The organism is Belliella baltica DSM 15883, from assembly GCF_000265405.1.
Lineage (GTDB): Bacteria > Bacteroidota > Bacteroidia > Cytophagales > Cyclobacteriaceae > Belliella > Belliella baltica.
Genome location: NC_018010.1, coordinates 3855153 through 4085838, shown reverse-complemented (window position 1 = coordinate 4085838; position 230686 = coordinate 3855153). Strand labels below are relative to the sequence as shown.

The 230686-nt window shown below is 36.3% G+C and carries 206 protein-coding genes, 1 tRNA gene, 1 pseudogene and 1 riboswitch (2 of these 209 only partly in view); of the genes and pseudogenes, 120 read left to right on the top strand and 88 right to left on the bottom strand.

The annotated features are described in order from the left end of the window. From BELBA_RS18450 to BELBA_RS18380, 15 genes are all read left to right on the top strand, one after another. Positions 1–1228, top strand: the 3' portion of a protein-coding gene (locus BELBA_RS18450) for an ATP-binding protein (protein ID WP_014774197.1). 2474 nt of this gene lie to the left of the window's left edge; 1228 of the gene's 3702 nt are visible here — the last part of the coding sequence; the start codon falls outside the window, past its left edge; it ends in the stop codon at positions 1226–1228. Positions 1229–1324: 96 nt separating this feature from the next. Next, on the top strand, positions 1325–4801 hold the full coding sequence (locus tag BELBA_RS18445) for a hypothetical protein (protein WP_014774196.1): 3477 nt from the start codon (positions 1325–1327) through the stop codon (positions 4799–4801). Between the two features lie 651 nt (positions 4802–5452). Then, positions 5453–5977, top strand: coding sequence for a hypothetical protein (locus BELBA_RS18440; RefSeq protein ID WP_014774194.1), 525 nt, complete (start codon positions 5453–5455; stop codon positions 5975–5977). Between the two features lie 22 nt (positions 5978–5999). Next, positions 6000–17423, top strand: coding sequence for a T9SS C-terminal target domain-containing protein (locus BELBA_RS19790; RefSeq protein ID WP_014774193.1), 11424 nt, complete (start codon positions 6000–6002; stop codon positions 17421–17423). Positions 17424–17433: 10 nt separating this feature from the next. Next, positions 17434–18408: a PorP/SprF family type IX secretion system membrane protein gene (locus tag BELBA_RS18430; protein WP_014774192.1), complete on the top strand. Its 975-nt coding sequence runs from the start codon at positions 17434–17436 to the stop codon at positions 18406–18408. A 2-nt stretch (positions 18409–18410) separates the two neighbouring features. Beyond that, the gene (locus BELBA_RS18425) at positions 18411–20768 is read left to right on the top strand and encodes an OmpA family protein (RefSeq protein ID WP_245531104.1); all 2358 of its coding nucleotides are present in this window, start codon (positions 18411–18413) and stop codon (positions 20766–20768) included. Between the two features lie 665 nt (positions 20769–21433). Further along, the gene (locus BELBA_RS18420) at positions 21434–22063 is read left to right on the top strand and encodes a hypothetical protein (protein WP_014774190.1); all 630 of its coding nucleotides are present in this window, start codon (positions 21434–21436) and stop codon (positions 22061–22063) included. Between the two features lie 55 nt (positions 22064–22118). Continuing rightward, positions 22119–24557 carry a heavy metal translocating P-type ATPase gene (locus BELBA_RS18415; RefSeq protein ID WP_014774189.1) on the top strand — a complete coding sequence of 813 codons (2439 nt, stop codon included), beginning with the start codon at positions 22119–22121 and terminating at the stop codon, positions 24555–24557. Positions 24558–24559: 2 nt separating this feature from the next. After that, on the top strand, positions 24560–24742 hold the full coding sequence (gene ccoS / locus BELBA_RS18410) for a cbb3-type cytochrome oxidase assembly protein CcoS (protein ID WP_014774188.1): 183 nt from the start codon (positions 24560–24562) through the stop codon (positions 24740–24742). 2 nt (positions 24743–24744) lie between these two features. Beyond that, positions 24745–26877: a cytochrome-c oxidase, cbb3-type subunit I gene (ccoN, locus tag BELBA_RS18405; RefSeq protein ID WP_014774187.1), complete on the top strand. Its 2133-nt coding sequence runs from the start codon at positions 24745–24747 to the stop codon at positions 26875–26877. Between the two features lie 11 nt (positions 26878–26888). After that, the gene (locus BELBA_RS18400) at positions 26889–27080 is read left to right on the top strand and encodes a hypothetical protein (RefSeq protein WP_014774186.1); all 192 of its coding nucleotides are present in this window, start codon (positions 26889–26891) and stop codon (positions 27078–27080) included. After that, complete coding sequence (locus tag BELBA_RS18395; protein ID WP_041779444.1) at positions 27067–28011, top strand: cbb3-type cytochrome c oxidase N-terminal domain-containing protein; 945 nt, start codon at positions 27067–27069, stop codon at positions 28009–28011. The genes BELBA_RS18400 and BELBA_RS18395 overlap by 14 nt, the downstream gene beginning before the upstream one ends. A gap of 16 nt (positions 28012–28027) precedes the next feature. Next, complete coding sequence (gene ccoG / locus BELBA_RS18390) at positions 28028–29446, top strand: cytochrome c oxidase accessory protein CcoG (RefSeq protein WP_014774184.1); 1419 nt, start codon at positions 28028–28030, stop codon at positions 29444–29446. A 22-nt stretch (positions 29447–29468) separates the two neighbouring features. Next, positions 29469–29894 (top strand): FixH family protein, encoded by a 426-nt coding sequence (locus BELBA_RS18385; RefSeq protein ID WP_014774183.1) that lies wholly within the window; start codon positions 29469–29471, stop codon positions 29892–29894. Further along, complete coding sequence (locus BELBA_RS18380) at positions 29895–30599, top strand: sulfite exporter TauE/SafE family protein (RefSeq protein WP_014774182.1); 705 nt, start codon at positions 29895–29897, stop codon at positions 30597–30599. A 348-nt stretch (positions 30600–30947) separates the two neighbouring features. Here the strand turns inward: BELBA_RS18380 and hemN are convergent, their stop codons facing one another. Together hemN and BELBA_RS18370 are read right to left on the bottom strand one after the other, a co-directional pair. Beyond that, a complete protein-coding gene (hemN, locus tag BELBA_RS18375) occupies positions 30948–32306 on the bottom strand; it encodes an oxygen-independent coproporphyrinogen III oxidase (protein ID WP_014774181.1) in 1359 nt (452 codons plus the stop codon). A 183-nt stretch (positions 32307–32489) separates the two neighbouring features. Beyond that, positions 32490–33947, bottom strand: coding sequence for a DUF294 nucleotidyltransferase-like domain-containing protein (locus BELBA_RS18370; RefSeq protein ID WP_014774180.1), 1458 nt, complete (start codon positions 33945–33947; stop codon positions 32490–32492). A 122-nt stretch (positions 33948–34069) separates the two neighbouring features. Between BELBA_RS18370 and BELBA_RS18365 the strand changes: the two genes are divergently transcribed. Further along, positions 34070–35446: an amidohydrolase family protein gene (locus tag BELBA_RS18365; RefSeq protein ID WP_014774179.1), complete on the top strand. Its 1377-nt coding sequence runs from the start codon at positions 34070–34072 to the stop codon at positions 35444–35446. A 77-nt stretch (positions 35447–35523) separates the two neighbouring features. Here BELBA_RS18365 and BELBA_RS18360 read toward each other — a convergent pair whose 3' ends face one another. Beyond that, positions 35524–35715, bottom strand: a complete 192-nt coding sequence (locus BELBA_RS18360) for a cold-shock protein (protein ID WP_014774178.1) — start codon at positions 35713–35715, stop codon at positions 35524–35526. A gap of 89 nt (positions 35716–35804) precedes the next feature. Between BELBA_RS18360 and BELBA_RS18355 the strand changes: the two genes are divergently transcribed. Next, the gene (locus BELBA_RS18355; RefSeq protein ID WP_014774177.1) at positions 35805–36296 is read left to right on the top strand and encodes a SixA phosphatase family protein; all 492 of its coding nucleotides are present in this window, start codon (positions 35805–35807) and stop codon (positions 36294–36296) included. On the opposite strand, the gene BELBA_RS18350 is transcribed toward BELBA_RS18355, so the two are convergent. From BELBA_RS18350 to BELBA_RS18320, 7 genes are all read right to left on the bottom strand, one after another. Beyond that, positions 36293–37024, bottom strand: coding sequence for an SDR family NAD(P)-dependent oxidoreductase (locus tag BELBA_RS18350; protein ID WP_342626382.1), 732 nt, complete (start codon positions 37022–37024; stop codon positions 36293–36295). The genes BELBA_RS18355 and BELBA_RS18350 overlap by 4 nt on opposite strands. Positions 37025–37083: 59 nt before the next feature. After that, positions 37084–38487, bottom strand: a complete 1404-nt coding sequence (gene hslU, locus BELBA_RS18345; protein WP_014774175.1) for an ATP-dependent protease ATPase subunit HslU — start codon at positions 38485–38487, stop codon at positions 37084–37086. 11 nt (positions 38488–38498) lie between these two features. Beyond that, on the bottom strand, positions 38499–39518 hold the full coding sequence (gene porQ, locus BELBA_RS18340; RefSeq protein ID WP_014774174.1) for a type IX secretion system protein PorQ: 1020 nt from the start codon (positions 39516–39518) through the stop codon (positions 38499–38501). Beyond that, positions 39515–41992 (bottom strand): endopeptidase La, encoded by a 2478-nt coding sequence (lon, locus tag BELBA_RS18335; RefSeq protein WP_014774173.1) that lies wholly within the window; start codon positions 41990–41992, stop codon positions 39515–39517. Before lon ends, porQ begins: the two co-directional genes overlap by 4 nt. A gap of 213 nt (positions 41993–42205) precedes the next feature. Beyond that, complete coding sequence (locus tag BELBA_RS18330; protein ID WP_014774172.1) at positions 42206–43456, bottom strand: hypothetical protein; 1251 nt, start codon at positions 43454–43456, stop codon at positions 42206–42208. 100 nt (positions 43457–43556) lie between these two features. Continuing rightward, positions 43557–44876, bottom strand: coding sequence for an RIP metalloprotease RseP (gene rseP, locus BELBA_RS18325; protein ID WP_014774171.1), 1320 nt, complete (start codon positions 44874–44876; stop codon positions 43557–43559). 3 nt (positions 44877–44879) lie between these two features. After that, the gene (locus BELBA_RS18320) at positions 44880–46046 is read right to left on the bottom strand and encodes a 1-deoxy-D-xylulose-5-phosphate reductoisomerase (protein WP_014774170.1); all 1167 of its coding nucleotides are present in this window, start codon (positions 46044–46046) and stop codon (positions 44880–44882) included. Positions 46047–46256: 210 nt separating this feature from the next. Between BELBA_RS18320 and BELBA_RS18315 the strand changes: the two genes are divergently transcribed. The 10 genes from BELBA_RS18315 (at position 46257) to BELBA_RS19780 (ending at position 54780) form a co-directional block, all read left to right on the top strand. Next, on the top strand, positions 46257–47696 hold the full coding sequence (locus BELBA_RS18315; RefSeq protein WP_014774169.1) for a S1C family serine protease: 1440 nt from the start codon (positions 46257–46259) through the stop codon (positions 47694–47696). 246 nt (positions 47697–47942) lie between these two features. Next, complete coding sequence (locus tag BELBA_RS18310) at positions 47943–48356, top strand: nucleotidyltransferase substrate binding protein (protein WP_014774168.1); 414 nt, start codon at positions 47943–47945, stop codon at positions 48354–48356. Between the two features lie 204 nt (positions 48357–48560). Continuing rightward, positions 48561–49847 carry a hypothetical protein gene (locus tag BELBA_RS18305; protein WP_014774167.1) on the top strand — a complete coding sequence of 429 codons (1287 nt, stop codon included), beginning with the start codon at positions 48561–48563 and terminating at the stop codon, positions 49845–49847. Next, positions 49848–50150, top strand: a complete 303-nt coding sequence (locus tag BELBA_RS18300) for a hypothetical protein (protein WP_041779442.1) — start codon at positions 49848–49850, stop codon at positions 50148–50150. Between the two features lie 61 nt (positions 50151–50211). Next, positions 50212–50664 (top strand): DUF6444 domain-containing protein, encoded by a 453-nt coding sequence (locus tag BELBA_RS20285; protein ID WP_157466129.1) that lies wholly within the window; start codon positions 50212–50214, stop codon positions 50662–50664. Then, positions 50547–51653 carry an IS66 family transposase gene (gene tnpC, locus BELBA_RS18290; protein ID WP_083833718.1) on the top strand — a complete coding sequence of 369 codons (1107 nt, stop codon included), beginning with the start codon at positions 50547–50549 and terminating at the stop codon, positions 51651–51653. The genes BELBA_RS20285 and tnpC overlap by 118 nt, the downstream gene beginning before the upstream one ends. An 18-nt stretch (positions 51654–51671) precedes the next feature. Continuing rightward, entirely contained in the window at positions 51672–52040 is a 369-nt protein-coding gene (locus BELBA_RS18285; RefSeq protein ID WP_041779440.1) for a hypothetical protein, read from the top strand. Between the two features lie 47 nt (positions 52041–52087). Then, entirely contained in the window at positions 52088–52801 is a 714-nt protein-coding gene (locus tag BELBA_RS18280) for an ABC transporter ATP-binding protein (RefSeq protein WP_014774165.1), read from the top strand. Then, a complete protein-coding gene (locus tag BELBA_RS18275; RefSeq protein ID WP_014774164.1) occupies positions 52794–54458 on the top strand; it encodes a putative ABC exporter domain-containing protein in 1665 nt (554 codons plus the stop codon). The genes BELBA_RS18280 and BELBA_RS18275 overlap by 8 nt, the downstream gene beginning before the upstream one ends. Positions 54459–54609: 151 nt before the next feature. After that, on the top strand, positions 54610–54780 hold the full coding sequence (locus BELBA_RS19780) for a hypothetical protein (protein ID WP_157466128.1): 171 nt from the start codon (positions 54610–54612) through the stop codon (positions 54778–54780). A 1726-nt stretch (positions 54781–56506) separates the two neighbouring features. Here BELBA_RS19780 and BELBA_RS18260 read toward each other — a convergent pair. The 12 genes from BELBA_RS18260 to BELBA_RS18210 form a co-directional block, all read right to left on the bottom strand. After that, a complete protein-coding gene (locus BELBA_RS18260; protein WP_014774160.1) occupies positions 56507–56704 on the bottom strand; it encodes a hypothetical protein in 198 nt (65 codons plus the stop codon). Between the two features lie 29 nt (positions 56705–56733). Further along, a complete protein-coding gene (locus BELBA_RS19920) occupies positions 56734–56901 on the bottom strand; it encodes a hypothetical protein (protein WP_014774159.1) in 168 nt (55 codons plus the stop codon). A gap of 104 nt (positions 56902–57005) precedes the next feature. Beyond that, positions 57006–57218: a hypothetical protein gene (locus BELBA_RS18255; protein ID WP_014774158.1), complete on the bottom strand. Its 213-nt coding sequence runs from the start codon at positions 57216–57218 to the stop codon at positions 57006–57008. Position 57219: 1 nt separating this feature from the next. Then, a complete protein-coding gene (locus tag BELBA_RS18250) occupies positions 57220–57519 on the bottom strand; it encodes a hypothetical protein (protein ID WP_157466126.1) in 300 nt (99 codons plus the stop codon). Next, the gene (locus tag BELBA_RS18245; RefSeq protein WP_041779438.1) at positions 57477–57680 is read right to left on the bottom strand and encodes an ABC transporter ATP-binding protein/permease; all 204 of its coding nucleotides are present in this window, start codon (positions 57678–57680) and stop codon (positions 57477–57479) included. The genes BELBA_RS18250 and BELBA_RS18245 overlap by 43 nt, the downstream gene beginning before the upstream one ends. After that, on the bottom strand, positions 57673–58194 hold the full coding sequence (locus tag BELBA_RS18240) for a cysteine peptidase family C39 domain-containing protein (protein ID WP_041779437.1): 522 nt from the start codon (positions 58192–58194) through the stop codon (positions 57673–57675). The genes BELBA_RS18245 and BELBA_RS18240 overlap by 8 nt, the downstream gene beginning before the upstream one ends. Then, positions 58191–58730, bottom strand: a complete 540-nt coding sequence (locus BELBA_RS18235; RefSeq protein ID WP_014774157.1) for a peroxiredoxin family protein — start codon at positions 58728–58730, stop codon at positions 58191–58193. The genes BELBA_RS18240 and BELBA_RS18235 overlap by 4 nt, the downstream gene beginning before the upstream one ends. 3 nt (positions 58731–58733) lie before the next feature. Then, positions 58734–59363 (bottom strand): hypothetical protein, encoded by a 630-nt coding sequence (locus BELBA_RS18230; RefSeq protein WP_014774156.1) that lies wholly within the window; start codon positions 59361–59363, stop codon positions 58734–58736. A 456-nt stretch (positions 59364–59819) separates the two neighbouring features. Continuing rightward, positions 59820–60224 (bottom strand): type II toxin-antitoxin system VapC family toxin, encoded by a 405-nt coding sequence (gene vapC / locus BELBA_RS18225; protein ID WP_014774154.1) that lies wholly within the window; start codon positions 60222–60224, stop codon positions 59820–59822. 1 nt (position 60225) lies between these two features. After that, positions 60226–60417, bottom strand: a complete 192-nt coding sequence (locus BELBA_RS18220; RefSeq protein ID WP_014774153.1) for a type II toxin-antitoxin system VapB family antitoxin — start codon at positions 60415–60417, stop codon at positions 60226–60228. Positions 60418–60498: 81 nt separating this feature from the next. Further along, positions 60499–60813 (bottom strand): hypothetical protein, encoded by a 315-nt coding sequence (locus tag BELBA_RS18215; protein WP_014774152.1) that lies wholly within the window; start codon positions 60811–60813, stop codon positions 60499–60501. After that, entirely contained in the window at positions 60810–61364 is a 555-nt protein-coding gene (locus BELBA_RS18210) for a BF3164 family lipoprotein (protein WP_157466124.1), read from the bottom strand. The genes BELBA_RS18215 and BELBA_RS18210 overlap by 4 nt, the downstream gene beginning before the upstream one ends. Before the next feature lie 197 nt (positions 61365–61561). Here BELBA_RS18210 and BELBA_RS18205 point away from each other — a divergent pair, with 197 nt between their 5' ends. Continuing rightward, positions 61562–62929, top strand: coding sequence for a pyridoxal-phosphate dependent enzyme (locus tag BELBA_RS18205; RefSeq protein WP_014774150.1), 1368 nt, complete (start codon positions 61562–61564; stop codon positions 62927–62929). Between the two features lie 191 nt (positions 62930–63120). Then, positions 63121–63774: a DUF2189 domain-containing protein gene (locus BELBA_RS18200; RefSeq protein ID WP_014774149.1), complete on the top strand. Its 654-nt coding sequence runs from the start codon at positions 63121–63123 to the stop codon at positions 63772–63774. Here BELBA_RS18200 and BELBA_RS18195 read toward each other — a convergent pair. The 3 genes from BELBA_RS18195 to BELBA_RS18185 are packed head-to-tail and all read right to left on the bottom strand — an operon-like array spanning position 63763 to position 66566. Next, positions 63763–64809, bottom strand: coding sequence for a vWA domain-containing protein (locus tag BELBA_RS18195; protein ID WP_014774148.1), 1047 nt, complete (start codon positions 64807–64809; stop codon positions 63763–63765). The two genes, BELBA_RS18200 and BELBA_RS18195, sit on opposite strands and share 12 nt — an antisense overlap. Further along, positions 64796–65695, bottom strand: coding sequence for a hypothetical protein (locus BELBA_RS18190; protein WP_014774147.1), 900 nt, complete (start codon positions 65693–65695; stop codon positions 64796–64798). Before BELBA_RS18190 ends, BELBA_RS18195 begins: the two co-directional genes overlap by 14 nt. Then, entirely contained in the window at positions 65688–66566 is an 879-nt protein-coding gene (locus BELBA_RS18185) for a DUF58 domain-containing protein (protein ID WP_014774146.1), read from the bottom strand. The genes BELBA_RS18190 and BELBA_RS18185 overlap by 8 nt, the downstream gene beginning before the upstream one ends. A gap of 90 nt (positions 66567–66656) precedes the next feature. On the opposite strand from BELBA_RS18185, the gene BELBA_RS18180 reads away from it, so the two are divergent. Beyond that, entirely contained in the window at positions 66657–67019 is a 363-nt protein-coding gene (locus BELBA_RS18180; protein ID WP_014774145.1) for a DUF4296 domain-containing protein, read from the top strand. Continuing rightward, positions 67003–69390, top strand: a complete 2388-nt coding sequence (locus tag BELBA_RS18175; protein ID WP_014774144.1) for an endonuclease MutS2 — start codon at positions 67003–67005, stop codon at positions 69388–69390. Before BELBA_RS18180 ends, BELBA_RS18175 begins: the two co-directional genes overlap by 17 nt. 86 nt (positions 69391–69476) lie before the next feature. Here BELBA_RS18175 and BELBA_RS18170 read toward each other — a convergent pair whose 3' ends face one another. Genes BELBA_RS18170 through BELBA_RS18145 form a run of 6 tightly spaced genes read right to left on the bottom strand, consistent with a single transcriptional unit; the run spans position 69477 to position 75149 of the window. Further along, a complete protein-coding gene (locus BELBA_RS18170) occupies positions 69477–69968 on the bottom strand; it encodes a hypothetical protein (protein ID WP_014774143.1) in 492 nt (163 codons plus the stop codon). A 51-nt stretch (positions 69969–70019) separates the two neighbouring features. After that, positions 70020–70655: an ABC transporter ATP-binding protein gene (locus BELBA_RS18165; RefSeq protein ID WP_014774142.1), complete on the bottom strand. Its 636-nt coding sequence runs from the start codon at positions 70653–70655 to the stop codon at positions 70020–70022. Positions 70656–70658: 3 nt separating this feature from the next. Next, entirely contained in the window at positions 70659–71438 is a 780-nt protein-coding gene (gene lpxA / locus BELBA_RS18160) for an acyl-ACP--UDP-N-acetylglucosamine O-acyltransferase (RefSeq protein ID WP_014774141.1), read from the bottom strand. Then, positions 71435–72829 (bottom strand): bifunctional UDP-3-O-[3-hydroxymyristoyl] N-acetylglucosamine deacetylase/3-hydroxyacyl-ACP dehydratase, encoded by a 1395-nt coding sequence (locus BELBA_RS18155; RefSeq protein WP_014774140.1) that lies wholly within the window; start codon positions 72827–72829, stop codon positions 71435–71437. The genes lpxA and BELBA_RS18155 overlap by 4 nt, the downstream gene beginning before the upstream one ends. Before the next feature lie 39 nt (positions 72830–72868). Continuing rightward, positions 72869–73891 carry a UDP-3-O-(3-hydroxymyristoyl)glucosamine N-acyltransferase gene (gene lpxD, locus BELBA_RS18150; protein WP_014774139.1) on the bottom strand — a complete coding sequence of 341 codons (1023 nt, stop codon included), beginning with the start codon at positions 73889–73891 and terminating at the stop codon, positions 72869–72871. Between the two features lie 19 nt (positions 73892–73910). Further along, positions 73911–75149, bottom strand: a complete 1239-nt coding sequence (locus tag BELBA_RS18145; protein ID WP_014774138.1) for an HD domain-containing protein — start codon at positions 75147–75149, stop codon at positions 73911–73913. A 51-nt stretch (positions 75150–75200) separates the two neighbouring features. On the opposite strand from BELBA_RS18145, the gene porX reads away from it, so the two are divergent. From porX to BELBA_RS18130, 3 genes are read left to right on the top strand one after another with little or no spacing between them, the layout of a single operon-like run. Beyond that, positions 75201–76760 (top strand): T9SS response regulator signal transducer PorX, encoded by a 1560-nt coding sequence (porX, locus tag BELBA_RS18140; RefSeq protein WP_014774137.1) that lies wholly within the window; start codon positions 75201–75203, stop codon positions 76758–76760. 4 nt (positions 76761–76764) lie between these two features. Next, positions 76765–77208 carry a bifunctional tRNA (adenosine(37)-N6)-threonylcarbamoyltransferase complex ATPase subunit type 1 TsaE/phosphotransferase gene (locus tag BELBA_RS18135; RefSeq protein WP_014774136.1) on the top strand — a complete coding sequence of 148 codons (444 nt, stop codon included), beginning with the start codon at positions 76765–76767 and terminating at the stop codon, positions 77206–77208. Continuing rightward, positions 77201–78403, top strand: coding sequence for an alanine dehydrogenase (locus tag BELBA_RS18130; RefSeq protein WP_014774135.1), 1203 nt, complete (start codon positions 77201–77203; stop codon positions 78401–78403). The genes BELBA_RS18135 and BELBA_RS18130 overlap by 8 nt, the downstream gene beginning before the upstream one ends. Here the strand turns inward: BELBA_RS18130 and BELBA_RS18125 are convergent. Next, positions 78400–78873: a response regulator gene (locus BELBA_RS18125; RefSeq protein ID WP_014774134.1), complete on the bottom strand. Its 474-nt coding sequence runs from the start codon at positions 78871–78873 to the stop codon at positions 78400–78402. The genes BELBA_RS18130 and BELBA_RS18125 overlap by 4 nt on opposite strands. 248 nt (positions 78874–79121) lie before the next feature. On the opposite strand from BELBA_RS18125, the gene BELBA_RS18120 reads away from it, so the two are divergent. The 6 genes from BELBA_RS18120 to BELBA_RS18095 all read left to right on the top strand — a co-directional run bounded on the left by BELBA_RS18120 (position 79122) and on the right by BELBA_RS18095 (position 85109). Continuing rightward, a complete protein-coding gene (locus BELBA_RS18120) occupies positions 79122–80201 on the top strand; it encodes a ThiF family adenylyltransferase (RefSeq protein ID WP_245531103.1) in 1080 nt (359 codons plus the stop codon). Then, entirely contained in the window at positions 80191–80892 is a 702-nt protein-coding gene (locus tag BELBA_RS18115; RefSeq protein WP_014774132.1) for a hypothetical protein, read from the top strand. Before BELBA_RS18120 ends, BELBA_RS18115 begins: the two co-directional genes overlap by 11 nt. Further along, a complete protein-coding gene (locus tag BELBA_RS18110; protein ID WP_157466123.1) occupies positions 80892–83006 on the top strand; it encodes a sensor histidine kinase in 2115 nt (704 codons plus the stop codon). The genes BELBA_RS18115 and BELBA_RS18110 overlap by 1 nt, the downstream gene beginning before the upstream one ends. Then, the gene (locus BELBA_RS18105) at positions 82999–84087 is read left to right on the top strand and encodes a hybrid sensor histidine kinase/response regulator (RefSeq protein ID WP_014774130.1); all 1089 of its coding nucleotides are present in this window, start codon (positions 82999–83001) and stop codon (positions 84085–84087) included. Before BELBA_RS18110 ends, BELBA_RS18105 begins: the two co-directional genes overlap by 8 nt. 146 nt (positions 84088–84233) lie before the next feature. Continuing rightward, a complete protein-coding gene (locus BELBA_RS18100; protein ID WP_014774129.1) occupies positions 84234–84773 on the top strand; it encodes an inorganic diphosphatase in 540 nt (179 codons plus the stop codon). A 51-nt stretch (positions 84774–84824) separates the two neighbouring features. After that, complete coding sequence (locus BELBA_RS18095; RefSeq protein ID WP_014774128.1) at positions 84825–85109, top strand: outer membrane beta-barrel protein; 285 nt, start codon at positions 84825–84827, stop codon at positions 85107–85109. Here BELBA_RS18095 and BELBA_RS18090 read toward each other — a convergent pair. Further along, on the bottom strand, positions 85106–85558 hold the full coding sequence (locus tag BELBA_RS18090) for a hypothetical protein (protein ID WP_014774127.1): 453 nt from the start codon (positions 85556–85558) through the stop codon (positions 85106–85108). The two genes, BELBA_RS18095 and BELBA_RS18090, sit on opposite strands and share 4 nt — an antisense overlap. Further along, positions 85555–86151, bottom strand: a complete 597-nt coding sequence (locus BELBA_RS18085; RefSeq protein WP_014774126.1) for an acyl carrier protein phosphodiesterase — start codon at positions 86149–86151, stop codon at positions 85555–85557. Before BELBA_RS18085 ends, BELBA_RS18090 begins: the two co-directional genes overlap by 4 nt. Before the next feature lie 74 nt (positions 86152–86225). Between BELBA_RS18085 and BELBA_RS18080 the strand changes: the two genes are divergently transcribed. After that, positions 86226–88157 (top strand): AAA domain-containing protein, encoded by a 1932-nt coding sequence (locus BELBA_RS18080; RefSeq protein ID WP_014774125.1) that lies wholly within the window; start codon positions 86226–86228, stop codon positions 88155–88157. 20 nt (positions 88158–88177) lie between these two features. On the opposite strand, the gene BELBA_RS18075 is transcribed toward BELBA_RS18080, so the two are convergent. Continuing rightward, positions 88178–88702, bottom strand: coding sequence for a DUF4924 family protein (locus tag BELBA_RS18075; RefSeq protein ID WP_014774124.1), 525 nt, complete (start codon positions 88700–88702; stop codon positions 88178–88180). 205 nt (positions 88703–88907) lie between these two features. On the opposite strand from BELBA_RS18075, the gene lepA reads away from it, so the two are divergent. From lepA to BELBA_RS18050, 5 genes are all read left to right on the top strand, one after another. After that, a complete protein-coding gene (gene lepA, locus BELBA_RS18070) occupies positions 88908–90701 on the top strand; it encodes a translation elongation factor 4 (protein ID WP_014774123.1) in 1794 nt (597 codons plus the stop codon). Between the two features lie 296 nt (positions 90702–90997). Next, positions 90998–91882, top strand: coding sequence for a bifunctional 5,10-methylenetetrahydrofolate dehydrogenase/5,10-methenyltetrahydrofolate cyclohydrolase (locus tag BELBA_RS18065; RefSeq protein WP_014774122.1), 885 nt, complete (start codon positions 90998–91000; stop codon positions 91880–91882). A gap of 96 nt (positions 91883–91978) precedes the next feature. Continuing rightward, a tRNA-Leu gene (locus BELBA_RS18060) sits at positions 91979–92061 on the top strand. A gap of 419 nt (positions 92062–92480) precedes the next feature. Beyond that, entirely contained in the window at positions 92481–92846 is a 366-nt protein-coding gene (locus BELBA_RS18055; RefSeq protein WP_014774121.1) for a helix-turn-helix transcriptional regulator, read from the top strand. A 404-nt stretch (positions 92847–93250) separates the two neighbouring features. Further along, positions 93251–93790 carry a DsrE family protein gene (locus BELBA_RS18050; protein ID WP_014774120.1) on the top strand — a complete coding sequence of 180 codons (540 nt, stop codon included), beginning with the start codon at positions 93251–93253 and terminating at the stop codon, positions 93788–93790. Here BELBA_RS18050 and BELBA_RS18045 read toward each other — a convergent pair. The 4 genes from BELBA_RS18045 to BELBA_RS18030 all read right to left on the bottom strand — a co-directional run bounded on the left by BELBA_RS18045 (position 93787) and on the right by BELBA_RS18030 (position 99287). Then, positions 93787–94386, bottom strand: a complete 600-nt coding sequence (locus BELBA_RS18045; RefSeq protein ID WP_014774119.1) for a ribonuclease HII — start codon at positions 94384–94386, stop codon at positions 93787–93789. The genes BELBA_RS18050 and BELBA_RS18045 overlap by 4 nt on opposite strands. Beyond that, the gene (locus tag BELBA_RS18040) at positions 94361–97030 is read right to left on the bottom strand and encodes an MGH1-like glycoside hydrolase domain-containing protein (protein ID WP_014774118.1); all 2670 of its coding nucleotides are present in this window, start codon (positions 97028–97030) and stop codon (positions 94361–94363) included. The genes BELBA_RS18045 and BELBA_RS18040 overlap by 26 nt, the downstream gene beginning before the upstream one ends. A gap of 237 nt (positions 97031–97267) precedes the next feature. Further along, entirely contained in the window at positions 97268–98449 is a 1182-nt protein-coding gene (locus BELBA_RS18035) for a glycosyltransferase family protein (protein ID WP_014774116.1), read from the bottom strand. Further along, a complete protein-coding gene (locus BELBA_RS18030) occupies positions 98424–99287 on the bottom strand; it encodes a UDP-2,3-diacylglucosamine diphosphatase (protein ID WP_014774115.1) in 864 nt (287 codons plus the stop codon). Before BELBA_RS18030 ends, BELBA_RS18035 begins: the two co-directional genes overlap by 26 nt. A 209-nt stretch (positions 99288–99496) precedes the next feature. Between BELBA_RS18030 and BELBA_RS18025 the strand changes: the two genes are divergently transcribed. After that, complete coding sequence (locus BELBA_RS18025; RefSeq protein WP_014774114.1) at positions 99497–99949, top strand: hypothetical protein; 453 nt, start codon at positions 99497–99499, stop codon at positions 99947–99949. A gap of 150 nt (positions 99950–100099) precedes the next feature. On the opposite strand, the gene BELBA_RS18020 is transcribed toward BELBA_RS18025, so the two are convergent. Together BELBA_RS18020 and BELBA_RS18015 are read right to left on the bottom strand one after the other, a co-directional pair. Beyond that, positions 100100–101443 carry a sensor histidine kinase gene (locus BELBA_RS18020; protein WP_014774113.1) on the bottom strand — a complete coding sequence of 448 codons (1344 nt, stop codon included), beginning with the start codon at positions 101441–101443 and terminating at the stop codon, positions 100100–100102. Then, a complete protein-coding gene (locus BELBA_RS18015) occupies positions 101433–102815 on the bottom strand; it encodes a sigma-54-dependent transcriptional regulator (RefSeq protein ID WP_014774112.1) in 1383 nt (460 codons plus the stop codon). The genes BELBA_RS18020 and BELBA_RS18015 overlap by 11 nt, the downstream gene beginning before the upstream one ends. Before the next feature lie 213 nt (positions 102816–103028). On the opposite strand from BELBA_RS18015, the gene BELBA_RS18010 reads away from it, so the two are divergent. Next, complete coding sequence (locus tag BELBA_RS18010; RefSeq protein ID WP_014774111.1) at positions 103029–103457, top strand: FKBP-type peptidyl-prolyl cis-trans isomerase; 429 nt, start codon at positions 103029–103031, stop codon at positions 103455–103457. A gap of 65 nt (positions 103458–103522) precedes the next feature. Here the strand turns inward: BELBA_RS18010 and BELBA_RS18005 are convergent, their stop codons facing one another. The 5 genes from BELBA_RS18005 to hemA all read right to left on the bottom strand — a co-directional run bounded on the left by BELBA_RS18005 (position 103523) and on the right by hemA (position 108642). Continuing rightward, positions 103523–103969, bottom strand: a complete 447-nt coding sequence (locus tag BELBA_RS18005; protein WP_052307668.1) for a hypothetical protein — start codon at positions 103967–103969, stop codon at positions 103523–103525. Positions 103970–104050: 81 nt separating this feature from the next. After that, positions 104051–104881, bottom strand: coding sequence for a hypothetical protein (locus tag BELBA_RS18000; protein WP_014774109.1), 831 nt, complete (start codon positions 104879–104881; stop codon positions 104051–104053). Beyond that, positions 104878–105639, bottom strand: a complete 762-nt coding sequence (locus BELBA_RS17995) for a UDP-2,3-diacylglucosamine diphosphatase (RefSeq protein ID WP_014774108.1) — start codon at positions 105637–105639, stop codon at positions 104878–104880. Before BELBA_RS17995 ends, BELBA_RS18000 begins: the two co-directional genes overlap by 4 nt. Before the next feature lie 34 nt (positions 105640–105673). Then, positions 105674–107239, bottom strand: coding sequence for a WG repeat-containing protein (locus BELBA_RS17990; RefSeq protein WP_014774107.1), 1566 nt, complete (start codon positions 107237–107239; stop codon positions 105674–105676). 134 nt (positions 107240–107373) lie between these two features. Continuing rightward, positions 107374–108642, bottom strand: coding sequence for a glutamyl-tRNA reductase (gene hemA, locus BELBA_RS17985; RefSeq protein WP_014774106.1), 1269 nt, complete (start codon positions 108640–108642; stop codon positions 107374–107376). Between the two features lie 235 nt (positions 108643–108877). Here hemA and BELBA_RS17980 point away from each other — a divergent pair, with 235 nt between their 5' ends. From BELBA_RS17980 to BELBA_RS17960, 5 genes are all read left to right on the top strand, one after another. Continuing rightward, complete coding sequence (locus BELBA_RS17980; RefSeq protein ID WP_014774105.1) at positions 108878–109537, top strand: ComEA family DNA-binding protein; 660 nt, start codon at positions 108878–108880, stop codon at positions 109535–109537. Between the two features lie 96 nt (positions 109538–109633). Continuing rightward, positions 109634–110203: an RNA polymerase sigma factor gene (locus BELBA_RS17975; RefSeq protein ID WP_014774104.1), complete on the top strand. Its 570-nt coding sequence runs from the start codon at positions 109634–109636 to the stop codon at positions 110201–110203. Further along, positions 110196–110945, top strand: a complete 750-nt coding sequence (locus BELBA_RS17970; RefSeq protein ID WP_014774103.1) for a hypothetical protein — start codon at positions 110196–110198, stop codon at positions 110943–110945. The genes BELBA_RS17975 and BELBA_RS17970 overlap by 8 nt, the downstream gene beginning before the upstream one ends. Positions 110946–110964: 19 nt before the next feature. After that, positions 110965–111990, top strand: coding sequence for a hypothetical protein (locus tag BELBA_RS17965; protein ID WP_014774102.1), 1026 nt, complete (start codon positions 110965–110967; stop codon positions 111988–111990). Positions 111991–112023: 33 nt separating this feature from the next. Further along, positions 112024–112818, top strand: a complete 795-nt coding sequence (locus BELBA_RS17960; RefSeq protein WP_014774101.1) for an outer membrane beta-barrel protein — start codon at positions 112024–112026, stop codon at positions 112816–112818. Positions 112819–113207: 389 nt separating this feature from the next. Here BELBA_RS17960 and BELBA_RS17955 read toward each other — a convergent pair whose 3' ends face one another. Genes BELBA_RS17955 through BELBA_RS20280 form a run of 4 tightly spaced genes read right to left on the bottom strand, consistent with a single transcriptional unit; the run spans position 113208 to position 117032 of the window. After that, complete coding sequence (locus BELBA_RS17955) at positions 113208–113702, bottom strand: hypothetical protein (RefSeq protein WP_014774100.1); 495 nt, start codon at positions 113700–113702, stop codon at positions 113208–113210. A gap of 6 nt (positions 113703–113708) precedes the next feature. Further along, entirely contained in the window at positions 113709–114815 is a 1107-nt protein-coding gene (locus BELBA_RS17950) for a ferredoxin--NADP reductase (RefSeq protein WP_014774099.1), read from the bottom strand. 13 nt (positions 114816–114828) lie between these two features. Next, on the bottom strand, positions 114829–116505 hold the full coding sequence (locus BELBA_RS17945) for a DUF5916 domain-containing protein (protein WP_245531102.1): 1677 nt from the start codon (positions 116503–116505) through the stop codon (positions 114829–114831). Between the two features lie 2 nt (positions 116506–116507). Beyond that, entirely contained in the window at positions 116508–117032 is a 525-nt protein-coding gene (locus tag BELBA_RS20280) for a carbohydrate binding family 9 domain-containing protein (RefSeq protein ID WP_245531101.1), read from the bottom strand. A 153-nt stretch (positions 117033–117185) separates the two neighbouring features. Between BELBA_RS20280 and purB the strand changes: the two genes are divergently transcribed. Both purB and BELBA_RS17935 read left to right on the top strand, forming a co-directional pair. After that, entirely contained in the window at positions 117186–118532 is a 1347-nt protein-coding gene (purB, locus tag BELBA_RS17940; RefSeq protein ID WP_041779760.1) for an adenylosuccinate lyase, read from the top strand. A gap of 366 nt (positions 118533–118898) precedes the next feature. Further along, the gene (locus tag BELBA_RS17935) at positions 118899–120464 is read left to right on the top strand and encodes a SulP family inorganic anion transporter (protein ID WP_014774097.1); all 1566 of its coding nucleotides are present in this window, start codon (positions 118899–118901) and stop codon (positions 120462–120464) included. Here BELBA_RS17935 and ctlX read toward each other — a convergent pair. The 4 genes from ctlX to BELBA_RS17915 all read right to left on the bottom strand — a co-directional run bounded on the left by ctlX (position 120461) and on the right by BELBA_RS17915 (position 122683). After that, a complete protein-coding gene (ctlX, locus tag BELBA_RS17930; RefSeq protein WP_014774096.1) occupies positions 120461–121396 on the bottom strand; it encodes a citrulline utilization hydrolase CtlX in 936 nt (311 codons plus the stop codon). The genes BELBA_RS17935 and ctlX overlap by 4 nt on opposite strands. Positions 121397–121674: 278 nt before the next feature. Then, positions 121675–121839: a hypothetical protein gene (locus tag BELBA_RS19770; RefSeq protein WP_014774095.1), complete on the bottom strand. Its 165-nt coding sequence runs from the start codon at positions 121837–121839 to the stop codon at positions 121675–121677. Then, the gene (locus BELBA_RS17920; RefSeq protein WP_014774094.1) at positions 121826–122431 is read right to left on the bottom strand and encodes a hypothetical protein; all 606 of its coding nucleotides are present in this window, start codon (positions 122429–122431) and stop codon (positions 121826–121828) included. The genes BELBA_RS19770 and BELBA_RS17920 overlap by 14 nt, the downstream gene beginning before the upstream one ends. A gap of 18 nt (positions 122432–122449) precedes the next feature. After that, on the bottom strand, positions 122450–122683 hold the full coding sequence (locus BELBA_RS17915) for a hypothetical protein (RefSeq protein ID WP_014774093.1): 234 nt from the start codon (positions 122681–122683) through the stop codon (positions 122450–122452). Between the two features lie 183 nt (positions 122684–122866). Here BELBA_RS17915 and hsdR point away from each other — a divergent pair, with 183 nt between their 5' ends. The 9 genes from hsdR (at position 122867) to BELBA_RS17870 (ending at position 134068) form a co-directional block, all read left to right on the top strand. Further along, on the top strand, positions 122867–126109 hold the full coding sequence (hsdR, locus tag BELBA_RS17910) for a type I restriction-modification system endonuclease (protein ID WP_014774092.1): 3243 nt from the start codon (positions 122867–122869) through the stop codon (positions 126107–126109). Between the two features lie 9 nt (positions 126110–126118). Then, complete coding sequence (locus BELBA_RS17905) at positions 126119–127582, top strand: class I SAM-dependent DNA methyltransferase (protein WP_014774091.1); 1464 nt, start codon at positions 126119–126121, stop codon at positions 127580–127582. Continuing rightward, positions 127579–128982: a restriction endonuclease subunit S gene (locus BELBA_RS19185; RefSeq protein ID WP_014774090.1), complete on the top strand. Its 1404-nt coding sequence runs from the start codon at positions 127579–127581 to the stop codon at positions 128980–128982. Before BELBA_RS17905 ends, BELBA_RS19185 begins: the two co-directional genes overlap by 4 nt. Before the next feature lie 47 nt (positions 128983–129029). Continuing rightward, complete coding sequence (locus BELBA_RS17895; protein WP_157466122.1) at positions 129030–129440, top strand: hypothetical protein; 411 nt, start codon at positions 129030–129032, stop codon at positions 129438–129440. After that, positions 129437–129874 carry a helix-turn-helix domain-containing protein gene (locus BELBA_RS17890; protein ID WP_014774088.1) on the top strand — a complete coding sequence of 146 codons (438 nt, stop codon included), beginning with the start codon at positions 129437–129439 and terminating at the stop codon, positions 129872–129874. The genes BELBA_RS17895 and BELBA_RS17890 overlap by 4 nt, the downstream gene beginning before the upstream one ends. After that, positions 129871–130326, top strand: a complete 456-nt coding sequence (locus tag BELBA_RS17885; RefSeq protein WP_014774087.1) for a protein-export chaperone SecB — start codon at positions 129871–129873, stop codon at positions 130324–130326. The genes BELBA_RS17890 and BELBA_RS17885 overlap by 4 nt, the downstream gene beginning before the upstream one ends. Before the next feature lie 22 nt (positions 130327–130348). Beyond that, positions 130349–131851, top strand: coding sequence for a P-loop NTPase fold protein (locus BELBA_RS17880; RefSeq protein ID WP_014774086.1), 1503 nt, complete (start codon positions 130349–130351; stop codon positions 131849–131851). A gap of 242 nt (positions 131852–132093) precedes the next feature. After that, on the top strand, positions 132094–133422 hold the full coding sequence (locus BELBA_RS17875; RefSeq protein WP_014774085.1) for an AAA family ATPase: 1329 nt from the start codon (positions 132094–132096) through the stop codon (positions 133420–133422). Further along, on the top strand, positions 133388–134068 hold the full coding sequence (locus tag BELBA_RS17870) for an RloB family protein (RefSeq protein WP_014774084.1): 681 nt from the start codon (positions 133388–133390) through the stop codon (positions 134066–134068). The genes BELBA_RS17875 and BELBA_RS17870 overlap by 35 nt, the downstream gene beginning before the upstream one ends. A gap of 159 nt (positions 134069–134227) precedes the next feature. On the opposite strand, the gene BELBA_RS17865 is transcribed toward BELBA_RS17870, so the two are convergent. Then, a complete protein-coding gene (locus BELBA_RS17865; protein ID WP_014774082.1) occupies positions 134228–134707 on the bottom strand; it encodes a hypothetical protein in 480 nt (159 codons plus the stop codon). Positions 134708–134733: 26 nt separating this feature from the next. Beyond that, positions 134734–135129, bottom strand: coding sequence for a helix-turn-helix domain-containing protein (locus tag BELBA_RS17860; protein ID WP_041779757.1), 396 nt, complete (start codon positions 135127–135129; stop codon positions 134734–134736). A 212-nt stretch (positions 135130–135341) separates the two neighbouring features. On the opposite strand from BELBA_RS17860, the gene BELBA_RS17855 reads away from it, so the two are divergent. The 3 genes from BELBA_RS17855 (at position 135342) to BELBA_RS17845 (ending at position 137311) form a co-directional block, all read left to right on the top strand. Further along, positions 135342–135647, top strand: coding sequence for a hypothetical protein (locus BELBA_RS17855; RefSeq protein WP_014774080.1), 306 nt, complete (start codon positions 135342–135344; stop codon positions 135645–135647). Continuing rightward, positions 135640–135852 (top strand): hypothetical protein, encoded by a 213-nt coding sequence (locus BELBA_RS17850; protein ID WP_014774079.1) that lies wholly within the window; start codon positions 135640–135642, stop codon positions 135850–135852. Before BELBA_RS17855 ends, BELBA_RS17850 begins: the two co-directional genes overlap by 8 nt. A 295-nt stretch (positions 135853–136147) precedes the next feature. Then, entirely contained in the window at positions 136148–137311 is a 1164-nt protein-coding gene (locus tag BELBA_RS17845; protein ID WP_014774078.1) for a DUF4221 family protein, read from the top strand. Positions 137312–137499: 188 nt separating this feature from the next. On the opposite strand, the gene BELBA_RS17840 is transcribed toward BELBA_RS17845, so the two are convergent. From BELBA_RS17840 to BELBA_RS17825, 4 genes are all read right to left on the bottom strand, one after another. Next, on the bottom strand, positions 137500–137934 hold the full coding sequence (locus tag BELBA_RS17840) for an uL22 family ribosomal protein (RefSeq protein ID WP_014774077.1): 435 nt from the start codon (positions 137932–137934) through the stop codon (positions 137500–137502). Positions 137935–137943: 9 nt separating this feature from the next. Continuing rightward, a complete protein-coding gene (locus BELBA_RS17835; protein ID WP_014774076.1) occupies positions 137944–138357 on the bottom strand; it encodes a hypothetical protein in 414 nt (137 codons plus the stop codon). A 3-nt stretch (positions 138358–138360) separates the two neighbouring features. After that, entirely contained in the window at positions 138361–138855 is a 495-nt protein-coding gene (locus BELBA_RS17830; RefSeq protein ID WP_014774075.1) for a hypothetical protein, read from the bottom strand. 146 nt (positions 138856–139001) lie between these two features. Next, entirely contained in the window at positions 139002–139409 is a 408-nt protein-coding gene (locus BELBA_RS17825; RefSeq protein ID WP_041779435.1) for a helix-turn-helix domain-containing protein, read from the bottom strand. 212 nt (positions 139410–139621) lie between these two features. On the opposite strand from BELBA_RS17825, the gene BELBA_RS17820 reads away from it, so the two are divergent. Continuing rightward, complete coding sequence (locus BELBA_RS17820; protein ID WP_014774073.1) at positions 139622–139951, top strand: hypothetical protein; 330 nt, start codon at positions 139622–139624, stop codon at positions 139949–139951. Positions 139952–140007: 56 nt separating this feature from the next. Beyond that, positions 140008–141042 (top strand): HEPN domain-containing protein, encoded by a 1035-nt coding sequence (locus BELBA_RS17815; protein ID WP_014774072.1) that lies wholly within the window; start codon positions 140008–140010, stop codon positions 141040–141042. A gap of 600 nt (positions 141043–141642) precedes the next feature. Here BELBA_RS17815 and BELBA_RS17810 read toward each other — a convergent pair. From BELBA_RS17810 to BELBA_RS17800, 3 genes are all read right to left on the bottom strand, one after another. Then, positions 141643–143043, bottom strand: coding sequence for an MBL fold metallo-hydrolase RNA specificity domain-containing protein (locus BELBA_RS17810; RefSeq protein ID WP_014774070.1), 1401 nt, complete (start codon positions 143041–143043; stop codon positions 141643–141645). 162 nt (positions 143044–143205) lie between these two features. Beyond that, the gene (locus BELBA_RS17805; protein ID WP_014774069.1) at positions 143206–145116 is read right to left on the bottom strand and encodes a PspC domain-containing protein; all 1911 of its coding nucleotides are present in this window, start codon (positions 145114–145116) and stop codon (positions 143206–143208) included. A 3-nt stretch (positions 145117–145119) separates the two neighbouring features. Beyond that, the gene (locus BELBA_RS17800; RefSeq protein WP_014774068.1) at positions 145120–145449 is read right to left on the bottom strand and encodes a PadR family transcriptional regulator; all 330 of its coding nucleotides are present in this window, start codon (positions 145447–145449) and stop codon (positions 145120–145122) included. Between the two features lie 402 nt (positions 145450–145851). On the opposite strand from BELBA_RS17800, the gene BELBA_RS17795 reads away from it, so the two are divergent. Continuing rightward, complete coding sequence (locus BELBA_RS17795; RefSeq protein ID WP_014774067.1) at positions 145852–146964, top strand: putative type IX sorting system protein PorV2; 1113 nt, start codon at positions 145852–145854, stop codon at positions 146962–146964. A gap of 6 nt (positions 146965–146970) precedes the next feature. After that, a complete protein-coding gene (gene porU2, locus BELBA_RS17790) occupies positions 146971–151998 on the top strand; it encodes a putative type IX secretion system sortase PorU2 (RefSeq protein ID WP_014774066.1) in 5028 nt (1675 codons plus the stop codon). Position 151999: 1 nt separating this feature from the next. Here porU2 and BELBA_RS17785 read toward each other — a convergent pair whose 3' ends face one another. Next, positions 152000–152698 carry a TVP38/TMEM64 family protein gene (locus tag BELBA_RS17785; RefSeq protein WP_014774065.1) on the bottom strand — a complete coding sequence of 233 codons (699 nt, stop codon included), beginning with the start codon at positions 152696–152698 and terminating at the stop codon, positions 152000–152002. 185 nt (positions 152699–152883) lie between these two features. On the opposite strand from BELBA_RS17785, the gene BELBA_RS17780 reads away from it, so the two are divergent. Continuing rightward, complete coding sequence (locus BELBA_RS17780; RefSeq protein ID WP_014774064.1) at positions 152884–154032, top strand: cystathionine gamma-synthase; 1149 nt, start codon at positions 152884–152886, stop codon at positions 154030–154032. 162 nt (positions 154033–154194) lie between these two features. Here the strand turns inward: BELBA_RS17780 and BELBA_RS17775 are convergent, their stop codons facing one another. The 4 genes from BELBA_RS17775 to BELBA_RS17760 form a co-directional block, all read right to left on the bottom strand. Next, positions 154195–155031, bottom strand: coding sequence for a hypothetical protein (locus BELBA_RS17775; RefSeq protein ID WP_014774063.1), 837 nt, complete (start codon positions 155029–155031; stop codon positions 154195–154197). Positions 155032–155035: 4 nt separating this feature from the next. Further along, entirely contained in the window at positions 155036–155989 is a 954-nt protein-coding gene (locus BELBA_RS17770) for a Smr/MutS family protein (protein WP_014774062.1), read from the bottom strand. Beyond that, positions 155986–157287 (bottom strand): cryptochrome/photolyase family protein, encoded by a 1302-nt coding sequence (locus BELBA_RS17765; RefSeq protein WP_014774061.1) that lies wholly within the window; start codon positions 157285–157287, stop codon positions 155986–155988. Before BELBA_RS17765 ends, BELBA_RS17770 begins: the two co-directional genes overlap by 4 nt. Positions 157288–157366: 79 nt before the next feature. Then, positions 157367–161941: a translocation/assembly module TamB domain-containing protein gene (locus tag BELBA_RS17760; RefSeq protein ID WP_014774060.1), complete on the bottom strand. Its 4575-nt coding sequence runs from the start codon at positions 161939–161941 to the stop codon at positions 157367–157369. Positions 161942–161954: 13 nt separating this feature from the next. Here BELBA_RS17760 and tsaD point away from each other — a divergent pair, with 13 nt between their 5' ends. The 4 genes from tsaD to BELBA_RS17740 all read left to right on the top strand — a co-directional run bounded on the left by tsaD (position 161955) and on the right by BELBA_RS17740 (position 166595). Continuing rightward, on the top strand, positions 161955–162959 hold the full coding sequence (gene tsaD, locus BELBA_RS17755) for a tRNA (adenosine(37)-N6)-threonylcarbamoyltransferase complex transferase subunit TsaD (RefSeq protein ID WP_014774059.1): 1005 nt from the start codon (positions 161955–161957) through the stop codon (positions 162957–162959). Positions 162960–163023: 64 nt separating this feature from the next. Next, positions 163024–163488, top strand: a complete 465-nt coding sequence (gene smpB / locus BELBA_RS17750) for an SsrA-binding protein (protein ID WP_014774058.1) — start codon at positions 163024–163026, stop codon at positions 163486–163488. A gap of 53 nt (positions 163489–163541) precedes the next feature. Beyond that, positions 163542–164048 carry an HNH endonuclease gene (locus BELBA_RS17745; RefSeq protein WP_014774057.1) on the top strand — a complete coding sequence of 169 codons (507 nt, stop codon included), beginning with the start codon at positions 163542–163544 and terminating at the stop codon, positions 164046–164048. Between the two features lie 54 nt (positions 164049–164102). Beyond that, positions 164103–166595: an ATP-binding protein gene (locus BELBA_RS17740; protein ID WP_014774056.1), complete on the top strand. Its 2493-nt coding sequence runs from the start codon at positions 164103–164105 to the stop codon at positions 166593–166595. A 1-nt stretch (position 166596) separates the two neighbouring features. Here the strand turns inward: BELBA_RS17740 and BELBA_RS17735 are convergent, their stop codons facing one another. After that, entirely contained in the window at positions 166597–167937 is a 1341-nt protein-coding gene (locus BELBA_RS17735) for a sigma-54-dependent transcriptional regulator (RefSeq protein WP_014774055.1), read from the bottom strand. 95 nt (positions 167938–168032) lie between these two features. Then, complete coding sequence (locus BELBA_RS17730; protein ID WP_014774054.1) at positions 168033–168368, bottom strand: hypothetical protein; 336 nt, start codon at positions 168366–168368, stop codon at positions 168033–168035. Positions 168369–168848: 480 nt separating this feature from the next. Here BELBA_RS17730 and BELBA_RS17725 point away from each other — a divergent pair, with 480 nt between their 5' ends. Next, complete coding sequence (locus BELBA_RS17725; RefSeq protein ID WP_014774051.1) at positions 168849–170732, top strand: amidophosphoribosyltransferase; 1884 nt, start codon at positions 168849–168851, stop codon at positions 170730–170732. 75 nt (positions 170733–170807) lie between these two features. Here BELBA_RS17725 and BELBA_RS17720 read toward each other — a convergent pair whose 3' ends face one another. Genes BELBA_RS17720 through BELBA_RS17710 form a run of 3 tightly spaced genes read right to left on the bottom strand, consistent with a single transcriptional unit; the run spans position 170808 to position 173347 of the window. Then, entirely contained in the window at positions 170808–171167 is a 360-nt protein-coding gene (locus tag BELBA_RS17720) for a response regulator (protein WP_014774050.1), read from the bottom strand. A gap of 2 nt (positions 171168–171169) precedes the next feature. Continuing rightward, positions 171170–172576, bottom strand: a complete 1407-nt coding sequence (locus BELBA_RS17715) for an ATP-grasp domain-containing protein (RefSeq protein WP_014774049.1) — start codon at positions 172574–172576, stop codon at positions 171170–171172. A 30-nt stretch (positions 172577–172606) separates the two neighbouring features. Beyond that, the gene (locus BELBA_RS17710; RefSeq protein ID WP_014774048.1) at positions 172607–173347 is read right to left on the bottom strand and encodes a sulfite exporter TauE/SafE family protein; all 741 of its coding nucleotides are present in this window, start codon (positions 173345–173347) and stop codon (positions 172607–172609) included. A gap of 201 nt (positions 173348–173548) precedes the next feature. Here BELBA_RS17710 and BELBA_RS17705 point away from each other — a divergent pair, with 201 nt between their 5' ends. Continuing rightward, positions 173549–174601: a M42 family metallopeptidase gene (locus BELBA_RS17705; protein WP_014774047.1), complete on the top strand. Its 1053-nt coding sequence runs from the start codon at positions 173549–173551 to the stop codon at positions 174599–174601. A 164-nt stretch (positions 174602–174765) separates the two neighbouring features. Here BELBA_RS17705 and BELBA_RS17700 read toward each other — a convergent pair whose 3' ends face one another. Beyond that, positions 174766–175368 carry a DUF2911 domain-containing protein gene (locus tag BELBA_RS17700; RefSeq protein ID WP_014774046.1) on the bottom strand — a complete coding sequence of 201 codons (603 nt, stop codon included), beginning with the start codon at positions 175366–175368 and terminating at the stop codon, positions 174766–174768. Between the two features lie 153 nt (positions 175369–175521). On the opposite strand from BELBA_RS17700, the gene BELBA_RS17695 reads away from it, so the two are divergent. Next, on the top strand, positions 175522–176187 hold the full coding sequence (locus BELBA_RS17695) for a ferredoxin reductase domain-containing protein (RefSeq protein WP_014774045.1): 666 nt from the start codon (positions 175522–175524) through the stop codon (positions 176185–176187). 79 nt (positions 176188–176266) lie between these two features. On the opposite strand, the gene BELBA_RS17690 is transcribed toward BELBA_RS17695, so the two are convergent. Both BELBA_RS17690 and BELBA_RS17685 read right to left on the bottom strand, forming a co-directional pair. Beyond that, positions 176267–178621, bottom strand: coding sequence for a TonB-dependent receptor (locus tag BELBA_RS17690; RefSeq protein ID WP_014774044.1), 2355 nt, complete (start codon positions 178619–178621; stop codon positions 176267–176269). 117 nt (positions 178622–178738) lie between these two features. Then, on the bottom strand, positions 178739–178945 hold the full coding sequence (locus tag BELBA_RS17685; RefSeq protein ID WP_014774043.1) for a helix-turn-helix domain-containing protein: 207 nt from the start codon (positions 178943–178945) through the stop codon (positions 178739–178741). A gap of 321 nt (positions 178946–179266) precedes the next feature. Here BELBA_RS17685 and BELBA_RS19180 point away from each other — a divergent pair, with 321 nt between their 5' ends. Then, positions 179267–179662, top strand: a complete 396-nt coding sequence (locus BELBA_RS19180; RefSeq protein WP_014774042.1) for a hypothetical protein — start codon at positions 179267–179269, stop codon at positions 179660–179662. A 239-nt stretch (positions 179663–179901) separates the two neighbouring features. Here BELBA_RS19180 and BELBA_RS17675 read toward each other — a convergent pair whose 3' ends face one another. Together BELBA_RS17675 and hutG are read right to left on the bottom strand one after the other, a co-directional pair. Continuing rightward, the gene (locus tag BELBA_RS17675; RefSeq protein ID WP_014774041.1) at positions 179902–182532 is read right to left on the bottom strand and encodes a valine--tRNA ligase; all 2631 of its coding nucleotides are present in this window, start codon (positions 182530–182532) and stop codon (positions 179902–179904) included. Positions 182533–182669: 137 nt separating this feature from the next. Next, positions 182670–183638 (bottom strand): formimidoylglutamase, encoded by a 969-nt coding sequence (hutG, locus tag BELBA_RS17670; RefSeq protein ID WP_014774040.1) that lies wholly within the window; start codon positions 183636–183638, stop codon positions 182670–182672. Between the two features lie 134 nt (positions 183639–183772). Here hutG and BELBA_RS17665 point away from each other — a divergent pair, with 134 nt between their 5' ends. Together BELBA_RS17665 and BELBA_RS17660 are read left to right on the top strand one after the other, a co-directional pair. After that, positions 183773–184276 carry a glutathione peroxidase gene (locus tag BELBA_RS17665; RefSeq protein WP_014774039.1) on the top strand — a complete coding sequence of 168 codons (504 nt, stop codon included), beginning with the start codon at positions 183773–183775 and terminating at the stop codon, positions 184274–184276. Between the two features lie 35 nt (positions 184277–184311). Further along, complete coding sequence (locus tag BELBA_RS17660) at positions 184312–184752, top strand: MarR family winged helix-turn-helix transcriptional regulator (RefSeq protein ID WP_014774038.1); 441 nt, start codon at positions 184312–184314, stop codon at positions 184750–184752. A gap of 1 nt (position 184753) precedes the next feature. On the opposite strand, the gene BELBA_RS17655 is transcribed toward BELBA_RS17660, so the two are convergent. The 3 genes from BELBA_RS17655 to hutI all read right to left on the bottom strand — a co-directional run bounded on the left by BELBA_RS17655 (position 184754) and on the right by hutI (position 189249). After that, the gene (locus tag BELBA_RS17655) at positions 184754–185791 is read right to left on the bottom strand and encodes an alkane 1-monooxygenase (protein WP_014774037.1); all 1038 of its coding nucleotides are present in this window, start codon (positions 185789–185791) and stop codon (positions 184754–184756) included. A gap of 77 nt (positions 185792–185868) precedes the next feature. Beyond that, on the bottom strand, positions 185869–187863 hold the full coding sequence (locus BELBA_RS17650; protein ID WP_014774036.1) for a urocanate hydratase: 1995 nt from the start codon (positions 187861–187863) through the stop codon (positions 185869–185871). A 141-nt stretch (positions 187864–188004) separates the two neighbouring features. Further along, complete coding sequence (hutI, locus tag BELBA_RS17645; RefSeq protein ID WP_014774035.1) at positions 188005–189249, bottom strand: imidazolonepropionase; 1245 nt, start codon at positions 189247–189249, stop codon at positions 188005–188007. Positions 189250–190299: 1050 nt separating this feature from the next. Between hutI and BELBA_RS17635 the strand changes: the two genes are divergently transcribed. Continuing rightward, positions 190300–190728, top strand: a complete 429-nt coding sequence (locus BELBA_RS17635; protein ID WP_014774033.1) for a hypothetical protein — start codon at positions 190300–190302, stop codon at positions 190726–190728. A 90-nt stretch (positions 190729–190818) separates the two neighbouring features. After that, positions 190819–191106, top strand: a complete 288-nt coding sequence (locus BELBA_RS17630) for a hypothetical protein (protein WP_014774031.1) — start codon at positions 190819–190821, stop codon at positions 191104–191106. Here BELBA_RS17630 and BELBA_RS17625 read toward each other — a convergent pair. Then, a pseudogene (locus BELBA_RS17625) lies at positions 191107–192028 on the bottom strand (IS1595 family transposase). It abuts the gene before it with no gap. A gap of 430 nt (positions 192029–192458) precedes the next feature. Between BELBA_RS17625 and BELBA_RS19535 the strand changes: the two are divergent. The 8 genes from BELBA_RS19535 to BELBA_RS17590 all read left to right on the top strand — a co-directional run bounded on the left by BELBA_RS19535 (position 192459) and on the right by BELBA_RS17590 (position 197771). Beyond that, the gene (locus BELBA_RS19535; protein WP_014774030.1) at positions 192459–192833 is read left to right on the top strand and encodes a hypothetical protein; all 375 of its coding nucleotides are present in this window, start codon (positions 192459–192461) and stop codon (positions 192831–192833) included. 217 nt (positions 192834–193050) lie between these two features. Continuing rightward, on the top strand, positions 193051–193158 hold the full coding sequence (locus BELBA_RS20275; protein WP_245531100.1) for a type II toxin-antitoxin system VapB family antitoxin: 108 nt from the start codon (positions 193051–193053) through the stop codon (positions 193156–193158). Between the two features lie 127 nt (positions 193159–193285). Next, on the top strand, positions 193286–194419 hold the full coding sequence (locus BELBA_RS17610) for a 6-bladed beta-propeller (protein ID WP_014774029.1): 1134 nt from the start codon (positions 193286–193288) through the stop codon (positions 194417–194419). 484 nt (positions 194420–194903) lie between these two features. Continuing rightward, positions 194904–195086 carry a hypothetical protein gene (locus tag BELBA_RS17605; RefSeq protein ID WP_014774028.1) on the top strand — a complete coding sequence of 61 codons (183 nt, stop codon included), beginning with the start codon at positions 194904–194906 and terminating at the stop codon, positions 195084–195086. A gap of 14 nt (positions 195087–195100) precedes the next feature. After that, the gene (locus BELBA_RS19765; protein WP_014774027.1) at positions 195101–195271 is read left to right on the top strand and encodes a hypothetical protein; all 171 of its coding nucleotides are present in this window, start codon (positions 195101–195103) and stop codon (positions 195269–195271) included. Positions 195272–195281: 10 nt separating this feature from the next. Beyond that, the gene (locus BELBA_RS17600; protein WP_014774026.1) at positions 195282–196445 is read left to right on the top strand and encodes a hypothetical protein; all 1164 of its coding nucleotides are present in this window, start codon (positions 195282–195284) and stop codon (positions 196443–196445) included. Then, positions 196442–196864 carry a hypothetical protein gene (locus BELBA_RS17595; protein WP_014774025.1) on the top strand — a complete coding sequence of 141 codons (423 nt, stop codon included), beginning with the start codon at positions 196442–196444 and terminating at the stop codon, positions 196862–196864. The genes BELBA_RS17600 and BELBA_RS17595 overlap by 4 nt, the downstream gene beginning before the upstream one ends. Beyond that, positions 196827–197771, top strand: coding sequence for a hypothetical protein (locus BELBA_RS17590; RefSeq protein WP_014774024.1), 945 nt, complete (start codon positions 196827–196829; stop codon positions 197769–197771). The genes BELBA_RS17595 and BELBA_RS17590 overlap by 38 nt, the downstream gene beginning before the upstream one ends. Positions 197772–197875: 104 nt before the next feature. On the opposite strand, the gene BELBA_RS17585 is transcribed toward BELBA_RS17590, so the two are convergent. Further along, entirely contained in the window at positions 197876–198583 is a 708-nt protein-coding gene (locus BELBA_RS17585) for an aromatic amino acid lyase (protein ID WP_245531099.1), read from the bottom strand. Positions 198584–198884: 301 nt separating this feature from the next. Between BELBA_RS17585 and BELBA_RS19760 the strand changes: the two genes are divergently transcribed. The 3 genes from BELBA_RS19760 (at position 198885) to BELBA_RS20535 (ending at position 200609) form a co-directional block, all read left to right on the top strand. Further along, on the top strand, positions 198885–199058 hold the full coding sequence (locus BELBA_RS19760; protein ID WP_014774023.1) for a hypothetical protein: 174 nt from the start codon (positions 198885–198887) through the stop codon (positions 199056–199058). A gap of 89 nt (positions 199059–199147) precedes the next feature. Beyond that, positions 199148–200227 carry a hypothetical protein gene (locus BELBA_RS17580; RefSeq protein WP_014774022.1) on the top strand — a complete coding sequence of 360 codons (1080 nt, stop codon included), beginning with the start codon at positions 199148–199150 and terminating at the stop codon, positions 200225–200227. Further along, positions 200211–200609, top strand: coding sequence for a MauE/DoxX family redox-associated membrane protein (locus tag BELBA_RS20535; RefSeq protein WP_014774021.1), 399 nt, complete (start codon positions 200211–200213; stop codon positions 200607–200609). The genes BELBA_RS17580 and BELBA_RS20535 overlap by 17 nt, the downstream gene beginning before the upstream one ends. A 210-nt stretch (positions 200610–200819) precedes the next feature. Here the strand turns inward: BELBA_RS20535 and hutH are convergent, their stop codons facing one another. Beyond that, positions 200820–202391 (bottom strand): histidine ammonia-lyase, encoded by a 1572-nt coding sequence (gene hutH, locus BELBA_RS17570; protein WP_014774020.1) that lies wholly within the window; start codon positions 202389–202391, stop codon positions 200820–200822. A gap of 323 nt (positions 202392–202714) precedes the next feature. Between hutH and BELBA_RS17565 the strand changes: the two genes are divergently transcribed. The 10 genes from BELBA_RS17565 (at position 202715) to BELBA_RS17525 (ending at position 210663) form a co-directional block, all read left to right on the top strand. Further along, complete coding sequence (locus BELBA_RS17565) at positions 202715–203107, top strand: GxxExxY protein (protein WP_014774019.1); 393 nt, start codon at positions 202715–202717, stop codon at positions 203105–203107. A gap of 145 nt (positions 203108–203252) precedes the next feature. Next, a complete protein-coding gene (locus BELBA_RS17560; RefSeq protein WP_014774018.1) occupies positions 203253–204128 on the top strand; it encodes a LysR family transcriptional regulator in 876 nt (291 codons plus the stop codon). A gap of 187 nt (positions 204129–204315) precedes the next feature. Next, positions 204316–204450, top strand: coding sequence for a type II toxin-antitoxin system VapB family antitoxin (locus BELBA_RS17555; protein ID WP_245531098.1), 135 nt, complete (start codon positions 204316–204318; stop codon positions 204448–204450). Positions 204451–204699: 249 nt separating this feature from the next. Beyond that, positions 204700–205752: a DUF4221 family protein gene (locus BELBA_RS17550; protein ID WP_245531097.1), complete on the top strand. Its 1053-nt coding sequence runs from the start codon at positions 204700–204702 to the stop codon at positions 205750–205752. Between the two features lie 106 nt (positions 205753–205858). Beyond that, positions 205859–207358, top strand: a complete 1500-nt coding sequence (locus BELBA_RS17545; protein ID WP_014774016.1) for a glycoside hydrolase family 32 protein — start codon at positions 205859–205861, stop codon at positions 207356–207358. A gap of 66 nt (positions 207359–207424) precedes the next feature. Further along, positions 207425–208768 (top strand): sugar porter family MFS transporter, encoded by a 1344-nt coding sequence (locus tag BELBA_RS17540; protein ID WP_014774015.1) that lies wholly within the window; start codon positions 207425–207427, stop codon positions 208766–208768. After that, on the top strand, positions 208761–209648 hold the full coding sequence (locus BELBA_RS17535) for a carbohydrate kinase family protein (RefSeq protein WP_014774014.1): 888 nt from the start codon (positions 208761–208763) through the stop codon (positions 209646–209648). The genes BELBA_RS17540 and BELBA_RS17535 overlap by 8 nt, the downstream gene beginning before the upstream one ends. 76 nt (positions 209649–209724) lie before the next feature. Next, positions 209725–209796 (top strand): DUF6364 family protein, encoded by a 72-nt coding sequence (locus BELBA_RS20385; RefSeq protein ID WP_280956351.1) that lies wholly within the window; start codon positions 209725–209727, stop codon positions 209794–209796. A 17-nt stretch (positions 209797–209813) separates the two neighbouring features. Further along, complete coding sequence (locus BELBA_RS20380; RefSeq protein ID WP_280956317.1) at positions 209814–209975, top strand: DUF6364 family protein; 162 nt, start codon at positions 209814–209816, stop codon at positions 209973–209975. Positions 209976–210042: 67 nt separating this feature from the next. After that, complete coding sequence (locus BELBA_RS17525) at positions 210043–210663, top strand: hypothetical protein (protein WP_014774013.1); 621 nt, start codon at positions 210043–210045, stop codon at positions 210661–210663. A gap of 25 nt (positions 210664–210688) precedes the next feature. Here BELBA_RS17525 and rlmF read toward each other — a convergent pair whose 3' ends face one another. Further along, on the bottom strand, positions 210689–211609 hold the full coding sequence (rlmF, locus tag BELBA_RS17520) for a 23S rRNA (adenine(1618)-N(6))-methyltransferase RlmF (RefSeq protein WP_014774012.1): 921 nt from the start codon (positions 211607–211609) through the stop codon (positions 210689–210691). Between the two features lie 147 nt (positions 211610–211756). On the opposite strand from rlmF, the gene BELBA_RS19425 reads away from it, so the two are divergent. The 5 genes from BELBA_RS19425 to BELBA_RS17490 all read left to right on the top strand — a co-directional run bounded on the left by BELBA_RS19425 (position 211757) and on the right by BELBA_RS17490 (position 217010). After that, positions 211757–212284, top strand: coding sequence for a fasciclin domain-containing protein (locus BELBA_RS19425; RefSeq protein ID WP_083833717.1), 528 nt, complete (start codon positions 211757–211759; stop codon positions 212282–212284). A gap of 229 nt (positions 212285–212513) precedes the next feature. Further along, positions 212514–212623, top strand: a riboswitch (SAM riboswitch). A gap of 203 nt (positions 212624–212826) precedes the next feature. Beyond that, complete coding sequence (locus BELBA_RS17505) at positions 212827–214134, top strand: O-acetylhomoserine aminocarboxypropyltransferase/cysteine synthase family protein (protein ID WP_014774010.1); 1308 nt, start codon at positions 212827–212829, stop codon at positions 214132–214134. 60 nt (positions 214135–214194) lie between these two features. After that, entirely contained in the window at positions 214195–215250 is a 1056-nt protein-coding gene (locus BELBA_RS17500) for a homoserine O-acetyltransferase family protein (protein ID WP_014774009.1), read from the top strand. Then, a complete protein-coding gene (locus tag BELBA_RS17495; RefSeq protein ID WP_014774008.1) occupies positions 215243–216472 on the top strand; it encodes a homoserine dehydrogenase in 1230 nt (409 codons plus the stop codon). The genes BELBA_RS17500 and BELBA_RS17495 overlap by 8 nt, the downstream gene beginning before the upstream one ends. Positions 216473–216617: 145 nt before the next feature. Beyond that, entirely contained in the window at positions 216618–217010 is a 393-nt protein-coding gene (locus tag BELBA_RS17490) for a VOC family protein (RefSeq protein ID WP_014774007.1), read from the top strand. On the opposite strand, the gene BELBA_RS17485 is transcribed toward BELBA_RS17490, so the two are convergent. After that, complete coding sequence (locus BELBA_RS17485; RefSeq protein WP_014774006.1) at positions 217011–217451, bottom strand: DUF2147 domain-containing protein; 441 nt, start codon at positions 217449–217451, stop codon at positions 217011–217013. It lies immediately after the preceding gene. Positions 217452–217583: 132 nt separating this feature from the next. Here BELBA_RS17485 and pdeM point away from each other — a divergent pair, with 132 nt between their 5' ends. The 10 genes from pdeM to BELBA_RS17435 all read left to right on the top strand — a co-directional run bounded on the left by pdeM (position 217584) and on the right by BELBA_RS17435 (position 227040). Beyond that, on the top strand, positions 217584–218252 hold the full coding sequence (gene pdeM / locus BELBA_RS17480; protein ID WP_014774005.1) for a ligase-associated DNA damage response endonuclease PdeM: 669 nt from the start codon (positions 217584–217586) through the stop codon (positions 218250–218252). A 127-nt stretch (positions 218253–218379) separates the two neighbouring features. After that, complete coding sequence (locus BELBA_RS17475) at positions 218380–219270, top strand: cell division protein FtsX (protein WP_014774004.1); 891 nt, start codon at positions 218380–218382, stop codon at positions 219268–219270. A gap of 2 nt (positions 219271–219272) precedes the next feature. Next, positions 219273–219482: a DUF3098 domain-containing protein gene (locus tag BELBA_RS17470; RefSeq protein ID WP_041779432.1), complete on the top strand. Its 210-nt coding sequence runs from the start codon at positions 219273–219275 to the stop codon at positions 219480–219482. Positions 219483–219485: 3 nt separating this feature from the next. Beyond that, positions 219486–220280 (top strand): undecaprenyl-diphosphate phosphatase, encoded by a 795-nt coding sequence (locus BELBA_RS17465; protein ID WP_014774002.1) that lies wholly within the window; start codon positions 219486–219488, stop codon positions 220278–220280. Between the two features lies 1 nt (position 220281). Further along, the gene (truB, locus tag BELBA_RS17460) at positions 220282–220968 is read left to right on the top strand and encodes a tRNA pseudouridine(55) synthase TruB (RefSeq protein ID WP_014774001.1); all 687 of its coding nucleotides are present in this window, start codon (positions 220282–220284) and stop codon (positions 220966–220968) included. After that, positions 220955–221887, top strand: coding sequence for a bifunctional riboflavin kinase/FAD synthetase (locus tag BELBA_RS17455; RefSeq protein ID WP_014774000.1), 933 nt, complete (start codon positions 220955–220957; stop codon positions 221885–221887). The genes truB and BELBA_RS17455 overlap by 14 nt, the downstream gene beginning before the upstream one ends. 9 nt (positions 221888–221896) lie before the next feature. Further along, positions 221897–222595: a CoA transferase subunit A gene (locus tag BELBA_RS17450; RefSeq protein WP_014773999.1), complete on the top strand. Its 699-nt coding sequence runs from the start codon at positions 221897–221899 to the stop codon at positions 222593–222595. 320 nt (positions 222596–222915) lie between these two features. Then, positions 222916–223578, top strand: coding sequence for a 3-oxoacid CoA-transferase subunit B (locus BELBA_RS17445; RefSeq protein ID WP_014773998.1), 663 nt, complete (start codon positions 222916–222918; stop codon positions 223576–223578). Between the two features lie 57 nt (positions 223579–223635). After that, positions 223636–223980, top strand: coding sequence for a gliding motility protein GldC (gene gldC, locus BELBA_RS17440; RefSeq protein WP_014773997.1), 345 nt, complete (start codon positions 223636–223638; stop codon positions 223978–223980). 309 nt (positions 223981–224289) lie between these two features. Next, entirely contained in the window at positions 224290–227040 is a 2751-nt protein-coding gene (locus BELBA_RS17435) for a TonB-dependent receptor (protein WP_014773996.1), read from the top strand. Positions 227041–227328: 288 nt separating this feature from the next. Here the strand turns inward: BELBA_RS17435 and BELBA_RS17430 are convergent, their stop codons facing one another. Beyond that, positions 227329–228621: an acetyl-CoA hydrolase/transferase family protein gene (locus BELBA_RS17430; RefSeq protein WP_014773995.1), complete on the bottom strand. Its 1293-nt coding sequence runs from the start codon at positions 228619–228621 to the stop codon at positions 227329–227331. Positions 228622–228623: 2 nt separating this feature from the next. Beyond that, positions 228624–230686, bottom strand: the 3' portion of a protein-coding gene (locus tag BELBA_RS17425; RefSeq protein WP_014773994.1) for a cation-translocating P-type ATPase. Its footprint extends 586 nt past the window's final position; 2063 of the gene's 2649 nt are visible here — the last part of the coding sequence; the start codon falls outside the window, past its right edge; the stop codon is at positions 228624–228626.

Below are 230686 nucleotides of genomic sequence, written 5' to 3'. Positions count from 1 at the left end.
GGTGAATAACCTCGCTGGTACCACAAATGTTGAAATCAATGTATTTGATCCAGAAGGAATGCTGATCGCTACATCACAGCCGAATACTTTCGATAAGGGGATATTGACCAAGTATATCAACCCACGAGCAATTGTTGAAATTATTGAAGGCCAGAATAATAGAGCTTTGCTGGAAGAGAAAATAGGTTCCTTAGGTTACAAATCTGTATACCTGGCTATCAGATCTTCCAATAGTCAACAGATAAGAGCTATTCTTGCTATTCCATTCTTTGAATCTGAGTCTGAATTAGATTTATTGATTGCAGATGTCTTGAGTAATATAGCCAACATATTTGTTTTGATTTTTATCATATTTTTATTCGTATCCTATTTTGTTTCAAAGAACCTTACTTTTCCTTTCAATCTTTTGACTCAAAAATTAAAAAATACAGATTTGGATAGCAATGAACCTATGTATTGGCCATCTAATGATGAAATTGGACTCTTAGTAAACGAATACAATAACATGCTTTTCAAACTAGAAGCCAGTAAGAAAATTCTTTCTAATACGGAGAAGGAGTCAGCTTGGAGAGAAATGGCCAAACAAGTTGCACACGAGATTAAAAACCCTCTTACTCCAATGAAGCTTACCCTTCAACACTTATTGAGACTTCAGGCTATGGGAAATCTTGAGGATCCAGAGAAGCTCAAAAAACCGCTAGAGACATTGATTCATCAAATCGATACACTCAGTGATATCGCAACATCTTTTTCTACTTTTGCAAAAATGCCACTTCCCAAAAATATTCAAATGGACTTCAGGAAAGTGGTTTTGGATACGATTGAGTTATTTAAAAGTAGAGAAAAGGGGATTGTTACTTTTGAAGATTTAGTTCCAGATAGACAATTGACTGTAATGGGAGACGATCAACTTTTTGGAAGGGTGATTTCCAATCTGATAATCAATGGTATCCAAGCTGTAGAATCAAAAAAGAAAGCTCAAATTAAGGTGTTTTTAAATATCGAGAATCATAAAGTGATTCTGAAAATAAAAGATAATGGAAAAGGAATTTCAGATGAACTGAAAGATAAAATCTTTATCCCTAATTTTAGTACCAAGTCAGAAGGGTCAGGGCTTGGCTTGGCTATTGCTAAAAGAGGAGTAGAGACCGCTGGAGGTAAAATTTGGTTTGATACAGAGAAAGGTAAAGGGTCTACATTTTATTTAGCTTTTGATTTAGTTGAATAAATCAGCTAATTCATACTTTTTCAAAGTTTCAAATTAACTCAGCATATTTCTTTTCTTCTTGAAAATATTACCTTAGTGAGAAGATTGAGGATTCAAATGATTGCTTTGAGACGATTTTTACTTATTGGGTTGTTGTGGCTAGGAGGAGTCGGTCAAATTTTTGCTCAGTCGAATAGCTGTAAATGGATGCCTTATGATATTTTCAAAAATGATTTTTTATTAGACTCCCTTTCAGTCATTGAGGAAAGTATCAAAATTTCAGATTCTCAAGGGAATAGGTTTTTTTTTGATTACAATCTCAATTCTGGAACAATCAAGGTCAATTTGGACAACGCCAATAAAATCGATTCTCTTCAATTTTGTTATCAAACTTTTCCATATAGTTTCCATCAGGTAATTGCTAAAAGAACACTTCAGCAAGATTATGATTCTATGGCTATGTTTCGAAATAATAGAGTTGGAGCACTTCCTACTTTTGATTTCAGAGAAGAACTTTTCCCAACTACAAACTTGAGTAAATCTGGAAATTTAACTCGTGGAGTTTCATTTGGTAATACCCAAAATGTGTTTGTGAATTCCTCTCTCAATTTACAAATGTCGGGAGAGCTGGCTGAAAACCTGAATATCCGTGCAAGTATTACCGATCAAAATGTACCCTTTCAGCCAGAAGGTAATACGCAGCAATTGCAAGATTTTGACAACGTATTGGTAGAAATATATAATGATAAATTTAATCTGGCAGCTGGTGATGTAGTACTTCAACAGAGGAGGTCAGAATTTCTGAGATATTATAAAAATGTGCAAGGAACCCAGTTTACTACAAATTACCTATTGGGTAACAAATGGAAAGCATCAACCCAAGCAGCGGCTTCAGTTGCCAAAGGAAAATTTGCTTCCATTCAATTGGAGGTGTTTGAAGGGACACTTGGGCCTTACAGAATTCCAGGGCCAGATAATGAAAGGTTTGTTATCATAATGGCCAATTCGGAGCGTGTATTTTTGGATGGAAAGCAGCTTCAAAGAGGATTTAATTATGATTATGTTATTGATTACAATCAGGGAGAAATCACCTTTACACCAAAAATCCTAATTACTCAATATTCAAGGGTGAGAATCGATTTTGAATATGCAGAGCGAAACTATAGCAGATCAATTCTAACAGCAAATCATATTCAAGAAACGGATAAAGTGTCATTTTATATGAACTTCTACAGAGAACAAGATAATAGAAATAGACCCTTATTTTTTGAGTTTTCGGATAGGGAAAAAAGTTTACTTGCTTCCGTAGGTGATAATTTGGAAGCGGCTTCTTTTCCAAGAGTTGATTCTGTAGCTTTTGATCAGAACAGGATTCTTTATAAGAGAGTTGAAACTTTTGACGATCGAGGGATTCCAATAGTATTTTATGAATATTCAAATGATCCCCAAGATGCTTTTTTTGCAATAGGTTTCTCGGAAGTTGGTTTAGGAAATGGTGATTATGTCCGCTTACAAAGATTAGCAAATGGACCTGTTTATGAATATGTACCCAGAGTTAATGGAGTGCCTCAGGGAAGATTTTCTATCCTTTCACAGCTTCCAGCACCAAATAAAAGGCAAATGTTCACCACAGGGACCAGAATCAAATTAAGTGAATTTGAAAAGATATATTCGGAAGTAGCATTTTCAAGTACTGATCAAAATTTATTTTCTGAGATAGATAATGAAGATAACAATGGCTTTGGGATTAAGTCTGGATTTTTGTCTGAAAACAGAATCTTTGAGAAATTCAAAGGTTATAAATTTAATGCCTTGGCAGAATTTGAATATAATGCTGCTAATTTCAATTTCATAGACCGATTGAGGTATATAGAATTTGATAGAGACTGGAGTTTGAGACCTGAGGACAGCCAAGACCCGGGAAGTGAAAGGATTTTTAATGCGCAAGTTTCCTTGACCAAAGATGCGGACAAGTCGTTTTCTTATAGATTTAACTTAAGAAATCGCGGAAATATCTTATCTGGAACACAACACCTTGCCACTTTCAATCAAGTTGTCGCGAAGAGGTTTTATGTGAAAAATGATTTTTTCAAATTAGATAGTGATGTCAGAAACCTAAAATCTAATTGGCTTCGATATACTGGAGATGTTAGTTATAGATCGAAAGTACTAGTTCCAGGTTATAAGGTAATGTTAGATAGAAATGCTGTTAGAGACATAGCATCAGACTCTGTCGTGGGAACAGCGATGAACTTTCTTGAACAAATGTTTTACCTGAAATCCAATGATACATTACCCTATTCATTCTTTGCTGATGTGAGTTGGAGGGAAGATAAGTTTCCAGTCGGAGGAGAGTTGGTCTCTGATACCGAAGCTTTCGCAAGTAATTATGGTCTTAAGAAAAAGTTTGGCAATCATGATTTTACAGGAACTTTTACTTATAGAGAGTTGAGATTTTTAAGAAATTCAAACGAAATCGAAACGACAGTTTTAGGAAAAATTGATTATTTAAGTAATCTATTCGATGGAAATGTAAGAAATGAACTTTCCTACGCTCTTGGAAATGGACGGGAATTCAGAAGAGAATATGTCTATTTGCCTGTTCCAACAGGAGAAGGAACGCATGCATGGAGAGATGACAATGGAGATGGAGTTCAGCAACTTAATGAATTCTATATAGCCGTAAATCCTGAGGAGAAAATTTTCATAAAAGTCTTTGTTCCAACAACTGACTTTATTCAAGCATATAGCACTATTTTTAATTACCGTCTAAATGCAAAATTTCCAGATTCATGGCGGAAAGAAAAAGGTTTGCGACTTTTTATGCAGAAATTTTCAAATACGACAAGCTTAAATATTGAGAAAAAAATTACTTCAAATGAATTCTGGCAACGTGTAAATCCATTTGTTGGAGGATTCGCAGATGAAGATTTGATCTCTGTTCGCCAAGTGATTCGGAGCACTTTTTTCTTTAATAGAGCATCTCCAAAATATGGATTTGATTTATCTGTATTTGATAGCCAAAACAAACAACTTCTTGCTGGGGGATTCGAAGATTTAGTTCAAAAGGATTGGCGTTTGAATACCCGTTTTAATTTTAACCCTAATCTAAATTTTAGATTTCTTCTAATGTCGGGAAGTAGGTTTGCTGCTTCAGACTTTCTAGATAATAGGAATTACACAATTGAGCAATATGGATTAGGGCCAGAATTGGCTTGGCAGCCAAGTAATGTTTTTCGTTCTACCTTGATGTATCAATTTACGGATAAAGAAAACGTATCTAATCCAGAATTTGCAGAAAAGGCAGAGCTCCACCAATTGGGGTTGGACTTCCGCTTTTCAAAAGCCATCAAGACAACAGTTAATGCAAATTTAAAATACACCTATATTTCTTATAATGGAGAAGCCAATTCCCCAACTGGCTACGAAATGCTCCAAGCATTGAACACTGGAAATAACCTGACCTGGACTTTGAATTGGCTTCAAAAAATTGGAGAGGGGCTTCAGATGAATATGGTTTATGAAGGGAGAAATTCTCAAGGATTAGGTCGCTTGGTTCATGTGGGCAGGATGCAAGTGACTGCTTTATTTTAAGTAAAGTGTTTTTCTAATCTTATTTATTAAATTTTTCTTCATTTATTTTTCAAAGACGAGATGTATCCATGCTGAGATGAAATACTCATTCTCCATTCTCCCTAATTTTTATTAAAAGCCCATTAGAACTATTTAAATACATGTTTTTGATTTTTTATAGACTTATAGATTCCCCCCTTTTCGATCTATTTGAAATAATTAAAATGTATTTCATAATAAAAAAAATGTATTTAAAGTTAATTTTTCTTGTTAATAATTTGGATATGAAATACAAAATAATGTATTTTTACAGCAAATAAATAGGTTTGATAAAACCTGTATGACTTTAAAACATAAAAAATGGTCTTATAAACCTCTTATTGAAGCTTTTAATTAAAAACAGGTATGGGAAATTATTTACAATTCAAGCACGACAGCAGTTTGCTGAAGAACGCAGAGAAGTTCTTCAAGGTAATCTTAGGATGTTTTTTGATCCAGATTTTCAATTTATATATGGGAGCATGGCAAGGTACTTTTAGTGTATCATACATACAGCACGCTTCAGATCATCAAAAATGTTTGTATACAAACTCTGATCTTGAGTGGTCAGGCACGAAATATTTACTCTATTCCTCTAGCATATAATTATTCAAGATAATATTTAACAAAGTCATGTTTAGCATTTATTCAAATTTCAGGAAGGGAAAGTTTAGTCAGGGATTGACTATACAACTTTTCATAATTATCGGGCTGATTTACTCTTCAGTTGGAAGCTTACAAGCACAGCAAGTAAAAGAACTTCAGTCATATATGGCTGAGGAAAATATTGGCAAAGAAGATCGCTTATATAAGATGATTTATGGTGCGACTCCAACGATAGTGATTGCTAATAATACAAAAGTTAATCCAAAGGAAGCTTATCCTCAGAAAGTAGATGTTGATGGCTCAAGTTTGAGGTTTTTAAATGAAAAAGACCCGCTTTTTAGAACTGTAAAGATGATTCAGATTCATATTACTGATTCATCTCAAATCGCTTCTGTTTCTTTAGGAACGTCTTTATTTGAGTCATTCAGTAATCTAAAATATATTTTCATTTTGTCAGATGTTGCCTTGACTTCTCAAGAAGTTTTAAGGATGTCTGCAGGATTCGAAAACACAGATATTTTAATTTTTTATCAGGTAGCAATACCTCAATAATTCTTCTTAAAGCAAAAAAATCATGGAAAATATTTACAATTTTCTTAAAAATATAAGGTTTGCTGTTCTAGCAGTAGTCCTTGTATTATTTGGAGGCAATCTGCCTACTGCCACTGCTCAAACACAAAACGTTAAGCCTTTTGTAAAAAGAGTTGGAACCCCACAACCACCAAATGGAGTTTTCAATGTCAGGGGAGATTATACTTTGGTTGGAAATACAAATCTGACTTTGCAGAATTACTCAGACGGGGGTAATAATTCAAGTAATGTGATGGTATATGTGGATGTTGATGGCAATCCACAAACAGTTAATTCATCATCTGCAAATTTAGTTTTCTCTCAGGAAAATGGAGCTGATCCGAACTGTTCCGAGATTCTATACGCAGGGCTTTATTGGTCGGGTAGAGCCACACCTGGGTTAGGCAATACCTTTGACGTAACCAAAGGGGAAGTGCCAGGTACTCCTCAGCAGGTGAATAATGTTCAGCAACAAGTATTTCATAATGACCCGATCAATTTCTCAAACTATTCACTTGGTATTTCTAGAGTTGGAGGGAATAATAATAGATCACCATTATATACTTTAGAGGGTGATGGTGATGTTTATCAATTTGAATTTAACAATTCTACGAATAATAGGGTAGGATGGAGAGTAGGGACAAATGGTTCTTTTACTCCAGTTAGCAATTTGAATGTTACCACCTCAGGCGGTGTCAGTACGGCCACATTTGACCCTGTTTCAATCACAATTGATGGAGTCACTTTTTCGGTATCGAGTTTAAGAAGAAACTCTTCCAATAATGGAAATTCTAATAGTTACACAAATTCAAATAACAGCCTGACATTAACAGCAAATGGCACTTTCACGCCAATGGTTCCCAATACGGTTACCTTGGACAAGAGGAAGGTAAAGTTGAAAGGTCCCGGATCGGCTTCCTACACTGAACTTACTGCAAATGCAAACAATATCCTTTATCCTCAAGGGGCTCAGGCGGATATTTATGCGGGATATGTTGATGTTACCAATTATGTGAAACAAAATGGTATTGGTGAATATACCGTTGCCGATATTGCATTAGTAGAAGGGAATGGCGGGCTTACAGGGTATTTTGGTCAGTGGGGAATTATTGTTGTTTATGAAAACTCAAAAATGCCTTGGAGAGATATCACCATTTTTGACGGATATTCCTTTGTGCAATCTCCTGGAAATAGCGCATTGTCTACAGGAGAATTTGACATTACTGGTTTCAATGCAGTTCAAAATGGCCCTGTCAATCTTAAACTAGGCGTGTTGGCTGGTGAAGGTGACGTAGGGATCACTGGAGATTTTCTTGAAATCAGAAATGCAGCAAATTCGAATTGGGTAAGATTAAGCCATCCTTTGAATACCACAAATAATTTCTTCAACTCGACTATTTATACACCTGTCAGAGATGCCAATGACGACCTTGTAAGCAACCCAAGATCACCAAATCTGCTCAATAACACAGGGATTGATATTGCGATGTGGGATGTACCTAATCCTAACAATTCTATTATAGGAAATAGTCAAACATCTACAAGATTTAGGTACGGGACGACTCAAGATCTGTATTCTATTTACATGGTAGCTTTTTCTGTAGATGCTTATGTGCCGGATGTTGAAGGACTTAATTTACTCACCTCATTAAATGGAAATCCCGCTGGAATCAATCCAACCGTTCAGCCTGGGGAAGATATTACCTATACACTTGAAATTAGGAATAGGGGTACAGAAGCAGTTCAGGATTTAGAAGTTGTTATTCCTATTCCATTTACAGCTTCTTTCTCAGGGGACTTAAGTGATATTATTTCACAAGTTAATTTTTCTGGTGGAAATGCTCAGTCACCAATTTTTGATCCGACAGCAGGGTCTACGGGGTCTATCATATGGAAGATTAATAACCTGCCTTTACCAGCAAGCGGGGATCCAAATGATGTACTTGCCACGCTTACTTACACACTTCAAGCCACTGAAAATTGTTTTGTTCTTGCTCAGGCTGATTGTGAAGCATTTATTGAAACAGGAGGTATACTTAGAGGTAAAGGAGCTGTATCACAGAGTACTTTCAATTCAGTACCATTCATCACTGGATTTAATAATGACGGATCATGTGAAGGTGAGCCTATCTCCACACCTGTCCGTATAAATATTGTCAATGCTCTTGATTGGGTACAGACGAACTGTCAGGGAGCAAATCTTGAACTAGATTTCTTTTTCTGTAACGTAACAGCGGGAATTCCGGTAACAGAGATAAGGGGTAATTTTCCAACTGGTACACAATTCTTCAGTGGTCCAGACCCTTTAAATGACACTGAATTTAATGAAAACAATCCATTCCCTTCAACTGGGGGTCAGTTTTTTGCAATTCCACCAAATTCATCAGAATGTGTATTCCAGTTTGATATCATTGTAACAATTGTTACAACCAATCCTGATATACCTACTTCTGAGGATTTAACTTTCTGTCAAGGTGAAAATGCTGGGAATTTGTCACAGTTCATTTCCTTAAGTGCCGATGGTTTGGCCAATGATTATCAGTTATTCTATTTTACCGAACCAACTGGAGGAAACGCTATCAGCAATCCTGTTATTAATACAAGTAATTCTGGTGAGGTTACTTTTTGGGTTGCAGAAGGTCCTTCTTCAAGTTGTATTGGTGATAGAGTTCCTGTAACTATAACTGTAAACCCAAATACAGCTGAGCCAGCAGTATTGAATGTTAATGAGTGTCAGCAAGAAGGTACGGTACCATATAATGTCACAGCACTTCCAAATGCCACATTGTTATTTTATGCAGACAATAACCCAGGTAGCCTACCTTTTGAGGCAACACCAGCTGTTGACCTAAGTATCGCAGGAATCAATACAGTTTGGGTATCTCAGGTTGTAGATGGCTTGTGTGAAAGTGCACGAGTTCCTGTGTCAATCACAGTGAATCCATTACCTGTTTTAACTATCGCTGATCCAGCCCCAGTTTGTGAGCCGGGCACGGTTGATTTGACAGCAGCAGCTGTTACAGCTGGTTCTTCAGGTTTTGATGTTTTAGAATATTTTTCAAACGTAGAAGGAACGGATGTATTAACTAATCCAGATGCAATTGCACAATCAGGCACTTATTATATCAAAGCTACTTCTTCAAATGATTGTTTTGTTATTAAGCCAGTAGAAGTGATTGTAAATGATGCACCAGTTGCACCAATATCAGCAGGAGATATCACTGTTTGTGCAGCAGATCCAATCCAGACTTTAGATGCAAATGATGCGATTACAGCAGTTACTGGAATTACCTATAAATGGTATACCGCTGCCACTGGTGGATCTGAAGTTATACCAACTTTAAGTTCAATTGGAACAGCTACTTTTTATGTTGAGGCAGTTTCAGAAGAAGGTTGTGCTTCTTTAGAAAGAACCGCAGTGACATTGACAATCAATGATTGTAGCGTAGCAATCACAAAGACCGTTGACTTCGAGGAAATCGATAAGCCAACAACTTTGAACTACACCATTAGAGTAACTAATCCAGGTAATACTCCATTGACTGGTGTAGTAGTAACAGATCCGTTGACGAACGAGGCTACTCCTTTAGCACTTTTTTCAGGTGACGATAATAATGATGGAAAGTTAGATACTGGCGAATCTTGGGTTTACAATGCTTCTTATGCTGTAGATCAAGATATGATCGATGCAGGTGCTGATATAGTTAATACTGCTATTGTAAATACTGATTTTACAGGTGAGGAAGAAGCGAGTGTGACCACAATGATCGATCAGACACCAGGTTTAGCCATCACGAAGGCAGCAGCTCTTGGCTCAAGCTATGAAGCAGTAGGCGACGAGATTGATTACACGATCACGGTAACAAACACTGGAAATGTGACATTGAGCAACATAGTTGTTGCAGATCCATTGACAGGCTTGAACCAGACGATAGCAACGTTGGCACCAAAAGCATCAGAAGTAATCAACACTACTTACACAGTAGATCAAGATGACATTGATGCGGGAAGTGTGACGAATGTAGCGACAGCAACAGTAGGCGATATCACAGTAAGTGATGATGAAGAGGTTGATGCAGTACAGACACCAGGTTTAGCCATCACGAAGGCAGCAGCTCTTGGCTCAAGCTATGAAGCAGTAGGCGACGAGATTGATTACACGATCACGGTAACAAACACTGGAAATGTGACATTGAGCAACATAGTTGTTGCAGATCCATTGACAGGCTTGAACCAGACGATAGCAACGTTGGCACCAAAAGCATCAGAAGTAATCAACACTACTTACACAGTAGATCAAGATGACATTGATGCGGGAAGTGTGACGAATGTAGCGACAGCAACAGTAGGCGATATCACAGTAAGTGATGATGAAGAGGTTGATGCAGTACAGACACCGGGTTTAGCCATCACGAAGGCAGCAGCTCTTGGCTCAAGCTATGAAGCAGTAGGCGACGAGATTGATTACACGATCACGGTAACAAACACTGGAAATGTGACATTGAGCAACATAGTTGTTGCAGATCCATTGACAGGCTTGAACCAGACGATAGCAACGTTGGCACCAAAAGCATCAGAAGTAATCAACACTACTTACACAGTAGATCAAGATGACATTGATGCGGGAAGTGTGACGAATGTAGCGACAGCAACAGTAGGCGATATCACAGTAAGTGATGATGAAGAGGTTGATGCAGTACAGATACCAGGTTTAGCCATCACGAAGGCAGCAGCTCTTGGCTCAAGCTATGAAGCAGTAGGCGACGAGATTGATTACACGATCACGGTAACAAACACTGGAAATGTGACATTGAGCAACATAGTTGTTGCAGATCCATTGACAGGCTTGAACCAGACGATAGCAACGTTGGCACCAAAAGCATCAGAAGTAATCAACACTACTTACACAGTAGATCAAGATGACATTGATGCGGGAAGTGTGACGAATGTAGCGACAGCAACAGTAGGCGATATCACAGTAAGTGATGATGAAGAGGTTGATGCAGTACAAAACTCAGCAATCGCAATAGCTAAATCAGCGAACAAAACAATAGTAACAGCAGCTGGTGAGGAAGTAGTGTACACCTTGACGGTAACGAACACAGGCAACACGACCTTGACAGATGTGATGTTGGTAGATGCGATGCTAGAAGTATCTGAGAATGTAGGCACCCTACTACCAGGTCAGTCTGCAAGCAGAGACTATACTTACACAGTAACACAGGCTGACATTGACAACGGATCGATTGTAAACGTAGCAAACACAACAGGTGAAGATCCAAACGGAGATATGCCAGAAGACGACGCAACGGTAACCGTAGACGTAGATCAGAGATCAGCAATCACAATAGCTAAGTCAGCAAACAAAACAGTAGTAACTGAATCAGGTGAGGAAGTAGTGTACACCTTGACGGTAACGAACACAGGCAACACGACCTTGACAGATGTGATGATCGTGGATGCGATGCTAGAAGTATCTGAGAATGTAGGCACCCTACTACCAGGTCAGTCAGCAAGCAGAGACTATACTTATACAGTAACCCAGTCTGACATTGACAACGGTTCTATCGTGAACGTAGCGACAGTTACCTCAGAAGATCCAAATGGAGACACGCCAGGTGATGATGACGAAGTAACAGTAGACGTTGATCAGAATAGCAGCGTAGCCTTGACTAAGTCAGCAGATAAGTCAGTAGTGACAGTGGCTGGTGAGGAAGTAGTGTACACGTTGACAGTAACGAACACAGGCAACACAACCTTGACAGATGTAATGCTAGTTGACGAAATGCTTGAAGTATCTGAGAATGTAGGTACCCTACTTCCAGGTCAGTCAGTAAGCAGAGACTATACATACACAGTAACACAGTCTGACATTGACAACGGTTCTATCGTGAATGTAGCGAGCACAACAGGTGAAGATCCAAATGGAGATATGCCAGAAGACGATGCAACGGTAACAGTAGACGTTGATCAAAACTCAGCGATCAGCTTAGCTAAATCAGCGAACAAAACAGTAGTAAGTGAAGCAGGCGAGGAAGTAGTTTACACGTTGACGGTAACGAACACGGGTAACACGACTTTGACAGATGTGATGATTGTAGATGCGATGCTAGAAGTATCCGAGAATGTAGGAACCCTACTTCCAGGACAATCTGAAAGCAGAGACTATACATACACAGTAACACAGTCTGACATTGACAACGGTTCTATCGTGAACGTAGCGAGCACAACAGGTGAAGATCCAAATGGAGATATGCCAGAAGACGATGCAACGGTAACAGTAGACGTTGATCAAAACTCAGCGATCAGCTTAGCTAAATCAGCAGATAAGTCAGTAGTGACAGTGGCTGGTGAGGAAGTAGTGTACACCTTGACGGTAACGAACACAGGAAACACAACCTTGACAGACGTGATGCTAGTTGACGAAATGCTAGAAGTATCTGAGAATGTAGGAACCCTACTTCCAGGACAATCTGAAAGCAGAGACTATACATACACAGTAACACAGTCTGACATTGACAACGGTTCTATCGTGAACGTAGCGAGCACAACAGGTGAAGATCCAAATGGAGATATGCCAGAAGACGATGCAACGGTAACAGTAGACGTTGATCAAAACTCAGCGATCAGCTTAGCTAAATCAGCAGATAAGTCAGTAGTGACAGTGGCTGGTGAGGAAGTAGTGTACACCTTGACGGTAACGAACACAGGAAACACAACCTTGACAGACGTGATGCTAGTTGACGAAATGCTAGAAGTATCCGAGAATGTAGGAACCCTACTTCCAGGACAATCTGAAAGCAGAGACTACACATACACAGTAACACAGGCTGACATTGACAACGGTTCGATAGTAAACGTAGCAAACACAACAGGTGAAGATCCAAACGGAGATATGCCAGAAGACGATGCAACGGTAACAGTAGACGTTGACCAGAACTCGGCAATCACAATAGCTAAATCAGCGAACAAAACAGTAGTAAGTGAAGCAGGCGAGGAAGTAGTTTACACCTTGACGGTAACGAACACGGGTAACACGACCTTGACAGATGTGATGATTGTAGATGCGATGCTAGAAGTATCCGAGAATGTAGGAACCCTACTTCCAGGACAATCTGAAAGCAGAGACTACACATACACAGTAACACAGGCTGACATTGACAACGGTTCGATAGTAAACGTAGCGACAACAGAAGGTGAAGATCCAAATGGAGATATGCCAGAAGACGACGCAACGGTAACCGTGGACGTTGATCAGAGATCAGCAATCACAATAGCGAAGTCAGCAAACAAAACAGCAGTAACTGAAGCAGGCGAGGAAGTAGTTTACACCTTGACGGTAACGAACACGGGTAACACGACCTTGACAGATGTGATGATTGTAGATGCGATGTTGAATGTATCTGAGAATGTAGGAACCCTACTTCCGGGACAATCTGAAAGCAGAGACTATACTTACACAGTAACACAGGCTGACATTGACAACGGATCGATTGTAAACGTAGCAAACACAACAGGTGAAGATCCAAACGGAGATATGCCAGAAGACGACGCAACGGTAACCGTAGACGTTGATCAGAGATCAGCAATCACAATAGCTAAGTCAGCAAACAAAACAGTAGTAACTGAATCAGGCGAGGAAGTAGTTTACACCTTGACGGTAACGAACACGGGCAACACGACCTTGACAGATGTGATGCTAGTTGACGAGATGCTAGAAGTATCTGAGAATGTAGGCACGCTACTTCCAGGTCAGTCAGTAAGCAGAGACTATACATATACAGTAACCCAGTCTGATATTGACAACGGTTCTATCGTGAACGTAGCAAGCACAACAGGTGAAGATCCAAATGGTGATACTCCAGGTGACGATGACGAAGTAACAGTAGACGTTGATCAGAACAGCAGCGTAGCCTTGACTAAGTCAGCAGACAAGTCAATAGTAACAGCAGCAGGCGAGGAAGTGGTTTACACCTTGACGGTAACGAACACAGGCAACACGACCTTGACAGATGTGATGTTGGTAGATGCGATGCTAGAAGTATCTGAGAATGTAGGCACCCTACTTCCGGGACAATCAGCAAGCAGAGACTACACTTACACAGTAACACAGGCTGACATTGACAACGGATCGATTGTAAACGTAGCAAACACAACAGGTGAAGATCCAAACGGAGATATGCCAGAAGACGACGCAACGGTAACCGTAGACGTTGATCAGAACTCAGCAATCACAATAGCTAAGTCAGCAAACAAAACAGTAGTAACTGAAGCAGGCGAGGAAGTAGTTTACACCTTGACGGTAACGAACACGGGCAACACGACCTTGACAGATGTGATGCTAGTTGACGAGATGCTAGAAGTATCTGAGAATGTAGGCACGCTACTTCCAGGTCAGTCAGTAAGCAGAGACTATACATATACAGTAACCCAGTCTGATATTGACAACGGTTCTATCGTGAACGTAGCAAGCACAACAGGTGAAGATCCAAATGGTGATACTCCAGGTGACGATGACGAAGTAACAGTAGACGTTGATCAGAACAGCAGCGTAGCCTTGACTAAGTCAGCAGACAAGTCAATAGTAACAGCAGCAGGCGAGGAAGTGGTTTACACCTTGACGGTAACGAACACAGGCAACACGACCTTGACAGATGTGATGTTAGTTGACGAGATGCTAGAAGTATCTGAGAATGTAGGCACGCTACTTCCAGGTCAGTCAGTAAGCAGAGACTATACATATACAGTAACCCAGTCTGATATTGACAACGGTTCTATCGTGAACGTAGCAAGCACAGAAGGTGAAGATCCAAATGGTGATACTCCAGGTGACGATGACGAAGTAACAGTAGACGTTGATCAGAACAGCAGCGTAGCCTTGACTAAGTCAGCAGACAAGTCAATAGTAACAGCAGCAGGCGAGGAAGTGGTTTACACCTTGACGGTAACGAACACAGGCAACACGACCTTGACAGATGTGATGATTGTAGATGCGATGTTGAATGTATCTGAGAATGTAGGCACCCTACTACCAGGTCAGTCAGCAAGCAGAGACTACACTTACACAGTAACACAGACTGATATTGACAACGGCTCAATTGTGAACGTAGCAAGCACTGAAGGTGAAGATCCAAATGGAGACACGCCAGGTGACGATGACGAAGTAACAGTAGACGTTGATCAGAACAGCAGCGTAGCCTTGGCTAAGTCAGCAGACAAGTCAGTAGTGACAGCAGCAGGTGAAGAAGTAGTGTATACCTTGACGGTAACGAACACAGGAAACACAACTTTGACAGATGTGATGCTAGTTGATGAAATGCTAGAAGTATCTGAGAATGTAGGAACCCTACTTCCAGGACAATCTGAAAGCAGAGACTATACTTACACAGTAACACAGACTGATATAGACAACGGCTCAATAGTAAACGTAGCAAGCACAACAGGTGAAGATCCAAACGGAGACAAGCCAGGTGACGAGGCAACAGTAACCGTAGACGTTGATCAGAGATCAGCAATCATAATAGCCAAGTCAGCAAACAAAACAGCAGTAACAGCAGCTGGTGAGGAAGTAGTTTACACGTTGACGGTAACGAACACGGGTAACACGACCTTGACAGATGTGATGTTGGTAGATGCGATGTTGAATGTATCTGAGAATGTAGGCACCTTACTACCAGGACAATCTGAAAGCAGAGAATATACTTACACAGTCACACAGGCTGACATTGACAACGGATCGATAGTAAACGTAGCAACCACAGAAGGTGAAAATCCAAACGGAGAGACTCCAGAAGATGGCGACGAGGTGATTGTTGAAGTTGATCAGAGATCAGCAATCACAATAGCTAAGTCAGCGAACAAAACAGTAGTAAGTGAAGCAGGCGAGGAAGTAGTTTACACGTTGACGGTAACGAACACAGGCAACACGACCTTGACAGATGTGATGATTGTAGATGCGATGTTGAATGTATCTGAGAATGTAGGAACCCTACTTCCGGGAGCATCAGCAAGCAGAGAATATACTTACACAGTAACACAGGCTGACATTGACAACGGATCGATAGTAAACGTAGCAACCACAGAAGGTGAAGATCCAAATGGAGAGACTCCAGAAGATGGCGACGAGGTGATTGTTGAAGTTGATCAGAGAGCAAGTATTGAGATTGTGAAAACTACGCAGTCGACTACTTACCTTGAATTGGGAGAAGTGATCAACTATACGTTGACAGTGACCAACACAGGAAGTGTAACATTGACCAACGTAGAGGTAATTGATCCATTGACAGGCTTTACCAACACAATAGAGAGCCTATCTCCTGGACAAGTAATTAGCCTTGCTACATCTTACACGATTACTGCGGACGACCTTGAAAGAGGAACCTTGTTGAATACTGCATCGGTATCAGCGGAGATACCTGATGGTGGAACGATAGGAGATGAAGATTCTGTGACAATCGGAGGAGGGGCAAGACCGATCATTGCCAACGATGATGAATACGGTGAGTTTACAGTAAGCTTCGGTGGAGAGATAGGAAACATTCTTGACAATGACTTGCTAGACGGTCAGCCGGTAACGATGGACAATGTGGACTTTGTATTCACAGAGTTGGACGGCATCATCGGTTTGTTGATCAATCCAAACGGAGAGTTGAGTTTGATTCCAGGAGTAAACGAAGCGAGAGATTACAGATTGAGATACGTGTTGAGTGAGACACTTAACCCGACTAACAGTGACGAGGCATTTGTAACCTTCAGAATATTGAACGACGAAGTGGATATGTCGGTGACAAAAACATCTTTTGATGTGGAAGTTTTTGAAGGGGACGAATTCGAATATGAAATCGTGGTAAGGAACAACAGCGAGAATGACGCATCGGATGTAGAGATCGTGGATGACCTTCCAAACGGTCTGAGCTACATCAGTTCAACGATCACATCAAGTGATGCATCTATTCAGGCGTCGACTACAACAGCGGGTAACAGAATTACCTGGACTGTACCGACCTTCCCTGCCGGAGCTACGATGACGATAAGGGTACTGGTAAAAGCAGACGCATTGCCAGGGACATCAGAGTTGACAGTAACAAACGTAGTGAGTGTAAGCTCTTCTGGAGAAGAACTGAATCCTACTGACAATACTGACAGCGATACGAATACGATTAAACCGTTCTTCATCCCTAACGTGATCACGCCGAATGGTGACAACAGAAACGACAGGTTTGAGATTAAGGGTCTAGACAAATTCACTTCAAACGAGATCGTGATATTCAACAGATTCGGTGACCATGTATTCGAGAGAACCAACTATCAGAACGATTGGTCGGCTGAAGGTTTACCTGCAGGTACCTACTTTATGGTACTTGTGGCGACAGATTCACAAGGCAGAACCCATGACTTCAAAGAATGGATACAAGTAATCAAAGAATAATCCGAGAGCTATGAGAGGGATTTTTAAAACACTAGGAATGACGATGCTGATGGCTGTTTTAGCCATCGGCATGGTCGAAGGGCAGCAATTGCCTCAGTTCAGCCAGTACATATTCAACGGCCTTCATATCAACCCGGCGTATGCGGGCTATAAGGGAGAGCCGTATATACAGAGCACCTATCGGAGTCAGTGGGTTGGTTTTGAAGGCGCTCCGACCACCTTTACAGTGACAGCGGATCTGAGTGCGAATGAAGGGCTGATGGGCTTTGGTTTGTCGGTACTTTCAGACAAGTTGGGACCGACCAATACGAACGGGGCGATGCTGTCGTATGCGTATAGGATACAGACAGGCAGAGAGTCGTTTTTGGGTTTGGGGGCAAGCATCGGAGCGAGTGAGTATGCGATAGATGGAGACATGCTCAGAGCCAATAATCCGGATGATCCGAACCTACCTCAAGGTCGGGTGAATATGTTCACACCGAACATGAACCTGGGGATGTTTTTTCACAACAGCAGGTTTTATGCAGGAGTGAGTGCGTATAACATGATCGGCAGAGGAGCTTTGGAGCGAGAAGACATCGCCTTAGCGTATCATGACTTTCATTACTACATTACAGCGGGAGTAATGATACCTATCTCAAGCAGTGTACAGTTCAAGCCAAGCTTTTTGATCAAAGAAGTGAAAGGAGCCCCGACGAGTTACGACATCAACGGGATGGTGCTGTTCAAGGAAAGGTTATGGCTGGGAGCTTCGTACAGGTCTAATATGCAGATGGGAATGGAAAACCTACAGGACAACCTGAATCAGCGGAATGCAGTTGCCTTTTTGCTGGAAGTTTTTGCGACCAACAATTTGCGACTTGGCTATGCGTATGACCACAGCATGAACGTGCTGAGCGATTACAGGAACAACTCCCACGAGATATCGGTAGGATATTACATTGCACCGAGAAGTGTCACCATGAAAAATCCAAGATGGTTCTAACTATGAAAAATCTTTTTACAACAATATTGATAGGCTTCCTTCTGTTTTTAGGAACAGGGTTAAGGGAACTACATGCGCAGAGTGCACTATTACGCTATGCAGACAAGCAGTACAGTTTGGATAACTACCAGCATGCGGCAGAAGTGTACGAGCAGGCCTATGCCAAGAAGGAAAAACACCAAACAGCTAGACAGATAGCACAATCCTACGATAAGATCAGAGACTACGAAAAGGCAAACGAATGGTGGGCTAAAGTAGTGAAGTTTGAAGAAGCAGACAGAGAAGACTACTACGAGTACCTGTTGTCCTCCTACCTGGTGAATAGCGGAGAAGTGGAGATGGAAGCCTTACTAGAAGGTTCAGACTTCACGGCAGACGACTTTCCGGAGATCGATGCGCAGAAGATGAAGACGCTTTACAGTGAGCGAGCGAACCTGAAGCTAGTGCCCGTGGCAGGAGTGAACAGCAGCGGATCAGACATGGGGATGTCAGTAGACAGGAATAAGAACATGTACTTTGCCTCGGACAGGGGAGCAGTCACCCCTACGGAGAAGCCAGCGATCAGACTTGACCTGAACAACATCTACAGTGAGGAGAAATATGACTTCAATGACAGGGAGTTTTTCAGGATTATAAGAAAAGATACATCAGGGAACCTGACCGAGCTGAACACAGGCAATGAAGAAGTGTTGCACTTCTCAGACCCCAGCTTCATGCATGAAAAAGGGCTGATGTTTTATACAGTTACAAGAAGGATCACCAAGGCGAAGAAAACCCCGGAGTTTGCGGTAGGCACAGAGATCTATTACAGCAAGATCGATGAATCGGGGATGATGTCGGAGCACCAGGCGATGCCCTTCAACGCAGCTACCAAATACGGAGTGATGCATCCCTTTGTGGATGAAGAAGCCAAGAGGATTTACTTCAGTTCAGACATGTCAGGCGGACAGGGAGGCTTTGACCTCTACTATGTGAGCTATGACGAAGATCTGAACTTTGGAACCCCAACCAACTTGGGTTCAGAAATCAACACAGGCAAAAACGAAAGCCATCCGTATAGAGTAGGCGACAAGCTTTACTTTTCGAGCAACGGCCATCCCGGCTTGGGCGGCTTGGATGTGTTCAAGGCAGACTACAGCGAATCACAGATCGGTAATGTGACCAACATGGGCGCCCCGATCAACTCGAACAGAGACGACTTTGCCTACAGCATAACAGAAGAAGGAAAGAGATACCTGTCAAGCGACAGAACAGGAGGTCAGGGATTAGATGATATTTATAGCATCGAAGCGCTGAACAAGAAGCTGATTGCAAGAGTGAAGGACTGTGATGACAATATGATCACAGAAAGCTTTACGGCAATCCTTACAGAGAAAGACAATAGGGGAACCATCGAAACAACAAGAGGAGCAGATGGATCACTGAATGCAGATCTGAACCCGGAGAGTAACTTTGAGTTGAAGATCAGCAAGAAAGGCTACTTCAGCATCTATGACAATACACTGAGCACAGTAGGACTAGAAGCAGAAACATTAGAGAGAGAATACAGACTGGCAAAGATCCCGTATCAGATGCCGGTATATGTTGATATTGTGTATTATGATCTGGATAAATCAGTAATCAGAACAGACGCAGAGCCGACGCTAGACAAACTAGGAGAGTTGATGCAGAAGTATAGCTTCCTAGACTTGCGTGTAGCCTCACATACCGATGCAAGAGCAAGTGATGAATATAACGAAGCCTTGAGTCAGCGCAGAGCAGATGCAGTATTGGAGTTCCTGAACAAGTACAACATCGGCAAAGAAAGAGTGAGAGCAGAATGGTTTGGTGAAGAGAAGCTGACCAACGACTGTGGGGATGGTGTACCATGCCCAGAGCCTGATCATCAGCTGAACAGAAGATCGGAGTTGGTCTTGGAAGCCTTCCCTGACCCTGACAAAGACTACGAGTTGCCGAAGGAATTGTTGGACAAAGATATCTGTGACGAGTTGGGCATCTTTGAAGAATTGCAGAGAGAGTTGAACGCAGTGCCGATAGTGTACTTCGACTTTGACAAGAGCAACATCAGACCGGTTCACAAGAAAGAGTTGGAGAGAACAGCGATCATGATGAAGCGGATGAAGAACCTGAATCTGTACATTGCAGGCCATACAGATCAGCGAGGCAGTGAGGAGTACAACAAATCCTTGTCAGAGCGCAGATCGGCAGTAGTGATGGAATACTTGGTGAATAGAGGCGTGGAAGCAGCAAGGATGCAACACGAATGGTTTGGCAAGACCCAACCTATCCACGACTGCGGAACATGCAGCGAAGCTCAACACCAAGAGAACAGAAGGACAGAGTTGAAGCTGAGGAAGTAGAGAGCGTACTGAGAGAAATGCTCCAAAGGGTAGAGTTAATTTTGTTAAAATGTAAATAATACCTTCCTGAATACTTCGTAAAAATGATTTCTATTTAAATTTGATAGCTTATCTAAATTAATTCAACGCTTTATTAATTAAAATACAAGAGTATATAATGCCATTATTAAGGCATTTAAAGTTCCCTAACCTGTAGATTTATTAAAGGACCATCTGTTTCGGGTGGTCTTTTTTTGTTAGAATTTGAAGGGGTTTTCTTAGAATCTAAGTAAAAATGAACCCTATAAAAGAAATAAAATAAACTATATTGATCCATATTAATTTTAAAAACACTTTTTTATCAGTGCTTTTTTAGTTTTTATTTTTTTAAAAATTCTAATCTAAATATTCCTAGATTTTACTTTTCATCGACATTTTATTATTGAATATCAAGAGTATATTACTAATTACACATTATGTTATCCATGCAAGATTTTAGAAATATCTGAATCGATAAATTTAAAGGAGGTTTCTAGGTATGTGATTTATAGTTTTTTAAATTATTGTAAGACATCATATATTTTCGTCAAAGACTGACTTTAATCATGTTTCTACCTTTTTTTTATCACCTTAATGCGCTTCTCACAGCCTTAGATTTGTGGTGTATATTAAAAAATACCATACTGATGAAAGTGGAAACGGATTCTGAGTTTTTAATACCTAACGATTTGCTTGCAAAGCATTACTGTAGTTCATTGCCTAGTAATTTCCCTGAAAATTTATCTAAAGGAGCGGGTAGTGTAATGTGCAATCCAAATCAAGCGCCAAGCCTTTTTTCAGCACATTTGCCAGAAGTTTTAGATTGGTTACATGGAATGGATATACCAAAAGGCTTGGAAGAAAACCCTTGTCAAATCCCAGTTCTTTTATTTGATAAAGAATTGACAATGGAGCATTTATTATTTCATTATGATGGTACACCAGCATCCGCCCAGTTAATTTTTAATTTTATTAATCTTTTTAAAAATACGATTAAAGGAAGTAAAGCCACTATAATTTCCCCTTCATTCATTCCGAAATCAAAGCTTAGAGAGGAACAAGAAATTATTCAGGCAGTGAGTAACGCGACATTTGAAACATCCTTTATAAAATTCAATTTTTCTAGAATAGGGGATTTTTGGTCTTATGCAGTAAAGCATAAATGTACCTTGTTGGTGACTTCAAAAAACTATCAGGCAGATTTAGCAAAAGTCCTTTTTCATTTCTACAAAGGCGGGATGTGGTACAACCGACTTTCATTTTATTTGTCATTTTGAAAGGATTCAAAATATGATGTTTCCTAGTTATTCACTATTTTAGAATCCCAGCATTATGACAAAGATTAAGAAAGTAGATACTTCCCTCCCAAGGGCTAGCTGTTTCCATTGTGGAGAATTCTGTATAGATGAAATCATTCAACTTGAAGATAAGGATTTCTGTTGTACAGGGTGTAAGCTAGTGTATGAGGTGTTGAATGAGAAAAATCTTTGTAACTACTATGACCTTGCTGATACTCCAGGGACAAATCAGAAAAATTCCAAATCCAAAGACAATAGATTCGATTATCTAGATGATGAAGATATCATCAAAAGGTTGATTGATTTCCAAAATCAGGAAGAAACACATATCACGTTCAATATTCCACTGATTCATTGTGCTTCTTGCATTTGGTTATTAGAAAATCTTCATCAGCTTCATAGTGGTATCATCTCTGGAAGAGTTGATTTTATCAAAAAGAAAGTTCAGGTTAAATATAAACATAGCCAAGTTAGCTTAAAGGATTTAGTTAAACTCCTGTCAAAAATAGGTTATGAACCAACACTCAATCTCGCAGATATTGAGCAAAAAAGTAATCAAGTAAAGGATCGGAATCTTATTTATAAACTTGCTTTAGCAGGTTTCTGCTTTGGAAATATGATGCTTTTTAGCCTTCCTGAATATTTTGCAGAAGCAGAATTACTTGGAGAAGGGTTTAAGAAGACTTTCAATTACCTGAATGTGATGCTTGCATTGCCTATCTTTTTTTATGCTGCTACAGATTATTACAAATCCGCATGGATTTCCATAAAAAATGGAGCCGTCAATATGGATGTTCCAATTGCTTTGGGCATCATCACCTTGTTTTTCTATAGTCTGTACGATATTTTTTTATTGGAAAATGAAGGCTACATGGATACCCTTGGAGGACTATTATTTTTCCTATTGATCGGGAAATTTTATCAACAAAAGACTTATGACACACTCTCGTTTGATCGAGATTATAAATCTTATTTTCCTGTTGCTGTAACCAAATTGATTAAAGAAGAAGAAGTTGTCATTCCATTAATCAAATTGCATGTTGGTGACATTATTAAAGTAAGGAATGAGGAACTAATCCCATCTGATAGCATACTTTTGGAAGGAGAAGCGCATATTGATTATAGTTTTGTTACAGGTGAAGAAGTTCCTGTAGCTAAGAAAAAAGGAGATCTTATTTATGCAGGAGGTAGGCAAAAGGGCAATGCCTTGATCCTTACTGTTCAAAAATCTCCATCTCAAGGGTATCTAACGGACCTATGGAATAATGATGTTTTTGAGAAAGAAAAAGCAGATAGTTTAGAATCTCTTGCTAATAAAATATCTGGAAAATTTACATTTACAGTACTTTTTATTGCATTTTCTGCTTTAGTATTTTGGGCCTATCAAGGGCAAGTAAGTATGGGGATTTTGACCTTTACCTCAGTTTTGATAATCACTTGTCCTTGTGCCTTGGCTATGTCTACACCATTTACTTTGGGAAATACACTTCGGGTTTTTGGACAGAGCAAATTCTATCTGAAGAATTCACATATTATAGAGAAAATGGCTAAAATTGATACCGTCATTTTTGATAAAACAGGTACATTGACAGCCCCACAAAATGCTTCTGTTGATTACATCGGTGAGAAACTTTCCTACGAATCTAAGGCAATAATCAAAGCTATGGTGACTCAATCAACTCATGCATTGAGCAACAGAATCAATGCATGGTTGGAAGGGATAAAAGCTGTGAAAATCGATGATATTAGGGAGGTTTCTGGTCAAGGTTTGACTTGTATTTATAAAAACCAACAAATAAAATTAGGGTCGGAAGCTTTCGTAGGAGCAAAAGAATCTATAAAATCTAATGGAGGAAATATTGTTTTTTATGCAGTAGAAGAGATTGTTCTTGGCTATTTCTTTATTCAAAGTGGCTTGAGAAAAGGGATAAAAGAAGTTGTTTCTAAGATCCAAGAAGAAAACAAAGTTCATTTTCTATCTGGTGATCAAGACCATGAAAGGGCTAACCTCAAAGAAGTTTTCGGAGATCAAGTAAGGATGAATTTCAATCAAAGCCCTAATGATAAGCTAGCATATATTCAATCACTTAACAGAAATAGTGCAAATACATTGATGATTGGCGATGGATTAAATGATGCAGGAGCACTTCAGGAAAGTCGAATAGGCATCGCTATCACAGATAAGGTTACTAATTTCTCTCCTGCTTCCGATGCTATCATGGATGCCTCGGTGTTAGACAGATTGCCAAAATTTCTAGCCTTTACAAAATCAAGTAGGAATATCATCAAAGCGAGTTTTGTGCTTAGCTTTACATATAATGCCGTCGGAGGATTCTTCGCGGTGCAAGGATTGGTAAGCCCGGTTTTTTGTGCAATTCTGATGCCGATAAGCAGTATCTCAGTAGTCTTATTTACAACATTTACGACCAACTATTTGGCATTCAAAAGAGGTCTAAAAGATAAAATCTGGTAAGTATGGAAGTAATATTCATTTTAATAGCAATCAGCCTTGTCTTAGCAGGATCATTTCTTTTTCTGTTTTTCAGGGCAGTAAAGGGTGGTCAGTTTGATGATAACCATACTCCAGCTATTAGAATTCTATTTGAAAATAAGACTGTAAATAAAGATAAAAAAGTACCATCAACTAAATCTAAGTAAGTATGTCAGGAACAACATTGGAACAGTTCAGTTACGACAATAAGATCGTAAAATACTTCGGCGTAGCCACTATTGCTTGGGGTATCGTCGGGATGTTGGTCGGTGTATTAGCAGCTACCCAGCTGTTTTTGCCCGAAGCCAATTTAGGGAATCCCTACACTACATTCGGAAGAATTAGACCGCTACACACCAATGCAGTTATTTTCGCATTTGTAGGAAATGCGATTTTTGCAGGGGTATATTATTCTATGCCAAGATTACTCAAAACCCCCATGTGGAGTAAGGCATTAAGCTGGTTTCATTTCTGGGGATGGCAGCTGATTATTCTTTTGGCAGCAATCACACTTCCTTTGGGATTGACAAGTTCTAAGGAATATGCAGAATTGGAATGGCCTATAGATATTTTGATCGCTGTAGTGTGGGTGGCTTTCGGCGCAAATATGATCGGTGCTTTGATCAAAAGAAGAGAGAAACACATGTATGTTGCGATTTGGTTTTATCTCGCATCCTTCGTGACGGTGGCTGTTCTTCATATTTTTAATTCATTGACCCTTCCTGTTTCCTTCTTCAAAAGCTATTCGGCATATGCGGGAGTTCAGGATGCTTTAGTGCAGTGGTGGTACGGACATAATGCAGTAGCATTTTTCTTAACTACTCCATTCCTTGGATTAATGTACTATTACTTGCCAAAAGCAGCGAATAGACCTGTTTATTCTTATAAACTCTCGATCATTCACTTTTGGTCATTAATTTTCTTATACATCTGGGCGGGACCTCACCATTTGCTTTACACGGCATTACCTGAGTGGGCGCAGATTCTTGGAGTTGTATTTTCGATCATGTTGATTGCTCCTTCTTGGGGAGGGATGGTCAATGGACTTTTGACTTTAAGAGGAGCTTGGGACAAAGTACGGGTAGATCCTGTATTGAAATTCATGGTTGTAGCGGTGACGGCTTATGGTATGGCAACTTTTGAAGGACCTTTGCTATCTCTCAAAAATGTAAATGCCATTGCTCACTATACAGATTGGATCGTTGCACACGTACATATTGGTGGATTAGGTTGGAATGGTTTTTTCACTTTCGCCATGTTATATTGGTTATGGCCTAAGATGTGGAAAACCAATCTTTTCTCAACCAAATTAGCAACTACGCACTTTTGGTTAGGTACAATTGGAATCTTATTTTACGCACTTCCAATGTACGTAGCAGCATTGACACAATCATTGATGTGGAATGAATTCTCTGAAGCAGGAAGGCTTGTCTATCCTAACTTTTTGGAAACAGTGGTTCAAATTGTGCCAATGTATATGCTTAGAGCTTTTGGTGGTTTATTGTATCTATCAGGGGTATTCTTGATGGTATATAATATGGTCAAAACAGCCAAACAAGGAACATTTGTTGCTGAAGAAGCAGATGAAGCACCTGCACTTTTGCCTCATACTGAGGAAAAAGGAGAGTTTTGGCACAGAGCCTGGGAGAGAAAACCTATTTTCTTTACCATTTTAGCCACAATCGCCATTTTAATAGGAGGAGCTATTGAGATAATACCAACTATTTTAGTCAAATCAAATGTGCCTACCATTTCCAGTGTAGAGCCATATACTCCATTAGAATTGCAAGGCAGAGATCTTTATATTTCTCATGGTTGTGTGGGTTGCCACTCTCAAATGATCAGACCTTTCCGCTCAGAAACAGAACGGTTTGGAGAATATTCTAAAGCAGGGGAGTTCGTTTACGACCGACCATTCCTTTGGGGATCAAAGCGAACAGGGCCTGATTTGCATAGAGTTGGAGGGAAATACCCAGATAGTTGGCATTACCATCACATGGTTGACCCGACGAGTATGTCCCCTGGTTCTCTAATGCCACCTTATCCTTGGCTTGCTACAAATTTAATGTCACATGAAGATATACCCGCAAAGATCAGAACACTTCAAAAACTAGGAGTTCCCTATCCTGAAGGATATGACCAACAAGCCAATGCAGACCTAATGCTCCAAGCTGAGCAAATTGTATCAAGTTTACAATCATCTGGTGTTGAAGTAATGCCACAATCTGAAATTGTAGCTTTGATAGCTTATCTACAAAGATTAGGGACAGATATCAAAAAGACAGCAGCTACTAATCCTTAATTCACAGAACTATGAAAAAAGATATTTTAAGTTCAATTGAGAACATAGAAATCTATCCAATTATCTCCTTGTTGATCTTTGTACTCTTCTTCGTGGGGATGTTTATCTGGGTAGTCAAAGCAGATAAAAATTATATCAATCATATGAAAGACTTGCCTTTCGATGATGAATCACAAAAGAACAGCGGCTATGAAAAAGTTTAAAATCTTACTTATAATGCTGATTAGTTTTTCATTTACTATGTCAGCTTTTGCACAGACTAGCGAAATTACTTGGGTAAGCAAAATACAAGAAATGGAAAGTAGTCAATTGACTCTTTTGGTGATTTTAGCTGTAGTATTAGGCGTTATCCTTCTGCTATTAGTTTTGATGATTTACCTAATGTCATTTATGGTGACGGTATTCAAAAAGGAAAACCCAGAGACAGCCAACGAGCCATCATGGTGGGATGAATTCAAATTGAAATACATCGTTGGAAGAATGAAGCCTGTTGGAGGGAAGGAAGAGAAAGAGATGATGCTTGATCATAGCTATGATGGTATTGTAGAATTAGACAATCACATGCCACCTTGGCTTGCAAATGTATTTTACCTTTCTATCGCTTTTGCAGTAGCCTATTTTACCTATTATTCTGTTTTAGGACTAGGAAAATCACAAATCGAAGAATATCAGGAAGAACTTCAAATTGCGGCCGTAGAAGCTGAAAAATATAAGCTCTTGGCCTTAAGTTCTATTGATGAAACCTCCGTAGTGTTTGATTCTTCTACTCCTGCGATTAATTCAGGAAAGACAATATATGATACCAATTGTGCAGCATGTCATGCAGCTGATGGAGGGGGAGGAATTGGCCCAAATATGACAGATGAATATTGGATTCATGGTGGTAGTATAGCGGATATTTTCAAAGTAGTCAAGTATGGTGTAGTTGAGAAAGGAATGGTTCCTTGGCAAGATCAGCTGAGTCCTGAAGAAATGCAAAATGTTTCTAGCTATATCCTGACACTTCAAGGCACTACTCCTGCAAATCCAAAAGAACCACAAGGTGAAAAGTATGAACCTGCCATTGAGGACCCTTTGGATGTGTTAAGTGATGAAGAATTGGAATTTGTCCAAGCAGGAGAAGTGGAAAATTAATATTAAATAAAAGAAAATGAGTAGCAATAGGGAGGTTTTCGATCCTAATAGTTTTAGAGATTCTTTAGGAACCGTAAAGGAGGATGGTAAGAGAAACTGGATTTATCCTAAAAAGGTATCTGGAAAATTTTACCGTTGGAGAACCTACTTTTCTTGGGTTTTGCTTGCAATTCTATTTGCTGGTCCATTTATCCAAGTGGGCGGACGGCCTTATATGCTATTCAATATTTTCGAGAGGAAATTCATTATCTTCGGAGCCGCTTTTTGGCCTCAGGATACGCATTTATTGATCTTTTTGCTACTCATTTTCTTTGTATTTATCATTTTGTTTACAGCAGTTTTTGGACGGGTCTTCTGCGGATGGGCCTGCCCTCAAACGTTGTTTATGGAAATGGTCTTTCGCAAAATCGAATATTGGATAGAAGGTGATGCTAATCAACAGCGAAAACTCAATGCTATGTCTTGGACTCCAGAGAAAATCTGGAAAAAGAGCTTGAAGTTGACTATTTTCACATTCATTTCTCTTTTGATTTCACATACTGTCATGGCTTATTTGATAGGTGTGGATCAAGTCATAGAAATTGTCAGTCAACCTCCTTCTGCGCATTTGTCAGGTTTTATCGGATTGATGGCCTTTACTGGTATTTTCTTATTCGTTTTCTCTTGGTTTAGAGAACAAGCCTGTATAGTAGTTTGTCCCTATGGAAGATTGCAAGGTGTATTGCTTGATGCGAATACGATCAATGTGACTTATGATCATGTCAGAGGAGAACCGAGAGGAATGATCAGAAAAAATAAAGTGGATGAAACTCCAAAGGGAGACTGTGTAGATTGTACGCTTTGTGTTCAAGTTTGTCCTACTGGTATTGATATCAGAAATGGAGTACAAATGGAATGTGTTAACTGTACTGCTTGCATAGATGCATGTGATGAAGTGATGGTCAAAGTAGATAGACCAACAGGCTTAATCCGATATGCATCGGACAATAGTGTGCTGAAACAAACGCAAAAACTATTAACTCCAAGGGTGAAAATTTACTCTTTGCTTTTAATTATTTTGATGGGAGCTTTTGTTGCTTTGATCGCTACAAGAGATGATCTCGGGGCAACGGTAACAAGATTCAGAGGAATGACCTACCAAGCTAGAGATACAGGAGAAATCAGCAACTTATATGAAGTTTCTTTTATCAATAAAACTTTTGAAGAGCAATTGGTGGAGTTAAAAACAGAAGATCCTTCCTATCAAATTGAAGTAGTTGGAGATCAGGATTGGACACTTGCTGGACAATCGAAGTTTGATGGTAGATTCTTTATTGTCAAAGATCAAAAAGAAGTTAAGACAAATCAAGATGATGTAGTGCTTTTACTCCTTCAAAATGGAGAAGTGATTGATAAAATTAAAACAAGTTTTGTAGCACCTTTATCAAAGGATTAAAGCATATTAAAAAGAAAAAATTATGGACTGGGGAAAAGGAATAGTTGTAGTGATTGCCGTTTTCGTTTTGTTTATGGCAGGATTGGTTGGCATTTGTGTAAAACAAGATGATATTCACTTGGTAACTCAAAATTACTACGAAGAGGAAATCAAGTACCAAGATCAAATTGATAAAATAATCAATGCTCATTCCTTGGATTATGAAGTTCTAACTTACAATATACAGCTCAAGAGCGTGGTTATGAATCTCCCCGTTGGAGCTAAAGGAACGCTGCATTTATTCAGACCATCAGACGCTAGATTAGATCAGAAAATTGACTTTCAGTTGCTAAATAAAGAAGAGAATACAGTTGATGTAACTCACCTGAAGGCTGGATATTGGAAAGTAAAGTTGACTTGGGAAGAAAATGGAGTATCCTATTATGAAGAGAAAAAAATCAATATTTAAATGATTTGGACTGCGTTTTTATTGGGTTTCTTGGGTTCATTCCATTGTCTTGGAATGTGCGGACCTATTGCTTTGGCTGTTTCAGCGAAAGACAATGCTCCATTTCTTCGCAATAAGATCATTTACAATCTAGGTCGAACACTTACCTATTCTATTCTAGGAGCCATCATAGGGATGATTGGTTTTTCCTTAGCTTTGGCCGGAATTCAGCAATGGATATCGATTGGTATGGGAGCATTGATTTTGCTGATGGCATTTTTCTACAAAAGAGCTGAAAGAGTAATCACTCAATCAGGATTATTTGGAGCAATTTATAAATTAAAATTTTCTTTAGGATATTTTTTGAAAAAAGGTGGAAGCACTGCTTTTTTTGCTTCAGGCCTCCTTAATGGTCTTCTTCCTTGTGGAATGGTTTACATCGCGCTGATCGCATCATTAGCTTTACAAAACCCATTGAATGGGGCTATTTACATGTTCTTTTTCGGCATAGGAACTATCCCCATGTTGATCGCAGTGATGGTGTCAGGAAAGATCTTATCCATTAAAATCCGAACGAAACTCACAAACGCTTTGCCTTATTTGGCGATGTTTATTGGTATTCTATTCATCGTCCGTGGTCTAGGCTTAGGAATCCATTATATTAGCCCCAAGCTTCATATTTTTGACTATGGAACTGAGCAGATAGAAATCACCATGTGCGAGTAAGGGATAGATTTGAGATACGAGATTGGAGATTTTAGACTCATGAGATTTGTGATGCTTGATTTTCAGAACCAAGAGAAAAGAACCAAGAAGCAAGATTTAGAAACGAGAAGCGAGAGTCTAGAGCTTAAATTAAAAACGAAATACGAGAGACGAGAATTTTAGAGTTGGAATCCTCAAAAAAATCAAGCGATTAAACTAATAAACTTCATAACCTAATAATCTTTTAATCACTTAAACTTTTGACCCACTCAACAAATCAACTTAATCAACGAATCTCGCCATCCCAAAAACCTCCCATCTTTCAAACCTTCAAACCTACCAATTTTTAAATCTTCCGATATTTTCTTCTCAAATTGCCTTACTAAAAACAAACTGCCTCTCTGTTTTTTCTTGCATTCTCAGGTCAAAGACTGTGCAGATATTTCTTACAAATGGAAGTCCTATTTCCGAAATTTGAATACCAGATTCATCAAACTGTACCAAGCCTTCTTTCTGAAATATCAATAGCTTTTCTAAATTGCTTTGGCTAATCTGATGATAAAATGTAGCGTCCCATTGAGCGACTTGATTGCAGATTAGACTCAAAATCAGATTTCTTGTAGCTATGTCTTCAGAACTCATCGTATGTCCTTTGGACAATGATAAATTTCCCAAAGAAATTTGTTCTTTATATAGATTGATATCTTTGTTGTTTTGACTGTAGGCATAATAGATATCCGATATCGAACTATTTCCAAGACCAATTAAAATTTTAGAAGGAGAAGTGGTGTAGCCCATAAAATTTCTATGAAGGGTTTTATTTTCTTTGGCTTGATAAAGTTGATCGTTTTCTAATGCAAAATGATCCATGCCTACTTCGAGATAGCCCATTTTAGAAAGGATTTCCTTGCCTTTTTCATACAGTGCTCTTTTTTCTTCTTCCTTCGGTAGAAATTGTTCAAAGCTCTTTTGAGCAGGAAAAGCAGAAGGAAGATGTGCATAACTGTAAAAAGCGATACGATCTGGCATCAAACTAGAAACTTTCTCAAATGTATCTTCAATAGTAGCAATGGTCTGATGCGGCAGGCCATAAATCAAATCAAAATTCACAGAATCATAACCAATATCTCTAGCTACATCTGTGGCCTCTTTTACCTTTTCTAAAGGCTGAATTCGATGAATGGCTTTTTGTACCTCCAAATTAAAATCTTGAATACCGTAACTTACACGTCGGAAACCAAGATCAAAAAGTGTTTTTAAATGGTCTCTTGTCGTATTGTTGGGATGCCCTTCAAAACTCAGTTCTGCCCCTTTCATAAGTTCGGAAGTGCCAAGTATAAAGCTCAACATAGTCTTAAGAGATGATGAGGAAAAGAAAGTAGGTGTTCCACCTCCAAGATGAATTCCAGCGAGTTTTGGTTTCGTCTCAAAGAGTGAAAGATATATTTCCCATTCTTTGATTACGCTTTCGATATAGGGCGTCTCGACTGCATGATTCTTTGTAATGCGCTTGTTGCAGCCACAGTAGGTGCACAAACTTTCACAATATGGAAGGTGAATATAAAGTGTAATGCCTTCAGAATCTCCAAAATCCTCGTAAGCGACTTTGACCAGTTTTTTCCATTTCTCCTCATTCATATCATCTGCCCAAAGTGGAACAGTAGGATAGGAGGTGTAGCGTGGTGCTGGGACATTGTATTTATGCAGAAGGGTTGGTTGGTTTTTCATCATAGTTCTAGATTACACCTCAAATTTCTTAAAATTAATTGCTATTTTAAGTGACTAAAGTTTGAGTGAAATCTGATAAAAATCATAAAATGAAAAAGTATTTTTCGATTGCTTTCTATCCTAGTTGTTTTTAATGATTGTGAAAATAGTTTTCAGGTTTATAGATGTATATCCAAAAACAAATCAAAACAAATTCTTAGTAAACTCGATTTTAATCTTGAGTTGAAACTCCTTGATGACTTTGAAAATCTCTACCAAAGTGACCATTTGAACTTTCGTAAGTTCCTTGATACTGACAAAATTCTCTGGAGTTTTATTTTCTTCTATGATCATCAGAGCTTGTTTTTCTAGTCGCAAAGCCATCAGGTAATAATATGCATGCTGAAGCTCTTGGGCTTCTTTTTCAGTAAAAATGCCTTTTTGCTGAAGTGCGAGAATTCTTTTACCTGTATTTGTCTCAAAAACACGATTTTTTAATGCAAAAATCCTTACCAAATCTACAATCGGAGTCATGGTTTTTTTGATATCAAAAAACTTTTCTCCCTCAATTTTGAAGGTTCTTATATTTTTCAGAAATGTCAGTGGTGGTTCATATTGCAGCGCATTGTTACCCATATTTAAGAAAAATCTTTCTGTTGGGTTTTGAAGTTGCTGATCCATAAAGTCCTTCAACTCTTCTAAAATTCCAAAATCTCCATAAATCGCTCGACAGTCAAAGAAAGTTGAATATTTCATCACAGTTTCTTGTGTAGATTCCTGAATCCAGCTTTCATAATTTCGTTTCCAATGTGATAGAGAATGTGTCCATTTGGGGTTTTTAGCCATAAAGCCTCCAAGACAGAAACTAAAACCAATATGATCCAAATCTGTGGAAACGCGATTGGAAAAATCTAAAAAATAGTCTCTGACCAATTCCCTTTGTTCATTGGCTTTATCTTCATAAATGATAGCATTATCTTGATCTGTTTTGAGCGTTTGCTCTCCGCGACCTTCACTTCCCATGACGAAAAACACAAACTTCGCCGGAGGTGTACCAAGATCAGAAATGACATTTTCTATTACACGCAGGGCAATCGTATCTGAGACAGTGGTGACGATCTGATTGATAATTTCAGATTTCAGACCATTTTCAATTAGCTGATGGATGATTTTCGGGACTTGCTGCCACTTAGCCTTGAGTTCATCTACATCCAAAGCTTGTTTTACAGATTGAATAAAAATAAATGGTCCTTGTGATTGTTCAGTTAGGATTTTAGTTCTACTGATCCATCCTATATAAGTATCCTTATATTTTACCAGAAGATACCTCGTTTTGGTCTGAAACATTAAAAGTAAGGCTTCATAAAGAAAGGCATTGTTAGAAATGGCCACAATGCCCCTGTCCATGATAGAGCTTATAGGAGCCGAAGTGTCCATCTGTTTAGCAATCACTTTGTCCCGAAGAGTGATGTCAGTGACAAAGCCAAGAATGTTTTGATTAGAATCTCCAATAAAAAGGCAAGAAATTTTCTCTTTTGCCATGATTTGTGCTGCTTCAAAAATAGGCTTGCTAACTTCACAAATTCTAAGATTTCGGTGATGAAGATCGCCAACTTTCTTAGAATAGAACTTGTCAGTATTGATTTCTGTGGATTGTATCATGTCGCAGGGATTCTCAATGGTGAAAATAATTAAAATTATTAACTTAGACTATTGTAGATTTGGTTAGATACAATTTCTTAACAAATGGCATTTCTTTAATAGTAATCACAAAATTTCAACCCATGCAATCATTCAAAATCAAATTTATCTTAATCGCTATTGTTTTTAGTTTCACTGTGCAAAGTTTTGCTCAAGATTATGTTTTCACGTCAGTGAATATTATAGATATGGCAAGTGAGCAAATTTTGAAAAATCATTATATACATGTCAAGTCTGGAAAAATTCATGCCATAAATCCGGAAATTAATGGTTTGCCAACTGACAAAGATGTAATTGTAATTGATGGAGATGGTGCTTTTGTTTTTCCAGGTTTAGCTGAAATGCATTCCCATATCCCTGTCACAAATTCAGACGATTTTTCTTACCTCCAAGATGTCATGTGGCTTTATCTGGCCAATGGAGTTTTGAACGTTCGAGGAATGATCGGTCATTCCTCTCATTTGGTTCTCAAGGATAAAATCAAAAATGGGGAGATTACTGGCCCTCGGATTTTTGCAGCAGGGCCTTCTTTGAACGGAGATTCTGTGGAGGATGCTGAGGCTGGAAATAGAATGGTGCGAGAACAAGCAGAAGCAGGCTACGATCACCTGAAACTCCATCCTGGATTGGATATGCCAAAGTTTATGGCGATTTCTACTACTGCCAAAGCGAAGGGGATTAAGTTTGGTGGACACGTTTCTTTAGATGTGGGTTTGGAAAATTCTATATTGAATGGTTACCGATCTATTGAGCACATGGATGGCTATATCGAATATTTGATTGATGACAAAAGCAAGTTGGATCCTCAGATAGCAGGGCCTTTCAGTATGTTGCTCGCCAAAGAAGCAAATATGGAAAGGCTACCAAAAATTATTGAGTTGACCTTGGCTCAGGGAGCATGGATAGCTCCAACACTTACTTTATTTGAAAGATTTTTTGGATATATTCCAGCTGATGAGTTCAGATTAGCATCAGAAATGAAATATATGCCTGGACTTCAAGTGCAGCAGTGGGTAAACCAAAAAAAGATGCTTGAAGGACAAGGACTTTTAAAAGAAGAAAATGTGAAACCATACCTCGAGTTTCGGAAAAAGCTCTTGATGGCATTGCATGAAAATGGAGTGCCTATCATCATGAGTTCGGATTCTCCACAGGTATTCAACGTGCCTGGTTTTTCTATTCATCATGAAATAGCGGCACTATCTGACGCGGGGATGAGTAATTATGAAATATTGAAATCAGGTTCGGTAAACGTGGCTAAGTACTTTGAAATGGAAGGTGAATTTGGTCAAATTATTCCTGGTGCTTCGGCTGATTTTGTAATGTTAGATGGAAATCCACTTGAGAATTTAGATGCCTTGAAAAAAATTCAATCGATCATGTTAAGAGGTGAATGGATTCAAAAAAATAAATTAGAAGCTGAATTGGAAAGACTTGAAATAAAAAACCTTAGGAAGTAAGAGGAAGCTTAGTGGGTAAAAAAAATAGCAATGATTATTCATCGCTATTTTTTTTTCTTCACCTAGTGCTGGATTTTTTATGCTTTTTTTACATTTATAGCATTCAGGCCTTGTTTGCCTTCTTTTACCTCAAAGGTTACTTTGTCATCTTGTGCAACTTTGTCAACTAGCCCTGTGGCATGGACAAATACATCATTTTGAGATTCGTCATCAACGATAAATCCAAATCCCTTCGCGTCATTGTAGAATTTTACTGTTCCGGTAAGCATAATAAATTATCAAATTATGTGGTTAAATGTTCAATAAATGTAAATAAATGAATAAAAAAAACAAAAATATATTTCGTTAAATTGGTATTATGAAAAAGTTAATCATCATTAGGCATGCAAAATCTTCATGGGACGATCCTTATTTAGAAGATCACCAAAGACCATTAGCTCAAAGGGGTTTGAGAGATTCTCCAAGAATGGGACAAAGGCTAAAAAGAAGAAATATCGTCCCTGACAAGATGATTTCTTCAGATGCAGCCCGAGCGAAAGCAACTGCTTTGATAATTGCAGAACAGCTTCATTTCCCTAAAGAAAATATTGAATTCACAAGAAAATTATATCATACTTCAGCTTATTTAATATTAGATTTGATCAAAAAAACAGGAGATGATATCGATGCACTTTTCATCTTCGGTCACATTCCAGGATTCAATGATTTGATCAATTTACTTGGTGGAAAAATCGATAATTTACCAACCTGTGGTCAATATGCTTTTACTTTTGATACCGATTCTTGGAGTCAAATAAGCAAGAAAAATGCAATAACATGGTTTCTCGACTATCCTAAAAAGGAAAATTAAAATTCTCGCACATCCTGTAAAACTCCCTCAAACTGATCTCTATTTTCAATCAAGAAAATAATTTTTTCCGCAGCTTCTTCAGGACTGCTTAATGCATTGTCAGCTTTGAGCCCTTTAAATTTTCCCAATAAGGAAAATCCATCTTCTGGTGCAGAGCGAATATCTTCCTGCATTTTTGTGTCAACTACTCCCGGTGATAAAGCAAAAAACTTGATTTTGGAATTTGATTTGTTAGCCTCCTCTTGCGCGGCCTCGGTCATCATGTTGAGAGCTGCTTTTGAAGAAGAATATCCTGACCATCCATCTATTCCTTTTTTGGCTGCCCCTGAACTGATATTGATTACCGTGCGTTCAGAGTTTTTAGTATCACGGTATTTACGGACAAATCCATTCATCAAAAGTGCTGGTGCAATAGTGTTGATATTGTGAATCTTTTGAATGCTCTTGGCATCTATTTTCCCGAAATAATCGATTTGACCTATCCACCCTGCATTATTGATCAAAACTATTCGCTCAAAATTACCTTCAGGGAAGATTTGTGAAAGGCTGTTGATTATAGCATCAAAATCCCCAAGATCAAGAGAAAGATGTTGAATATTTGATTTTTCTTCATAAATCGATGACCTAGAAATACCGATGATTTGATGCTCTGTATTTTCGCTAAGTTGATCTACTAATGCTCTGCCAATTCCCTTGCTTGCTCCAGTGATTATAAAAAGTGATTTCATTATCATTTTTCTGTTTTAATGTAAAAAAAGGCTATCAGAATTTCTGACAGCCTTTGGTATTATAATATGTACTGAGATAAATCTCGATTTTTGATCAACCCACTTAATCTTTCGCTGACCATTTCTTGCGTAATCATGATTTTCGAGTTCACCTCTATGGTATCAGGAACATCAAACAAGAAGTCATTTAATAAGTGACTCATTACAGTATGTAATCTTCTAGCCCCTATATTTTCAACTTCTTCATTAATTTGAAAAGCCAACTTTGCAATTTCCTTAATTGCATCGTCATTGAAGTCCAAATAAACTTCCTCTGCTTCAAATAAGGCTTGATATTGTTTTGTCAATGCATTTTTAGGATCCTTCAAGATTCTGTAGAAATCATCTTCGGTAAGACTGCTCAATTCTACTCTAATTGGGAATCTACCCTGAAGTTCAGGAATCAAATCGGATGGCTTGGCCACATGAAATGCTCCCGCAGCAATAAATAAAACATGGTCTGTGTTAATGATGCCATATTTAGTGTTTACTGCGGAGCCTTCTACGATTGGTAATAGATCCCGCTGAACTCCTTCTCTCGACACATCGGGACCACTTCCTCCTTTACCACTTTTTGAAGCAATTTTATCGATTTCATCTATAAAGATAATTCCATTGTTCTCAGCAAGTTTTATCGCTTCTTCTTTTACATCATCGAAGTCAATTAATTTACTCGCTTCTTCTTCCAAAAGCACTTTTCTTGCTTCACCGATTGTCAATTTCCTTTTTTTGGTTTTTTTCGGCATCATTCCACTCAGCATGTCTTGAATTCCAGCCATACTGGCATCGTCCATCATTCCATTGCCAATCATACCAATGCCTACTGGAGGACTTTGCTTGACATTGATTTCAATTTTCCTGTCTTCAAGTTCTCCATTTCTGAGCTTGTCTCTGAATCTATCTCTAGTTCTTTCATTGAGTTCTTCATCTGAAGAACTTTCTGGATTAAAATCTGTGTTGCTAACACCAATATTCCTAGTAAATCCTGCAGATTTCACTGGAGGGATAAGAATATCCAAAATAATTTCCTCTACCGCAGCTGCAGCTTTTTCTTTAACCTCTTCGTTTTTTTGTGCTTGAACAAGGTGAACAGATTGTTCTACCAAATCCCTAACCATACTTTCGACATCACGACCTACGTAGCCTACTTCTGTAAACTTCGAAGCTTCAACTTTTGTAAAAGGCGCATTGGCAATCTTAGCTAGCCTTCTAGCTATTTCAGTTTTACCTACACCCGTAGAACCAATCATCAAAATATTGTTTGGAACAATGTCTTTTTGAATTTCACTTTTTACCATCAATCTCCTAATTCTATTTCGGAGTGCAATGGCTACATTTCTCTTAGCATCATGCTGACCAATAATGTATTTATCCAATTCAGCTACGATCTGTCTTGGTGTTAAATCTTTAAAATCACTTCTCATATTTTCTGACGTTAAAACGTTCTTTTTTTATTAATTGCTGTAGAAATTCCAAATATGTTAGAACCTCCAGGAATATTATAAAACATCCTTGCGTAGGACAATTCAAATTGCTTTACTTTGAAAGCAAAGCCTCCTGTAAAACCTCCTGCTCCTGCGCCATTAGTAGTCTCAAATTCTTTTCGGATTAAATGGTTGTAGCCTAATCTAAGGTGAAATTGTTCAGACGGTAAAATCTCAACACCTAGCACTGCTCTTCTAAACAACTTATCAACTCCTCCTATTTCATCATTGTTTCTGAAAGGATCAGATATAAAGAAATCTTGTTCTTTTCCTTGAAGATTTCTAAGGGCAATATGAAATCTAAAAGGAGCAAATTCCGGCTTGTAACTAGCTCCAATGCGTATATCAGACGGGATTTGTAAGTTTTGACCTTCTATATAATTACTCAGATTGAAACCGATATTTCTAGCATTGATGGCTAAGATCAAATCTTTTTCGGGATGGTGATAATTGATTCCAAAGTCAAATGCAAAAGCGTAAGCCTGATATCCCTCCAAAACTGATCCCAAAATTTTAAAATTTGTACCATATTGAAAAACACCTTGCCTTTTTGAATACCCTACAGTTAATGCAAATTCATTAGCTGAGAAGCTTCCTGTAGCCATTCCAATCTGATCATAGCCTTCAAATTCCCCATAATTGAAATACTGAAGTCCTATTCCAATGATTCCATTTCGAATTCCTTCGAAATTGTAGCCTAATGTGGCAACATTAATACCTCCAGGGAAATTAAGATAATGAAAGGCTGGGGTTTGGATTCTGCTGCTATCCAATAATGCTGGATTTGACAAAAACATTAGCGGATCATTTCCTGCGGTAAGGTTTACGCCTCCGAGAGCAGCAAGTTTCGCATGTGAGGGATTGTCAATAAAATTAAAAGCAGCTGTAGAAGTTTGTCCCAAAGTCTCTTGCAGGGATATCAAAAGACAGCCCAGCAAGAACAATTGGGTATATACAAACTTTATTTTCAATTGGAATTGTTTTCACTTGAGAAAGTGAATTTCATAGGGTCCTCAACTTTTGCTTTCAATAAAGCTATTTCTAAGACATCTTCAACTTTATCTACAAAATGGAAGGTAATTCCTTTGATGTATTGCTCGTCGATTTCTTCTATGTCCCTTTTGTTTTTCTGACAAAGAATAATTTCCTTCAAGCCGGCTCTTCGTGCAGCAAGGATTTTTTCTTTGATCCCACCTACAGGCATTACCTTACCTCTCAAAGTAATTTCACCAGTCATAGCGATCTTATTTTTCACCTTTCTTTGAGTGAAAAGTGAAGCCATAGCGGTCAGCATGGTGATTCCTGCAGAAGGGCCATCTTTTGGAACTGCACCTGCAGGGACATGTACATGTAGATCATATTGATCAAACACACGATAATCAATCCCTAATTTTTCAGCTTTTGATTTTAAGTAGGATAGAGCTGTCATAGCAGACTCTTTCATCACATCACCAAGTTGGCCAGAAAGCGTAAGTTTACCCTTTCCTCTACTTAAGGCAGTTTCGATAAATAATATTTCGCCACCAACTGAAGTCCAAGCTAAACCAGTAACTACACCAGCAACGCTATTGTCTTGATATGATTCTTTGTCGAAAATCTCTCCTCCTAAAATCTTTCTAACAGCATCAGTAGTTACTTTTTTCTGATACTCCTCTTCCATGGCGATAGATTTCGTGATATTTCTTACTACTTTTCCAATAGCTCTTTCCAAGTTTCTTACACCTGATTCTCGAGTATAGTCTTCGATGATTTTTATAATTGCATTTTTATCGAAGCTGATATCGCTAGCTTTGAGTCCATGCTCTTTTCTTTGTTTAGGAATCAAATGCTTTTTGGCAATTTCAAGTTTTTCCTCCATGGTATAGCCAGTCACTTCTATGATTTCCATCCTATCTCTTAAGGCAGGCTGAATAGAATCTAGTGAGTTTGCAGTAGCGATGAATAAAACCTTCGAAAGGTCATATTCCACTTCCAGATAGTTATCTGTGAAAGTGCTATTTTGTTCTGGGTCTAAAACCTCCAAAAAGGCAGAAGATGGATCACCTCTAAAGTCTGAACTTAATTTATCTATTTCATCCAAGACATAAACAGGATTGCTTGTCTTGACTTTTTTCATGTTTTGAATAATCTTGCCAGGCATTGCTCCGACATAGGTTTTTCTATGTCCTCGAATTTCTGCTTCATCATGAACACCACCCAAAGACATCCTGATATATTTTCTTCCCAAAGCTTTTCCTATGGATTTTCCAAGCGAAGTTTTCCCAACTCCTGGAGGGCCATAAAGGCAAAGAATCGGGCCTTTTAGATCATTTTTAAGCTTTAAGACAGCAAGGTATTCAATGACCCTTTCTTTGACTTTTTCTAAGCCATGATGATCCTTGTCTAAGATGTTTTTGGCTCTCTTGAGATCAAAGTTATCATCTGTGAATTCATTCCATGGTAATTCAACCAAGGTCTCTGCATAATTGAGAGCGATAGGGTATTCAGCTGCTGATGGATTGATTCTTAGGATTTTATCAAGTTCTTTTTCAAAATGTTGAGCAACAGTTTTTGGCCATTTTTTCAAGGCTCCTTTTATTCTTAGCTCTTCAACCTCTTTTTCAGGACCTTCTTCACCAAGTTCAGTTTGAAGGACTTTCATTTGTTGACGAAGGAAATAATCCCGCTGCTGCTGATCAATATCTGTATGTACTTTTTTCTGAATTTCACTTTTCAGTTCCAGCATTTGGATATCCTTCATCATGAATTCCAAAAGTAAAGTAGCTCTTTCAACTCCATCATTAATTTCCAGAAGCTTTTGTTTGGCTTCTACAGGGGCATTGATGTTGGAAGATAAGAAATGGGTAAGAAAAGGAGTGTTGTCAATATTGTCAAGTGCTACTTGAGCTTCCCTTGGAATTTCAGGGTTGAGGTGGAGAATTTTAGCTGCCGCATCTTTCAAGGACTCCTCTAGCGCCTCAATTTTCTTATTATTTTTTGGAAAATTTTCCTCTAAATAGTCAGCCTTCGCAGTGAAATATGGATCCTCAGTAAGGGTTTCTGAAATTTTAAAACGCTTTTTACCTTGAATAATGATCGTTGTATTTCCATCAGGAAGCACAATCATTTTGATAATTTTAGCCAATGTTCCTACGTGATAGATATCATCCCAAGATGGATCATCATTGTTTGGATTAACTTGGGCACAGACACCGATCAACTTATCTCCTCGCTGAGCTTTTTTTACTAGTTTGATAGATCGCTGTCTGCCAACTGTAATTGGGATGACTACCCCTGGGAATAAAACAGTGTTTCTAACTGAAAGAATTGGGATGACAGATGAGTAGCTATCTTGTTGTGTGGCATCATCACCTTCATCGTCTGTTATCAATTGAATGAGGTCACCCTCACCAGCATAATCTCCTACCATTAATGATTGATATAATTGATTTTCAAAATTGTTCATATAGACAATATGACAGTCAAACTGTCATGTTATTATTAAAATAAGAAAGAACCCTCAATTTAAGAAGGTTCTTCCAATTAATTCAAGCCTTATGCCAAGGTTATTTTATCGGCATTTTGTCATGATACCTAATTTTGTATTTTCGTTTTAATATTTGGCCAAAAGAATAAAAATATTTTCTGTTAAATAAGTTTCAGATTGATTTTAGTGTTATTAAGGCTTTCTAAATGAATAACCTATCAAGAAAGTTTGGGAAGTATGATTCAGCATGCTTGTATGAGGTATGATTGTTTGTCCTGCATTTGATGCAAAGTTAAAACTCGCTTCAACTGTAATCCGACTTTTTGAAGATTTAACAAGTATTGCTCCAAGTTTTAAACCTATACCAATGTTTGTTTTTGGCATATCGAAAAATTGGTTTTCGAAGTATTCTGTAGCGTTATTAGTAGTTCTTCTTTGTTCCCAAGTAGATACTGTACTTTCAAAGAAATTGAATTTGCTCTTTGGCCCAACTCCACCGTAAAAGTCAATTTTTTCACTTTTGTAAAAGGTGTAATTTACATACCATTGAAATTCTATTGAATTCAAATTATAATTATTTGCACCAGTGTAAGCGTATACATTGTTTTCATAGAAAGTACGGACAATGTTTTTTTGTGTGCTAAAAGCTAACATTAAGTCCATAGATAATCTTGGGTATTTTCTAAAGCTATCTAGCCTTATTCCTCCAGAGAATACAGGAACTATAGGTTTTTCTATCTCAAAAGATATGGGAAATATACCGAATTGTTCAATGTGAAAATTGTTATAACTCATTCCTACCTGACCATAGAAATTAAGTAAAAAATTTGGCCTATTATCTGTAAAGCTTTGGCTATTTGTTTCTTTACACAGATGGTATTTTGTTAAAAATTCCACCAAATTATCATCTTTGAGTTGGATTTTCTGCAAATCTTTTTGCAAAGCATTTCGACACTCATCGCTCAATAACACTGAAATAATTCCAATATATTTTTTGTTTTTAACGTTACTCTTATTTGTTAAAGAAGTATTGGCAATGTCAGTTTGGCTTAGTTCTAAGATTTGACCATCTTGCTTTTCAAGGTAAAATATCCCATCTGATTTTAACAAATCAAATTCCCCCTTAAATAATAGTTGTACAAAGTTTAATTCTTGAGAGATGGTCGTATTGCTAAGATATTTACTAATATACTTCTCGTTATTTTCTAATAGAAAGCTATCAACTTCTACAGATGAATACTTTGTCATTACTCGATCTTCACTTAGAAGCAGAATTTCATCAAACTTTTCTTTATTTTTAAAAATGATGTTTCCAATTTTTTGAGTCCCATCTTTCAAATAAAGAATGTCTTTTGATGGAATCTCTTTTTGTCCTTGGGCTACATTACAAATAAGTAATCCTAACAAAAATAATAAGCTAAAAAGCGCGTAGTTTTTTATCATAAATCGGAAATAAATTCACCAATTCTAACTAAAAAATAATTAAAAAAAATAGGTCAAAGAAAATTTTCTTTGACCTATCCATATTTATTTAAAATTTTATTTAACCACCTGTAAATAACTTCAAAATATCATTTCCTATTGCAAATACCATTAATGCCAAAAGCATGACCATACCGACTTTTTGAGCGTTTTCAAGGAATTTGTCTGATGGAGATTTTCCTGAAATCATTTCATAGAGTAAGAATACTACATGACCTCCATCCAATGCTGGAATAGGCAATAAATTCATAAATGCTAAGATCATGGAGATCAATCCCGTGATACTCCAGAATTTTGTCCAATCCCATTTGTTGCCATAAATCTTCGCCATCCCAATAGGTCCAGATACATTCTTCGCAGAAACTTCTCCAGTAAACATTCTTCCCAACGCTTTGGCATTGATGATTACAACGCCAAATGCTCTTTCTGTCCCCTTCGTTACAGACTCAGCAAACCCGAATTTTTTAGTAACGGGCTCCAGTAATGGATTGATTTGAATTCCAATTGTCCCTTCTTCTGATACGTTTGCAGCTTTTTCTATTTGCTGACCGTTTCTATCTACTGTGAGTTTGGCAGATGTATTGGATGCATCAGCCAAAGCCAATTGAAGTTCATCAAAATATTTGACCGGCTTATCATTTACAGCAAGAATCTTATCTCCTTTTTGCAATCCTACTCGCTCAGCTTCTTCTCCTTTGGTGATTTCCAATATCTCGAATGGCATTCTGATATTGATGAAATTAGACATGCTTTCTTCATTGGAGAAGGAATTGATAAATCCTCTTGGGATTTCTACTTTCAGGATTTCTCCATTGCGCTCCACAGTATAATAACCATCTGTACTTAATAATGCTTCGCCTCCGCTTAGTTCTGATAAGCTTTTATATGGTTCACCGTTAATGTCAAGAATCTTGTCCCCATCCTGAAAACCTATTTGCTTTCCAATGTCATAAGCTACGATACCATGTTCTACAATCTGCTCTTGAGAGTAATAAGTTTCACCTTTTTGATAAACCAAAACGACGAAAATCAATACTCCCGTAATGACATTGACGATAATACCACCAAGCATGACTATCAATCTTTGCCAAGCTGGCTTAGACCTGAATTCCCAAGGTTGTGGTTCTGCACTCATTTGTTCCGAATCCATAGATTCATCTACCATTCCTGAGATTTTTACAAAACCACCTAAAGGAATAGCCCCTATAGAATACTCTGTTTCTCCCCATTGAAAACCTATGATTTTTGGTGGGAAACCGATGGAGAATTTTTCTACTCTCATGCCAAACATTTTGGCTGTAAGTAAGTGACCTAATTCATGAAGGCCAACTAAAATTGATAAACCCAGTAACAACTGAGCTACCATAATTAATGTATCCATTGTTTAAATTTTACTCTTGATTAATTCTTTTGAGATAATTCTTGTCAATCTGTCTGTCTCTACAAAATCTTGTAAACTTGGACTTTTTATGAAATCTATTTTTTCCAAAGATGTTGCAATTAGGTCTGACATTTCGAGAAAACCAATTTCTTCCCTCAAAAATGCAGCCACTGCGATTTCATTGGCAGCATTTAAGACACATGGAGCATTCCCTCCTCTAGCCAATGACTCGTAAGCCAAACGGAGATTTTGGAAGGTTTCCATGTCGGGCTGCTCAAAGGTCAAATTCGGATATTGCGCGAAACTGAACCTAGGTAAATCTGATTTCAATCTTTCAGGGAAACTTAATGCAAATTGAATAGGAATACGCATATCAGGGAGCCCAAGTTGTGCTTTGATCGATCCATCTTCAAATTGTACCAAGCTATGTACGATAGATTGTGGATGTACGATGACTTCAATTTGTTCTGTCTGAATGCCAAACAGCCATTTTGCCTCTATAACTTCAAGTCCCTTGTTCATCAATGAAGCTGAGTCAATGGTGATTTTAGCACCCATGTCCCAATTAGGATGTTTGAGTGCTTCTGCTTTGGTGACCGTTTCTAAATAACGCCTGTCTTTCCCTCTAAATGGCCCTCCTGAGGCTGTTAAAATAATTTTTTCAATTGGATTGTGAAATTCTCCTACCAAACACTGAAAAATTGCTGAGTGCTCTGAATCTACTGGATAAATGTTTACCCCCTTTTCTCGTGCAAATCTTGTGACTAATTCACCTGCAACTACTAGCGTTTCTTTGTTTGCTAAGGCGATCTGTTTTCCACTTTCTATAGCTTTGATGGTTGGAATCAGGCCTGAATAACCGACCAATGCAGTCAAAACCACATCTATGGTATCCATTTCTACTACTTGTGCCAAAGCTTTTTCTCCAGCATAGACTTTGATATCTAAGGGAACTAAAACCTCTCTAACTTTATCGTAGAGTGTCTCATTGACAATGACTACACAATTAGGCTTGAATTCTATGGCTTGTTGGATCAACAAATCTGCATTATTTTGAGCAGTAAGTACTTCTACTTCAAATTTATCTTGATGCGATTTGATTACGTCCAAGGTTTGGGTTCCTATACTCCCGGTAGAGCCTAAGATGGCAACTCGTTTTTTTTCTGACATGAATAGAATTTAATTTTTGGCAATTTGGGTTTGTATTCAATTTCCCTTCAAGCTTAAGACTGACAAAATTACAAGGTTCATAGACTTTTCCTTGTGATTTTTCAGTCTTTTTGACCTTTCATGCGCTTGGCATGGAAATAGGTGAATTTTTTAACTTATTTTAATATTTCTTTTTAACCGAAAAATCGGAGAAACGTTAAAAATTACATGATGAAAAATTTCAAGATAATTGCTTTAGCATTTATATCCGGCCTAGCAGGAGCCTGGGTATTTCAAGAGTTTTTGGCAAATTCAGCTCAGGAGATTTCTCAATTTCCAGCCCAAGAATATTTTCAAAAGCAACAAGTCAATTATGAAGCTGATGTCAATTTGGCATCGACATTTTCCACTGCTGTAGATTTTACAGAAGCTTCAGAAGTGAGCACTCCCTCTGTTGTTTTCATAAAGAATTTTTCAGGTACAGATTATAAAAGATATAGTATTTTTGACTATTTTTTTGGAACAGGACCAAATCAGCGGGTGAGTACAGGTTCAGGAGTTATCATAAGTGGAGATGGCTACATCATCACCAATAATCATGTGATTGAAAGAGCAGAGACTCTGGAAGTGGTTCATCAAAAGAGAACATATCAAGCCAAGCTTATCGGAACAGATAAAAACACCGATATTGCAGTATTAAAAATTGAAGCTTCCAATCTTCCAGCTATCAAAAAAGGAAGTAGTAGGAATTTGAAAATAGGAGAGTGGGTCATAGCAGTTGGAAATCCATTTAACTTAACTTCGACAGTCACAGCAGGGATCGTGTCTGCCAAAGAGAGACAAATCAATATTTTAGGAGGAGATTTTCCATTAGAATCATTCATTCAAACCGACGCTCCTATCAACCCTGGGAATTCAGGTGGCGCTTTGGTCAACACTGAGGGGGAATTGGTAGGGATCAATACAGCGATTTTGTCAAGGACAGGTTCTTATACAGGTTATGGATTTGCTGTTCCTGTTGATATTGCCATGAAGATTGCTAATGACTTAATCAAATTTGGTGAAGTACAAAAGGCAATTCCAGGTGTGGATGTTGTAGAAATTACTCCTGAGTTGGCAGAAGAAATGAAGCTCAATACTTTAGACGGAGTGATTGTGACCAATGTATTAAGAGGAGGAGCGGCCGAAAAAGCTGGGATTCAAAAGAATGATGTAATTACCAGAATTGAAGGATTTAATGTCACAGGAAAAGGGAGTTTTGAAGAAGTATTATCCTACTATTATCCTGGCGACAAGCTTAATTTTACCCTTCAAAGAAACTCGAACATAAAAACAACATCACTTACCCTTCAAAATTTAGATGGAGGCACGGGAATTTTGAAAAGGGAATTTTATACTTCTACACTTTTGGGTGCTAGACTTGAGGCAATCAATGCCATTGAAAGAGACCGCTTAGGTGTTAGTGGAGGAGTCAAGATTGTAGGGCTGACGAGAGGATATTTGAGAGATCTAGGATTGAATAATGGCTTTGTGCTAACTCAAATCAATGGAGATCCAGTTTCAAAACCTGAAAAAGTTGGAGAATTTCTCGAAAAATTTAGCGGACGATTGCTTTTAGAAGGCTTTGTGCCAAATGGTCAGCCTTTTATGCAAAGTTATAGCGTGAGGTAGGGTTGGAGGCTAGTTTAGATACGTGAGATATAAGATAGTCCGAAATATCGGTTGAAATAGAAGAGAAAAGAGGTAAGAATGAAGAGCCAAGAATCTGAGGATATGCTTGTTCAATTCACATTTACTCTCCGTTCTATAAAGCTCCTTTGAGGTGAAAACACTATCTAGGAAGCCTAAATCTAGAATTAAAGTGATTTTTTTCGAGGAGAAGGAGAAAAAGAGTATATTCAATAAAACTTATGAACTATGAAAACTTTGCCGTTGACTTGCGAAAAATGTTTTGCTGATTTTCAAGAAGCCTTAGAAGAACTGAAATATGTTATCAGCAATGCCAAAGTAAAAGGATTTAATGCCAAATCTGAAGCTCAAATTGTCAGAGCTTTTGAATTGACTCATGAATTAACACTAAAGACAATTACAGAGTTTTTCAGAAACCAAGGACATGGAGGTTTCACAGGTTCTAGAGATCTTACGGTGGAAGCATTTCATGAAGATTTGATTGATGATGGGCAAGGTTGGCTAGACATGATTATCTTAAGGATCAAATACAATCCAATTTATCCCGAAAACACTCAAAATGAACTAGTAAATAGGATAATTAAACAATTTGTCAATTTATTTGAAAACTTTGAAAGGAATATGGTTAAAAGATTGAGCTAGTGCCCCTTAAGATTCGAATCTAAGATTGTTTTATTTCAACTTTAAACTAGTTTTTTCTTACCTTTTGAATCCATGAGTACTGAGCCGTTGATTACAGTAACTTTTTTCTTAAATTAATTGTAGCGTTTTTAGAATCTTCCACGTCAAGGGAAAGTAAGTTGATTAAATTTTGTAATTAGTTCCTTTTTCAAAATTCCATATGATATGAAAACTACTCTCCAACACACTTCAAAATTATCATTTCTGGTAATTGCAATGCTGATTATCATCGGAATGCCAGCTTGTCAAGATCAAACAACCTCTACCTACATCTACAGAACTCAATATCCGGTTTACTTGCAAATGAATAATTTCCGAACTACTCAGGCAATCATAGAACCTGGGAAAGAGCTCGAAAATCCTGGTAAAATTTATATTTACAATGATTTTTTATTGATCAATGAACCACAAAAGGGGATTCATGTTTTAGACAATTCAAATCCTTCGAATCCTGTCAGCATCAATTTTATCAAAATTCCAGGAAATGTTGATTTGGCTGTCAATAGCAATATGCTTTATGCTGATAATTACTTGGACTTGCTAGTTTTTGATATTAGTGATCCAAGAAATATCCAACAAGTAAAGCGGGTAGAGGATGTTTTTGAGAGTATGTACACAGATCGATCAACAGGAACTTTCATGACTTTGAAAGATACAGTTTTAACTATGGACTCTGAAGTCAATCGAGGCTGGGGTTGGGGCTGGGGTACGATATTCTGGAATAGAGGAGGAATGTTTGCCATGAGTTCTGATGCCTCAGGTGGTGGAGGAGAAAGTTATGGTCAAGGTGGCTCTATGGCTCGATTTACTTTAATGAATGCACATTTATATGCAGTTGACGAGTATTCACTTCGTGTATTCAATGTAGAAAATAAAGAGCATCCAGAATATTTAAAAAATATAAGTTTAGGCTGGGGAATTGAAACGATTTTTCCTTTTCAAAACAAACTTTTTATAGGTTCTAACACAGGTATGCATATTTATGATGCAAGTAATCCTTCTGAGCCAATACAAATGTCAGTTTATCAACATGTGACTGCCTGCGATCCTGTTGTAGTCAATGAAACTTATGCATTTGTGACTTTGAGAACTGGTGTAAACTGTAGATTTGGAGTAGATGAACTTCAAATTCTAAATATTGAAGATCCTTATTCGCCTAAGTTATTAAAATCATATCCTATGGAGAATCCGCACGGACTAGGGCTAGCTGGAGATTATTTATACCTAGCAGAAGGAAAGCATGGTCTGAAAAGTTTCAATGTAGCAGATGTTATGAATATTGATAAAAATCAATTAGAATATTTGAAGTCAATGAAATCTGTAGATATCATTCCTGGTCCAAAATCACTGATAGTCATAGGTCCTGATGGAGTTTGTCAATTTGATTATTCTACTCCAAACAAGTTGGTTCAGTTAAGTTGTATCAATGTCAAAAATCCAATCATTGTCTAAGTGAAGAGATTTGTTCCAATTATCATTTTTCTATTTACCAGTCAAATTTCCTTTGCACAGAAGGAAATTGGCGCTTATATGCATCATGCAGAGATCGGAACTTTGGTAGGTACTAATGATCAAGGTACAGAAAGAATTAATTTTTCAATCCAATCTTTTCATGGCTTTCAAATAGACCCACATAATCAAATCGGATTTTTTGTTGGAGTGGATACCTATCCTGAGTTTGTAACTACTCAGGTACATTATTTACTGACCGATATTCAAGTATTTGGAGTCTTGTTGCCCTCTGTGGTGTATTGATGCGTATTTGTATGTGAATGTACGAAAATCAGCTTTAAAGTTGGTTTATCCACATTTTTTTGTGGGGAAAAACAGCGTGGATTATTGGTATTCATGGGATTATGTGCTGATATTCAGGAAACATTTCTATAGTATATTGGACCACAGGGATACGCTTATTCAGGAACTGATCAAGATGAACCTCCAGCTTATGGAGCAGGTCAAGTCTTTAAAATCTAGGGTATCCGATTTGGAAAATGAGCTTGCCCGTTACCGTAATCCCAAAAACAGCCGCAACAGCTCGGTTCCCCCTTCAAAAGACGAGAACCGCCCCAAAAAAAATCAGAGTCTCCGTCAGGATACAGGGCGCAAAACCGGCGGTCAGCCTGGACACAAAGGCCATACCCTTGAAATGACATCCTCCCCGGACATAATGAAAACCACATCCCTTTATTCTGTACCTGCTGTGGTGGTGATCTGTCGGCGGTTCCAGCAGAACTGTCCTCCAAAAGACAGGTCCTGGATCTTCCTGTGATTAAAGTGGTATGTACCGAGCATAGAATCTTTTCCAAAAACTGTTCCTGTGGAGAAAAGATCAGTGGGTCATTCCCTGACAATATCAATGCCCCCATACAGTACGGGAGCGGTGTTGAAACCATTGTCGGTTATCTGCATGCCAGACAGTATGTTCCCTATAGAAGGATGAAAGAACTTCTCAGGGACTGCTTCGGTATTAATCTCAGCGAGGGGAGTATCGATAACATTATCGGTAGGTTTGCCCGCAAGTCTGCACCAATATATGCAAAGATAAAGACGGCAGTCTCTAAAAGTCCTGTGATAGGAGCTGACGAGACTGGGGCTAAAGTGGATGGAAACAAACAGTGGGTCTGGACTTATCAGACCGAGGAACTCACCCTGTTAGCTATATCTGAATCACGTGGACTTAAGGCGATGAATACACATTTTCCCGATGGGTTCGGAAAGGCAGTATTGTGCCACGATGCATGGAGGGCATACTTCAACTATTCGGAAAACCTGCACCAGCTCTGTTGTGCACATCTGCTTAGGGAGCTCAACTACATTGTTGAACGCTATAAATCTAAATGGGCTGACAGCCTTAGGGCCCTGTTCAGGGAAGCTATCTCACTGAAGAGAAAACTCAAAAAACTACCAGATCCAGAGAATAGCAGGAGTATTGCTTCCATTGAAGAGAAGATGGATAACCTACTCGCCCAACCTGTAGAGTCAAAACATAAAGAAGCAGTATCCCTACAAAAAAGACTCCTGAAATACAGAAAGTCACTTTTTACTTTTCTCTATCACCAAAAAGTACCACCGGATAACAATGCCTCTGAAAGAGCCATACGCAACATCAAGGTGAAACAAAAAATATCAGGACAGTTCAAATCCAACAATGGAGCTGAAAACTTCAGTGTTATAAGATCCGTCGTGGATACCCTGATCAAACGTTCGGGAAATATCTTAGAAAATCTAAATCATATAGCTAATTTACAACCTGAGTAGTTACCTGAGTTTAATCTTATGCCAATGGGTTTTGGCTGGAGAAACATTTTATTTCCTGAGAAAAAATACTCTTTCTATACTAGTCTTGATCTAGGCTATGGTTCAGCATGGTTTCAGAAGAAAGAAAGAGATAATAATGTAGAAACTTGGGATGAAGGAGGTTGGATGATTAGTCCAGCAATAGGATTGAGAAAAAGCTCCAAAAAAGGAAATCTTGCTTTTACGTGGACACTTGGATTTAAAAAGCAATTTGCAGATTCCTTTGTGGGTTTACCTATCACGGGAACTGTCATACCCGTGGAAGGTATTCGTCCCGGTTATCAATCACTTTTTGAAGAAAATATTATTTTCAATAGCCTATTTATTCGTTGGGGAATAATTTTTTAGCATATATTGTAGGCTAATTCTTAGTTTGAATTTATATTCTTAGAAAAATGCTAGAAGTAATTGGTTTGGTTAAAAAATATGGAAAAGATAATGCCGTAAATGACATTTCCTTTTCTCTTCAAGGTGGAGAAGTTGTTGGTTTGCTTGGACCAAATGGAGCAGGTAAAAGTACGACTATGAAATGCATCGTGGGTCTGCTAAGGAAGACTGCGGGGGAAATTTATATCGGAGGGCATGATCATCTAAGTGTGGAAGCGAAGCGATTTTTTTCTTATATTCCTGAAACTCCCAGTGTGTATGATTTGCTTACTGTGATGGAACATATGCAGTTTATAGCTCAAGCTTATCATGTGGACAATTGGAAGGAAAAGGCTGAAAAATTGATTGAGATCTACGACCTTGGTGATAAAAAAGACAAGCTTGGTAGAGACCTTTCTAAAGGAATGCGCCAGAAAGTTTCGATTTGTTGTGCCTTGCTACCAGATCCTCAATTGTTATTTTTTGATGAGCCAATGATTGGCTTGGATCCGAAGGCGATTAGAAATACCAAAAAACTTTTCAAAGAGCTTAAAGAACAGGGGAAAACTATTTTAGTCAGCACTCACTTGATAGATTCTGTAGAAAGTATTGCAGATAGAATCATGATAATGAAAACTGGAAATATTGTTGGCAATGACACAATAGAAAACTTGAAGACGCAGATGATTGGAGATGATTCAAGTTTGGAAGATTTATTTTTAGAATTGACAAAAGATGAATGAGATAAAATTACTCTTCCGAAAAGACCTTCTAATCCTAATCAACAATATCAAGCTTATTCTCAAAAATCCATTGAGACTCTTGACTTATGTATTTGTTTTGGGTTATTTCAGTTTCTTTTATTTCCGAAGGACGAAGAAGTCTTCTGAATCTCTTCAGGAAGTAGATTTAGAGCAATTGCAAGAAGTGACCAATGCTATAGATGTCATCCCTGATGCAAAAATCTATGCAAAGCTGGCGGTGATTGGTGGGTTGACATTGATTGCGTTGGGTATTCTAATTTTCCAACTTTATAGAGCTACCAAGAAAAACATCAGCTTCTTTTCAATGGCTGATGTCAACATGCTTTTTACAGCGCCAGTCTCTCCATCTAGTATTTTGATTTATTACCTTGTAAGGTCAATTCTTCCGATTTTGGGAGGGAGTATTTTATTTACACTTTATGCCAGCGCTCAAGTAGTAGATCAGTTAGATTTGGAAGTTAGTCAATTGATTGTTATGGGCTTTGGTCTGGCGCTTTTTGTATTTATTCTGTTTCCTATAAAGTTTTTAATCTATACCCTACATACCAAATACGGGATTATGGGTTATATACAGAAGGGTGTTTTTGCATTTGGGATCATATTGCTTCTGATGATGGTGATTCCGGGATTGATGGCAGATAAGTTTTGGCATGGGATGTTTGCTTGGTTGGCATCTCCATGGTTTGACTTCTTTCCATTAGTAGGTTGGAGTAGGGCGATTATTCTCTATCCATCCCATGAAAACCTGTGGTTGGTAGGTGGATTTTCTTTTGTTTATGTACTCACTTTTTTCATGATCTTACAAGCCGTCTTGAAGCATGCAGGTTATTATTACGAAGATGTTTTGGAGTCAACCAAATCAAAGGAAGAGGCTAAAGAAAAAGTAAAGGGGAAAAAAGAGGCCTCAGAATCCGCCATGAGTCTCAATGCCAAAAAGAAACTAGATATCCCCAACTTTGGATTTGGGGCTAAGGCTTTGTATTGGAGGAATTATGTGCACAGTTCTAGACAGGATTTTCATCCATTCTTTGGCTTGTATGGATTGGGTTTTGCGGGATTGGGAATTTTGTTTGCTGGCCTGTCTAGGTTTGATTGGTTTGCACACCAAGTCATTTATTTCTACCTTTTGATCCTAATTTTTATTTATTGGATAGCCGGAATGGGAAGGAATAATGTAGGAGATTTGAAGAAGCCCTACTTTATTCTGATACCAGCATCGTGGGGAGCGAAATTTTGGAATCTAATCCGCTTGGATTTGATGCAGACCTTGATTTTCTCGGCGATTTTGATTGTCCCAACAGTATTGATAGCCAAACTGAGTCTATTGCTGATTCCTGCATTTATCTTCGCGATGCTGATGTTTTTTTTGTCGGGATTTGCGATGACTACGGTGACGAATGTAGGTTTTGAAGAAGGCTGGGACAGGAAATTGATCAAACCGGTGATGACAATAGGCGTATTGCTGTTTGGTTTTTTACCAGCTGTAGGAAGCGGTCTTTTTGTATATATCATCAGTAAGCAATTTGCCTATGGAATGATTGGGATTTGTGTAGGAATGCTGCTAGTTACTGGCGTAATGCTCCATGTAGCCATGGATTTGATTAGCAAGATTGAGTTTAAGGAGCAGGAAGGGTAGTTATGCCTGAGGCTAGCCTGAAAATTTCGAGTTTAGAAATTTTCAAGAGCACACAAATCTAGCTAGCTCATTGAATAAGCTTGCACCTGCTTAAAAAGAAAATACTTGTTGAATGGGGTAATTTTCAAAATTTGCAGAATCTATTCTCTAAATGGCGTTTTTCAGCATGGTCCTAAATAACAGAGAGCATTCGAACGCAAACAAATCATTTGGTTTTTCTCCTTTGATAAACGAGTGGCAAATGCAAAAAAGCTGCTGGAACAAGGAAAACAATAGCAATAGTGGATGGATGGAAAACTTCAGAATGCAGAAGGATTATTGAAACCAGTACCAATACCAAAATAAGTATAGCGTATAAACTCTTCTTTTCCATATTAAAACCTATTTAATTTTTATCTCAGTTATTGATTGTATCCAAACATTACTAAGAATCTAATACCTGTTGATAAATAACTAATAATAGAAATTTGGTAATGATCGGTTCATAATCAATCGAACAATTTAATTCCAAGGTTTGAATTCTAAAGTATCAATCTAAAAGAGAATATCTATAAGAAATTTCACCCTTGCTTCTTTTGTCTTTTTTCCATGATTAACTCAACCAAGCTCATGGCTATAAGTGCTGGAAAAATAAAATATAAGGCTAAAGTTCTGTCGTAGAGGAAAAGAACTAGACCTATTGAGCTTACGATTAATCTAGGAATGAATTTAATATAGCTGTTTTTATACATGATTGTATGGATGAAATAAATAAAGTCAAAATTCAACTATATTTAAGATGGAAAATACTGGGTCAATAACCTTCAACTTATTTTCGACAACCATCAAGTGTTTTAAATCTTCTGTGTATAAAACATCATATACACCCTCCAAAGCTGAAACTACTATAAATGCATCAAACATTTGAAAATTATATTTACGAATTTATTTGCAAAATAAATGGAGGAGTTTAAGACCTAATAATTTCAATCCTCAGATTTCTGCCTGCTATTATGAAATTGAATAGCTAAGAAAATATAGGAAAGTAAGGGGATAATTACCAAGAGAAAAACGTGCCTGTCATATTCAAACTCTATAATGTCTAACCATAGAATCATCTGAAACATGAAAAAAACTAAACCAATCATTCTTAAAGGCTTAGCTATTTTAACAGTTTTCTCGAATTGATTAAATGGATTCATAACTTTTGATTATTTTTTTTTCAGAAGGAAAAAGGCTTAAACAAATTATCGAAACTTGCATTATTAGCAATTTTCGATAATTATTCATTTCAACTATAACCCCTTCATAAACAACTAAGGCCAAATCAAGACCCTAGAATAGAAAAAGCCTTTAGAGCATGGTGCTATTCCATTAATTGGGTTAGTACATTTAACCAGTTCTAATCACAAATATTAAAAACTCATTATTCTAAAGACTCAGATTTCTTCTGCATAATAATGCCTATTGACATTATGAGAACTAAAATGAACAAAATAACAGCAGAAGAATAGGAATCATATTTAAATTGCAAAAAATCACAATAGATTGCCAATTGAATCGAAAATAATATCACGCCGATCGCTCTCAGTATTATTTTCAATTTCTTATTATTATCTGATTTGGGTATTCTATTCATTTTTTTCTCTTGATAATAAATGGCAAATGAAAAAAAGCTGCTGGAACAAGAAAAACAACAGCTACAGTAGATGGATGGAAAACTTCATAATGCATAAGGAAAATTGAAATCACTACCAAAAACAAACTAATAATACTGTATATTTTTTGATTTTCCATTTTATACATATTCTTCATTTGATACAACTAAGACTAAATGAAAAATAAGCATAAATTATCATCTATGCTTATTTTAAATAATTTGAATACTTACCTTTAACTTACTCTTAATTAGTTATTTGATTTTTTCAAATTCAGAGTTGAATATATGGTAATTGATAATGCTACAAAAGCACTTGCAATAATCCATTTGTTTAATCCAACCGAAGTGAATACATGTAAACAAAATATACTTAAACTATAAATCGCTAGCAAACAAATTAAACTTCTCATCACGTAATTGCATAAACAGCACAACCCAAACCTATAATTGATCCAGCTACCAACGCAGCTTGACCAGGTGGGTTCCACCAATTAGCTAAAGCCCCTACACCATATGTTGCAGCAACTATACCAAAACCGCTACAAAAACTATCTACAGCACCTCCAGCTGAAACAGTTACTAATACTTCAGAATTTAACACTTTCATTTTAAATTACTTTAATTTTTAAATACTTTTTAAACTTCAACAGGATGACAAGTAGTCAACCAATACGCATATGCCGCATACCCAGAAACTAAGCCGCCCCATCCAAAAAATATTGCACCTGCAACACCTGCCCCAGCCACAAATGCCGCACCACCTTCAAGGGAACAATCAAGTGCCCCTCCACTCACCATTTCCATTCTTTCAACATTTAACTCTCTCTTAACAAATTTAATTTATTTGGTTGATAATTTATTTAACTATATCACAATTTTAATCTCAACCCACTGCAATTTCCTTGCAGTCATTCATTTTTTTCAGTAAAAACATAACTTTTTTTCTCTTTACTGTAGCAAATTTCACAATTCATAGCCAACCGTAAATCATCCAATATATTGTACACCATTCTTTCTTTGAGGCCGAGGCTTTTTGCCAGCTCCTTTGGCCCACCCGTCTTTTTTTTCTCGATCAACTCTATCAGGAGCTTAGTCCGTTCGTAATACTTCAATCCTGCCATCTTATCTCCAGTTTGGTTCCAACATATTTTGATAGGCCCTGCTTAGCAGATTCTCCCTTTGCAATAATTCACCCGCTTTGCCATGGGCAGAGATTTGACCCTGTTCCAAGATCAGTACCCGATCCATACCTGCTGCCAAGGTTGGCTGATGGGTGATCAGTAAAAGTGATGCACCTGTGTTGCTCACATACTCCCGCACCAGTGCCTGAACCTTCCTCTCTGTCCCGTAATCCATCGCCGTTGTGGCTTCGTCGAGGATCAGAATCTTTGGTTTTCTGACCATGGCTCTAGCCAGACCCACAAGTTGCGCTGCCCGCCAGAGAGATTCCTGCCGTCTTCTCCACAGAGCGTCAATACTCCCTGTGGCAATCCTGCAAACAAATCCCACCAACCCAATTCTTGGAGCAGTCTTGCTGAAGTTTCCAACTCTTCTTGGGTATTGCTCAAAGCTATATTATCCAAAACAGAACTGTTGAATATCTTCTGCAATCAGGAATTTGAACCAATCCATTTTGGAGTTGGATTGGATTTTTTGGGTTTGGAACTTTTCGGTAGGATTTACTTGTAGCAAAATATTAGATTTCCAAATATCCATCAGCTCTGCTTCATTCAAAGAAACAATTCCCACTCCGGGATCATTCAGCCAGAACCTTTCTCCATCAAAGCCAAAGCAAACTATATAATGCTCTCTTACCTTGTCCATGACCACATGCAGAATCACTGGAGCTTCCTGTTCTTTCAGGTGTTTGACTTCAGCTTCAAAGCCTTTTGCCTCCAATCCAATCTCAGCGGCTGCCTGGATTAAACCAAGGAGTGTGGTTCCAGACATGGTTGTCCCGCTTACATCACGTAGCTTTTCCTGGGTTACTTCTCCACCATAATATTTGGAGATGGTACTCAGGCAAGCCAAGCCACAGGCATATTCTCCCAATTGGGTTACATGAAACTTCTTTAGTTTGGATATCGCTACTTTCATTTTTCTCCCTCCTTTCTCTCCAAAAGCTTATCCAAAAGAATGTCCAATTTTACCGGACCTTGGTAGTTGGCAATTAATTCCCCTTTGGAATCATAGCAAAAAACACTTGGCACAGATTTGACCCCGAGATAGGCCGAAAGCTTCATTTCCTCATCCAATGCCACTTTTATATTTGACTCGGAGACAAATGGATATTCATCCATAAACCCTTCCAACTCTTCTATTTCTTGAAAGCTTGCCAAAAGTATATTGATTTGCCCAAATTCAGTAAATCGCTCATTGAGTGAATTGAGTTCTATCTTGCATATTTCACAGGTAGAGTTGAAATAAATGATAAGCAATGGACTTCCAGCTGCAAAATCACTGATTAAGAATGGCTCTTCATCGAAAGATTTTAGCCGAATATTAGGAACAATTTGAATCTGCTCTTTTATCTGTGCTATATTTTCTGATTTCCTCTGATACTTCCAAGCAAAAAGACCCAACATGCCCAGCATCCCAACAACTATAAACAACAAAACTATTTTCCTTACCATGGCTTATGTAAAGTTTAGGGTTAAAAACAAGATCAAAATCAACCAAAAGCTCATAGAAAAAAGATATGAGCCCAATACAACTTTGGAACTTTCAGCTTTCTTGATTTCAATTTCTTGACTAAAGAAATAAATCAATAAAAAGATGTAAATGATTTCAAATACATTCAGCAACTGTAATGGATAGTACCACAATGGCTGAATTGCCTCTGGGTCTAGAAAACTCAAAACCGACAAAGGATAAAAAAGTGAAAATTCCGTATAAGTAAAATCGTAAAATGGCCCAAATGCAACTTTTACCATCCCTGCCAATACAATGATACTTTCTGCATACACCGCTACCTTGAACAAACTCCCCAACTTAACACCTTGGTGCCTATTGGCAAAGAAAAGTCCTGCATACAGCACTAAAGCCATCAGAAAACACTTAATCGTCAAAAGCGCCAAAGTGAGTAAGGCTGAAAATTTACTCCAGTACCTCATTTCCTCCAGCATATCCAAAAGGACGTTTTCTGGGATCTCAATATCAATTTGACTGGCCAATTCTGCGGTCAGCATGGACTCTGTATCCAATAGCAAGTAACCCATCACAAAAAGCCCTACCGCATAAAAAACCAACAATCCAAAATCCTTCATAATTCACCAATTAAAATATCAATATACCTTTGATCAAAAACTAAATCCTAAAAACAAGGAATTGTCAATTATAGAACACAATAAATAAATTTCAAAATTTTGCTTACAATCACTAGCTAAAAATATCGTTGAATTGTACTTTTATTAGTTTAAATTTTAGAATATAATTCTAAACGAAAATTACCCCTCCCCCTAAAAGAAATATAATTTTTAAATATAACAGAAATCAGTATTTTATACTTAATTCAGTAATTTCATTTTTTTTATGAGTACAATTTTCATAAGAAACTAAAATAACAAAATAATCATGGTGATAATCATACAAGATAACATCTTTCATAGGGGATTTTAGTTTGAAAAATTAAGGTGATTTTTAAGACGGCATCCTTCTTTCATAAAAACCAATAGTTAAGAAGTACAGCTATATTTTTCATGATGGATGCATTTCAAATCAAATTAGTTTATTAGGTAGAATCGAAGTTTGAAAAATTCAGAAATTGGTACAAAGTCCCTATCCAAATGAAATAGAGTGGCATTGGAAGTCATGGCATACCAAGCGATCAAACAATCATAACTCTTTCTTATTGTAACACCTTTTGACCTTAATACAGAATATATCTGAGCTGCACCTTCAGCAGCCTCAAAAGGATCGGCGTGGATTTGTCTCAATGCATTTAACTTATCCTTCATGTCTAAAAACTCTTTGGGATACTTGATTCCCTGTAAAATCTCTTGGTAGACAGGAGGACAGATTATCACTTGATCCTTATGCAATAATTCCTGAACAGCACTGATAATCTTCTGATCTTTTCCTCCAAAAAAATTAATCCATATACTTGTATCTATCAATACATTGTCCATTTCAGTCAGTCCTCATGGAATCTAAATCTCCAGACCAATTGACTTTACCAGCCAATTCAGACAGTTCTTTCAACTTGATCATTCGGAGAAATTCTTTCAATGCTAAATCAACTGCCTCACGCTTTGTTTTGATATTAGTTTTTTCTAAAATTTCATCAATGACTTTTTGATCTATTTCTATATTGGTTCTCATAGCTTCACTTGTTTATACACAAAAATACGAAAAAATATACACATGTTTGATCTAGTGTCTATCAAGAAGCTAAATATAAAATTAGAATGTACCATAGCGCTTTTTCATTCGAATGTAGGCTTTAAAATTTCCATTCAAAGAATAATCAAGATCACCTATGCAAGTTACACAAGACACATTGATGAACACAACAACGGAAGTTGAATTGATTGCTACAGATCTTGGAACTTCGCTGAACTCTGATTTGTAGCGCGTTAAGGAATCAGGAAGAGTAAGGACAGTATTTGCCAAACTCTCCTCATTCCTTAGTACATTTTCTGTATTGTTTTTAGTATTACAAAACGAGAATGCTAAAACTATAATGATGAAAGGGGTGATTTTCAAACTAGTTTTCATAAATCGATATAAATCAATTCTCCGGTATCGATATCGAAGCTGTAGATTCTACTATCATCTGATGTTACAGAAATAGACATAATGCCACGATCTAAGTTAATTTGTTTGATAGGGTTTCCCTCCCAATCATAAATATGAATTGTTTTACAAAAACCCGAATTAGGTGTGTCATCTTCTAACCCTGAAAATATGGCAAAAATAAAATTATCTGTTACAAAGATATCATTGTAGCATTTTTTTGTTGTACCGCTTCTGTCAAAAATTAGCTTACCATCATATTCAATGATATCATTTTCATTTTGCACTCTATCTGGACTATATATTATTTTTGAACTGAAGTCACGGAGGTCAGTGATTTCAATTGCATTGTGCCAGCGATATGCCGTCGCGACTAATTCCTTATCAGGTTTAACCATCGATTTTCGCTGAAAATAACTTTGTAGGGTAGACTGCTCTAGGTTATCAGGATACTTGTAGAATTCTCCAAATTCTTTGGTGATGATATTTTGTTCTAAATCAATAAATTGAAATTTAAACGCTGACTCATTCATCAAAGATCCCAAGATTTTGCTCTCAGTCAAGAAGTTAACTCCAATAGATTATAGTTTCTTGAAACGAAACTGTTAAATAAAGTTAAGCTCATGCATGTGAATACTACTTCCCAAATAATCTTCTGAAAAATCAATTTTTCCAACAAAGTCCTTTAAAATTATTTGTAACTTGCCGTCAAATTAGCAATTACCATTTTATGATTTATAATTCAATAATTGAAACGATAGGAAATACACCATTGGTCCGCCTGAATAAGGTTAATCAGGGTATCAAGGGTGAGATTTTGGTGAAAGTAGAATACTTCAATCCAGGCAACTCCATGAAAGATAGGATGGCTATCAAAATGGTGGAGGATGCTGAAGCTGCAGGTATCCTCAAGCCAGGAGGCACGATCATCGAAGGGACAAGTGGAAATACAGGAATGGGCCTAGCATTGGCTGCGATTGCTAAAGGATACAAATGTATTTTTACCATGGCTGACAAGCAGTCCAAAGAGAAAATCGATATCCTCAAAGCGGTGGGCGCAGAGGTGATCGTCTGCCCCACGAATGTTTCTCCAGAAGATCCAAGGTCTTATTATTCTGTTGCGAGAAAATTAAATAAAGATATCCCCAATTCTTTTTATCCAAATCAGTATGACAACCTCTCCAATGCGCTTGCGCATTATGAGACGACTGGTCCGGAGATTTGGAAGGATACAGCAGGCAAAATCACCCACTATGCAGCTGGTGTAGGTACTGGTGGTTCCATGTGTGGGACAGCCAAATACCTCAAGGAGCAAAATCCAGCAATCGTCACAGTAGGAATTGATACCTATGGTTCGGTCTTCAAGAAGTATAAGGAAACTGGCATTTTTGATGAAAATGAAGTCTATCCCTACCTGACAGAAGGCATAGGAGAGGATATCTTGCCAAAGAATGTTGATTTTGACATGATCGATCACTTCGTAAAAGTAACAGACAAGGATGCAGCAGTGATGACTAGGAGGCTTTCTCGTGAGGAGGGCTTATTTGTAGGCTGGTCATGTGGCTCGGCAGTGCATGGTGCTTTGGAATATGCCAAAGAAAACCTCAAGGAGGGCGACCGCATGGTCATCATCCTGCCTGATCATGGTACGCGCTACTTAGGGAAGATTTACAATGATGACTGGATGCGCAATCATGGCTTCTTGGAAGACAAGACTTTTGGTACAGCCAGAGATATCATCGCCGCGCGCAATGGTGACTATCAACTTTTGGTCACACAGCAAACTGATACAGTCAAAGCTGCCATTGCACTGATGAATAAGACCAGCGTATCTCAAATCCCTGTCATGGATGGAGACCATGTGGTGGGTTGCCTGACGGACAACAAGCTCTTGAGTAAAATCATTGATAACCCAAATCTCAAAGATTCTCCGGTGTCTGAAGTGATGGAAGACTCCATGAAGTTTGTTGCTTTGGACAGTACACTAGACGTACTTTCTTCCATGGTGGACAAGGAGAAGGCAGTCTTAGTTCGGGATGATAAGCATCAAATTCATATCATTACCAAGCATGATATCTTGGAAGCGATTACAAAATAATCGTACTCGGTCCATAGTCGACCGTCAACAGTTGATTGTAATAAACTTCTTAGAATCTTATCATTAGCTACCTTAAGCAAAGGGAGTAGTATTCTAGTACAATAATAAATAAATTCTCAAATTTAATAAAGGCAAGAAAGCGGATTTCTTGCCTTTGTTTTATCCATTACAAAAAATATTACACCTACAAAATGATCAAAGAACGTTTAGAGGCATTGAGAATGAAAGGATACGATTTTGATATTCAAGATATCATGATTCGTTCTTGGCAAATGTTCAAAAAGCAAGCGCTTCTAAGTATTGCTTTTACAATGTTGATCTTTTCTATTCAGCTTCTGCTTACGATTTACATCCCAGATTATGCTTTGCTTCATGCTTTGTTTTTAGCACCACCCCTTTATTCTGGGTTTTATTTGGTTGCAAATAAAATAAGTCAAAATGAAACCGTGGTCTATCCAGATTTTTTCAAAGGATTTAATTTTTATATCCTTGTCTTTTCGATTTGGTTGATTGGGCAGGTATTAACAGCCTTTGGATTGATTTTATTGATTGTTCCTGGAATTTATCTAGCAGTCAGCTATAGTTTTTCGGTTTTAATGGGGATGTTTGGTGGATTTGACTTTTGGAATGCACTAGAAGAAAGTAGAAAGCTCATCACCATAAGATGGTGGAAGTTCTTTGTTTTTAGTCTTATACTGATATCGATCAATCTTCTTGGTTTTTTAACGTTTGGTCTTTCTCTCTTGGTTAGCATTCCAATGACCTTTTACGCTACGTATATCTTGTTCGAAGATTTGACGAAGGAGATATTTCTTGAGGAAGAAAAGACTAATTTAATCCAATAGGAAATTATTGAAGAATGTACTTTTGAGAGCTAACCAGGCAAAAAAGAAAAGTAAAGCCCAGAAAAGATAGACTCTATAATAATCCATAGTTTCTTTATATCTAGACTCAATAATCTCAGCTTTTTCTAAAGTATCGATCTCTTCAAATATTCTCTCTAAAGCGTTGTCATCTGATGCTCTGTAAAATTGTCCACCACCGATTTTTGCTATTTCTCTAAGGGTAGTTTCATCAAGATAACTCTCAATCATCTGCGGTCTTCCGAAGAAATCCACTCCATAAGGAACCATTCCATCTTTTCCGACTGCGATCGTATAAATTTTGATATCAAATGCAGCTGCTAACTCCGCCGCAAAGATCGGATCAACATTCCCTGCATTGTTCTCCCCATCACTGAGCAAGATCATGACTTTTGACTTGGATTCTGCTTCACGCATTCTATTCGTGCCTGAAGAAATGGCACTCCCAATCGCAGTCCCTTTTGCATCCATCATGTTAAAGGATATATCTTTGATAAGATCGGTTAAAAGTTTGTAGTCTGTCGTCAAAGGAGCCAAAGAATAGGCTTCCCCAGAGAAAATCACCATCCCAATTCTATCACCAAATCTACCATTGATAAATTCTACCGCAGTTTCCTTTGCTGCTTCTAGCCTGTTGGGTTGAAAGTCCTGAAGGTCCATAGATTCTGAAATATCCATTACTAACATGATGTCAATACCTTCAGTATATTGTTCCACACGTTCGTTGGTCTTCTGTGGCCTTGCCAAAGCTACAATAATCATCCATAGTGCCAACATAAAGAACAAAGTAGGAATCAACCTTAAATAAGTCCAAGGATTACTTTGTGAGACGCTATTAGGAAGGGAAATTTCTAGAACAGGGTTTTTTAGAAATTTGATAAATTTCCTCAAAAGCATCAACAAAGGAGCTACCCAAAGTAGGTGTAGTACCCATAAATTTTCCCACTCAAAGCCACGAAATGTGTCCGGTAAAAACCAATACAAAGAGAAAAAATCGGTTATACTATTTGCGTTCATCTTTTTGGGTGATTTTTTGTTGATAGGTTTCAGCACAAATTCCCTTGAGATTTTGGCATGCCTGACCGATGTCTTTGCCTTCCTTACCTGCATAGATAATCATCTCGATTTCTCTAAAATCTTTGATAATCTCTTTGTTTTCAAGGAAATTCGATATCTCAACAGTAGTCCATTCTCTAAATGGTTTTGACTTCAGATGCTCCATGTAAGCTTTCCAAAGCCCAAGCAATTCATCCGCATTGTCTGTGTCAGGATTATTGGAAAATGAAGCTTCGGCCTTTTCCCAACGCAATAAGAATCTCTTGTATTTTCGTTTTTCCAACCACAGTCGCCATCGTTTTTGTAGAGGTTTGCCGAAGAAAAAGAGAAGTACTCCAGCTAAGATTACAACTGCGACTAAGATGCCAATCAGAAGGGGGTAATTGAAATCGGTATCAATGGGTTGATATACATTGTTGTCTTGAAAATTAAGTTGCTCAGGAAGTGGGTTGATCATTAGCTTTAAAGCTAAATCAGCTTCATCAGCATAATAAGTGATACTATCATATTTTAGAATCTCGTAAACTGGCAAAGAAAATTTCAGAACAGGATCCAGAGAGAAATTTGCAACGTAATATACTGCACTATCAAGTGTCAAGCCCTCTTTGGTGGAGGAAATGAATGTTTGTTTTTCATGAAAAACAAAGGGGCTGAAATCATAAGTAGAGTCAGGGAAAATAATGTTATAACCTTTCCCATAAGTAGCTTTTAAAACATAAGGGACTTTTTCGCCAAGCTTTGCCGAGTCCTGTAAGAAATATCCTTCCACCTTTAGCTCTTGCGCAAAACTAAAAGCAGAAATCATAAGAAATGTAAAACCGAGGAGAGTTAAGCGAGTCTTAGCCACGTTTCATGGTTTTATTACGGGTTTTGAATAATTCTATCAAAGGTAATACGATATCTTGTCTTGTATCGATGCCTAAATAATTGATTTGATTTTTTTTGCAGATATTTTTCAAATGATCTCTTTCTGTAGTGAATGTATCAGTGATTTTTTTCGAAAAAGAACCAAACGCAGTATTTACCCAAGTGGTAGTTCCTTGCTCTTTGTCAAACACAGGAATGATTCCCAATGAAGGCAACATCGATTCCCTAGGATCAGTAAGTTGGATAGCAACCAAATCATGTTTTTCTGCTAATGCTTTGAATGGTCTTTCATAACCATCATCGATAAAATCAGAAATTACAATGATAATACTACGCTTTTTGATCAAGTTGAGGGAAAAAGTAAACATATCTGAAAGATTGGTCTTCAGAGATTTATTTTCATGATTGAAAATCCCTTTGATGATTTTGACTCCTTGTTTTGGACCTTTTCCCGGAAGAATGATTTTTTCTTTTTCATCTGAATAAGAAATCAGCCCCACTTGACTACCTTCAAAAATCGCAGCGAGTGTAAGTACACCTGCAATTTCTTTTCCCAAATCAATTTTCTTTCTGCCTACCTCACCAATATCCTGAGAGCCACTGATATCCAAAAGAAAATATACGCATTGGTCTTTGTCTTCCTTGAAAGTTTTGACGAATGTTCCGTGACCTTTGGCAGAAACTTTCCACTCGATCGTCCGAACGTCATCACCATACTGATAAGGTCTCAAATCATCAAATTCTAGTCCTGCACCTTTGAAAATAGACTGATAATCACCTTGAAGATGGTTATTTACCACTTTTCGGATCATGATTTCATATTTTCGAAGTTTTTTGAGAAGTTGGTTCATAGATGTCTTATTCGGATGACTAATTTAAGGCAGTCTTTTGAATAATAAAATTTATATGTTGATCTCTGTTAATTGTGTTAATTTTGAAACGTGAAAAAGCTAAAACTCATTATACCGATAGTCATATTCCTCGTGTCATGTGGAAAAAATAAATTACCTGAGGGGATTTTGGATGAAGATAAAATGGTCAGTGTTTTGATAGATATTCATATTGCCGAAGGACTTGTCAGTACGCTTCCGATCAACTATGATTCTTCTCGAACGATGTATCCTATGTTTGAAAATGAAGTTTTCCGTAAACACAATGTGGCAGATTCAGTTTTTCATAGGAGTTTGGAATATTACCTTGCGAACCCCAGGATTATAGATAGGATTTACGCAAGGACAATAGATTCACTTAATGTCATAGAAAAATCAGGAAATACGAAAGAAACGGATGATTTACCCCAATAGTGTAGAAGAGAAAATAAATTTTGATAAAATCAAAGAATTGATCAAAGCCGAGTGCAGCAGTTCTCTCGGAGTCAATTTTGTTGATAAATTGAATTTTTCCAAAGACTTAAGACTCATTACAAGACTCCTTGATCAGACTGAGGAATTTAGACAAATACTGGTTTCTGGAGAATCTTTTCCAGCATCTAATTTCACTAATATTTATCCATACTTAGAAAAGGCTAAAATCGAAGGGACTTTTCTCTATGAGGATGATTTTCACGAAATCAAGCTTTCCTTGATGACTTTGAGTGGATGTGTGGCATTTTTCAAAAAATTCGCAGAAGAATATCCTAATCTCCATGAATTACTCGGACTTGTCAGCTTAGATCAGACTTTGCTCAAAGCGATCGAAAAAGTGATTGATGAAAAGGGTAAAATCAGAAACAATGCCTCTAAAGACCTATCTTTAATCCGCTCTCAGATTATTTATGAAGAGAGTAGGTTGAGAAAGGTTTTAGATAGAATTTTCAGAGAAGCTAAAGCCAAAGGTCTTACTCCAGATGACGCATCTGTGACTATTAGAGGGGGAAGAATGGTTATTCCTGTATTAGCTGAAAACAAGCGTAAAATTAAGGGCTTCATTCATGATGAATCAGCCACTGGGCAGACCGTATTCTTGGAGCCAGCTGAGGTTTTGGACATCAATAATGAGTTGAAGGATTTAGAGTATATGGAGAGAAGGGAGATCCAAAAAATCCTTACCCAACTTACAGATTTGTTGCGAGGCTATATCCCCGAATTAAGAAAAGCATATCAGTTTTTAGGATTAGTAGATTTCATCCGAGCAAAAGCAAAATTTGCGATCAAAACGAACGCTTCGAGACCAATTCTTGAAAAACAAAAACAAATCGAATGGTATAATGCTACTCATCCTTTACTTCAATTTGCACTAAAGCAGCAAGGCAAATCGGTAGTGCCACTTAATATCCATTTGGATCATAATAGAAGGTTATTGGTTATCTCTGGACCAAATGCTGGAGGTAAATCCGTAACACTAAAAACTGTAGCAATGATACAGTACATGCTTCAATGCGGTTTGCTTGTGCCAATTGATTCGCATTCGAAGTGCAGCATTTTCGATCACTTTTTCATAGATATTGGAGATGAACAAAATATAGAAAATGACCTGAGTACATACAGCTCCCACTTGATGAGCATGAAATATTTCACGCAGTTTGCAGACAAAAAAACCATCCTTTTTATAGATGAATTTGGAACAGGGACAGAGCCACAATTTGGGGCAGCTATTGCTGAGGGGATTTTACTTTCCTTAAATAAGCTTGGTGCTTATGGGGTAATCACAACTCACTATGGGAATTTGAAAGAAATCGCTTCCAAGAATCAAGGTCTTGTCAATGGAGCTATGAGATATGATGTTGACAAACTGGAACCTTTATATCAATTAGAAATAGGTAAACCAGGTAGTTCGTTTGCATTGGAAATTGCATCTAAAATTGGGATTTCAAAAGAAATCATTGATTATGCAAAGGAAAATATCGGCGAAGATCGGGTGCGTTATGATAAGATGCTCAATAAGTTGGAGAATGAAAAAGTGCGATACGAGCAGTTGATCAATGAAAATGCGAAAAAGGAGCGTCAACTTGATATTCGAATTAGAGAATACAATTCATTAAAAGAAACTATTGACAAAGGCAAAAAGCAATATATTGAAGAAGCGAAGAAGGAAGCTAAGCTGCTGTTAGATGATGTCAATAAAAAAATAGAAACTACCATCCGGGCGATTAAAGAAAACAAGGCAGATAAAGAAGCTACTAAAACGCTGAGAGCTGACTTGGAGACTTTCAAAGCGAAAATCAAGCCCGAAAAAGTAGTAGAAAAGGCGCCTGAAATCAAAGTAATAGAAGGAGAAATTGAAGTTGGTGATTTTGTACGCTTGAAAGACAATGGAGCGGTAGCAGAAGTACTTGCTATCAAAAATAAAGATGTAGAAATCAGCATGGGAGATTTGAAATCCAATGTGAAAATGAAGCGACTAGAACGGATTTCAAGTACGGAAATGAAAAAAGAGAAAAAGTCTTTTGCCAGAAGAACAGGATTCGATGCCAATGCCAAGATGATGGACTTTTCTTCAAACTTGGATATCCGTGGTAAGAGAGGTGAAGAAATCCTTCCATTGGTTCAGAATTTTATTGATGATGGATATATGCTTGGCATGAAGGACTTGAGGATTGTTCATGGTAAAGGAGATGGGATATTGAAGGAAATCACAAGAAATATTCTAAAAAATATGCATCAAGTAGCAAAAGTTAAAGATGAGCATGCCGATCGAGGAGGGTCAGGTGTCTCTATAGTAGAGCTAAAGGGATAAGATTTTTCAAGAAATGCATTATTTACCAAAAGAAAAGGCTTAGATCTCTGCAGAAATCCAAGCCTTTTCTTTTGTGTTGTATTTTTTTATTGTTTACGCTTTAGGCTAAATTTATAATTTCCAGCTAGTGCTGCTCCTGGAATATTGATGTCAGCTCCTGGTGCAACTATGCTAAATGTCAAAATTAGGTCATTTGTACTTCTGGTATAAGAAATTTCAGGTCCTGAAGCTGGTCTAGTACCTGCAAGTGTAAATTTAGAAAGATCACCAGTTACAAAATTCCAGTTGCCTGAGCTATCAAAAATCTCACCACCACTGATAGTATTGTATGTTTTGCTATTCGCATTAGCGGAGAAAGTAATTTCAAAATTTTGATAAACATTTGTTTCAGAGTTCCCATCTCTTGTGACAGAGCCTCCATTTGCTACAGTCCATGTTAGTGAAGATTCTCCTGCAAGATTCTCAATTGCGAGTTCTTCAGGAGTTTTAGAAGGAGCTGGATCGTCTTTTTTCTTACATCCAAAAAGAACTAGTCCAAATGCTGAAATCAAGAAAAGATTAAGAAATAATTTATTCATAATAGGGTTTCGTTATTTGCGAATTGTAAATTTAATGATATGCACGAACAATCAAACACTTTGTTTGAGCTTATAGTTTTCAATGTTAATAGATTGCTCACAAAAATCATATTCTCTTTTGTCATTCGAGCAAATCAAGATAGTTTTATTATTGCCATATTTCGCTACAAGTTCTAGATACCAAGAGATTCCTTTTTCATCTAAATTGGAAGCAGGTTCATCCAAAAGAATTAGAGAAACGTCTGAAAAAAAGCAAAGTCCGAGTTTCAGTCTTTGCTTCATTCCACTGGAAAATTGACTGATAGGTTTATTCTGATGATTTTCGAGATACATGATCTCCATCATTTGTTCAAATGACGAGTTAGCAACTGGTTTTTTGAACTTGAAGTGAAATTGGAGTAATTCTAAAAGAGTAAACTCTTCAGGCAGTTCCAAGTATGGCGCTGAAATCGTTAAATGTTTATAAATATCTTCTCCTGATATCTCTTTTTGTTCCAAAAAATATTTTATGCTTCCTTCTGTCAAAGGATTTAGTGATGCAATTGCTTTTAAAAAAGTTGATTTTCCGGAACCATTACTTCCTGTGATAGCTAGATTTGAATTCGCTGGGATTTCCAAGGTGAGATTTCTGAATATCCATTCATATTGAAATCTTTTTGCGGCATTTTCCAGCTGAATTCTTATCATGAATTAATTAATGTATCCTTTCATTACTCCTCTTTCTGAAGAGCGAATGAAGTTGATAATTTCATCCCTTTCTTTGGTAGCTGGAAGATTTACTTCAATTTCTTCAAGAGCTCGACTATTATTCAAACTATTGAGAAATAAAAACCTATAGACATCTTGAATATGACTGATAGTTTCACTAGAAAATCCTCTTCTTCTTAATCCTAGACTATTGACACCTGCATAACTCAAAGGCTCTCTTGCTGCTTTGGTAAATGGTGGGACATCTTTTCTCACCAAGGAACCACCAGAAATCATAGAATGCATGCCAACTTTAACAAATTGGTGAATGGCACTGCTTCCCCCGACTATCGCCCAATCATCGATGATGACATGACCTGCAACTTGAACTGAGTTGGCAATAATTACATTGTTGCCCACGATACAATCGTGTGCTATATGGACATAAGCCATGAGGAGGCAGTTGCTGCCTACTCGTGTGGTTTTTTTATCTGCTGTCCCTCGACTGATCGTGACACACTCTCTTATGGTAGTATTATCGCCAATTTCTACCAAAGTTTTTTCACCTTGGAATTTTAAGTCTTGAGGTATTGCTGAAATTACAGCTCCAGGAAAAATTTTACAGTTTTTACCAATTCTGGCACCGGGGAAGATCGTGACATTCGAACCAACCCAAGTTCCTTCACCAATTACTACATCTTCATGTATCATGGTGAAAGGGTCGATTTGAACTCCCTCTTTCAAAATGGCTCCTTCGTGTACTTGTGCTAATTTGCTGATCATGATTCTTTTCTAACAATACTTGCTGTCATAACGGCCTCACATACCAAGGTGTTGCCTACATAAGCTTCACCTTTCATCTTTGCAATTCCTCTTCTGATAGGAGCAAGTAATTCACATTTGAAAACTAAGGTATCACCTGGGACTACCATTTTTCTAAATTTACAGTTTTCTATACCCAAGAAATAAGTCCAATAATTTTCTGGATCATCAACTGTGCTTAATACCAAGATCCCTCCAGTTTGAGCCATAGCTTCTACCTGCAAAACACCAGGCATTACTGGGTTTGCTGGAAAATGTCCCATGAAGAAAGGTTCATTGATGGTTACATTTTTTATCCCCGCTACTACTGTGTCATCAAGATAAATAATTTTATCAAGTAATTGGAAAGGATACCTGTGAGGTAAAATATTGCTGATTTGTGCGATATCCATCACAGGAGGAAGCTTAGGGTCGTAATGTGGAATGTGGCTTGGACCTGCTTTTTCCATTGCCCTTTTGATTTTTTTAGCAAAAGCTACATTGGCAGCATGTCCCGGCCTAGCTGCCATAATTTGGGCTTTTATAGGACGGCCAACTAAGGCCAAATCTCCTACTACATCTAGAAGTTTATGTCTGGCAGGCTCATTTTTGTACCGAAGTTCAACATTATTTAGTATTCCCTCTTTTCTTACTTCTACCTTTTCTTTATTGAACATTTTTGCCAAATGTTCCAATTCTTTTTCTTCAACAACTCTATCAACAACAACAATTGCATTGTTTAAGTCACCTCCTTTGATAAGGTTTTGGTTGTAAAGCATTTCTAATTCATGAAGAAAACAGAAAGTTCTACAGGACGCTATCTCATTTCTAAACTGACTGATATCAGTGATCGAAGCATGCTGAGAGCCTAGTACAGGGGAATTGTAGTCAACCATTACAGTCACTCTATAATTGTCCAAAGGCAAAGCTGCCATTTCTACTTCTCTTGATGCATCCCGAAAGGTGATACTTTCTGGAACTTCAAAGAACCTTCGTAACGCATTCTGTTCTTCAAGACCAGCATTATCTAATATTTCGATGAATTGGATAGAGGACCCATCCATAATTGGAGGCTCTGGCCCATCTAATTGAATCAATACATTGTCAATTTCTAATCCTACTAAAGCAGCCAAAACGTGTTCTACAGTGAAAACTCTTGCTCCACTTTGCTCTAATGTGGTACCTCGTGAGACATCTACTACATTGTCAACATCAGCATCAATGATCGGCATCCCTTCAATGTCAACTCTTTGGAATTTGTAGCCATGATTTGGCGGAGCTGGTAAAAAAGTCATGTTTGAAATCACTCCTGTGTGGAGTCCTACACCAGACACGGTGACTTGTTTTTTTATGGTATGTTGTTTTACCCTCATAGGTATTTTACTCTTGCTTTTAAATTTGAGACCGTAAATTTATTGTTTTTTTTCCAGTTCTCTCAATCTGTCCTGAAGTATAGGCAGATTTCTAAAAATGGCATAAGACTTTAAGAACGATTTCATTTCAAATCCCATATAGCCAAATAAAGTCTGTCCAGGTTCTAAAATTGACTTGCTGACTCCTGTATTTGCTCCTACAGTAGTATTATCCGCGATTTTGATGTGCCCTACAATCCCCGCTTTTCCTGCGATTACACAGTTTTTGCCAATTTCTGTAGATCCAGAGATGCCTGCTTGCGCTGCAATGACTGTGTTTTCGCCAATGATAACATTATGAGCGATTTGTACGAGATTATCTAATTTCACTCCTTTTTTAATAATAGTAGATCCCATTGTCGCCCGGTCAATCGTGGTATTCGCACCGATGCTTACATGATCTTCTATGATGACATTCCCGATTTGTGGGATTGTTTTATATGTGCCATCTTCTTGAGGTGCAAATCCAAATCCATCCGATCCGATCACGACTCCTGCATGAAATTCACAGTGTGATCCAATCACACAATCATGACCGATTTTCACTCCAGGTTGGAAAATACAATTGTCTCCTATTTTTACATTATCTCCTATGCTGACGTTTGGGTAGATTTTTACATTGTTCCCGATGCTACAGTTTTTTCCGATATATGAAAAAGCTCCTCTATAATGATCAGAACCTATTGTGCTACTTTCATGAATAAATGCAGGTTCTTCACTACCTGACTTACTGGTTTTAGTGAATTGAGCATATGCTTCTAAAATTTGTGTGAATCCAATGTAAGCATCTTTCACTCTGATCAGATTTGTAGATATTGATTTTTTAGCTCTAAAATCTTCAGAAACAATTACTGCTGAGGCCTTTGTTTCGTAAATGTAGGGTTCGTATTTCTCGTTGGCCAAAAAACTTACACCTCCAGGTTTACCTTCTTGGATTTTGTCAAGCCTTGTAAGTTTCTCAGATCCATTACCTTCTACCTTGCCATTGAGAAGTAATGCAACCTGTTCTATGGTAAATTCCATAATGAATTCTATTTATTATCTACAAAATTAAATTTTTAGCCCGACAAGCATAATGTTTTTTTACAATTTTACTCATTGCTTTGATATTTGGTAGGTCAGCTGCTTGAGCAACATCTATAATCTCTCCTTTTTTAGTCAAAATATGGATTCTTTCTTTTGCAACGTAGGCATTGTTACTTATCGATCCATGTGAGAAGAAATATTTCAGGTCTTCCTTAGGAATTTGAAGTCTTTTTTGGGTTTTATCGATCAAAGAGTTCAATTCCTCTGATGTAAAGGCTTCGTTGCTCAAAGTAATTTTAAATAGATTTCGAGAAAGAAACATTTGAGAAATATTTTTCAAAATGTAATCAGGCTCTTTTTTCCAAAGTTTGATAGCTCCCCAAATATCATAATCATCAAGCTCTAAGAAAGTTTGGATTAAAGTATCTGACTTTTTGAAGTCTTCCAAGGAAATATCGTTTTGAAGAAAATAAAGAAATTCTTCCGTTGCAAATAGATTTCTTCCACCTTGTTGAACATCTTTTGCTCTTGAAATCAGGTTGATCAACATTTTTTCTGCACTTACGGTTGTCTTGTGCAGATATACTTGCCAATACATCAATCTTCTGGCACTCAGGAAATTTTCGATGCTATAAAGCCCTTTTTCTTCAACCACGAGCTGATCATCTTTAATTGCCATCATTTTGATAATTCTATCCGCACCGATAGTTCCCTCCGAAACTCCTGTGAAAAAACAATCCCTTTGCAAGTAATCTAGTCTATCGATGTCCAATTGGCTAGAGACCAATTGATGAAAGAACTTTCTTTCATATTGATTCTTAAAAATTCTTAAAGCAAGATCTAATTGGCCGTTTAATTGTTTATTTAACAAATCTATCACCAAAAGTGAAAGGGATTCGTGTGGTATGTTTTTGAGTAAACTAAACTCTAGAGCATGGGAAAATGGGCCATGACCAATATCATGAAGTAAAATAGCAATAAGTGAGGCTTCGTATTCTTCATCGCTAATTTCATTACCTTTATTACGAAGATTGTCTAAGGTGATACTCATCAAGTGCATGGCTCCTAAAGCATGATGAAATCTAGTATGAAGGGCTCCAGGATAGACAAAATCTGTCAAACCTAGTTGCTTGATACGCCGTAACCTTTGAAAGTAAGGGTGATCAATAATCGTAAAAATCAATTCACTGGGAATTGTGATGAATCCATAAACAGGATCATTTAATATTTTGTGGCTTTTCAATGTCTCTGACATTTGATTGGTTCCAAAAGTAATTATAATTTTAAAAGAAATAAACCAAATTTTATGCAAAAATTTAAAATCCTTTGGGCTGATGACGAAATAGATCTATTAAAACCTCATATACTTTTTTTGGAACAAAAGGGTTATGATATCAAGACTGTCAATAGTGGAATAGATGCTGTCGAGCAAGTTGAAAACGAAAATTATGATGTGATTTTTCTTGATGAAATGATGCCGGGAATGACAGGGCTTGAAACTCTCCAACAAATTAAAATGATCAAGCCTCAGATTCCTGTGGTCATGATCACTAAAAGTGAGGAAGAGCATATCATGGATGATGCAATAGGTGGAAAAATTGCAGATTACCTTATCAAACCGATCAACCCAAATCAAATTTTACTATCCGTTAAAAAGATTCTTCAAAATAAACAACTGATCTCTGAGAAAACGAACCTTTCTTACAGACAGGATTTTATGAATATCAGTACAGCATGCAGCGAAGCCTCTACACATCAGGAGTGGACGGAAATATATAAGAAGCTGACTTATTGGGAGCTTGAGATCGACAAGACCGAAAACAAAAGCATGCAGGAAATTTTAGAATCTCAAAAAGTGGAGGCAAATACAGCTTTTGGTAAATTTATTAAAAATAATTATTTGGATTGGATAAATGATTCTAAAGCAGATAAGCCAATTTTATCTCCAAATTTGATGAAAGAAAAGGTTTTTCCCCATTTAAAAGAAGGAAAGCCTTTATTCTTTATTGTTATTGATAATTTGAGATTGGACCAATGGGAAGTTTTAGAACCTTTGGTCAATGAATATTTTAATGCCAAGGAAGACAATACCTATTATAGTATACTGCCTACTACAACTGCATTTGCTAGAAATGCACTTTTTAGCGGTTTGATGCCATCTGATATGGCTAGGTTTCACCCAGATCTATGGGAAGGAGAGGATACAGATGAGGGGAAAAACAACAAAGAGGAAGAGTTTTTAGCTGAGAATCTTCACAAGAACAGACTGAATATTCGCTATAGTTACAATAAAATCTTACAAGCCTATCAAGGAAGAAGCTTGGTGGATCAATTTCATAATTTATTGACGAATGATTTGAATGTGATTGTCTTTAATTTTGTGGATATGATGTCTCATGCACGAACAGACATGAAAATGATTAGGGAATTAGCGCCTGATGAATCTGCTTACAGGTCACTGACCAAGAGTTGGTTCGAACATTCCTCATTATTTGAACTATTCAAACGGATAAGTGCTGCGGGCGCTGAGGTGATTGTGACTACGGATCATGGTACAAAACGAGTCAATAAACCTTATAAAATTATAGGAGATAAAAATGTCACGACAAACCTAAGGTACAAACAAGGTAAAAATCTAAACTTTGAAAGCGGTAAAGTTTTTGAAATTAGCAAACCTGAGGATGGTAAGCTTCCTAGATTTAATGTGTCAACAAGTTATGTTTTTGCCGTGGAAGATTATTTCTTTGCATATCCTAACAACTACAATTATTACGTGAATTATTATAAAGATACATTCCAGCATGGAGGGGTGTCATTGGAGGAGATAATAATTCCAATAGTCCATCTAATACCAAAGAATAATTAATATATTGAAAAAAATCTATTGTAATCATCTCAGTGATATTCCCAAGATCGCTAAAGAGATTTTAGCAGTCTGTTTAGCTGAAAAAATCTGGGTGTTTAAGGGAAGAATGGGTGCAGGGAAGACCACTTTGATAAAGTCAATCGCTAAGGAATTTGGGGTTATTGATCTTGTGTCAAGTCCCACCTTTTCAATAGTCAATGAATATGTCAATCCTTCAAACGATAAATTTTATCACTTTGACTTCTACAGAATAGAAGATTCAGAGGAAGTTTTAGACATAGGTATAGACGAATATTTCTATAGTGGGTCGTATTGTTGGATCGAATGGGCTGAAAAAATTCCAGAGTATATTCCTGATACATTTATGCTAATTGAGATAAAAGTAGATAATGAAGGGAAAAGAGAAATGATTATTTCCAAAATTGTAAAAGGCGAACAGCATGGTTGATACCACCGAAACTGTCGAGATTCTTCCAAAAGAGGCATCCTTAAAAGTCAAAAAATCCAAAGGTGATTTTGTAATTGGAATTCCAAAAGAACTCGATGAACAAGAGAAGCGTGTACTTCTTACTCCAGAAGCTGTGAGACTTTTGACCAATAATGGTCTTAAAGTTGTCGTAGAAACAGAGGCTGGAAAGCAATCAAAGTTTACAGATAAGGAATATTCAGATGCTGGAGCCAAAGTAGTCTATTCTTCCAAGGAGGCTTTTGAAACAGAAGTGGTTTTGAAAGTTGAGCCACCTACAGTTGAGGAAATTAATCAAATGTTGCCTGGAGCTTGTTTGATTTCAGCTCTTCAAGTTGGGAAACAAAATGCAGAATACATTCATGCGCTAAATTCAAAGAAAATCACAGCGGTATCTTTTGAGAATTTAGAAGACAAGGTGGGAGGTATGCCTGTCGTAAGGGCAATGAGCGAAATTGCCGGAAGCACGGTGATGTTGATTGCTTCAGAATTTTTGAGTAGCGTAAATGATGGTAAAGGATTGATTTTAGGTGGAATCACTGGTGTGCCACCTACTCAAGTTGTGATAATTGGAGCAGGAACTGTTGCTGAATATGCAGCAAGAACTGCATTGGGACTTGGTGCCAATATTAAGATTTTTGACAATCATATTTACAAGTTAAGAAGAATCAAGCAGTTACTTGGTCAACAAGTTTTTACCTCTACGATAGATAATATTACTTTAGCTCAAGCATTAAAAGAAGCTGATGTCGTGATTGGAGCCTTGCGAGCTGAAAAAGGCAAGAATAAAGTGGTTGTTACCAATGAAATGGTCGCAGCGATGATGCCTGGAAGTATAATTATTGATGTAAGTATCGATCAAGGAGGATGCATAGAAACTGCTGAGATGACTTCTCATGCTACACCAACTTATTTGAAACATGATATCATTCACTATTGCGTTCCTAATATAGCTTCAAGAGTTTCGAGGACAGCCTCAGTTGCTTTGAGTAATATTTTCACACCTATTCTGCTTCAAATGTCAGATTTGAAAGGGGCTGAAGAGATGATTTTCAACTACAAATGGTTTATGAAAGGTGTCTATACTTATCGAGGAAGTTTGACAAATGCGCATTTGGCTAGGAAATTCTTAATGACGCATAAAGAACTTCAATTGCTCTTAGCTGCGAGGTATTAAGAAAGTAGGTTCTGTCTTAATAAAAATTCTAATTGATCATTTGATTTGATCAGGTCTTCTGTAAGTTTCTTATTCTCTTTTCTTAAAGAATAAATTTCGAATGCATTTTTAATCACAGTTCTCAAATAATCCTCTTCCCAAGGTTTGGTAAGGTAGTGGTAAACTTGTCCTTTATTAATAGCATCAATAACAGCTTGTATATCAGTATATCCCGTAAGAAGAATTCGGATTGGATCTGGATAAAGAGGAATAATTGAGGCTAAGAAATCGACTCCAGTTTCTTCTGGCATTCTTTGGTCAGTGATGATAATATCTACTTCTTGAGTTTTCAAAAACTCTCTAGCTTCTTGTGCCGATATGGCTATAAAAACTTTATAGTCTCTACGGAATGATGCTTTGAATGCTTGAAGATTGTTTTCTTCATCATCCACGTATAGAATTTTGATTTTTTCCTCTTTAATTTCAGACATTGATTTCTAATTCTTGTGGGAACTCCTGCAATTTAGATGGTTGGAAACTGAATTGCAACTTTTGAGTTTTTTGACTTTATTGAGGTAGAGATTATTTGTTAAAATTCACTTTCTACCAAATATCTAAATAAAATTCATTTCTGTGAATATTTTTACCTTTTTTTATATGATTCTTGATACAAAAATATAACTTTACCCTTATCTATCACCTGCATTAATATTACATGATCACCCAAAAAGCACTTGATTTGAAAAGTCAAAAAGAAGCAGTGATTTTGAGACCTAAAGAATCTAGCGATTTGCATTTGATTCGACAGCTCCAAGAAAATCAACAAACACAAATTTTAGATGAAATAAAAAGTCAAGTTGCAGAACTGATCAAACTTCAAAACCCGAGTATAAGTTGGACTTCTGAATCGCTTTTTGAAGCTGTGGAAGATTTTTTCAGAAAACATGATCAATTTACCTATGGAGTTTGGGTTTTTTACCCATGGAAAAACACGCTTGTTCATTTATTGCCTGAAGAAGAATTTGTAGCTGTTAGAACAGTGAGGAATAAGTTCAAAATTACACAAGAAGAGCAAGATCTCCTTTCAAATAAAAAAATTGGAATAATAGGTCTATCTGTTGGTCAAAGTGTAGCCATTAGTTTGGCTATGGAAAGATCATTTGGAGAATTGAGAATAGCAGATTTTGACACACTAGAACTTGGGAATATGAACAGGTTACGATCTAGTGTAGTTAATCTAGGGATCCCCAAAACTACTTTGGTGAAAAGAGAAATTGCGGAAATTGATCCTTTTATGAAAGTGATAATTTATGATGAAGGTATTACTCCTGAAAATATGCATGATTTTTTCACCAAATCAGGACAGCTTGACCTTCTTATTGAAGAGTGTGACAGTTTGGAAGTAAAAGTACAAGCTAGAATCAAAGCTAGAAGCCTTGGAATTCCTGTGTTAATGGATACAAGTGATAGAGGAATGGTTGATATAGAACGTTTCGATTTAGAAAAAGATAGGCCTTTATTTCATGGGCTATTATCCAAACTCGGAACAGAAGAGGAGGTTCTTGAACTTTTAAATCAAAGAAAGAGTGAAGTTCTACTAACACTTGTCGATTATGAAAAAGTCTCAACTAGAGGAAAATCAAGCTTCTTTGAAATAGGAAAAACGATAACAAGTTGGCCACAACTTGGTTCTTCTGTAATTATGGGAGGAGCGATGTGTGCACATTTTGCAAGAAAAATATTAATTGGAGATATAGTTACCTCGGGTAGGTCTTATATTGATTTGGATGAATTCTTTAACAAAAGAAATGAAAGTTAAAATTAAAGTTGTTAAGGCTACCGATTCTCCTGAAGAAACCGAAAAGTATATCAGAGGGCATCTAAAAGTACTTGAATCATATGGAGTAACTAAGGTGACCTCAGCAGATCGATCTTGGGTAAATAATCCACATGTTTACTTGGTGTTGGTTGAGTCGGAAGACGGAGAAAATGTATTGGGTGGAGGAAGAGTTCAACTTAGAAGTAAAAACTTCCCTTTACCTCTTGAAGGAGCCATTTTTGAAAAAGACGAGAGGATAGTAGATTATATGACTCGATATAGAGAATTAAAGGTGGCAGAGTTCTGTGGCCTTTGGAATTCTAAAGAAGTATCAGGCTATGGAATTGGGAGTATTTACCTTATTCGAATTGGAGTAGCAATTACAGCATTGTTAGGTCTTGAATGTATCATGGCATTTTGTTCCCCTTATACGGTAGCGAATTCTCAAGCCGTTGGCTTAAGAATAATAGAAGAAATTGGTGAAAATGGAACTTTTTTATATCCAAAAGAAGGCTTGGTAGCAACAATTATGGAATTAGAAGATGTTTATGAAATGAAACGAGCCAAACCTGAAGAAAGAGAGTTTGTGTTTAGCCTCATTAAAAACCCTGATCAAACCGTTCATGTACCTAGTAAAATGGGAGATTTAGAAATTGAATTTAATTTAAGTTCATACAATTTATGCTTGTAATGAAATCAAATAAGCAACCACTTTACATTGGATTGGCCTTTGTACTTTTTGTTTTTATTCCAGCTTTTGGGTACTTTTTTTTGTTGGACGAAGAAAATGTTTTTGAGGTAAAAGAATATTTTCTTTATGAAGACGAATCATTTTCTCAAATCAAAGATCAATATCAAATCGAAAATGAGCTTCTTAATTTAGGGTTTGTAAAGGAAGCATTTTTAGGCTTTGATGTTTCAGAAGGTTTTAGTGAAAATGATAAATTGATTTTAGAAATAGAAAATCCAACATTTAAAGAAGTCTTACTTTATCAAAAAAATAAGAATAATAAAATTGAAAATATTGGGAAGTCAGGGACTTACCATACAAGAGATAATTTAATTTCTAATCCATTTCCTACTTTTCAGCTGCAAAATGGCTTGCATGAAAGTACATTGTTTCTTCATATTAGAAGTGAAGAGCCTATTAATTTGAGAATTAAATTAATTCCGGAAGCTGACTTTTACTCAGGATACAGTCAAAGAACATTAATTATCAATGTTTATATGGGGATTATGTTTGCATTGTTTCTATATAACTTCATTCTCTTTTTCCTTATTCGTGATTCTACATATTTTTTCTATTCGGTTTATATTTTATTTATTTCATTGACCCAGCTTTCTTTATTAGGAAACTCCTTTTTTTACATATTAGATGAAAACCCATATTTATATGGATTGAGCATAATTGGCTTCTCTTCAATTTCAGGAATGGCAGGTTTGCTTTTTATGCGTAAATTTCTTAAAACTAAAGAGTTTACTCCAGTACTTGATAAGTTTATATTAGCCACAATATTTATTTATCTTTTAGCATTCGTAGTAAGGATTTCTGGATTAATTCAAATTAGTTATTCATTGACTGATTTTTCAGGGTTATTAGTAATTATTTTATTTCTACTTACTTCATTTAAAATAGCTCGTTTAGGTTATCGACCTGCGATTTATTTTATTTTTGGTTGGGTGTTTTTTATTTCTGGATTGCTTTTGTTTATTCTAATGACCAATGGCTTAGTTAAATTGAATATCATAGCCAACTTCCCAATGCTTGTGGGAACAGCGATGGAGGCGATTTTACTTTCCTTGGCATTGGCGGATAAGATCAATATCTTGAAAAAAGAAAAAGAAGACGAGCAGGCAGAAAAATTGAGGATTCTCAAAGAAAATGAAAGTTTGATTTTAGAACAAAACGAAATCCTTGAATCTAAAGTAAAAGTGAGAACCGAGGAGTTGGAAGAGACGCTTAGAAACCTCCAAAATACCCAAACTCAATTGGTCAACCAAGAGAAAATGGCGTCTTTAGGGCAACTTACCGCAGGTATTGCTCATGAAATCAATAATCCAATTAATTTTGTAAGTTCAAATATTTCTCCACTCAAGCGAGACATCAAAGATTTGATGGAAATCGTAGATGTCTATCGGGAAAAAGGAGAAGAGCAATTCAATGAAGACACCAAAAAGGAACTGAAAGAGCTTGAGGAAGATCTGGAATTAGAATATATCTTGACAGAAATAGATCAACTTCTTCGAGGAATGGATGATGGAGCCAAACGAACTGTTGAAATTGTAAAAGGTCTCCGTTTGTTCTCTAGAGTGGATGAACAAGATGTCAAAAAAGTAGATATTCATGATGGAATAAACAGCACTCTCGTACTTCTAAATAGCTCCATGTCGGGTAGAATAAAAATAGAAAAGGATTTTGCAGAAATTCCGATGATAGAGTGTCTTGCTGGTAAAATCAATCAAGTATTTATGAATATCATTACCAATGCAATTCATGCCTTGACAGATCATTTGGCAGATAATCCAAACCCTTTAATCAAAATAAAAACTTCACAAGTTGGTGAGTTTATCAAAATCGAAATAGGAGATAATGGACCTGGGATGCCTGATTCAGTGAAAGAAAGAATCTTTGAACCATTTTTTACTACTAAAGCTGTAGGAAAAGGAACTGGTCTTGGATTGTCAATAGTTTACACTATTATTGAGAATCATAAAGGAACTTTAGAAGTAGATACTAGTCTAGGGAAGGGTACGAATTTTATTATAACACTTCCAATTTATCAAAATACGCCGCAAAATGACTAATAAAATACGTGTTTTATATATTGACGATGAAGATAATAACTTAAACTCTTTCAAGGCGAGTCTAAGGAAGGATTTTCATATCATCACTGCCATAGATGCTGAAGATGGACTAAGGATAGCAGAAAAAGAAGAGCTTCATGTAGTGATAGCCGATCAAAGAATGCCTGGTTTGACAGGAGTTGAGTTTTTTGAAAAATTGATGCGTATTAATCCTGATCCAATAAGGATTCTTTTAACGGGATATTCTGATATTGCCAGTGTGATAGATGCGATCAACAAGGGAGAAGTTTATAGGTTTATAGATAAGCCTTGGAACTTGGAACAGATCAAAAATGCGATCAAAAATGCTTCTGAAATCTATTTCACCAAGAAGGAACTCAAAGACAAAAACGAAAGGTTGAAGAAAGTGCATTCAGAAATGAATCAGTTTGTCTATAGCCTTTCGCATGAACTGAGAGGTCCGCTAATGAGTATTTCTGGAGTGTCTAAGTTGGCAAAAATGGAAGCAAAGGATCCGAATATTTTGGAATATTTTGATATGATCGACTCTGCGACATTAAGGCTAGATGACTTTATCTACAAAATGCTTGATTTTTATAGATCTACTAAAATAGATAATAAAGTCTCCGAAATCTCTTTTGATGAAATCGTAAATCAACAGTTGGAGGCATATAAGGAAAAGTGGGGCTTGGAAGATATTAATATCGATATCAACATCGATCAAAGTAAGAAATTCTTCTCCGATGATGCAAAACTGAGAGTAATCCTCAATAACCTTTTTAGTAATGCATATAAGTTTCAAAAGATCGAAGGTGACAGTAAATTTATCAAACTCACCATTAAAGTAGATGATAAAGAGGCTTTGATACAAATAGAAGATAACGGAATAGGAATTGATGAAAAGTACCATACAGAAGTATTTAACCTATTTCACCGTGCAACCCAAAGAAATGTAGGATCGGGTCTAGGACTATATATGGTCAAAGAATCAGTAATTCAAATGGGTGGCAAAATCAAGCTAGAATCTAAATTAGATCATGGTACAATTTTCACGATTTCTCTACCATCATTGAAGCAATAGAAATTAAAATTGTCTTTTGAACTTAGTTGTATTTCTACTCATTTTTTGATCGGTTTGTTAAAATAGAATCAGTTTACTTTGAATAAAATGAGAATAGGAGGTAAATTGCGCCCCATTTATAAATTGAAAATTTAAAGTTTTTAGATATGATCAATCCATGGCACGATGTGCAAATTGGCAAAGAAGCTCCTGAATATGTAATGGGAGTGATTGAAATTCCCAAAGGAAGTAAAGGGAAATATGAATTGGATAAGAAAACGGGGATGTTAATCCTTGATAGGGTTCTTTTTTCAGCAGTTCATTATCCTGCAAACTATGGCTTTATTCCACAGACTTTCTGTGAGGATCATGATCCATTAGATATCCTTATTATTTCTCAAATTGATATTCCTTCGATGACATTAGTGAAAGCAAAAGTAATCGGTGTCATGAGGATGATTGATGGTGGCGAAGCAGATGATAAAATTATTGCTGTGGCAGCTGATGATCAGTCTGTCAATTACATCAATGATATCGATGAATTGCCTCCACATTTGATGAAGGAAGTCCATAGGTTTTTTGAGGACTATAAGAAATTAGAAAGTAAGGAAGTGAAAGTGGAAGATTTCTTAGGTAGAGATGAAGCATATAGAATTATCCAAGAGAGCATAGAGCTTTATGATAAAAATTTTAGAACACAGCGATAAGAGAAAGCCTGAATTTTACGAGTTCAGGCTTTTTATTTAAATTTATTTTTTATGAAAAGTCGCCTTACTTTCTTATTTACATTTTGGTCTTATTTTCTTGCGGCACAAGAAAATAAAGAAGTCAGAAATGATATATTTTCTTTTTCTGGTTATTTAGAAACTTATTTTTCTTACGATTTTAATCAGCCAGAAGATCATCTGAAACCAGACTTTCTCTATAATTTCAAAAGACATAATGAGTTTAATGTCAATTTGGCATTGCTTCAAGCTGCTTATAAAAACGAAGATATTAGAGGAAATACTGCGATGACTGTTTCTTTTTTAACAAGATTTTAACGACTCTTTACCCGTTTTTTTCCTGCTTTTTTTATAAGATATTGTACAAAATCTTCATAATTCAAGTGTTCATGATTACTCATGGTAAAAGACATTTTGTCAGCAAAAGCTACAGTAAGTTGTTTGAATTCTTTCTTATTCGCCATTACTTTTTCTTCATCCCAAGCTAAAATTTCGCTCAAATCATAAGTTTTGGTTTGACCTCTGAGGGGTAGTCTTGTGATGATTTTTTCTTTTCCAGCTGAGATGAATTTGTAACCCGCCATCATCTTTACCAAGAGCATTAATATTACTACTGTGATAAGAGAAGCGCTAATCAAATAAAAAATCAAACCAAAACTTCTAGTGTTAGCAAAATCATTCAAAATATAGATCAAGCCACTGATCAAGATCAAAAGTACAAGACTGAGTGAAAAGTAAGTGTTTTTTTTTGGCCTGCAATGAATCATATCTCCGATTTCAATACTTGGTATCTGTTTTTTGAAAATTTCACCAAATCTTCAAAGAAATCTCCAAAATGCAAACGTAAAAACTCATGATTTTCTTCTAAAAATATATGGGCAACCTCCATTTTGGAATCAAATCGGGTTCTTTTGGATAATCCTGTAAGTGCTCTTCTAATTCCATCCATTTCAGAATATGAATAAAGCCAATTGTAATGTTTCATGTATTGAAAGGCTTTCATGAAATTTTCAGGAAGGATTTTTTGATGTTTTTCTATCAAAGAGTAGGTGTTTTGAGCAAAATCTTCCAGCGGCAAAGGATGGTAATTATTCCAGTATTTACCTAAAAAATAATCAAAGTACATATCCGTGATCACACTTCCATAGCGCCCAAATTGAGGTTTTAGCATCTTTTGAGCATCTTTTACCACTGGATGATGATCCGTGAATTGATCAATATTTCGATGCAATACTATTCCAACGACGATATCTTTTTCATAAACTTCGTCAATTGGACCTCTTACAAAATCTCCTATAAAATTACCGATGAGCACCTTTGGGTCATCGAAAGAAAGATATGCGTGTGCTAAGAAATTCACAGAATTAAATTAAATTTATTTGTAAGTAAACCACATCGATATTCTTTTGGTTCTAGATCTAAAATTAAAGATTCATGCCCAATATACAGGAAGAATTAAAAACTTCATTGAAACTTTTGCAACTTGAGTGGAAGGAAGATTTAGAGCAATACAAGAAAAAGTTTTTATATACCTCAATATCAGATAAAAAGGAGCAAGGTGTTTGTTGGTACCCCCTTCAAATAAAAAAATCAAAAATTGGACTTGGTGATCGCTTGATTCTAGAGTTAGAACGATTTGATTCCAATCAATCTCATGTTTTTCAGTCAGGAAAGTCAGTTTCCTTGTTTTCAAATGCTGATGGATTTCAAGGTCATGAGTTTAGAATGAACGGTGTCATCAATTTTGTAAAGAAAGATGTCATGACACTTACTTTACAAAGTAATGATTTTCCCGATTGGCTTTACTCAGGCAAAATTGGTGTTGATCTGCTTTTCGATGAAGCTAGCTACAGAGAAATGGAATCGACCATGAAGGCGGTCATAAAGGCTGACAAAGGACGGCTTGGAGAATTGAAAAGCATTCTTTTGGGTGAAACATTACCTAGTTTCTCGCAAAAAGTATATCATGATCTTCAAGAGCTAAATCCTGCTCAAAACCAAGCTCTCAGATTAATCAATCAAAGTGATGATGTGGCTATTATTCATGGACCTCCAGGAACTGGAAAGACTACTACTTTAATTGCTGCTATTCAAAATATTTTAAAGACAAACAGACAAGTTTTAGTATGCGCACCTAGCAATGCTGCTGTTGATTTATTGGTTGAAAAACTTGTAGATAAAGGGGTTCCTACCTTGCGTATTGGTCATCCTGCGAGGGTAGATGATAAGATTTTAGCTCAAACGCTAGATGCCAAAATCGCTTCACATGAAAGCTATAAGGACCTCAAAAAACTCAGAAAATCTGTAGATGAATACAGGAAATTAGGAAGAAAGTATAAACGGAATTTTGGTCACGAAGAAAGAGTTCAAAGAAAACGCTTGCTTGATGAAGCTGGCAGAATGAAGGAAGATGCTGATATTCTTGAGAATTATATCATGTACGATGTTTTTCAGATGACTCAGGTTTTTGCAAGTACCTTAGTAGGATCATCTAATCAAGCTTTAAAAGGGATTGATTTTCCTTATGTTTTTATAGATGAAGCTGGCCAAGGCTTAGAGGCAGCGACTTGGATTCCAATAATGAAAGCTGAAAAAGTGGTGATGACAGGTGACCACTTACAACTACCACCAACAATCAAGTCTTATGAGGCAGCAAAAGCAGGATTGAGTGAAACACTATTTGAAAAAGTTATAAAAAGACAACCTGAAGCTTCGAAAATGCTCACTGTTCAATACCGTATGCCAGAGAAAATCATGGGTTTTTCTAGCAAATTATTCTATAAAAATAATCTTGAGGCAGCAGTTAATACACATATACATTTTTTAACAGAAGAGGAATCTGTGCTTGAATTTATTGATACAGCTGGTTCAGGCTTTAGTGAACATCAAGAAAAAGAATCCTTGAGTACATTAAATGCTGAAGAAGCTAAATTCACGCTGAAATATTTGGAAAACTTACTCAAAAGAGTCGGTATAGGGAAAATCAAAACTGAAGGTTGGAATATAGGATTGATTTCACCCTACAGAGCGCAGGTGCGTAAATTTCAAGAGTTGATTTTTGAAAGCTATGAGTATCCAAATTTGAGATCATTTTCCGAATTATTGACAATAGACTCGATAGATGGGTTTCAAGGTCAAGAAAGAGATATTATTTTTATTAGCCTGGTTCGCTCAAATGCGAATGGTGAAATTGGATTTCTTTCAGACACAAGAAGAATGAACGTTGCCCTCACGAGAGCAAAAAGGAAATTGGTGGTAATCGGAGACAGTTCTACACTAAGCAGTAATGACTTTTATAATGCTTTTCTCAATTACGTGGAGGAAAAAGGAGAATACAAGAGTATTTATGAGTTTTTGGAATATTGAGAAATTAAGTTGATTCAAAATCATTCCTGATTTGCGTGAGCAAAGCTGAGGTAACTCAATACATTTCCAAAGGCTTCAGTAGCTTCTGTATAACCTTTTGGAATCTCACGACCTTTGAGTTTGGCGAGTAAAAGTCCATAAATGCTATTGAGACAAACTTGGATTTCATGTCCCACTGACTTGTCTCCAGCTTCCAAAATCATATCAATCACAAATGGCTTGGCAGTATTGTACGTTTCAAAATAAGCTTTGTCTGTTTTAAGTAAATCCCAGTGCATTTTCGCCAGATTATCGACGATCATTTGGATGTCAGCAAGGTGACCTTCCTTCTGTATTTCTTGCTCAATCATTTGGTTTTTTAGCTCTTCAAACCATTTGGCTGTTTCTTCTTTTTCAGTGTCAGAAATGGGATAATGTGAAATAACAAATTGTCTTATTTCATCCAAATTAAAGTCATAAGCTCGAATTAAATCCTCCATTTGATACATGTAAATGATGTATTCAGCGATGTTTTGACTCTTCTTTTTTTCTGCAATTGCTTTCATGATTTCCCTAATTGATCTACAAAGAAAGGAATAAAGGAGTATTTTAAACAAAGATCTTCAACAAGGATTTTCTATTTAATATATAATTTGGAGCATTAAATAAATTTAGCAAAAGGTCAATTAGAAAGCAATAGCTTGTATTTCTAGTGGATAGTCGGAAAATATACTGTTAATCCACCTAAAATTTCCTATTTTTGCGCCCTGAATGAATATGAAAAATATAAGAAATTTCTGTATCATCGCCCATATTGATCATGGGAAGAGTACATTGGCGGATAGATTATTGCAAGAGACCCATACTGTCGCAGATAGGGATATGCAGAATCAATTGTTGGATAATATGGATTTGGAAAGAGAACGTGGTATTACCATCAAGTCTCATGCAATCCAAATGAAATATATTCATGAGGGTGAAGAGTTTATACTCAACCTTATCGATACTCCAGGTCATGTTGATTTTTCCTATGAAGTGTCTAGATCTATAGCTGCTTGCGAAGGAGCTCTATTAATTGTTGATGCTTCTCAAGGGATTGAAGCTCAGACGATCTCAAATCTGTATCTTGCCTTGGGGCACGATCTAGAGATTATTCCAGTTTTAAATAAAATAGACCTTCCTGGAGCAGATCCAGATTCTGTAGCCGATGAAGTGATCGATTTGATCGGTTGTGATAAGGAAGAAATTATCTTGGCTTCAGGAAAAACTGGAATCGGAATTGACGATATCCTAAAGGCTGTAGTAACCCGTATCCCTGCTCCTAAGGGAGATATTGAAGCTCCACTTCAAGCAATGATTTTTGATTCTGTTTACAATCCTTTCAGAGGAGTTGAAGTTATTTTCAGGATTTTTAATGGAACTATTAGCAAAGGGGATAAAATCAAATTTGTCAATACTGGTCGGGAATACGAAGCAGATGAAATTGGTATTTTAGGACTTAATCAAATCCCGCAGCAAACTATGTATGCTGGAAATGTTGGGTACCTGATCTCGGGAGTGAAAGTTGCCAAAGAGATCAAAGTTGGAGATACAATTACCCATATCAAGCGTCCATGTGAAAAAGCCATTCAAGGTTTTGAAAATGTAAAGCCGATGGTTTTTGCGGGGATATATCCAGTAGATACAACCGAGTATGAGGAACTTAGGGCTTCTATGGAGAAGTTGCAGCTTAATGATGCTTCTCTTGTTTGGGAACCTGAGACTTCTGTAGCTTTGGGATTTGGTTTTCGTTGTGGATTCCTTGGAATGCTACACATGGAAATCATTCAAGAAAGACTGGAACGAGAGTTTGATATGACAGTGATCACCACTGTTCCTTCAGTGCAATTCAGAGCATTGATGACCAATGATAACTATGAAGTGATCAATGCTCCTTCGGATATGCCAGATCCTACAAGATTTAAGCACATAGAAGAACCTTTTGTCAAGGCTTCGATCATCACTGCATCAGAGTATGTAGGTCCTGTTATTCAGCTTTGTATGGATAAGCGTGGGCAAATCAAAAATCAAGTTTACTTGACAGCAGAAAGAGTGGAATTGCAATTTGATATGCCATTGGCAGAGATTGTATTTGACTTCTTTGATAAGCTGAAGACAATTTCTCGTGGCTACGCTTCCTTAGATTATGAATTAAAGGGTTATCAACCTTCTCACATGGTTCGTTTAGATGTGATGCTCAATGGAGAACCTGTGGATGCACTTTCTGCCATTGTTCACAGAGATAAAGCATACGAATGGGGTAAGCGACTCTGTGAGAAATTAAAAGAATTGGTACCGAGACAAATGTTTGAGATTGCTATCCAAGCAGCTATTGGAACAAAAATTATTGCAAGAGAGACAGTAAAAGCCTTACGTAAAAACGTCTTGGCTAAATGTTATGGAGGTGATATATCTCGTAAACGTAAACTATTAGAGAAGCAGAAAAAAGGTAAAAAGAGAATGCGTCAAGTAGGTAACGTAGAAGTGCCACAAGAAGCATTTATGGCTGTGTTGAAATTAGATTAATAATTAGACGCAAGACTTAAGATACAAGATATAAGACTGGAGTAGCAAGTTCATGTTAAGTGAATGACAGATATATGCTTCGCTATATAAATAGAAATAAGCTTACAGCGATATATTTGATCTTTGGAATTTATTTTCCGACTTTAATCAAATTGTTATTTTAGACACTTAAAAAAAGATGTCATTTTATATTAGCTAATCATAAAAGTTTGGAGGAGTATCTCCAAACTTTTTAACTTTACAATCCGCCACGGTGGACAATCTCTTCAAACCTTACAAATAAATCTAAAATTAAAATGCGCTTAATCGACGGTAAGAAAACTTCGGAAGAAATCAAATCAGAAATTGCTGCTAGGGTAGCTGAAATCAAAGTTGAAGGTGGAAAGATACCACATTTAGCAGCTGTTTTGGTAGGAAGTGATGGTGCAAGCCAAACCTATGTAGGAGCAAAAGTAAAGTCTTGCGAGCAAGTTGGCTTTCAATCTACTTTGGTGAGGTTAGAAGAGTCTGTGTCTGAAGAAGAACTTTTGAAAGTTGTAGAGGAAATCAATGAAAATCCTGAAATAGATGGATTGATCGTTCAGTTGCCTTTGCCAAAGCATATTTCTGTGGAAAAGGTGACCAACAAAATCAAAGCAGAAAAAGATGTTGACGGATTTACGCCTACTAATGTGGGAAGAATGACCTTGGGTTGGCCATCGTATGTAGCTGCGACTCCTTATGGCATTGTAGAATTGCTGAAAAGATACAAAGTTGAAACCTCAGGAAAGCATTGTGTGGTAATCGGAAGAAGTCATATTGTAGGTTCGCCTATGAGTATTCTGATGGCTAGAAATGAATATCCTGGAAACTGTACCGTAACATTAACCCATAGCAGAACACAAAACCTTTCTGAAATCACAAAAACAGCGGATATCTTAATCGTTGCGATAGGGAAGCCTGAGTTTGTTACGGCAGATATGGTGAAAGAAGGTGCTACTATCATTGATGTAGGAATTCACAGAATCGAAGATGCGAGTAAGAAGTCAGGTTTCAGATTGATTGGAGATGTGAAGTTTGATGAAGTAGCGGCAAAGGCCTCTGCTATTACCCCTGTACCAGGTGGAGTTGGTCCGATGACGATAGCTTCCTTGCTATACAATACACTTTTGGCGGCAGAAGGGAAAGTTTATACAAAATAAGAGCTTGATAGTGAGCTTAAACCCAGTTTTGCTCCTAAATATCTAAAAATTGATTTGCAAGGAAGGTCATTCCTTTCTACTTTTGCAGACCATCACGCGCACGTGGTGAAATTGGTAGACACGCCATCTTGAGGGGGTGGTGCCCTACGGGTGTGGAAGTTCGAATCTTCTCGTGCGCACAAAAAGCCCTCTGCTATATGCAGGGGCACATTTTTTAATTCTGAAACAGATTTTGAAACAAATCTGGGTCTAATTGGTCTCACGACCACCGAAAATGTGCAGCAAAAACTTTTAAACTCTCATTAGATTTAAGTTCATATTTTAATTGCAATTAAAAGATCAATTTTCCTATATAACTTAAGAAAAAGGAATAATTAGCTATTTTATACCGCTTTTTGTTTGATGAGTAAGATTTTTTTTCATAAATTTCCTTCAATATCATAACAATGGAAAACAATTTCTATGCTTTTATTAAGTGTTAACTAGTTTAGGTTTGAGTTTCTTTTATAAATTTTTCTTGTAGAATTAACGAATTAGAGAGAAATAGTTATTAGAAAATAATTGGTTTATCGTTTTGACAAGTATGAATTTAAATGAAATGGAAACACAATATTATCATGCAGTTTCAAAAAAAATTAAAGAGTTGAGGGCTTTAAAAGGATATACTCAAGAATTTGTTGCAACTGTATTAGAAAAAAAAAGCTATTCAAATTATCAGAAAATAGAATCTGGGAAAACAAACCTAAGTATTCTTGATGCAAAAAAACTGGCTGAACTTTACGATATTGATGTGATAGAGATCATAAATCCTGAACAAAGTAAAGGAGATAAAATATTTATGAATAAGAATTGCAATAACTATGAGTCAAAAGTGAAATTAAACATTAGTATTGAGTTGGATGGTTCTATTGAGAATTTGGAAAAAAGTATGGAGATCTTAAAGAAGATCAATGGGTTACTTTAAAATTTGAGAAATTGACAATAGTTTAAAGACTCTTAAGTTGAAATGAAGACTAAAGAAATAAAGACATATTTTTTGTCTGAAATGAAAAATAAGATATCGGAATGATTGGAACGCCTAATAGTGATAAAAATGAATATGAACTCAGAATGTATGTTCTAGGGAAAATGATATAGTACAGCAAGACAATAGTGTAATTTGACACAATAACCACTTGGAAAGATTGTTGGAGTTCAAAAGGCACAAATTTCAAAACTTTAAAATAGTGTTAACAGTGCATGGATTGATAAAATTATCAAAGTTTTTATACCATTAAAGGCTGAGATTAGCTCAATTTTTTTTAGCAAATAATAACCTAATACTTCTAAATTTCAATTCACAATACAACCCTCAAATCCAACCTCCAAATGAACAAACTCTCCCTAATCACCATCTTCCTTTCTTTTGCTTTTTCAAGTTTTTCTTTTGGCCAAACCGCTCAATTTCCAATAGTCAAAGGATATGGAGGGATTTATCAAATTCCGGAGGCAACTGAAAGACCTGACCCTGATGGAGAATATAAGATTATTATTGATTTGGTTTCTGCTTCAGATGATCCTAAGCAAATCAATAGAATGGTAGATAACATCGCCCGAATGATCAATCTTCATGGTTTAGCGGGAGTGCCAAATGAAAATATGAAAGTTAAAGTTGCCATTCACGGTGGTGCAGTGTTTACCATTTTGAATGATGCATACTATGAAAAACTTTATGGGGTCAATAATCCAAACTTGCCCGTTTTTAAAGCACTGAAGGATTCAGGAGTTGATTTGTACGTTTGTGGTCAGTCTCTCATCGCTCGAGGAATGAAACCAACAGATGTCTCAGACCAAGCGGAACTTGCCTTGTCTATGTTAACGACCTTGACCAAATTTGTACCTCAAGGATACATGCTTCTACGATTTTAAAAATTCAATTTTATTTGTTCTGGAAGGTGCTTAAAAGACTTTCTATGAATTGGCGTCAGCCCTAATTTTCTGATTCCCTCTCGGTGAGCTAGGGTAGGGTAACCTGCATTTCTTTCCCAAGCATAACCAGGATATTTTTCTGAATATGCACACATCAGATCATCTCTATACACTTTTGCCAAGATAGATGCTGCTGCGATGCTGGCGTATTTCCCATCTCCTTTGATGATGCAGCTATGTGGGGTACTATTTTTTGTTTTGAAGCGATTCCCATCTATCAAAAGATGTTCAGGTGTGACACTCAAAGCCTCAACTGCGCGATTCATAGCCAAAAAGGAAGCGTTGAGGATATTGATCTCGTCAATTTCTTCAACGCTCGCTTCTGCCACGGCCCAAGCAATAGCATTTGTTTTTATTTCGATTACTAAAGACTCTCTATTTGATTTACTTAGTTTCTTGGAGTCGTTGATCAGCTCATGTGCATAGTCAGTAGGTAAGATCACCGCTGCAGCAACCACGGGTCCACAAAGGCAACCTCGACCTACTTCATCACAACCCGCTTCAAGTCTATTAGATTCTAAATAGGGGAGTAGCATGACTTTCCTTTTCTTCTATTTTATGGAATTTATAGATCATTTCTGCCACAAGACCAGTCCATCCAGTCTGATGGGAAGCGCCTAATCCTCTGCCATTGTCTCCATGGAAGTATTCATAAAACAGAATATGATCTTTGAAATGTGGATCTTCCTGAATTTTCTTATTGTCTCCATTGAAAGGTCGGTGTCCATTTTCATCTTTCATAAAGATTTTCATGCAGCGATAAGAAAGTTCCTTGGCAATCAAATCCATCGTTAAGAAATTTCCTGAACCTGTAGGGTATTCGATAGAAAATTCTCCACCATAGTAGAAATCATATCTTTTTAGAGATTCTATAATCAGGTAGTTGATTGGAAACCAAATTGGTCCTCTCCAATTGGAATTTCCTCCAAACATCAAAGAGTCAGATTCTCCTGGAATATAAGAAATGGTAGATACATCGCCATTTATTCTCATGGAGTAAGGATTTTTTTCATGGAATTTGGAAAGCGATCTTATACCAAATTCACTGAGGAACTCGTCAGAGTCTAGCATTTTTTCTAGAATGCTCTTCATTCTATGGCCTCTTAATAAGGCAAATAGCCTTCGTTTATCTTGCCCAGGTTGTGTCCAACTAGTTACTAGTGAAGCTAATTTTGGTTTTTCTTTTAAGAAAAACTCCATTCGCTTTTTGAACTCAGGAAGATTTTCAAACATTTCTTCTCGGATCGGTTCAACTGCAAAAAACGGGATAATCCCAACTATTGATTTTACCTTCATTACTTTAGGCTCTTTTCCAGGCATATGGAAAATATCAAAAAAGAAATTATCCTCATCATCCCAAAGACTAATATTTTCTCCTGAAATATTGTTCATCGCACCTGCAATGTAAAGAAAATGCTCAAGGAATTTGGTTGCTGTATATTGATAGGTTTTGTTGTATTCACAGAGGTCAAGGGAGATTCTAAGCATGTTTAGCGAAAACATGGCCATCCAAGAGGTGGCATCGGCTTGTTCTAGCTTCCCTTTATAAAGAGCAGCATGACTTCTATCGATCAAAGAGATGTTATCCAAGCCCAAAAACCCACCTTCGAAGATGTTTTTACCATCATTGTCTTTTCTATTTACCCACCAAGTGAAGTTCAGCATGAGTTTGTGAAGTGCTCTCTCTAAAAACTCCTGATCTCCAACTCCACCATTCATTTTCTTGTCTATTTGATATACTCTTTCTACCGCATAAGCGTGGACTGGAGGATTTACATCACTGAAATTCCATTCATATGCTGGCATTTGACCATTAGGGTGCATATACCACTCGTTGAGAAGAAGTATAAGTTGATCTTTTGCAAAATCAGGATCAATTCTAGCTATCGGAATGCAATGAAAAGCCAAATCCCAAGCTGCATACCAAGGATACTCCCACTTGTCGGGCATGGAGATAATATCATAATTCTGAAGATGCCTCCATTGATGATTCCTTCCTTTTTTTCTTTCTGCAGGTGGAATATACCTGCCAGCATCTCCATTAAGCCACCTTTCTACATTGTAGTAATAAAACTGCTTTCCCCACATCATGCCTCCAAAAGCTTGACGCTGAATTCTCCTCATGTCTTCATCGTCAATGGTTTTTTGAATTTCCTGGTAAAATTCATCTGCATCTTTTCTTCTTTCTTGAAGAATTTCCTCACAAAGTTGAATAGCACCTTCTGCACTTTGATGCATCATGCGAAATTTTACTTCTACACTACCTTTAGCTGGAACAGTGAGTTTATATATCGCTGCTGCTTTTGTTCCGAAATTTTCAGGATTGAGGTGACTGTCATCACCTTCTACGACATAATCATTAATGCCATCTTTGAGGAATTTTTTTTCATTAGGGATATGGTAAAGTCGCTCTCTATTGGTTTCGTTATCACAAAACTTTAATTCAGGCTCTCCATCAAAAGTGAAAAAGTAATTGCCGCTTTTTGGAGTGAAAGCTTTGATTCTCTTGTCATCGATTTTGCTGAGTTTGGGTATAAATGGTTCATGACCTGTAAACCAAGTTTTTCTAAACCAAATAGTTGGCATAACCCAGATTTCAGCATCTTCATTACCTCGATTGTGAATTGTTGCTTTTCCTACAATGTCTTCTACATCTTTTTTAGCATACTCAATGAATATGTCAAAATAAGCATCATCATCAAAGACACCGGTATCAATTAATTCGTATTCTCTATCTTTTTTACCTCTTTTTCGATTTTCAAATACCAAGTCAGCATAAGGGAATTCTTGCTGAGGGTATTTGTAGAGCATTTTCATATAACTATGAGTTGGCGTGCTGTCGAGGTAATAATAAAGCTCTTTTACATCTTCACCATGATTGCCTTGATTACCAGTTAAGCCAAAAAGTCTTTCTTTGATAAGAGGATCTTTCCCATTCCAAAAAGCCCAACTCACACACATTTTTTGCTTATGGTCGCTGATGCCACCTATTCCTTCCTCACCCCATCTATAGGCTTTGCTTCGTGCATCCTCATGGGTCACATTGTCCCAAGCAGAACCATCTTTGCTATAATCTTCCCTAACCGTTCCCCACTGTCTTTCTGTCAAATATGGGCCCCACTTCTTCCAGCGTTTAATTCTCTCTTTGTCCTCTTGGAGCCTTTGTTTTTCTATATTCATGAACTTGATTGCGGATGACCAAGTCGAAATTTACCATTTTTTAAGAGATAATTTTTAATCTAATCGATATGAAAGTTCAAAAAATGTAAAAAAAGATTCCGCAATCGTTTTAATCGCAAGTAAATGCATTTTGGAATAGATGATAAATTTTAATATTTTTTTTATGATTAGTGAATCGTATAACATTGAAAATTAATAATTCTTGATGCAAGTCAATTTGGAACTAAAACAAAATATTTAGCCCCATTCACTTCCTAAATTAATTTTCCATCTTGGAGAAAATGTTGATCCTCTGTGTTTTGATTTCGCTTCTAAAGCGTGAATCTCTTCTTTGATAGATTGGGGAAGTGAATTGACCCAAGTATGCATCTCGTTCTCTTCAAATTCATGCGTTGATAGGTAATGATCAAAAATTCTGAAATCAAATTCATGATGACTTATTCCTGCTCCAGCTGCCACAGCATCTATGGCGTTACAAGCTTGTTCGTATTGACCGGCTACAGGAATCATCATGACGGGTTTGCCGATATACATGGCCTCGCATATCGATTCAAATCCTGCTGTACAAATGAGCCCTTTACAGCTTGCCATTTTTTGTAAGAAAAGTTTGTCATCGACTTGGTGAAATGTCAAATTTGGTGATGGCTGATAAATTTTCTCTACACCATTTTTATCCCAAAAAGCCTCAATCATGATTTTCGGGTTTTCTTCAGCAAAGCGAATTACTTCTTCTCCATAGCCTGGATTGACCATATAAGTGAGAATAAAATCACCTTCCTGAATTTCCAATTCAAAGATAGCTTTTCGAAGAAGTGGTGGAATTACCTTGAATTTTGAATTAGGAACATTTTCTAATACAATAAATGACAATCCGAAAACCCTATCGGCTCCCATAGCAGTGAGTGCTGTGTTCAGCTTGAAAAGTTGCTTTTCAAGCCCTTTGGCCTTCGCAAACTGAAACTCTGAATGATGAATCATGTATTGATGACCGATAACCCAAAATTGAGCTTTTGGACGAAAAATCAAATTGTATATCCCACCAAGAAGGTCATAAAAATTGACAATTACGTCAGGTTCTAACTCCTTAACCAAAGCATCAATTTTTCCTAGACTTTTTTGGAAGCTGGAAATTTTAAGAAAGTTTGTAAGGATCGTTTTTCCCAACAAGATCTTCTTTTGGTTTGCATCAGTCTCGAAATTTGGACTTTCGAAAAGATGAATGGGAGAGTTTAGATTTTCGTAAACAAACGATGGAATTACTCTTCTCTTGCTTTTACCGATGCAAGTGGCAACGATTTGATGCCCAGCATTTTCGAGGAAATCAGCCAAAGCAATGGCTTGTGTCATGTGCCCTCTTCCTTCTCCCTGAACGATAAACAAAAACTTCATCTTCTTATCTGAATGGTGGTAATATATCATCGTTAGGCTTATTGAAAGCTACTGTTCGATAATCCTGATTGTTGCATGGTGCTACGATCTGATAATTCGGAGTAGGTACTTCTTCTGTTTTTTTGCTAAAGTCTAGTTCATTGTAATAAATCAATTGCCAGTTTCCATCATGATCTTCAGCCAATGCACTCATCGTCTCAACCCAATCTCCAGAATTCAAATATTCAATACCATCAATCATTCGGTTTTCTGCCTTATGAATATGACCGCAGATAATGCCATCACATTTTTTTGCTTTGGCCATCTTAGCAAGCTCTTCTTCATACTGATCGATGTAAGAAACAGCCGATTTTACTTTTCCTTTGACATATTGGCTTAGAGAAAAATAGGCTAAACCTCTTTTTCTACGATGATAATTCACCAATCTATTCAACCATAATAAAAAAGTGTAACCGATATCACCTAAATAGGCAATCCATCTAAAATTTGACGTGACACTATCAAAAATATCTCCGTGCGTGATAAAATATTTTTTTCCATTTGATTCATAAATCATATCTGAAAGAATTGACAGATTTCCTATCTGAAGCGGAAGGATTTGATCTAAAAAGTCATCATGATTTCCACGTAAATAAAAAACTTTCGTGTTTTCCTGCTCAATCATTTTGAGCATTCTATTAAAGAATCGAGTGTGTTTTCTTTTCCAAGAACCTGATTTCTTCAATTGCCAACCATCAATGATGTCACCATTGAGGATAAGATTTTCACAGCTGTATTGCTTCAAAAATCTTGAAGCTTCTTTTGCCTTAGAACCTTTGGTGCCAAGGTGGACATCTGAGATTACGATTGTTTTGAAATTTGTTTTCAAAGTCTATCAGTTTTGCTTGCAATTTAAAGCGCTGATATGAATTGGTGATGTCTCCTATGTTATGGTTATGAGATGTTTAGATCTTTTTTTAGTTTTAAAATGAAGGGGAGGTTAACTCAATATTAAAATCGCTTTTTTATAAAATAGATTCATTTAAACTTTGAAGCTTCTGACTTCGTAATTAAATTACATTTTCTAATTTAAAATTTATGAAAATAAAATTTTCTCTCCTTTTGATTTTTGTAGCGACTCTCTTTGCATGTAATCAAGATGAAAAAGATCCCTATTTCAATATTTTAGGATATTGGGAAATAGCTGCTGTTACAAATAGCTGGACCGGAGAAGTTACCTCTGGAGATCAATTAAATTTCAGTGAACGCTATATTTTTAATGATGATAGTACATTCATCAAGTTTTCAAATAAAAACCATAAATATGGACAGCTTTACGAGGAACCTGCTCAAGCGCTTGGTACTTATGAAATGAAATTAATAGAAGATAGTAGTAATGTTTTTGAATTAAAATTAACTTTTGAAACGAATATGGGAATGGCTGTGAGTTGTGGAGGAGACACAGAATACCTTGTTCTTACAAAAGAAAATAAATTGATGAATACAGGTTGGGCAGCCTGTGATGGTCCATCTTTTACCTATCAAAAATAATTTAGTTATTGGGGATTAGTTATCGGCGCTTAGTTGTTAGTAAGCCCTTAATATTCGAGATTCTTTTTACTACCTTTTATCTTAATCATTTCACCAGAGAAAATTAAGAACACTAATAACTAATCAACAAATAACTTGTAACTAATTATTTTAGGCGTTGAATATCAATTTGAAGGTAGTTCCTTCTCCAAGTTTTGAGCGAACCTGAATATTCCCCTTGTGTCTTCTCATGATTTGTTTAGAAAGGCTAAGTCCGATTCCAGAGCCTTTACTTTTTGTAGTGAAGAAAGGAATGAAGATTTTAGATAGCGCTTCTTCTTCTATTCCTTTTCCAGTATCTGAAACTTCTATAATTATCTTTCCGGATTCATCAATAAACGCATCAATGGAAAGCACTTTCGACACAGCGTCCTGCATGGCATGAATTCCATTATGAATTAAGTTGATAAGAACTTGCTCTATTAGATTTTGATCTCCAAACAAGATCAAATCATTGGGCTCCACAGTACATTTGGTTAGAATCTGATTGGCTTCAAATTGATTTTGCATCAAGGTCTCTAATTGCATAAAGAGCTTCTTGATATTGATGGTTTGGAATTTTGGAGTTGGAATGTGAGCCAAACTTCTAAAATCACTAACAAAATTAATCAATCCTTCACTTCGCTTCTCGATCGTACTGATTCCCATCAAATAATCTTCCAAATCGGAAGACTCTACATTGGCTTCATCATCCATTTTTTGCTCAATATCTCCTTTGATGGTTGAGGCCAAGGAAGAAATTGGAGCGATGGAATTCATGATTTCGTGAGTCAGGATTTTGACAAGGTTTTGCCAAGCTTCCATCTCTTTTTCTTCCAGTTCACTTTGGATATTTTGCAGGGATACCAGCTTTATTTTTACATCTCGCATCAGTAATTCAATCACATAAACGGATAGCTGCATGATTCCGTCAGGGTGCGCAATTTTGATCAACTCACTTCCACCTGTTCGAAGATTGTGAATTGCTTGATCCAGCTCCTGATTAACTGCTTTTATTTCCGAGATCTCATTGAGTTGGGTAATATTCAGCATTCTCTTGGCGGCAGTGTTGAGAATTTGAATTTTACCACTTTCCTCAAAAGTGATCAACCCAATACTTAAATGCTGGAAAACAGATCTGAAATATTGATAATTGGCTTCTTTTTCGGCTTGATCTTCTTTTAGCTTTGCTAGAATAGCATTGAACTCTATATGTAGGTCATCAGTCTCTGTTCCATCAAATTTTACAGGAAAAAGAGAGGTAAAATCGTCTTGCTTGATGTTGTCAAGAAACATACGGACTTTTTTGAAGGAACTTTCCGCATAGCTTAGCAAGAAGATTGTCTGAGCCAAAATCAGGATGATAAATAAAGAAATGGCAAAAACACCTGCACCATTCAGAATGAAGTAGGAAAGAAAAAATAACGATATAGCAAGTAGGATAATTCTACCAACTAAGCCAATTTTATAATCCATATTTTTCTAATCTTCTATAAAGAGATGCTCTCGTTAATCCCAATTCTTTCGCTGCTTTGGAAATATTCCCCCCATTTTTATCAATCGCTTTTTGAATTACATTTTTCTCTACTTCGTCGAGATTGTATGAAGCTGGAGTAGCAATTTTGTCATTAGTGGGTTTGGAAGAAAGGAAGAAGAAGTCTCTACTATCAAGTTCATCCCCCTCGGCCATTATGATTGCTCTTTCAATGGCATGTTGAAGTTCTCTGATATTTCCCGGCCAGTTATATTGCTGCAAAAGCTGCATGGCTGTTGCCTTAAAGCCTTTGAAATCCTTTCGGTATTTCTGTGCATAAACCTTGAGAAAGTGATCTGCCAAAAGCGGAATATCATCCAAACGCTCTCTCAAAGGAGGGAGGAATATTTCCACTGTATTGATTCTATACAGTAAATCTTGACGGAAAGTATTTTCCATGACCATTTCATGTACATGCATATTCGTCGCACAGATCAACCTGATATCTACAGGAATGGCTTTATTTGTACCTATTCTTGTCACTTCTCTTCTTTGTAAGACTGTCAGTAACTTCGATTGTAATGGCATACTTAAATTCCCAATTTCGTCCAAGAATAGAGTACCATTATCAGCAATTTCAAAACGGCCAGCTCTGTCATCTTTGGCGTCTGTAAATGCTCCACGCTTATGTCCGAATAACTCACTTTCAAATAGTGTTTCGGTTATAGAACCCATATCCACTCCAACAAAAATATCATCTTTTCTCAAAGACCTATCATGTATAGCTCTTGCGATGAGTTCTTTTCCTGTTCCATTTTCTCCTAAAATCAAAACGTTGGCATCAGTTTGTGCTACTTTATCGATTATTGAAAAAATGTTTTTCATAGAAGCACTTGTGCCAATGATGTCTGAATAAGGCTTTTTCAAATCGGATTGTAGTTGCTTTTGTTTTTTGGAGAGTTTGTCTACTTGATCATAGCTTTCTTTCAATCTGCTCGCTGAAGTTAAAGTGGCAAGCAGTTTCTCGTTTTGCCATGGTTTGAGGACAAAATCAGAAGCGCCCTCTTTCAGGGCTTTTACAGCCATTTCTACATCGCCAAATGCGGTAATCAGAATGACAACTGCTTTAGGATCTATTTCTTTGATTTGCTGAAGCCAATGAAAACCCTCTTTTCCAGAAGTAGTATCTTCAGTGAAATTCATGTCCAATAAGATCACATCGTAACTGTTGTTATTGACTAAAAAAGGAATTCTCCTTGGATCTTTTTCAATGGTAACTTCTTTTGCAAACTTTTTTAAGTGCATCTTTGCTGCAAACAATAAGTCTTCGTTATCGTCGATGATGAGGATTTTTCCTAATTGCTGATTATCCATGATATTGTTTTTTTACCTAATATATTCAAAATGATGCCACAAGGAATATCCCTTGAATATGAACAGATTGAGTGAATTTATAAAAAATAATGTTCATAAACGAACGTTTTTTGATCGGTTGTGGACACTCTGTAACTTCATTAGACTTTGGTTTTAATCCCTATCAAAAATCCTTAACTTTGATACTTTACAAAACAGAATAAAATAAATATTATGTCATTAGCAAGTAAAGGAAATTCGGTAAAAGTACACTACACAGGGAAATTGAAAAGTGGAGTAGTCTTCGATTCTTCAGAAAATAGAGAACCGCTTCAGTTTGTCTTAGGTGATGGAAATATGATTAAAGGTTTTGATACTGCGGTTCATGGAATGAAAGTAGGAGAAGCTAAAAGTGTTACAATCCCAACAGATGAGGCTTATGGTGTTAAGAGAGATGATATGTTGGTGGACATACCTAGAGCAGAAGTGCCAGAAAATATTTCTCCTGAAATAGGAATGGATTTGACACTTCAAGGGCCTCAAGGTCAGCCAATGCCAGTAAAGGTTGTTCATGTAGATGAAGAAAAAATCACATTAGATGCAAATCATCCCCTAGCTGGTGAGGATTTGATTTTTGATATTACTCTAGTAGAGATCGATTAAATAAAAATATATCATGAAAAAAGCCTGCAAATTTTGCAGGCTTTTTTATTTTTTAATCCTTTTTGTTAATCATTCACTTGAGCATCAATGCCTCTTTTTTTTCCTGGAGGAATAGCATAAATACTTTTAGTTATGTTGTACTTTGAGTTTCCTACCTCTACCACAAACAGTTGACTTTGTAGATGACTTAAATCGTAAGATTTGATATTTCCATCTTCAGGCATAATCTTATCCTCAAATAAAAGGTTACCAAGAGTATCAAAAATCTTTACTTTAGTAATGACTTTTGATTTTTTTTCAAGTACGATAGAGAACTTTTTAATACCGTCAGGCTGTAAATCAAAAGAAACGCGCTCACGGTTGAGATCAGCAGGAAATGAAATTTCAGTTTCTACTTTCGTTTTTTTCTTGAAAATTTGAGCGTTAGTAACAAACGGGAAAACCAGCATGATTGCCAAGATGAGCAAAATCGTTATGCGTAAAAATTGGTTTAGGTTTATAGGTTTGTTCATGTTTTGCAAAAATGCAAAAATCAAACCATTTTTACAGCTTTTTATAGCACGAATTAACAATTTTTTATAAAATTGATCGTTTCAGATCGCTTTTAAAGGAGATAACGTTTTATTATAAATTTTAACTGACTCATTGTTATAAAAAATCACAGCTTCATTTGAAATAATTACTTGATGTTTCTCCAATTCTTGTGGGATTTCATAAAAATTCTTTTCACTTGTCAAGTAGTCGGTCATGACTAGATTATTCTTGGATAGAGAGATGATGTTTTTTTTCCAAAAGCTAAGTCTTTGACCATTCTCAAGTGGAATACTTTTAATGAAATTTGCTTGATTGTCTAAAATAGAAACTCCTTCGTCAGTGATTTTTATAAAAACCAGGTTTTGGTATTCTTTGATTTCTTGAATAGCTAAGGTGGAATTTGTCAAAATTAAATTGAGTGGTTGCTGCTGCAAAATTTGATTTCTTCTATGATCAAATTGATTTAATCTAAAATCAGATTCATCATAAATCCAGATGATATTATTGTTGCCGAGGGTTGCCGCTCTTGCAAGATTGATTCCTTTTTGTTGTATCCGGTTTTCTGCGATTGGATTTAGAAATCGATCCAGAATTCGATATTCTTGAAGGTCAATGGAAAAAGTGAAGATATTTACTGTCCAAGCGGCCTCTAATTGATTGACTTTACCTTGACGTGTGGGAGAAAAATTGTTTATAAACTCTCCCAGATGATTATATTGAAGTATATCTCCTTCTTGATTTACGACGAATAAATATCCCTGATTATCTACTGATACTTGAGTGATGTTATCGATTTTGATTTCAATAGGATTTTCCCAGACTAGATGCTGTGCGATACAATAATGTCCTACTAAGGAAATTAATAAAAAAGAAAACCAAAATTTTATCATTTTTCAAATGTCTTAAGTAACATTTTTTCGCCATCAAATTCACCAAAAGTATTTTGACTTACCCATTCTCCTAAGTTGATATATGTGGAAGTGCTACCCACCTCTAATTCTAATGGCAAATGTCTATGTCCGAATATGTAGTAATCAAAATGTGTGTTATTATTTATGCCCTTACAATATTCCCAAAGCCATTCTTGATTTCCTTTGAAGTCGTTTTCATTCTTTTCAAGATTAGAAATCCGGCTCTTTCCTGACCAAGCTTGTGCAATTCTAATGCCTAAATCAGGATGTATCCATTTGAATATCCATTGAAGAAAAGGATTCATAAAGCCCTTTTTTAACAATTTATAGGTTTCATCTCCTGGGCCTAATCCATCACCATGACCGATTAGAAATTTCTTATTTTCAATGACTAACTCAATTGGATGATGATGGACTGGGATTCCAAGTTCATTTGTAAAGTAATCTTTCATCCAAAGGTCATGATTTCCTGTAAAAAAAATGATGGGGATATTTTTGTCTCTCAATTCAGCAAGCTTTCCTAAAAAACGAATGAAACCTTTGGGAACTACCTTATCATATTCAAACCAAAAGTCAAAGATATCACCCACTAAGAAAATAGCTTCTGCTTCATTTTGAATACTTGTCAGCCAACGGACGATCTTCTCTTCTCTAATTTTACTCGTCTTTTCGTCGGGAGCTCCAAGGTGAAAATCTGAAGCAAAAAACACTTTCTTTTGATGCAGTTGAATATTCATTTTTTTGTGCTGAGTTCAAATATAAATAATATTCTTAATCTGCTCGTTTTCTTTTGTTACTCTTCTCTTCTTCTTTCAAAACGGGTGCAATGTACATGTCTTCTGCCAAAATTAATTTAGAAGCTTGATCAAATAAAATGTTTTTGTAGTATAGGGGGAGTACATAATTCCCTTTTTCATCCATGATTCCATATTTTTCACCTTTTCTGACTAGAATAATATCACGAGCTTCTTTTCTGATTTCATCAAATTGTGGAGCAATTATTTCTTTCCCACCGGAATCAATCAAACCAAAAACCCCATCTTCTTCGGTGATAAAATAATTGTCTGGAAGGCTCAAGATTTGGTCAAAGGCATTGCCTTCAATGATTTCTCCCATCTGATTTATCAAATGACTTTTTCCATTCTTCTTTACAATAGAAAATCCTCTATTGAACTTTCCAGCAGCATCATATTCCGGTTCGATGACAACTTGGTCTTGAGTATTAACATAGCCCCATTTGCCTAGGATTTTTATGGCAGCTAAACCTTCTGAAAATAGATCTACTTCATCAAATCTATGGGCAACTGTCCAGTTCCCACTTTTATTTATAAAACCATATTTTCCTGATTTGATAGATGGGTATAGGTTGTCACTTCCTGGAAAAATCTGCTCTAAACCTGAGGCAAGATTGACTTCCCAACCATTTTCTCCTAGCAAGCCTACTTTATTATCTCTAGAGATTACGTTAAATTTATTATTTCCAACTTTATTGACTTTTTCCATGCCTACCATGTCTAGTAAGATACCGTCGTTTTTCATTACCCTGCGGAGTTTGCCATGGATGTATTCTAACATCATGTTATCTTCTAAAGTAATCTTATGATAGCTAGTATATTTGATATCAGCACGTTCCTCACGGGCTTTGATCAGCATATATTGATTTCCATCGTAAGCATAAAAATAGTCCTCTTCCAAATAAGTCATTTCATCAATAATGGGTTCTAGAATATATTCCCCTTCTCTATTGATTAAGCCAAAACCTGTAGATTCTTTCGAGATGATAAAGTTTTCGTTGATTTCTCGCAAGTGATTGTAAACTTTATTTGGGTTTTGAGAAAGTGGAAGGAAATACCCTTCTGTGTTTTTTCCTATTATTTGACCATTTTTTGTGAGCTCAGCAAAGTCAAATTCCCCAATCATTTCTGTTTTCCTATTCATTCTGTCATATAACCAGAATTTATTTCCTTTTTGAGCAAGAACTCTGGTGTAGAACAATAGAATTTCATCATATTCTGGGGCGAAAATTTCTTCTCCATATTCGTGAAATGCACCTTTTCCTTTAGGTCCTTTTACGATAATCCAAGGTTCTAAATATTGATATACAGACTCTCCTTTAAGATCAAAAAATGGTTTGTATTCCTTACTCAAAAGGCGAAGTTGATTATTTGCTGTACTTACCCTAACCGATTCACTCAAAATCTTGATATGATCAAAAGCAATTCTTGATTTTAGCTTAAAATTGTGGTCATATATTTCCCATGTTTGACCTTTGACAGATACAGATGCTAATGTTCCCGCAATCATTAGTATACCTGTCAAATACTTAATTAATTTCATAAATCATGTAATTTGAGAGTAAAATAAGGGTTTTAGAACTGCAATTCAAAAAGATATTTAATGATTAGCATACCAAAATAAAAAGGATGCCTGATTAGGCATCCTTTTAAGTATTTTTAAGAAATTAAACTTTTTTATTTTTTATCACTTACTCTTTCCAAATCAAAAAGATCGGTAAGAATTTCCATCATTTGATCAGCTTGATCTCTTTGGCAAGCAGCTTTTAATTGAACAACTGGAACCTTCAAGATTTTTTGCATCATACTTTTAGTGATTTTGTCAATCATCGCTATTTCTTTTTCATCAGCATTTTTCAAGAACCTCTCCATTTCTTCTAAACGGATTTGTTCTAATGCATTTTTGAATTTATTGATAGTAGGAGAGACCATCATTTCTTTTTTCCAGTTGTAAAACTCTTCAATACTTTCTTCTATGATCTGCTCTACTTGTGGTACAGCTGCTAACCTGTTTTCTAGTGTTTCAGAAGCTTTGCTACGGATATTATCCACATTATAAAGTAGCACACCTGGAATGTCTTCAATAGAAGTCTCTATACTTCTTGGTACAGAAAGATCTACAAAAAGCTTGTAGCTTGGAATATCGAATGTCTTGACAAGATTTTTTGTGATAAAAGGTTCGGATTTCATGATTGAAGAAACAATCACATCTGAATTTTGCATGGCTTCCATCACATTTTCGAAAGGAATGACCTCAAAGCCCATCTCGGCAGCTAAAGCCTTGGCCTTTTCAAAAGTTCTATTGGTAATGGTAACTTTTGCATTTGGCAAATGAACCATGTTTTTGGCTACATCTTCACCTATTTCACCTACTCCAATAAGTAGAATTCTCGGTTCGAAGGTATTGGAAGTAAGCTCTTGGATCAATTCTACCGCTGCATAAGATACTGATGCCGCTCCATCTCTAAATGCTGTTTCTTGTACTACTCTCTTATTTGTGAAGAAGATTGTGTGCATTAGTCTATGAAGAAATGGACCTGCCATGTCTAAATCAACTGTTGCTTGATAAGCCCTCTTTACTTGATTGGAGATTTGCATATCTCCCACGACTTGTGCTTCCAATCCCATGGAAACATTGAAAAGATGGTTAATTGCATCTTTATCATCGTTGTAAATTTTGAAATATGCTATATAATCTATAATCGAAGTGATTCCTTTTTCTACACCTATAAGTTTGATGATCTCAGAACTCAAATCTAATTCATGTGAATAATAGATTTCAGTTCTATTACAAGTACTGAGGATCAAAGTATCTGTAACACTGAAAAAATCCTTTAATTTTACCAAAAGTGAATGAACCGAAGCTTCGTCCAAAGCTATGATCTCCCTGATTTCTACAGGGGCACTTTTATGTGATAAACTAATGGCTCTAAACTTGTTTTGCATTTGTATTGACTTTCGGGTACAAATTTAATTTATAATATGTAGAAAAAGAATATTTTGGATAATCAGATTTTAATTTAAAATCTATCTAAATAAGAGTTTTGATTATCACTAACTCGGTTGCAAATATCGTCAATATTGGAAAATAATACCAATCTTATTAACTTATGGATCATAGATACGATCTATAAGCTTTCTTTGGATTATTCCTTTTGATAGAATTTTTAAATAAACTGTCATGATTCGAAAAATGAAGTTTTTTCTCAAAAATTACCTTGGGTTTAGCAATAGAGAATCTAGAGGTTTTATCTTGTTAGTTCCTGCCTTATTACTTTTGTATGCAGTACCTGTGATTTACAATAACATTTTGGCGAAAAGGAATCAAATAGATTATGAAATCTATTTGGAGAAGATGGATAGTTTAGAAAGCGCTGGTTGGCATAAGGTCGAAACTCAATATTTCATGAGTCAGGATACTTCAAAAAGAAGACAACCTCAGCTTAACAAAATATCTTTTGACGAAGCAGATTCGATTGTTTTACAAATAGTTCCCGGTGTTGGTCCGGCTACAGCAGGTAGGATTATCAAATTCCGTGATGCAATTGGAGGAATGCATACTTCTGAGCAACTTCTTGATGTTTATGGAATGAGTCCTGAAGTCATGGAAAGAGTGTTTGAGTATTTTGAATTCACTCCGGGAATAAAAACTAAAATCAATATCAATACAGCAGATGTCCCAACTTTGGCGGCACATCCTTATATTAATTATGGTAGTGCCAAAGTGATTGTAGCTTATAGAGATCAGCATGGAGCTTACACTACCGCTGATGATTTATTAAAAGTTAGAATCTTCAGCCAAGAGTGGATTGATAGAATCAGACCCTATTTAACTTATTAATTAATCGACTTTGAAAATTTTTTTAACTTTTTTTCACACCTTCATGCAACCAATTTTTAATGAACTGTATCTACCTATTTGAAAGACGCACAAAGCATGTTTACAAAGAAAACTTTTAAGAATGAATCTGAGATCATAGAAGGCTGTCTCAAAGGAGAGCGGAAAGCGCAGCAGCACTTGTATGAGACTTATTCAAAAAAGTTTTTCGCCATCTGTCTCAGATATATCAAGGACAGAGATTTGGCTGAAGATGTAATGATCGAGTCTTTTATGAAAATCTTTGAAAAACTGAATAAATTCGAATCCAAAGGAAGCTTTGAAGGCTGGATGAAAAGAATCATTGTTACGCAGGCTTTGCTCACTTTGAGGAATAACAAAAGCCTCAACATGGAAGTCAACGTGGACAATGTCTCAGATTTATCTAATCAACATTATGAACTCAATAATTTGGAAGCAGATGAATTGATGGACTTGGTCGAAGATTTACCAATAGGTTACAGAACGGTTTTCAACCTCTATGCAATTGAAGGATACAGCCACGCTGAGATTGGCGATTTGCTTGGAATTACAGAAAGCACATCCAAATCACAATTGAACAGGGGAAGAAACTTATTGAAACAAAAAATAGCCTCACAACAACTTAAAGAAAGGAGAATCAATGGCTAATGAAGATAAAAAATTTGATGATTTGTTTAAAAGCAAACTCTCAAATCACGAAATCAAACCTTCATCACTGGCTTGGGAAAGACTGGAAGGGAAATTAAATAAGAAGGAAAAAGCAGCATATTTTCCATTATTAAGGATAGCCGCTTCAATCATCTTGCTACTTGGAGTAGGTTATATCGCTTGGTTTATTGCAAAAGAAGACATCAAAGAAGAGCAACCTCAGCTAGCAGAAGTTATCGAAAAATCTGAAAAAACAGTTTTAAACCAAGAGGAGCTGGTCATTGAAGAAAAAAAAGAAACTCTAAGATCAAATGAAATTCAAAAGCAACAGGTTATTCCACAAAATGTAGAAAAAACGAGCAAACAAAAAGTTGATGTCAGGAAAATTGAAGAGGTGAAAAAACAGGAGTTTATCGCTGAAATCAAACCTATAGAAAAAACAGAAGTAGTAGTTGCTTTGCCTGAATTAGAAATCCCAGAACTTGATTTTAATGAAGCAGTGGCTATTAATCAACCCGTTGCTGATGAAGTCAAAGAAGAGATAGATTACAAAATCACAATTATCGGAAAAGGCATAGATGCTTCAGAACCTGATAAACCTGGTTTAATAGATGAAATTGAAAATAAAGTAGAAAAAATAGGTGGCTTATTGAATAAAGTAGATCAGGGATTTGCAGACCTGCAGGATGCGAAAAACAATCTCTTTGCCTCGATTACCTCCAGAAAAGAAAGAAGTAAATAACCGATTTGAAACTAAGATCATGAAAAAATATTTGTTATTATTTAGTTTGATGGCCATCGTGAATTTCGCTTTTGGAAGCCATCTTGAAGTGCCCCACGCTGAGAAGGACAGTATCATCGTAGAATTTGGGAAATCAGGAAAGATAGTCCTAATCGTTGAAAATAAAGAAGATTTTGAACGATTGAAGAAAATGGATATCAATCAAATCGTCAAAGAGCTGGACTTGAAACTGAATGAAGAAACAGGGGAATTGACAGTGGTAGAAATCCAAAGTAAATCAGGAAGTAAAGAAATTGTCAGAGTCAACGAAAATGGGGCAGAAACGGAAGTTTCGGTAGGCAGAATAAAAGTGATTGTCGATGAATCCAGTGGTAACACAAAAGTGAAAGTTGAGTCTTCGGAGAAAAAGAGAAAAGATCCTCCTTTCAGAACCTACTTCAATACAGATTTGGGAATCAACACCTACTTGGACGGAACCGGAAATTTCCCATCATCCAGTGATCCTTATGCAACCAAAGGCTGGGGAAGTTGGAATGTAGGTTTAAACTGGATGGCTTCTCAGAGATTGGCAAAAGGTTTTTACTGGGACTTTGGCATAGGTTTTCAGTGGTATAATTTCAAATTTGAGAACCGTGACTTTCAAGCAGTTCGTGGAGATGAAGAGATTGATTTTCTTCAGAGAACTGACGTTAACGGATTCAAAAGCAAGATTTCCGCTTCTTATCTAACCGCTCAAACCCTTCTGAAAATAGATTTTGGAAAAATGAATGATAATGGCCGAAGAGGAGTAAGGCTTGCAGCAGGTCCTTATATCGGCTACAGATTAGGTGGTAGAAGCAAGTTTGTTTACCGTGAATTAGATGGCGGAGGACTTAGAAAAGACAAACAAAACACCGGGATTTATTTAAATAATTTGCGCTATGGCGTGAGAGGTGAAGTGGGAGTAGGGAGATTTAATTTCTTTAGTACCTACGACATGAACACCCTCTTTCAAGATGGAAAAGGTCCAGAACTTCATCCAATTACATTTGGAGTAATATTTTAATAACTAGAAGAACAACATTTTAAATTTTAACAGATGAAAAAGCTACTATTATTGGTTAGCCTGGGATTATTTTGCTCAGGAGTGACAGTTGCACAAGAAGAAGGAACTGAGAAGAAAAAGGAAATAGTGAAAACCAAAGATTTTAAAATGTTTGGCTCTGAATGGCACTATGAAAAGTACAGTGATAAGACCTTCACATTAGAATCTGAAGACGGGGATATGCAGTTTGATGGAAAGGAAAAACGAGCCTTTGAAAGATCACTCAACTTAGATTTGGGTATCAACACTTGGATAAATGATGATTCAGCTCCAGTTGTCAAACCATGGGGAAGCTGGAATGTAGGGATCAATTTCCAAAGACAATACAAGATGGGGAATAACTTTTCTTTAAACCCTGCCTTGGGAGTGAGTTGGTATAATTTCAAGTTTGAAGAAAGAAATCTAATCGCTTTAAAAACAGCACAAGAGATAGAGTTTCAGGATTTCACAGATGGAACAGGTACCAAATCAAAAATTTCCGCTTCTTATGTAAATTTAAGTTTGATTCCCACTTTTCATAGCAGTGATGGTAAATTTAGATTTGGAATCGGTCCTTATGCAGGACTAAGAATCGGAGGTAGAGGCAAATTTGTTTATGATGATCAAGATGGCCGGTCACGCAAAATCTTCGAAAGGTCAAATATGTATGCAAACAATTTCAGATATGGTGGTAGAGTAACACTAGGTATTTCGAATGTTGATTTGTATGTCAATTATGACCTCAACGAATTTTTCGAAACAGACAAAGGTCCTAGGGTAAATGCATTGAGTTTTGGTTTAATACTTTAATTGAAAGCATCATCAGGATCATTGAGAGTAGGAAACAACTCAAAAGGTAAAACCCTTCAAATCAACAATGGATCTTCAAAAATAAGGATGTAAACTAAAAAACAGTCAATCCGAATTTTAGGAAAAACTGCTATATACATGAAAGAAAAACTAAACTCTTTCAGGGTTGTTTTTGTGGATTATTGTCTCGTTTCACCATGGGTTTAACCCATGGCTATTGAGAAGTTTAACCCTTTCTTCAAAATAAGGCACTTCGCGGTATTTGGATTAAAGATGATGGTCTCTTTTTCCCAAAAGTTGAAACTCTTAAAAATTGAATGCCAAATCCTGCATCTTACTTCTTAACTCTTTTTTCTTACGTCTTATGTCTTGCATCTTGCGTCTCAATTCTACCCTTCTCTCGTCTTAATCCTAATCACTCTTTCTTTTTCCTCACCTTTTAATCTCAGCAACCTAACTATCCGATCAGGAGTAGGCTTGCCTAATGATAAAAACACCAATGTTAAAGCATAAGCTATGATATAACCATTATTTTCAAAAAGTAACAAACCCAAAGGACAAAGAATACTACTCAATAACAAAATCCAAAATCTACGAATCGTAGCCTGTTCGTAAAGTGTAATTTTGGTTTCCAGATCAGGATTGAGGACAAGAATACTTTTGATGGCATTGTGGAAATTCCAATAATGAAAAGCCAACAACACGTAAATCAAACCCAACAAAATAAAATCGGCTATTTCCGGCAGATTGTACGAAGTTCGGGTAATGGACTCACTTTGAGAATAGAGATATACTACTGCAAAAAAAGGAATAGAACAAGCGATTAAAATCAACGTGTTCCGTTCCAATTTTTCGTAGGTAATTCTGATCGGGTCTTTTTCCAAGATTTCTTATTCTATGATGATTTTGATATCGCTGCTCGCAGGTTTTGAAGAACAGCAGAGAATATATCCTTCTGCAATTTCACTTTCACTCAGCCCGGCATCTTCAATCATGTCTACTTTTCCTGAAACCAACCTGCCGCGACATGCTGTACATAAACCACTCTGACAACTATATGGCATGTCAATATTGCTATCGAGACCAGCTTCTAAAATCGTTTTTTCTGGAGCAACTTCATAAGTGTAGTCTTGTCCCTCTACGTTTACAGTAATTTCTCTTGTGAGAGAAGGTGACATTTCACCACTGGCCTTTAAAGCAGTTTCTTTCGCATCTAAATCAGTATAGAAACTCTCTTCATAAATCAAGTCAGTTGGGATATCCAACTCTTTGAATGTGTTCAGGGTGGTGGTCATCAACCCTTCAGGTCCACAGACGAAATATTTTAAACTTTCGGCTCCCTTGTGTTCACTCCAACTCAATACTTCCTTGAGTTTGATGGAGTCTAACCTTCCTTTCATTCCTGACCAAGTTGGACCTGGCTGACTGAGGTTATGGATGATTTCTAGTTTTTCAGGATATTTTTCTTTCAGCTGCTCAAACTCTTTTTTGAAGATAATTTGATCTTCATTTCTGGAGCAGAAAAGTAGGGTCACTTTTGAATCTGGCTCGTTGACGAGAATAGACTTGCTGATGCCCATGATGGGAGTAATTCCACTACCTCCAGCGACCATTATATAATGCGTCTTGTTTTTGGAGTGAAAAGTGGTTGTGAATTTCCCCATAGGCTTCATGATGTCTATGGTTTTACCAGGTCTAATGTGGTCATTAAGGTAGTTTGAGACAATTCCTCCATCTACACGCTTAACCGTAATTCCTGGATATGGATCCACAAATGGGGAAGTACAAAGGCTATAAGATCTTCTTTCTTCTTTTCCATTTATTTCTAAGATCACAGTAATAAATTGACCTGGCTTGTATTCTAGATAAGGCTCAGGCTGTTCAAAGAAAATACTCACCGTATCAGGTGTTTCTTTGACTACTTCTCTTACTTTAAGGGATAAATATTGATCGCCTTTTGAAGGCTCTGATTTTTTCTTTTTGAATAAATTAAACATTCCCGCTTTTCCTTTACACGTTAATCCAATAGGTAAGCTTCAAAATTAATGCACGGTTTTTAATTTGTAAGCTTTCTGGATGATAATTATCAGTATAGACAACAAACAAATCGGAAACTGGTTTGAATCTCCATTGAAAACGTGCGTTGATGTTAATGTTTTCTATCTGACTGTTGTATTGTACAAAGGTGCTCAAAAATAATTTATCCGTAAAAGATACTTCAGCTCTAGGTCCTACTAACCATAAATTTCCTGAACTGTAAGGTCGGGGGAGCTCTATTTTATTGTACTCTGCAAACATTGAAATATTTCCATAAGGTTGGAATCTATAATTTAAATTAGTGTTGACAAAAGCCCTTGTTCCATTAAAAAAGCCTCCATAATAAGTCGTCGCCGAATAGTTAAATAATTTTCGACGATCAGATGTATAGGTTATTCCTGTCCTCAAGTAGGAATAATCCGTGCCAGCAGCCAATCTTTCACCTCCCGATCGAGTTGGGTCAAAAGAATTAAAGAGATAAATATATTCATTGAAAATCCTGTATTGAAGGGTAGATGTGTTTTTAAAATAAAGCCTATAGATGAATGAAATTGTTTCATCCGTTTTAAGTGTCAAATCATCGTTAGAATACATGTCGTATCGCACCTGAAAAGTCTGCTGAAAGATTTTATCACTGTCAATTACATGTCTGTAAAGGACACTTGGTTCCAATCTCCAATAAGATCTTCTTGGAACATAACCTACTTCCGCATTGAAAGAATCTCCAACATATTCATGATTCCATTGGACTTTCCATGTTTTAGTATTGTAGTCCAGATAACTCGCATGTGCTTTTTTATCTCCAGCCTGATTAGGACTGAAAGATTGGTGATAAAAGAATTTTCCTGTCCATTTATTGTCTTTGGAAGCTAAATTATAATCTAATCCTAAAACGCGATTGTAATCAGCGATCGGGTTGGAATCTCCAACTTGTCCCGTAGTCTGTCTATTGACAAAAATGGCTGCAATATTGGATCTGCTAAATAATTTTTGCTGAACTGTAGCCACAGTGTAGTTTTGTCCTGGGTAGCCTACTTCATCTTCAGTAGCAGTTTGCATATTCAAAAGACCAACCCTCATGTTGTCATTAACATTTCCGTTGAGCCTTGCTCCATAAAGGATACGATTGTTGGAGCTTCTTCCCAAACTATCTGTAGCAATGCCTATTCTTCTTGAGAAAAAAGGTCTGATATTTCTAAATCCATAATCACCAAACAAGTCGGCATTTTCTAAGAAAAATTGTCTTCTTTCTGGAAAGAAAAGCTCGAAGCGATTGAGGTTGGTTTGTTGTTGATCTACTTCAACAGTCGAAAAATCCGGATTGAAGGTTAGATCTAAATTCAAGGATGGAGTTACCGCAATTTTCGCATCCAACCCAGCATTGAATCCTGTTGCGATAGATTCACTTGTTTGATAATCTTTGGAAGCATTGGTCGCTGCGTAAGGTATCAGTGCAATATTTGATCCTGGTTTTTTGAGAGGTTTGTCCCAATTGAGATAGCCTGTGAAAGCTAAGCTCCCGATTCTTTGATTCAATGGAACAGGAACCCAAGAGGATTGCTCAAAGTTTTTTCTGTCATTTCTTATAAAATTGACTTTCCAGTATTCTGATCCTTCTGTGTAGCGGAGCGTTTTGAATGGAATCGCCATTTCTACTTCCCAGCGATCTTCATACCTTTTACTTCAGAAAACCATTTGTTATCCCAAACACTAGATACACGATCTCCACTATTGACCAACCCTTCCATTTGAATATTGAAAGGAGACACAGCAAACATAAAACCATTGTTCCCATCATCATAGGGGCCAATTACGATTGCAAAGGCATCATTTTGATCGAATTCAAAGTCTCTCTTCAAGGAGGATACAACATAATCTCCAGTAGTTTTGGTATATAATGTTGCTGCTACATAAAGAAAATCTTCGTCATATTTCAGTCTTACTTCTGTATTTTCAGTAGCAGGTAGGCCTTCTTTGGGGATTTGCTGAATAAAGTTTTTGATAATGGCAGTTTCTCCCCATTCCTCCATATTGATGACTCCATCTATAGTCATCATAGCATTTGAGGAGCTGACCTCTAGGCCAAACTCTTTCTCATTTTTTCCTTTCTTATCATTTGCAAATAAAAAAGAGGTAGAAAGCAGAAGTGTGATTATACTTGGGTAGATAATTTTCATCGCCACAAAAGTAGAACTCTACTTCTTTTTAGACTACGTCTATTTTTCTTTCGGTAAAATGGATCGAATTAGGTAAGGGATTTTATTATAAATGGAGGGTTGTTTTTCCTTATTAAAGCCTATTTTTGCATGCTCAAAACAAAAGTTAATCTCATGAATTTGACAAACCTGACTGCAGTAAGTTCGATAGACGGAAGATATGGAAATAAGACTGCGCCATTGCAAGCCTATTTTTCAGAATTCGCTTTGATCAAATATAGGGTACATGTAGAAGTTGAATATTTCATTGCTTTGTGTGAACTTCCTCTTCCTCAGCTGAAGGATTTTGATCATTCTTTGTTTCCTTCTTTGCGCGGTTTAGTCAAAAATTTCAGCATTGCTGATGCAGAAACCATCAAAGAAACCGAAAAAATAACCAATCATGATGTAAAAGCCGTTGAGTATTTCCTCAAAGAAAAATTCGAAGAATTTGGATTGGATACTTTTAAAGAGTTTATCCATTTTGGATTGACCTCACAAGATATTAACAATACAGCAACTCCTTTGATGCTGAAAGAAGGACTTGAAGTAGTGTTGCTCCCAGTTTTAAGTGAAGTGTTGTCAAAGTTGAAGAATAGAGTTGAAGAATGGAAAGATGTCTCTATGCTCGCCAAGACCCATGGTCAACCTGCATCCCCAACGAAATTGGGAAAAGAGTTCCAAGTCTTTGTAACAAGAATTGAAAAACAATTAGAGCTCTTGAATCAAGTTCCTTATTCTGCTAAGTTTGGTGGAGCAACGGGAAATATGAATGCGCATCATGTCGCTTATCCAGAAATAGATTGGATGCAATTTGCAAATGGTTTTGTGTCCAAGTATTTAGGTTTAGACAGAAGTTTTCCGACTACTCAGATTGAGCATTATGATAACCTGGCAGCACTTTTTGATGGATTAAAAAGAATCAATACTATACTTTTGGATTTCTCAAAAGATGTATGGCAATATGTTGCCATGAATTATTTCAAACAAAAAATCAAAGCAGGGGAAATTGGTTCTTCGGCCATGCCACACAAAGTCAATCCGATTGATTTTGAAAATGCAGAAGGAAACTTGGGGATCGCAAATGCTTTGTTGGAACATTTAGCAGCTAAGCTCCCGATCAGTAGGTTACAAAGAGATTTGACAGATAGCACCGTGCTGAGAATCATTGGTGTGCCATTGGGCCACATGTTGATTGCTTTTGAGTCTTTAAATAAAGGTCTAAATAAATTAGAACTGAATGTGATTGCCTTGGAAGAAGATTTGGAAGAAAACTGGGCTGTAGTAGCAGAAGCATTGCAGACGGTGCTAAGAAGAGAAGGGTACCCAAAGCCTTACGAGGCATTGAAAGACCTGACTAGAACAAATTCGAAAATTACGGCCGGTTCAATAGCCAATTTTATAGATTCTCTTGATGTTTCGGATAGAATTAAAGCAGAGTTAAAACAAATCACACCATTCAATTATACAGGAATTGCATAATTAGGATAATGAAAAGATAGATTCTGTCAACATTTGATTTTTTCATTTTTTGGCAGAATCTTTCTCAATTTTTAAATTTATTTTTCAAAAAAGTAGAAGTTCGGTGCTCTTGCAACCTAAAAATTCTATTTTTACAATTATGTATATCCGCTTTCTTACCAGTAGTCATTTACAAGAATCTAAATACTAAATTTAAATTGCTACGCCACGGCACACAAGTGTGGACTGTTAACTGTCGACAGTTGACATTATCCACAAGATTATTTGTTATAAAATCTCATCCTGGTGTCTTTGAGGAAAATCATATTTATAATTATGGATACATCACATTGATGTATCATAGATAAACCCAGCTTATATAAACCAATGAATAATTCAAAAAATATTTTTTCCCACTTGGGATCAGATCTTCCTTCAGGACTAGTGGTATTTCTCGTAGCTCTTCCTCTTTGTTTGGGAATCGCACTTTCTTCAGGTGCTCCTTTGTTTTCAGGAATTATTGCAGGAATAGTTGGAGGAATAGTGGTAGGCTACCTTTCAGGATCAAGTACATCTGTGTCAGGACCCGCCGCTGGTCTAACCGTTATTGTGTTGAATGCAATTGCAGATTTAGGTGCTTTTGATATTTTCTTACTTTCAGTAGTACTTGCAGGAGTTTTTCAAATTATCCTTGGTGTGGCAAAGGCTGGTATAATTGGGTATTATTTCCCAACATCTGTAATCAAAGGGATGCTAGCAGGGATTGGAATTATATTGATTATCAAACAAATACCTTATGCTTTTGGTGTAAATGAAACCCAGAATCTAGCTAAATATATTCCATTTGTAAATGACTGGGAGGCAGTGATGGATCTGAGGAACTTGGCAAATGAGTTTGATTTTGGAGCTTTGATCATCACAATTATCTCTTTGACTATTTTGATCCTTTGGGATAAACCCTTTATAAAAAGAAATAAGGTTTTAAAAGTGATCCCAGGACCACTTTTGGTTGTGATATTGGGGGTAGCTATTAATAAGTTTTTCAAGTTTTTTGTACCAAATCTTTATTTAGATTTTGAAGACAAAGTGATTTTGCCAAAGGTTCAAAGTTGGGATGGTTTTACAGACCTTTTTATGTTCCCAGACTTTACGGCTATTAGCAATCCAGATGTTTGGGTAGTGGCATTTACTATCGCTATCATTGCAAGTTTGGAGACTTTATTGAGCTTAGAAGCTGCAGATAAAATAGATCCTTACAAAAGAGTTTCTCCTCCAAATAGAGAGTTATTTGCCCAGGGAACAGGAAATATTGTAAATGGATTAGTTGGTGGACTTCCTGTGACAGCAGTGATAGTAAGAAGTTCGGCAAATGTAACCTCAGGAGCAAGGACGAAAATGTCTGCTATTTTCCATGGATTACTATTGGTCTTAAGTGTTCTATTGATTCCCAGTCTTTTGAATTTGATTCCATTGGCTTGTTTGGCAGCTATTCTCCTGCAAGTAGGATATAAATTGGCCAAAATTTCTTTGTTCAAAACGCAAGCTAGGTTGGGTTGGGATCAGTTTTTACCATTTGTGATCACCATTTTAGGGATTGTAATATTTGATTTATTGATCGGTATTGGTCTTGGAATGGGAGTGGCAATTGTCTATATTCTTTTGAGAAATTTCCAAAATTCTCACGTGTTGTCAGCAAGAGAAAATGTAGATTCTCCTGATACATTAAGAATCATTCTTTCTGAAGAGGTGAGTTTTCTAAATAAAGGTTCTTTAATCAAAACCTTGGACGAGATTCCTGATGGTAAGCATGTCATCATTGATGGGTCAAATTCTAAAATCATTGACTACGATGTTTTGGAAGTAATTGAAAATTTCAGAATCAATGCAAAAGAAAGAGGCATAGAAGTCGATACCATCAAAATCAAATCAGTAAAAGTAGGAGGGGTGCATTAACTCTTCGGAAGGAAAATTTCGGCCATCATACAGCGCGCACTTCCACCACCCAGTTTCTCAATAGTTGGGATTTCCGGACTGATGATTTCTGTATGTTTAAGTATGTTTTCCTTCTGAGCTTTGCTCAAAGAGTTAAAAGCAGCTTTGGACATTACAGTGAATTTTTCTCCCTTTTCATTTTGCACTTCTAGCATATTTCCAGCAAAATTAAACTTTTGTTTGGCGGTAATAGGAATGATTTTTTTACCAGAATGCTCTAATTTGGTTTGAAGATTCAATCGCTCTGAAGTATTCGAAATACTTTCTAAACAAACGATCGTAATCTCAGAGCCCACATGCATCATGACATTGGTGTGATAAATTGGAGAAACCTCTCCATTGATGACCTGAGTAGCATTAAAATCTAGAATTTCATACCCCATTAACCTGCCAAAATATTGTAAAGGAACTGAATGAGTTCTCAAAGAGCGGCAAGCATAAGCAATTTTATTTTCACGATCTAAAATTAAGCTTCCTGTTCCCTCTAAATATTGCTCATCATGCTCAAAGAAACTCAAATCGATAATTTCTTCAACTCTAAAGCCTAATTCCATCAGTTTTTCAATGATGTCTTTCCTTCTTTCGAGTCTTCGGTTGGGTGAAAACATCGGGTATAGTATCACTTTCCCATCTTCATGTGTGCTAAACCAATTATTAGGAAAAATGGAGTCCGTTTTTTTTGGTTCACTTGTATCCTCTAACACAATTACCCTAACCCCTTTACTTTCCAGCAAATTCACAAAACCATCAAATTCTTTTTGTGCGATTTGATTGATCTCCCTTGCATCTCTATCATCTTGTTGCTGATAAAAATTATTATCGGCCGTTTCTGAATTAAAGCCAAAGTTCGCAGGACGAACCATCAAAATAGTGGAGGTAGTTTGTGTAGGCATGATATGATGTTAAGAATTTAAATTTACTAGTTTTTTCTTACCTAGGAAATTGTAGTTTGAGAGATTTAAGTTAAAACTCAATTGAAGGTTTCTCTTTCAAAATATATTTCCTTCCAAATTTAGTCTCAGTAGCATAAATCAAATACCCAATATCAAATAGCTTAGCAATATTATAGGTACAAGCTATTTGAAAATTATAGCCTTCCCATTCGGGTTCAAATCCAAAGGCTAGACTATTATGAACGCATTGCTCGATGAAATCTAACCACCCCTCCAGGTCAACAGTCCTTCGGATTTTTGGAAATTGATGATTCAATAAATTGAAATATGCGCTTTTTCATCAAGGCCAAATCACTCAAACCATACACTGTTTGTAATATTTCCAAAGGGTCATATTCATCTGCAAAAATGATCCAATCCTGATTTACTTTAATCGTTTTCATTTGCTTTAGGTTTAGTATTAAAATCTCTTACAAATATCAAGTAGCATGCTTCGAGTAAACCAGGGTAAAAAGCTATATCCTCAAATAAATCATCATCAATACTTTCCATAATATTGGAATTACTTAGGCTAAAATCTAAGATTATATTCCATTGTTTACTCCAAATTTTTACTGTTTTATGGTAAAAAAATCGATTCAAGTAGAGCATTGGGTTTTGGATTTCTTCCAATTTAAGAGCTTGTGGTAAAAATGAAATTCTATCTATCAATAAAGGGTTTTTCTCTAGCGCTCTATTATCCAAAAGATCGCTCCAGTCAGGATTTTGAATAGGAGTGGAATTGTGATTTAAAAACATATAATGAGCGGTATAGATAAGCTTCTGAAAATAGCTTGCGAAATAAAGAATTGAACCTGCTGATTTCAGGCCATAAGAAATGGGAACTTTTATGGTGTTAGCTAAAATCATTTCTAATTCTTCCTTCCAACATTTTATATTTCCAAATTCGTAAAATCCCTCATAAAGTGAAAAATGACAATCTTGTTGAGTAAGGATTTTGCCTTTCTTTGGGAGTACTTTGAAGAAAATTTCCATAACCTTGAAATTTAAATTTTAGACTGTAACCTTTCCTTCAACTGTTGCTTTTAGACATATCATATTTAGATAGTTCCTTGAATCGGGAATCGGGTAATAGGTTTGGAAAAAGTCATGGATCAAGTCAAGAGGTTTTTCTTTTTCCTGATCAGAAAGCATGGAGACAAATGAATGAGATACAGCTGGAGAAAAATCCCCATCTGAAATGATTGTCCGGCTGTTTGCTCCTAAATTATAATTGATGATGAGCATGGCATGAAAGGATTTAGTGAAACATGCTCCAATTTCATCTGCTCCAGATTTCTAAAAAATTCAGAACAAGGATAATTTATTCTTTCTGAGCAATCCAAATAAGATTTTTTCTGCTTCATACATTTTTTTAATTATCTGATTTCAATATCTTAGCAACTAATAATTTTAGAATCATTTTGCTTCATGATCAAATCCAATTTTTCATATCTGGAAACTGAATTCCCTATACTTTTCAATATTGGACAATCAGCAGAATTTAATTTATATCAGGATCCTATTACAGCACTATTCAAACTGCGACAATTCGGAGAGAGAATAAGTGAACTCCTCTTTGATCTTCACCATTTGGATTTTCCTTATGATAATTCATTCCACAACAGACTAAAGACACTAGAATATGAAAATATTCTCCCAGTTCAAGTAAAGGATTTGCTCCATACGATTAAGCATAAAGGGAATGTAGCAGTTCATCAAAATAAAGGCTCTCTGGAAGATGCCAAAGGATTACTTTTTTCCACCTTCAAAATTTCAAAGTGGTTTTATCAAACGTATTCAGAAGAAAATGATGATTTAAATTCGATAAAATTTCATTTACCGGACGAGCTTGATGCAAGACATGCCTTGCATGTGCTTGAACAAGAATTTGCCCAGTTACAAACAAAGTTTGATAACTTATTAGAAGAAAGAAGTACAGAAAAGCTCCCTCAGGAAAAGTTACAGGAAATTCAAAACCGATCTGAGAAAGCTGCTAGAAAAATAGAAATGTCAGAAGCGGAGACCCGCTTGCTGATCGATGAACAACTGAGAATAGCTGGTTGGGAAGTTGATACACAAATCATCAATTATAAGAAAAACAAAACCCAGCCACAGAGAGGGAAATACTTGGCTATTGCCGAGTGGCCTTGCGGAAGTAAATGGGCTGACTATGCCCTGTTTGTTGGAACCCAACTCTATGGAATTGTGGAAGCAAAAAAGTATGCCTCTGACATTTCTACTGATTTGCTCCAATCAAAAACTTATGCTGAACATATCCAAATTCAACATGAAGCAGAATTATTAGGGGAATGGTATGGATACAAAGTACCCTTTCTTTTTTCAACTAATGGAAGACCCTATTTAGAGCAGATCAAAACCAAAAGCGGTGTTTGGTTCCTAGACGTCAGGCAAAAGCATGGGCGTTCCAAAGCGCTTAATGGCTGGTATAGCCCTGAAGGACTAATCAAACTTTTGGAAAAAGATCTAAAAGCTTCCGAGGATAAACTCAAATCTGAAACAGTTGATTTTTTAGAAAGTAGTACGGGTTTAGGATTGAGAAAATATCAAATTGAAGCCATAAAAGCCTTAGAAAAGGTCTTGCTAAGTAATTCTGACCAAAATAGAGCCTTGATCACCATGGCTACTGGAACAGGAAAAACACGAACAATCATTGGACTTTGTTACCGCTTGATTCAATCAAATCGCTTTAAAAGAATTCTCTTTTTGGTAGATAGGAATCTTCTAGCAACACAGGCAATCAATTCATTCAAAGACAATAAAATAATTGGGCTGAATACTTTCTCGGAAATTTACGGCATCAAAGAAGTAACAGAGAAAGTTCCTGATCTCGATACGAGACTTCATTTTGCCACAGTTCAAGGCATGGTCAAGCGTTTGTTTTACAGTGAGGGGAAAGACATTCCTCCTGTAGATCAATATGATTGTATAATCATTGATGAAGCACACAGAGGCTATCTCTTAGATAGAGAAATGGATGATGAAGAATTGGATTTCAAGGACCAAAGGGATTTTGTGAGTAAGTACAGAATGGTTCTTGACTATTTTGATGCTTTTTCTATAGGCTTGACAGCTACTCCGGCATTACATACTTCTGAGATATTCGGTCCATCTGTGTATACTTATTCTTACCGAGAAGCTGTAATTGATGGTTTTTTGATTGATCATGAACCGCCTTATATCATCAAAACTGAACTTGGAGAAGAAGGGATTACTTGGGAAAAAGGTGCTCAACCTAAAGCGCACGATAGAGAAAATAACACGATCATTGAGTTAGAAAGTCTTGAAGATGAACTCAAAATTGATATTTCGGGATTCAACAAAAAAGTGATAACTCCTAGTTTCAATAGAACTGTCATCAAAGAACTTGTCAATCATCTAGATCCTGATGGGGATGAAAAGAGTCTTTTCTTTGCCGCTACGGATGAACATGCGGACATGATTGTAGAATATCTAAAAGAGGAATTTGCAAACATCGGTGTAGATGTGGCAGACAAGTCCATCGAAAAGATTACCGGAAAGTCTTATAATCCACAGGAGCAATTACTCCGATATAAAAATGAAAAGTATCCAAATATAGCAGTGACAGTAGATTTACTGACTACAGGCATAGATGTTCCTCCGATTTGTAATCTTGTCTTTATGCGTAGAATAAAGTCCAGAATTCTCTATGAACAAATGCTGGGTAGGGCTACGAGAAGATGTGATGAGATTGGTAAGGAAGTATTTAGAATTTATGATGCAGTTAAGATTTACGATACTTTAGAAGACTTTACGCAGATGAAGCCGATCGTGGCTAATCCTAAAGTCAGTTTCGTCCAATTGGTAGAAGAACTCAAAGAGATAAATCAAGGTGAAAGAACCCAAAGACAAATAGATCAGGTTCTTGCAAAAATTCAACGCAAAAGAAAGCTTCTTCAGGGAAATAGAGAGGATAAACTAGAGCAATTTATTTATAATGCGCATGGCGAAAGTCCAGACGAATTATTGGAAAGTCTAAAAAATTCAGATACCCAAGCTGCTGTTGAAAAAATAGTGAGTCTAACTAATTTATGGAAGTTTTTGGATCAGCTTAAACCTGATATCACCAATCCCTATGTATATGATGGTGACGATGTTTTTCGTGGAATAGATCGAGGCTATGGAAAAGCAGAAAAGCCGGAAGATTACTTGGATAACTTTGCTCGTTTTATTCAAGAAAACCAAAATAAAATTGAAGCACTGAAAATAGTCTGTACTCGACCTACCGAGCTGGATCGTAAATCTTTACGTGAACTGATGCTGGTCTTAGATCAGGAAGGGTATAATGCCAACACACTAAATGTTGCATGGAGAGCTGCTAAAAATGATGATATTGCAGCAGATATCATTTCTTACATCCGTACACTTTCGATTGGGAGCTCACTGGTCAGCCATGAAAATCGGGTCAAAAATGCGGTAAATAAAATCCGTCAAATGAAGGATTGGAATAAGACACAAACAAAATGGATTGACCGTTTTGAAAAGCAGCTGCTTAAGGAAACGGTACTTAGAAAAGAAGACCTTGACCAGGATCCATTTGATGAAGATGGTGGTTTTGATCGCTTAAATAAGATTTTTGAAGAACAGTTGGAAGAAGTGATTGCTGAAATCAATAGAAATTTATACGCTTAATTTAATAGCATGAGTGCAGAACAGATAGCAAAGAAACTGTGGGAACTGTGTAACGTCCTCCGTGATGATGGGGTGACCTATCACCAGTATTTGAATGAATTGACATATATTCTTTTTTTAAGACTATCTGAGGTTAAGAAATTCGATCATGATATTCCTGAGAAATACCGCTGGAGTAACCTCAAAGGGATCAAAGACAACAAAGAGCTTTTTGACATTTACAGAGATCTTTTGGCTAATCTAGGCGCCATGTCTAGCAATGAAACCATCACGGAAATATACACAAATGCTTCCACCACGCTAAGAAAACCAGTCAACCTTCGTACCCTAATTACCAATATCGATCAGATCGATTGGTACGAGGATGAGGAGCAGGATAAGATAGCCAGCATCTATGAGGAACTGTTGGAAAAGAATGCAGGGGAGAAAAAGAGTGGGGCAGGGCAGTACTTCACCCCAAGGCCATTAATCAATGTGATGATAGAACTCCTTTCTCCTAAAATCGGAGAAAGATGGAATGATCCTGCAGCAGGAACTTTTGGTTTTATGATTGCAGCAGATGAGTATCTAAAGCGTAAATACGACGATTACTATGCGCTCAGTCAAGCAGAAAGAAGCTTTCAAGTCCATGAAGCATTTTCAGGTTGCGAATTGGTACAAGATGCCCATAGACTGGCCCTGATGAATGCCAAGCTGCATGGTCTGGAGAGTAGGATAGTGATGGGAGACACCCTCACCGAACAAGGTAAAAGTTTTAAAAACTATGACGGCGTGTTGGCGAATCCTCCATTTGGAACCAAGCAAGGAGGAGAGCGACCTACACGGGATGACTTTACCATCCAAACCTCCAACAAGCAGCTGAATTTCCTGATGCATATCTACCGTTCTTTAAGAAGGGATACGGGGACGGCAAGAGCTGCAGTAGTGCTTCCCGATAACGTGCTCTTCGAAGACAATGATGGACAGAAGATACGCCGTGACCTGATGGAAAAATGCGACCTTCATACCGTGTTACGTTTGCCAACAGGTATTTTCTATGCGGCAGGTGTAAAGACCAATGTGCTCTTCTTTACCCGAGGAAAAAAAGAAACTGGCAATACGAAGCGGGTATGGTTTTACGATATGCGAACCAATGCACCAAGTTATGGCAAGCGGACACCATTCACCCGAGAAGCTTTTGCAGGATTTGTAACTGCATATACTGGCGGCACGGACATGGAATCACTGAAGCAAGGATATGAAGGCGAGATAGATAACGAAAAGCGTAAGACGGTCGCAGATCCAAGATGGCAGGTATTTACCAGAGAGCAGATCGCTGCCAAAAACGATTCCTTGGATATCGGTCTAATTGAAGATGAAAATATCAGCAAAAATGCCGATTTGGGTGATCCTTTGGATATTGCGAGGTTGGCCGCTGAGGAGTTGGATGGTATAAAAAAAGAATTGGACCAGATAATTTCTTTGTTGGGATGATGGAGGAAAAATTACCAAAGGGATGGCGTTCCAAATCACTACAAAACGTTTTAAGTTTTGTAATCGGTGGAGATTGGGGCAAAGACCCAAATGATATTTCTGAAGAAGATTATGTGCAAGTAGCAGTAATCAGGGGAAGTGAAATTAAAAACTGGAGAAAAGACAAAGGTAGTACTGCTTCAATTAGGGTTATCAAACAGAATAGTCTGGAAAAGAGAAATCTGATTGAGGGAGATATATTAATTGAAATCAGTGGAGGTGGGCCTGATCAGCCAGTTGGTCGAGTTATTCTAATTGATGAGGATACCCTATCCCAGAATAGCAACCTTCCAAAAATTGGGACAAATTTCTTAAGACTGCTTCGGGCCAATCAAAAGTTGATAAACGCTCCTTTTTTAAATTATTACCTCACCTTCTTTTATTTATCTGGAAAAGTTATAGAATACCAAGGGGGAAGTAACAATTTAAGAAACTTGAAATACAAAGAGTTTGAAAAAATTCAAATTCCACACCCACCCCTTACCGAGCAGCATCGGATTGTAGCCAAATTGGATGTTTTGTTTGGGCATTTGGATAGCTTACGGGAGAAGTTGGACCGAATACCGGCCTTGCTGAAAAACTTCCGTCAGCAGGTCCTGACCCAAGCCGTGACGGGAGAGTTGACGAAGGAATGGAGAGAGGAGGAAAAAATTGAAAATAAAAATGGCCCAATACCAATTCCAGAGTCTTGGAGTTTTCGTCAATTGAAAGAACTATCCATTAGTCTCAAATATGGTTCTTCTTCAAAATCACTAAACTTGGGTGATGTTCCTGTTTTAAGGATGGGTAATATTCAAGAAGGAGAAATAGATTGGAGCGATTTAAAATACAGTTCTGATCAAATAGAGATTGGAAAATACAAACTGACAGCTGGTGACTTGCTCTTCAATAGAACAAACAGCCCAGAGTTAGTGGGTAAAACAGCAATTTTTAGAGGGGATAGAGAAGCTGTTTTTGCTGGTTACCTGATTCAGGTCAAACCAAAAGATTCAATCAATTCGGAGTTCTTAAACTTTGTACTTAATTCTAATTATGCAAAAAAATGGTGTTGGGAGGTTAAAACAGATGGTGTAAGCCAATCAAATATTAATGCAAAAAAGCTCGGCGATTTTATTGTGCCATTTCCAAGCCTTGATGAGCAACTCGAAATTGTATCTAAAGTCAATTCTCTTTTTGAAATTTCAAAAAGAATCGAATCCCAATACCATTCTTTAAAAACCAAGATTGATCAATTGCCACAGGCGATATTGGCGAAGGCATTTCTGGGGGAGTTGGTAAGTCAGGAGGTGAAGGAGTATGTGGTGGAGAAGATTGAGGGGTTGATGGCGGCGGAGGGGGAAGAGGGATATGGAATCGAGTAAATTATTTAAACGGCTTGTAATAAATTAACCTATTGCTTAATTTTGACGTGAAAAGAAAAGCAGAACTTATCGAAATTTCGGCTGATGGTAAAAAAGCCTTTTATGTGGATGCAGCTAATTCACAGAAAATCATGGCGTTTTTACAATCAGACCCTGCTAATCTTAAAAAGTTCAAAACAGCATTGCAATTAATTCTAAACCACCGTGCCCCAAGGGATTTATACGATAAAGAGAATTTTGAAAAAGGATGTGAGCATGTCACCGCCATCAAATTGTTTAAAGGCAAGAAAAATCCCCGAATTTACTGTCAGCAGTTTACTGATGGTGAATCAGAGCGATTTGTAATCATCGGTATTGAGCTTCTGGAAAAGAAGAAGTCTCAAAAACTTACAGCGGCAGAAAAAAGTATCATCAGAAGAGTTGCGCAATACGAATACGATTTAACCCAAACATCATGACGAACTCAATCAAAAAAGAATGGGATGCACTTTTTAACACCATGTCCCAAGAAGACCTTGTTTCTTCCAGGGCGGATGTATTGGCCATGCAATTTTTAGGTTTGGTTGACCTAAAAATGGAGCAAGATAATATCAGCAAGAAGGAACTTGCCCAAAAAGTTGGAACTTCGGCGTCCTTCATCACCCAGCTGTTCCGAGGAGATAGAAAACCAAACTGGAATATACTCGCCAAAATGTCCTTAGAACTGGGAATAGAGTTTAAGGTAATGACTGAGGAGATGATTCAAGAAAGAGTTGATGAGGAGTTGATGGAATACCATAAACGCTGGTCCAAAACCCAAGAGTATCTTAAATTAAAAAATCAAGTCACCAATCCTCAAACCGTAATGGCTGTTAGCCCTATGTCGGAGGATGATTATGCCATGGCAGGATGAAAGCGAAATTTTCCCCTTTACAGTTATTGGATTTCAAGTTATTGGAATCTCACTTCGAATTTCTTGTTCCAGAAGAAAGTGAAATAGATATCAAGGAATTGTTTCAATCCTATTCAGTGGATATTGATTTTGGTATCAGAAACAATGAAAAAGCGCAAGAAATTCAGTTGTTCACAATGATTCAAGTCAATTCGGGAAAAGAGGGTTCTCTTCCTGGCTATAAAATCATGGTAGAAGGTGGAGGTACTTTCCGTATTCAAAATTCGGAAGCACTCGAAGAGAATCTTAAAAACAACCTTACCCAATTTTCCACCCTGAATATGATGATCAACAACCTCCGAAACATCATCTATCAGATCACCAACTTGGGTCCTATGGGTGGGTATTTGTTACAGCCGATTGATATTACGCAGTTGTTGAGGGATAAGGCGGGGAAAGGTGATAAAAATTAGTCATACAAAAAAATCAGCCTTAATGGAATTTGAATTAGAGATACCCAAAAAGCAGTTCCAAGTCCACCTTGAGATACCCAAAAATCAGCGCATTATTTTTTCAGGTGCATTTGGAACTGGGAAGACTTACTTTTTGGACAAGTTTTTTAAGGGAAATGAAAGGTATGAAGGCATACATATTTATCCTGTAAACTACTCTGTTGCTTCCAACGAGGATATTTTTGAATTGATCAAGTACGACATATTCTTTAAACTCCTTGAAAAAGGACTAGACTTTGAGCAAGTTGAGGTTGACAAAGGAACCTTTCTCCCATTTTTCCTGAATAACCATGCAACGGAAATTATTCCCTTTCTATTGGGATTAATTCCAAAAGTTGGAGCCTCTTTGAAGGATATAGCTAACGGGTTGATCGAGTTAAATAAAAAATTTGAGAAAGAATTTAAGGAGGCGAATCTTACTGAGCAAGACAAAATAATCGACTATTTAAAAGAATTCTCAGGTAAAAAGGGATCCATACTTGAAGATGATTTATACACCCAGCTAATCTGTAGCTTAGTCAATCAAATTCAAGAAAACGGGAAAGAGGTAGTATTGATTATCGATGACCTGGACCGCATTGATCCTGAACACATTTTTAGGATAATGAATGTTTTGGCGGCCCATGTTGATATCAAAAAAGACAGTGATCAAAATAAGTTTGACTCTAATAAAATCATCCTTGTCTGCGATATTGAGAATATCAGAAAAATCTTTTCCAACCGTTATGGTGCAGATGTGGACTTTTCAGGATATATCGATAAGTTTTATTCGAGGTCGGTTTTCCATTATGACTTGTCGGGGGAGATGATAAAAAGTGTAAATAAATTATTTCATACTGTGGTCCTCGATTATGGAAATAAAAAAATGTCTCTAGGTGAAGTAAGAAAAGATGTAGCAGGAGCAATAATAAAACAAATATTACACTCCTTTATTCAACATGATTTAATTTCAATTCGGGTACTTAAACGCATTTTTTCAGGAACTCAAAGTTTAAAGGAAAGGTATGTGTGGAGGGAAGGAAAGTATGATGCAATCTCCAATAATGATATTGAACTAGTAAAAGCTGTTGACTTTTTGATCTTCTTATTTCAAGACTATAAACTATTTGTGGAAAAATGTAAAGTTCTAATAAATAGGGATATAGAAATTTTAGACAGTGTTTCAAATCACTTCTTTATTAACCAGATAGTAAAAGCAGGCAACGTTAAAAATTATTGGAGCAATAACAAAGAAAGGCCAAAAGAAGTCGGTCAAGAATTGCAGTTTGAAATACAGATAGATAGTTTTAATCTTAGATATACAATTAGTACTGAATTTGATTCATATAGTTTGAAAGATAGACACATATACAGCGTAAACTCTATTTCTGATAGTATTGGCCAAGAAATTAAGATTGATGATATTAATTTCTTCTTACTTTTAGTGGGACTCTTAGAAAAAACGGATTTTAAATCACTTTTAAATTTAAAGTTTGATTCTGTTTAATTTGGTATTTGGTTTTAACCCCTACCCTCAATTCATTCAAAATCGGTGTCAACAAATCTTCTGAATCTGTTTCTATGTTGATAATCAGGCTGTATCGGACGGATTGGTCATACCGTTGATGGATGGGTCTTGTTTTCTACTTGCCCGATTGATGTAACCTAGCATTTGATAAAAACTGATACAATTTGAAAGAATTTGATTTCTTGTTTTTATATTTGTGAATAAATCACAAATAGTCAAATATGATTAAGGTTGAAGAATTCAGCTTCGGGAATTTTTGGTCCTTCAAGGACATGCAGACCTTAAATATGTCTGCGGCTAAGATCAAATCAAAAAACAACCGTCTCGATCAAGTCAATATTATTCCAGTAGATGAAGATTTAAACCTATTAAAATCTAAGGCCATCTACGGAGCTAATGCAAGCGGTAAAAGTAATGTTATTAGAGGTTTAGGAACATTTATCAGGATAATCAATGACTCTGTTAAAGACGATAGCGCATTAGATATGATCGATTCTTTCGAGCTTTCAACCGAAACGATTGATCAACCCACCTTTTTTCAATTGGTTTTTTGGGTCAAGGATATCCGTTACAGGTATGGTTTTGAAGCTGATAATGAATCTATCAAAAGTGAGTGGTTATTCTCAACACCCAATAAAAGGGAACAACCTTTATTCTTAAGAGAAAACGACCAAATCTTGGATATTAATCAAACCCATTTTGAGGAAGGGCAAAAAGCCATTGATTTGGCAGGGGGAGATGGTGACGGTCAGATTTTTAGAAGTAATTCTCTATTCCTTTCCTCTTTGGCATCTTTTGGCTTTGGAAAGGTTTCAAAGGGTATCATAAATGCTATTGCTTCCATTTCTATTATCAGTGGACTTGGACATCGTGGAATGTATGGGTTAGCAGGAGACTCCTTAAATGACAATGTAAAAAAGAATTTCATTTTAGATTTCCTCAAAAAGGCTGATTTAGGGATTGAAGACCTTTTGGCAATTGACCTCAAGGGAAGAGACCTTCCTGAAGAGCTCGAGGATGATGTGAAAGAAGATTTAAAGAAAGAAAAAATTGTTGTTTCAAAACGTACCAAGTTCGACGAAAACCTGAAGGCTATTGGGAAAAGCGATTTTGCTTTTGGTTTCCAAGAATCAGAAGGTACCCGAAAGATGTTTGAACTGAGTCCTTTTATTTATAGAGCATTGAAAGAAGGAAATCCATTGGTCATCGATGAGTTTGACGCTAGATTTCACCCTTTGCTGACTAAGAAAATTGTGGAGCTTTTCAATTCGGATTCCAATCACGGTGCCCAATTGATTTTCACTACACACGACACAAATTTGCTGTCCGCTGACATTTTGAGAAGAGACCAAATTGATTTTGTGGAAAAAGATAGATATGGAGCCAGTCATCTCTATACTTTAGTGGAAATCAAAGGTGTGAGAAACGACGCCTCTTTTGAAAAGGATTATATCCAAGGGAAATATGGTGCGATTCCATTTCTTGGAGATTTTACCAACCTAAATGATTTTGATTATGCCGAAGAAGACAAAAGCTATCAAAATCACTGATGAAAAAAAGGCTTGGAATAGAAAGTCCAAACCCACAGAATACAAGGTAGAATCTATACCAATGAACAAGACTATTCTGATTGTCTGCGAAGGACAAACAGAGAAGTTGTATTTTGATGCCTTTCCTGTTTTAGGTGTTCGGGTAGATGTGGTAAATCTCCAAGGGCAGACCAAACTTAAACTCGTAGAGACAACTGAAATGATCCAATCCGAAGAAAAGAGGGATGAGATTTGGTGTGTTTTTGATATGGATGTCAATAGAGGTGAAAAAGAGTTTAGCGATTATGACAATGCCATCGTGAAAGCTGAGAGTTTAGGGTTTAAAGTAGCTTACTCGAATGACGCATTTGAGTTGTGGTTTTACCTTCATTTCGAATATACAGATGCTGAACATCTTAGAACCTTCTACTATGAAGCTTTGGGGAAGAAATTTGGACTCAATTATGTAGATGAAGGAAAAGCATATGCTTTTTGTCGAAAAATATATTCCATCTTAAATGAATTAGATGGATCTTCACAAGCAGAAGCAATTGAGAGAGCGAAGCGTCTTTTTGAGAACAAAAAGGATGTAGCCTACCACAAGCAAAACCCTGTAACCATGGTTTTTGAATTGGTAGAGGAGTTGAATAGGAATTTGAGGAGATAGTATTATTTTTCAATTAATAATTAATAACTAAATTTAGAAGAATATAAAAAAACGATGAATAAAATGAGCAAAAAACATCAAGAAACCCCTAAGCCAAAGCCATCTAATGAACCACGACCAGACAGACCCAGACCTCTTACAGAAGAAAAAGGTATTGGATCAAACCCAAGACCAAAAAAGTAGGAATACTATTATTCCTAAAAATACTATCCCAAAAATCAACAGAATAGAAGATGATCCATTAAAAAAAGAGGTTACTTTGTTGAAATGTTGAACCTTACAATCAAGTTTACTTTGAAACTCCTTATTTAATTTTTTTCTTTTTTTTGATCTACATCTTTCTAATTCTAAGTCAATCCACTCTGATTCATAGGTATTAGCCTTATAACCAGTCCATTGGGAAATTATATTGGCAATGATTGCTAAAGAAAAAATCAGTGGGGGTATTACAAATAATGATTTGGGTAAAATTTCATAGGGTAATTTTATAAGTTCAATTCCCAAATAAATGCCCCCACTCGAAAGGGCAACAATCATGATGTCTAGCCGCTTTAAAGCATAAAGCTTATTTTCTTTTGAAGCTATTAAATGATCGGCAAGCTTATTTTTATACTCAACCAATCTTTCCTTCTTAGACATTTTTTTAGCTTTCACCTCTCCACTTCCTATTTTATCAACCTCTCCAACTTAGCCATCATCTCATCTTTCTCCTTCAACATCCGCTCATACAAAGCAATCTTTTCCTCGTGGAGCTGAATTAGCTTGTCGATTGGATGAAAAGTAGGGTTATTGTTTACTACTGCAGAGTTATCATTAAAAGTACTTGAAATAACAGTTATTGCTTGTTCTTCATCAAAATTCTGAATGGCCTCTACCGGAATTCTAAGGATTTCTGAAACTTGCTTCAAAATATCCTCTTCAATGATCTCTCGTTGTTCAAGCAAAGAGATTTTCTTTTGAGACCAATCTTCGCCGAGTTCGTAGGCAAGGACTTCCTGCTTGATACCTAGCATCTCTCTAAAGCGTTTGACATTTCTGCCTTGATGAATATTCTTTTGCATGGGTTTCTTTAAAAATTGATCTGATTTTAAAACTATACACAATTTAGTAAAATTCTGTTGATCTACCATCAGAAGTTTAGTGTGAAGACAGGATTTTAGCTGATTTGAATAATTTATCCCTCTACAGAATACCATATTCCCAATTCCTTGCTGAATTTGCATCAGCCCTGAAGGTCAGGAATGTATGCATTTATCCTATGAATTAACTTACTATGGAAAAGGAAGAATTGATCATCAAATTGATTCAACAGGATTTCAAACACTTACAGTTGCTTCTTGGAATCCAAAAACTAGGTTTTGATAATGACAGCAATCATTTTTTAGGTATTCTAGATATTGTTATATCCTTATTAGGAATAGAGGAGGAAGAGGAATATCCTTTACAAGCACTCAAAGCTTATGGAATACAAAGCAATTCTTTTTTATGTATATATGCTATCTGCTACGGGACATGCTTTGTTATTACTGAATTCCAAGTATTGAAATTTGTTTACCTAGACCCTGACAAAGATGAATAAGACTGAAGAAAAAATCAAAGCACTAGCTTCCGAAAATCCCGTTTCTCGATGGAGAGAAAAAGTAGAATTTCGTAAAGCAAATAAATCCAGACTTAAGAATGCTGCAAAGGCAGCTTTACGTGTTTTGGATGCGCTGGACCAAAATGCTTATACTTATGTTCTTCAATTGAAGAGCAGCAAAGGTGACTTTCTTTGTTTTCAGTAAATTTTTTGATCAGCGCAAAAGCTTCTTCATTTGTGATCCTTTTCTTCGCAATCACAACAAAAAGGATATCCAAAGTGGTCAGATATGCCATGCTGTTTTTCTCGCATAACGATTTAATATCTTTTATCAATCAAAATCACTCAAAGCGCTGATGACTTTAAATAAAATGTATGATGCTACAGAGAAGCTTAGGAAAGAAATTGAAGATCGCCTATAAAAGCTTAAATAAACGTTACCACTGTTAATATTAGTTAAGCATCCTTTCTCTTCATTTTAATTTTTATAACTTTAGTGCATGCAGATATACAAACAAGCAATCAAATCCTTATCCTTTGTGTTTTTTATAGTACAACCACTAATTTTTTCATGTACAAGCAATACAGATTCATACATTGAAACACAGCTGTCCTATGCTATAGACACAGTACTGATAGATTCCAAGGATGAAATTCTGTTTTTGCAACGCCAATTGTATACTTCTGATTATTCTGAGTATGACGGGATGCTGTATAATCTCAACGATAGAACCAATCAGGTCGAACACATCAACCTCAAAAACTTATTACTCGAAAAAACTATCCAATACGAGCAAGAAGGTCCAAATGGAACTGGGTTTTGGACCTCTGACCTTCAAGCAGTGTCCGATCAACAGCTCTTTCTAGGAGGAGAACGTGCTGGAATCTATAACCTCAAAGGAGAATTGGAACATAGATTTGATTGGTATTCTGTAACTAAAGAAAGGGGAGGGATATTAGAAGAGGAGCGAGTATTTTTCCAGGTGGTAAACCCGAACTTTCACCATCAAGTCTTCGCTGTTGTCGTCCATGATTTTGCCAACTCAATATCCCTTCGACGCCTCAAGAGCTCAAGTGACTCCATTCAATCTTACAATATCGACCCCCAAGAACACTATTTAAACTATACTTTAGGTGACTTAAAAAACTTTAACAAATGGGACCCAATGGTTTACATCAAAAGTATAAATGCCCAAGTTATCGTTTCCCATGAATTTGCCAATGATTTTTATGTTTTGTATCCAGAAAAGGACTCTCTGATTGCCATCAATTATGACTCTCCTTTTCTCCTATCGAAAGTAATCCCTACTACAGAAGGAGATTTGGTAAACTCAATGGAAGATCGAAAAAAGGCACTCAGAAATTATCGGAGTCAAGTTGTCTATGGTCCAATTGTTTTTGATACTAAAAATAGACACTATGTGCGTTTAGCTGCCTCAATTCAATACGGAGAAGTAGAAAGGGAAGGATACTTACTGCCAGAAATCGACCACAGCATGCTATATATTTCAATTTTTGATAAAAATTTCAACCATCTCGGAGATCAGGAAATTCCAGAACTCAATAGAACAGGAATCCCCAAATATTTTATTAGAGATGGAGCAATTTGGATGTTTATAAATGTGGATGATGAATTAGGTTTTATTCGAATTAAACTATCCTGATTTTTATTTGACACTTTTTTAAAAAATAATATGTCCTCGAACTTGAGCTGAGCTTGTAGAAGTGACCATATATTGACTTTATAGCGATGACTTATCAATCAAATGTAGATCATAATTCATTCGTTGCCAAAAACAATCTATAAGGGCTGTGACGCTTGATTTAAAGTGATTCTATACAAAATGGAGAGTTACTTATTTTTATTACTCTCCATCATCTTTGGATCTATCACTGGCAAAATAGCCTGATGTAAGAAGGTTCCTCGAAAATAAGAAAACATCAAACCTCTTATGGATGATATCGTTATAGAATTCAAGGTAACAATAAATTCTTCAGGTAAGCTTAACTCATCTTTATTGACTGAGTAATCATTCATGTTTTCTAACCAGTAAATGCAACTTCCTTTTAATTGACCAAATATTGTGGTTTTTGTTTCATTTAATATGCTTACTTCACAGATTACTATTAGAAGTTTCTTTTCGAGATTTAGCCTGTGCTCAATTTTAAGATCAAATTGGAAAAATGAATTAGGTGGCAGCGGTTGCTTTGGTTCACTTAATTTTGACTCCAATAATTCCATTCCTTTAATCTGGAACTTTATATCTATTGCTTTTTTGGGATTCATAGGGAATGATTAATTAACCTGTAAGTCTGAAAGTTTTTTGGACCTTCCTATTTTGGTAGAATTTAGAATATCATTGATATAGCTGAAAGGTTCCGAATCGGCAGTTTCTGAACTTATGGTTATTCTGTATTCTACTAGTGTTGACTTATTGATTTCTCTATCGATTAGTCTAATATCCAATACCTTTTCTAGATCAATCAAAGTCTCCACGGTGAAATTATGAGTTCCTGACAGCCATTTAGTGATAATAGATGGATTGTCTTTGCCGACGGCTTTGAGCAGATCTTTTTTCTTCCACTTTTTTGCTTCCATTGCTCTGCCGATTTTTGCAGCCAATTCCATTTTAGCATCAGTTTTTTCTTGATCAAGAGGATCAATATCATTTAAAAGAGAATTTATTATTGGACTATTTAGTTTTTTCATGGTTTATTTGATGTCGTCGAAGTTTAGATTTCCTTCAAAATCCAGAAAATCTTTACTGAACTGAAGGTCCTTGTCCTTCAAGGCTTCCATTATTCTTTTGGAAATTTCTCTTAATAAGTAATTCTCATTGGTCAATTTTTCGTCTTCCTGAAGAGCTCTGATTGTTTTGGGTTTTGGACCTCCACCTCCAAGTATAATCAACTCTTGCCCATACCTGATACAATATAAACGTAATTTACTCTTAGGTTGATCATACAATGCACAAATACCATCACCGGGATGCCCTTCTTTTGTCTTAAAAAATGATTCTCTTGCACCTGTCTTATTAGCAATGGTATTTAGTCTTTGTAGAATGTTATTAATTTCACTTTTAGATGAATTTTGATTCTCTTGAAGAAACTTTTCAAACAATGATAAAGTTTCTCCTTCTATCAAAATTGAATAGAACGAAGCTTTTCCTCCACATAATTCATCAATTTTTAATATCTCAAAATTCATTCTAAAAGATTACAAAGTTAAAGAATTTTACTTAAAAGTAAAATATATTTAAAATGTCTTAGTCTAAGCATTCTTACAATGTCATGAAAACACAAATTATGTTAGTTTCAAAATTCTATTGTGAGTGAAGATAAAATTACTCATTACTATAACCTCTCTATCATCTTCTCCAACCTCGCCATCATCTCTTCCTTCTCCTTCAACATCCGTTCATACAAAGCAATCTTCTCCTCATGAAGCTGAATTATCTTGTCGATTGGATGGAAAGTACATGAATCATTTCTCTGAAATCCAACCGAACCATTATCAAAAGTATTTGCAATAATATTCACCGCCTGTTCTTCATCAAAGTTCTGAATGGCCTCTACCGGAATTTTAAGGATTTCTGAAACCTGCTTTAAAATATCCTCTTCAATGATCTCTCGCTGTTCAAGCAAAGAGATTTTCTTTTGAGACCAATCTTCGCCGAGTTCGTAGGCAAGGACTTCTTGCTTGATTCCAAGCATCTCTCTAAAGCGTTTGACATTTCTGCCTTGATGAATATTCTTTTGCATGGGTTTGTTTAAAAATTGATCTGATATTAAAACTATACACAATTTAGCAAAATTCTGTTGATCTACCATCAGAAGTTTAGTGTGAAGACAGGATTTTAGCTGATTTGAATAATTTATCCCCCTACAGAATACCATATTCCCAACTCATTGCTGAATTTGCATCAGACCTGAAAGTCAGGAAGGTATGCATTTATCTTTTGAATTCACTTACCATGGAAAAGGAAGAATTGATCATCAAATTGATTCAACAGGATTTCAAACACTTACAGTTGCTTCTTGGAATCCAAAAACTAGGTTTTGATAATGACAGCAATCATTTTTTGGGTATTCTAGATATTGTGATATCCTTGTTAGGAATAGAGGAGAAAGAGAATGTTTTGATTGATGAAATTTATCAAACCTATTATGAAGATGGATTGAAAGTTCTTATGATTCCAATCACCTATGAAGGAGAAGAACTTTACCCATTAGCAAAGGATAGCTTTATGAAACTTAAAGCGCTGTATGAAAGACATCTTAAGTCTGTTTCCAATGCAAGCTAATTTTGTCACTAGCCTATATCCAGTCTTTTTCATAAAATTCTCTAATTGATTGATTAATGAAAACCATCTCACAACTCCCAAAATCATTTACTTCTCCTGATTTTAAGGAAACTAGCCGACAAAAGCTTTGGCAACTATTCAAGTCCTGGACCTTAGACAAAGAGAGAAGTCAATCAGCAAGCAATGAAAAGGAGATGTTACATTTCTACGAAGAGACTTTGTCGCTTTTTGATGAGATTTATAAGCCTCAACCAGAGCAGCCGATTCATGAAGAAGCAACAGAATTTGTGAATCCAAATACTCCTTATATGGAGCAATTAATTACAGCAATGAAAGTTTTGATTGCTCCTGAATTGATCTATACAATAGAAATACCCCTTGCCAATGAACCAAAAATCCGAAGTAGGTACGAAGTATTTGTTGTCATCAAGCATCAGGAATTGTCAGTCATGGAGGCTTTCCAAGGATTGTTGAATTTCATAGCCTTAGGTGATCAGGAAATTTGTATTCATCCTATTAATATCAATTATCTGACAAAAGAAATTAATGATGGAAACTTATTTTTTTTAACACATATCCTTCAAACTAATTTGGTTTATAAAAAGGCAAACGCCAGAGTTCTCCCCGAAATTGATATGGCCAACCATCCGAATGTCCTTAACCAAGCAAATGCTACACTTCAAAGTGGATGGCTTTTATCAGATCAATTTCTTAAACATGCCCAAATTGAAATAGAAGAAAAAAATTATAGTCTAGCTATTTATTTCTTACACCAGTCCATAGAACTCAGATTGCGCGCTCTGGTACTTGCATGGGAAAGACACGAAAAGAAAAGCCACGAAATCAGACTTGTAATCCGCTCTTGCTTGAAATTCATCCCTGAATTAGCAAGCATTTTTCCACAGAATTCCGAAGAGGAAATCAAGCTCCTCAAAATCCTTGAAGATGCTTATTGCAAGGCAAGGTACAAATCCTGCTTTGTTGTAAGTCAAGAAGAGGCTGATCAACTCATGCATCGGTCAATCCAAATTAAAAGTCTTTGTGAAGACCATTACTATCTATGTTTTAAACCCATACTCCAAAATACCTAATTGTTTACAACAATTCTTGATGTACAGAGTCTCTTGCTATAAAACCATAACCAAGTCATCTATAAGTTACATGAGATCTTTATTAGAGTTAATTTAACTGCATATTAACTCCGTATCAAGCCCGTATCAACCCCCTATCAAATCCGTATCATATATGTATCCTAGTAGTATAATTATTATCTTAAAAAAGATTCTCTCACTATAATGTAAAATAAATATCTAATAACAATTCAAAAACCCTTCAAATCCACAGATTTTACTCAAACTACCTATATTAAAATAATACAATTAAGTATAAAATAATCATATTTATTTCCAAAAATACCCCAATCTCTACCGTCTTCCTCCCGTCCGTGTTCCGACCGTGTCCCGTATGCCTCCCGACCATTCGCCGACTTTTGGCGAAAAACCAAGAAAACATATAATTATTTCAAGATTGTATTATTTCAAGTTGAGTTTTTGAGAATCTGTGCAATTTTTAGTTTTAGTTTCAATTTTTCAAATATCCTAGATTCAAGTCAGATATTAATTTAGAATCCTCAAAAGTCCATCTTTTAAGTTTTACATTTTGAACTAACTTCAAAGCTTTATTGCATTAATTTAAATCCCATCAAAAAGCTCAAAACTCTCCAGATATTCAGGTATGATAGCATCCCAATCCAATTCTTCTTTTAGTTTCTGCTGAAGGGCGATTCTGGCTTCATCTTCTCCATGGACAAGAAATGTAATTTTAGGTTTTGAAGTGAAACCTTCAGACCAATCTATTAGCTCCTCTTGATCAGCATGGGCTGAAAGTCCCTCGATATATTCAATTTTTGCTTTAATAGGTACATCCAAACCATACATTTTTACGCTTTGATCTCCTTCAAGTAATTTTCTTCCTCTCGTCCCTACAGCTTGGTAACCTACAAAAATCACGGTGTCCTGTTCTTTTGGGAGCCTGTTATATAGATGATGCATAACACGTCCACCAGTTGCCATGCCACTTGCAGAAATGATAATGGCATCACCTCTTACAGCATTAAGTGAAATAGAGGCTTCTTGAGACTGATAATAATGTAAATTTTTATGTGAAAAAGGATTAGATCCTTCTTCTTCAAATAAAGGCTTCAATCTGTGATATTCGTTAAAGGACTTGTATAGCTTGGTGACATCTATCGCCATGGGACTGTCTACATAGATGGGGATATCTGGAATTTTTCCTTTCTGCTGCAAGCGGTGCAAGTAGTAGAGCATCATCTGAGTTCTACCCACAGCAAATGCTGGTATCAATGCCACCCCACCTCTTCGATAGGCCTCTCGAATTGCCCTACCCAATTCTTCTTCAGGGTTTTTGATTTTGGAAACTCGGTCTCCATAAGTTGATTCTAAAAAGAGTATGTCTGCAAATGGAAGTCTTGCAGGAGGATTCAGGATAGGATCATGATACCTTCCCAAATCTCCCGAGAAAACGATTTTTTTGACCTGTTGTGCTCCATTAACTTTCAATTTGACAATAGCAGCACCTAGAATATGGCCAGCATTGTAAAAAGTAAAGTTGAATTCAGGATACTCAGACTGCTCTTCTTCGAAATCGGCCCCTTTGAGGAGTGGAAAGACTCTCTCTGCATCCTCAATGGTGTAAAGGGGCAGAGGTTTCTCGTGCTTAGAGTAGCCTTTTTTCTGCGCATAAGCTGCTGCTTCCTCTTGAAGCTTTGCAGAATCGAGCAAGAGAATTTTGATAAGTTCTAAAGTGGCTTCCGTTCCATAGATAGGACCTCTGAAACCTTCCTTGACGAGTTTGGGTAAGTAGCCACTGTGGTCAATATGAGCATGTGTCAAGATGACCATGTCTATTTCAGATGGGGAAATTGGGAAAGCTTCCCAGTTTCTCACTCGATAATCTTTGAGCCCTTGAAACATGCCGCAATCTACGAGAACCTTATAATTGTTGATTTCCAAAAGGTATCTTGAGCCGGTTACTGTTCCAGCTCCACCTAAAAACTTAACTTTTACCTTCATGATGATTTGTTTGATGCTTATTACCTAAAGATAAGGTAAAATAGGTAGAATGGTGTATAAAATATTCCACTTACTTATTATAGTATTCGGATTATATCATCAAGCTTAAAGAAAACTACCACCACCTAAAATACTTCTTTTGGCAGTGGTAGTGTTTATTTGTCATTTCATAAAGTAGGCTCCACTAAACTTCACTCTAGACAAAGAGTCTGATTTGCTTTGCTTATGTTCTGAGCGACAAGTGAGACAAAGCAATCCATCATCATTGAAAACCCAGTGATTGTCGGAGTTGACATCTCTAATTTTGTAACCATTCTTGGTCAGTGTACTTCTGATAATCGGCAAGATAGATTTGTCCATGACGAAAACTTGTTCGTAAGGCAGCTCAAGAATAAGATCGAGTTCCTGTACCCTAAATTTATTGATGCCACTCAGGTCCACCACTCTACTCAATTCTAGAATGCTATCGGTCAAGCTGTATTCATAAGGAATGGACTGTGCATTGAGCATGGCATCTTCATAGTTTTTTCCTCGGGCTCTGAATTCTTTGATCAAAGTAGGTGATCCCACATCAACTCCTTTAATTTCTAAAGAAATTTGTTCTTTGAATGCTGCTCTTCCTCTTTCTGTATCTGTTTTGATGACCAAAACACGATCGTTAAGATTCAATTCTTCTGAGGTAGTATGTGTGACATTTGTGTTGAATTCATTGACTACACTTGGGATTTGGAAAGCGCAAACTCCTATGCTCAGCAACCAAATTCCAAAGGTGATTAATCCCATTCTGGCTTCGATGATACTTCTTTTGACCCAAACGCTGATCGCAAGAGTAATTAAAACCAATCCCGGAATCAAGATCACAAGAGATGCAGCGATAGCAAGCCAGTCAGTTACAATATCCGTTATCCAAGTTGTAGGAAGATGCAGAGATCCCCATACAAATAACTCCTCTTGAGGGACGATATTGAAATAAAGAGCTAAAGCAACAATTGGGGTGATAGTGATTGCCAAACCGATGAGGAAAATGATCAATCCAAAGAGTACACGGATGATAGCTAGAAGTACATTTCCGATAGGACCGAGAGCTGTACCAATTCCATTGATGATCATTCCCAAAACTCTAAATGGTGCCATCAGCACTTTTCTAGCTGTACTTTCTTCTTTGGATTGTACGGGTCTAAGGTTTTCTTGAAGGGTCAGTTCAATGTTGTCCAAAGTGATTGCACCACCTTTCATCTGAATCCTTTCTGTAATTGATTTAGCAGAAGGTGTAATGATCCATAGGATAAGATAAATTACCAATCCTGAGCCTCCTGCAAAAATCAAGGCGATGAAAATCAGTCTTGCCCAAAGGACTTCTATTCCAAAGTAAGCTGCTATTCCACTAGCAACTCCACCTAATGTTCTGTCATCGGGATTTCTGTATAGTTTTTTGACATTCTTGTCTTCAGGGTTGTCATATGAAACAGGTAGTATTACCCACAAAACGATGTAAGCAACGAGTGCAAATAGACCAATTGAAAGACTGAAGCTAGCATTCCACGGCATCCAATTGAAGCTTCCAAATTTCAGGTTGCCACTGAAAAGCAAAAGAATAGCAATCAACCTAGTCCAAAGCGGATCGATAGAAAAGTAATTGGCAAAACCTGCACAGACTCCTCCGAGGATTTTGCTGCGTTCCATTCTAGAAATTTTCTTGTAGCCTTTTGTGCCATTTTCTCCAGGAGGAGTGATGAATTTGTAGAAGTCGTTTTCCTCTGATACATTTTCTTCAGCAGTTTTATCAGAATTGGATTCTTCGATTTCCTCCATAGCTTTGAAATCAGCTATCGTGCCCATCTTCTCGATGAGATTATCAACATTTTCAGCAGTGATTACCTGCTTGTTGTTTTTAAGATTGCTTAGAAATATCTCAGCTATTCTATTTTCTATATCAGAAATGATTTCCTGATTGTCTTCGTAATGGGAGAAATGCTTATTGATCGCATCAAGGTATTTCTTCAATACGGCGTATCCATCTTCTTCAATGTGAAATAAGATGCCACTGATATTGATACTTATAGTCTTTTTCATGTCTTAGCGCTTTGAGGTGATTAATTGGGTAGATTGGACTAAGGAATCCCATGTTTTGTCCAAAATTTGAAGGAATTCTGTTCCGTCTTCTGTGATGGAGTAGTACTTCCTTGGTGGACCGGATTCTGATTCTACCCATTTGTAGGATACCAAAGAGGCAGTTTTAAGCCTATTTAACAGTGGGTATAATGTTCCCTCAACCACGATCATCTTGGCTTCTGTCAATTCGTCGATCATGTCTGAGGCATAGACTTCGCCCCGAGCGATGATGTGCAAAATGCAAAACTCCAATAGGCCTTTTCGCATTTGTATTTGGGTGTTTGAAGCTGTCATATTTTTGCGTTTTTTTTAATTTTTTTTATCTGAAATAATTGGGTGAATTTTTTAAGGAATCATCATTTCATAAAAAGATTAAAAGAAAAACTATACCAAAGTTAAAGATGCTACCTTGCTATACCAGTTTCTTGGTTATCTTTCAAGATAAAATTCTTTAAAAAGTGAAAAAATATTTGAAAATTTTAATTAGAGCCACATATCGGAATTTTTGATTCAAAAAGATTTTTTATGAAGACAAGTGACAAGTAAGGGATTAGCAAATGTAGCTGTCATCTAAGCGTACATTTTTACGATCGATATCGGACAGTATTTTCTTGAAAATCAAGCGTTAATTTTTTGAAAATTAGCCAAATACTCTATTTTTTCTTTTTACTTTGCATTTGCGTTTAATAATAGTACATGGAAATTTTTAAATATTTTACGGGCTTTTTGATGGTCTTTTGTCTAGCACAAGCTAAGGCACAAAGTATCGTTCCTAAATACTCTAATGAATTCATGAATATTGGTATTGGTGCTCGGGCTCTGTCTATGGGTGGAGCGCAGGTTTCTTCAGTTCGTGATGTAACTGCTGCTTACTGGAACCCAGCTGGTTTGATAGGTGTAAAGCATGAGTATGAATTCTCTTTGATGCATGCAGAATATTTTGCAGGAATAGCTAAATTCGACTATGCAGGTTTCACTACAAATATTGAAGAAGATAATCAAATAGCCATTTCCTTAATTCGCTTTGGTGTAGATGATATTCCAGATACTCGTTTTCTCTATGATGCCAACGGTGCCTTAAATTATAATAATATTCAGTTTTTCAATGCCGCAGACTATGCTTTACTCTTGTCATTTGCTAGAGATGTAAGCGACGTGTTCAAGTTTGGGGTAAATACAAAAATCATCCATAGAAATGTTGGTAAATTTGCCTACGCTTGGGGCTTTGGATTAGATTTGGGAGGCATTGTTCTCTTGGATGAATGGAGATTGGGATTTATGCTTCGTGATGTTACTTCTACTTTCAATGCCTGGTCTCATAATGCAGAAATGGTAAGGGAAGTTTATGCGCAGACAAACAATGAAGTACCAGTAAACTCAATAGAACTGACTTTACCGAGAGCAATTTTTAGTGTGACAAGAGATTTTGAAGTCAATGATGAAATAAAATTGCAAGGTGTATTTGATCTTGATTTTACATTTGATGGAAGGAGGAATACAATTTTAGCAACAAACTTAGTCAGTGTCGATCCGAGGTTAGGATTGGAGGCTTCGTACAGAAACTTGGTTTATTTAAGAGCTGGAGGAAGTAATGTGCAAAGAATTAGGGATTTTGATTCCGAGACATCATTTGTATGGAAGCCTAGTTTTGGTCTTGGTTTATTTCTCAACGAGAAATTCCATATTGACTATGCTTTGTCTGATATAGGAGGAGTTTCTCAAACACCATATTCACACGTGTTTAGTGTAAAAGTAAGTTTGAATGATCTTGATGATAAGTTTAGGTTGAACAAGGGATGGAATGATTGATAAGTTATGAAAGCAAAGTTTTTTTATACATTATTATGTTTGTTGACAATCACTGAGGTGCTAGCTCAGACGAATTGGATCAATTATGATAATACCTACTATCGAATTCCGACAGCTGAAGATGGGATTCACAGACTTACTTTTACTACACTTTCAGCTTCTGGAATCAATACAAGCGGACTTGATCCAAGAGATATTAGACTTTACCATAGAGGAGAAGAGGTCGCAATCCATATTGAAGGAGAAAGTGATGGACGATTTGATCAAAATGATTTCTTAGAATTTTACGGAAAGAGAAATGATGGCACATTGGATCAGAAATTATATAAAGACCCTGCACATGTAGGGAATATTTTATATAATACACACAATGATTCTACAGCTTTTTTCTTTACAGTCACGCCTGGAACTCGTGGAAAAAGAATGGCAACCCGACAAGCTGCGGACAATTCTTTGCCAAAAGCGACAAGTTACCAGACAGAAGAGTTAAAAATTTATTCCGATCAATATAACTTAGGAAGAACCTATTTCCCGAGTACTCGGCTATCAGAGTTCGAAGAAGGGCAAGGCTGGATGTCTGCACCAGTAGTCAAAGGAACACCTAGAAATATTACATTTAGCTCTCTTGGTCAGATTCCTGCTGGCCTAACGGCAAAATTAGAAATTGGCTTAACTGGGAGATCAGAAACACCCCATTTAACAATTGTAAGGGCGGGTGCTAATTCTGCAAGTTTAAGAGATGTGGGGTCTTTTGAATACACTAATTTTGAAGCAATAAATGTGGAAATTCCTTTGCTTTCTACTGACTTCAATTCTGATGGAAGCATCACCGTCCAAGTTGTCTCTAATGGCCTAGCCAACCCTGATAATACCTCTATAGCTTATATCAAATTGACTCATCCAAAGTTGATTGAAAATAGAGATGTGTCAAAAGAAATAATTATTACAGAGCCAGGCAATGCTCAGTTAGAAATATTAAATGTAATCGCAGATTATCTTGCACATGATATCTCAGATCCACTAAACCCAATTAGGGTTCCAATAATTAAAACTGGAAATCAAATCAATTTCAGATCAGGAGTTGCTACTGCAGGCAGTAAGATATCACTAGAAAATGAATTGAATATCAATGTAATTAATGTGATGAAACCAGTTAGATTTAGGAATTTACTTTCTCAATCAGCTGATTTTATTATTGTCTCAAATAGAGCATTGAGAAGGCCTTCGGCAAGTTATGGGGATCCTGTTCAAGCTTATGCAGCACATCGAGCATCTGCCGCAGGTGGAGGATATGATACTTTGGTTGTGAATATTGATGAATTGTATGATCAGTTTACATTTGGTGAAAAAACGCCTCTTGCGATTTATGAATTTTTGAGAGCCTACTATCCATTGCATAAGCCAGATTTTATGTTTTTAATTGGTAGATCTACGGGTATTTTTAGTACTGCCAGAGAAGGAGGAATAAATTACTTTTATAGAAACAGACCATCAGCATTTCAGTTTCAAGATATGGTTCCACCAGCGGGATATCCCTATGCAGACAATAACTTCTCAATCGGTCTAGACCCTTTAAATCCATTTGTTTCTGCAGTTGCTATTGGTAGAATTCCAGCTAGAACCCCAAATCATGTTGCTGATTACTTGGATAAAGCCAAAGAAAAAGATGCTGTCGGAGTTTCAGAGCCTTGGCAAAAGGAAATTATACATTTAAGTGGGGGAGTGACTGCTTTTGAATTAGATAGGTATTTTAATTTTTTAAATGGATTCAAAAATATTGCTGAGGGGCCATATTTAGGAGGTAATGTCACTACCTATAGAAAGCGTTCCAATTCAACTATTGAGTTAATCGATATTTCTGGCGATGTAAATAGGGGAACTAGTTTAATTACTTTCTTTGGACATAGTGCTCCAACTATTATTGATATTGAAATAGGATTTGCCTCAGACCCAACCTTGGGTTACAATAACCAAGGCAAATATCCTATGTTACTTCTCAATGGTTGTGATGCGGGAAATGCTTTTGGAAATGCTTTTACTTTTGGAGAAGATTGGGTGTTGACTCCAAATAAAGGGAGTACGAACTTTATGGCTCATGCTAATATTGGGGTAGATATTTATTTAAGAAGGTACAGTGAGTCTTTTTATGCCAAAGCTTTTTCAGATTCTTCTATGATTCATCAACCTATTGGTACGATCAGAAGAGAAACAGAAAAATTCTTTTATTTACGATACGGAACTTCTGAAGTCAACCGTGCCCATGCAGAGCAATTGGTCATGTTGGGAGATCCAGCTATTCGTTTATTTCCTGCCAACAGAGCTGATTATTCTTTGAATACAGAAGAAGTTACGCTTGGTAGTTTTGATAATGAACCTTTTAATGCACTTTCAGATTCTTTGCAGCTTGCTGTAGTTTTAAGAAATCTAGGAAGAGTCGATTTCGATTCCATTGATTTTAGAGTTACTCGACGACTTCCTGATGGAACAAATATCCAATATGACTCAAAAATGTTACCTCCTGTTTATAGAAGAGATACCATTTATTTTACTGTTCCTAACACGGGGGTTCAAGCTTTTGGAGATAATTTATTCACCATCGAAGTCAATCGATCTCGAACAGTCGAAGAGTTAACATACGCCAATAATACTATCACGACTACTCAGTTTATTCCATTAAGTGGAACACTCAATTTATTACCTTACAATTATGGATTGGTAAATGAAAGGAATATAGAATTGATTACGCAGATTCCAGGGAAGTCTGTAGAAGAGCGCACGCTTATTATTCAACTTGATACAGCTTCTGACTTTACTTCAGCAAGGAGAAGAGAAAAGAGAGTGACTACATCCAATATTTCAAGATGGCAGATTGATTTATTTGAAAATATAGCAGTGAAGGATTCGCTTACTTTTTATTGGAGATCCAAGTTTCTCAATCCGAGACAAGGTGAAAGTGACGAGTGGATTGAATCGAGTTTTTCATTTATACAGAATGGACCTGAAGGCTGGACACAGCGTGTAATGCCACAATTAGAAAGAAATAGTTTGTCGAACCTTGAAGTGGATCCAACTCAGAGAACATGGAAATTTGAGGATACTAGATTGAATTTTGGTGTATTCACTTTTGGTATTGAGGCAGATAGCTTGACATTTAGAAATACCCAATTCTACCTCGATGGTGTACCTCAGATTATTGATAATGTAAATAATGCCAATAGCAGACTTTGTCCAAATGGCTCTTTAGGTTTGGTAGCTTTTGAGCAGCGTTCTTTGACACCATATTTGGTTATTCCTATACCTGGCTTTGATATTTTGGATGGCAGGAGTTGTGGACGAGTGCCACAAGTAATTCAAAGCATCAGAAATGCCTGGCTCGCAGATCCGAATCAAAGAATTTTAATAGATTATATAGACGGTTTAGCAGAAGGAGATTATGTGACGATTTTCTCGGTGGGTAATGTGAATTATGAGCAATGGCAAGATTTTGTTTTTGCAAAATTGAAAGAAGTAGGAGCCAATGAAGCCACGCTTAGAAATCTCAAAAATGGAGAGCCATATATTCTTCATGGCAGGAAAGGAATGCGTCCAGGAGAGGCTATAGAAATTGTTGCAAAGACTGGCTTGGATGCTGATCCTAATCAACAAATCATCGAGTTCGAAACTGATGTAACAGGATATTTCACATCAGGCAGTATCATCACACCTAGAATAGGTCCGGCTTCAGAATGGAAAAGACACTTCAATGAAGTGAAATTTAGAGATTGGATTGATGAAGATTTGACAAATTTTGATGTCATCGGGATTGCTGAAAATGGAGAAGAATCTCTGCTCTTTCACAATGTCCAAGATGGTCAATTGGATTTGAATTTTATCAGTCCTGAACAATTCCCTTATCTACGTTTACGCTATGCTATGAATGATGATTCTGCAACGGCTCCAGCACAATTGGCCAAATGGCAAGTAAACTATACTGGAGTTCCTGAAGGAGTATTGATCTTCAAGGGCAAAGAACCGAAAAAGACGCTGCAAGAAGGAGAAGATTCAAGTTTGAAATTTGAGTTTCTCAATGTTTCTAAATATGATTATTTAGATTCAATTACAGTGCAGTGGGCATTCAATAATACTTCGCAAAGAAAAATTGAACGTTTTGAAATGAAAATTCCTGCACTTAAGGCAGGAGAAAGTCATGAATTTGATTTGGAATTCTTATCAGCTGGAAGAGGTGGAAATGTAGGAGTAGAGGTGTTTGCAAATCCAAGGATCATCATGGAACAGACTTTTAGAAATAACCTGATTGATCTAGTAGACTATTTTAATGTGATTCCAGACAACACGAATGCAATATTGGATGTCAGTTTTGATGGGACTTATATTATGGACGGTGACATCGTATCTCCAACTGTCTTGATCAATACTTTGCTTAAAAATGAAAAAACACTCTTACTCAAGAAAGATACCCTTGGTCTAGAGCTTTTTCTTAAAAAAGAATGTGATGGCTGTCTATTTGAAAGAATGAATTTCTCAAGTCCAAAAATTTCATGGTCACCTGCAACTGAAGAGAGTAGTTTTAGAATTGAGCTTTTGCCAGGTCCATTGGAAGATGGTGTGTACACATTTAGGGTAACTACAGAGGAATTGGGAGTTGATAAACCGTATGAAGTGAATTTTGAAGTGATCAATGAGTCAACAATTACCAATTTCTATCCTTATCCAAATCCATTTAGTACCAGTACTAGATTTGTGTTTACAGTGACAGGTTCAGAAGTTCCAGATCAAATCAAAATTCAGATAATGACTGTCACAGGGAGAGTAGTGAGAGAGATTCTGCAAGATGAGCTTGGCCCAATTAGAATTGGTAATAATATTTCTGACTTCGCTTGGGATGGAAGAGACGAATTCGGAGATCAGCTTGCAAATGGAGTTTACATTTATAGAGTGCTTGTCAGAAAAGACGGTCAATTCGTAGAACCTAGAGCCACGGCTGGAGATAAAGGATTCAAACAAGGATATGGGAAAATGTATTTATTGAGGTAATTTACTCTTTGAAAAATCTCCAAATCCCCAAAATACTCAGAGCTAATAAAATGATAAATATCCAGCCTTTTCCACTTATCCCTTCTTGTTGAATAGCAGCATAAATGCTAGATGCTATGGTGCCTGAGAAAAAAACTAAGGTGGTGCGAGGTAACATACCCAAGGTTCCAAATATGACAAGTTTTTTCCAGCCGCTTTTGATCAAAGCAAAAAGTAAATTGGATAGTGCAAAAGGAATTATAGGACTCAAGCGTACGAAGAAGATGAGTTCACCTATTTTGCCCTCTTTCTTTTGAAGCAAATCTCTAGCTTTTGGATATTGCTGAAGAATAACTTCTAAACTATTGCCGCCAAGTTTCTTTCCCCAAGCATATCCTAGGAGTGTGGCCAAAGTATAACCGATCACCACCCAAATGAATGATTGCCATCCAAATAAGAATCCCGATAGCGCGGCAAATAGCGTTGTAGGCATTAAAGCCAAGCCCATTAAAAATGTTGCAGTACAAACAAAGACGAGAATAGTGAAAAGTGATCTGAAATCAATCACTTCCAAAAACGACAGATAGCTAACTGCTAGAGGAACTAAAAACAAGCTACAAATAGAAGGAATCAAACTTACCCAAATCAGCGCCAAGGCCACCGCTGGATTACTCTTTCCGATTAGTTGGATTCTCTTGAATATACCTTCCTTTTTTTCCATCTTTGGTCAATAATAATGCAAAGAAAGCATTTATGATTGATCTAAAGATGGAATTCTGAATTTCTAACTTGATTTTGGAATTCTGAAGCTAAGTTCTTGTTGTATCAATGAAAATCAACCCCTAAATAGCTAAAAATTTACTACCTTAAAATTTATCTGGAGCAAATATTTTGAAAACGACATCTATGAAATTTGGAACGAAAGCAATACACGCTGGCGTAGAGCCGGATCCTTCTACGGGAGCGATAATGACTCCTATTTATCAAACTTCGACTTATGTGCAGCGCTCTCCAGGAGATCATCAAGGTTACGAATATTCGAGAACACATAACCCAACACGTACAGCGCTTCAAAATAATCTTGCTGCTTTAGAAAATGGAAAGCACGGATTATGTTTTTCTTCAGGACTTGGAGCTATAGATGCAATTATCAAATTACTCAATCCAGGTGATGAAGTGATCAGTACAAATGACCTTTATGGCGGATCATACAGGATTTTTACCAAAGTATTTGAGCGATATGGAATCAAATTCCATTTTGTGTCCATGGAAAATCCTGAATCCATTGAAAAATATGTCAACGACCGAACAAAGTTGATTTGGGCAGAGACGCCAACCAATCCAATGATGAACATCATTGATGTAGCCGGTATAGCTACTGTGGCTAAAAAACATCATGTTCTTTTTGCAGTGGACAATACTTTTGCAACACCATTCTTACAAAACCCACTTGATCTGGGAGCCGATATAGTGATGCATTCTGTTACCAAATATCTAGGTGGGCACTCTGACGTGGTAATGGGTGCAATAATTGTTAATGATGATCACTTGGCTGATCAATTAGCATTTATTCAAAATGCATGTGGTGCTACTCCAGGTCCTCAGGATTGTTTTCTGGTTTTGAGAGGTATTAAAACCCTGCACATAAGGATGGAAAGACATTGTCAAAATGGCAAAACAATAGCTGCATATTTGAAGAATCATCCAAAAGTAGAAAAGGTATATTGGCCAGGTTTTGAAGATCATCCTAATCATCAAATTGCCAAAAAGCAAATGAGAGATTTTGGGGGAATGATATCATTTACTTTGAAAGGAAATAAAATAGAAGATGCAAAAAAAATTCTTGAGAATTTACATTTCTTCGCATTGGCCGAATCATTAGGTGGAGTGGAATCACTTTGTGGACATCCTGCAAGTATGACCCATGCGAGTATTCCAAAAGAAGAAAGAGAAAAAATAGGTTTAGTAGATTCTTTGATTCGATTGAGTGTAGGTATCGAAGACGCAGAAGATCTGAAAGAAGATCTTAAAAAAGCACTTGATATTATTTCCTAAGTTTTAATTTTGCAATTGCCAAGCTATTGAAAAGGATTTCTAAAAACCTATCAGATGGTTTTAGATTGATAAAGACAAAGGCCTAGTTCGATCACCGAGTTAGGCCTTTTTAAATTGAAGTATTCCTCAAAGACTTGTCTTTATTAAATTAGAAGTCAATTCTCATACCCAAAGAATCTTGCTAAAAAGGTTCTTGCATTGTTTTTCAACTGACATGGTAAATATTTTTTTATCAGCTTTTAGGTCTTTAAGGAGATCTTTGTATTTTTTTGATATTTCATCCTTTTCGCTAAAAAAATAAACCAAATGCTGTGTGAAAAGTTGGTTTTGATACCATGATAAAAGGGAAGTTTGCAATTCCTTCATTTTTTCGTGCACTTCTTCTACGAAAATAGCATTTAGTCCAGACTCTATCCTGATATTTTCTAATGCGATGATAACTCTAAGTCCTTCATAAATGTCCTTCAAGGCTTTGTTGTCGAGTTTAGTTTGATGTTCTAAATTGAAAAACTCTAGCTCTTCATTAATAATTTGAGTCGTTGCTGTATTGACCATTAAAGGTTGCAATGCTAAGCTGTTTTTATAGACATTTTCATAGAACTTTTCCCATTTTTCAAGAGGAGTTGATAAAATCAAATCATAAATTTTATTGTAGTGATCCTTTTTTTCATCTAGCAGAAATTTTTCGTAACTATTGTAAGTGAGTTTATTTTTAAGCTTGACTTTATTTAATTCTTCAAGAACTAGTTTCAAATGTTTTGTTTTCTTCAATCCCTTAAAGATCTCTTTGAAAGGCTTAAATACTTCGAATTTTAATTTCCTTTCCTCAAAATGAATTTTGGAAATCAAGTCAACATAAATTTCTAAAAAAATTAACTTTTGCTCTAATTCAACTGCCTTTTTCCCTTTATACTGTCTGCCTAAAATAAGGAAAGCGTTTTTTGCTTCTTCATATTGCGAATCAAATAAGCGGAAAATTGGAGAGATCTTACCTTTCATGGATTTAGGATATTCTAACTAAAGTTGCACCATAACCGAAGCGACTTTTATCTGTATCTTGAAAGTACTTAATATTTTCTAATTGGCTTAGATACTTATGAATTTCTTTTTTCAATGTCCCATTTCCAATACCGTGAATAAAAGTGATCTCATCCATTCCATGTGCGATGGCATAATTTAGATTTTTCTCAAAAGTTTCCATTTGGAGTTTCAGCATTTCGCTATTGCTCATAAAAGGATAGTCTTTTGTCAATTTCTCAATATGGAGATCGATACTTTTTTCAGGTCTAGGGAAATTCGCTGTATTGGTATAAGAGCTGTCTTTTTTAAGCTCTTCGTTCAATAGCTTGACATCAATATCTTTTGAGTTTTCTGAAAGCTTGAATAAATAGCCGTTTTTTTCTAGCAAGGGTACTTTTGATTTGCTTTTAAAAAATGAAGTGGCCTTAAACTTGACCCTTCTTTCAAATGATGCTTGTGTTTTTTCGATCTTTTTATGAATTGGGAAAAATTGACAAAGGAGCGTTGGCCAATCCTCGAAGTCTGAAATAGATTTTTCTCCAATTTTCTTATTTCCTTTTGATGGCAATTCTCCGGCAACCAAAGTCTGACTGTTATCTCCAAAGACTTCTGATACCATCATGAGATAATTTCTTTCACTTGAGTTGACAATGTAAATGCTATGGTCTTTGTCATTAATAGGCAAATACGCCAAAAACACACCTTCTTTTTGGTCAGAAGTTGATGAACCTGGTGAAAAAGTTGTGGTTTTTTCTTCTTTTACTCCATCACCAAAATACTGTCTTTCTGAAGCAGAAATGACAACGACTTCATTTTTCAAGGCAGGGATTCTAAATCCATCTTCGATTTCGATTTCAATCCTTCCGCCAGCTGATATTTTTGTAATTACACCTTCTTCATTGCCATGCAGCAATCTTACTTTGTCTCCTATGTTCATGAATTCAATGCTGATTTATATGTTTCCAAAGCCCGTTCTCTAGCAAATTTATGCTCTACCATCGGCTTTGGGTATTTGTCGGTTCCATATTCAGGAACCCATTTTTTGATGTATTTAAGTTCTTTGTCAAATTTCTCTGTCTGAGACTCTGGGTTGAAAACCCTAAAATAAGGCTGGGCATCCGTTCCTGTTCCAGCAGCCCATTGCCAGCCTCCATTATTCGAAGATAACTCAAAATCTAACAACTTTTTTGCAAAATAAGCTTCACCCCATTTCCAGTCCAATAAAAGATGTTTGGTCAAAAAGCTTGCTACAATCATTCTAACTCTGTTGTGCATATATCCTGTTGCGTTCAGTTCGCGCATGCCAGCATCTACAATAGGATATCCTGTTTTTCCATCACACCACTTTTGAAAATCTTCTTCAGAGTTTCTCCATGGAATCTGATCATACTGGGGTTTGAAGGCTTTGTCTGTAACCTGTGGGTTGTGTGCAAGAATCATCATATAAAACTCTCTCCAAATCAATTCATTCAAGTACGTATCATTTAGCTGGGCAGCTTCAAGAGCGAGTTTTCTTACGCTGACTGTACCAAACCTTAAGTGGATTCCCAATCTTGTGGTACCGTTGATTGCAGGGAAATTTCTAACTTGATCATATTTTTTGATCAAAGGTTTATTGATTTCAAGTGCAGGAATTTTAAGATTACTTTTTTCAAATCCCATATCGACTAAGCTTGGAATTGGAAGTGCATCTATTTTTAAGAAATTTCTCTTCCTTCCGTCTAGGGAAAGTGGAGAAAGCTTTGATTTCTTGAATTTGTCTAGCCAAATACGACTGTATGGGGTGAAAACCTTATAGAACTCTCCACTTCCATTGAGAATCTCACCTTTCTCAAATATTACTTGATCTTTAAAATCTAAAAACTGGCAGTTATTTTTCTTTGCTAAGTCTTTTATGGATTGATCTCTTTCCTCAGCATAAGGTTCGTAGTCTCTATTGGTATAAATATTTTGAATTGTATATTCTTTGAATAGAGATTGGAAAACTTCCAAAGGGTAGCCGTATTTTACTAGAATGCTGCTTTCAAAATCTTTCAGTTGCTCAGAAATGTTGCTAATCTGATCGTAGATAAATTGCACTCTCCTATCTTTTTTATCTTCTAATTTGTCCAAGATATTCTTGTCAAAAATGAAAAGAGGCAAGACGTTCTCTTCCTGCTCAAATGCATAAAATAATCCTGTATTGTCTTCTAACCTGAGGTCTCTTCTAAACCAAAATATGCTAATCTTTTCCATCTTCTTTTTATTGTTCTTTCAATCTAATTCTCAAGCTCAAAAATTGTTTGAATTATAAGCTTTGATTTTATTTTCCAAGCTATTGATCTTGTCTTTGCTCTTCTTTAATTCTCAAATCAAGGTTGTCAAGAGGAATTGGCTTCCAGTTTTCATTTTCTTCAAATTGATATCTCAAAAAATCATCCGTATCGTTAATCCTCAGTTTTTCTTTGTTTTTGTTTGTAATTCGCTCTATCAGTTCTTTGAATGAATTAAATGCAAGATTTTGGGATAGGGAAATGCCGTAGGTGGCCACATTTCTAGATAGAGATAGGGAAGTGAATGTGTTGAAATTGTTTCTATTATAAATGCGTAATCTATAGCGGCCATCCTGAGTAATAAGGTACTCAGCATTCCAATCTCCAGCTATGCTATTGATGTCAGCATTTCCTTGCAAATCTGTAAATCCACCATCTCTTGTTACTCGAAGTCGTCCATCTAAGAATGTGTAAGCCACGCGCAACTGAAAAGTTTCTAAAGCACTTTGATCCAAAGTCGCTAGGTCAATATCAACTTCTAAATTTTGATCAACTTGAGAAATAAAGCTATTCAGCTGAGAAGATAGAAGTTGACTTAAGTTGGAACTTGCGATATTGCTTACACCACTAAATTGACCTTCAGGCGAGAATGACCGCATCATGATGACAGAAAAGACTTGTCTATTTTTCTCTTGTTCGTCATTTGCAATTCTATTTCTAAAGGCAGATATGTAAGTTTGAAGAGCCCCTTCTGGAAACTCCGTGAAGTCAAAATCAAAAGCAATATCAGGACTCAAAAGATTGCCATTCAAATCCATGATTACTTTAAGTGGCCACCTTCTTCTTAATTGTGGGTCTTCGAGTTCTGTACCCGTTGTCCTGTTATTTTGTAAATTTTGAAGCGAAACACTCTCTTGATATGTTGCTCTGATGTCCATTATTCCTTCATAAGGGTCACCAAACCATGATATCCTTCCTCCAGGTTCTACCACAAATTCTCTTCTAATGATGTTATAAAGCGAAAAATTATATTTTGCTTCTGTGATTTCATAATTTCCTGTCATGGAAAAGTTTCCTTGCGTGTCAATGTTCAGTGTCAAAACTCCACGTCCTCTACCTTGGATATTTTCGCCAGTTCTTGGATCAATTTGAATTTCAGTATACGCATCCGGAGTAATGTCCAATACAAAATTCATTCTTACATTGTTGATCGCAAGCTTTTCGACTGATTCAGTGATGATTTCGTTTCGAGTAGTATCTCTTATATTGATAAAATCTTCTTGAGCTTGAACATTAGAAGAACCAAAAGGAATGATAATCCTTGTGTTAGGTTGAGAAGTAGCTCGAGCATTGATATCAAGATTATTTGCAGCTCCGAAGATATCGAGTGTTCCAGTCACATAGGCTGTTCCGTAAAACAATTCGTTATCTCTGGCTGAAGTATTCAAAACTTGAAAATTTTCTAAGTTTGAAGAGATGTCCAAAAGGAAATCTTGAAAACGATCATGCGTGATTCCTCCTCGCATTCTTGCTAGATTTCCATTGATATCTTTCAATAGAAGTTCTCGGAAGCTGATTTCATTACTTCCAAAAACCAAATTTCCATCTATCGTGTAAAAAGTGTTGAGATAATTTATTTTCAAAGAACCACCATTTACTCTTGCAGACCCAAGCACTTCAGGTGAATTGATTGTTCCTAAGATGTCTAGGCTTCCATTTACTGTTCCGCCCATTTGAGTTAGGTAGTCAGAGAGAAATGGCTCTAAAATAGAAATATTAGCTTCGTTGAGGTTAGCTTTTAGAGATATGGCATCATTTTCATTATTTATGAAACCTTCAAGACTAATCACTTTTTTTTCGTTTCTATAATTATTCAGTTCAAGGTTGATTTTGTTATCTGTCAAAAAAGTAGCTGCTTCGATATCACCAATAAGAAAATTATTGATAAAGAAATCTTTGATGTTCACATTTCCATTGACACCTAATCCTTCGTAGAAATTATTGAAAGCAAACATGCCATTTGCGGTTCCCTCAAAAGATTTTAAACTAAGCGTATTGAAAAAGTCTAAATTTACTTGGTTGAGCTGAAGTGCTAAAATCTGTTCTGGATCTTTAGAAATATTTCCATTTAATGAAATGTATTGATCTTTATTGATCAATTTGATATTATCAAACTCTACTTCACTATTGGCAATGTAGATTTGATTATTTTTATCGAATTGCCAGATTTTATCCAAGATTTTGAGTTCTGAAGGATCGACCACAATAGATGTGTGATCTGGGAAAATTTGGATCTCACTACTCAATTTAAAATAACTTTCCGTACTCAATTGGTCTTGATTGTAAGTCAGCTCTATTTTTGATTCATCCCAGATCGCCTCGATTCCCAGATTGTTGAATGTCAGACCGTTGGTTAAGACTTGTTGTTTTGAGAAAATGTAAAAAGATGCCAAAACATTCTGGCTGTCAATCAATTTTGAGGTGTTGAAATCTAAATTCGTGTCAAAGAGAAAATTGCCATTGTAATAAATTGAATCCACACTTGAGAAAAAGTTAAAAATTGTATTTGAGGGTGTTTGATAGAATGCACCTTCAATAATCGTATTTTTTGAGATCGAAGCTTTTGGTTCAACAATATTAATCAATGGATTGATATCAATAAAATTAAGATTGATATCAATATTGTAAGGCTCAAAATCATCCTTACTAATTGGAGAACTCGGTTCGGGTGAATTCGTTAAAATTGCCCAATATTGTTTAGAGAGCATCTCTACATCTCTTAAGAGCTCTTCTACTTTGAAATTACCTGAAATTCCAGCTACCAAATAATCAGAATTCAAAGAAACTAATCTTGATTGATCCGTAAAAAGAGATTGGAAGAAAAAATTATCAATGAAGACATTTCGACCTTCATAGCTCAAATTAAGATCACTAAATCTAGCTATTCCCTCAATATCATCCAAAGTAATCCCTTTGGTATCCATATCGACTTTTCCACTGATGAAGAGATCCCGATCAATAATATTCAATTCTTTTAAGAATGCGGTATCCACTTGAACATTCAGACGAATAGAGTCTTTGTTGTCTCGTAAATCTAGGACTCCATCGAAATTTGCTTTTAGATTTGGGTCGTTCACTTCTAGTTTTCCGCTAAAAAGATCTTTACCATAAGTAGCGTTGCTTCGAATGTTTTCATAATCATAATTGTAAATCCCAAGCTTTTTGATGTTGGCATCTACTTGAAGAAGAGCAGTTTCAAGCGTAAGACCTGTTCCTTTAATTTCTCCTGTAAGGCTGACTTTTTGAAAATTGTCTTTGTCTTCTAGGAGAATTCCTAAATCCAAGTCTTTTAGCTCTAAGCGCCCATTATAGGTGGGTTGATTGTTTTCAAATTTATAATTTAATCTACCAATCATTTGACCAATTTCAGTTCTGAAATTACCATTTGCGGTGAAATTTCGCAGATATCCAGAAAAATCAGTATCGAAGCGAATATCTCTGAATTTGTTGACTTCAACTTTAGCTTCTTCACTGATATAAGGTGAAAGGTCCTCACTATTTAAAATGGAGTTGAGGAGTGACATTTCAAAAAAAGTGTTCTTGACATCTGGCAGACCTTGAATGTCAAATTTACCAAAAAGAGCACTCCTCTTGCCAAATCTGATCAACAATTGTTCTGAGGAAAGATCATTCACTTTTCCTTCAATATCTCCGCTAAGGGTTACTCTATCCTCAAAGTTGGGGATTTGATCTGAAAAGTATTTCAAATCTTTGATATCTAAGGTTGATTCATTCAGACTGGCTTGGATGCTTACTTCTTCATTAAAATTGGAAAGGGCTTTTACAGATTCGTAACTAAATTTGAGATAATCTTTGATTTCTGTTTGATTTGATCTTAAAAATAAGTTGTCAAACTCCATAAAAGTAGGAGTGTAAGTAAAGTCAGTCTTCAACTGCTGAATTACAATGCCAGAGTTGATTTCAATTCCTTTGAGATAATTTGTTTTGAAACCAATCTTACCTTGAGTTGTATAGAATTCATCTGCGTCAGCTAGTAAATCTCTGAATTTTAATTGATTGTAATCAAACCCCTCCGTTATAGGTGTCGCAGCATAATTGAGTATGTCTAGAGACGTTTCTTCTAAAAATATATTTCCAATGCTGAATTTGAATTGTTTATTTGGTGTTTTTGCTTTGGGAATGAGTCTATTTACTTCATTGAAAAAGGTGGTGATATTTAGATTTTCCCCACTTTTATGACCAATGATTCTTACATTACCGTTGATCATTTTGATCTGATCTAGGCTTGGATTCTCTGCGTCCAAGAGTCCTTTTACAGAAAAATCAATATAAACTTCTTCAAGATTGATCATCAAGCTATCCTGCTGATCATATATGACCACATCAGTAAGACTCACAGCATCCCACCAGCGGATTTTTACTTTATCTATAGAAGTGTCAAATCCTGTTTTATCAGTAATATATGCTGTAAGAAATCCAGATACTTTGGTCTGGATAAAAGGGATTTGTAAGGCAATCACAAAAAATACAAGTCCCAAAACTAGGAAAAGTACTGACCTGAAGAGCAGTTTAAAGGCTTTCAGTATTTTTTCCGTAACTTTCGACTTCTTTTCCAAAGGGACTTATACAATGAATGTAAATATTCTAGCCATAGAATCATCTTGTGATGAAACTTCGGCTTCTGTTATATCTAATGGCAAAATACTTAATAATATTGTCGCCACGCAATCTGTTCATGAAAAATATGGTGGAGTAGTTCCTGAATTAGCTTCAAGAGCTCATCAGCAGCATCTTATTCCTGTCGTGCACGAAGCTATAGAATCTTCTGGAATCAGCAAGAAAGAACTTTCAGCTATTGCTTTTACAAAAGGTCCTGGTTTGATGGGATCCTTGATGGTTGGAGTTTCTTTTGCTAAATCTTTTGCTTTTGCCTTAGGTGTTCCATTAATAGATATTAACCACATGGAAGCACATATTTTGGCTCATTTTATTGATGAACCAAAGCCTGAATTTCCATTTATTTGTCTGACGGTCAGTGGTGGTCATACGCAATTGGTTTTGGTGAAAGATTACTTAGACATGCAAGTGATAGGAGAGACGATGGATGATGCTGTTGGAGAAGCTTTTGATAAGACTGCAAAACTACTTGGTTTGCCATATCCAGGAGGGCCATTGATTGATCAATATGCTAAAGATGGTAATTCAAAAGCATTTCAATTTCCAATTTCTAATATGCCTGATTTGACATTTTCTTTTAGTGGAATCAAGACTGCTGTTTTATATTTCTTGAGAGATAATTTGAAAGAAAATCCTCAGTTTGTGGAACATAATTTGGCGGATATTTGTGCTTCGGTACAATATACCTTGATACAAACTTTGATGCAAAAGTTAAAAAAGGCTGCCAAGCAGTATAAAATAAAAAATATTGCAATTGCAGGTGGTGTATCAGCAAACTCAGGTCTGAGGAAAGAATTGGAAACATTGGCCAAAGAATTCAAATGGAATGTATTTGTACCAAAGTTTGAGTATTGTACAGATAATGCAGCAATGATTGCCATGGCTGCACATTTCAAATATCAAAATGGTCAATTTTGTGGATTGGACGTAAGTCCTGAGGCAAGGATGAAAATATGACCTTTGGATCAAAGGCTGTGGGCAGAGTCCATTGCAGATAATATAAATATAAAAACTCCCTGATATGAACAAAAAACTAAAGTTTGATAAAATCATTAATATAAAAAATAAAAAGGCGAGTCATGAATTTGAGTTTGTTGAAAAATTTGTGGCTGGCTTGGTCTTACGTGGCACTGAAATCAAATCTATTAGAGAAGGAAAAGTGTCGTTAACGGAGGCCTATTGTTTTTTTAGAAGTGGAGAGCTTTTTATTAAGCAAATGCACATTGCACCCTATGTAATGGCTGCTAGTTACAATCATGATGCTGTTAGAGAGCGTAAACTTTTGCTTAGCAAAAAAGAACTTGATAAATTAGATACCAAATTTGCCGAAAAAGGACTTTCCATAATTCCTGTTCGTATATTTATCAATGACAAGGGGTTAGCCAAAATGGAGATCGCTCTAGGAAGAGGTAAAAAGCTACATGACAAAAGACAGGATATCAAAGAAAAGGACCTCAAAAAAGAATTAAGTAGACTGGCCTATTAAACATTTCAATTCATCAACATGTTTTTCAGGTTAGTTTTAAGAGTTGATGAAATATGGAAAAACGCGTTTTGGTTTTGAATTTAGATCATTCTCCTGTGGCTGTTGTTACGGTACAAAAGGCAATGGTTCTAACTTTTTTAGAAAAAGTAAGCTGTTTAAGTTTTTATGAATCCTATACCATCAGAACAGTCAGTAGGACTTTTCAATACCCTGCTGTAATTCGACTTAATGAATATAAAAATATTCCTTTTAGAGGGGTTTTGTTAAATAGAAACAACCTTTTCAAACGTGATGGTGGAGAATGTCAATACTGTGGTTCAAAAAAAAATCTTACCATTGATCACGTAATCCCAAGGTCAAAAGGAGGGAAAACCAATTGGACCAATTTGATCACGGCATGTCATCGCTGCAATGTCATCAAAGGAGATAAATCTCCTGAGCAAAGCGGGATGGTCTTGAGAAGTAAGCCATTCAAGCCAAGTTTGTCATTTTTTCTAGCGGAATACGCAGAAAGACAGGCTGAAGAGTGGTTGCCTTTTTTAGAGGTTAGAGCAGTTTAATTGGTAGTTTTGGAATGGTTCTTGACTGTAAAAACCGAAAAAACTTCCTAAATCTTGATCAAGAAATCAATCATCTTTCAATTAGGCTCTAAGGTAATATTGGGGTTCGTTCTGGCGATTTTTTTAGTATTGACCGTAAGTATTGTCACTTATATCAGTATCAAAAACTTGTTAGAAACAGTTGAAAATCTTTCAGAGCCAAACGAGAAATTGAGACAACTCAATGGCTTGATGGCAGATGTCTACCTATTAGATATGTCCAAAGGAAACCGGACATCAGATAAAGATTCTATTCTGAACGAGGCTTATGATCGCATCAGAAACAGATTAAATTGGTTAAATGAAGCTGCTGACAGCAAAGCTGAGATAGAAAGTTTTCAAAAAATAGGATTGAATGTGCAGGAATTGATGATTTCATATGCTGGACTAGAAGAGGTTCGGTACAGACTCACCAATCGGAACTTTAGCCAAGAAGCATTGAAAAGTATTGAGATTAAATTACAAAGGCAAGAAGAGTCCACTAGGATGAATTTTTTTGATAATTTAAAACCAAGGGAATTATTTGGAAACCTCGATAGCCTTAGAAAGTCTGTGGTAGATAAAGAAGAGTTTGAGGTTGAAGAAGATTTATCTTCCTTCTTTGAAGATATTGAAGCCTTGAATCGTACGGATTTAGCGAGCAACAAACAAAAAACTGGTTCTGATTCGGTATTGATCGCCTTGAGGGGCTTGGTTACCGAACTTTTCAAAGACGAACAACAATTGAGAGAAAATTTTGTCAATCTTGAAGCAAATTTACAAACTAAAAACGCAGAGGTTTTCTCAGAAATTCAGAATTTGATAAGTAATATTCAATTAAGTCTATTAGTCGATTCAAAGTCTCAAAATGAGTCCGCTTACAACTTAACTTATACGGTATCATTTATTCTTGGAGGGTTAGTTTTCTTAGGAGTGATTGGTTCTCTTGGATTCATTTATAGTATTTTAAAAGAGGTTAAGAAAGCAAGTGTTTATAATGCTAAGCTCAGAGAAGCAAAGAATTACTCCGAAAATTTAGCCAAAGCAAAACAGGACTTCTTAGCAAATATGAGTCATGAAATTAGAAATCCATTGCATGCGATTCAGGGATTTCAAAGGCAGTTAGAGAAATCCAATTTAGATCAAAAACAGGATGAATCGGTCAAAATGATTGGATTTGCTTCCAAAACGCTCATGGGCGTAGTCAATGATATTCTGGATTTTTCAAAACTTGAGGCTGGGAAAATTGAGATAGAAGAAAAGCCATTTGATGCATTTAACTTATTCTTGTCAATCAAGAAATTTTTTAGTGCCAAAGCAGAAGAGAAGAGTTTAGATTTTATTTGGAAAATAGATTTGCCAAAAAACAAATGGTTGATTGGAGATGAATTAAGAATCAATCAAATCCTCAATAACCTCCTGTCTAATGCGATAAAATTTACAAACGAAGGAAGGATTTTCGTAGCGCTAAGTTTGAAAAATGATATGCTTCAAATTCTAGTAGAAGACACTGGGATTGGAATGGCAAAAGAGCAACTTGCTAATGTTTACAACGAATTCAATCAGGCTGATTCTTCTATAACACGCAGATTTGGAGGTACAGGACTTGGACTTTCTATTGTTAAAAAACTAGTAGATCTTCAGTCAGGTCAGATCTCAATCGAGAGTAAATTCAGAAAAGGGACAAGAATTAAGATTAATATACCTGTAGGTATTGCAGATGCGGATGAGGCGGTGAATTCTGAGGAAGTGGCTAAAACATATGCTCTTGATAATCTTAAGATATTGGTGGTAGATGATGATAGAATAGGTCTGAAGTTGGTTCGATTGATTTTGGAAAATAGAGGAGCATCAGTATTGACTTACAATGGTGGGATAGATTTTAGAAGTCAATATAGTGGAGAAGAATTTGATTTGGCTTTTATCGATATCCAAATGCCGGAGGTCAGTGGGGTTCAGGTATTAGATTTAATTAAAAACAGATTCAAAAATAGGGATTCAAAAATACTTGCAATGACTGCCAATGTTTTTGCTAATGAACAAGAAAAATTAATTGATGCGGGCTTTGAAGGAATTTTACTTAAGCCGTTTGATGAAAATGACATCATCGAGTTAATAGGTAGTTCACTAAATCTTGAGAAAAATAATGTTATTAAAATTGATGTTTTTGAAAAGTTAAATAATCCACAGGAATCGATTGATATAAGCGATTTGAGGAGATTTTGTATGGGTGATGATGAATTACTTCAAGAAGTCATTAAGGACTATTTAGAGCACACAGAAAACGACATCAACAAATTGAGAGAAGCAAGTAAACAACTTGATTATTCCCAGATGAGAGAAATTACACATCAACTGTCTAGCAGATTAGGTCAAATCAAATCCGACACTTCTTCTCTGGCAAAAGACATTGAAGTCGCGATCAAAAATAGGGATATGAAAGGAGTGCCGGATCAAATTGAAATATTAATTCCTCGAATTGAAGAAGTGCTCAATTTACTTTCTATTGAGCTCAATGTAAAAAGTTAGATTAATCAATTCCTAATTTAGTCATCTTGTTGTAGAGCGTTTTTCTGTCAATTCCCAATTGTTTTGCAGCTTTGGTTTTGTTATATTTAACCTCTTTAAGCGTTTTTTCTATCAGCTCTTTTTCTTGAGATGCCAGATTATTGGTCGTGATATCCGCATCTTGTACAAGCTCGTTTTCCAGCAAAAAGTTTTTCAATTGATCAGGGATCATTTCAATTTCAATTGTTTCTGATTTTGAAAGGAGTACAGCTCGCCGAATAATATTTTTTAATTCGCGAAGGTTTCCCGGCCAAGGGTATTTTTGAAATAATGCAGATACTTCAGAAGAGAAGCTTTTGATGTTTTTATTCAGTTTTTTATTGCTCTCCATTAAGAATTGATTACAAAATGATTCTAAATCTTTTTTTTTTTCTCTTAATGGGAGTGCAGTAAGGGAGAATTCATTCAAACGATGATATAAATCCTCTCTAAATACACCTTCTTGAGATTGGCCTATGAGATTTTCATTTGTCGCTGCGATTATCCTCACATCAATATCTATTTCTTGGGAGCTTCCAATTTTTCTTATTTTTCTTTCTTCAATCGCTCGCAATAATTTGATTTGGATTTCATAGTCCAAATTCCCGATTTCATCTAGAAATATCGTACCACCACTTGCTGCCTCAAAATGGCCTATTCTATTATCCAAAGCACCTGTAAATGCTCCTTTGACATGACCAAAAAGTTCACTTCCTGCCAGTTCTTTTGAGAGTGCGCCACAGTCTACTGCGATAAAAGGTGCTTCGCCACGAGTTGACTTTCTATGTATTCTTTTAGAAATATATTCTTTTCCGGTTCCTGTTTCACCGAGAACAATGATGCTCAACTCGGTAGGAGCGACAAGGTTAATGTGTTCTTCTAGTTCCTTTGCTTCAATGCTTTCTCCGATTATATAATCATCAATTTTTTGTCGGGAAGCTTTTAGGTTTTTCTTGGAATTTTGATCCGTTTTGATTGCCTCCTTTACAGTCAACAAAAGTTCATCTGGGTTGATGGGTTTGGTAATGTATTCAAAAGCCCCCATTTTCATGGCTTTGACAGCAATCCGGATGTCAGAATAATTCGTGATTAGTATAACTTCAACGTCGGGATAATTATCTTTAACTTTCTTAAGAACCTGTAGTCCAGTGCCATCAGGAAGTCTAAAATCCGTAACTACCAATTTGATTTGGTGATTCTTTAAGGGGTAATCAATGTCTGAAAGCTTGGTGCAGGAGGTGACTTTAAAGTTGTTTTTTTCAAGAAAACTTTGAATGATCCTTGAATAGGTCACGTCATCTTCTACTAATAGGATATGTTCCATTTAAAAATTTTGAATGAGCTTCCAATTTAACGAAAAATAAGGTATTGGAATCATTCCAATACCTTAAAACTTTATTAAATTATGGCTGGTAATGATTATTGGTTGGTGGTTTCTTTAATTTCTTTACCGTCCACACCGTATTTTTTTACAAGTTCTTCGCCAGCCTTATCAAATTTTATTTTGAAATAAGTTTTACCTTCTTCATTTGTGCTTTTCCAGGCTTCTGAGATCATAAGACTTGCTGTTTCTGAATCTAGAGCAATTGTTTCCTTTACTAATTCAGGAAGATTCTCTGGATCGATTTTGACTTTTTCCTGTTCTTGAACCGTGACTTCGATAGCCCTAGTTTCAGTCGCAGTGGGACTTGAAAAAACAGGAACAGATGTCATTCCTAAAAATAGGAGGGCGGGGATGATGATTTTCGTTTTCATAATTTTTGGTTTAGTGATAATTATATTTTGTTAAAATGATTAAGAATTATAAAACTGTCGTTCAAGTCTTAATGGATTATGGCTCTCTCCAGAAAATTCAGATTTATCAATTTCCTTTTTTTGATACATCTTGGAAACTGCATTAACCAAAAACATTATGATGGTTAAAAGAACAGATTTAATATTTTTCTTTTTCATATATAGACTACAGTGAAAGAAGGGTGCCATACTGAAAAAGACATCATTCAATCCCAAAATCCAGCAAAAAATCATTCGTATGTGGAGACATGTCCCATCTTGTAACAAAAAATTCCCCAAGTTGTGGAATTAAATTCATTTAGATTTAGGTTAAATAGCCCACTTTTATTTCATAAGAATTTAAACAAAAATATAGGTCACGAATCCTAAGATAATTTACTTCTTGATTCTTCTAAAAAAGAGCTAACTTTGTTAACTCAAATATAACTTTCGCCCAACCCAATGAGTGATCAGATCAAACACGAATGTGGGATAGCCATGATAAGGCTCCGAAAACCCCTCCAATATTACATTGACAAATACGGATCACCTGCCTATGTAACTAATCGACTTTATATATTGATGCAAAAGCAAATCAATAGAGGTCAAGATGGTGCAGGTGTGGCCAATATCAAAATCAATACTAGTCCAGGCACCCGATATATCAGTAGATATCGATCGATAGAACCCCAAGCTGTCAATTATATTTTTGATAAAATTCAAAAAAAATATAAAAAAGCTAGAAAACTTGGTGGTGAGAGCGCCTTGTTTGATGCGGAATGGTTAAAAGAAAATATTGCTTTTACCGGTGAAGTATGGCTTGGCCACTTGAGATACGGAACTCATGGGGAAAACAGCATAGAGACATGTCATCCATTCTTGAAACAGAATAATTGGAGAAGTAGAAATCTCGTGATGGCGGGAAATTTCAACATGACAAACGTTGAGGAACTTTTTAGTAGATTGGTAGAGTTGGGTCAGCACCCAAAAGAAAAAACAGATACTGTTACGGTCATGGAAAAGATCGGACATTTTTTGGATGAAGAGAATCAGAGGATTTTTGATAAATACAAAAATGAATACTCTAACGAACAGATTACAGCTGTCATTGAGGATGAATTGGATGTTGCGCGGATTCTAAGGAGATCTTGTAGAGATTTTGACGGTGGTTATGCCATGGCTGGATTGATAGGAAATGGTTCTAGCTTCGTTGTAAGAGATCCATCAGGTATCCGACCAGCTTATTATTATGCAGATGATGAGTTTGTCGTAGTAGCATCTGAGAAGCCAGCAATCAAATCAGCTTTTGATATCGATTATAAGGAAATCAAAGAGATTCAGCCGGGTTGTGCTTTGGTAATCAATAAAGATGGGAGCTATGGTGAGCATGAAATTATGCCAGCCAGAGAAAAGAAATCCTGTTCTTTTGAAAGAATTTATTTCTCAAGAGGAACCGATCCAGGAATTTATAGAGAAAGAAAGCAACTTGGAAAAGCTTTGATTCCACAAATCCTTCAAGCAATTGATTTTGATTTGAAGAATACGGTATTTTCCTACATCCCAAATACAGCAGAAACCGCCTTTTTGGGAATGATTGAAGGCTTGGAAGACTATTTAAGTGCTAAGCGGAAAGAAGTACTCCTAGAAGGAAAGCCACATTTGGAGGATTTGGAAGAACTCCTGCACTTCAGACCGAGAGTTGAGAAGCTGGTCAGTAAAGATGTGAAGCTAAGGACTTTTATAACTAATGATTCAGACAGAGACGCTATGGTAGCCAATGTCTATGATACCACTTATGAAGTTGTAAGATCTGGTGTAGATACTTTGGTTGTGATTGATGATAGTATTGTGAGAGGAACTACACTTGAAAAAAGTATTTTGACTACTCTTGACAAGCTTAATCCAAAAAGAATTGTCATCGTCTCATCTGCGCCACAAATTAGATTTCCAGATTGCTATGGCATAGACATGTCTAAAATGAAAGATTTTATTGCTTTCAGAGCGACAATGGAATTGCTAAAAGAAAGAGGAATGTCAGATCTCGTTGATGATATTTATGAGAAGGCAAAATCAGGTGATGTAATGGACGTGAATTATGCAAAAGAACTTTATGAGCCTTTTGCAGATCAAGAAATATCAGATAAAGTAGCCCAAATCATCACCTCTGACAATATCAAAGCTGATGTCAAAGTCATTTATCAAACTGTAGAAAACCTACATAAAGCCTGTCCTGAGCATTTGGGAGATTGGTATTTTACTGGTGACTTTCCTACCCCAGGAGGAATGCGCGTAGTGAATCGAGCATTTGTGAATTATATGGAAGGTAAGACGGTAAGAGCTTATTAAAGAGTTGTAAAAAAAATATTTTCATAACAAAAAAAGAGAAGCAATTTTGCTCCTCTTTTTTTGTTCCAAATATAATCAAATCCTTAGTCCCTTTATGACTTCAAGTAATTCATCTGGGTTGATAGGTTTGGACACAAATGCATCAGCTCCTTCGTTGATGGCTTTTGCAGCTATATCTTTATCTCCGTAGCGGGTGATCATTATAGATTTTGCATCAGAGTTTGATTCTTTTAATTTTTTAAGAATATCTATGCCATTCATATCTGGCAGGCGATAATCTAATATGGCTAATTTGAAGGTGTTCAATTTCATAAGCTCCAAAGCATCTCGACCATTTTGAGCATCCATAACTTCAAAATTATTTCTGGAGAGAAACCTTGTCAGCAGCCTACAAAAAACCGCATCGTCTTCAACAATTAATATTTTATTATTCATGATTATAGGTTTTGGGTAGTAAAATAGTCTTTAATTAAGCTTTCACCATAGATTTTTATGGCATTTTGATCAATGGCGTACACAGCCATTGCACTTTGTACAAATCCTTTGATTAATTCATCAATTCCTACTCCGAGCAGTCCGAAATTTCTAATGTCAAAAAGCATCAGTCTTTCATCTGCATAAGTCCATCCATCTTCTCCTTTTATCGAAAGATTTGTCCCATAAACCTCCCATGAATTCATTTCTTCAGGGAGCTCTTCGTTGAGTGGAAACCGCGACCTTCTGCTATAAACAGCAAGTGGTCTAATTCCTTCCTCCGTGGCATGCATCATCAATCTCAAGTCAAATGCAAAACTTCTGCCTTTAGAATCAGGAATAGTACCCACATGATACCATGCTTTGCTTGGGTCAAGATTAGCGCTGAAATTACTATGAATCAGTTCTTGAACCAAATATTGATCTTTTGGATCGATCTCCGACATTGCATGGTCAAGCTCTTTTTGATTGACCACCGTGTATACACCTTGACCAGCATTGGAGTCTGGTACTTTGATGACCATACTGCCTCCAAGTCTATCAAGATGACCTTGTAATTCACTATATTTCACTTTTCTGAAAGTTTTAGGAGTAAAAATTGAAATTCCATTCTCAGCGAACTCCTCATTGAAAGAATCGTAGGCAGCACTTGCAACTTCTTTGTTTCGGCCTCCCGAAAGACAAGCCTCAATGGGGTTCAAAAGTAAGGTTTTAGTAGTTTTTGGCAGTCTGGCCCAAGGTTCTTGAGTAACATACCTAAATGCAGCTCTTATTTTTACCCATTCGTCCTTTTCATTTCTGATAAACATCACGCCATTTTCGAATTTAACAGGAGGATCATTGTCTAATTTTTCAAATTTGGCTAAAAAGACGTTTTCACCAAAAACATCAGCCACTGTAGCGGCATAACCAATATTTTCCATTGGATTTTTATCATATATAACTGCGAGAGCACCTTCCATGTCATGAGCTTTTACCATGGGCTTGAAGGTCTTTTCTATCAGTCTTTTATAACCTCCTTGCTCTACATTAAGATCTAGAAGAGGCATTGATTTTTGCCCAGAAGGACAGCTATTTGTTTCGATTACTGTTAGTTTTCTGTTACCCTCATTGTTAGTGACATGCATCAAGTCTGTTCCCGCCCAGCGGAAATATTGTGGTTGATAAGACATGATTTTCATCAAAGCTTCAAGATCACTTTGTGGATGAAGCCTATTATATCTTTCTGCAATCTGCTTATGAGAAAGATTGAGAAAATAGGACACTAGGGGATGAATATTAGAATTCAAAACCCGAGGATACCAATGATCGGTAGGTTCAAAATCTCCTGGTTCGACTAAATGGACATTTTTTGAAATTGATAATTTCATATAATTTGATTTAATGAATTTTTGAATGATTTAAATAAGTCCTTCGACAGTTCCCCAATTTTTCCAAAGCATCAGTACACCACTGAGGACCATGCTCGCTACGACTATTTGTCGGAAGAAATTATCTGAGATCTTTGCTAGAATAAGCTTTCCAAAATACACAGCAACCATAGAGGTCACTCCGATCAAAATCCCATATTTGAGAACCTCACCTGTCATATAGCCATAGTAAGCATAACTGAGGATTTTTGTACTGTGGAGTAAAATAGCGTTTGCAGACCTTGTTCCCAATAATGACTCTTTGCTGATTCCATAATTGAGATAAGCTGAGTTCATCAAAGGCCCAACCCCTCCTATAAGTCCTGAAAGGAATGCTACGACTAAGCCCATCGGAGCGAAATGCCAAGCTTTAACTTTAAATCTTGGTTTCTTTTTTTGTTTGAATTGAAATATTGTAGATACAAGTAAGAGTCCTATCAATAGCTGTAAATAATCACTCGACATGCTAGCAAATAGGCTGGCTCCTAAGATTGAGCCAACTATTGTCGATGGGAAAAGCCACGCAAATAGCTTCCAATCAATATATTTCCAAAAAAGCAATACTTTAGAAGTGCTGCTCATTCCAATACTGACTGCCATGACTGGAGCGACGGCTTTTATACCCACAACCACAGCAACAAGAGGCATTAAGAGTAAACTTGCCCCTCCTCCAGTCAGAGTACTTAAAATAAATACGATGAATGCACCGATAAGCACAAGAATCAATTGCATAAATAAATCTTTTGTTGTCTTTTTACAGTTGGGTATGTATTGGATTGAATAAATACCCTCAGAAATAAAATATCAATACAACCAAAGAAAATTTCGTACCAATTTTAAGTAATACTCAGAGATTCTCTTTTCAATAAATGGAGATGAAGTGTAGAGAAATTACACACTTTGGGGATTAGAAAAATAAAAAAATAGATCATGATGAATGTAGATGTAGCCTTATTAAAACAAATTTGTGAAATAGCTGGTGCACCGGGCTTTGAGAAAAGGGTTAGAGATTTAATTGTAGGTATAGTTACTCCATTATCTGATGAGGTGATTATAGACAATATGGGGAATGTCATTGCTGTTAAAAAATCAAAAAAAAATCCTGATAACAAAAAAATCATGGTGGCAGCCCATATTGATGAAATTGGATTCATTGTGACACATATTGATGACAATGGATTTGTTAGATTTCATACTTTAGGAGGATTTGATCCCAAGACTCTAACGGCCCAAAGGGTCATTGTTCATGGTAAGAAAGATCTAGTAGGAGTGATGGGTTCCAAGCCTATTCATGTCATGTCTCCTGAGGAAAAAACAAAACTTCCCAAGACAACAGACTTCTTTATTGATTTGGGAATGAATAAGGAGGAAGTGGAGAAATATATCACTATCGGTGACCCAATTACCAGAGATCGTGAACTAATCGAAATGGGTGATTGTGTCAACTGTAAGTCAATCGATAATAGAGTGGCGGTATATATTTTGATTGAAACATTGCGAACGATCAAAGATCCAGCGTATGACCTTCATGCTGTATTTACAGTTCAAGAGGAAGTAGGGATTCGTGGGGCAAATGTCGCTGCACATGGAATCAATCCTGACTTTGGAATCGCTCTAGATACTACGATTGCCTTTGATGTACCAGGAGCTCAGCCGCACGAGAAGGTGACAGAGTTGGGCAAAGGAACTGCGATCAAAATTATGGATGCGATGACAATTTGTGATTATCGTATGGTGGATTTTATGAAAAAAACTGCTGATCAATTTCAAATCAAATGGCAACCGGAAATCCTTACCGCTGGCGGAACAGATACCGCAGGAGTTCAAAGGATGGGAAAACAAGGAGCTATTGCAGGTGCGATTTCCATTCCAACAAGACATTTGCATCAAGTGATAGAAATGGCCCATAAAGAAGACATCGCAAACAGTGTTTTATTGCTAAATGCTTGTCTAGAATCTATTGATCAATATGACTGGAAGCATTAAATAAAAATAGCGGAGATTCAAACTCTCCGCTATTTGACTTACGATTCCTGGGGTTTCTCTAAAATGTCAAAAATTGTGATTTGTTTTTAATGGGAAGATATCATAAAGTATAAAAACTTCACAGAATTCAATTTTTGAAATATCCAAGTAGAGAGACTTTTGTTTTAAAAAGCTCCCTTGAAGCTTTCCATTTTCTGATCAACTTGAGTGTCTACCATAAAGGATACAGAATAGTTCTCCCAGGTTAAAGTCACCTTCGCTACTTTATTGTTTTCAGCAGAAATGGTATAAATCAATCTTTCTTGTGGGCTTGCTAACTTGGTTGTTGTGCCTTTGAAAGCTACCAAATCATCTTTAGCAATAGCTTCTTCGTCGATTTTACCATCTTTCATGTAAGCAAAAACTGAATTCCCTTTGCTATTGAATCTAACCATCCAGTCTCCAGATTCAGTTGGAGTCATGAATATTGCATATTTACCAGGTCTTAAATTTCGACCGCCTACATTGACAGTAGTGCTGAATTCGATCATGGTAGTTGCATTTGCACCTGCTCTCCAAGTAGTGCCGAATTTTTCAATTTCTCCAAAAATTTTTCTCCCTTTCACAGCTGGAGAAGAGTACTCAATGCTAATTTTGGTAAATCCAACATTCTGAGAGACAAATGCCGCTGGGCTAGGTGCTGGTGCTTGCAATTGTGCGAAAGCTTCGTTGCTTGCAACAAAAATTAACAAAGCAAAAGAGGCGATTAATAATCCGATTTTTTTCATAAATATTTAATTGATTTGTTTGGTTTAGGTAAATCGAAGATACAACTTCGAAAATGAATTCTTGTTTGCTTTTTTTAAAATTCATTAGAAAAGCGGAGATTCTTGAACAATATTTGCTGCTATTACTTTATAGGTAAACTAAAAATAAATTTTATGAGCTATACAGTTAAAATCACAGACATACTTTCTTTGACACATGATGTTAAAATGTTGAAAACAGAAAAGCCTAGTGGATACAATTTTACACCAGGTCAGGCTACAGAAGTAGCCATTAATAAAGAGGGGTGGAAGGATGAAAAGAGACCATTTACTTTTACGTCTTTGCCAGAAGATGACTTCCTTGAATTCGTGATCAAATCATATAGAGATCATGATGGAGTGACAAAACAGATAGAAGATTTGATAGAAGGTGATGAATTGATCATCGATGATGCATGGGGTGCCATTCAGTTCAAAGGAAAAGGAGTTTTTATTGCAGGTGGGGCAGGAATTACTCCCTTTATTAGTATTTTCAGATCATTGGAGGATGCTGGGAATCTCGATGGAAACAAATTGATTTTTGCAAATAAGACTGGTAAAGATGTTATCATGGAATCTTATTTTCATGAAATTTTAGCGGAGGATTTCTTTTCTATTTTAGATGGAGAAAAGCTAGAAGGCCACTCTTTTGGACGGGTCAATATGGAGTTTCTCAAAGAAAATTTATCGGACCTTTCTCAACAATTTTATGTTTGTGGACCTCAGCCAATGGTAGAAAGTGTAAGTGAAATTCTAAAACAGTTAGGAGCTAATCCTGATGGAATCACATTTGAGAAATAATTCTTTATCCGTAATACTTTAAAAAGCCAATTTATCAATTACTGATGAATTGGCTTTTTTATGCATGAATTTTTATAATTTAAAAATTATATCTAGCACTAAATAATGCGATTCTCGTCTCTCTTTTTGAATAAAATGACTGAGAGAATGTATTCGTCAAGCTATTTCCGGCAAATCTTCTTGTATCAAAAATATCTCTTATACTCAGTGCCAAACTCCCTTTATTGTTAAAAAAGCTTTTTTGAATATTTGCATCTATAAAATACTGAGATAAGTCTCTTCCTTGTGCTTCGATTTCTGGAGAATCGTAGTTGAAAACGAGCTGAAGTGTAAAATCTAATGGAAGCTTAAAGTCTGAATTCAATTTGGTATTCCAAGCAAATCCGCTATTTACAAACTCCTCTCCAAGGTTTGATCCATCTACTCTAATATTGAATCCAGTGAGACTACCATTTAAATTCCACCAAGGTGTCAAATCCCATAATCCAATTAATTCGACGCCATAAGATTCACCTGTATTGAGATTTTCGGGTTGAGAGTAAGAAATTCCGTCTTCAATGATAGTGATAAAATCCAATAAGCCGTTTACTTGTCTATAAAAGAAATTAGTGGTTAAACTTGCCTTTTTTAACTCCATAATATGCCCCAACTCTAGCGAGTGGATCATTTCAGATTGTAAAAATGGATTCCCCCTTCTTACATTCAAGGAATCAGTAATGTCTGGGAAGGGGTTTAGCCTCCATGCAGTCGGTCGATCTATTCTTCTACTGTAGGTGAACTTGATTTGTTGTTCAGGAGAAAATTTGTAAAGAGATTGTACACTTGGAAACAAATTGAAATACTCCTGCCTATTCCTCTCCTCAGTATTGTATAAGTAGGTATCTACTGTCGTATATTCTCCTCTCAATCCAGCAGTAATGTCAATTTTCTCACCCGCTTTGCTCCAGACAAAATAACCTGCGTGAATTCTGTCTTTGTAATCAAATCGATTACTTATGGCAGGGTCATTTACAAAATCTTGAGCACCCTCGTTGAACCTTGAATAATCATAATCATTATCGAAATTTCTTAGATTTGATTTAGCCCCAACTTCAAGTTTCATTTGATTTGGAAGAGGATGGATGTAGTCAGTTTGGAAAACTGTGTTATATCTTTTTTCATCAGTAAAAGCTCTTTCTTGCCCGTTGAGATTTTCAGGATTTGGATTTGAAGCATTTCTGAAGATATCAATGTTTTGAGTTTTAAATTGATTGGTGTAAGAGTTGCTCACTATGAATTTGAATGATCTTTCTTTGTCATCAAATGATCTTTCATAAATGAAGGAATTTTCAAGCCCATCATCAGTTTCGCTTTCATTATTTCTTCTTACATACTCCAAGACGAGCTCGTCTGAATCGAGCGTAGATAATCTTGAATACAGTGTATTGATTTGTTGATCTAGACTTGTACTGAACACGCCTTCGTAACTAATGGTGTTTTTCCCGAAATAATAATCAGCGCCGTAATTAAAAGTATGGCCTAGATTTTCATTCCTATTTCCAGTTTCTTGGTTGAGTTTTTCTCCGTCTCCAAAGATTTCTCTTTCGATTCTACGGTTACCAACATCTCTCCATCTTCTCAGATTGTAACCAGCATAAACATTATATTTGATGGTTCTATGATTGAATCTTGCTCCAGTGTTCATCCGTCCTCTAGTACCGTAGGTTAGTTCAGCACCTCCATTAGTTCCCAGATCATCACCTTTTTTCAATACGATATCAATAATCCCTCCTTCAGCTTCTGCATCATATCTGGCGTTTGGATTATTTATTATTCTAATTTGTTCTATTGCACTTGCAGGAATTTGATCTAGGTTTTGCGTTAAGGATGAATTTCTGCCGTTTATTAATACGTTAGTTCCTGTACTTCCTCTTAGTGAAATCCCTCCATCATCACCCACCCTTACGGAAGGTGTGTTTCTCAATATATCAAGAAGTGTTCCTCCAATATTTGATAAATTTGCACTAGGATTAATAGTAATTCCCTCGACGTTGGTTCGCATTAGAATCTTGCTAGACTCGACGACTACTTCCTCCAGATTCTCTCCTTCATTAAAGATTTCAATGTTTTGAAGGTTTAGATTTTTATTTACATTAATATTTTCAATTTCTTGTCTCTCGTAACCAATCAAATATAATCTTAAGTTATAAGTAGAAGCAGGTAATTTGAGGTTGAAAACACCGTCAATGTTTGTGTCAGAGTAAGCCACAGGTTCCTCTTCCCCTGGCTTGAAGAAGGCAACTTGTACAAATGGTACAGTTTCTTTACTTTCAGAATCAATAATTTTCCCTGTTACATTATATTGATTTTCATTGTTTTGAGAAAATACCAAGTTGGAATTCCAGAGAAAGATGATTAGAGTTAAGGTAAAAACGCTGAGATTGAAAGTCTTCATTTTGCTTAATTGAGCATTTATTAAAATAATATTCAGATTATGTTCATATAAGCAAAAATTGGACTGATTGGTTTATTTTATTTTACTGAAAATGATGAACGGTGGGAAATTTGACGATCAATTCTCTGCAAACTCTAGGATATCTCCAGGTTGACATTCTAAGACTTGGCAAATTGCATCTAGAGTACTAAATCGAATAGCTTTCGCTTTGCCAGTTTTTAAAATAGAAAGATTGGATAGCGTGATATCTACTTTCTCTGAGAGCTCATTGAGCGACATTTTTCTTTTTGCCATCATGACATCTAGATTTACAATTATTGGCATAGTTAGATGGTTAGTTCATTTTCAGATTGAATTTCTACTCCTCTTTTGAAAACTTGGGCAAAACCCTATAAAGATAATCCAAATCACAATTGTGATGGTCAATAATTGAGGTTGTTTTTTCCAATTCATGATGCTGTTGTTTGGTTTATTTTTCAAAATTCAATAATTATTTATTGATAAACAATAAAAAATATCAAAAAATTTTTAATTTATATCTCAATTAAAAAATACCTACTACTAGGTATTTTTTAACTAGTTTTAATGTTTTATATTTAATCTTCTGATTAACAGAGTATTGATAGTTTTTAAACTAGTTTTTTTATGAAAGATGTAAGAGTTTGCTTGAATCCGGTTTGCGACCGGTTGGTTTTGGGGAGGTCTGATAAGAAGTATTGTTGTGATGGATGTAGAAGTGCACATTATAATGATACGAAGCAAGAAAGGAAATCAGATCCAATTGTGACTATCCCTAAATTTCAAAAAAACAACCGGGAAATTTTGAGAGTGATCTATGAAAAAAATGAAGGTAACGCAATAGTTTCAAAGATTTACCTAATTGGACTAGGCTTCAATTTTATGTATCATACTCACTTTATGATTACTTATGAAAGAAAATTCCTTCAATGTTGCTTTGATTATGCAATAAGAGTCATTGATGATTATTTGGTTGAAGTTTGTAAAAGCAATGATGATGTTCCTAATTCTAAGAAAAATTAAGTGGATTAGGTCTTTGCTTAAATTGTAAGATTTAAATCTAATTACACACTTGTAGCTAAATAAGCAGGTGGTTTTTAAACCACTTTAGTACTGATAATTAATAAATAAATTACAATTAACTGCAGGATCACTTGTGATAAATATTGACACCGAGGTCAATGAGAATCTTCTTAATTTTCATTTTTGCAGTTTAAAAAAACCGAAGCGGGAAAGCTTCGGTTTTTTAAGTTTAATTCTGTTTAACCAAGCTTGGAAAGAGCTTCTTCCAGGGCTTTGATTTTAGACTCTGCATCCGCTTGTTTTTTTCTTTCATTTTCGATCACAGCTGCAGGTGCTCCTGCTACAAATCGTTCATTACTGAGCTTTTTTAAAACAGAAGTTAGAAAACCTTTGGTATATGCTAATTCTTTTGTGATATTTTCTCTCTCTTCCTCAAGATTGACTTGTCCTTCCATTGGGATGAAGCATTCGTCAGCTTTGACCACAAAGCTTACTGAATTGTCAATAGAATCACCAAATGTCACCTCATCAAGATTCGCTAATTTTTTCAAAACAGCATCAAATCTATTGTAAAGATCTTCTTGTTTGGTTTTGATCGTCAGCGAGAATGCCTCTTTTGGCGAAATTCCTTTGGAAGCACGAATATTCCTTATCTGAGAGACAACTTCAAATACCTGTGCTGCTTCTGTGATGATTTGCTTATCAAATAATTTTGCTTTTGGCCAAGCAGATACTATTAATGCTTCTGATGTGTCCCTTTCTTTGATTTGATGCCAAAGTTCTTCTGTCAAAAAAGGCATAAATGGATGCAAGATCCTAAGAATATCTTCAAAGAATCCGATGGTCTTCGCTTGAGTTGCAGGATCGATTGGAGCTTGGTAGGCGGGTTTGATCATTTCCAAATACCAAGAACAGAAATCATCCCAAACCAACTTATAAGTTGCCATGAGGGCATCAGAGATTCTGAATTTCTCAAAGTGATCTTCGATTTCTGTCAAGGCTTCATTGAATCGATTTTCGAACCAAGTGATTGCTGCTTGATTGCTTTCACCATTAAGACTCGAATCAATCTCCCATCCACTTACCAGTCTAAAAGCATTCCAAATTTTATTTGAGAAATTACGACCTTGTTCAACCAATTTCTCATCGAAAGGAAGATCATTTCCAGCAGGAGAGGAGAAAAGCATTCCTGTGCGTACACCATCAGCACCAAATTGTTTGATCAGCTCCAAAGGATCTGGAGAATTACCTAAAGACTTGGACATTTTTCTTCCTTGCTTATCTCTAACTATTCCTGTGAGATAGACATTTTTAAAAGGTTTTTCTCCTGTATATTCATATCCCGCAATGATCATCCTAGCAACCCAGAAGAATAAAATCTCAGGAGCTGTCACCAAATCATTGGTTGGATAATAGTACTTCAAGTCTTCATTTTTCTCTCCTGTTCTGAATACTTCGGAATCAAATACAGAGATAGGCCATAGCCATGAAGAGAACCAAGTGTCAAGCACATCTTCGTCTTGAGTCAGGTCATTCAGCGAATACGCTGTCCCAAATTTGTCATTTGCGATATCAACAGCCTCTTCTTTCGTTTTTGCTACTACAAATTCTCCATTTGGAAGGTAATATGCGGGAATCTGATGTCCCCACCAAAGTTGACGAGAAATGCACCAGTCCCTTACATTTTCCATCCATGAGCGATACATGTTTTTGAATTTTGGTGGATGAAGTTGGATTACATCTTCCATCACCGAACTCAATGCAGGTTTGGTGATGTCGTCCATTTTCAAGAACCATTGCAAGGAAAGCTTAGGCTCTACGACTGCATCAGTTCTTTCAGAATGACCAACATTAGATTTGTATTCTTCAATCTTATCCAATTGACCGATTTCATCCAGCATTTTCCCAATTCTCTTTCTGGCTATAAATCTATCTTCACCAACAAGAATTTGAGCTTTTTCATTGAGAGTGCCATTATCATTTAAAATATCAATCACTTCAAGTTTATGCTTGATACCTAATTCATAATCATTGATATCATGAGCTGGAGTTACTTTCAAACAACCTGTACCAAATTCCATGTCAACATAGTCATCTTCAATAATTGGAATCGCTCGGTTAATTAGCGGAATGATCGCTTTTTTACCATTTAAGTGAGCGAATCTAGGATCGTTTGGATTGATGCAAATTGCGACATCGGCCATGATGGTCTCAGGTCGAGTTGTAGCAATAGTCAAGAAATCTTCACTTCCTTCGATTTTGTATTTGATATAATATAACTTAGACTGAATTTCTTTGGTGATTACTTCATCATCTGACAAAGCAGTTTTCCCAACAGGATCCCAGTTTACCATTCGTATTCCACGGTAGATTTTACCTTTATTATAAAGGTCAATGAAGACCGAGATTACGGCTTCACTCAAGTCAGCATCCATGGTGAACTTGGTTCTATCCCAATCACATGAAGCACCTAATTTCTTGAGTTGCTCTAGGATAATTCCACCATATTTCTCTTTCCATTCGTATGCATAAGCAAGAAATTCCTCACGAGAAAGTGATTTTTTATCTATTCCTCTTTCTTTGAGCATGGCGACCACTTTCGCTTCTGTAGCAATAGAAGCATGGTCTGTTCCAGGAACCCAACATGCGTTTTTGCCTTCCATTCTAGCTTTTCGAACCAAAACATCCTGAATGGTATTGTTAAGCATGTGACCCATGTGAAGTACACCGGTGACATTTGGAGGTGGGATAACAATGGTGTAGGGTTCTTTTTCGTGATCTACTTTGGAGGAAAAAAAATTATTTTCCATCCAATAGGCATACCACTTAGATTCTGCTGCTTCAGGATTATATTTTGTAGCTAATGACATAGGAATTTAGCGCTTGATGAAAACTTCAAGGCGCAAAAATACAAGAAATTCTGTAGTGTACTGTTGATTTTCGGGATAAGTCTGCAATCAGACTATTTTTTTGAAAGAAAATTGAATTTCACTTCTTTTATTAAATTTCATTCCCACATTTTTCTAACAGTACTCTCAATACATCTAGAAGCAAGTTTAGCTGTACAATGATCAATATCATATTTCGGATTAAGTTCGACTACATCCATACACAATAATTTCTTGCTTTTTGCTACATATTCTAAAACCTTCATTGCGAAATCTGGAGAGAATCCCATAGGAGAAGGAGCACTTACTCCTGGGGCATAAGCAGATGAAAAGCCATCTAGATCTATACTCAAATAAACTTTGTTTACTTGGGAAAGAAATGCTTCCAATTGTGCTTGAACTACTTCCCAGTTTGATATCGTGCAAGCTTCATTTTCTAACCACCACGTCCCAGTGGTTTTGGCTGTTTCGAATAAAGATGATGGATTGGAAGCTTTTTGTATTCCTAAGCAAAAGTATTTCATTGAGGAATTCATATTCTTTGCTGAATTTAAGATTTGTAAAAATGGAGAGCCTGAATGGCCTTGATCGTGTACTAAATCACGTAAATCAAAATGGGCATCTAAATTGATGATTCCAAGAGATTCATTTCTAGACTTGCAGTAGTGAAATGCTGCCATGCCATGTGGAAAAGCAAGGTCATGTCCTCCTCCTAGTAAGATTGGGAAGTAATTATTTTCTAAGAGATGACCGATTGCCTCTTGAGTTGTTTTTTGTACACCTTCCAAATCTGAATCATCAAGCCAAAAAGTGCCAAAATCTTGAATTTCCATTGATTCGGGTAAATGATAAGCCATTGATCCCATAGTCCTTCTGATTTCATCAGGACCAAACTGAGTGCCAACCCGTCCTTGATTCCGTCGAACCCCTTCATCTACAGCATATCCAAGCAGTGCGATTTTCTTTTTAGAATTCACATTTTCTGACAAAAATGTCTCTAAACATTTTACTTTCTGATACCAATATTGAATTTCATCAGAAAGACGTCCTTTCCAAATATTTTGAGGAGTTGGTTTGTGAAAATTCATAGTGATTGGATTTTTACCAAAGTACATAATAGGGATTGAGTTGGCAAAATAAATCTCTTTAAATTATATCGTGCACGATGTAATTTAAATAAAATAAGTATATTTATATCGGAAGCGATATAAATGTTGAAATCATGGAAAATAAATTTTATGAATTTACTGCTGAGGATATCAAAGGGCAGTTGATAGATATGTCTCAGTATAAAGGGAAAACAGTCTTGGTGGTCAACACAGCGAGTAAATGTGGTCTTACACCACAATTCGAAGGTTTGGAAAAGCTGAATAAAAAATATAGTGAGAAAGGCTTTGTAGTATTAGGGTTTCCCTGCAGTCAATTTGCAAATCAAGAGTTAAGCTCTGAAGATCAAATTTCAGAGTTTTGTGAAATTAATTACGGGGTAACTTTTCAAATGTTTTCTAAAATTGATGTTAATGGAGACCAAGCTCATCCAATTTTCAAATTTCTGAAGAGCAAATTGAAAGGAGGAATTTTAGGATCTAAGATAAAATGGAATTTCACCAAATTTTTGATTGATTCTGATGGAAAGCCGGTGAAGAGATTTTCACCTTTTACTCAGCCGGAGTCAATAGAGAAGGATATAGTAAAATTGCTCAAGAGAAATAAAGCAAAAGTGTAAAAATCAAATTTTCATGAGGATGAATTCTTAAAATCATGGTAGAACAACTCAAACTAGAAAATCAAATTTGTTTTCCATTCTATGCCATTTCTCGATTAATCATAAGGGCTTATCAGCCACATTTGGATTCTTTGGGTATTACCTATCCACAATTTTTGGTGATGTTGGTTCTTTGGGAGTATGAAAAACAATCAGTCAATCAAATCACTGAAAAATTAATTCTAAATACAAATACAATTACTCCACTTTTAAAAAGAATGGAGCAAATGGATTTGATAACTAGATCAAAATCCCAAGAGGATGAAAGAAAAGTTCTGGTTAGTTTGACCGAAAAAGGCAAAAAATTGGAAGAGAAAGCCGCTTGTATTCCTGATGAATTGCTAGCCAAATTAGCAGGTGCAGATGTCAAAAGAGAAGATTTCAGCGAAATGAAAGATCAACTCAATCACTGGATTTCATTGATTAAATCTGCTTAGTCTAGCTATTGAATTTTTCCAATCGAGGATTCATTATTCTAAACCATAGCGGAGGAAATAAGGCCAAAAGCATACTAGCAGGATATCCTGTAGGTAGCTGAGGGCTATCATCCATATGTCGTAAGATTTGATATTTTCTTGAAGCTAGGTAATGGTGGTCAGAATGTCTAGTTAACTCAAAAAGAACAATTCTTCCCATTTCATGATCTGAATTCCATGAGTGTTTTGGCATCACTCTTTCGTATCGTCCGTTCTCCAATTTTTTTCTTTGTAGCCCATAATGTTCGATGTAGTTGATTGTTTCTAAAAGTAAAAAGCCAACTACTCCAATTGCCAATGCATAAGGTAAAACTCCAATTCCATAATACAAACTTATTAAGATTAAGTATCCGATTTGATAGGCCGAAAATCTGATCATTTCATTAGACCATGAAATGCTTTTTAATTCCTTTTTCTTCAATCTTTCAAATTCCAGTTTCCAAGCATTCAAATATTGCCCAATGACAGACCTCAAATAAAATTGATAAATGGGTTCGTTTTTTTTTGCTGTTGCGGGATCAGAATCAGTAGAAACATGTTTGTGATGTCCTCTATTATGCTCGATGTAGAAATGTTGATAAAAGACTGGGAGTAAGCCAACTTTTGCGAGAAATTGTTCCCATTTATTATTTCGATGACCGAGTTCGTGAGCTACATTGATTCCCAAAGACCCTAGGACAACGCCAATGCTAAAGGTTAAACCTATGGTTTCATTTAGAGAAAGTATGGTGTTGTTGATCGTTTGAAAATATAGAAAAACCAATAGAAAGCAGATTGGCGCACAGATATAAAGCAGTAAATCGAAAAATCTATTTGATAAACGCTTCTTTTCTTCAGACTCAGAGTGATTTTTCGATGAGGCAGGGTACACTGCATCAAAAACAGGGAAAATTACAAAAGCCAGAATTACTGTAGCCCAAGACCACCAACCTAGCCATTGTAATGCAAGATAAGCCGATAATGGGATGGAGTAAGCAAACAAGTATTTGAGGTCTTTCATTTGGGTTAAGCTAATTTTTTAAAAATTTCAGCAATAAATCCCCTAAAAGCAAGTGTTTAAATCCTAATTCAGGAAATTTAAAAACTCAACAAATCATCATCCACCATTTCAGGAATCGTAACTTTTAGTCCAGGGGTTCTTTCCATTTCTCTTTTGATCGCAAATAAGGCTTCCTCATTTCTTGCCCAAGCTCTTCTGGTAATTCCATTGTTGACATCATAGAAAAGCATGGATTGTAATTTTCTCTCTGCATCTTCAGAGCCGTCGAGTAGCATTCCAAAACCACCATTGATTACTTCTCCCCATCCTACACCACCGCCATTGTGGATAGAAACCCAAGTTGCACCTCGAAAACTATCGCCAATCACATTGTGTATGGCCATATCAGAAGTGAACTTACTGCCATCGTAGATATTGCTGGTTTCACGGAAAGGGGAATCGGTACCGCTTACATCATGATGGTCTCTGCCAAGTACAATGGGCGCTGATATTTCGCCTGACTCCACTGCTTTGTTGAAAGCTTGAGCGATCTTGATCCGACCTTCTGCATCAGCATACAGAATTCTCGCCTGAGAACCTACCACCAATTTGTTTTTACCCGCTTCCTCTATCCATTTGATATTGTCCTTCATTTGTTGTTGGATTTCTTCGGGAGAGGCGTCTATCATTTCTTTAAGTATCTTAGCAGCTATCTGATCTGTTTTTTCTAGATCTTTTGATAGTCCAGACGTACAAACCCACCTAAAAGGACCAAAACCATAATCAAAACACATCGGTCCTAAGATATCCTGAACATAAGAATGATATCTAAAATCAACGCCATTTTCTGCCATGACATCAGCACCTGCTCGTGACGCTTCAAGTAGAAATGCATTGCCATAATCAAAGAAGTAGGTTCCTTTAGCAACATGTTTATTAATTGCAGCAGCCTGTCTTCGGAGTGATTCCTGAACTTTGCTTTTAAATTGTTCAGGGTCATTCGACATCATTTCATTGGCTTCTTCGAAATCCAGACCTGCGGGATAATAACCTCCAGCCCAAGGATTATGTAAGGATGTCTGATCAGAACCGAGTTCTATTAGAATATTTTCTTCATCAAATTTCTCCCACACATCTACCACATTTCCTAAATAAGCTATGGATACTATTTCTTTATTTTTCTGTGCCTTCTTTACCCTAAGGATCAAATCTTTCAAATTTTCAATCAATTCATCCACCCAGCCTTGTTCATGCCTTTTGTGAGCAGCTTTAGGATTCACTTCCGCACAAACTGTGATACAACCTGCAATATTTCCAGCTTTTGGCTGAGCACCAGACATTCCACCTAAACCTGCTGTAAGGAACACTTTCCCATTTGGGTTTACTTCTGCACCAAGTTTCTTTCTAAATGCATTCATTACCGTAATAGTGGTACCATGCACAATTCCTTGTGGACCAATGTACATGTAGGAGCCAGCTGTCATCTGACCATATTGTGTTACTCCTAATGCATTGTATTTTTCCCAATCATCAGGTTTGGAATAATTTGGGATCATCATGCCATTAGTAACTACCACTCTTGGTGCATCTTTGGAAGAAGGGAAAAGCCCCATCGGATGTCCTGAATACATATGGAGCGTTTGCTCTTCGGTCATTTCGGACAAATATTGCATAGTGAGTAGGTATTGAGCCCAGTTTTGAAAGACAGCTCCATTACCTCCATAAGTAATCAATTCCTGAGGATGTTGCGCTACAGCCGGGTCTAGGTTGTTTTGGATCATCAACATAATTGCCGCTGCCTGTTGGGTTTGTGCTGGATATTCCGAAATAGACCTAGCATAGATATCGTACTCTGGCATAAATCGATACATGTATATTCTCCCATGTTCCTTTAATTCTTCAAAAAATTCCTTCGCTAATTCTGGATGCCAAGCTTTTGGGAAATACCGAAGCGCATTCCTCAATGCAAGTTTTTTTTCTTCAATACTTAAGATGTCCTTGCGCTTGGGAGCATGAGAAAAATTAGGATCAGGCTTCTTTTTGGAAGGAAGGGTAGTGGGGATGCCTTGAATTATAGATTCTTGGAAGGTCATGATATTTTATTTAATGGTCTTTGTATGGCAATCCGAAATACAGTAGAAATACGCTTCGCGAAAAAGAGTAGAAATATTTTGTGTTAGCTTATTTCAACCATATTTCTATTTTATTTCAATCGGATTTCTATTTTATTTCAATCAAATCCTAACTCCATTTTTAATAATTATTGTTGGTTTCAATCTCCCTTGCTGATAAGTAATATCTCGATAATCATCTGTTGGGAAAAGGATAATATCTGCAAGCTTCCCGAATTCAAGCGTTCCTCGGTTTTTTATTCCTAAAGCTGCAGCGGCTCGAAAAGTAATTCCTGCCAATACTTCTGCATTGCTTAGCTTTTCGAAAGTACCCAAAACAGAGGCTTGCATGAGCAAATCTCCCATCGGTGCAGATCCTGGATTCCAGTCGGAGGCGATGGCTAATGATACACCCGCATCGAGTAGTTTTCTGGCTGGAGTAAATGACACTCCCAAACCAATTGAAGCTCCTGGTAATGCTACAGCTATTGTGTTTGATTCAGCCAGTAATTGTATTTCTTTTTCAGAACTTGCTTCCAAATGATCAGCGGAAATGGAACCGAAGTCAACAGCTACTTTTGATCCTCCGGTACGGAACTGATCAGCATGTACTGTGATGTCAAATTCCATTTCTTTGGCTTTTTGAAAATAAGATTGGATATCATCGGATGTGAAAGCTGTTTCCTCTATAAATGCATCGATCCGATTGGATAATCCTTCTGTTTTGAGGATTGAAAAAACCTCGTCAGCTATTGACTTTAAATAATCTTTATTTGTGCCTTGAAAATCTTTTGGAGGAATATGTGCAGCTAGGCAAGTTGGAATCAAATCAGCTATTGTATTTTCATTTGCGAGTTTGATCGCTCTAAGCATTTTGAGTTCCTCTTCGACGGATAAACCATAACCACTTTTAACTTCAATCGTCGTGATTCCATCTTTTAGGTGTCTATTGGCACGTAGAACAGTCAGTTGTGCTAATTTCTCTAAACTTGCTTTCCGAGTTTGGGAGACTGTATCCCAAATCCCTCCTCCCGATTTAGCAATTTCTAAGTAGGATTTCCCCGCATTGCGCATCGCATAATCTTGTGCACGACTACCTCCAAAGCAAATATGCGTATGGCAATCAACCAATCCAGGTAATGCCACAAAATCACCTTTTAAGGATATCATCTCGGCACCGATTGATTGAGCTTCGGGATACAGGTCCCAATAGTTACCGACCTGATGGATGCGGTCATTTTTGATCAGGATGCCTGCTTCAGAAATGATGTCCAGCTGTTCATCTTTAAGCGCTCCTTTCAAGGGAAGTCCTGTCATAGTAACTGCTTGGCGAATGGGTCCGATAAGGGTATGTTTGATGGTTTGCATAGTACTTGAGTTAACCTTTGAGGTTTTCAAAACCTCGAAGGTTTGAACATTGATTTTTTAAACTTTTAAGATCTCTGAACCTCGAAGATTCTTTTGGTTTCTCGCAAACCTGCCTGGTAGCAGACAGGGCTGCAAAGACGCAGTTTTTTTGCCACTAAGGCACAAAGACACAAAGCTTTGGTTTTTGGCTCGCAAGGCAGCACAGGCTTTTATAAGGTAACGAAAACAGTCTTGTCTCTTGCCTCTTGGTTCTTGTTTCTCGTTTTTCGCATCTTACTTCAATGTAATATTTCCTTTGTGTCTTAGCGCCCCTGTCTGACGACAGGCAGGTTTGTAGCTTTATTACAAAGTTACCCAAATCTCTTCATAATTTTCCATACCAATTTATTCAATAAGCAATAACCTGGAGTAATTTTTAGAAATCAGTGACAGCAAGTAAATGGTTATTTTGATTTGGAACTTTAAGCTATCCGATAATTGGAATGGATGTCGGTATATTTGAAAAACAATATAGTTTAACCGAATTTTACTCTAATTTTTTTAAAAAACTGTAAAAAAAATTTATTATTTTTGAAAATTAATTTTTAATTACTAATTTTTTGGTTTTTCGGGAGGGGTAAACTAATTTTTAAAAGATTATTTTGAAATTGACTATTGGAATAGTTCAATTTACAGTAAGTGTAAGGTTATCAATGCCTAATGATTTTGGATCATAATTTTTATTTTCTTAGTTTCATTCATGTCTTAATTATAATTGACATTAAAATTTTAAAATTCATGGAAAGATTAGACATGGAAAAAATGGAGAATCTGGTCGGGGGATCGGATTATTGTGACACAGCTTGGTTATTAATAAGTAGTGGTGGATTTCAGGGAGATAATGATTTGTATATGATTCTTGTTAACAGTTATGAGACTCATTGCCAAGGGAATAGTTCATATTGATTATAGCTAATGAAGGCTACTTTAAAGGTAGCCTTCATTAATAACAAATTATTTATTTATAAAATTTAGGACACCTTATTATAATCACTTATTAAAATTTTCTATATGAAACTGTTTTTTATATTTATCATTTTTCAATTTTATTCCATAAATGACGACCTGTTATATGGAAAATGGAAACTTTACCGAAGTGAGTCATTTGAAAATATCCTTACATCAAAAAATTTTCAACTTCAGGATGAAGCCCAACAACAAGCATTAGCAGAAACATTTTCAAAAATTATAGACGGATATTTTTATGATTTTAAAAAGGACACCGCAGTTTTTACAGATTTTAAGAATTATGAAATAATTGAATTAAAAGGATTGTGGTGGACTGATGGAGATACATTAATTATTGGTCAGATAAATAAAATAAGTGTACAAAAATACTTGATTACGGAACTTAATAAATCGGAATTACACTTGAAAATGATTAATCCAAGAGATGGTCTAGTATTTAAAAGTAGAATGATGTTCAAGAGAGAAGACTAATTTCTATGGCTTTAGTTACGAACAAAATAATTGATTTGAGAAATGATAAGTCGTTAAATAACATTTTTACTAAAAAAAACATTAAAAAATATGTTAAAACTAAATTTTATTTTAATTATTCTTCTTTTAATTAATCCTGTATTGGAAGGAAGATGGATGATTGATAGATTTATTACCTTTGAAATTATTCTTAATTCAAAAGACTTTCAAAGTTTAGATTCAGAGCAACAAATACGAGGTATGGAATTGTATGATTTGTATATGGAAGAAGTCGATTTAAATTTCAAAGGTGATACAGTATTTTTTAAAGATTTGAAAAATGGAAAAATAATTGACAAAATAGGGTTTTGGTCTATTGATAAAGATACTTTAATATGATTATCCGCTTGTATGCAAATAGGGGCAAATGCTCGCAATAACAAGTCTATCAAAGAGTTTTTTACCAAAGTATCTTCGGTTTAGTTTGTAACAGAATTCATTGAGATAGTTTTGAAGCATCTTTTCTGAAACCATATGGTACTTCTGTAAATCCCTTTTAAGGTTGCTTATTGCTATATGTGCCCATTTGAGGTTGAACTTGCCCTCTTTTGTGGAAGATAGTTCGCTTACGTGAACATCAATACAATCTTCTAGGTTAGCATAAGTCGTACTTTCATCAGTTTGGAGCACGGCTTTTTTGTCAATCAGTCCTTTTTATCAGTTTTTCGGCTGTTTTTGCCTTCAAGTTATCTATTTTGACCATCTTGAAATATCTGCAGCTTTTGTCCTTTTCTCCGGTAATTAGGTCTTCAAGAATAGATGATTCAGCCATAATAGCGACAGTGGCTTGTTTTTGGCTTCCACGGCCTTTCTTCAGCTTCGTCTTTTCGGAAGATTTTGTTGCCTTGCTTACAAATGCCTCATCATATTCAACCATATCTTCTAGTTTATATTGGCTGTCACGTTTACCCATTGCTTCCCGGAGCTTGTGATACAGTCTGAAAACAGTCTCGTATCTGCTATGACCCATCTGCCTCTGTAGTTCAAGGCAGCTAAATCCCTTCTTGGTTGCGCTTACAAGAGTCATTGCAAGCAACCAGGTCTTCAATGGTAACTTGCTGTTTTCCATAATAGTACCATTTTTCAGTCCTGTCCTAAATTTACAATGTTTACATTGGAACATCTTGAGAGAATTAAGCCAGTAGTGATCCTTGGAATTACAGTTCTTGCAAATGATACCTTCTTTTTCTCTTTGTTCCTTCAAGTAATGGATGCAACTTGTCTCATCAGGATATCTTTCATTGAATTGTAGAATATTCATGGCCTTTTTATTTATTTAAAGCCAATTAAACACTTACAATTCAGCCCTGAAAGTTATTGACACTTATTGTCAAAGTATAAAATTTGCCTACTTGTATGTAGGCGGATATTCGTATACTTTAATTATAAATGATCTGGAAAAAATAGCTACCTATAAATATTTTATAGAAACTTTATCTGACTGTAATCTCCATATTATACCGATTCTTCCTGGAGGTGTAGTGGGTAAGGGTGGAAGTACATACAAAAAAGATGATTGTTTTTAATGAAGGAAAATATTTAAGAAAGAAGGTTAGTATTTATTGTGTTTATAAACTTCAATAAAAACTTCCAATCTTATAAAATATTATTCAGAAATTAAAGTATTCATTAGAATGGAGACCGAAAACAGGAGACTATAAACAGTCCTTATTTGTTTTAACCGAAAGTATATGTTAAGGAAATTATTTTTATATCTAATAGTATTAGGATCTGTTTTAGCCTTGTATATTGATGAAATTCTTCTAACTGAAGATGTTTTTTATTTTCATCTGGCTGAGCAGTACTCCAATACGAGGATAGAGCAAATGCTTGAGTTTCGAGGAAGATGGCTTTGGTTGACTTACCTGTTTGCTCCTATCATAACCTTCTTTAAGATTCTGATCCCTGCCAGTTTAGTATATCTGGGGTTTTACCTATCTAATTTGAAGTATCCCTTTTCTGATGTTTTTAAGGCCTGTGTTATTGCAGAGTTTGTATTTTTCTGTAAATCATTCTTTAAATTACTACCATCTGTCTTGTATTTTTCGTTGCTCGCATATTACTAAGTAATATTTACCTGCTATTTTCTTAGCGCCTAAGCGCCCCTGTCTGACGACAGGCAGTTTTGTGGCTCTACTACAAAGTTACCCAAATCCCTTCATAATCTTCCATACCAATTTATTCAAGAAGTAATAACCTGGAGTAATTTTTAGAAATCAGTGATAGAAAATAAATGGTTATTTGTTTAGAATTTTATAATTTTTGTATTTCAATGATATTGCCATGAGAACCACTATTGATATTGATCAAAAGCTAATTGATAAGATTCTTGAAAAGACGAATATCAAAACAAAAACGGAAGCGGTTGATGTGGCGCTGAAAGGATTCTAAGATTAATTAAACTGCGGGAGCTTTCTGAAATGGCTGGTAAGGTTAATTGGTCTGGGGATTTAGATGCCATGAGGACTGATTAATAATCTTAGGGTAACGTTCGGATTCATTTAAAGTCATAATTATCATGCGTAAGGGTTTATTTATTGCCGTAATTTTCATTTTGACCTATTGTTCCCAGAAAAATAGTGATCAAAAAGATTTACAGGTAAGTCTAGATCAAATAAGGTTTTCAACTTTTGAAATGCAGGAGTTTACTGGCTTGTTGCCGGATGAATTGGTTGAAGAGAGAAGCTTTGTTCTATTGGAAAATGACCAAGCAGGAAGTGAAATTTTCAATATTGATAAATTGATCAGAAGGAATGGTAATTACTATGTGTTGGATTGGGCTTACAAAAGCATCCTAATATTTGATGATTCTGGAAAATTCATCAAACGATTTAATTTGAGTGGAGAGGGCCCGGGGAAATATAGTAGGATAAGTGATTTTGATGTGGATATTTCCGGTAAGCTATATGTTTTGGATGCTACTTTGAAGAAACTGTTTGTGTACGATGGGGATTTTAGGTTCCGGAAAGACTTTAGATTAGGTTTTGACGCAGAAAAAATCATATACTTGGAAGAAGGAGGATTTCTTTTTGCTTTGTCTCCTTGGAATGGTTTGGGTTATGATGGGTATAGATTTGTTAAAACTGACTTTGAACTGAAAGTACAAGAGACCTGGATGAAATTTGATGATCATGTGGATCAGAATTTTGTTTTTGACTTTGGATTTACCCTATCTGATGTCATCGTATTTAACAGACCCATAGAAAATGATATCTTTATTTTTTCCCGTGATGGAAACTTTGAGCGAATAGTTAAGATGGATTTTGAGCAATTTAATGTACCCGATAATGTCAGGAGAGATTTGGAAACATTTATGCCAAAGCTTTCGGATTTCCGTTTCCTCAATAAGTTTGCGGCAAAGACACCAAACAATTTTATCCTTACCGTTGGGTATGGCCTTACATCCAATAGAAACCTTATCTTGGATACCCAATCCAACAAGGGATTTATAGAAAAACCACTAGCATTGTCAGATGACATTGGTAACTTAAGGAGTATGTTTCTTACATTTTCATTTATTGACAGCAATGATCTTGTGAGTTATATCCATCCAGACCGAGTAGATGCAGCGAAGAGCATTGGTCTGCCTGATCACGTTATAGCGCATTTGAAAGAAGAAGGGTATGTGCTTTGCGTGGATAGGTTGCGATGAACGGCTGGATTTAATAAGTTGATTCTAAATGGGGCATCATAAAAAACCCTTCCAGGGTGTAAATAGATTCGCTGATTACTGCATAAAGAAAACAACATAATGAGTAGTTGTAAGCAAAAATAACAAGTGATTATTACGCCCTTTGTTCAGATTTTCTACACTTCCCTTAGTCCTTGTTCATGGTAAAATTTGAGCTTATGAGGGTTTTTTAAAAATTGTACTCCAATTTTTTTTCAAAAACCATAAAAAAAGTTTATTCTTTTGGAAAAATGGATTTTACATATATTTTAGTTTGAATCCGGGTGGGGGGGTAAACTAATTTTTAAAAGATTGTTTTGAAATTGACTATTGGAATAGTACAAATTTATCTAAGTGTTTGTTTTTCAGATATTAGTTAATTTGGAATAGTAGTATGAATTATATAGTTTCGACCATTGAAAAATTATTTTCAATAACAAACCAAAATATTTAAACAATCAACTTTATGAAAAAAATAATTTACTTATTCCCAATAATTGGATTGGCTATTTTTGCGAATCCTCAAACATTATCTGCTTGTGATGGGCAAATCGAATCAATCACCACAGTGAACATGGCAAAAGACCGTTATTGCCTGTTTGGTGGCAGTAAATGTGGAAAAGTTGTACACAAAGTAAAATGTATCTAATAATTTTAAAAATCATGAAAAAAATAATTATTTGTGGGGTTTTGGCTTTCGTATGTTTAAGCTATCAAACAAAATCTCAAGTGGTCGTAATAGATGAAGTTACAACGAAAATGAAGGATAGATTTTGTCTATTTGGAGGAAGTGTGTGTTCAAAAGTTAAAATCAAAGGAGAAGTTGTACTTTAATAATCCGAAAATGAAAAGCAAAGATTTAATAACATATTTGCTTTTCTTGGTATCTCTTATAATGCTATCTTGTTCACATACTGATAGGCAAAATAATATATTGAAATATATAAAAATCGGAGAAACTATTTTTGATTTTAGATCATTGAATTATGACGTGGCTGAGATAATTTATACTGACAGTTTAACTGTATTTTTTGATGACAAAGACCAAGCTCTTTATTATTTCTATAGAAATGGAGGAGATCTTTTAAATAAATTAAACTTTCAAAATTTAGAAAAAGAAGGGATAGAAGAGATATCAAGCGTTTTTATTCATTCCAAAGATACAATATTTTTAGGGAGACTTGGTTATTTCGGGATTTATCAAATTAATTCATTAGGCGAACGTATAGGGCGTTGGGATTTTGATTTTTCATTGCCATTAGAAGTCCATAATGGCTATTATTCGGGTACTTTTGGACTGGGGGGCATCTCAAGGTATGGAGTTGGAATGTACTACAACGATAAACTTGGACTTCTTACAGATTTTCACCCCATTGTATTTGACCAAGAGAATAGTTTTCCATATTTGTACAGAATACCAACTTTGGCACAAATGAGAATCAATAAACTAAATGAAATTTCACCTTTCGGGAATTACCCTTCCGATTATTTTGGCAGAAAAATACCTCATGATCTTTTTACGTCATTCGCTGTAAATGATTCTTTAGTTTATATTAACTGGCCCTCAAGTAGTGAAATAACTATTGTAAATATGAAATCTTTCCAAGAAAGCTTTGTAAAGATGAAGAGTAATTTCCTTGGCAAGAATGAATTTATTTACTATAGTTCAAAAGATGCAGGTGAGGTTAATTCCTTTTGGAATGATCACAATGAAAAAGGCCAGTATGTTAAATTAATTGTAGATTCAACAAACGGATCTATTTATAGAATTGCTAAGCACAAGAACAAAAATTCAGAAATTAAACTTGATTTTTTAGAATCAAAATGGTCAATTGTTAAGTATGATAAAGAAATGAAGCCTTTGGGTGAAGCCATTTTTGAACCTGGTAAATTTAATTTTATGTTAACTTATGTGGAGAATGACACTATATTTCTTAGTACAATGAATCCATATAATACCGGAATAAATGAGGATTTATATATTATTGAAAAATACATTTTGAAATGAAACTTTTCCTCATTTGTTTAATCCTTATCCTTTCTTCCTGTAATAAAGAGAATTCTAATTATAGGACAGTTAATTCCTATATTGAAAAGTTCAAAATTCCAGGAGAAATGAAGGGACTCTTAATTATTTCTGAGAAATACTGCGGACCATGTCAAGAGTCCACAATAAATAGAATATGGGAGTTAGATTGCAAAGAAGTTGTAATTATTATCAGTGGCACAACACTTTCATCAAATTTAAAAAATGAGTTAGAAAAGCTTTCTAATAATGGATTCGTAGTATTTCATGATAAAGAAAATATGGGTGAACGAATGGGTTTGCCTCTTGCTAAACCACTGTATGTAGAATTTGATAACCAAAAAGTCGTAAATGCATCAAATTATGAAAATGCAATTGATCTTCCTCTTGCTTGTATTTAGTTTTTTAGGGATTAACCCTGCTAATGGGCAGAAAAATATAACCAAAGATGATATGAACCAATACATGGTCTATTCCCAAGATATTGGCAACTCCTATGCACACTGGTATCTAGTTTACAATAACCATTATAGAATCTCTGCTACATTTTCAAAAATTTATCTATTAAACAAGCATAATATAAGGGTTGACAGTGTTGAAATATCTTCAAATTCAAACCGCAATCCGATACAACTTTTGGAAGTAATTGATAATGTGATTGTCGGTCATACTATGCAAAAGTCGTTTGTTTTGGGAGTAAAAGATAATCAATTGCATACTATTAATACTTTGGATTACAAATTATTAGATAAAAAATGGAATGGATATGATCATTTTTTGTTTACTGGGCAAAATGAATTCTTTGGCTACAGCAGAAGTATGAAAAAAAATGAAATAATTAAAGTACTTACTTTGAATGGTACAAAAGAATCTAAAGTGGAATGCTCTACACATACAATTAAGAATTCAGGATTACAATTAGCAGGGAGCTTTCTGCAAATAAGTGAGGACTTTATTCTTTTTAACCTATCGAATTGTGGCAAAAGTTTTGGGTTTGATTCTCATACTGGTGATCTTACTTTTACTTATATCAATCCATTTGAAAATCTCGAATTTAAATTTATTACCTATGATCCTTTTATTAAAAAGATTTACTCAATTTACAAAAAGGAAAATAAATATTTAATCATAGCATTGAATGATCAATATTTTCCAAGTGAGCTTGTAGCTATATCAGAGTTTCAGCCTATAAAAATTAGCAATGAGAAAATTCACTTCATTTTTGGATTTGAGGGCATCATTAGTCATGCCTTAGTTCCAATAAAAGATAACGAGGCAATTCCATTTTTTTACTTTAATTTGGATTAATTCCCTACTTAGACGGTAACTATAACAGTCTTCAAAATGGAAAATTAGCAGTCTGAAGACTGCAAGTAGGAAAGTCCAAGTCACCGCTTCACTCAAGACTTGAACTAAAATCTATCAAACTCCCCTGACCATTTCGTCACCAATTGCAGTCCTTCTTTCTCAGCCACTTCTCTGGCCAATGTAAGCAGTTCCCCACTTCGGATGATTTCAATGGCAGTTTCCATATCTTCATACATGATCTGATCTTCGGTGATATGTTTGATTTTGGTACGCACATGTTCATAAAGAGCTGTCATGATCTTTCCTGATTTCATTGGTGCATGGAAATCCACTGCTTGTGCTGCACAGAAGAGTTCTACACCTAGGATTTTCTCTACATTTTCGATCACCTGCAAGGCTTTTCTGGCTCCTATACTTCCCATACTCACATGGTCTTCCTGACCGAGGGAGGTTGGGATGCTGTCAGCAGAGGATGGGAAGCAAAGGCCTTTATTTTCACTCGCTAAAGCAGCGGTGGTATATTGGGGGATCATAAAGCCTGAGTTCAGGCCGGTTTCTTTGAGAAGCAATTTGGGTACTCCCGGCGTGTCACCTTCCAAGGAAAGGTAAATCCTACGGTCGGAGATATTGCCGATTTCGGATGCGGCCAAGCAAGCATAATCCAAAGGCATAGCAATAGGTTGCCCATGGAAATTGCCACCACTGATGGTATGGTTTTCATTAAAGACTACAGGATTGTCAGTGACGGAGTTGATTTCTGGTTCGAGCATTTGCTTCAGGTACAGCCTGCTTTGGATGAATTTATTTTTCAATAAAATTCTGATTTAAACGAATTGCACTTCAACTTTTTTTCAAAAACTATAAAAAAAGTTTATTCTTTTGGAAAATCAATGTTTAATTACTAATTATTTTGTTTTTCGGGGGGGGTAAACTAATTTTTAAAAGATTATTTTGAAATTGACTATTGGAATAGTATAAAATGTCTTAAATGGCTGACTGTTAGTGTATAAGAAATTTTTTATTTCAATTTTTAAGTACTATTATTAAATGAGTTTAGTTGAGGCCTGAACTGATTCAATAAAATTATTTTGTTCAACTAAAATTAAATTAATTATGAAAAAGCTAATTTCATTATCAGTTGCATTTGTCCTTGCATTTTCAATGAATGTAATAATTACAAATGCAGAAGAATCTTTGCAAGGTGGTTGCGTTGGAGCCGGAGAGTGTAAAATCACTTATCCTGACGGGAAAGTAGTGCATTCAACTGGCAGCTGGAGAGAGTTTTAAAAGATGTAGGGTTCAACAAATGGCTGTTTTTTTTACAGCCATTTGTTGATTTTTTAAAGGAATTAAATTTAACTTAAATAATCATAATTATGCGAAGTAAATTGATCGGACCAGTTATCTATTCTTGTCTTTTCGGTTTTTTTTTAGGTTGTGAACAAAAACCAAATGAAGATTTAATTTTAGAAAATGAAGAAATCAAATTAAAGTATAAAAATTCTGAACTAGAGTATAGTTTCAGTAGATTATTTGTACAAAAACTTGTTGAAGTTAATAGGAAAAATGATTTTTCAAGCGTACATAATTTTCAACAAAACGCACCATTCGATCGTTATTTCTGGGTCGCAAATTCTAAAACACAAACCCTGGAACAATATGACCTCAATTTTGAATTACAAAGCTCCATAGGGTCTAAAGGATTTGGTCCATCGGAGTTTTCTCAAGCTCATGTTTTTTATACTGATAAAAATAAAATTTTGGTTCATGATTTTCAGCAAACAGCAATAAAGGAAGTAAATTTGCTCCAAAATGACATTAGCCATTTTAAATTAAAAACTTATTTTTATTCACCTGCATTTTTTTCAAATAGTCAAGTCTTGATAAAATACTCAGATAATGAGGACTTTACAGGCGCATTAGAATTTGAATTAGTGGATTTTAAAGAAGGAGATGTTACAAACACAATAAAAATTCCAATCGAAAGAACTCAATATGTTTCAAAAGTTTATGAAGGAGATTTTAGACTGAATGATAGTTTCGGAGTATATTTTAATTATTGCGTTGGTAGGGTATTTGTTTTTGACCGCAAAGAAAAAAAATTTCTAAGAGCAATAACCACTATTGACAAAACTCCACCCCCAAGAGCAGAATATAAATCCTTTGGAGGAGGAATGAAAGTTTTGGTTAATGTTCCTTCTTACCAAATGTTCATTGATGGTTTTTTGGATCAAAATGATTATTTCTGGCTGCTAAATGATATTTCCAATGAAAAAGATACAAAGGTGATAGATGTTTATTCAGTTACTGAATCTCATGGCAATGAATATCAATTCAGTATTAAAGTTCCTAATTTAACTGATGGCCAAGAGGCTGTTAAAATTTTTAAGGTAGGTAAAAATTTATTGGTTTTTTATGAGGATTTGACCATTGTCAACTATGAAATACTTGAATAGTTTTATTACGTTTGGACTTTCCTTTTTATTGTTATATTCAGCATTCGAGAAAATATTTAATTTCAATGCATTTATTATTGGAATTGGGTCTGGTAATTTAATACCATCTTATTGGAGTTATTATTTAGCCCACATTGTTGTTGTCCTCAAAGTCGTAACAGCTATTTTAGTTTTTGTATTAAAACGAAACATCCTTGTGTATCTTTCAGTTGTCATATTGGTGGTTTTTTACATGGTTGTTTATTTTACTACAAGCCTCCAGAATTGTGGTTGTTCATTATTTTTGGAAAGGATAAATCCATTGACTAATCAACTGATCTTAATATTTCTTTTAGGTTTTTCTCTCTTCAATTTGATAAGAGAAAAAATTTTAAAGAGTTGAACAACTAAAAATAAGAGTTTTAATCAACTTTTAAAGGAATTTAATATGAAGGTATGATTGGATTATAAGCCCCTGTTGGTACAAGGATTTGGATGTTTCAATTTGCTGCGGCAAATGGACCCCATTACCACCAGTCTTCAGACTATATAGTATGCAGTCAGAAGACTGCAAGTAGGAAAGTCCAAGTCACCGCTTCACTCAAGACTTGAACTAAAATCCATCAAAATCCTCTGACCATTGCGTCTCCAAAGCCAACCCTTCCTTGTCAGCTACTTCTCTTGCCAAGGTAAGTAATTCTCCACTCTGAATGATAGAGATAGCAGTTTCCATGTCTTCATACATGAGCTGATCTTCGGTGACATGTTTGATTTTGGTACGCACATGTTCGTAGAGTGCAGTCATGATTTTTCCTGACTTTAATGGCGAGTGAAAATCAACTGCTTGGGCTGCACAGAATAACTCTACTCCTAATATTTTTTCTACGTTTTCGATCACCTGCAAAGCTTTTCTTGATCCAATAGAGCCCATGCTTACATGATCTTCCTGACCAAGTGATGTGGGAATGCTATCAGCTGAGGAAGGAAAGCAAAGTCCTTTGTTTTCGCTAGCCAAAGCTGCAGTGGTGTATTGAGGAATCATAAAGCCTGAATTCAGCCCAGTTTCTTTGAGAAGCAATTTTGGTACGCCAGGTGTGTCGCCTTCCAATGAAAGATATATTCTTCTGTCAGATATATTTCCAATCTCCGATGCAGCCAAGCAAGCATAATCCAAAGGCATAGCAATAGGTTGCCCATGGAAATTGCCACCACTGATGGTATGGTTTTCATTAAAGACTACAGGATTGTCAGTGACGGAGTTGATTTCTATTTCTAAGATTTGTTTGAGGTGTAGCCAGGCATTTCTAGAAGCACCATGCACTTGTGGCATACAGCGAAGTGAATACGGATCTTGAACCCTTGCGCATGCTGCATGGGAATGTACAATCTCTGAATCGTGTAGTAGGTTGAGGATGGTTTGTGCTACATGTTGGTTTCCAGCATAGGGGCGGAGTTGGTGGAGTTCTGCAGAAAAAGGCTTTATTGAACCAAGTAATCCTTCCAACATCATCGCTCCAGTAATGTCAGCATGGGCGAGGATATTATAAAACCTTTCGAGAACTTTTACCCCAAAAGCAGCCATAAACTGAGTGCCATTAATGAGTGCCAATCCTTCTTTTGGTCCTAATGGAATCGAGGCAAGCTGATGAAGTTGAAACAGCTTTTCTGTAGAAATGACCTCGCCTTTGTAATGGACTTTTCCTAGGCCGATTAAGGGTAAAAATAAATGCGAAAGAGGTGCTAAATCTCCTGATGCACCCACGGAGCCCTGTTTTGGGACTACAGGAATGGCATTATTTTCCACATGCCAGATCATTCTGTCTAATGTAGCTTCTTGTATTCCTGAATATCCTTTGGCTAGTGCATGAATCTTTAGGATCATCATCACTTTTGCAATATCGATAGGAATAGGTTCACCTACTCCAACTGCGTGGCTCTTTAGGATATTTTCTTGGAGTTTACGTGTTTGATCAGGAGAAATCATCGTCGTACAAAGCGGACCAAACCCAGTATTGATCCCATAAACAGGTTTGCCCTTTGCAACAATTTTTTCTACAGCAGAAGCACTAGCCCTAACTTTTTCTCTAGTCTCGTCTGTGAGGATACCTCGAATTTCATCTTTAGCTATACTCAGTGCTATGGAAGCAGTGAGATGTTGTTGGCCGTATTGGAAGGTAGTTTTCATATTTTTTTTGCCACTAAGGCACTAAGGCGCAAAGTTTTTTTAGGTACTATGACGCTAAATTTTTTGATTAGAAAGGATCAAAGGGCCAAAGGAGAAAGTTTTGGAGATTTTAAATCAATTTCTATTTGGACTTACTTTGTGTCATAGTGGTATTGGAATTCAAAAATACTTCATCTTATTGATGATTATAAATACTAATTTTGCTATATATTGATAAGTATAGGTTATTAAAAATTAAACGTTTAAATTCATGGGTTAACTTGAGTCTGTTGTTAGGGCTTTGTATATTGTTTCATTTGAATAAAAAAAGAAACATATATTCTATGGAATTTGACGGTCTTAGTATTGAGGAAGAGAGAATTGGAAAAGTGATTGTTAATGCATCTTTTTTAATTCATAAAGCCATTGGGCCAGGATTACTTGAAAAAATCTATGAAGTTTGTTTGGCACATGAGATTAGAAAAGCTGGTTTGCAAGTGAAAAGACAAGTTACTATTCCAATACAGTATGATGGAATTCAATTTGATGAAGGTTTGAGATTAGATTTATTGGTGGAAGATAAAGTCATCATTGAGATCAAATCAGTAGAACAAGTTAATCCTGTTTGGACAGCTCAAATCATCAGCCATTTGAAACTGACTAGATTGAATTTAGGTTTCCTTATAAACTTTAATGTTCCTTTGATAAAGAATGGCATTAAAAGATTCCGTAATTAAAAAGGTAGGAAAAAAAGATTGCCACGAAGGCACAAAGGCACAAAGCAAAAAATGAATTTCAATACAATAACTTAGAATTAAATTCAAAACTAATCTAAAAATTCTTAGCGACTTCGCACCTTTGTGGCAATATAACCTTTGAGCCTTGAATATAGAATTAAGACACTTTGAATATTTCCGTGCTGTTGCTGAAGAATTAAATTTCAGTAGGGCAGCGGAACGCTTATTTATCTCCCAACCAGGACTCAGCCGTCAGATTAAGCAGATGGAGGAAATATTGGCGGTGCAGCTTTTTGAAAGAACTAAGAGAAGAGTAGAACTGACAGCAGCAGGACATTACCTCAAATCTGAAGTAGATTACATTTTCAATCACCTCGAACTCACCAAAACCCAACTGAAGGAAATTGCAATTGGAAATATTGGTGAACTTAGAATAGGGTTTCTTGGATCAGCTGCTCATACTGTTCTTCCTGAACTTTTGGTGAAAATCTCCTTGCACTTCCCAGGTATCCAAACCACTATGGAGGAACTCAGCAATACTTTACAAGTTGAGATGCTCGAAAAGGATAAATTGGATTTGGGTTTTGTGAGGCTAGCGCGAGTTCCTGAGGTCCTACAAATGAAAATGGTGCAACAGGATACTTTTTCATTGGTTTTGCCTTTGAATCATCATTTATCTGAACATGGTTTTAAAAATGTTGGGCAATTGAAGGAAGAAAACTTTATCCTCTTTTCCCATGACTATTCTTCCATTTACTATGATAAGATCATGTCAATTTGTGAGGATCAAAACTTTTCTCCTAGAATTACTCATAAGTCTGTCCATGCTTTAACTATTTTTAAACTGGTGGAAGCAGGTCTAGGGGTAGCTATCATACCAACTTCTCTGCAACAGGGATATGACCTCAAGGTGAAATTTATAGAATTGAATAGGATCAAGCAAAAAACGGAGCTGTATGCAGTGTGGAAAAAGGGGAATAGGAATCCAGCTTTAGAGAAGGTTTTGGGATTGTTGAAATGATTTAAGCTTTGTAAAATAGATTAGAATTAGTAGAAATCCGCCATGGACAAGTTAGGCCCAAGGTTAACTATTTGTAGAGCCAAATCAATCAAATGATATCTTGTTTATTTGTCCTGATAATTGCTTTTATTCCGTTAGGATTTCTTTATCCGATCGTTTATCTTATTTTTTTTAAAAACTTAATAACTTGAAAGTTACAGCGATAATTCCAGATGATTTGATTGCCGAAGCTATGGAGCTTTCTAAGTCTAGTACAGTTACAGATACCTTGAAAATAGCTTTGAAAACTTACATTAGATCTCAAAAACTAAAAGAGTTTTGAGCTTTGGTTTTGAATGAACCATGGGAATTCAAATATTCTTCGCAGAAATTGCGTGAAATAAATAGAAAATGAAAGGTGTAGTTTTTGATACTTCAGTCTGGATTGAATTTTTAAAATTAAATCATTAGGTTTGAATTCATTTCAATAACAGTTTTCATGAAACAGACTTACATTTTCTTTTTTTGCATTACCCTACTATTATGCTACTCCTGTGATTCGAGCTCTAGAAAAGCAACAAAAGAATTTCAAATGATATCAAAAGGCAAAGTAAGTCTTTTGATTGATGAAACTACTCCTGATTTTAGTATGGGGTTACAATATTTGGAGGCAGAAAAGGAATTAGTCTTCAATATTAATTGGGCTACAAATTCACTTCAAATGTATGATTTAGAAGATGGGAAATTGATCAAGTCTATTCCTTTTGAAAAAGAAGGCGATCAAGGTGTTGGTGAGTTGATGGCATTTCATGTACATACTTTAGATAGTATTTTTCTTTTTCCTTTCCGAGGATCCTATTTTAGCTTGACAGACACTTCTGGAAATGTCAAGCATAAATTCAGGTATGATGCTCCAGAAAATCATACTGCTGCATTCGTTCATAATATCAGTTTTATCACTCCTCCAATTATCAGTGGAAATGAAATTATTTTTAAAACTAGGCCTAATGTTGTTTCCAATTACTTAGAAATGACTGATGATATACTAGCCGGATCAAGTTTAGGATTTAGGCTAAATCTAGAAACCATGCAAACAGAATTGTTGCCCCATTATTACCCGAAGGGATATTTGGAAGCTGGATTCAAAAGGTTTGAAAGCAGTAGAGCGCAAAGCGAAGACAAACTTGTCTATTCCTTCTTTGGAGATCATCATTTGTATTGGTCAGAAAGTTTCGATGCGCCTTTACAAGTTGTTGAAGGAAAAAGTAAATATTTAAGTGAAAAATTACCTCTGTTACCTATAGATAGAACACCTATTCAGTCTCAGAAATATAGTTTTGCCTCTTCTCGTTATGACAATTTGCTTTATGATCCTTACAGAGAGGTTTTTTATCGCTTTGCTTATCCAGATTTGGACGTGGAGACGGAGGATGAAGTGAGAGCTTTGAGGAATAATCCCGGGAAATTTGTAGTCATGGTCTTCGATAAGAATTTGGAGCTTTTAGGTGAAAATATTTTTGAAGGAAGTAAGTATTTGCCCTTGAATTCATTTGTAGGGAAAACTGGATTATACATTTCATTAAATAATCCTGATAATCCAGATAATGAAGAAGATAGAATGGCTTTTGAATTATTTAGTTTTTGAATATTTTGCTTCTGTGTTTTATTGAGGGTAATAGTTCTTGGGTGACTATTACATGATTTTAGGATTTTTCATGTAATTTAAGCTTTTACTTTAACCTACAACCCTAATGAATACCAGAATTAGCACTTTGTTTTTATTTATTTCTATCACGTTTTTTCAAGCCTGTTCTCAAAAAGAGACGGTGGTTGAAGAAAACAGAGAGTTTGATGAACAATTTAGACCTCAATATCATTTTTCACCTCCAGCCAATTGGATGAATGATCCAAATGGAATGGTTTATTTTGAGGGAGAATATCATCTTTTTTATCAATATTATCCTGATGGAAATGTATGGGGACCAATGCATTGGGGTCATGCAATATCTACTGATTTGATTCATTGGGAACACCTACCAATCGCAATCTATCCTGACGATTTGGGCTGGATTTTCTCGGGTTCTGCAGTTGTAGATTGGGAAAATACCAGCGGTTTGGGAACAGGAAATCAGCCTCCGATGATTGCAATTTATACCTATCATTTAGATTCAGGAGAAAAGGCAGGAAGAGATGACTATCAGACCCAAGGTATTGCTTACAGTAATGACAAAGGACGAACATGGACGAAATATGAAAACAATCCAGTATTAGCAAATCCAGGAATCAAAGACTTTAGAGATCCTAAAGTAACATGGCACGAGGAAAGTGAATCTTGGATTATGTCTTTAGCTGTCAAAGATAAAATCAGCTTTTATACTTCATCAAACCTTTTGGAATGGACGTATCAAAGTGATTTCAATCCAGATTGGGCGGCTTATGGCGGAGTTTGGGAATGTCCCGATTTGTTTCCAATAACAACAGATTCTGGTGAAGAAAAATGGATTTTATTAGTTAGTATCAACCCTGGAGGTCCTAATGGAGGCTCTGCGACGCAATATTTTGTGGGCGATTTTGATGGAAGAGTCTTTACAACAGAAACCACTGAGGTCAAATGGCTTGACTACGGCGCAGATAATTACGCAGGCGTAACTTGGTCTGATGTGCCAAAAGAAGATGGTCGTCGTCTATTTCTAGGTTGGATGAGCAATTGGCTTTATGCAAATGAAGTTCCAACAGAAGTATGGAGGTCAGCGATGACAGTTCCTAGAAGCTTGGAGCTAATGAAGAATGGAGACGATTATTCTATTGCATCAAGGCCAGTTGAAGAATTGGAAAAGCTTAGAGAAAGCACAAAGGAGCAGGAAGGGGATTTGATCAGTCTTACTTCTGATGTGTTGGAAATTGAGATGAAGTCACTAGGAGGTGATTTTAAAATGACTTTTAGCAACGATCAGGGGGATAAACTAGTCATTGACAAAACAGATGATCTGGTACTTTTTGACAGAAGTCAAGCAGGATTGAAAGATTTTTCTGATGTATTTGCAACAGTTCATAATGTTCCTCTGAAAGGAGTTGAAGTAAAGGATATCCGAATATTCCTTGATCGATCATCTATTGAGATATTCTTCAATGATGGAGAATCTGTCATCACAGAACTGATCTTTCCAACTTCAGCTTACACAGAGTTGAGTCTTCAGGGAATGGATTCTAAAGTCGAAATTCATCTATTAAAATCGATTTGGGGAAATTAACAAAACCATTCCCAAATAATCCATTAACTAATTAACCCAATAACTATATCAACTATTCCCCAAAATATGCAAAGTAAAAATTACGTACTCTTCCTTTCCATCACAGCTGCTCTAGGTGGTTTTCTGTTTGGATTTGATACAGCGGTGATTTCCGGAGCAGAGCGGGATATCCAAAACCTTTGGCAATTGAGTGACTTGAAGCATGGCTTGGCTGTGGCGATAGCCTTGTACGGAACAGTGATCGGGGCATTATTTGGAGGAATACCAGCGGATAAATTTGGCAGGAAAGCCTCATTGCTATGGATAGGTTTGTTCTATTTGGTGTCGGCACTAGGCTCTGCTTTGGCAACTGATGTCAATACTTTCATGTTCTTCAGGTTTTTGGGAGGCTTGGGTGTAGGGGCTTCTTCTGTCGTGGCACCTATGTATATCTCGGAAATAGCCCCGGCCGCAAGACGGGGTCAGTTGGTGGCATTGTACCAATTCAATATTGTCTTTGGGATATTGATGGCTTATTTTTCCAATTATCTGATCGGGACAGCCAATCTGAATGAAGCTTGGCGATGGATGATGGGTGTGGAGGCGATTCCGGCATTGATATATTCCGTTCTGATCATCAAAGTGCCCAAAAGCCCAAGATGGCTGATAGCAAAGAAGAATGCTTATGAAGAAGCAAGAGTGATTTTGACAAAAACAGATCCAGATGGTGTCGATGAAGCCATTGCCTTGGCAATCCAAGAAAGCAAAGAGATCAAAGGAAAAGCCACAGTGGGAATGCTTTTCAATTCCAAGTTCAGGAAAATAAGCTTTATGGCGATTTTGATGGCTTTTTTCAATCAAGTATCGGGGATCAATGCTATTATTTATTTTGCTCCCAGGGTTTTTGAGTCGGCGGGGATTTCTACCGAGACAGCTTTGATATCCACAATTGGAATTGGGGCGATCAATCTTGTGGCCACTATGCTTGGACTATATTTGATTGATAAATTGGGTAGGAAAATGCTGATGTACATAGGTTCAGTAGGCTATATAATTTCACTTTCATTAATGGCCTACAGTTATTTTGGTGGAGCCATCGATAGTAGTTTGTTGCCATATTTTGTATTTGCCTTTATTGCTTCACATGCGATAGGTCAGGGCTCGGTGATTTGGGTGTTTATTTCCGAAATTTTCCCCAACGAACTTCGGGCTTATGGACAATCTATGGGTTCATTTACCCATTGGATTTTGGCAGCGTTGATTGCCAATGTTTTTCCTTTGGTAGCCAATCGCTATGGTGCGGGAAATATTTTTGCTTTTTTTGCATTGATGATGGTTTTACAATTGATCTGGGTGGCGATCAGAATGCCTGAGACAAAAGGCAGATCATTAGAAGAAATTCAAAAAGATTTACAGAAAAATCATGACTAAGAAAATTGTATGTTTTGGAGAAATGTTGTGGGATTGCTTCCCAGATGGTGAAGTGGCAGGTGGAGCTCCGATGAATGTAGCACTGAATCTCAAGCAGCTGGGATTGGATGTGGAGATGATTTCCCGTTTGGGAAATGATGCTTATGGAGAAAAGCTCAAGGATTTTTTGAGGACTTATGACTTGCCATTGCAGCTTGTACAGGAAGATTCGGAGCATCCTACCGGAAAAGTTTTGGTGGATAATTCAGACAAGGAAAATATCAAATATGAAATCGTAGAGCCTTCTGCCTGGGATTTTATAGCATTGACAGAAGCCAACCAAAAGAGCGTAGAGCAGGCCGATGCTTTGATATTTGGGAGTTTGGGAGTGAGAAATGAAACCTCGTGGAAGACACTTTATCACTTAGTACATCAACCGCTATTGACTGTATTTGATATCAACTTGCGTGCGCCATACATAGATTTTTATAAGATAGACAGCTTGCTAGGCTATACTGATATCTTGAAGATCAATGAAGATGAATTAGAAATCTTGGCTGACTTCTTTGAGTTGAGGCGTAGGGGGGAATCATTGGCAAAAGATCTTTGCGATTACTTGGTGGAGGAATATCCTATTGAGGCGATTTGTATCACCCATGGCAGCAAAGGAGCGATGGTATATAAAGATGGGAAAATTATCAGCCACCCAGGCTACAAAGTCAAAGTCGAAGACACAGTGGGTGCAGGCGATGCTTTCTTGAGTGGATTTGTAAAAATGTACCTCGAGGGAAAAAAACCTCAAGAAATCCTTGATTTCGCTTGTAAGCTTGGTGCTTATGTAGCCAGTCAAAAAGGAGGAACTCCGAAGTATAGTTTGGAGGAAGTGAATAAGGTGGATTAAATATTTAAATATTTCTAGAATCTTCAAAACATATATTTAATTAAAGGCATATTAAAATATTAGATTATAAAAAACTATGGACACCAAACTAACCTTGAGATTAAATAAAGATGTAATAGAAAAAGCTAAAGAGTATGCTAGTAGTTAAAAATTAGTTTTTCAAAGATGGTTGAATCTTATCTTGATAGCATTACTAAAGAAAAACTAGAAGAGGATAAGATTACAATCACTCCATTTGTTAAGAGTTTAAGTGGAGTAATTAAGTTGCCTAGCGACCACGATTACAAAAAAGCTTACAGTGATTATTTTGAAGAAAAGTATAAATGAAAAATCTAAATAACTTTAAATATAAACATAAACTTACGTAAACTAAGGATTATTTAACTTAGTTATTATGAAATATCTTATTCTTTGCTTCTCTTTTTTCATTTTTTTATCAAATAATTCTTTTGCACAAATTAAAATTGAAGTAAATAAGTCAGGAATGATGGGTGGAACATTTTTTATAAATATTGAAGAGAATGAATCTTCACTTTTAGTTCATTTGAGAATTAAAGAAGAACTTAAAAATACAACCGAATATCAAGAGCAAATGAAACCTCTTACAGGAAAGTTTTTAGAATTGATGGAGATCTATCCACGGACTTCAGATTCTATCAAAGTAATGATTAAGAAAATAGAACTTTTAAGAGAGGAATTTACTCTATATTCTGATTATAGATTAAATGTTAGTAGTACAGAACATTCAGATTACTTTAATGTAATCCATGAAATTACACACAGGTCAATTGAATCTCTTGAGAGAAAAGAACAGAATAAAAATAGAATTGTTCTTGATGGTCATTTTGTGAGCGTTGAAGTTTTTAAAGAGGATTTTCAAAAGGAAATTTTGGTTCATTCTCCTAGAGAAAAATCTCACCCAGAGATCTATGCTTTAATTAATTCAACTTTAAATATTTTTAGAGAAAATGAATTAATTCCAAATGAGCCACAATTAAAAACTTTGGGTTATTAGATTTTTTCAACTTCTTAAAAAAGTGTCACTCAAAACTCCAAGCCACAATTCTGCTGATCTTATTTCCTTGACCCATTTCTATGGTTTTGATGATTTTTGGTTGGACGGCATCTAGCGTTTTGTAGACAAAGGGAAGATTAGCCTCTTTCGAAACCAAGCTAGTAAACCAACGACATTGTTTGCCAAATCTCCTGCTTTCATAAATCATGTCATTGAGAAATTTCAACTCGCCTCCTTCATACCACAATTCATTACTCTGTCCGCCAAAGTTGAGTGTTGCTTTTGTTACTTTTTGGCCTTTGAGATTGCTGAGTTTGCGCAAGCTGCTCGCTTGGGCTTCTTTGGCAGATGCGTGAAAAGGTGGGTTGCATATACTGACATCGTAAAATTCACCTTCCTGAATAATTCCCGTAAAAAAGTTTTTCTTATTCGTTTGCAGTCTTAGGAAGACATTTGACTTTAGGGCTGAGTTGTTATTGATCGTTTTTTGAGCAGCATCGATAGCCTCAGGATCAATATCTGATCCTACGAATGACCAGCCATATTCCATAGCCCCAATAATTGGGTAGATGCAATTGGCACCAACACCGATATCCAGACATTTAGTCTGTTTTTGAGATTTACCATTTTTGTCAGAATCAGAAAGTAAATCTGCGATATAGTGGATATAATCAGCCCTCCCAGGAATAGGAGGACAGAGGTAGTTTTCAGGAATATCCCAATTGTCAATTTTATAAAAATGCTTTAATAATGCTTTGTTGAGCATTAAAACAGCCTTAGGGTCAAAAAAATCTATGGTCTCATCACCATACTTGTTGATTAAAACAAAATTTCGAAGTGCAGGTAATGATTCTGTTAGAGTTTCGAAATCATACCTTTCCCTATGTTTATTACGTGGATGAAGGACTGATTTGACTGTAGGGTGTACTTTTTTATCTTTTGGCATCATTAGTGAGCATTATAATGTACAAAAGTATTCAAAAATTACCCTTCATCAATTATTTCTCACTTATTAAAACTTATTGATGGAAATGGTGTTTGGTCTCTATTGAATCATAAACAACAAAAAAGAAACAAAATGAAAATCTTATAAATTTTAACTCTTGCAGTTGCTTGTAGCGCTGCAGTATTCACAGTAGGTTGTGATAACAAGTCAACTGAAACTGAAGAAACAACAGAAGTTGTAGAAGAAGTAGTAGTAGAAGAGGCTCCAAACACAGTAGTTGACATTGCTGAAGGTTCTCCTGACCACACAACTTTAGTAGCAGCAGTTTCTGCGGCTGGCCTATTTGAGACTTTAAGTGGTGACGGCCCTTTCACAGTTTTTGCTCCTACTAATGCAGCTTTTGCAGCTTTGCCAGAAGGAACAGTTGACAATTTGTTGAAGCCAGAAATGAAAGATCAATTGACAGGTGTTTTAACTTACCACGTTGTAGCTGGTAACGTGATGTCAGGTGATTTGTCAGATGGTCAAGTTGTAACTACATTGAATGGTCAAGAATTAACTGTATCAATCAAAGACGGAAAAGTAATGATCAATGGTGCTACTGTTGTAGCTGCTGATCTTGCTGGAAGCAATGGTGTAGTTCACGTAATTGATTCTGTATTATTACCAAAATAAGTTTTCAAAACTTAAAAAAGTAAAAAGCCTGCATACGAGCAGGCTTTTTTTGTTTAAAGTTTATAATAAACAGATTTATTGAGAGTGAAATAAATCTACCATTTTTTCAGATTCAGTCTCCTAATTGTTGTTTGACTTCAATAGGAAAATTAATTTTTCATCAATTTCCTTGCATTCTAAAATTTCCTGAATTTAATTTGTGATGTCCTTACACTTTTTCCAGTGTTAGGATTTATAAAGAAGAGGTGAGAGACAGGCTCTATGACCCTCTGGCAACCTGGAAAATCCAAGGTGCCAATTCCTGCCGACAGAGAATATCCTCTTTCGGAAATATAAATTCTTAACAAGATGATTTATATTCCACAATTAAGGCAATCCAAAAATTCAAAGTTGACAAATCAATTCCTGCATCACTCTGATGTTTGTTTATTGGCATGTCCCATGCGTAGGTGATTTTTTAGCCTTCCAACCTGTTATTCTTTTCAGTTCTTCAAAAAAAGACCTTCGAATAAAATTTCACAAACCTATAAAACCAATATACTATGTCTAGTAATTATCGTTTTGACACACTACAGCTTCATGCTGGCCAAAGTCCAGATTCTGCTACTAATTCAAGAGCTGTACCAATTTACCAAACTACTTCTTATGTTTTCAATTCCGCTGAGCATGGAGCGAATCTTTTTGCTCTAAAGGAATTTGGTAACATTTACACCAGAATCATGAATCCTACCACGGATGTTTTTGAGCAAAGAGTCGCAGCTTTAGAAGGTGGTGTTGCCGCAGTAGCTACAGGTTCGGGGCAAGCTGCGCAATTTTTAGCATTGAATAATATCCTTCAAACAGGTGAGAATTTCGTTTCTACTTCCTTCTTATATGGAGGATCATACAACCAATTCAAGGTTGCTTTCAAAAGAATCGGCATTGAAGCGAGATTCGCTAAGGGGAATAATCCTGAAGATTTTGAAAAATTAATTGATAACAAAACTAAAGCGCTTTATTTAGAAACTATCGGAAATCCAGAATTCAATATTCCCGACTTTGAAGCGATTGCTGCGGTGGCAAAAAAGCGTGGTATTCCTTTGGTTGTTGATAATACTTTTGGAGCTGGCGGATTTTTATTTGCGCCTATCAAGCATGGTGCAAACATTGTTACAGCGTCAGCGACCAAGTGGATTGGAGGTCATGGAACTTCAGTAGGAGGGATTATTGTAGATGGTGGTAATTTCAATTGGGGGAATGGAAAATTTCCTCAATTTACGGAGCCTTCAGAAGGTTATCATGGATTGAAGTTTTGGGAGGTTTTTGGAGAAAATAATCCACTTGGACTACCAAATATAGCATTTGTAATCAGAGCGAGAGTAGAAGGTTTGAGAGATTTTGGTCCTGCCTTGAGTCCATTCAATTCTTTTCTTTTGTTGCAAGGTTTAGAGACTCTTTCTTTGAGAGTTCAAAGAACTGTGGGTAATGCCCTTGCCATTGCAGAATGGCTTGAATCACATCCTCAAGTTCAAAAGGTGAATTATCCAGGATTGAAATCATCTCCATATCATGCTCTTGCTACCAAGTACCTTACTAATGGTTTTGGAGGAGTTTTGAGTTTTGAGATTAAAGGAGATAAAGAAAGTACATCTGATTTCATTAATAAACTTGAACTGATATCTCACCTTGCCAATGTTGGGGATGCCAAAACTTTGATCATACAACCCTCAGCGACTACGCATCAGCAACTATCTGATGAAGAACAAAAGGCTGCAGGTGTCACACCAACTCTATTGAGATTGTCTTTAGGTATCGAACATATCGAAGATATCAAAGCTGACTTGCAGCAGGCTTTTGATCATGTCAAATAAAGGTAACTATTGAATCATAATCAAAATAAAAGTGGGTTTATTCCCTCTCAGAAATCAAAAATGAATCTAGAAAGTCCCTACCTGATTATCGATATGGTGCAAGAAACCTTTACCAACGAAGGCGAATTCCAACTGGAATCTGGAGATGTTCTCAGTAATTTTCAGTTGGCCTATTCTACACAAGGTCAATTGAATGCAAATTCTGACAATGTGGTCTGGGTTATTCATGCCTTGACTGGAGATACGCAAGTCCAAGTTTGGTGGTCAGGACTTGTGGGAGAAGATAAGTTTTATGATCCAAGTAAATACTTTATCGTATGCGCCAATCTTTTGGGTTCTTGTTACGGTTCTACGCAACCGCTTTCCCAAAACCCAACAACAGGGGAATCCTATTATTATGATTTTCCAAATCTTACCACAAGAGACATGGCCAATGCCTTGGAATTACTTAGAATCGAACTGGGAATTCATCAAATCAATACCTTGATCGGTGGTTCTTTGGGAGGTCAAGTGGGGATAGAGTGGGCGTATTTACTTCAAAACAAAGTAAAAAACACAATCATTCTTGCTTCAAATGCTAAAACAGCTCCTTGGACGATTGGTTTTAATGAAACCCAAAGAATGGCAATCTCTGCTGATCAAACCTGGGGAGAAAAATTTCCTGAAGCGGGAAAGAAAGGTTTGGAGGCTGCAAGGGCTATAGCCATGCTGACTTATCGACACCCAGACAATCTTACTGAGAAGCAAGTTGATGAGCCTAATAAGATTGATAATTTCAGAGCGAGTTCTTATTTGAGATATCAGGGACAAAAACTCGCCAAGAGATTCAATGCACTTTCTTATTGGACTCTGACTAAGACGATGGATAGTCATGATATTGGTCGAAATCGAAATGGTGCAGCTCTGGCTTTATCTCAAATTCCCTCACGCGTTTTGGCTATTGGCGTGGATAAGGACTTACTTTTCCTTAAGGAGGAATCTCAATTTATAGCCAATCATGTTCAAAGAGGAACCTACAGAGAAATTAAATCTCCTTATGGTCATGATGCCTTCTTGATTGAATACGAACAGTTAAATTATATTCTCAGCTCTTTTTACCTAGAAAACAATGACTAAGCGAATAGGACTCTTCGGATTTGGAGTGGTCGGACAAGGCTACTATCAGATTGCAAAAAAGCAAAAGGAAAAATGGATTCCAGACACGATTGTGGTCAAGGATCAAAAGAAAAGGAGATCTTCAGATATTAGATTTTCTTATGATTCACAAGATGTATTTGATAAGAACCCAGACTATATTCTTGAATTAATTTCTAATATGGAAGAGGCTTATGAGTATGCCTCTGAAGCTTTGAAAAGAGGGATTACCGTAATTTCAGCTAATAAAAAAATGCTGTCAGCGCATCTTCCAGAGTTGATTAATTTACAGAAAGTGTTTGGTGGAAAATTGCTATATGAAGCATCAGTTGCCGCAGGTATTCCTGTAATTACAAATTTGGAGACACATTTTGAAGAAGATAATATCATTAGTATTGAGGGAATCCTTAATGGGTCATCGAATTATATCTTATCAAGGATTTTCAATAATGGATTAAGCTTCGGAGAGGCTTTAAGACTGGCTCAACAAAAAGGTTTTGCAGAATCAGACCCGAGTTTTGATATCAATGGAAGTGATGTGGCTAGCAAATTAAACATCTTGATTTTGCATGCATTTGGAAAGTTTGTGGGAGAAAAACAAATTGCCACTTTTGGAATTCAGAATCTGGGAGAGGATGAAATTGCTCTGGCAAAATCTCTTGGACTCAAAATCAAACTTATCGCAAAAGCAGAAAAAGATTATCGTGGCATTTCAGCCTATATTATTCCAACGCTAGTAGAAGAATCAAACCCTTTCTTTGGTGTCGAAAACGAATACAATGCCGTCAAAATTAACTCCGAGCATTTGCAAGATCAATTTTATCAAGGTAAAGGTGCTGGTAGTTTACCAACAGGTGCAGCGGTCTATGGCGATTTAATCAAAGCTCGAAATGGATTTGGATATAATTACTCCAAAGTTAATTTCGACAAACCTTTGGATGAAAAATTATTGAATTTGGGTGTTAGGGTATTGATTAAAAGTAAGTCGGAAGAAATCATTGAGACCAATATTTTTTCTCCCGAATTCATAAAATGTATCGATGGTTTTTATTTTTCAGTTGGAAAAATAAAGCCTAAAAATTTGAGTAAACTTAATGAATTAAAAGAAGTTTCATTACTTGCATTGCCTGATTTTCTAACCTCAAGTGATGTTTTAAAAAGCTTGGAAGGGATTAAAAAATCAGAAGAACTCTTGTTTAAATAGTTTGTGATCATCAACTTGTGGTACAAAAAAAACTCTAAAGTCTTAAGTTTGATTTTAGAGTTTTTTCTTTTGGTTTCAAATTGGGCACAAAGCCTTTGAATTAGGAATCGTTTTGTATCCATTGATTAGTTTTTTAACTTGAAATATGAATTATACTCAAATCAAAGAAACTTGTCTTTACATTTCAGATATTGATCAGGCTGAGAGATTTTATCATCAATTGCTGGAAATGCCTATCATCTCTAAAGTAGATGGGAGGCATATATTTTTTAGATGTGGAAGTTCAATTTTATTGTGTTTTTTACCTGAAGTAACAAAGAATGAATCCAACCTTCCACCACATTTCGCATCAGGCAAGCAGCATATTGCTTTTGAAGTTTCGGCAGATGATTACATAGAGTCTAAGCAAAAAATTATCGAAAATGAGATTCAAATCACCCACGAACAAGAATGGTCTGACGGTCAGAAAAGCATTTACTTTGAAGACCCCTTCGGAAATGTCCTTGAACTTGTTCCAAAGGGGATTTGGGAAGGGTAGTTATTGAACTTTTGTCCACTCTACAGTTCTTCCAACGAAAGAAATCCCTATATAACCTCTAACTTCGAGGGTTTTATCATCTTTCTTTTTGATAATGCATGAATAAGTTTTTCCGTTTTTTGGGTCATAAATCGTTCCGTCTTCCCATGTACCATCACTGTAAACAAAGCCATTGAGAAGTTTCATTCCCATGATTGGTCTAGTTCTTTTTGATTTATCGCTGTTGTTTTTGTCTAATTTTGGTTTTCCGTTTTCGGTTGGTTCAGCAAGCCAAACTATTTTACCGGAATATTTCCCACCTTCTTTTAAGATTTCTACTTGTGCGTCTTTTTCAGTGTTGTACCATTTTCCCACAATAGCGTCTGCATTTTGAGCAAAAGTGGTGGAGGTGCCTAAATATAAAAATATAGCGAAACTTATTTGAGCAAATTTACTTTTCATGTTATTTTGAGTTTAGGATGTACAAACAATTAGAATATTAATACTTTTATAATACGAAAACAAATGACTTTGTTTCCATCTTTTGATAAGAATCAAAGGAAATCCTGATAGAGAATAAATGTTAGTTCAATAATGCAAGTGCAATCAGGTGGTTTTGAGTTGATAATAAAGGAGTTGGATTATAGCTTAATGTTATTACCTCAGAAGGCGATTTATATACACAAATACCGAGCTTTATTGATTGCTGACCCTCACTTTGGAAAGGCGGCACATTTTCGTAAAGCTGGAATTCCTATTTCCGAACACCTTCATGATGATGATTTGCAAAAAATCTCACAGTTAATCATTCAATGTGAGCCAAACGAAATTTATTTTTTGGGTGACTTATTTCATTCTGATTTGAATGAATCTTGGTGGGGTTTAGAAGCTTTTATAGATTTATTTCCAAAAGTAAATTTTCATCTCGTGAAAGGAAATCATGATATTCTTCCCAAGGCATGCTACACTTCCGGAAAATGGATCATTCACGAAGAAACTTTGGAGATAGAAAACCTCTTGCTTTCTCACGAGCCACTTCTTGAGGTTCCTAAAAGTAAAATCAATCTATGTGGTCATATTCATCCTGGTATTTCTCTACGTGGAAAAGGAAGACAGAAAGTCACACTTCCTTGCTTCTTTTACTGTCAGCAGAGGATTCTACTTCCTGCTTTTGGCAGGTTCACAGGTTTAGATGTGCTTTCTTGTACCAAATCAGATCAAGCCTTCGTTATTGCTGATGATATGGTAATTCAAATCAATTAAATCGAATAAGATTGGTTATATACCATAAGCTGATTAATTTTGACCAAATTTGATTTTTCGAATGAAATCAATCTTTCGAAAATAATCCAAATCCTCAAAGCAGGGCTAAACCCCTTTTTAAATATTTATGAAAGGCAATTCAAGGAAAAAGACAAAAGTTGGTAAATTCAAGTTTATCTCAGTGCTTTTCAGTACTACTCTTTCACTTTTTATCGTCGGTCTCTTTGGAGTGATTTTTATTCAAGCCAAAACCCTCACTAAAATTATTAGAGAGAATATAGAGATTCAGGTTTTTTTGAATAAAAATATTACAGAAGAGAGAAAAGAAGAAATAGCCAAAACCCTCTCTCAAAAGCCGTTTTTACTTGAAAAAGAAAATAGTAAAGCATTAGTTTTTATTTCGCAAGAAGAAGCAGCTGCAAGTTTTCTAGAAGATACAGGAGAGGATTTTACAGCTTTCCTAGATGACAACCCGCTAAGAGACAGTTATACACTCGCTATCTCAGAAGAATTTCAAACCGCAGATCAAATCAAAGAAATAGTTGCTGAAATTCAAGATATGGATGGTGTATTTGAAGTGACTTACATGTCTGATTTGGTAGAATCGATCAACGAAAATCTATTGAAGGTGAGTTTGGTTATGGGTGGATTTATTGTCATCCTGATTGTCACAGTGATCATGTTGATCAACAATACCATTCGGTTAGCTTTGTTTTCACAAAGGTTCTTGATCAGAAGTATGCAATTGGTAGGAGCTACGAGAGGGTTTATTAGAAGGCCTTTTTTGAGCAGAGCATTTTTCTTTGGAGCCTTGTCAGGTGTATTAGCTTCAGGCATACTCTATGCAATCATTGAATATACAAAAGCGAATATCGATGGCTTCGCTTTATTACAAAATTATGAATTGTTGTACCTTCTTTTTGGAGGATTAGTCATTGTCGGAGCAATGCTATCATTCTTCAGTACTCTCAGAGCTGTAAATAAATACTTAAATATGTCATTGGACGAACTTTATTAAATATGAGCAATCAATCTTTTCCCTTTACCAAGAAAAATTATCAACTGATGCTAATTGGCATCGCAATTATTATAATTGGTTTTACAATTATTGGATTAGATCCAGAAACACATGGATTTGGTTTTATGGGTTTGACTTTAGGCCCGATCATTACTTTGGCGGGATTTATTTTTGAATTTTACGCAATTTTCCATAAGTCGGAATCAAAGTAATCTATGGATATTATCGATGCAATCATCCTCGGAATCGTCCAAGGATTGACAGAGTTTTTGCCCGTTTCCTCAAGTGGTCACTTGGAACTAGTTGCTGCGATTTTGGGGGATTCAAAACTTCCAGAAGAAAGTATGATGTTCACGGTTGTACTTCATTTTGCTACGGCATTATCTACTATATTAGTTTTTAGAAAGGATCTTGTAGAGATTTTCAAAGGGCTTTTTCAATTCAAATGGAATGAAGAAACCAAGTTTTCTCTCAAGATCATTATTTCTATGATTCCCGCGGCTATCGTTGGAGTTTTTTTTAATGATCAACTTGAACAGTTCTTTGGAGGTAAAATAGTCTTTGTGGGATGTATGTTGTTGCTTACAGCAGTTTTACTTTATTTGGCTGATAAGGCAAAAAATACGGACAAACCAGTTGGGTTTTGGAATGCATTTTTGGTTGGTGTTTCTCAAGCAATAGCGATTCTCCCAGGAATATCTAGATCTGGAGCTACGATCTCTACTTCAGTTTTATTAGGAATAGACAAGTCGAAGGCTGCTAGATTTTCTTTCTTGATGGTGGTTCCATTGATTTTAGGAAAAATAGCAAAAGATATTTTGGATGGAGCTTTGACTTATAATTCAGAAAGCTTTGGTTATCTATCGGCAGGTTTTATCGCTGCATTTATTGCTGGGTATTTTGCTTGTACATGGATGATAGCTTTGGTGAGAAAAAGTAAATTGACTTATTTCTCTATTTATTGTGCCATTGTGGGATTGATCGCAATAGGTGCAGGCTTATATTTGTAATATGCAAGAACAGGAACCCTACGGAGAAGTTTTTTTAATAGATAAGCCTTTAGAATGGACTTCCTTTGATGTAGTCAAAAAGGTAAGAAATGCCCTCAAAATCAAGAAAGTTGGCCATGCTGGTACTTTAGACCCATTAGCCACTGGATTGTTGATCGTTTGTGCTGGGAAGAAAACTAAAAGCATAGATGTGTTCATGGGGCAGGAAAAGGAATATACAGGGACTTTTGTTCTTGGAAAGACCACTGAAAGTTTTGATAGGGAAAAGGAAATCATTGAAGTTGCAGATCCTTTCCATCTTACTCTTGAAGATGTGAAAAATGCAGTAGCTGAATTGACTGGTGATATCCTTCAAATTCCACCTATGCACTCTGCAATCAAAGTAGATGGGAAACGAGTCTATGAATCAGCGCGAAAAGGCATTGAAGTTAAAATGGAACCACGTCCCGTTACCGTGTCTGAGTTTGAAATCACAAGATTTGATCTTCCTGAAATTGATTTTAGAATTGTATGTTCCAAAGGAACATATATCAGGAGTTTGGCGAGAGATTTAGGAGAAAAGCTAAAAGTTGGGGCTTATATGTCTGCTTTGACCCGAACAAGAATTGGAGAATTTAGGTTAGAAGATGCAGAAGATTTGACCACTTTAATAGAGAAGATAAAAGCAAGAATGCATGAGGATATATGAAGGAGTTGATGAGTTTGGTCCGGTCAATAATCCCGTTGTCACAAGCGGAACTTTTGATGGTGTCCATCTCGGGCATCAAAAAATCCTCAAAAGGATAAGGAATTTGGCAGATGAACTGAATGGGGAGACTGTTTTGATTACATTCTGGCCACATCCTAGATTGGTATTATATCCTAAAGAGCACAATTTAATGTTGCTTTCTACTTTTGAAGAAAAAGCCAAACTTCTGAGAGAGTCTGGGATTGATCATTTGGTTTCTATACCATTTACAAAAGAATTTTCAGAGTTGAGCTCGGAAGAATTTATTCAAAAAATCCTAATTGGTAAAATTCAAACCCGTAAATTAGTCATAGGTTATGATCATCGATTTGGTAAAAACCGGGAAGGTAGCTTCGAGTATTTAAAAGAGCATATAGACCAATATCCTTTTGAGCTCGAGGAAATATCTAGGGAAGATGTGGATGATGTGGGTGTGTCAAGCACTAAGATACGACAGGCTTTGCAAGAAGGTAAAGTAGATATTGCAAATGGCTATTTGGGGAGACCCTATGAAATTAACGGAATTATAATTAAAGGACAGCAACTAGGTAGATCTATTGGTTTTCCTACTGCAAATATCCATATACCCAATGATTACAAATTGATTCCTTGTGATGGTGCCTATGCTGTAAGAGTCAATGTAGAAGGAGACCAATACAATGGCATGCTTAATATCGGCAATCGACCAACTGTCAACGGAAATAGTCGTAGTATAGAAGTAAACCTTTTTGATTTTGAGGGTGATCTCTATGATAAACGAGTCTGTGTTCAGATTAGAGAATACCTCAGGCCAGAGACGAAATTTGAAGGATTGGAACAATTGAAACAGCAGTTGAAAGCTGATCGTGAAAAAGCAATAAGCATATTAACCCAAAAATAATTTAAAGATATGATCAACAAGACAATAGCAAATGCAGCAGAAGCGGTAGAGGATGTTTTTTCAAATGCAGTGTTGATGTTTGGCGGTTTTGGTCTTTCGGGAATTCCTGAAAACAGTATCAAGGCCTTATTGGAAAGAGATGTCAATGGTTTAACCTGTATTTCTAACAATGCTGGTGTTGATGATTTTGGAATAGGCTTGATGCTTCAAAAGCGGATGGTTAAGAAGATGATTTCGAGCTATGTAGGAGAAAATGCAGAATTTGAAAGACAACTTTTGAGCGGCGAGCTGGAGGTAGAGTTAATTCCTCAAGGAACTTTGGCAGAGAGAGTAAGAGCTGGTGGAGCTGGCATTCCAGCTTTTTTTACACCTGCTGGTGTTGGAACTGAGGTTGCTAATGGCAAGGAATTAAGAGAATTTGACGGGAAATTATACCTTTTAGAAAGATGGTTGAAGGCTGATTTTGCTTTTATCAAAGCCTGGAAAGGAGATACTGCTGGTAATTTGATATTTAAGGGGACGGCGAGAAACTTCAATCCGATGATGGCTGCAGCAGGGAAAATCACTATTGCAGAAGTAGAAGAATTGGTGCCAGCTGGGGAGTTGAATCCCAATGAAATCCATACTCCTGGAATCTATGTTCAAAGGATTTTTCAAGGAAAAGATTATGAAAAAAGAATTGAACAGAGGACAGTAGCTAAAGGATAGGTTTTATTGAAATATGCCTTCGGCGAAATAAAATAGAAATATACTTTGTGAAATATGACCTAACGATATAAGGTTGAAATAAACTTCATGAAATATACCTTCAGTGAAATATAATAGAAATAAACTTCGTGAAATATGCCTTCGGTGAACTAAAATAGAATTAAACTTTGTGATATCCGCCACGGCCAAGTTATGCTTTCGGCGAGATATTACTATATTATTTCCACCTTGTATCTATCATATTTCCATTTATTTCTACTGTATTTCAAACATATTTCTACCCTATATCAATCAACCTTAAACCCAATAAATAAATAGATATGCTCAACAAAGATCAAATAGCTCAAAGAATTGCCAAAGAGGTCAAAAATGGACAATATATCAATTTGGGAATTGGAATACCTACATTAGTTGCAAACTATATTCCGGATGATTTGGAAGTTGTATTGCAGTCCGAAAATGGTCTTTTGGGCATTGGTCCTTTTCCTACTGAAGATAAAGTGGATCCAGATTTAATTAATGCTGGCAAGCAGACAATCACCATGACCAAAGGCTCTGCTCTTTTCAATTCCTCGGAATCTTTTGCAATGATACGAGGTGGACATGTACAGCTTACGATTCTTGGTGCAATGGAAGTTTCTGAGAATGGAGATATTGCCAATTGGAAGATTCCTGGAAAAATGGTCAAAGGAATGGGAGGGGCTATGGATTTGGTAGCTTCTGCAGAAAATATCATTGTAGCGATGCAACATTGCAGCAAAAGTGGTGATTCCAAGTTGCTCAAGGAGTGTAGCCTTCCTATAACTGGCATTAGGTGTGTGAAAAAAATAGTAACTGATTTAGCTGTTTTGGATGTGCTTCCTGAGGGAGGGTTCAAGTTATTGGAAAGAGCTCCTGGAGTGAGTGTGGAGGAGATTCAATCCAAAACAGAAGGTAAATTGGTAGTAGAGGGAGAAATTCCAGAAATGACCTTCGAAGTTTAGTATCATCTCGGAACTATGGGGCTTCTTTTGTAGTTTTGTGGCATTAAATAACAAGCAATGAAAAGTTCAGAAATAAAATTTAAAATCAATCTAGACGATAAAAATCTACCCAAATCTATCCAATGGGATGCTTCTGACAAGGAAGGAGAGGGAGCAGAAGCGACAAAAAGCATCAGTTTGAATGTTTGGGATAATTTGAACCACAGTACGCTGAGAATCGACCTTTGGACAGAGGATATGTCGGTAGCTGAGATGAAGCGTTTCTACATCGATATCGTTGGTGGTATGGCACAGACTATCCTGAATGCAACCGGAGATGAATACATGTCCGAAGAGATGAAAGAACTCTGCGATAGACTAGTCAAACATGTCAATGAAGAGAATAAAAAAGCCAGCCAATAAGCATTAAATACCTGATGAAAGTCAGGTATTTTTTTTTAGATAAATAATGTTTAAAAAACTGTTTTAGAAGAGCGTTAATTAAAAATAGCCTAGAAAGCGTTACATTTTTTTAATATTAAACTAAGAGTCAGTCAGGTTTTTCCTTGATTTTCAACAGGTTCTCAGAAAGTGTTAGGAGTTTCTGATTTTTATTTTTAATTTTTATTTGAATTTATAAAGGATTATTGGGAAAAAAATCTAATTTTCCCAATGATTATCACCTATTATCCCTAATCAACAAAGTATTAACAACTAACCCAAGATTAACTTATGCAAAATTTTACTAGAAAGATTTGGCAGGTAGTTTTATCACTACTTGTCATAGTTTCCTTAAGCGTTACTTCAGGTTACGCACAGACCTCGAATATTTCAGGTTCTGTTACAGAGGAAGAGACGAAAGAAACACTCGTTGGTGTTAATATAGTCGTCAAAGGAAAAGTAGTTGGCACCGTGACGGACTTACGGGGAAACTTTAATTTGAGAGTAAATCAAGAGCCGCCATTTACTTTGGTATTTTCCATGGTTGGATTTACAAGTAAAGAGGTTGAAATTACACAATCGAACATTTCAAATCTCCAAGTTACGTTAGCCGAACAGTCTATCTTAGGTCAAGAAGTTGTGGTGTCAGCATCAAGAATAGAAGAGAATGTTTTGAAATCACCTGTAACTGTTGAAAAAATGGATATTATTTCTATCAGAGAAGCACCTCAGGCAAGTTTCTATGATGGATTGAATAATATGAAAGGTGTTGAAATGAGTACTCAATCAATGACTTTTAAGTCTTTCAACACAAGAGGGTTTAATGCTAATGGAAATGTAAGAACAGTGCAATTAATTGATGGAATGGATAACCAAGCTCCTGGCTTAAATTTCTCAGTTGGAAATATTGCTGGTATCTCCGAATTAGATTTAGAAAGTGTTGAGTTGCTTCCGGGTGCTTCTTCCGCTCTTTATGGCCCAAATGCAATAAATGGCATACTACTAATGAATAGTAAAAATCCTTTTCAATATCAAGGTTTGTCAGTTCAAATGAAAGGGGGTATTATGAGCGAATCAAATAGGTCAAACCAAAGTACTGGATTTACAGATTTTGCCGCAAGATATGCAACAGCTTTTAACGATAGATTAGCACTCAAGGTAAATGTGTCATATTTGAAAGCAGATGATTGGCAAGCAAATGACTTCAGAGATCAGTCTTTAGCCAATGGATTTGGAATTGAAAATGGAACTAGAGAAAATAATCCTGGGTACAACGGTGTCAATATTTATGGTGATGAAACAGGTCAAAGTATGAGAGGAGTTGCTCAAAGTATGATTGCTGCTGGAGCTTTACCAGCAGAAGCATTAGGCCTAATTCCGAATCAATCTGTAACAAGAACTGGATATAGAGAGAGAGATTTAGCAGATTATGATACAGAATCTTTGAAATTAAATGCCGCCCTTCATTGGAGATTAAATGATAATGTAGAAGCAATTTTACAAGGTAATTATGGGACAGGTACAACTGTTTATACTGGCGCAGATAGATATTCATTAACTGGTTTTAGTATTGGGCAATATAAACTTGAATTTAAAGGCGCTAACTGGTTTGTTAGAGGATATACAACTCAAGAAAGATCTGGAGATTCTTATGCGATAGGTATTGCAGCTCAAGGGATAAATGAGGCATGGAAGCCAAGTCAATTGTGGTTTACACAATATATTGGGGCATTTGTCCAAGCAAGGGGGGCTGGACTAGATGAAGCCAGTGCACAGAATGCTGCACGAAATTTTGCCGATCAGGGAAGATACGAACCAGGATCACCTCAATTTAATGCTGCTTTATCCGATGTCAGGTCAAGACCTATTCCAGGTGGAGCAGCAGGAGTAGGGGCAAGATTTGTCGACAAAACAAATTTATATCACCTTGAAGGTTCGTATAGCTTTAAAGATATTACTTGGGCTGACTTTGTAGTTGGTGCCAATTATAGAGTATACGATTTAAATTCGGAAAGAACGTTATTTGCAACTGATGAAAATGGAGAAGAATTTTCAATTACTGAATTCGGAGGATATGTCCAAGGAAGTAAGAGTTTCTTTGAAGACAGATTAAAATTAACATCTTCTGTCCGATATGATAAAAACGAGAATTTTAAAGGTCAATGGTCTCCGAGAGCTTCTGCGGTATACACTGCTGGACAACATAATTTTAGAGCATCATACCAAACTGGCTTTAGAATTCCTACAACTCAAGAACAATATATAGATCTATTGACTCCACAAGCAAGGTTAATTGGCGGCTTACCTTTATTTAGACAAAGATATAACTTTGATTCAAATCCTCCATTTAGTTTGTCATCAGTACAGCAAGGTCAACCGAGACCCTATGAGTTTACTGATTTCCAACCTGAAAGAGTTAAGTCTATTGAAATAGGTTATAAATCTTTGTTAGCAAAAAATAAGCTTCTTATTGATGGATATTACTATTATAATAGATTTGAAAACTTCATTGGAAGCGAAGTTTTACTTCAACCAAATGGTCAAGGAGGATTTAATACATTTTCAATGCCTGTCAATAGGGAGGAAATTATAAATTCTTTTGGTTGGGCTTTAGGACTGGATTATAGGCTCCCTAAAGGTTATACTCTTGGAGGTAATGTGTCATTTAATAAACTTTCCAATATTGAAGAATTAGATGGGTTTCAGCCTGCTTTTAATACTCCAGAATATAGAACTAACATAACTTTTGCTAATAGGGAAGTATTTAAAAACTTTGGTTTTGCTTTAGCATATAGATGGCAAGATGAATTTGTTTGGCAGTCAACATTTGTTTCTCCACAAGTTTCAACAAATAGATTATCAGTTGTACCCGCTTATAGTACTTTAGATGCCCAAGTGAGTTATAAAATAAAATCTATTAAATCTATTGTTAAAATGGGAGGCACAAACTTATTTGGGAATGGCTATACTCAGGCATGGGGGAACCCTACTGTTGGAAGCATGTATTTCGTTTCTATTACGTTTGATGAATTCTTGAATTAATAATAAACTTTCAGTTACATAACAAAAAAACCACCCAAATCGGGTGGTTTTTTGCTTTTCTCTCTTTGTTAAATCTTTTCTGAGCTAACTCAATCTTCCAATGTTCTAATTTTTCAAAATGATTATACGCTTCTTTACAAGTAGCTTCAATTTCTGACACAAAAGGGTGTTGTAAAACAATATCTAATAGTATCTAAATATCAATTAATATCGATTTGTACTGAAAACCCAAGCTTAATTTCATTGCTGGCAAAGTTCCGTATATACATATTTTTCAATCACTAATCCTTACCTCACCGGATACACATAGCTCCCAAATCGATCAATTATCGCTCTTTCTAATTCTTCTCTGTGATCAGGATGTGCTATTTTCATCAATTCATAAGCACGTTGTCTGAGGTTTTTGCCATAGAGATAAGCCACACCAAATTCAGTTACTACATAGTGCATATGAGCTCTTGTAGTTACTACTCCAGCACCCTGTTTTAAGAATGGGACAATTTTACTCGCTCCACGTTTTGTAGCTGCTGAAAGGGCCATAATCGGTTTACCTCCTTCAGATAGTGCGGCTCCTCGCATAAAGTCCATCTGTCCACCTACACCTGAATAGTGATAACTTCCTATAGAATCTGCACACACTTGACCTGTCAGATCTAATTCAAGACAACTGTTGATAGAGACAACTTTTGGATTTTTTCTGATGACTGCGGTATCGTTGACATAAGCAGCTTCATGGAAAGAAAAAATCGGGTTATCATGTATTTTTTGATACATCTCTTTATTGCCTATGGCAAATGAAGTCACGATTTTCCCAGGATGCTTTTTCTTATAGGAATTGGTGATGGCTCCTGATTCTAGAAGTTCGATTACACCATTGGAGAACATTTCTGTATGGATCCCAAGATCTTTGTGATCTGTCAATTTTCTCAAAACAGCATCTGGAATGGCACCAATTCCCATTTGAAGTGTTGCACGGTCTTCAATGAGTTCTGCGATGTAGGAACCTATTTTTAATTCATTTTCACCAATTTTATCCCCATAATTTACCTCTGGAAGGTTTTCATCGACTTCCACCGCAGCAGCAAATCTGCTAAAATGAATGTGTCCATCTCCATGGGTACGCGGCATCTTTTTGTTTACCTGAGCAATGATCAATTTAGCAGTCTCAATTGCTGGTTTTGCTATATCCACAGATACTCCAAGCGAGCAATATCCATGATCATCAGGCTCAGAGACATTGAGGATAGCTACATCAATTGGTAAAATATTATTCCTGAAAAGCCTTCCAATTTCACTTAAAAAAATTGGAACATAGCCACCTTGTTCGCTATTGATTGCTTGTCTTACATTTTCGGAAACGAAAAGAGAATTCATAAAAAAACTCCCTTTACAATCAGGAGATGCTAGGGGCATATCTCCTAATGTAGAAATAGATACTACCTCCACATCTCTTAATTCATCTTTTCGCTCAGCAAGAGCATATAGGAGATGCGTAGGCGTAGCGGCACTTCCATGAATAAATATTCTTTGATTACTTTTTACATGTTTGACAGCTTCTGCTGCGCTTGTGTATTGATACATAGCTAAATAGATTTATGGTTTTTGATGTATTTATAAATTTCTCCTGCCCAAAGCGTAAGAGATGATAAAGCGATCCATTTGATAAACTCTAAGAAATTGACATGTCTGAAATCGAATAATTTAGCGAAAATTGGAACTTCAATGATCAGTATTTGAATAAGAATTGAAATGATCAAAGCATAATTTACCCATTTATTACTAAAAAGCCCGATTTTGAAAATAGATTGATCAAGATTTCTCATATTAAAAACATTAAATAGTTGAGTGAAGGCAATGACAATAAATACCATTGTTCTAGCTTTTTCTATACTTAGCGGCAAATAAAGTTGAAATGCAAAGATCGCTAGGCCTGTCATGATCAATGCGTTTATCAATAAAAATGGAATGATACCTTTTGTTAGAATATTTTCATGAGGACTGATGGGGGCTGAGCAGAGTTCATTTCCTTTTCCTTTTTCAGCAGCAAGAGCTTTATCACAGAATCCATCTGTAACAATATTAATCCATAGAATCTGAGTTGCTGTGAGTGGAATAGGTAATCCAAATGAAATAGCAGCAATTAAAGTTAAAATCTCAGCAAAATTGGTAGTAATCAAGAAGAAGCTAGTTCTTCTTGCATTATTGAAAACAATTCGCCCTTGTTCAATGGCATGAACAATGGTAGAAAAATTGTCATCAGCTAAGACCATCATAGAAGCGTCTTTTGCCACATCTGTTCCCATAATTCCCATAGCGATTCCAATATCAGCTTGTTTGAGAGCAGGTGCATCATTGACTCCATCTCCAGTCATGGCTATTAGCTCACCTGTTTCTTGAAGTGCTTTAGTAATTTTCAGCTTCATTATTGGAGTTAGTCTTGAAAAAACATCAGCTTCTCGAATTGCCTTTTTGAATTCTACTTCTGACATTTCTTGAAGTTGAGTGTCTGTGTAAACTAATTCTCTTCCTGATTTTACTATTCCTACTTTTTTGGCAATTGACATAGCAGTATCAGCATGATCACCTGTAGCCATAATTACCCGAATTCCTGCTTTATGACAAGAAGTAACCGCAGAAATCACTTCGGGTCTTGGCGGATCCATCATTCCTACAGTTCCTACAAATTCTAGATTTTCATCTTTTTCTAAATCCGCTCCAACTTTTCTTGCTAAAGCAAGGACTCTAAGACTCTCTTGCGACCAGGTCTTAATTTTACCTAGTATGTCCGATTTTGCATTATCATCGAATTTTATATTATTTCCATTTTTATCATGATAGGTTGTGCTTCTGTCTAAAATTGACTCTGGAGCTCCTATATAAAACCTCATTTCATGATTGTCTTTAATCAATTTTGTGGATCTGTATTTTAGGTCCGAGTTGAAAGCAAGATCTTCAATGATCTTTAAAGATTTTTTCTTTCCAGCTTTATTCCCCAAAACTAAAAATGCGGCTTCTGTTGGGTCTCCTATAACTTTGAGCTTATCATTTTCATTAACTTCTATAGCAGATTGATGACAATGAGCGGTGATTTCAAATAATATTTCAAGAGAATTGACGTCTTTTTCATCACCCAAAAAAGTACCTTTGCTTTCCCAGCCTTCACCAGTCACTTCTACATCTGAAATACCATGTGTCCACACTTTTTTAATCGTCATGGTATTTTGGGTGAGTGTGCCTGTTTTGTCAGTGATGATAGTACTCACAGACCCGAGACTCTCAGTAGCGCTCATTTCTCTAATGATTGCATTTTTACTCGACATCCGATATGAACCTATTGCTAATACAATGGATAAAACTGCTGGAAGACCTTCAGGAATAGCAGATACCAAAGCTGCAATGGAAATAAGTAACAATTCACTCTTATCCACCTCAAGCACTAAAAGTCCAACAAGAAAAAGTAGGATAGCACTTCCTATTGCGATGAAAGCCATCTGCATGGCCAACTTATCTGTTTTCTTTTGAAAGTTTGTCTTTTTAGGAAGGATGCCCTTCAAACTAGCCGCAATCTGCCCAATTTGAGTTTGCAGACCTGTGGCAGTAACTACAGCCTTTATGCTACCACTAGCTACAAAAGTACCTTTCCAAA

What these genes read in the sequence shown, in the direction of transcription:
- BELBA_RS18445 (WP_014774196.1), top strand. Translation starts at nt 1,325, where the DNA reads ATGATTGCTTTGAGACGATTTTTACTTATTGGGTTGTTGTGGCTAGGA.
- BELBA_RS18440 (WP_014774194.1), top strand. Translation starts at nt 5,453, where the DNA reads ATGTTTAGCATTTATTCAAATTTCAGGAAGGGAAAGTTTAGTCAGGGA.
- BELBA_RS19790 (WP_014774193.1), top strand. Translation starts at nt 6,000, where the DNA reads ATGGAAAATATTTACAATTTTCTTAAAAATATAAGGTTTGCTGTTCTA.
- BELBA_RS18430 (WP_014774192.1), top strand. Translation starts at nt 17,434, where the DNA reads ATGAGAGGGATTTTTAAAACACTAGGAATGACGATGCTGATGGCTGTT.
- BELBA_RS18425 (WP_245531104.1), top strand. Translation starts at nt 18,411, where the DNA reads ATGAAAAATCTTTTTACAACAATATTGATAGGCTTCCTTCTGTTTTTA.
- BELBA_RS18420 (WP_014774190.1), top strand. Translation starts at nt 21,434, where the DNA reads ATGAAAGTGGAAACGGATTCTGAGTTTTTAATACCTAACGATTTGCTT.
- BELBA_RS18415 (WP_014774189.1), top strand. Translation starts at nt 22,119, where the DNA reads ATGACAAAGATTAAGAAAGTAGATACTTCCCTCCCAAGGGCTAGCTGT.
- ccoS (WP_014774188.1), top strand. Translation starts at nt 24,560, where the DNA reads ATGGAAGTAATATTCATTTTAATAGCAATCAGCCTTGTCTTAGCAGGA.
- ccoN (WP_014774187.1), top strand. Translation starts at nt 24,745, where the DNA reads ATGTCAGGAACAACATTGGAACAGTTCAGTTACGACAATAAGATCGTA.
- BELBA_RS18400 (WP_014774186.1), top strand. Translation starts at nt 26,889, where the DNA reads ATGAAAAAAGATATTTTAAGTTCAATTGAGAACATAGAAATCTATCCA.
- BELBA_RS18395 (WP_041779444.1), top strand. Translation starts at nt 27,067, where the DNA reads ATGAAAAAGTTTAAAATCTTACTTATAATGCTGATTAGTTTTTCATTT.
- ccoG (WP_014774184.1), top strand. Translation starts at nt 28,028, where the DNA reads ATGAGTAGCAATAGGGAGGTTTTCGATCCTAATAGTTTTAGAGATTCT.
- BELBA_RS18385 (WP_014774183.1), top strand. Translation starts at nt 29,469, where the DNA reads ATGGACTGGGGAAAAGGAATAGTTGTAGTGATTGCCGTTTTCGTTTTG.
- BELBA_RS18380 (WP_014774182.1), top strand. Translation starts at nt 29,895, where the DNA reads ATGATTTGGACTGCGTTTTTATTGGGTTTCTTGGGTTCATTCCATTGT.
- hemN (WP_014774181.1), bottom strand. Translation starts at nt 32,306, where the DNA reads ATGAAAAACCAACCAACCCTTCTGCATAAATACAATGTCCCAGCACCA.
- BELBA_RS18370 (WP_014774180.1), bottom strand. Translation starts at nt 33,947, where the DNA reads ATGATACAATCCACAGAAATCAATACTGACAAGTTCTATTCTAAGAAA.
- BELBA_RS18365 (WP_014774179.1), top strand. Translation starts at nt 34,070, where the DNA reads ATGCAATCATTCAAAATCAAATTTATCTTAATCGCTATTGTTTTTAGT.
- BELBA_RS18360 (WP_014774178.1), bottom strand. Translation starts at nt 35,715, where the DNA reads ATGCTTACCGGAACAGTAAAATTCTACAATGACGCGAAGGGATTTGGA.
- BELBA_RS18355 (WP_014774177.1), top strand. Translation starts at nt 35,805, where the DNA reads ATGAAAAAGTTAATCATCATTAGGCATGCAAAATCTTCATGGGACGAT.
- BELBA_RS18350 (WP_342626382.1), bottom strand. Translation starts at nt 37,024, where the DNA reads ATGAAATCACTTTTTATAATCACTGGAGCAAGCAAGGGAATTGGCAGA.
- hslU (WP_014774175.1), bottom strand. Translation starts at nt 38,487, where the DNA reads ATGAGAAGTGATTTTAAAGATTTAACACCAAGACAGATCGTAGCTGAA.
- lon (WP_014774173.1), bottom strand. Translation starts at nt 41,992, where the DNA reads ATGAACAATTTTGAAAATCAATTATATCAATCATTAATGGTAGGAGAT.
- BELBA_RS18330 (WP_014774172.1), bottom strand. Translation starts at nt 43,456, where the DNA reads ATGATAAAAAACTACGCGCTTTTTAGCTTATTATTTTTGTTAGGATTA.
- rseP (WP_014774171.1), bottom strand. Translation starts at nt 44,876, where the DNA reads ATGGATACATTAATTATGGTAGCTCAGTTGTTACTGGGTTTATCAATT.
- BELBA_RS18320 (WP_014774170.1), bottom strand. Translation starts at nt 46,046, where the DNA reads ATGTCAGAAAAAAAACGAGTTGCCATCTTAGGCTCTACCGGGAGTATA.
- BELBA_RS18315 (WP_014774169.1), top strand. Translation starts at nt 46,257, where the DNA reads ATGAAAAATTTCAAGATAATTGCTTTAGCATTTATATCCGGCCTAGCA.
- BELBA_RS18310 (WP_014774168.1), top strand. Translation starts at nt 47,943, where the DNA reads ATGAAAACTTTGCCGTTGACTTGCGAAAAATGTTTTGCTGATTTTCAA.
- BELBA_RS18305 (WP_014774167.1), top strand. Translation starts at nt 48,561, where the DNA reads ATGAAAACTACTCTCCAACACACTTCAAAATTATCATTTCTGGTAATT.
- BELBA_RS18285 (WP_041779440.1), top strand. Translation starts at nt 51,672, where the DNA reads ATGCCAATGGGTTTTGGCTGGAGAAACATTTTATTTCCTGAGAAAAAA.
- BELBA_RS18280 (WP_014774165.1), top strand. Translation starts at nt 52,088, where the DNA reads ATGCTAGAAGTAATTGGTTTGGTTAAAAAATATGGAAAAGATAATGCC.
- BELBA_RS18275 (WP_014774164.1), top strand. Translation starts at nt 52,794, where the DNA reads ATGAATGAGATAAAATTACTCTTCCGAAAAGACCTTCTAATCCTAATC.
- BELBA_RS19780 (WP_157466128.1), top strand. Translation starts at nt 54,610, where the DNA reads ATGGCGTTTTTCAGCATGGTCCTAAATAACAGAGAGCATTCGAACGCA.
- BELBA_RS18260 (WP_014774160.1), bottom strand. Translation starts at nt 56,704, where the DNA reads ATGAAAGTGTTAAATTCTGAAGTATTAGTAACTGTTTCAGCTGGAGGT.
- BELBA_RS19920 (WP_014774159.1), bottom strand. Translation starts at nt 56,901, where the DNA reads ATGGAAATGGTGAGTGGAGGGGCACTTGATTGTTCCCTTGAAGGTGGT.
- BELBA_RS18255 (WP_014774158.1), bottom strand. Translation starts at nt 57,218, where the DNA reads ATGGCAGGATTGAAGTATTACGAACGGACTAAGCTCCTGATAGAGTTG.
- BELBA_RS18240 (WP_041779437.1), bottom strand. Translation starts at nt 58,194, where the DNA reads ATGAAAGTAGCGATATCCAAACTAAAGAAGTTTCATGTAACCCAATTG.
- BELBA_RS18235 (WP_014774157.1), bottom strand. Translation starts at nt 58,730, where the DNA reads ATGGTAAGGAAAATAGTTTTGTTGTTTATAGTTGTTGGGATGCTGGGC.
- BELBA_RS18230 (WP_014774156.1), bottom strand. Translation starts at nt 59,363, where the DNA reads ATGAAGGATTTTGGATTGTTGGTTTTTTATGCGGTAGGGCTTTTTGTG.
- vapC (WP_014774154.1), bottom strand. Translation starts at nt 60,224, where the DNA reads ATGGACAATGTATTGATAGATACAAGTATATGGATTAATTTTTTTGGA.
- BELBA_RS18220 (WP_014774153.1), bottom strand. Translation starts at nt 60,417, where the DNA reads ATGAGAACCAATATAGAAATAGATCAAAAAGTCATTGATGAAATTTTA.
- BELBA_RS18215 (WP_014774152.1), bottom strand. Translation starts at nt 60,813, where the DNA reads ATGAAAACTAGTTTGAAAATCACCCCTTTCATCATTATAGTTTTAGCA.
- BELBA_RS18210 (WP_157466124.1), bottom strand. Translation starts at nt 61,364, where the DNA reads ATGAATGAGTCAGCGTTTAAATTTCAATTTATTGATTTAGAACAAAAT.
- BELBA_RS18205 (WP_014774150.1), top strand. Translation starts at nt 61,562, where the DNA reads ATGATTTATAATTCAATAATTGAAACGATAGGAAATACACCATTGGTC.
- BELBA_RS18200 (WP_014774149.1), top strand. Translation starts at nt 63,121, where the DNA reads ATGATCAAAGAACGTTTAGAGGCATTGAGAATGAAAGGATACGATTTT.
- BELBA_RS18195 (WP_014774148.1), bottom strand. Translation starts at nt 64,809, where the DNA reads ATGAACGCAAATAGTATAACCGATTTTTTCTCTTTGTATTGGTTTTTA.
- BELBA_RS18185 (WP_014774146.1), bottom strand. Translation starts at nt 66,566, where the DNA reads ATGAACCAACTTCTCAAAAAACTTCGAAAATATGAAATCATGATCCGA.
- BELBA_RS18175 (WP_014774144.1), top strand. Translation starts at nt 67,003, where the DNA reads ATGATTTACCCCAATAGTGTAGAAGAGAAAATAAATTTTGATAAAATC.
- BELBA_RS18170 (WP_014774143.1), bottom strand. Translation starts at nt 69,968, where the DNA reads ATGAATAAATTATTTCTTAATCTTTTCTTGATTTCAGCATTTGGACTA.
- BELBA_RS18165 (WP_014774142.1), bottom strand. Translation starts at nt 70,655, where the DNA reads ATGATAAGAATTCAGCTGGAAAATGCCGCAAAAAGATTTCAATATGAA.
- lpxA (WP_014774141.1), bottom strand. Translation starts at nt 71,438, where the DNA reads ATGATCAGCAAATTAGCACAAGTACACGAAGGAGCCATTTTGAAAGAG.
- BELBA_RS18155 (WP_014774140.1), bottom strand. Translation starts at nt 72,829, where the DNA reads ATGAGGGTAAAACAACATACCATAAAAAAACAAGTCACCGTGTCTGGT.
- lpxD (WP_014774139.1), bottom strand. Translation starts at nt 73,891, where the DNA reads ATGGAATTTACCATAGAACAGGTTGCATTACTTCTCAATGGCAAGGTA.
- BELBA_RS18145 (WP_014774138.1), bottom strand. Translation starts at nt 75,149, where the DNA reads ATGTCAGAGACATTGAAAAGCCACAAAATATTAAATGATCCTGTTTAT.
- porX (WP_014774137.1), top strand. Translation starts at nt 75,201, where the DNA reads ATGCAAAAATTTAAAATCCTTTGGGCTGATGACGAAATAGATCTATTA.
- BELBA_RS18130 (WP_014774135.1), top strand. Translation starts at nt 77,201, where the DNA reads ATGGTTGATACCACCGAAACTGTCGAGATTCTTCCAAAAGAGGCATCC.
- BELBA_RS18125 (WP_014774134.1), bottom strand. Translation starts at nt 78,873, where the DNA reads ATGTCTGAAATTAAAGAGGAAAAAATCAAAATTCTATACGTGGATGAT.
- BELBA_RS18115 (WP_014774132.1), top strand. Translation starts at nt 80,191, where the DNA reads ATGAAAGTTAAAATTAAAGTTGTTAAGGCTACCGATTCTCCTGAAGAA.
- BELBA_RS18110 (WP_157466123.1), top strand. Translation starts at nt 80,892, where the DNA reads ATGAAATCAAATAAGCAACCACTTTACATTGGATTGGCCTTTGTACTT.
- BELBA_RS18105 (WP_014774130.1), top strand. Translation starts at nt 82,999, where the DNA reads ATGACTAATAAAATACGTGTTTTATATATTGACGATGAAGATAATAAC.
- BELBA_RS18100 (WP_014774129.1), top strand. Translation starts at nt 84,234, where the DNA reads ATGATCAATCCATGGCACGATGTGCAAATTGGCAAAGAAGCTCCTGAA.
- BELBA_RS18095 (WP_014774128.1), top strand. Translation starts at nt 84,825, where the DNA reads ATGAAAAGTCGCCTTACTTTCTTATTTACATTTTGGTCTTATTTTCTT.
- BELBA_RS18090 (WP_014774127.1), bottom strand. Translation starts at nt 85,558, where the DNA reads ATGATTCATTGCAGGCCAAAAAAAAACACTTACTTTTCACTCAGTCTT.
- BELBA_RS18080 (WP_014774125.1), top strand. Translation starts at nt 86,226, where the DNA reads ATGCCCAATATACAGGAAGAATTAAAAACTTCATTGAAACTTTTGCAA.
- BELBA_RS18075 (WP_014774124.1), bottom strand. Translation starts at nt 88,702, where the DNA reads ATGAAAGCAATTGCAGAAAAAAAGAAGAGTCAAAACATCGCTGAATAC.
- lepA (WP_014774123.1), top strand. Translation starts at nt 88,908, where the DNA reads ATGAATATGAAAAATATAAGAAATTTCTGTATCATCGCCCATATTGAT.
- BELBA_RS18065 (WP_014774122.1), top strand. Translation starts at nt 90,998, where the DNA reads ATGCGCTTAATCGACGGTAAGAAAACTTCGGAAGAAATCAAATCAGAA.
- BELBA_RS18055 (WP_014774121.1), top strand. Translation starts at nt 92,481, where the DNA reads ATGGAAACACAATATTATCATGCAGTTTCAAAAAAAATTAAAGAGTTG.
- BELBA_RS18050 (WP_014774120.1), top strand. Translation starts at nt 93,251, where the DNA reads ATGAACAAACTCTCCCTAATCACCATCTTCCTTTCTTTTGCTTTTTCA.
- BELBA_RS18045 (WP_014774119.1), bottom strand. Translation starts at nt 94,386, where the DNA reads ATGCTACTCCCCTATTTAGAATCTAATAGACTTGAAGCGGGTTGTGAT.
- BELBA_RS18040 (WP_014774118.1), bottom strand. Translation starts at nt 97,030, where the DNA reads ATGAATATAGAAAAACAAAGGCTCCAAGAGGACAAAGAGAGAATTAAA.
- BELBA_RS18035 (WP_014774116.1), bottom strand. Translation starts at nt 98,449, where the DNA reads ATGATATATTACCACCATTCAGATAAGAAGATGAAGTTTTTGTTTATC.
- BELBA_RS18025 (WP_014774114.1), top strand. Translation starts at nt 99,497, where the DNA reads ATGAAAATAAAATTTTCTCTCCTTTTGATTTTTGTAGCGACTCTCTTT.
- BELBA_RS18020 (WP_014774113.1), bottom strand. Translation starts at nt 101,443, where the DNA reads ATGGATTATAAAATTGGCTTAGTTGGTAGAATTATCCTACTTGCTATA.
- BELBA_RS18015 (WP_014774112.1), bottom strand. Translation starts at nt 102,815, where the DNA reads ATGGATAATCAGCAATTAGGAAAAATCCTCATCATCGACGATAACGAA.
- BELBA_RS18010 (WP_014774111.1), top strand. Translation starts at nt 103,029, where the DNA reads ATGTCATTAGCAAGTAAAGGAAATTCGGTAAAAGTACACTACACAGGG.
- BELBA_RS18005 (WP_052307668.1), bottom strand. Translation starts at nt 103,969, where the DNA reads ATGAACAAACCTATAAACCTAAACCAATTTTTACGCATAACGATTTTG.
- BELBA_RS18000 (WP_014774109.1), bottom strand. Translation starts at nt 104,881, where the DNA reads ATGATAAAATTTTGGTTTTCTTTTTTATTAATTTCCTTAGTAGGACAT.
- BELBA_RS17995 (WP_014774108.1), bottom strand. Translation starts at nt 105,639, where the DNA reads ATGAATATTCAACTGCATCAAAAGAAAGTGTTTTTTGCTTCAGATTTT.
- BELBA_RS17990 (WP_014774107.1), bottom strand. Translation starts at nt 107,239, where the DNA reads ATGAAATTAATTAAGTATTTGACAGGTATACTAATGATTGCGGGAACA.
- hemA (WP_014774106.1), bottom strand. Translation starts at nt 108,642, where the DNA reads ATGCAAAACAAGTTTAGAGCCATTAGTTTATCACATAAAAGTGCCCCT.
- BELBA_RS17980 (WP_014774105.1), top strand. Translation starts at nt 108,878, where the DNA reads ATGATTCGAAAAATGAAGTTTTTTCTCAAAAATTACCTTGGGTTTAGC.
- BELBA_RS17975 (WP_014774104.1), top strand. Translation starts at nt 109,634, where the DNA reads ATGTTTACAAAGAAAACTTTTAAGAATGAATCTGAGATCATAGAAGGC.
- BELBA_RS17970 (WP_014774103.1), top strand. Translation starts at nt 110,196, where the DNA reads ATGGCTAATGAAGATAAAAAATTTGATGATTTGTTTAAAAGCAAACTC.
- BELBA_RS17965 (WP_014774102.1), top strand. Translation starts at nt 110,965, where the DNA reads ATGAAAAAATATTTGTTATTATTTAGTTTGATGGCCATCGTGAATTTC.
- BELBA_RS17960 (WP_014774101.1), top strand. Translation starts at nt 112,024, where the DNA reads ATGAAAAAGCTACTATTATTGGTTAGCCTGGGATTATTTTGCTCAGGA.
- BELBA_RS17950 (WP_014774099.1), bottom strand. Translation starts at nt 114,815, where the DNA reads ATGTTTAATTTATTCAAAAAGAAAAAATCAGAGCCTTCAAAAGGCGAT.
- BELBA_RS17945 (WP_245531102.1), bottom strand. Translation starts at nt 116,505, where the DNA reads ATGGCGATTCCATTCAAAACGCTCCGCTACACAGAAGGATCAGAATAC.
- BELBA_RS20280 (WP_245531101.1), bottom strand. Translation starts at nt 117,032, where the DNA reads ATGAAAATTATCTACCCAAGTATAATCACACTTCTGCTTTCTACCTCT.
- purB (WP_041779760.1), top strand. Translation starts at nt 117,186, where the DNA reads ATGAATTTGACAAACCTGACTGCAGTAAGTTCGATAGACGGAAGATAT.
- BELBA_RS17935 (WP_014774097.1), top strand. Translation starts at nt 118,899, where the DNA reads ATGAATAATTCAAAAAATATTTTTTCCCACTTGGGATCAGATCTTCCT.
- ctlX (WP_014774096.1), bottom strand. Translation starts at nt 121,396, where the DNA reads ATGCCTACACAAACTACCTCCACTATTTTGATGGTTCGTCCTGCGAAC.
- BELBA_RS19770 (WP_014774095.1), bottom strand. Translation starts at nt 121,839, where the DNA reads ATGAAAACGATTAAAGTAAATCAGGATTGGATCATTTTTGCAGATGAA.
- BELBA_RS17920 (WP_014774094.1), bottom strand. Translation starts at nt 122,431, where the DNA reads ATGGAAATTTTCTTCAAAGTACTCCCAAAGAAAGGCAAAATCCTTACT.
- BELBA_RS17915 (WP_014774093.1), bottom strand. Translation starts at nt 122,683, where the DNA reads ATGCTCATCATCAATTATAATTTAGGAGCAAACAGCCGGACAATCATT.
- hsdR (WP_014774092.1), top strand. Translation starts at nt 122,867, where the DNA reads ATGATCAAATCCAATTTTTCATATCTGGAAACTGAATTCCCTATACTT.
- BELBA_RS17905 (WP_014774091.1), top strand. Translation starts at nt 126,119, where the DNA reads ATGAGTGCAGAACAGATAGCAAAGAAACTGTGGGAACTGTGTAACGTC.
- BELBA_RS19185 (WP_014774090.1), top strand. Translation starts at nt 127,579, where the DNA reads ATGATGGAGGAAAAATTACCAAAGGGATGGCGTTCCAAATCACTACAA.
- BELBA_RS17890 (WP_014774088.1), top strand. Translation starts at nt 129,437, where the DNA reads ATGACGAACTCAATCAAAAAAGAATGGGATGCACTTTTTAACACCATG.
- BELBA_RS17885 (WP_014774087.1), top strand. Translation starts at nt 129,871, where the DNA reads ATGAAAGCGAAATTTTCCCCTTTACAGTTATTGGATTTCAAGTTATTG.
- BELBA_RS17880 (WP_014774086.1), top strand. Translation starts at nt 130,349, where the DNA reads ATGGAATTTGAATTAGAGATACCCAAAAAGCAGTTCCAAGTCCACCTT.
- BELBA_RS17875 (WP_014774085.1), top strand. Translation starts at nt 132,094, where the DNA reads ATGATTAAGGTTGAAGAATTCAGCTTCGGGAATTTTTGGTCCTTCAAG.
- BELBA_RS17870 (WP_014774084.1), top strand. Translation starts at nt 133,388, where the DNA reads ATGCCGAAGAAGACAAAAGCTATCAAAATCACTGATGAAAAAAAGGCT.
- BELBA_RS17865 (WP_014774082.1), bottom strand. Translation starts at nt 134,707, where the DNA reads ATGTCTAAGAAGGAAAGATTGGTTGAGTATAAAAATAAGCTTGCCGAT.
- BELBA_RS17860 (WP_041779757.1), bottom strand. Translation starts at nt 135,129, where the DNA reads ATGCAAAAGAATATTCATCAAGGCAGAAATGTCAAACGCTTTAGAGAG.
- BELBA_RS17855 (WP_014774080.1), top strand. Translation starts at nt 135,342, where the DNA reads ATGGAAAAGGAAGAATTGATCATCAAATTGATTCAACAGGATTTCAAA.
- BELBA_RS17850 (WP_014774079.1), top strand. Translation starts at nt 135,640, where the DNA reads ATGAATAAGACTGAAGAAAAAATCAAAGCACTAGCTTCCGAAAATCCC.
- BELBA_RS17845 (WP_014774078.1), top strand. Translation starts at nt 136,148, where the DNA reads ATGCAGATATACAAACAAGCAATCAAATCCTTATCCTTTGTGTTTTTT.
- BELBA_RS17840 (WP_014774077.1), bottom strand. Translation starts at nt 137,934, where the DNA reads ATGAATCCCAAAAAAGCAATAGATATAAAGTTCCAGATTAAAGGAATG.
- BELBA_RS17835 (WP_014774076.1), bottom strand. Translation starts at nt 138,357, where the DNA reads ATGAAAAAACTAAATAGTCCAATAATAAATTCTCTTTTAAATGATATT.
- BELBA_RS17830 (WP_014774075.1), bottom strand. Translation starts at nt 138,855, where the DNA reads ATGAATTTTGAGATATTAAAAATTGATGAATTATGTGGAGGAAAAGCT.
- BELBA_RS17825 (WP_041779435.1), bottom strand. Translation starts at nt 139,409, where the DNA reads ATGCAAAAGAATATTCATCAAGGCAGAAATGTCAAACGCTTTAGAGAG.
- BELBA_RS17820 (WP_014774073.1), top strand. Translation starts at nt 139,622, where the DNA reads ATGGAAAAGGAAGAATTGATCATCAAATTGATTCAACAGGATTTCAAA.
- BELBA_RS17815 (WP_014774072.1), top strand. Translation starts at nt 140,008, where the DNA reads ATGAAAACCATCTCACAACTCCCAAAATCATTTACTTCTCCTGATTTT.
- BELBA_RS17810 (WP_014774070.1), bottom strand. Translation starts at nt 143,043, where the DNA reads ATGAAGGTAAAAGTTAAGTTTTTAGGTGGAGCTGGAACAGTAACCGGC.
- BELBA_RS17805 (WP_014774069.1), bottom strand. Translation starts at nt 145,116, where the DNA reads ATGAAAAAGACTATAAGTATCAATATCAGTGGCATCTTATTTCACATT.
- BELBA_RS17800 (WP_014774068.1), bottom strand. Translation starts at nt 145,449, where the DNA reads ATGACAGCTTCAAACACCCAAATACAAATGCGAAAAGGCCTATTGGAG.
- BELBA_RS17795 (WP_014774067.1), top strand. Translation starts at nt 145,852, where the DNA reads ATGGAAATTTTTAAATATTTTACGGGCTTTTTGATGGTCTTTTGTCTA.
- porU2 (WP_014774066.1), top strand. Translation starts at nt 146,971, where the DNA reads ATGAAAGCAAAGTTTTTTTATACATTATTATGTTTGTTGACAATCACT.
- BELBA_RS17785 (WP_014774065.1), bottom strand. Translation starts at nt 152,698, where the DNA reads ATGGAAAAAAAGGAAGGTATATTCAAGAGAATCCAACTAATCGGAAAG.
- BELBA_RS17780 (WP_014774064.1), top strand. Translation starts at nt 152,884, where the DNA reads ATGAAATTTGGAACGAAAGCAATACACGCTGGCGTAGAGCCGGATCCT.
- BELBA_RS17775 (WP_014774063.1), bottom strand. Translation starts at nt 155,031, where the DNA reads ATGAAAGGTAAGATCTCTCCAATTTTCCGCTTATTTGATTCGCAATAT.
- BELBA_RS17770 (WP_014774062.1), bottom strand. Translation starts at nt 155,989, where the DNA reads ATGAACATAGGAGACAAAGTAAGATTGCTGCATGGCAATGAAGAAGGT.
- BELBA_RS17765 (WP_014774061.1), bottom strand. Translation starts at nt 157,287, where the DNA reads ATGGAAAAGATTAGCATATTTTGGTTTAGAAGAGACCTCAGGTTAGAA.
- tsaD (WP_014774059.1), top strand. Translation starts at nt 161,955, where the DNA reads ATGAATGTAAATATTCTAGCCATAGAATCATCTTGTGATGAAACTTCG.
- smpB (WP_014774058.1), top strand. Translation starts at nt 163,024, where the DNA reads ATGAACAAAAAACTAAAGTTTGATAAAATCATTAATATAAAAAATAAA.
- BELBA_RS17745 (WP_014774057.1), top strand. Translation starts at nt 163,542, where the DNA reads ATGGAAAAACGCGTTTTGGTTTTGAATTTAGATCATTCTCCTGTGGCT.
- BELBA_RS17735 (WP_014774055.1), bottom strand. Translation starts at nt 167,937, where the DNA reads ATGGAACATATCCTATTAGTAGAAGATGACGTGACCTATTCAAGGATC.
- BELBA_RS17730 (WP_014774054.1), bottom strand. Translation starts at nt 168,368, where the DNA reads ATGAAAACGAAAATCATCATCCCCGCCCTCCTATTTTTAGGAATGACA.
- BELBA_RS17725 (WP_014774051.1), top strand. Translation starts at nt 168,849, where the DNA reads ATGAGTGATCAGATCAAACACGAATGTGGGATAGCCATGATAAGGCTC.
- BELBA_RS17720 (WP_014774050.1), bottom strand. Translation starts at nt 171,167, where the DNA reads ATGAATAATAAAATATTAATTGTTGAAGACGATGCGGTTTTTTGTAGG.
- BELBA_RS17715 (WP_014774049.1), bottom strand. Translation starts at nt 172,576, where the DNA reads ATGAAATTATCAATTTCAAAAAATGTCCATTTAGTCGAACCAGGAGAT.
- BELBA_RS17710 (WP_014774048.1), bottom strand. Translation starts at nt 173,347, where the DNA reads ATGCAATTGATTCTTGTGCTTATCGGTGCATTCATCGTATTTATTTTA.
- BELBA_RS17705 (WP_014774047.1), top strand. Translation starts at nt 173,549, where the DNA reads ATGAATGTAGATGTAGCCTTATTAAAACAAATTTGTGAAATAGCTGGT.
- BELBA_RS17700 (WP_014774046.1), bottom strand. Translation starts at nt 175,368, where the DNA reads ATGAAAAAAATCGGATTATTAATCGCCTCTTTTGCTTTGTTAATTTTT.
- BELBA_RS17695 (WP_014774045.1), top strand. Translation starts at nt 175,522, where the DNA reads ATGAGCTATACAGTTAAAATCACAGACATACTTTCTTTGACACATGAT.
- BELBA_RS17690 (WP_014774044.1), bottom strand. Translation starts at nt 178,621, where the DNA reads ATGAAGACTTTCAATCTCAGCGTTTTTACCTTAACTCTAATCATCTTT.
- BELBA_RS17685 (WP_014774043.1), bottom strand. Translation starts at nt 178,945, where the DNA reads ATGCCAATAATTGTAAATCTAGATGTCATGATGGCAAAAAGAAAAATG.
- BELBA_RS19180 (WP_014774042.1), top strand. Translation starts at nt 179,267, where the DNA reads ATGAAAGATGTAAGAGTTTGCTTGAATCCGGTTTGCGACCGGTTGGTT.
- BELBA_RS17675 (WP_014774041.1), bottom strand. Translation starts at nt 182,532, where the DNA reads ATGTCATTAGCTACAAAATATAATCCTGAAGCAGCAGAATCTAAGTGG.
- hutG (WP_014774040.1), bottom strand. Translation starts at nt 183,638, where the DNA reads ATGAATTTTCACAAACCAACTCCTCAAAATATTTGGAAAGGACGTCTT.
- BELBA_RS17665 (WP_014774039.1), top strand. Translation starts at nt 183,773, where the DNA reads ATGGAAAATAAATTTTATGAATTTACTGCTGAGGATATCAAAGGGCAG.
- BELBA_RS17660 (WP_014774038.1), top strand. Translation starts at nt 184,312, where the DNA reads ATGGTAGAACAACTCAAACTAGAAAATCAAATTTGTTTTCCATTCTAT.
- BELBA_RS17655 (WP_014774037.1), bottom strand. Translation starts at nt 185,791, where the DNA reads ATGAAAGACCTCAAATACTTGTTTGCTTACTCCATCCCATTATCGGCT.
- BELBA_RS17650 (WP_014774036.1), bottom strand. Translation starts at nt 187,863, where the DNA reads ATGACCTTCCAAGAATCTATAATTCAAGGCATCCCCACTACCCTTCCT.
- hutI (WP_014774035.1), bottom strand. Translation starts at nt 189,249, where the DNA reads ATGCAAACCATCAAACATACCCTTATCGGACCCATTCGCCAAGCAGTT.
- BELBA_RS17635 (WP_014774033.1), top strand. Translation starts at nt 190,300, where the DNA reads ATGAAACTGTTTTTTATATTTATCATTTTTCAATTTTATTCCATAAAT.
- BELBA_RS17630 (WP_014774031.1), top strand. Translation starts at nt 190,819, where the DNA reads ATGTTAAAACTAAATTTTATTTTAATTATTCTTCTTTTAATTAATCCT.
- BELBA_RS19535 (WP_014774030.1), top strand. Translation starts at nt 192,459, where the DNA reads ATGTTAAGGAAATTATTTTTATATCTAATAGTATTAGGATCTGTTTTA.
- BELBA_RS20275 (WP_245531100.1), top strand. Translation starts at nt 193,051, where the DNA reads ATGAGAACCACTATTGATATTGATCAAAAGCTAATTGATAAGATTCTT.
- BELBA_RS17610 (WP_014774029.1), top strand. Translation starts at nt 193,286, where the DNA reads ATGCGTAAGGGTTTATTTATTGCCGTAATTTTCATTTTGACCTATTGT.
- BELBA_RS17605 (WP_014774028.1), top strand. Translation starts at nt 194,904, where the DNA reads ATGAAAAAAATAATTTACTTATTCCCAATAATTGGATTGGCTATTTTT.
- BELBA_RS19765 (WP_014774027.1), top strand. Translation starts at nt 195,101, where the DNA reads ATGAAAAAAATAATTATTTGTGGGGTTTTGGCTTTCGTATGTTTAAGC.
- BELBA_RS17600 (WP_014774026.1), top strand. Translation starts at nt 195,282, where the DNA reads ATGAAAAGCAAAGATTTAATAACATATTTGCTTTTCTTGGTATCTCTT.
- BELBA_RS17595 (WP_014774025.1), top strand. Translation starts at nt 196,442, where the DNA reads ATGAAACTTTTCCTCATTTGTTTAATCCTTATCCTTTCTTCCTGTAAT.
- BELBA_RS17590 (WP_014774024.1), top strand. Translation starts at nt 196,827, where the DNA reads ATGAAAATGCAATTGATCTTCCTCTTGCTTGTATTTAGTTTTTTAGGG.
- BELBA_RS19760 (WP_014774023.1), top strand. Translation starts at nt 198,885, where the DNA reads ATGAAAAAGCTAATTTCATTATCAGTTGCATTTGTCCTTGCATTTTCA.
- BELBA_RS17580 (WP_014774022.1), top strand. Translation starts at nt 199,148, where the DNA reads ATGCGAAGTAAATTGATCGGACCAGTTATCTATTCTTGTCTTTTCGGT.
- BELBA_RS20535 (WP_014774021.1), top strand. Translation starts at nt 200,211, where the DNA reads ATGAAATACTTGAATAGTTTTATTACGTTTGGACTTTCCTTTTTATTG.
- hutH (WP_014774020.1), bottom strand. Translation starts at nt 202,391, where the DNA reads ATGAAAACTACCTTCCAATACGGCCAACAACATCTCACTGCTTCCATA.
- BELBA_RS17565 (WP_014774019.1), top strand. Translation starts at nt 202,715, where the DNA reads ATGGAATTTGACGGTCTTAGTATTGAGGAAGAGAGAATTGGAAAAGTG.
- BELBA_RS17550 (WP_245531097.1), top strand. Translation starts at nt 204,700, where the DNA reads ATGATATCAAAAGGCAAAGTAAGTCTTTTGATTGATGAAACTACTCCT.
- BELBA_RS17545 (WP_014774016.1), top strand. Translation starts at nt 205,859, where the DNA reads ATGAATACCAGAATTAGCACTTTGTTTTTATTTATTTCTATCACGTTT.
- BELBA_RS17540 (WP_014774015.1), top strand. Translation starts at nt 207,425, where the DNA reads ATGCAAAGTAAAAATTACGTACTCTTCCTTTCCATCACAGCTGCTCTA.
- BELBA_RS17535 (WP_014774014.1), top strand. Translation starts at nt 208,761, where the DNA reads ATGACTAAGAAAATTGTATGTTTTGGAGAAATGTTGTGGGATTGCTTC.
- BELBA_RS20380 (WP_280956317.1), top strand. Translation starts at nt 209,814, where the DNA reads ATGGTTGAATCTTATCTTGATAGCATTACTAAAGAAAAACTAGAAGAG.
- BELBA_RS17525 (WP_014774013.1), top strand. Translation starts at nt 210,043, where the DNA reads ATGAAATATCTTATTCTTTGCTTCTCTTTTTTCATTTTTTTATCAAAT.
- rlmF (WP_014774012.1), bottom strand. Translation starts at nt 211,609, where the DNA reads ATGCCAAAAGATAAAAAAGTACACCCTACAGTCAAATCAGTCCTTCAT.
- BELBA_RS17505 (WP_014774010.1), top strand. Translation starts at nt 212,827, where the DNA reads ATGTCTAGTAATTATCGTTTTGACACACTACAGCTTCATGCTGGCCAA.
- BELBA_RS17500 (WP_014774009.1), top strand. Translation starts at nt 214,195, where the DNA reads ATGAATCTAGAAAGTCCCTACCTGATTATCGATATGGTGCAAGAAACC.
- BELBA_RS17495 (WP_014774008.1), top strand. Translation starts at nt 215,243, where the DNA reads ATGACTAAGCGAATAGGACTCTTCGGATTTGGAGTGGTCGGACAAGGC.
- BELBA_RS17490 (WP_014774007.1), top strand. Translation starts at nt 216,618, where the DNA reads ATGAATTATACTCAAATCAAAGAAACTTGTCTTTACATTTCAGATATT.
- BELBA_RS17485 (WP_014774006.1), bottom strand. Translation starts at nt 217,451, where the DNA reads ATGAAAAGTAAATTTGCTCAAATAAGTTTCGCTATATTTTTATATTTA.
- pdeM (WP_014774005.1), top strand. Translation starts at nt 217,584, where the DNA reads ATGCAAGTGCAATCAGGTGGTTTTGAGTTGATAATAAAGGAGTTGGAT.
- BELBA_RS17475 (WP_014774004.1), top strand. Translation starts at nt 218,380, where the DNA reads ATGAAAGGCAATTCAAGGAAAAAGACAAAAGTTGGTAAATTCAAGTTT.
- BELBA_RS17470 (WP_041779432.1), top strand. Translation starts at nt 219,273, where the DNA reads ATGAGCAATCAATCTTTTCCCTTTACCAAGAAAAATTATCAACTGATG.
- BELBA_RS17465 (WP_014774002.1), top strand. Translation starts at nt 219,486, where the DNA reads ATGGATATTATCGATGCAATCATCCTCGGAATCGTCCAAGGATTGACA.
- truB (WP_014774001.1), top strand. Translation starts at nt 220,282, where the DNA reads ATGCAAGAACAGGAACCCTACGGAGAAGTTTTTTTAATAGATAAGCCT.
- BELBA_RS17455 (WP_014774000.1), top strand. Translation starts at nt 220,955, where the DNA reads ATGAGGATATATGAAGGAGTTGATGAGTTTGGTCCGGTCAATAATCCC.
- BELBA_RS17450 (WP_014773999.1), top strand. Translation starts at nt 221,897, where the DNA reads ATGATCAACAAGACAATAGCAAATGCAGCAGAAGCGGTAGAGGATGTT.
- BELBA_RS17445 (WP_014773998.1), top strand. Translation starts at nt 222,916, where the DNA reads ATGCTCAACAAAGATCAAATAGCTCAAAGAATTGCCAAAGAGGTCAAA.
- gldC (WP_014773997.1), top strand. Translation starts at nt 223,636, where the DNA reads ATGAAAAGTTCAGAAATAAAATTTAAAATCAATCTAGACGATAAAAAT.
- BELBA_RS17435 (WP_014773996.1), top strand. Translation starts at nt 224,290, where the DNA reads ATGCAAAATTTTACTAGAAAGATTTGGCAGGTAGTTTTATCACTACTT.
- BELBA_RS17430 (WP_014773995.1), bottom strand. Translation starts at nt 228,621, where the DNA reads ATGTATCAATACACAAGCGCAGCAGAAGCTGTCAAACATGTAAAAAGT.